A 230,686-nucleotide genomic window follows, 5' to 3' on the forward strand; every position below is an offset into this window, starting at 1 on the left:
GATCCAGTCTGACGCCGCCTCAGCGAGATCGCGAAACCGCGCTTCACTGTTGGCAAGCTCCTGCTGACTGATTGCCAGCATGGCAAAGCGGCGGTCAGAGAGAATCGCATTGGAGAGCGCATGGCGGCTGACGCGATGAGTAATGATGCCGATGATGATCGCCGTCAGCAGCAGCAGTGGCAGCAGCAACCCGATCAGGCCCATGCCCGGCATTTTTGACGTCCAGCGCAGCACAATCGGCTCGCCGCCTGGCAACGGTAGTACCATTCGCGGTTCATGCAGGGCATCCTCTTCACTGGCGGGCAGACGCAGTTCGCGTATATCCAGCGTCGCGCCCAGCGCCTGTAATTTGGCGGGTGTAAACAGATTCACGAACACCATGATTGATGCAGGCCCGGCCATGGGCGGCACGTTCGGCAGTTTACCGCTGCTGATAGGTGCGGCCACCACAATCGCGGGCAGATGGTTGATCAGCGCATTGCGGGTCATCGCTTTATTATTGAGCTGACGCGCTGCCGCAATTAGCGTCCGTGTCTCATGACCCAGCCAGGCTTCCAGTGGCGTATCCGCCATCTGCCCATTAATCACGCTGTAGGTGGTGTGACCTTTGCTGTCGACCACGAACACGCCTTCATAGTGATACTCTTCGTAAAGACCCGGTCCGAAGTTCTCTTCGTCAAACGCCCAGACTTTGTTCACCCTGACATGGAGATTGCGCCAGGCTTCTCCCCAGAAGGCATAATCCCGGATATCGGTGACCATCGCCTCCTGACGATTTTGCCACGTCTGCTGCATCAGCATGCGGTCATGCTCAACCGATGCGCTGTTCTGACGCTGTGCAATCATCAGTACCATCAGCATCGAGAGCACCAGCACACCAGACAGCAGCAGCGAAAGCGTACGCAGGCTGCGCCGCGTAAAGCGGACAGTGCGATCTTCAGCGGCATGTCTGAATGGTGGCGACGGCGGCGCCGGAGGGTTAAAAGTCATTAAGAGTGCTCACTACACAGCCAGGGATTAAGATCACAGGCCTGCAATACAACATGCGTTGCTGGCCAGATTAGTTTCATCAGTTATCGGCCCGGGCGCTCCGGTGTTTAGTCTGCGGCTAACATTTTGCGCTTAAATAATGTGTAACAGGCTCACTCGACAGCGATCGGGTGCATTGCTACTATGCGCTTACCTTCGCTGGCTGAGTCGCCTATGAACACCAATTCCGACAGAGTGACCCTGACGCTGTTCTACGTCGGCAGCTTTGTGGTCTATTACCTGGTTACCATGCTGATCACGCTGTTCCCTAATTACAGCGTGCTGCGTAATGACGGCCTGCTGGTGCCCGTACTCTGCCTGTTTGAATTTGCTGTTATCTACCCGCTTTATCGCTTTTACTGCCAGCGTCGTACTGATTTGCCGCTGGGTGAGCTTTACACGCTGCAAACCCTGCTGTTTACCGGCGCGCTGTTTTTGTTGATGGCAGCACAGATGCAGTTCATGCAGCCGGAAGGCTGGCTGGTGATGCAGGCCCAGCAGGGACGCAATTCGCTGTTGATCCTGCTGCTGACCGCCGTACTGCTGGCGCCGGTGTTTGAAGAGGTGCTGTTCCGCGGTTTCCTGTTACAGGGTTTTCTGCTGTGGGCGCCGCGCAGCCGTTTCGCCTGCATGCTGCTGACCTCACTGCTGTTTGCGGTGATGCATACACAGTATGTGCACTGGCAGACCCTTATCGCTCTGACGCTGTTTTCGCTGCTGCTCTGCTATGCGCGGCTGCGGAGTAACAGTCTGGCGCTGCCCATCTTCCTGCACACCCTGAATAACCTGATTGCGCTGCTGCCCGCCTGGTATTTTGCTGGCTGACTCCCTGCCAGCGTCCTCGTCTTACCCAGCCCTCATCCTGCCGCAGGCCGCTGCCTGGCAGCGTCATAGCTCACACTGACAATGCCGCCCCGTCACGTTTGTCTATACTGGATGTTAAAAAGGGATAAAAAGCACCATAGTCCGGACCACCAGACCGTGTAAAGGAGAGGATCTATGTTGATAGGATTTGTGTTGTTAGTGAGCGCGTGTGGCTACGATGCCTGCGAAGCGCTGCCGGTCTCGGAGCGCATCTATCCGACGAAGGTGGACTGTGAAACGATGGCAAACCGTATTCATAAAGTCAGACCGAATGTGGTACTGCTTTGTGGTGAGGTCCATCGCTGATTCAGGACCAGATTCAATAAAGCAGGGCTGCAACATTGCAAGCTGGCGCTTTAACGTACAAAATATAAGCTGTTGTTAACCTTTACCGTAGTGAATCCCATGAAAACATCACGCCCCCGTCGTCCTGGTGGACGCTGGGTTTACTATCTTTTGTATGATGGCATTCTGTGGCCCTGCCCCGTCCGATGGGAGTGGGAGAGCAGCTATGGCGGCTGGTTGCCATTTTACTACACGCCAACCTTTGAGTTTTTGGTGGGTGATCCGCGTAAGGCTTATCGTATTGCGCGCAGCGATGTGCGGACTAAACGGCGCGAGGATGCTTTTGTCTGAGGGCGATTATCGCCACGGCAGCCATGAGGCTGTGAGCAGAAAATGAACCGCTTCCAGTACGATAATTACCATCACTAAGATGCCCAGCGAGTGGCGACTCATCCACTTCATCGGCTCAGGCCCAGATCATCGCAGCCCAGCGGATCAGCAGCAGCGCGCCGCAAATGCACAGCAGAACCAACACCATCTTCCAGTACTTTTTGGCCGCCCGGTATCTTGTCACCTCGGTTTCCCCTCTGTCAGAAAGCGAAGATGCGCCAGAAGGCGCATCTGTTCCGGTCAGCAACAGGACCGGGAGGCATAGCATAACGTCGGGGCCACCAAAAGGCGACCCGTTGCCGGCATCAATTGTTCAGGGTGTAATCCAGCGTAATTTCCGCGTTCAGTACCTGAGAAACCGGGCAGCCCGCTTTGGCTTTGTTGATGATTTCGTCGAAGGCCGACTCATCAATGCCAGGCAGAGAAATCGTGCTGGTCAGCGCCACTTTAGTGATGGCAAAGCCGTCGCCTTTTTTATCCAGTGACACGTCAGCCGTGGTATCAATGCTTTCCGGCGTATGACCTGCATTGCCCAGCATCAGCGACAGTGCCATAGAGAAACAGGCCGCATGCGCTGCACCAATCAGCTCTTCCGGGTTGGTGCCTTTGCCGCCTTCAAAACGGGTATTAAAGCCATAAGGCTGCTGGCTCAGCACGCCGCTCTCGGTGCTAACGGTGCCTTTGCCTTTGATATTGCCTTCCCAGTGCGCCGAACCTTTCTTATGAATAGTCATGTCATTCCTCCTGTGGGTAAAGAAGCTAAGTATAGACAACACATTCATTTTCGCAGGCTAACTCACGGCGCGAGGACGTGACACGGTGCTTGTTGGTGTCAGCAGCGCCTCCGCCTGCACCAGCGAATCGCGGGTAATTTCACTTATCGATTTTGCGCCGGTCAGCGTCATGGCCACGCGCATCTCTTTCTCAATCAGGTTCAGCAGGTTTTCCACGCCACGCTGTCCGTGAGTCGCCAGCGCATAGATAAACGCCCGTCCCAGCAGCACGCTGTCTGCGCCCAGCGCAATCATCCGTACTACATCCAGTCCGTTACGAATGCCGCTGTCCGCCAGAATAGTGATGTCACCTTTGACCGCATCGGCAATCGCTGGCAGCGCACGGGCTGAGGAGAGTACGCCATCCAGCTGGCGTCCACCGTGATTCGAGACCACGATGCCATCAGCGCCAAAACGCACCGCATCCCGTGCATCTTCCGGATCGAGAATGCCCTTGATCACCATCGGCCCGTCCCAGAACTCGCGGATCCACTCCAGATCTTTCCAACTGATGGAAGGATCAAAGTTGTTCGCCAGCCAGCCAATATAATCTTCCAGCCCGGTCGGCTTGCCGAGATAGGCGGAGATGTTTCCCAGATCGTGCGGACGGCCCTGCAGACCCACATCCAGCGCCCACTGTGGATGGGTGACCGCCTGCCAGTAACGACGCAGCGCCGCGTGATTGCCGCTCATCCCGGAGTGCGCATCGCGATAGCGCGCACCCGGCGTCGGCATATCCACGGTAAACACCAGCGTTGAGCAACCGGCGGCTTTGGCCCGCTCCAGCGCATTGCGCATAAAGCCGCGGTCACGCAGCACATAAAGCTGGAACCACATCGGACGGTTGATCTGCGGAGCTACCTCTTCAATCGGGCAGACCGAAACCGTCGACAGGGTAAACGGAATGCCTTTCAGGGCGGCCGCGCGCGCCGCCTGCACTTCGCCGCGACGGGCATACATGCCACACAGGCCGACCGGTGCCAGCGCAACCGGCATCGACAGGGTTTCATTAAATAATTTCGTTTCGAGGCTCAGTTCCGACATGTTCTTCAGAATGCGCTGGCGCAGCGCCACGTCAGAAAGGTCCTCCACGTTGCGACGCAGGGTGTGCTCGGCGTAAGCACCGCCATCAAGATAGTGAAACAGGAATGGCGGCAGGATACGTTGCGCGGCGGCGCGATAGTCACTGGCAGCTGAGATAATCATCAGTCAGATTCCTTTGGGTTGCGTGTGTCGTTATCCGGTAAGCGGGTGATGCGCGCCTGGCGCGCTTCATCTTCATGGAGGCTTTTCAGGGTGGTGTGGACAAAGCCCAGATGCTGCATCGCCGCCTGACGGGCCGCGTCGGCGTCGCCCGCGAGGATCGCATCCAGCAGCGCCTGATGCTGTTCCGTCAGGCGGGCGAAAATATCTGGCTGGGTATACATGCGCTGACGACTCTGCATCACCGACGACTGCAGCAGCTCGAAAAAGCCGCGCATGGTCTGCAGCAGCACTACATTGTGCGACGCCTCGGCAATCGCCAGATGGAAGCGCACATCTGCCTGGGCAGCGAGGTCGGGATCGTCACTCTCTTTCAGCTTCAGGGTGGCGTCAAAGGCGTACTGCAGCTTCTCTTTGTCGGCGTCAGTAGCCCGCAATGCCGCATGCCAGGCGGTGCTGGCCTCAATGGCATGGCGCGCTTCCAGAATGTCGTAGCGGTAGTCGGGATCGTCGCGCAGCAGCTGCCGAATCGGTTCGACGATGCGCTGTTCCGACCAGGGTGCCAGCTGCTGACGAATCCAGGTGCCGCCGCCGCGCCGGCTAATCAGCATGCCGCTGCTGATTAGCTGCTGTATCGCTTCACGCAGCGAAGATCGCGAGACGCCGAGTTCAGCAGAGAGCTGGCGCTCGGCGGGCAGACGCATGCCCGGCTCAAGCTGATGTTCGGTGATATAGGTCCGCAGGCGTGTCACCAGCGGATCGGCAGTGTTGCTCATGGGATCATCCAGGGGAAGACATAGGCCTGAAGCGTGGTAATCACACCCACCATACAGGTGAAAATCAGGCTGTGTTTAACCGTAAACCGGAACAGGTCGGACTCTTTCCCCACCAGCCCGACCGCTGCACAGGCGATAGCGATCGACTGCGGCGAGATCATCTTACCCGTCACGCCACCGGTGGTGTTGGCCGCCACCAGCAGAATATCGGAAACGCCGATCTGTTGGGCGGTGGTGGCCTGTAACGCGGCGAAAAGCGCATTTGATGAGGTATCTGATCCTGTCAGGAAGACGCCCAGCCAGCCCAGAAACGGCGAGAAGAAGGTAAATGCGTGACCGGTATGCGCCAGCGCCAGGGCAAGCGTGGCAGAGAGGCCGGAGTAGTTGGAGATAAACGCAAAGGCCAGTACCATCCCGATGGAATAGATCGGCAGCGCCAGCTCTTTCAGCGTTTCTCCAAAGGTCTGCAGCGCCGCCTTTGGCTTCATACGCAGGAACAGCATCGCCATAATCGCCGCAATTAAAATCGCGGTGCCGGTCGCAGAGACCAGATCCAGCTTATAGATCGCCGGATAAGGGGTCGCACTGCTGACCACCGGCGGCATCCGCGCCACCAGTTCATGCAGCATCGGCACCGGCATAGCCAGCACCCACTCATAGAGCGCACCGCCTTTGGCGAAAAGCGCTTTAAACGGTGGGATACTCCAGAGCGTGACGGTAGCGGTGAGAAACAGGAATGGCATCCAGGCGCGGATCACCTGCCCCAGCCGATACTTCTGCGGTGGCAGCAACGGAGCACCCTGTTTCGCCTCTGCATCGGCAAAGCGGAAGATGCGCACCGGCTTCCAGACCCTCAGGAAAAGCGTCAGCGAAATCAGCGAGGCGAGCGACGAGATAATATCGGGCAGCTCCGGACCCAGGAAGTTGGAGCTGAGGAACTGGGCAAGGGCAAACGAGCCACCTGCCACGACCACCGCCGGCCAGGTCTCTTTCACGCCGCGCCAGCCATCCATGATCGCCATAATCCAGAACAGCACAATCAGGGTGAGCAGCGGCAGCTGGCGTCCGGCCATCTGGCCGATGGCAAAACTGTCGAGCCCGGTTACCTGCCCCGCCACAATAATCGGGATTCCCATCGCGCCAAAGGCCACCGGCGCGGTATTCACAATCAGGCAGAGCCCGGCGGCGTAGAGCGGATTAAAGCCGAGTCCCACCAGCAGCGCGGCGGTAATCGCCACCGGCGCACCAAAGCCCGCAGCCCCCTCCAGAAACGCCCCGAACGAGAAGCCGACAATCAGCATCTGCAGACGCTGATCGGGCGTAATCGACAGGATAGAGGCACGGATAATGTCGAACTGGCCGGTTTTGACTGAGATCTTGTAGACGAACACCGCGGCGACAATAATCCAGGCAATCGGCCACAAGCCATAGAGAAAGCCATACACCACGGCGGCCAGCGCCTGTGCAACCGGCATCTGATAGAGAAACAGCGCCACCAGCAGCGCCAGCACCACGGTGGTGGTGGCCGCCAGGTAGCCTTTCATCTTCAGCTTAATCAGCGCAAAGAAGAAAAAGAGAATCGGGATCAGTGCGATCAGGCTTGAAAGCCAGATATTACCCAGCGGATCGTAGTTTTGTTGCCAGATCTGCATGCCAGTATCTCCAGAGGAAAAGGTGACGTGGCACGCAGCCGCAGCGCTGGTGCCATCTGCCCCGGATTGGTCAGACCAAACCGCTGTGTCGGGGCTTATGGCAACAGATAGTTAACGCATTGTTAACCTGTGGCAACAAAAGATGCGCGAATTTTCCCGGAGTGTGAACCAGAGAAAAATATTGCCGGGATTGGTCGGACCAAAATCAGGGATTGGTATCCCGAAAGGCGCGCTGATAGCTGTGCGGATGAAAACGCAGATTAAGCGCAATCAGCAGCAGCGTGATCGTCGCCTGCAGAATCCAGACGCTGGTGAAATTTCCGGTGAGCGCATGCAGCTGACCGGCGATAAACGGCATGCTGCCCGCGATAATAAAGCCGACGCCCTGCATAAAAGCCACCAGCCGCGCGCCAGCCTGCGGCTGCTCCAGATGATCCAGCGCCAGCACCAGCGTCAGCGGAAATGCCCCGCCCAGCCCGAAGCCCGCCATCCCTGCCCAAAGCCACGGTGCCAGTTGTGGCGCAAACAGGAAACCGAGCATGCCGCTGAACTGCATCAATAGTGTCAGCAGCAGCAGCGGACGGCGATCGCGGCCCCGCGCCAGCAAGGGCAACAGCAGCGCACCCGTGACCTGACAGCCGATCATCATGCCAAGCAGTGAACCGCCCGCCTGCGCGCTCCAGCCGAGTTGATGATAAAAATCGGGCAGCCAGGCGACACAGATGGCATATCCGCCGTTCACCAGACCGAAGCTCAACGCCAGCGTCCAGGCGCGGGTTTTCCGCCACAGCGAAGGCAGAGCGGCGGACTCCGTCCGGGCTGCACGTGGGGTGGTGATAAACAGCCAGAGCAGGATGGCCAGCACCACCGGCAGCGCCCAGCTGCTCAGTGCGCCCTGCCAGCCAAGCTGCCCATTCAGCCACGGCGAGATCGCCGCGCCAATCCCACCGCCGCCCATCAGCGCCGCTGCCCACAGTCCGGTCACGCCGGCACTGCGGCCGCCAAATCGCTGACGGATCAATCCCGGCATCGCCATCTGCACGATGCCAATGCCCGCTCCTCCCGGCACAGTACTCAGCACCAGCCCGCCTCCGTCAGCCACAAACAGCCGACTCACCAGCGCCAGCAACAGCAGCAACAGGCCACCCAGCAGCAGTTTACGCACCGTAAAGCGCTGCATCAGCGGGGCGCTGACTAACGCAATGGCACCCATCATCATCATCGGCACCGCAGGCAAGAGCGATGCCGCCAGTGGCGACAGACCGATGCTCTGCCGCAGCTCGCCGAGTAACGGACTGACCGAGGTCATCAGCGGTCGCATATTGAGCCCGGCCAGCACCAGCGCCGCCAGCAGCAGGTTGTTCTCTCTCTTCATATAAAATCTACGCTATTAAAAGTTGCCAGCCTGGCAGCAGTCGTTACTATCTGGAAATGAAATATTACTCTGCCAGGTAGTGGAAAAATGAATCGTCAGCCGATGTTTACTCCGCAACAGCTGCTCAGCTTTGTCGCGGTGTGCGAAACCGCCAGCTTTACCCGCGCCGCCGACCGGGTGCACCTGTCGCAGTCCACCGTCAGCCAGCAGGTGCGGCGGCTGGAGGAGATGGTCGGCAAAGAGCTGCTGGTCCGCTCCTCGCATCAGGTGCAGATCACCGAGGAGGGCGAAAAACTTTTAGGCTACGCCCGGCGAATTATTGCCCTGAACGGGGAAGCGCACGATGTGCTGAGTGACCAGTGGCGCGATGGCGTGCTGCGCCTTGGCGTGCCGGAAGATTTCGCCGCGCCCACGGCCGGTCTGCTGGCGCACTTCAGTCGCGACCATCCGCAGCTGCGGCTGGACGTGATGAGCGGCATGCAGGTGGAGCTGCGTCGCGCCTGGCAGCGTGAAGAGCTCGACATCATGCTGATTAAACAGCCGTACGGCGAGAGGCCACTGGCATCGCGTCCTGAACCGCTGTTGTGGCTCGACAGCGCAGAATGGCCCTGCTTTGAGCAGACGCCGGTGCCGCTGGTGCTGTTTCCCCAGTTGGGGCTCTATCGCGATGAGGTCTGTCAGACGCTTGATGCGCTGGGTCGAAGCTGGCGCATAGGTTACAGCAGCGCCAGCCTGGTCGCGCTGGCCGCCGCCAGTGCACAGGGGCTGGGTCTGACGTTACTGCCTGCCAGCTGCCGCCTGCCGGCACATCGGGTATTAGGTCCTGAACAGGGTCTGCCGGTGATTGATACCTTTGAACTGGCGTTGTTCTGCCGTCATCCGCATGATCCGCTGCAACGTGAACTGGCAGCGTCACTGGCGGCGTTTGGCAAGCTGCGCTGGCAGTGAGATAGCGAATAGCCATCAGTGGAAAATAACGCAGCAGAGTGAAGCGTCGTTTGTCAGATTAAAGCCTTGTTCTCTTTGCAGGAGCCTCTGATGCCTATTTCCTCTTCGCCGAGTCGCCGTGATTTCCTGGGGCAAAGCGTTCGCTGGACCGCTGCAGGCGGCTTGCTGGCCGCCGGTCTCGGTCAGGTCAGTGCCGCCATTCCCCCATCGTTGTCCGCCATCAATCCCGACCAGGCCGCCACTCTGCCCCGGCAGGATCACTATCTGCTGCGCAATGTGCGACTGGAAGAGGGCTTTATCCGCGAAGATGACGACGTCGTCGCGACCCGGACCGGTCTTTATGACATCAGCGTGCGCGACGGCAAAATTGACCAGCTGACCTCTGCGGGCCAGGGTAACAGCACGCTGCCGTCGTGGGATGCGCAGGAGGCGCTGCTGCTGCCCGCTACGCAGGACATGCATATCCATCTCGATAAAACCTTCTACGGCGGTCCGTGGCAGGCTCCACGTCCACGTCAGGGCAAAACCATCATGGATATGATTGCGCGCGAGCAGGTACTGATTCCGCAGCTGCTGCCGCACTCGCAGGCCCGCGCCGAAGGATTGATCGCCCTGCTGCATGCCAAAGGCACCACCCGCGCGCGTAGCCATTGCAATATCGACCCGGTCAGTGGCCTGAAAAGTCTGGAACATCTGCAGGCGGCATTAGCCCGTCATCCCGCCTTTGCGTGCGAGATCGTTGCCTTCCCGCAGCACGGTCTGCTGCACTCGCAGGTCGATGGCTTGATGCGTGAGGCGATGCAGCACGGCGTTGAGTATGTCGGCGGACTGGATCCTACTAACGTGGATGGCGCGATGGAGAAGTCGCTGGATGCCATGTTTCAGATTGCGCTCGACTATCAGCGCGGCGTGGATATTCATCTGCATGAAACCTCACCGGCTGGCGTGGCGGCGATTCAGTATATGGTTGACACCGTTGCGAAGACTCCGGCGCTGAAAGGCAAAGTGACGCTGAGCCACGGTTTTGCGCTGGCGACGCTCACCGGCAGTGCGCTGGATAAAATGATTGAAGGGCTGGCGGAGCAGCAGTTCAGCGTCGCTTCCACCTTGCCGATTGGCAAGCTCGCTATGCCAGTTCCACAGTTGCAGGCGGCGGGAATTAAAGTGATGACCGGCACCGACAGCGTGATCGATCACTGGTCTCCGTTTGGCACCGGCAGCATGCTGGAAAAAGCGAATCTCTATGCACAGCTCTATCGCGGTTCAGATGAGTTCTCGCTGTCGCGGGCGCTGGCCATCGCCACAGACGATCGGCTGCCGCTCTCTGCTCAGGGCGAACGTCAGTGGCCTGCGCCGGGCGATGAAGCGAGCATGATGCTGGTAGCAGCGAGCTGTTCTGCCGAAGCCGTGGCACGCATGTCACCGGTAGTCGCGACCTTCTCGCGCGGTAAACCGGTATTTGCGCTGGCATCGACCTGAAACAGCAGGGCTGCGGACAAAAACGCCGGGAGCGTTTTTGAACAACGCAACGCGTTGGCCCGGAAGGGCGCATCTCAGGGATGAGATGCGTACTAAAAACGCCGGGAGCGTTTTTGAACAACGCAACGCGTTGGCCCGGGAGGGCGCATCTCAGGGATGAGATGCGTACTAAAAACGCCGGGAGCGTTTTTGAACAACGCAACGCGTTGGCCCGGCTACGGGCGCACCTCAGGGATGAGGTGCGTAATCGCCCGCGCTGAGCCTTCTCAGCAAATGCGGAGAGATCGAGCCGGCTCCGGCCCGGTTACAGACGATCACCTTACCTAAAGCGCCGGGAGCCAGTACCCGCCCCACAACGCAAACCCACTCCCCCAAAAACAACAGAGCCTCCACAAGGGAGGCTCTGCATTTACCTGAGCGGAGTGCGGGTTACGCGCTTTTGGCCCATTGATTATTCGACATTAGTTCCATTGCCAGCGCGTATAAGCGACGATCTTCCTGATCACAGGGCTCATCTTCCGCATAACAGCCGATCATGGATGCGATTTTATCCGCAGATAAACTCTCTCCATGAACATGCAGTGTCAGTACGGCGCGGCCTACTATTTTAAGCACATTTTCATGTGGTCCCTGGATGCTATTACTCAATGCAAATACCCTCTACCGGTCGTTGTACCAGGAATATGGCGCGATAAATATAAAGCAATTAGATCAGGATTTTTATCGGCACTAGTGGTGATATTTTTTAATGATTAATTCTATTACTGGAGTCATAGTTAAGGATTTGTCTGATTAACAATGAAATATTTTTTTAAAAACGGTCACTTATAAAATAATCATTGGTATTAACCGATCGTCAATCCGGAACACCTTCGTTAAGCCGGCATTAATCTATAAAAATAAACCACCTTTTTTCAGTAAACTTCAGCTTATTCCTAAGCGTACCGGCAGATATAGTTGCATACTGCTAACCATCGAGGTTCCCGTTGCTGTCAGGCGTGCTTTCTGCCAGACTTGCCCCGCAATAATGCCCTACACTTTCAGCCTCAGAGGCCGCGCCCGTGACCGCTTTTTCTACCCTCAATTCGCTTCCCGATAGCCAGCTCGATAACCTGCGCGAGATGGGCTACACCAGCATGACGCCCGTGCAGGCCGCTACGCTGCCCGCCATTCTGCAGGGACGCGACGTGCGCGCGCAGGCGAAAACCGGCAGCGGTAAAACGGCTGCCTTTGGTATTGGTTTACTGCACCATATCGACAGCACCCGCTTTCAGACGCAGGCACTGATCCTCTGTCCGACCCGTGAACTGGCGGATCAGGTAGGCAATGTCCTGCGCCAGCTGGCGCGCTTCACCCGCAACATCAAAGTCCTCACCCTGTGTGGCGGACAGCCGATGAGCGCACAGCGTGATTCACTGGTGCATCCACCGCATATCGTGGTTGGCACGCCGGGTCGTATCCTCGACCACATCAATCGTGAGAACCTCAAGCTCGACCAGCTCAACACGCTGGTACTGGATGAGGCGGATCGGATGCTGGAGATGGGTTTCCTCAATGATATGGAAACCATCATTGAAGCGACGCCTGCCTCGCGCCAGACGCTGCTCTTCTCCGCCACCTGGCCCGACGGCATCACAGCCATCAGCACCCGCTTCCAGCGTGATGCGCTGAGCGTCGTCACTGAAGATGTCAGTGAACTCCCGTCAATCGACCAGCAGTTCTTTGAAGCCAGTCACAATGAAAAACTGGGTCTGCTCATCGCACTGCTCGGCGATCGTCAGCCTTCATCCTGCGTGGTCTTCTGCAACACTAAACGTGAATGTGACGATGTCGCCGCGGCGCTTAACGCGCGTGATATCAGTGCTCTGCCACTGCATGGTGATCTTGAGCAGCGCGATCGCGAACGTGTGCTGATCCGCTTCGCGAACGGCAGCGGTCGCGTGCTGGTCGCTACCGATGTCGCTGCGCGCGGACTCGACATCAAATCGCTGGCGATGGTAGTCAACTATCAGCTCGCATGGGATCCTGAAGTCCATCTCCACCGCATCGGTCGTACGGCGCGGGCAGGCGAACATGGCGTTGCCGTCAGCCTGGTCGCGGCTGATGAAATGGCGCGCGCGCACGCGCTGGAAGATTTTCTGCAGCAGAAGCTGCCGTGGGTCTCGGCCAGCACGCTAAAAAAGGGCAGCAGCAAGCCACTGCCTGCCGCCATGATGACGCTATGCATTGATGGTGGCCGTAAAGCCAAGATACGTCCGGGAGATATTCTGGGTGCACTGACCGGTGAAGCAGGTTATCGCGCTGAGCAGATCGGGAAAATTGTTCTGACCCCGACCCATGCCTACGTAGCGATTGAGGCAAATCAGGCTAAAGCGGCACTGGTGAAACTTAAGCAGGGCAAAATCAAAGGTAAAACCTGTCGGGCGATTCTGCTGAAAGACTAAGAAAAAAGGGCGAGGTTATGACCTCGCCCTTTTTGTTATGGCTCTTCGATGCGGGACACATGCAGCGTGGTTTTATCCCCTTTGCCCTGTACCTTACCACTGACGCGCACTTTGTCTTCAGCGGTGTAGGTTTTACCATCAAAGGTTTTCTTTGGGGCGATAATGGGTAACGTGCCGGTGTTGTCACGGAACTGATACCGCTCGCCCTGCTCTTTCTTCAAAATGTAACCTTCCAGCGTCACATACCCGCCCTGACGGAAATCGCGGATCTGATCGATGTGGGTCTGACCGGTATCTTCCGAACCTTTATAGCCGGCATCCTGCTTGTGTTGCGGCGGCGGCGTATCACCAGCTTTGTATCCGCCCTCTTCAGCTGAAACGCCCGCGCTCATCATCACCAGCAACGACGCTAAAATCACTTTTTTCATTTCACACTCCTTTATTGGAAAGGTGTCCATGTTGAACCTTCAGGGTTAAGCCTGGCACAATAATTGGCATCCGTTTTATTTCACCCTTCTCTTCTCACCTTTTTCCGTTTGCTGCCGATAACCTGTTCACACCCTATTTCACCAGCTGCGTTAATGCAGAGGCAACCATGGATAATTTTCAAAAAGAGATCGATGAAAGAGCGAACCTCGCGTTATCGAACAAGTTTGAGCTGCTGCTGTTTCGCTTAGGTTCCGATCAGCTGAAAGGCAAGTCTGAACTGTTTGGCATTAACGTCTTCAAGCTGCGTGAAATTGTACCGATGCCGACCATCACTAAAGCCGCGGGCATGCGTTCGCCGTTGCTGGGTATGGCGAGTATTCGTGGTCAGTTCATTCCGGTGATCGACCTGCCAGCGGTAGCGGGCTGTGTACCTGAAACCGGTCTTAACCTGCTGCTGGTGACCGAGTATGCCCGTAACACCCAGGCGTTTGCCGTGGAGTCAGTAGAGAACATCGTGCGCCTCGACTGGAGCCAGGTGCATACCGCCGAAGCCGGTATCGGTGGCCGCAATATTACCAGCATCGCCTGCCTGGACAGCGACAAGCAGAGCAACGAGCTGGCGATGGTGCTGGACGTTGAGCAGATTCTGTATGACATCATCCCTTCAGTGCGCGGCGTTGAACCGGAAGCGGCCAGACCGCGTGCCTTCAACTATCGCCCTGGTGCGGTCGCCATTGTGGCAGAAGATTCCAAAGTGGCGCGTCAGCTGCTGGAACAGGGCCTGAAGAGCATGGGCATTCCGGCGCTGATGTTTAACACCGGACTGGAAGCCTGGGAAAAAATTAAGCTGATGAGCCAGGAAGCACAGGCTGCAGGCGAGTCGATTCACGACAAAATTGCGCTGGTCCTGACCGATCTGGAGATGCCAGAGATGGATGGCTTTACGCTGACCCGCAACATCAAGCGGGACCCGATTCTCAAGGTTCTGCCGGTCGTCATTCACTCCTCACTCTCTGGCAGCGCCAACGAAGATCATGTGCGCAAAGTGGGTGCCGACGGTTATGTGGCGAAGTTTGAACTGAATGAGCTGTCAGACGTGATTTTCAACGTTCTCGACACTGCCCGCTAAACAAATCCGGGCCGCAAAGAATGCCCGGTATGTTTTTACTTTTTAGCCAGCAAAATAGCTGGCCTGACCAGGAACCGACTATGCACATTGAAACTTTACCTGTTACACCGGCACCTGCTACCCCTGCTCCTCAGAAAGCGCTGCGTGGCCGTTTACGCCAGCTGGCCTGGATTACCGCCGTCACGTTAAGTGTCGCATTCTGGACAGGCCTCTACTTCTTAGTTTTCTGAATCCGGTCATGCTTGTCTGGATCGGGCCGTCAGCACTCCTGCTGACGGCCCTTTTTTTTGCCTGCGTTTCCCCCCTTTGTTTATTTGTTAACCTTTTCTGAAGCTTTTCAGTGACTATTTATTCACGTACCGTTATTACTTAAAAATTATTAAAGGTACATGTTCGTATTCCGATAACTGTATGCGCGAGATCACCTTTTTGCCTGCGGCTGTGACCACAGACATCAGCAAGGCACTGCGCACAACAGCAGAGAACCTGAGCGTTGCTAACAAATTGATTAATAATAAAACGGGGAAGAGAACATGTTCAGTATCAAGAATATGAAGGTGGGAATGCGGCTCGCAGCAGCCTTCGGTATTATTGTGACCTTACTGATAGTGATTGGCGTAACATCCATTACCAGAATTAACAGTATTAATACCGCGATCTCATCGATCGTTGACGATCGCTATGTAAAAGTACGACTGGCATTTGATGTGCGCGATGGCGTCAACGATCAGATCAAATACCTGCGCGGCATGGTGATCGACACAACACGCCCGGAAATGAATGTGAAGCGTTATGGTCAGCTTGATGAAGCGACGCAACGCACTAACATCGCGATGAAAAAGATTGAGGATATCCAGGTCACACCCGTAGGTAAGAAAAAGATCGCCGGTCTGCTGGCCTCTTCTCAGGCGTTTGAGAAGGTTAAAGCTGAGTTGATCACCCTGATTAAAGCAGGCGATTTTGATGCTGCCAGCACCTATGTCCTGAAATCGATGACCGCTACACAGAATAAGTTTCTTCAGGATGCGGTGAATTTTGCCAACTCACAGGATTCCCAGCTGCGCAGTGAAGGCCAGGGTATTGTGGAAAATGGACAGTCAGCCATCACCATCACCCTGATTTTCTCCGCGCTGGCCATTCTGGCCGCGATTATGCTGGGCTACTTCCTGACCCGCTCTATTGTCCGTCCACTGGTTGCAGCGGTTGACGTTGCTGAACGTGTTGCCGCGGGCGATCTGAGTACCCAGATGCAGGTAACCTCGCGTGATGAAACCGGCGTCCTGATGCAGGCGCTGCAGCGCATGAACGATAACCTGCTGTCGATTGTGACTGAAGTACGCACCGGCTCCGACACTATCGCGGTCGCCTCTAATCAGATCTCCAGCGGTAACCTTGACCTCTCAACCCGCACTGAGCAACAGGCCAGTTCGCTGGAAGAGACCGCCTCTGCCATGGAGCAGATGACGTCGACCGTGAAACACAATGCCGACAATGCGCGTGAAGCTAATCACCTGGTATCGACGACGTCCAGCGTAGCGCGTGAAGGTGGCGTGGTCATGGAGAAAGTGATCGAGAAGATGGAAGCGATCGCGCTCTCCTCACGCAAAATTGTCGATATCATCAGCGTCATCGACTCCATCGCCTTCCAGACCAATATTCTGTCACTGAATGCCGCCGTTGAAGCTGCGCGTGCGGGTGAACAGGGTCGCGGCTTTGCGGTGGTTGCGAGTGAAGTGCGTAATCTGGCACAGCGCTCAGCCTCCGCGGCCAAAGAGATTAAGGTCCTGATTGAAGATTCGGTCGCTAAAGTCGATGAAGGCAGCAAACTGGTAACCCATGCGGGTTCGACCATCGGTGAGGTGGTGAACAGCGTGCAGAGCGTGGCGAATATCATGAGCGAAATCACCATTGCCAGCAGCGAGCAGAGCAGCGGTATCAATGAGATCAATCAGGCGATTACCCAGATGGAAGCGGTAACGCAGCAGAACGCCGCGCTGGTTCAGGAAGCGTCAGCCGCTTCACAGGCACTGCAGGATCAGGCTGAGCGTATGGCACAGGCAATGAGCGTGTTTAATACCGGCAAGCTCGCACTGCAACCCGTGCTTCGCTGATTCCCTTTAATGGCCTGCTCCGGCGGGCCTTTTCAGATCGGTGACAGTAAACGAACAGGTTACAGATGGTTGACCAAAAAGTTGCGCAGGGAAGCTAAGGTATTCCGGGGGTTATAGAAGAAAGGATTAGGGATTGCGGATGGAAACAGCAGAAACAAAAAAGGCTGCCAGAGGCAGCCTTTTATTACTGTAAATGCAACAACGCTATAAAGCTCACTAGCCTTTATCAGAGAGCGCGAAGCTGGCTCTGAATTGCAATCCTCGCCGCGTTCACCTGAACAACGACAGATTTGCAGAAAATGCATTTCGCTCCATGCGGGTTGGCTCTTGTAACATCAAAATGTGATGTACGAAACTGTGAGCCATTACAGTGAGGACATTTAAAAGTAATTTTCAGTCCTTAGAGACCAACAACGTTCGCAGCAGCTGGGCCTTTGGCGCCATTTTCTACTGTGAATTCAACTTGCTGACCTTCGTCTAATGAACGGAAATCGGTGCCCTGGATTGCAGAGAAATGTACGAATACATCTTTGCTGCCGTCTGCAGGAGAGATGAAACCGAAGCCTTTCTCTGCGTTAAACCATTTAACGGTACCGCGAATTTTGTTAGACATGCTTAAATCCTTAATATATCGAGCCTTCCGGCATAATGGCCTGAGAACAGATTTTAATCAGAACGTAAGAGAAGACTCAAAAAGAAGGGATGTCTCGCGACAAACTTAGAGATGAGAACTGCTTTGGTTACTTACTTTGATAGTGTCTGTTAATCAAACCGACAATTCATTAGGCCACACTTCACCAGGCGACGCAAGCCGTAATTAAAATTAAACTCAAATAGCGTTGCCCGAAAGCCGCACAGCGACGTTGCTATGTTACAGCCTGCTCTGCCCCACACTGCGGCCTGAAAGAAAAGATCACTCTGCTACGTCACCCTCCAGCCGCCTGAACAGCACGTTTCGCATCTTTGCCTCATCTGCTGGAGTGAGATTAAGCCAGGTCAGCGTCTGACGATCTCTTTTCTGATCGTAGTCAGAGTAAACACCATGAATCTCCCCTTTCTCCGGAGAGTAAAGGAGAGCAATAGATTGTGCCGGACAGTTGTGCGGCTTACAGCCGGAGAGTAGCTGCCAGGTTTCACCCTGGAGGGTAACTGTACTGGCCGGTGTACGGGTTCCGCCCTGCTTAACCCAGGCAGGGAAATCATGTCCGGCGATAAGCTGGTGATACGCCTGGCTGGTCTTTTTATTCATTATGAAATCAGAAAGATAAGTCTGATTTTCAGCATTTACTAACATTGGCATGCCAGCTAATACTGCTACCAGTAAACCTTTATTCATCGCGCGTCCCTCTTACCCGCTGAGTTTTGCCTGTGTTAAACAGGACATTATCGGCTTTGCCACTGTTTGTCAGGCGGGGAACACTTGTCATTGAAGCTTCAGAGAGGCAAATCAAAAAAAAGGGCGAGGCCGGAGCCTCGCCCAAAACATGCCGAACATCAATCGTAGTAAGGAACCTTGCGGTCAACGCCGTTGATATTGATCAGCACAAAACCGGTTGGCGCGGTTTTATTGGTCGGTGTACCCGCCGCAGTAGCGAGCGTAACGACCCCTTTTTCATTGGCACCGATGCCCGCCAGGCCATTGTGCATGCCGAAGCGTGCAGCGGGTTTCAGAGTGCCAACTTTAGTAATGTCCGTCACCACCGACATATCGGACTGGAACAACGAGCAGGAGCCGGTATCGAAGCGGGTCGGACCGGTGGTCTTCAGGTTGAACATGGTCTCGCCACTGCTGGCTTTCAGCTTGACCCATACCGCTGCATAGGTGGTTCCTACCCGGCTATAACGGATGTCCAGCACGGAAGGCTGCCCCATGTGGTAAGCATCCGCCCAGACCGTTTCCAGCCGCTGCAGGTTGATCAGCGTTTTACCGGTAGCAGGCATATTTACGGGTGAAGCGGCGGTGCCGGACGGCGTAGTGGCATCTGCTTTCCCGATCAACTCCATCACCCATTGCTGGTTAGGCGCCGGGAAAAAGAGCTGCCCCAGCCGATACCAGTTATCGGTATCGGTGTTGTTCACCACTTTATAGCCGCTGTAATAGCCGGCACGCAGCGAACCCGTCATGAACGTGCCGAAGTTCTCATCCCGACGATAGCCATATTCAAAGGTCGATAACCACTTACTTCCGGCCAGATCATTGGTAATTTTCGCCCCCGCCTGCAGGTTAATCTGACGCATCACCACGCGGGCATTGTTAAGATTGAATGGTGCGGCACAATCCTCAATGTTGAGCGTATCAATGGTCCACCCACCATCCGACAGGTCTCCCGGGTTGGTCGTGTGCTCAATCCAGACGTTTCGCATGATACCCTGCGTGACGCGCGGCATGTAGAGTGTGGCGTCGCCATAGCCCGACTGGAAGTTGGCATTACACAGCTCAATGGCGGTTGAGTGGTCCCAGTTCCCCTTCGGTGTGTTTGACCAGCCGATATCAAACACCCTTGAATAGGTCGAGGAGCTGTAAATCTGATCGAACTTACTGTCGAGCGTATCTTGTAGCTTAAAGACGGTTCCACCGGTACTTTGCGCCTTGAAGCAGAAGATATTGACGATCTGGCCGCCGACAATCGTATTTTCGAAGAACGGCTGCACGTTGCTGCACTGTTCAGGCGTAACGGTGACTTTTTGAGTGGTGTCGACAGTCCCGGCATTAGCTTGTCCGTGCCAGCAGATGCCTTTGATGACGATTTTGCGTGCATTAACCTTAAACACCGCACTCGCGCTTTTATCAGAGACAATGGTGGTGCGCGGTGACGATCCGAGTTCGATATCATCACCTGCCAGACCAAAAAACGGCAACTCTGTATCGCTGATATCAATGGGTGAAATCAGGAAGCGGCCCCCCGGAAAACGCACCGGCATCGCTTTCGCATAGGCGTTATAGGACTGCGTCCATGCCAGCATCCGCTTAAAGGCTTCAGTGTCATCGGTCACGCCATCCCCTCTCGCGCCAAAGTGCAGAACATTCACTTCAGTAGGGTCGTTGATGGTGCGCTTCCAGTAGAAACCATTACCCACTGCCACCGTACCGCCATCATCTTTCAGCGTAGTAGTGGAGAGAAAACCGACAAAGTCAGCACCGCCACGGAAGCTGGAGTCTTTGTCGTAATAGCGTTTCAGGCTCGCGACTTCACCTGATTTTGGCGGGACCGTGGTACGCAGTTCAGCAAAAGAGTTAACTTCGATCATAGAATCCTCCTCAGGATCAATGTGATATCGCGCTGATTGTCAGCGCACTACTTAGCCGCAGCCGGATGGCCGCAAAGGGTGTCCCACATATCGTTGTGGGTATTGATGGCGCGCACTGTCCTGACGTCCATTTTTTGCGCGTCATCGCCGTAGGTATAAAGAGGGGAAAAAAGTACGCAGGCAGAGTCGGTGATCGCCACCGGCTCAGGGTTTGTGGTATTTCGACTGCTGCAGCTTGTCGCGAGCAGCAGCGTCATCAAGGCTGTGGTTATCGGTCGCCACACGGTTAGCCTCCTCGCGGTTATGTTGTTGTTGCTGCGCCACCGCGCTGACGCGGGACGCCTCCTGTTGTGCGTTATCGACGTCAGATCGCGCTTTTTGCTGCACTTTGCCGATTTTCCTGCCGCCGAAATAAGTGGCGCCCAGTGCAGCAATAACGCCTGCCAGTGCAGCAAGCCAGTGCCAGCTGCCGCCCAGTAAGGTGGTAATCAGAGTCATGGTTTCGCTCCTTCAGCCTGCTCCTTCGCGTTGAGCAGGTTTTTCTGACGAACAAACTGTGCAATCACCCCCATCGCCACCATGAATGCGCCCACCAGCCCCAGGTAGTCGTGCGGCAGAATCGTTTTCACGTCCTCCGGCAGTACGCTCCAGGCATCAACGGCAGCAGAAGGAAACGACTGCGCCCAGGCGCTGAGCATCGAACCCAGTGACGCGAGCCAGACGGACCAGGTTTTGAAGAGGAGCCGGGCATGAGAGACAAACTGCAGGGTAGTGAAGCGCTGTAAGAGCAGCAGGATGACGATCGCCGCCAGAACGGCAACGAGAAACATAAGCCATCTCATAGCAGCCCCCTGTAAACCGCATAGGTTCCGCTGCGCATCATCTCCGCATGACGTCGGGCGCGGCCCGGTGTCTGGCGGGCCCAGAGGCTGTTCATCATCGCGTCAGCCGCTTCATTGAACTGTTCAGCCGCGATGGCGGTAAGCATGTTTTTAAACTGCATAACGCCTTCGACGCCCAATTGATACGTCATGCTCAGCAACACATCCGTTCGGGCGTCATTACACTTCGCCAGCGCATTACGCAGCAGATCCCTGCCCTGCATCTCCTGAACTTTGTTTTCAAGAATGCACTGCTTCCAGACGTCCCCGACGCGCCGCGGCACGCGGAAAGTGTAATTACTCAGTGATGCCCCCTTAGGTCCGATGCGGATACCGCCTGCCACCGTGGGAAAGCCCAGCGTGTCGAGGTAAGGCGTGTCGACATACCCCTCTTCAAAATTCAGCACTGCAATTATCTGGCTCATAACGACTCCTTAATGACGGGTTAAAGCAATTCACCATTGTGAAAAGAAATACATAACGCCTGCTGATCATTACCCGTTCAGGCGCAGCAAGAGGCCTTACTGACCCTGCAGCAAAACTGAACAGTAATTCAGCACATTGCGTCCAGTGAGAGCTGGAGATAACGAAGAGTTAGCCGGAACGGAAAAGCATGCTGTCTTCGCGCTTCAGCTCACGACGTAGAGATGAACGTGGGGAAGACAGCAATTGTCGAAACTGGGTGTTTCCTGACTAGTGACGCGGGGTGCGGTGATTGCGCGATCAACGCGCGGGGCGACCTGACGCTGGCAGATTTGCTCTGCACGTCTCAGGACAGGGGGTTCAGTTGGAAAGTTAAGGGCCTGGTCGATGCTCTGAGTCAGGCTGCTGAGAGGTTGGCGCCGCCGATGGCGACGAGTACGTGCGTTGCCCACAAAAACGCTTTTGCCATAGTGAATTATCGCCATAACTCCTCCTGTGAATGAGTCTTTGGCGATGGGGTGGCAGGCGCGAGCTTTCGGTGATCCGAACGGGCCCGAATGACGTGTATCGCGCTCGCACGCTCGCCGCCCGGCTGCGTTAGCAGCCAGGTGGAAAGTAAGCGAGGGGGAAATAAACGGCATCTGACGACGCTGCATTTTGCGCATCCACCCCATCCCAAAGTTCACTGACTTTTGGGTGGTATGATTCGCGCTTGTGCAGCGCCTCAATTGTTTAAGAGCGGCTCATCCGTGAAAGAACTGGTTCGTTCATCCATATCCAAATTATTAACAGGTTCTTATGCTTTATCAAACACTGTTGGTTAATTTTTTATTTACCGCTGGTTAAATTTATGAATTTATGTCGATTATTTTTTTGCAGCCCGTCTGAGAAAGGCAGCAAAAGCGGCCTTAGCCGAGGATTTGATAGTGACGCGCCTGACTCATGATCACTTTTGCCAGGACCTTCAGGCTGGTGACGTCATCATGATTGAGATACCAGGTTTCATAGCGTTTATTGTCTGAAATCACAGCAATTTTCTTATGCTGCAGCTGCAGGCGCTTGAGATAGAGTTGCTCATCGAGGGTAAAAATGTAGATGCCATCACCGTCGAACATCCGCACGCTGATATCCACAAACAGCTGATCGCGCGGTGCAAAGGTGTCAGCCATAGAGTCGCTATTGATGGCAATTAACCGGATGTTCTCCGCCGGACGCCCATTGAACAGCACCCGCGCCTCATCCAGACCATATTCGATCGCCTGGATGGTCTCCACAAACTCATCACGCGCGGGCAGTCCCGCAGCACTTCGCTGCCCGATATCGAGGCTATCAACCCGAAACACATTCTTATGGCCGGTGAACGTGCTCAGCGTTACCGGGTCAGCGGGTTGATCCATACCGTATTGCAGCCACTCTACCCTGACTCCCAGCAACTGGCTGAGCGCCAGTAAATTGCCGCCATCAGGCACTGACTGCGCGTTAAACCACTTCCACACTCCCGGCGTTGAAATCTTGCAGCCTTGCTGCTGCAGGGCTCTGGCAACCTGTTTGTTTCGTCCATGTCCGGCAATGCCGGCACTCTCACAGGCCGCTATCAGCCTGGTGGTGAAAGCTTGTCTTGTACTTTCTTTTTTAACCATTAGTTAATAATCAGCCATAGAAGAGATACTGGATGTTATTTTCATTATTGCTACCAGTTCATTTTATATTACCGCTCGTTTACTACCTAACCGCTTTATCAAGCATTTCTAATTATCATTATCCGCTTCGGTCTGCATCTGAACAAAAAATATTGCCTCAGGCCGCATACAGCCCCGGCTTTCAGGAATGTTCCGTAAGAAATTGCGTAAAATTCAGCCAGCTTAACGGGCGACGGTGGCGGGATCGGAATGAAATTTAATCAGACAGGGAGAAAACTCTACCTTTCACTGGATCGAAAAATCGGGCTAAAAAAAACGGGAGTCTCTGAAAGACTCCCGTTTTGTTAAAAATTATCGTCGTTATGACCTGAGTGTGTCGTCGCCCCAGGCAATCCATTTATAGGTGGTCAGCGCCTCTAATCCCATTGGCCCGCGTGCATGCAGTTTCTGGGTACTGACCGCCACTTCCGCACCCAGGCCAAACTGCCCACCATCGGTAAAGCGGGTGCTGGCGTTAACATAGACCGCGGAAGAGTCGACCTGACGGACAAAGCGCGCGGCGTTGCGGGTGTCGCGGGTCAGGATGGCATCCGAGTGCTGCGTGCCGTGCGTGCGGATGTGATCGATCGCCTCATCCATATCCGCCACTAATTTGACGTTAAGATCCAGCGACAGCCACTCATCATTGTACTGCTGTGGATTGACCTGTCTGACAGCCGCCGGACCCTGCTGCAGCTGCGCCAGCACGTTACTGTCCGCATGCAGCGCAATCCCTTCCTGCGCCATACGCGCGCTGAAGGCGGGCAGGAAGCGTTCGGCCATCGCCTGATTCACCAGCAGCGTTTCCAGCGAATTACAGGCGCTGGGACGCTGTTTTTTGGCGTTAACGATCAAATCAAGAGCCGGTTCAATCTCCATCGTCTCATCAATGTAGATGTGACAGACGCCGATGCCGCCGGTAATCACCGGAATAGTGGAGTTTTCCCGGCACAGCTTGTGCAGCCCGGCTCCGCCACGCGGGATGAGCATATCGACGTAGCGATCCAGCTTCAGCAGCTGATTCACCAGCTCGCGATCCGGATTTTCAATCGCCTGTACGATAGCTGCCGGTAAACCGTGCTGCTGCAGCGCGTTCTGAATGACCCGGACGGTGGCCGCATTGGTGCGCCAGGTCTCTTTGCCACCGCGCAGTATGGCGGCGTTACCGGTTTTCAGGCACAGGCTGGCGACGTCCACCGTAACATTGGGACGCGCCTCGTAGATCACGGCCACCACCCCCAGCGGCACGCGACGGCGTTCAATGCGCAGACCGCTGTCGAGCTGACCGCCGTCGATTAACTGTCCCACCGGATCGGCCAACTGACAGACCTGGCGCACATCGCTGGCGATGCTGCTGAGGCGTTGCGGGTTGAGTGTCAGCCGATCTAACAATGCGGCGCTCATGCCGTTCTGACGCGCATCAGCTAAATCCAGCTCATTGGCTGCCAGAATGTCTGCGCTTTCCGCCTCAAGGCGATCGGCAATGGTCATCAGAACCTGATTCTTCTCAGCCGTCGACAAATCGGCCACGGTGTAAGCTGCGGCACGCGCCGCTTTTCCCATCTCTTCTAGCATTGTCCGCTCCTTAACTGACGATCATGTCGTCGCGGTGAACGGCCACCGGGCCATATTCGTATCCCAGAATTTCGCTGATCTGCTGGCTGTGATGACCGGCAATCATGCGCATCGCGTCGCTGTTGTAGCGAGAAACACCGTGAGCAATATCCCGGCCCTGCAGGCTGCGGATGCGGATCACTTCACCGCGCGAGAAATTCCCCTGAATAGCGCGAATGCCCTTGGGCAGCAACGAACTGCCGCGTTCAATGATGGCAGCCAGCGCACCGTCATCGACGGTGAGTTCGCCTGCCGGTGGCGCACCGAAGATCCAGCGTTTACGGTTCTCCAGCGGCGATTGCTGCGCATGAAAGCGCGTTCCAACCGGCTTGCCGTCAATCACATCACTGATCACACCGCTGCGACTGCCCGAGGCGATAATCACGTCTATTCCTGCCCGGCAGGCAACATCCGCCGCCTGAAGCTTGGTCGACATGCCGCCGGTGCCCAGGCCGGACACGCTGTCACCCGCGAGCGCGCGTAACGCATCATCAATCACATGGACATCGCTGATCAGCTCAGCTTCTGGATTGTTACGCGGATCGGCAGTAAACAGTCCCTGCTGATCGGTCAGCAGCAGCAGCTTGTCGGCACCGCCAAGCATCGCTGCCAGCGCCGAAAGATTGTCGTTGTCGCCCACTTTGATTTCGGCAGTCGCAACCGCATCGTTCTCGTTAATCACCGGCACAATGTGGTTATCCAGCAACGCGCGCAGCGTGTCGCGGGCATTAAGGAAACGTTCGCGATCTTCCATGTCAGCACGGGTCAGCAGCATCTGACCAATATGGATGCCGTAGATAGAGAATAACTGTTCCCACAGCTGAATCAGACGGCTCTGCCCCACCGCAGCCAGCAGCTGCTTTGAGGCGATGGTCGGTGGCAGTTCGGGGTAGCCCAGATGTTCGCGTCCTGCGGCCATTGCGCCAGACGTAACAATCACAATGCGGTGGCCGGCTGCGTGCTGCTGCGCGCACTGACGAACCAGTTCCACCATGTGCGCCCGATTTAACCGGCGAGAGCCGCCGGTAAGAACGCTGGTACCCAACTTGACCACTAAGGTCTGACTGCCACTCATATTTCCTGCCGTAGTGAAAAATTTTTACGAAAGGACGTTTTAACAGGAGTCGATACGGAAGCCAACAGCCAGCGGGGGAAAAGCACGAATTTACGCGGACAAGGCAGTAGACCAAAAGTTCAGCATTAACAAGAAATCCGGAAAAGTGTCATAAAAAGTTCATCACGGACGGGTAAAAAGTCGGTGTTTTACAAAAACTTTCATTTTTTTACGGCGTTCACATTGGGATTGATAGCAAATGAAGAAAAGCACACTGGCCATGATCGTCTCCACGCTGACGCTGGCTTCTGCCGCGCACGCTGCCGAAATCTATAACAAAGACGGCAATAAACTGGATTTATATGGCAAAGTTAAAGCTGAGCACTACATCAGCGATAATGCCAGCACAGACGGTGACAAGTCTTATACCCGTATCGGCTTTAAAGGCCAGACGCAGATTAATGACCTGATGACCGGCTACGGTCAGTGGGAATATCAGTACAACGTTAATAACTCTGAAGGCAGCGACGCCAATAACGGCAACAAAACCCGCCTTGGTTTTGCTGGCCTGAAATTCTCGCAGTATGGTTCGGTGGATTATGGCCGTAACTATGGCGTGCTGTATGACGTTGAAGCCTGGACAGACGTGTTCCCGGAATTCGGTGGTGATGGCACGGCACGCTCTGATAACTTTATGACCCAGCGCGCCACCGGCGTCGCGACTTACCGCAATAACAACTTCTTTGGTCTGGTCGATGGCCTGAAATTTGCACTGCAGTATCAGGGCAAGAACGACGCCACCAGCGCCAACAGCCGCACCGATATTAACCGCCAGAACGGCGACGGCTATGGTGCTTCACTGGGCTACGCGCTGGGTGATAGCGGCGTGAGCCTGATGGGTGCCATCACCTCATCTGATCGCACCAACCAGCAGCAGGCGCGCGCCTATGGCGGCGGTGACCGTGCAGATTCCTGGGGCGCAGGCGTGAAGTATGATGCCAACAGCGTTTACCTGGCGGCGATTTACACCGATACCCGCAACATGACGCCCATCAGCGGCACCAACCGTAATACCGGCGCTGCCGTCGCGGGCGCAGCCAACAAAGCGCAGAATATCGAACTGGTGGCGCAGTATCAGTTTGATTTCGGCCTGCGTCCTTCTATTGGTTATGTGCAGACTAAAGGCAAGGATATCGAAAACGGTATCGGCGATGCGGATCTGGTGAAATATATCGATGTGGGTGCAACCTACTACTTCAACAAAAACATGTCCGCCTTCGTGGATTACAAAATCAACCAGCTGGATGATGACAACGCGCTGTCGATCAACAACGACGACATTGTGGCGATGGGTGTGACTTACCAGTTCTGATGTCAGGCTCATGCCGCATAGCATGAGCGACAGAATTTGTGAGCATCGAAAAGGGCGAGTTTTTCAACTCGCCCTTTTGTTATTTCAACCATCTGGCCCGGTTTGCTGTGAGATCGAGCCCGCTCAGGTAATCGGGTCAGAACGGAAAGGCGATTACGCCAATCCATGGCCGCTCGGCCCGCGCGATTACGCACCTCATCCCTGAGGTGCGCCCGTTGCCGGGCCAACGCTCTGCGTTGTTCAAAAACGCTCCCGGCGTTTTTGTCCCTGCCGCGGGACGCTTTCCTTTTCTGACCCGATTACCTGCGCGTTGAGCTTATTCGTTGCTGCCAGATTCACCCTGATTGAGAGTTGTCAGCAGTTTGTGGGCGAGCGTTTTAACTCACCCTTTTATCGCTAAACACCCTATCAGGCGCTCAGCTTCACCGGTTTCTCATCGAAATCACTGGCCGGGATAAGGTCCAGATCTAACTCCTTCAGCATCGCCTTCAGGCGGGTATGGAAATTCCGTAAGGTCTCTTCCACGCGCGCCATGTTCTCTTTGCCCTTGATGGTTGCCACCGACCAGTCACCCTCTTTATCGAACAGACCGATATGGTAGACATAGGTAAAGTGGTCAGCCTGCGCTTCCAGCTCCATCCACCAGCCCCAGAACTCACGAAGTTCCGGTGCCGGTTTCACATTGACGCAGGCAGCCAGACAGTCGAAGAAGAACCGGGTTTCGTCACATTTCCCATCGCGAATATAAGGCCCAAGCTCGGTAAAACGCTTAAGCAGGCGACTGCGGGGATGACCACTTGGTAACGTCATGCTGATTCTCCATAGGTTTTGACCGCTATACAGCCCTGATTTCCGGGCGGCCTGATTACGTCATAAGCCTTTATAGGGCAGCCCGGAAGAATTCCGCTACTAGTTGTAGCAAATACTGTAAATTTTGCCAGTTACCTTTTTAAACGCTTCTCCAGCCAGTCGCAAATCTCATTCAGCGCTTTATCGAAGCTGGCCATCATCGGCTTCACCGGAATCAGCAACGCTTTGCCGTCAGACGACGAGTTAGCGATCAGCTTGCTCTCCTCTTCCGGGCTGAAGAGATCGTTCTGCCAGTAGCCCGACAGCATCGGCGTCGGCGTCCGGCGGCCCAGCAATCCCTGAGTTTTAAGCGAATAGCGATTGAGTTCGGTGCGCAGCGCGCTGTCGGAAGCGGTCGCCATGCCTAACCGGCTGGCCAGCATATCCATGTACATATCCGGGATCTCATCCTGCAACGCCGTCTGCGTCAGCAGCGCATGCACAATCGGGCCAAGACAGGCGACGCCGCGCAGCCGCTGCGATTCCAGATAGGCCAGCCGCACCGCCACGTTCGCGCCAAAGCGATAGCCAAACGCCGCCACGCGGGTGTGGTCAACCCAGGGCACATTTTTCAGATCGCGGAGCACCTGCTGATGCAGAAAACTGGTGTCCTGATTCAGCGTCCATTTCACCGAGTTACCCACCGACGGCACATCAATGGTCAGCATCGCAATGCCGCGCGGGGCGAGATAGTCATGGAACAGACGGTAATGATCGCTCTGTAACGAGTCGAGCGCGCCGCAGAACAGCACGGTGGGATAAGGCGCTTCAACATCCGGCGGTATGTGCAGAAAGCCGCTGACCGGGCTGCCGCCCGTGATGGCAAACGTCAGGGACTTCAGTTCGCCTGGCAACCGCTGAGTGGCCTCTTCATAGGCGCGGTTGGCCAGCGTCTGTGCCTGGTCAGCCAGCTCATCGCCTTTTATATAGGGATAAGCGGCAACGCTATAAAGGTGCGCCGCGTGCAGCCAGTAGTCGCCCGCCTCACTGTCTTCGGTCGCCTCCAGCGCCTTCTGCTGCCAGATGCCTGCCTGTCTGCACCATTCAAAATGCCAGTTGCCGCCGCGGAAACCAATCACCGTGTCGAGCAGCATCTCATCAGTATGTTCAACGTTGCTGATGGCGATACGCGCCAGCACTTCACTGATCTCCTGCGGCGTCAGGCCGCGCCATGTCCACATCAGCTTATTCAGCATGCGATACCAGCCACGCTGGCTATCACCGTCCAGGGCTGAGTGGACATCCGGGGTAGCGTGATGCTGGCGGCGAACCAGGGAAGAGGTTTCAGGATGCTTAAAGCGCGGCTTGAATAGCTCCTCGCTGAGATTTTTGCTCGACATACTCACTTCTCCTGCAACAAAACGGCGATGGCTAAGTGTACTGTACGCCAATTCGGGGTGCGAGGCTCAGAAAGCACAACGCCCGGAAAACCGGGCGTTGTCTGATGTGTATCAATCAGTTTTTTACAATCGGCGGGATGTAGACCACACCCATATCCCACGGCTGCTCAATCCAGGTATCCTGCGGAATATCGACGATATAATCATCAACCAGTGAGCGACCAGCCGGTTTCGCGAAAATGGTGCAGAAACGCGCTTTCGGGTACATCTCGCGGATCGCCTGAGCGGTGCCGCCGGTGTCTACCAGGTCATCGATCACGATAAAGCCTTCACCGTCGCCTTCTGCGCGCTTCAGCACTTTCATTTCGCGCTGATGATCGTGGTCATAGCTGGAGATGCAGACGGTATCAACGTAGCGGATACCCAGTTCACGTGCCAGCAGCGAAGCCGGTACCAGACCGCCGCGGCTCACCGCGATAATGCCTGTCCACTGCTCAACAGGCAGCAGGCGCTGGGCCAGTTTACGGGCATGAATCTGAAGCATGTCCCAGGTAACGACGTATTTTTCGCTCATAGAATAGAAATCCCAGCCAACCGAAGTGGCGTAAAAATGTGCAACGGGGAAAAGGTTGCGCGAGATTATAAGGAGTTGACGCACTAAAAACCAGCATCCGCGCGCTGGTTGCGGCTTTTTAGCGCGTCTGAGAGCGCACCCGGTAAAAAACAGTGATATTCTCAGGCCTGGCTCGTCAGATTCTCTGACGGCGATTTTTCACTGGAAACTCGCGATGTCCGGCCTCGCCGGTACACTGACACAGGAGACCTGTCGTGTCTGAATTGTCTCAACTCTCTCCACAGCCACTGTGGGATATTTTCGCTAAGATCTGCTCGATTCCCCATCCCTCTTTTCACGAAGAAGCGCTGGCGAACTACATCACCGGCTGGGCTAAAGAGCAGGGCTTCTGGTGTGAGCGCGATCAGGTCGGCAACATCCTGATTCGTAAGCCCGCCACCGCAGGTATGGAAAACCGTACTCCGGTTGCGCTGCAGGCGCATCTGGACATGGTGCCGCAGAAAAATAACGACACCGTTCATGACTTCACCAAAGATCCGATTCAGCCCTGGATTGACGGCGAGTGGGTAAAAGCGCGCGGCACCACGCTGGGCGCGGACAACGGCATCGGTATGGCTTCTGCGCTGGCGGTACTGGCTGACAACAGCCTGACGCATGGCCCGCTGGAAGTGCTGCTGACCATGACCGAAGAGACCGGCATGGATGGCGCTTTCGGTCTGCAACCCAACTGGCTGCAGGCTGAAATCCTGATCAACACCGACTCCGAAGAAGAAGGTGAGATCTACATGGGTTGTGCAGGCGGTATCGACTTCGTCTCTACCCTGCCGCTGACCCGTGAAACTGTGCCTGCTGAGTTCCAGACCCTGAAGCTGACGCTGAAAGGACTGCGTGGCGGTCACTCCGGCGCTGATATTCATATGGGCCTCGGCAACGCCAACAAACTGCTGGCGCGCTTCCTGGCGGCACACGCGGCTGATCTGGATCTGCGTCTGCTGGCGTTCAGCGGCGGTACGCTGCGCAACGCAATTCCGCGTGAAGCCTTTGCCACCGTGGCGGTCGAGAGCCACAAAGCGGATGCGCTGAAATCCGCGGCGGCGCACTTCCTGAGCGCCATCAAAAACGAGCACGGCATTAAAGAGCCAAACATCGCTCTGGTCACCGAGCCGCTGGCGCATCAGGGTGATGCCCTGAGCACTGACAGCCGCGATCGCTTCCTGAACCTGCTGAACAGCACGCCAAACGGCGTGATCCGCAATTCAGACGTGGCGAAAGGCGTGGTCGAAACCTCACTGAATATCGGTGTGGTGACGATGGAAAACGATCACGCAGAGATCAACTGCCTGATCCGTTCGCTGATCGATACCGGCCGCGATTATGTGGTGCAGATGCTGACCTCGCTGGGCCAACTGGCTGGCGCGCAGACCAAAGCGAAAGGCGGCTACCCAGGCTGGCAGCCGGATGCGGACTCCGCCATCATGGCGCTGACCCGTCAGACCTATATCGCGCTGTTTGATAAGACCCCGAACATTCAGGTGATTCACGCCGGTCTGGAGTGTGGTCTGTTCAAAAAGCCTTATCCGGATATGGATATGGTCTCGATTGGGCCGACCATCACCGGGCCGCACTCGCCGGATGAGCAGGTTCACATCGAAAGCGTTGGTCTTTACTGGAAACTGCTGACCACCCTGCTGAATGTGGTGCCAGAAAAGTAATTCTGTCACAAAAAAAGTCAACCAGGCTCCGGCCTGGTTTTTTTATGCCTGTCATTCACGCCCAGCATAATCCGCTGCCTTTTCCGCGCTTTACCCCGCAATTCCGCCACGTTCCCGCGGTTCGCTGGTCACAGCCGCCATTATGTCCGGATGTCTGGATGGCTAATAAGATTTCGTGCTAGCTTATGCGCTTTCGGCTGTTGCCGCGCCTGAATGTTCAGGAAAAAATGCGGCCAGTGTTTCTTCAGGAGAGTAATGACATGCCAGGGTTAAACTGCCTTGAGATGCGTAACATCTCCATCGCTTTTGGCGGGTTTGCCGCGCTATCGTCGGTGGATTTCCGCGGTGACGGCCATTCGGTCCATGCGCTGACCGGCGCGAACGGCGCGGGGAAGTCAACGCTGATGGCGATCCTGTCCGGCGCGCACAGCCACTACAGCGGCGAGATCCTGCTGGATGGTGAGCCGGTCTCCATCCGCACGCCGCGTGATGCAAAACAGCTGGGTATCCATCTGGTTCAGCAGGAAGTGGATGTCGCCCTGGTGCCGCAGCTCAGCGTGGCGGAAAACATTCTGCTGGATCGGCTGGCAGAGCCAGGCCACCGCTATCGCTGGGGCGAGATCCGCCGTCAGGCACAGGCCTTGCTGACGCAGCTCGACGTGGTACTGGACGTCAACCGACTGGTGGAGCGCTGCACCCTGGCGGAAAAACAGCAAATTCTGCTGGCGCGGGCGCTGTCGCACCACTGCCGCTTCCTGATTCTGGATGAACCCACCGCCCCGCTGGATCAGCACGAAAGCGAGCGGCTGTTTGCCGTGGTGCGTCGTCTGCAGGCCAGTGGGATCGGCGTAGTGTTTATCTCTCACCGCATCCATGAACTAAAAGCCATCTGCGACCAGCTGACGGTGCTGCGTGATGGCCGCCTGATTGAAACCGGCCCGATGGCGGCGCTGAGCGGCGAACAGATCGTGGAGAAGATGCTGGGCCATCAGCTCACCGATATCTTCCCGGCCCGCCGTGCACAGCAGGCACAACCACTGCTGCTGGCGGTGGAAGGCCTTCACGATGAACAGCTGCTGCAGGATATCTCGCTAAGGCTGCACAAAGGCGAAATTCTGGGCATCGCCGGTCTGGCCGGTGCGGGCAAAACCGAACTCTGCAAAGCCCTGTTTGGTGCCAGCAAAAGCCGCGTCAGTCGCGGGGAACTGCATGGTCAGCCGTGGCAGCCCCGCTCGCCGTACGACTCCGTCAGTCGCCGCATGGCGCTGGTGCCGGAAGAACGGCGCAAAGAGGGGATCTTTATTGATGAGTCGGTCGCGATGAACCTCAGCGTCAGCGCGGACGACAGCTTTTCGCGCTGGAGCCTGTTCGGGCATCGTCAGGCGTGGCGCTGGGCTGAGCAGGTTATCCAGCAGTTGCAGGTACGCACCACTGGCCCGGCACAGACACTGCGGCGTCTCTCCGGCGGCAACCAGCAGAAAGTGGCCATTGGCAAATGGCTGCGCAACAACGCTGATGTGCTGATTTTTGATGAGCCGACCAAAGGCGTGGATATCAAAGCCAAAACCGAGCTGTTCACCCTGATCGATAACCTGGCGCGCGAAGGGAAAGGCATTATCTACGCGTCGGGGGAATTTTCTGAACTGGTCGGCTTATGCGACCGGATTTGCGTGCTCTGGGATGGACGCATTGTGGCCGAGCTGGCTGCACGCGACGTGACCGAAGAGACGCTTTTGCTCTATTCCACCGGAGGAACCCCTGCGTGAGCAGTAAAGAAACCCGCCTGAACCTGACCCCCTCGCCGTGGCGTCACCAGTTGTTCGACTTTCTCTATAAATGGGGCATGTTGCTTACGGTGGTGCTCCTGATCGCTGCCTTTGGCCTGGCCTCCGACAGCTTCCTTGAACCCAACAACATCATCAACATTCTGCGCTCGATTGCGATTGTTACGGTGATTGCGATCGGCGTGTCCATCTCCCTGACGGTTGGCGGCTTTGATCTGTCGGTCGGCTCGACCGCCTCGCTCGCCAATGCCTTAGTGATTTCGCTGTTTGTCTGGTACGGCTTCGGCACGACCACCGCCATCCTGCTCACCCTGGCGCTCTGCACCCTGGTCGGGCTGTTTAACGCCTTCCTGATTGTGATCCTGCGCATTCCCGACATGCTGGCGACGCTGGCAACCCTGTTTGTGATTCAGGGTGTGGCAATGACCTACAGCTTTGGCGGGTCGATCACCGAGAATATGGTGCTGCCGAGCGGTGATATGGCGGAAGGCACCATTCCAGCGACGTTTGGCCTGCTCGGCCAGGTGCCGACCATCGTCATCATTATGCTGGTGGTGACCGTCGCCGCACAGCTGGCGCTGTCGCTGACTAAACATGGTCGCCGGATGTATGCGCTGGGCGGTAATCCGGAAGCGGCGCGCCTCTCCGGCATCCGCACCACCCGCTACCGGGTGCTGGCTTATGTGATTGCCTCTCTGCTGGCCGGTCTGGGCGGCATCCTGCTCGCCTCGCGTATCGGTTCATCGCAGGTCAACGCCGGAAGCGGCTATCTGATGGATGCGGTCGCGGCGGCGTGGATTGGCTTCTCGCTGGCCGGCTCCGGCAAGCCCAACGCGCTGGGCACGCTGGTTGGCGCGGTCATCCTCGGCGTGCTGCAGAACGGCCTGGTCATGCTCTCTGTGCCCTATTACGCCATGGACATTATTAAAGGGCTGGTGCTGGCGTTAGCACTGGCGATCACCTATATCCAGCGCCGCTGAGGCGCGTTTACCGGAGTTGATAACAATGCAAAAAATAACACTCTCGCTGCTGGCCCTGAGCCTGCTGAACGCCAGCGCCGCCTTCGCAGACATCGTCACCCCGGTGCCTGCGGCAATCGCCAGCCATGACGGCCCGATTCGCATTGCGGTGATCCGCAATCTCGGCTCCGATGACAACACCACCCAGTTTGTTGCCGGTGCCATTCAGCAGGGTCGCCAGCTGGGCTTTAAAGTCAGCACCTTTCTCAGCAACGGCGACGATGCGCGCTTCCAGGATTTCGTAAATCAGGCGATCAGCCAGAAATATGACGGCATCGTGCTGTCGCACGGTAAAGCGCCTTACGCCAGCGGACTGGTGAAGCGTATTGCCGATGCCGGTATCAAACTATCCGTGTTTGATACCCCGGTGGATAATCCGATTCCGGGCGTCACCGTCACGGCGCAGGATGATGCTTCACTGGCACAGCTGTCGCTCGGCCAGCTTATTCACGATTTCAACGGCAAGGCGAATATCGTCAAGCTGTGGGTCGCCGGTTTCCCGCCGATGGAGCGCCGTCAGGTGGTGTATGAAAAACTGCTGAAAGAGAATCCGGGCATTCATCAGCTGGAGTCGATTGGCGCAGTGTCGACGGATGTTCAGGGCGATACGGCCAACAAGATTGGTGCGATTCTGGCGAAATACCCGAAAGGCAAAATCGACGCGATCTGGGGTGCGTGGGATGCCTTCAGCCAGGGCGCTTACAAAGCGCTACAGGAGAATGGCCGTACTGAGATCAAGCTCTACAGCATTGATGTCTCGAACCAGGATTTGCAGCTGATGCGCGAGAAAAACAGCCCGTGGGTGCAGACGGTGGCGGTCGATCCTAAAACCATCGGCGCGGTGAATATGCGTCTGGTCGCGAAGAAGATTGCCGGTGAAGAGACACCAGCGACTTACCAGTTTAAAGCCGCGTCAATCTCTCAGCAGCAGCTCAACAGTCAGCCTGGCGCGGTGAACGTTGCATCGCTGAACAGGATTATTCCGGGCTGGGGCAGCAATGAGGATTTCGTTGCCCCGTGGTTTGCGACTCTGGCGGCGAAATATAAGAAGTAATCGGAGGTCAGCCTCATCGGGCGGTGAGGCTGATCGTTACAGACCCAGCAGCAGCTGACGCTCCAGCTGGGGATCCACCATGGTGACATGCAGTCCCACCAGCCGCACGCCACGCCCGGCACGACGCTCATCCCAGGTTTTCCGGGCGATGGCAATCATGTCCTCTTTATTCAGTACCGGCCAGATATGCTCCTGGGTCGTCTGCTGGAAATCGCTGAATTTCAGTTTCACGCCCTGCCGCGCCACCTGTTTGTCAGGTCGTATCTGCGTCAGCCGGCGATCCAGTTCAGCATAGAGAAAGTCGATAATCTCCAGGCAGGCGTCCCAGTCGCTGATATCTTCTGCCAGCGTGCGTTCCACCCCCAGCGATTTACGCTCGCGCTCGACGATAACTTCGCGATCGTCAATGCCGTTACTGCGCTCCCACAGCACCCGGCCAAACTTTCCAAAGCGCTTCAGCAGCAGCGCTAAATCTGCCTTCTGCACGTCGCCACAGGTGACCAGCCCCATCTCCTCCAGCTTTTTGGCCGAGACCTTGCCGACGCCTGGAATTTTCGCCAGCGGCAGGGGCAGCAGAAAACCGGCCATCTCTGGCGGGGTAATCACATACTGTCCGTCCGGCTTATTCAGATCCGAGGCGATCTTTGCCAGAAACTTAATCGGCGCGATACCCGCTGACGCGGTAAGCCCGGTTTCACGGTAGATGGTGGCGCGGATCGCCTGCGCCATTAGCGTGGCGGAGCCGTGACAGTGCGGACTGTCGGTGACATCCAGATAGGCTTCATCGAGGGAGAGCGGTTCGATCAGCGGCGTGTAGCGGGTAAAGATATCGCGAATTTGTGCGGAGGCTTCTTTATAGGCGTCGAAACGGCCTGGCAGCAGACGCAGATGCGGACATAACTTAAGTGCCATGCCGGTTGGCATGGCACTGCGCACGCCAAATTTGCGGGCCGGATAGTTAGCGGTGCTGATCACGCCGCGGCGTTCGCGGCTGCCACCAATAGCGATCGGGATATCGCGCAGCTGGGGATTATCACGCATCTCCACCGCGGCATAGAAGCAGTCCATATCGACATGAATGATTTTACGCATACCCCCTCCGGCACTGGATAAGTATACAGTTGGCAGGGGTAACTGCAATATTTGTCGCGCCCACAATTAAAGTTTACAAATTTGTGGCCGAATATCTTTCAGTAAATCGCGAATCTGGCTGTCGGCGTCTTGCTAAAAAAACAGACAATGTTTAATGTTGCGCTGCGGTAGCGGACAGTTCCGATAATGCAAACAAAGACGCACATTTTGCGTCATGTTCTCTTCACCTCAAGGTATACACAGCATGGGCAAAATCGCACTCCTGTTTGCGATGATTTTACTGCCAGCCCTCAGCATGGCAATGACACCCGAACCCGTCTCAGCGGCACCGGTCAGCAAAGAATTAAAGAAGCAGTTACTCGGTACCCCGGTCTATATCCAGATTTTCAAGGAAGAACGCACGCTCGAACTCTACGGCAAAATCGGTAATGAATTCCGCCTGCTGGATACCTATCGCATCTGTAACTTTTCTGGCGGCCTCGGCCCGAAACGTCGTGAAGGCGATTTCAAAAGCCCGGAAGGTTTTTACAACGTGAAGCTGAATCAGCTGAAGCCGGACAGCCGGTTTTATCGCGCGATTAATATTGGCTTTCCGAATCAGTACGATCGTAATCAGGGCTATAGCGGCAACTACCTGATGATTCATGGCGACTGTAAGTCGATTGGCTGCTATGCCATGACCAACGCCTATATGGATGAGATTTTTACTTATGTGAACGCGGCGCTGCGTAACGGCCAGCAGGATGTCAGCATCAGCATCTATCCGTTCCGCATGACCGACAGCAACATGCAGCGTCACCGCTACTCCAGCGATGCCAGTTTCTGGCAACAGTTGCAGCCGGGCTATGCGTACTTTGCGAAATATCACCAGCCGCCGATGGTCAATGTCGCCAGCGGGAAATATGTGATGAACAGCAGCCCGGCACCGGTGTTAGCCAGTCCCGAAGCCGCTTCACGTTCATTCCTGGCGCTCTCCAAGGCAGAATAACGCCCATTCACCTGGCGCAATCCGTTGCCAGGTTTCATTGGCCGTCAGTGGCTGCGTAGCAATCACCGTCACCACGTCATGCGGCGTGGTGTGCTGCTGAAAATCAACCTCCACATCCTGATCCAGTAACTGCGCCCGGCCAAACGGTGCCCGGCGGGTTATCCAGAACAGGTTGGTGGAGCAGAAGGCCATCAGATAGCGGCCATCTGACAGCAGCATGTTAAACACGCCCTTCTGCCGTAACGAACCGGCCAGCTCTCCGATAAAACGAAACACCGCAGGCCAGTTGCCCGGCGTGCGTGGATAGCGTGTCGCCAGCTGATGCAGGATCCAGCAGAACGCCTTCTCACTGTCCGTTTCGCCCACGGGCCGGAATGTACCGGTCTCCAGTTGACGATAGCCTTTAAGCTGACCGTTGTGCGCGTAGGTCCAGTTTCGGCCCCACAGCTCGCGGGTAAATGGGTGGGTGTTTTCCAGCGACACCTGACCACGATTCGCCTGGCGGATGTGCGCCACCACCGAATGTGATTTGATCGGATACTCCTGCACCAGACGCGCAATCGGCGAGTTAAAGCTCGGCAGCGGATCTTTAAACGTACGACAACCTTTATCTTCGTAAAAGGTAATGCCCCAGCCATCTTTGTGAGGCCCGGTTCCACCGCCCCGCTGAACCAGTCCGGTAAAGCTGAAACAGATATCCGTGGGAACATTGGCGCTCATCCCGAGCAATTCGCACATAGCCACCACCTCTGATTTTGCGGCCTCCCGTCAGGCAGGAGGCCAGCGCAGTTATTTCACCATCTCTTTTTCGATCAGCAGCATCAGGATGTGGATCACTTTAATGTGGATCTCCTGGATGCGATCGGCATAACCAAAGTGCGGCACGCGGATTTCAATATCGGCACTGCCTGCCATCTTACCGCCATCTTTACCGGTCAGGGTGATCACTTTCATCCCCTGCGCACGCGCAGCTTCAATCGCTTTAATAATATTGGCAGAGTTGCCGGAGGTTGAGAGGCCCAGCAACACATCGCCTGGTCGTCCTACCGCTTCCACATAGCGCGAAAAGACATAGTCATAACCAAAGTCATTACTGACGCAGGAGAGATGGCTGACATCAGAGATAGCAATCGCCGGATAGCCAGGACGATTTTCACGGTAGCGACCGGTCAGCTCTTCGGCGAAATGCATCGCATCACAATGTGAACCGCCGTTACCGCAGGAAAGCACCTTGCCGCCCGCCTTGAAACTGTCAGCCAGCAGCACCGCAGCACGTTGAATCGCATGAATATTGGCGTCATCGCTGAGGAATTTAGTCAGCGTATCAGCAGCTTCATTAAGCTCAGAGCGGATGATGTCCTGGTACATAGGGATGTCCTTTTTTAGGAGAGGTTAATCGCAGCAAGTTTAACGGAATGGCCGGTCAGCGCAAAGCGTCATGCCATGTCCGGCCAGATAGTGGCGGCGATGATCATTGCCACAGTTGATGCAAAAATGGGCTAAAAACGGTTTTTGTGAGGCAGGTTGTAATTGCGATGTAAACAAATTGATAAATCCCTTCAACTACTCTAAACCTCTCTACATAACAGGTCAGACCTCTTACTACTTGGAGCGGTTCATTATGATGGTTGTTTCGATACTTGCCACTGTGGCGCTGATTGGCGCCCTGTTCTATCACCGCCTGTCGTTGCGGCTCAGCAGCGCCATCCTGTTGCTGTGGACTGCGGCGATGGCTGTTGCTCATCTCTGGACGCCGTGGCTGCTGTTGCCGCTGGCGATCATCCTGCTGCCATTTAACCTGCCGTCACTGCGCCGCAGCCTGTTTTCAAAGCCGATCTTTCAGCGCTTCCAGAAGGTGATGCCGCCGATGTCACGCACCGAGAAAGAAGCGATTGATGCGGGCACCACCTGGTGGGAAGGCGATCTGTTCCAGGGCAAACCGGACTGGCAGAAGCTGCACAACTATCCACAGCCGCGCCTGACTGCCGAAGAGCAGGCTTTCCTCGATGGCCCGGTTGAAGAAGCGTGCCGCATGGCTAACGATTTCCAGATTACCCATGAGCTGGCCGATATGCCGCCGGAACTCTGGGCTTATCTGAAAGAGCACCGCTTCTTCGCGATGATCATTAAGAAAGAGTATGGCGGACTCGATTTCTCCGCCTATGCACAGGCCTGCGTGTTGCAAAAACTGTCAGGCGTTTCCGGGATTCTGGCGATTACCGTGGGCGTGCCTAACTCACTGGGTCCGGGCGAACTGCTGCAGCACTACGGCACCGAAGATCAGAAAAATCACTATTTACCGCGGCTGGCACGCGGCGATGAGATCCCCTGCTTTGCGCTGACCAGCCCGGAAGCGGGTTCAGATGCCGGTGCGATCCCCGATACCGGCGTCGTCTGCATGGGCGAATGGAAGGGTCAGCAGGTGCTGGGCATGCGCCTGACCTGGAACAAGCGCTACATTACGCTGGCGCCAATCGCCACCGTGCTGGGCCTGGCATTCAAGCTTTCCGACCCGGAGCATCTGCTCAGCGACAATGAGAATCCTGGCATTACCTGTGCGCTGATTCCAACGAATACCCCCGGCGTGGAAATTGGCCATCGCCACTTCCCGCTTAACGTACCGTTCCAGAACGGGCCGACGCGCGGCAACAATATCTTTGTACCGATTGACTATATTATCGGCGGGCCGGAAATGGCCGGCCAGGGCTGGCGGATGCTGGTGGAATGTCTGTCAGTAGGCCGCGGTATTACGCTGCCATCGAACTCAACCGGCAGCCTGAAAAGTGTGGCGCTGGCGACAGGTGCCTATGCCCATATCCGCCGTCAGTTCCGGGTTTCAATCGGTAAGATGGAAGGGATTGAAGAGCCGCTGGCGCGCATCGCCGGTAACGCTTACGTGATGGATGCGGCGGCCACGCTGATTACCGCCGGGATTATGCAGGGTGAAAAACCGGCAGTGCTGTCGGCGATTGTGAAATATCACTGCACCCATCGCGGTCAGCGCGCCATTATCGACGCCATGGATATTGCGGGCGGTAAAGGCATCATGCTCGGCAACAGCAACTTCCTGGCCCGTGCCTATCAGGGCGCACCGATCGCTATCACGGTGGAAGGCGCTAACATTCTGACCCGCAGCATGATTATCTTCGGACAGGGCGCGATTCGCTGCCATCCTTATGTGCTGCAGGAGATGGCGGCCGCAGCCAGCAACGATGTTAATGCGTTTGACGGGGCGCTGTTCAGCCATATCGGGCACGTGGGCAGCAGCACTATGCGCAGCCTGTGGCTGGGCTTAACCGCAGGGCGCACCAGCGCCAGTCCGACCCGGGATGGCACCCGCCGTTATTACCAGCACCTGAACCGCATCAGTGCCAATCTGGCGTTGCTCTCTGATGTGTCGATGGTGGTACTGGGCGGCAGCCTGAAACGCCGCGAGCGTATTTCGGCGCGTCTGGGCGATGTGCTGAGCCAGCTCTATCTTGCCTCTGCGACGCTGAAACGCTATGACGATGAAGGCCGCAACGAAGCCGATCTGCCGCTGGTTCACTGGGGCGTGCAGGATGCGCTGCATCAGGCGGAAGTGGCTATCGACGATTTGCTGCGTAACTTCCCGAACCGTCTGGTGGCGGGTGCATTGCGGATGACCATTTTTGCTGGCGGTCATCACTGCCCTGCGCCATCTGATCGCCTGGATCATCAGCTGGCGAAAATGCTGCAACAGCCGTCGGCTACCCGCAGCCGTCTGGGCCGTGGCATGTATCTGACGCCGAGTGAGCACAACCCTGCCGGTCAGCTGGAACAGGCGCTGCAGGATGTGATGGCGGCAGAAGTGATCCATGACAGGCTGTGTAAACAGACGAAACAGCACCTCTCCTTTACCCGGCTGGACGCGCTGGCGAAGCGTGCGCTGGAGCAGGGCTGGATTGATGCTAAAGAGGCTGACGTGTTGAAGCGTGCTGAAGCCAGTCGTCTGCGTTCGATTAACGTCGATGAGTTTGAGCCGGAGGCACTGGCCGTACCGGTGCCAGAGAAAGCCCCTCAGCCTGCGTCACGGGCAAGTGAGGCGGCATAAGATTCAGGGCCGATGTGATATCAGCATCGGGTACTGAACTTAAAGCGATGGGAGTCAGCACTGTTTTCAGAGGTCGACGCCTCGTCGGCCAAAAAGAGCTGACAATGACAAATCCAGGTGAATCTGACCACAATCGATTAGCTTAAGGCGCAGGGAGCAGGGTCAGAAGAGGAAAGCGTCCCGTGCCACGGACAAAAACGCCGGGAGCGTTTTTGAACAACGCAAAGCGTTGGCCCGTTTACGGGCGCACCTCAGGGATGAGGTGCGTAATTGCGCGGGACGAGCGAGCCAGGGATGGCTTTAGCGACTTTCCGATCTGACCCTGTTACCGGCGCGGTCACACTCTTACAGCCAGCCTTTGATTTACCTGAAAGCCGACATCATGTCGGCTTTTTTTATCCCGCCTGACGGATGCGGGCAATCAGCGCATCCACATCTTCGACGTGATCGGCTGCCAGAATCAGCGTACGTCCCAGGTTAATCGCATTGCGGATGCAGTCGGTACGCATTGCCGGATCGGCAATCAGCTTCATATCCGCCACGTGAGACATCCCCACCGTGCGGCGAATCAGTTCGGTGCCGCAGTAACCGATGGTATCGGCCCACACTTTACGCAGAAATGCTTGCGAATAGCCTGGATAAGCCAGCGCCTCATCGCGGGTCTTCTCTGCCGCCAGCGCCAGGAAGCCTGACGCAAAGGTCGTCCAGAGGGTGTGAACATCGCTGAGACGCTGCTCGCGTGCATCGGCGGCCTCACGCGGAGGCAGCAGACCCGGCAGGCCGCAGTAGTTAATCAGCAGGTTGCCGATGGCGGTGCCGACATCAAAACCGATAGGGCCAAAATAGCCAAATTCTGCATCAATCGCTTTCAGGCTGCCGTCCGCAACGAAAATCGAGCCGCTGTGAATATCGCCATGCAGCAGCGCTTCAGCATGGGCAAAGAAGCGATGTTTAAGGCCGCCCACCGCAATGCGCAACGCATCGTCATCACGCAGGCTGGCGACCAGGGGCTCAAGCGCAGCGGGATAGCTGTTGCGCTCATGGTTGGTGTAAGGATCGTTAAAGAAAAGATCTTCGGTGATTTCACACATTTCCGGATTAATGAAACGCGCCACTTCCGCCTTTTTTTGATGCGGATGCAGGATGAAGTCGGAAGTATGGAACAGGGTCTGCGCCAGATAGTCGCCTAACTGCTGCGCCGCTTGCGGGTAATACGCGCCTTTCACCAGCTCGCCGCGCCAGATGCGATGGCTGGAGAGATCTTCCATCACCATCACTGCCAGCTCCGCATCATAATGGGTGATCTTCACCGTATGCTGCGGACAATATTTGTAGTGTTCGACCAGGGTCTGCGCTTCCAGCCGCGCCCGATCCAGCGTCAGTGGCCAGGACTCCCCTACGCAGCGCACATAGGGCAGCGCCTGCTTGACCACCACCCGACTGTTGCCCTGATCGTCATAAATTTTAAACACCAGGTTAAGGTTGCCATCACCAATCTCTTCTGCGCTGCTCAGCGCGGCAGGATTGTCCACGCCGCCAAATTGTCGGGCATATTCCACAGCATCAGCAGCAGTAAAGGTACGGTATTGCGACATTGCCTGTTCCTTATCATTCGAAGGGGGTCACTCAGGGATAATAAGCCGTTCAGACGTCTATACATCCGTTCAGCATGTTGGCACAATACGCATCATTAACGCAACATGGATTTCACCCACAATGCAGACACTTCAAACCACCAGTTTACAGATTCGTGACAATCAGCTCTGGATTCTGGATCAGCAGGCGCTGCCGCAGCAGAAGAACTGGCTGCCCGCGCACAGCGTGCCTCAGCTGATTGAACATATTCACGCGCTGCGGGTGCGCGGTGCACCGCTGATCGGCCTCTCCGCCTCGCTGCTGCTGGCGCTGCTGGCAGAACAGGGACTGACGCGCGCTGAACTGGCGCAGGCACTGGAGACCCTGCGTGCCGCCCGCCCTACTGCGGTCAATCTGATGAACAACCTGGATCGGATGAAAGTGGCCTTGGCACAGCCAGACTTTACCCCCGCGCTGGCTGAAGAAGCCTGGCGGCTGGTGCAGGAGGATAAGCTGCTGTGTGATGCCATCGCTGACGCGGGCTGCACGCTGGTGAAACCCCATAGCCAGTTGCTGACCCACTGCAATACCGGCGGGCTGGCCACCGCTGGCGTCGGTACGGCGCTGGGCGTGATTGCCCGCGCCCATCAGCAGGGGCTGATTAAGAATGTCTGGGTGGATGAAACCCGCCCGCTGTTACAGGGCGGCCGGTTAACCGCCTGGGAGCTGGGCGAACTGGCGGTTCCTTACACGCTGATCACCGATTCCATGGCCGCCAGCCTGATGGCCCGTGGAGAAGTGGATGCGGTGTGGGTCGGCGCTGACCGCATTGCCGCCAACGGCGATGTGGCGAATAAAATCGGCACCTACAGCCTGGCGGTGCTGGCGCATTATCATCAGATTCCGTTTTACGTAGCGGCCCCACACACTACGCTGGATCGCAGCTGTCCTGATGGCGCAGCGATTCCCATTGAGCAGCGCGCCGCCAGCGAAGTGACGGGCGTAGCCGGCAGTTTTGGCAGCGTGCAGTGGGCACCGGAAGCGGCAAAGGTTTACAATCCGGCGTTTGATGTTACGCCCGCCGCCCTGATCAGCGGCTGGGTGCTGGATACCGGCGTGGTCACGCCTGACCAGGTACAGAACGGCATCTTCCAGCCGCAGTAACGGTCTGCAAGGCGTTTACCGTGAGCGGCAAACGCCTTGCGAAAACGACGGGCTGATTACGCCAGACGCGGATAGGCATCCGCAATCTTATCGCCGGTAAAGTTCGCTACCCAGCCTTCCTGATTATCGAAAATACGGATAGCCGTGAAGTGCGGTGACGATCCCATATCAAACCAGTGCGGCGTGCCCGCGGGCACCGAGATCAGATCATTTTTCTCGCACAGGATCTGCAGGATCTCACCATCCAGATGCAAGCAGAACAGCCCGGCCCCCTCGACAAAGAAACGCACCTCATCTTCACCGTGCGTATGCTCATTGAGAAACTTCTCGCGCAGCACGGTTTTCTGCGGATTGTCGGCACGCATGCTGATCACGTCCCAGCTCTGATAGCCCTTCTCCGCCACCAGCCGATCAATCGCATGCTGATAGGCGTTGATCACCGTTTCGGCATCCGGGTTCTCACCCAAATCGCGATCGGCTTCCCAGCGCTCAAAACGGACACCTTTAGCATTCAGGCGGTCACGAATCGCTTCCGCGTCAGTGCTGTGCCACACCGGCTGGCTGGCTTCGCGGTCGGTAAAAATAGTCAGTGCGCTCATCCTAAATCGACTCCGGGTTAATCTGGGTAAAATCAGTCACCTGACGATGGCGGCTCTCGTCGTCCGCTTCGCCACGCAGTAATTGCATTGTCTGCCAGCCCGCCTCTGCGGCGGCATCCAGCTCCTGATGAATATCGGAGAGAAACAGCAGCTGCGCCGCTGGCCGACCAATTTCAGCGGCGATGGCGCGATAAGCCGCGACTTCGCGTTTGGCACCCACGTGCGTATCAAAATAGCCGCTGAACAGGCCAGTAATATCACCTTCGTCGCTGTAGCCAAATAACAATTTCTGCGCCGCAACCGAGCCGGAGGAATATACATAAAGTTCAATGCGCTGCGCCTTCCAGTGGCGCAGCGCAGGCAGGACGTCGGGATAGAGATGACCGGTAAAACTGCCGTTCACGTAGCCGTCACGCCAGATCATCCCCTGCAGCGCTTTCAGGCCGGTGGATTTGCGATCCTGGTCCATAAAGCTCAGCAGAATGTCCGTCACCCCGTTCAGATCGGCCTGCGGCTGATCGGCCTCTTCACGCACCGACTGCAGCGCCGCTGCCACCTCGGGCTGGTGCGCATTGTTACGCACGAAGTCCGGCAGGTGCTGGCGGGCATAGGGAAACAGGATGTTATGTACAAAGCGGATATCGCTGGTGGTGCCTTCGATATCAGTAACAATGGCGCGAATCATGCTTTCTCCAGCAGGCGACGTTGACGTTCACATTCGAATAAAAATTCCAGACCTTCCAGATGACGGCGGGCTTCGCTGACATCCTGGCCCCAGCAGGTTAAGCCGTGGCCGCGCAGCAGAAAGCCATAACGCAGCGGAAAGCGGGCAGCGTAATCTTCAATTTCTGACGCCAGCGCCGTAATGTCCTGGCTGTTGTCGAAAACGGGAATCGCCAGGGTATCCAGGTGGGTGTGCTGGCCGCTTAACGATTTTTGCATCTCATAGCCATGCAGCAGCAGCGCCGCACCCTGCTCCACCCGCGACAGTACGGTCGAATTGACCGTGTGGGTGTGCAGCACCGCGCCCGCCTCCGGAAAGAGGCGATAGATCATCGTGTGCAGCCCGGTTTCTGCCGACGGCTTACGGCCAGAGAGCGACTGGCTGGTGGCGATATCGACCTCGATAAAGTCATCCCGCGTCAGCGTGCCTTTATCTTTGCCCGATTCACTCAGCAGGCAGACATGTTCATCACGGCGCACGGACATATTCCCGCCGGTGGCCGGTGCCCAGCCTTTCGCCCCAATCCAGTGACAGGCGGCGACCAGTTGATCTAACGGAAGACTCTGCGACATAAAGGTTCCTTGCGGTGAAATATAATTCCGGATAAGTACGGGTAGCCAACGCCGCCGACGCGCAGCTCATGACGCATGTAAATGCTAAATGGACCGTGTGTAACATGGCGCATGTAAATGCGAAATGATCCGCATCTCAGCGAGGCAGCAAGTGCGCGCATCCCCGTGAGCTGACACTTGTCAGTGACCGGGGTAAGCAAACGAAGCTAACGAAGCTGAGGTGTGGAGCATGACGCATTTAGCCGTCTAAGCGTCTTGATTGCCAAATACTACCATCCTGTTTATAGTGGCACAAACACCGGGTGACACCGCATCAATCTTCGCGCTTAAGGCCTGACACCATGACGCAGCACAACCTGATCCCCGAGAGTAAACTCCCTCTGCTCGGCACCACGATTTTCAGCCAGATGAGTGCGCTGGCGCAGCAGCACAACGCCATCAATCTCTCACAGGGCTTTCCCGATTTCAGCGGCCCGGACTATCTGCAGCAGCGACTGGCGTATCACGTCAGCCAGGGCGCGAATCAGTATGCGCCGATGACCGGTGCGCTGCCGTTGCGTGAGGCGATTGCAGAGAAAACCGCGCGACTTTATGACTATCGTCCGGATGTTGAGGCGGAAATCACGGTGACGGCGGGCGCAACAGAAGCGCTTTATGCGACGATTACCGCGCTGGTGCGGCCAGGCGATGAGGTGATCTGCTTTGATCCCAGCTACGACAGCTATGCCCCTGCGGTGGAGCTGTCGGGCGGCGTGATGAAACGCATTACGCTGCAACCGCCCGCTTTTCGGGTGGACTGGCAGGCGTTTGCTGCGCTACTGAGTGACAAAACCCGGCTGGTGATCCTGAATACGCCGCACAATCCTTCGGCCACCGTCTGGCAGCAGCAGGATTTCGCCGCGCTGTGGCAGGCAATTGCTCAGCACCCAATCTATGTGCTGAGCGACGAAGTGTATGAGCACATCTGCTTCGATGAGACGGGCCACGCCAGCGTGCTGGCCCATCCTGAACTGCGGCAGCGCGCCATTGCGGTATCGTCGTTTGGCAAGACGTTCCACATGACCGGCTGGAAAGTGGGTTACTGCATTGCCCCTGCGGCAATCAGCGCCGAACTGCGCAAGGTGCATCAGTACCTGACCTTCTCGGTGAATACCCCGGCGCAGCTGGCGATCGCCGATATGCTGCGTGAGCATCCGGAACACTATCTTGAGCTGCCGGCGTTCTATCGCGATCGCCGCGATCGACTGGCGACGGCACTGAGCAACAGCCGCTTTAAGGTGCTGCCCTGCGAAGGCACCTACTTTTTGCTGGTCGATTACAGCGCCATCTCCGATCTGGATGATGTCAGTTTCTGCCAGTGGCTGACCCGCGAAGTGGGCATCGCCGCGATTCCCCTGTCGGTGTTCTGCGCCGATGCTTTCCCCTATAAACTGATCCGCCTCTGTTTTGCCAAACAGCCGGCGACATTAGATGCCGCCGCGGAGCGCTTATGTCAGCTTTAAAAATTACCGTTTTGCAGGAGACGCTGAGCTGGATGGATGGCGAGGCCAACCTGCGCCATTTTGACGCGCAGCTGGCCGGATTCACCGGACGCGATCTGATTCTGCTGCCAGAGATGTTTACTACCGGCTTCGCGATGGAGGCGGCAAAGAGCTCCCTGCCAGAGGCGCAGGTGGTTGAATGGCTGCATCAGCATGCCCGTCGCACCGATGCGCTGATCGGCGGCAGCGCGGCAATCCAGACCGAAAACGGCGCGGTAAATCGTTTCCTGCTGGTCGAGCCGGACGGCACGCTGCATCAGTATGACAAGCGTCACCTGTTCCGCATGGCGGACGAGCATCATCACTATCTGCCTGGTGAGCAGCGTCAGGTCTTTGAGTGGCGCGGCTGGCGCATCCTGCCGCAAATCTGTTACGACCTGCGCTTCCCGGTCTTCTCGCGCAACCGCAACGATTACGATCTGGCGCTCTATGTCGCCAACTGGCCTGCGCCACGCGCGCTGCACTGGCAGGCGCTGCTGTTAGCGCGGGCGATTGAAAATCAGGCGTATGTGGCAGGCTGTAACCGCGTCGGCAGTGACGGCAATCAGCATCACTATAGTGGCGACAGCCAGATTATTTCGCCGCAGGGCGAGATCCTTAGCGCAGCCGAGCCGCATCAGCGCGCCCGACTGGATGCTGAGCTGTCGCTGGACGCACTTAATGCTTACCGCGAGCGTTTTCCGGCCTGGCAGGATGCGGATCGTTTTTCGCTGTAAATCGCAGGCGCGGCCATCAGCCTTTAACTGCCGCGATAAGTTGACCACGACCAGGGCGAAATCAGAAACGGCAGGTGAAAGTGGCTGCCCGCCTCGGCAATGACAAAATCGATCTGCGCGCTGACGTAGAGCGCATCCCGACCGGCGACGGCAAAATAGTCGCCAATTTCCGCCGTTAAACGGTAATGACCCGGCGTAAGCGGCTCAGGCGTCAGATCTTTCAGACGTCCGTCGCTGTCCGTTTCACCCTGAGAAATCGGAAACCACCCTTCCGGGCTGTTCTGCTCCAGTGAAATCGCCACGCCGCTGGCCGGTTTGCCCAGCGCCGTGTCAAGAATATGGGTCGTCACGGTACTCATTGCATCGTCTCCTTCAGGCGTAACAGAGTAATTTCACGCAGCTGGTCCAGCGCCTCCTGCTGCTCGGTAACCTCACTATTCTGCAACCGGCGCTGCAACTCTGCCAGCATCTGCTCGCCGCTGCGCCCTCTGGCGCGTATCAGGAACACCCGGCCAAAACGCGCTTCATATGCCTGATTGCCCTGCTGCATCGCCTGTTGCAGAGCGTGATCGGCCTGCTGCATTGCAGACTGCTCGCCGCGCGACAACGCGGCTTCTTTATCTGCACCGTTTGCGCGTTCACCGATGCGCGGATGTGCCGACAGTGCGGCCTCCAGTTCAGGCTGCTGCCACTGACGCGCCAGCGCATCGGCAGTTGCCAGTAATGCATCGGTGGTGGCAAAAGGCCGGGCCGCCACCAGCGCCTGTTGCCAGTGCGGGAGCGCCACACAGTGCCGGATGGCCGCCTGCGCTTCGACAGCGGAAAGCTGATTAAATGCGGCTAATTCCATGTTCAGCTCCGTCCGGCAATCAGCGAGACCGCCTGTAAATAAGCCTGCAGCGCAGGTGCCACATCTTCCACCGCCACCGACTCCGCCGGATGATGGCTGATGCCGCGATGGTTACGCACAAATAACATGCCGACCGGCCAGCGTTCAGCGATGGCGATAGCGTCGTGCCCGGCGCCGCTCGGCAGCGACAGGCTGCGACCCTGCACCGTTTCAACCGCATGGCTCAGCGCCTGTTGCAGCGCAGAGTCACAGGCGGTGGCACCGATGCGATAATATTCGTTCGACTCGAAGCGAAGTCCACGGCGAAGCGCAATCGCCTCGGCCTGGGTTAACAGGCTGGAGAGTAGCGTCTCCAGCGGATTATCCAGCGGACCACGCACGTCCAGCGACAGTGATATCTCACCCGGAATGACATTGACCGCCCCCGGCGCGCAGTTAATCGTGCCGACGGTGGCGACCAGCTGCGGGTCCTGCTCACGCGTCGTCTGCTCGATAAACACCATCCACTCGGCAGCGGCGGCCAGCGCATCTTTGCGATGGGTCATCGGCACGGTGCCCGCATGGCCCGCTTCTCCGGTAAAACGGCAGTTGAGCCGGCGCGCACCGTTGATCGCCGTAACCACGCCCAGCGCCAGATCCTCCTGCTCCAGGCAGGGGCCCTGCTCGATGTGCAGCTCAAGATACCCGACGATATCGTCAACCCGCCGTGCCGCAGAGGCGATTCTGTCGCTATCGAGCCCGACATCGGCCATCGCCTGCGCTACGGTGATGCCGTTGCCGTCAGGATGGGTCACCCAGCTTTGCGGCCAGCTGCCAGTAATGCCACGACTGCCGAGCAGCGTAATGCCAAAACGGGTGCCCTCTTCGTCGCCGAAACCAATCACCTCAATCGCCAGCGGCAGGCGGCACTGATGTTCGTTAAGCCACTGCACGGTTTCAATGGCGCTGAGTACGCCCAGCATTCCGTCGTAGCGACCGGCGTTGCGCACCGTGTCGAGATGCGAGCCAAGCAGCAGCGCAGGCGCACCCGCTTCTGCCGCCTCGTAGCGCCCGCAGATATTGCCGACCGCATCCTGCCACACCTGCATTCCCGCCGCCTGCATCCATTCACCGACACAGGCGTTGGCGCGCAGATGTTCTGGCGAGAGGTAGACGCGGGTCAGCCCCTCAGCCGTTTCGCTGATCGCCGCCAGCGCATCGCAGCGCGCCATAACGCGCTGTGCAGCGGCCTGGGCTTCGCTGGCGCTCATCATCATGCGTGGCTCCCGTAGTGATCCCAGGCGGCCTGCGCGGCGGCACCCTGTGGCGTGCGATAGCCGACATAGGTCAGCACCGTTTCCAGCGCGGACAGCGTCTGCATCACGCAGTCTTTGCGCGCGTTGTAGCCCATGGTGCCGATGCGCCACACCTTGCCATGCAGCGGGCCAAACGAGGTGCCAATCTCAATGCCGAAATCTTCCAGCATCAGTTTGCGCACCTGATCGCCATTCACGCCAGACGGGATCATCACGCCCAGCACGTTGTTCATTTTGTTTTTCAGGTCGCCGAAGGTCTTCAGCCCCATCCCCTGAATGCCTTTCAGCATCGCTTCACCGTGCAGTTTGTGACGGGCGATGCCGTTATCCAGCCCCTCCTGCAGGATCAGACGGGCGCACTCGCGCGCGCCAAACAGCGCACTGGTGGCTTCGGTATGATGGTTGAGCCGCTCCGGGCCCCAGTAATCCATGATCATGCCGAGATCAAAATAGTTGGAGTAGATCATCTCCTCTTCGCCATCCTGATGTGCTTCGGTGCGGATCCCCTGCTCTACGCATTTGCGTTTGCGGATCACGGCTTCCATCTCTGCGCTCAGGGTGATCGGCGAGGTACCCGATGGGCCGCCCAGGCATTTCTGCATCCCCGCCGAGACGGCATCCAGTCCCCAGGCGTCCGTTTCCAGCGCGTTACCCGCCAGCGACGCGGTAGCATCGGTGTAGAACAGCACGTCATACTGTTTGCAGATTGCGCCTAACTGCGCCAGCGGCTGCAGCATGGTGGTCGAGGTGTCACCCTGCACGGTCAGCAGCAGGCGCGGTCGCACTTTTTTAATCGCATCTTCGATCTGGTCCGGGGTAAAGACTTCACCCCACGGCACTTCAATGGTGTGGACTTCCGCACGACAGCGGCGGGCAATTTCGCACAGCAGATGACCGAAGCGGCCAAACACCGGCACCAGCACTTTGTCGCCAGGCCGGATCGATGACAGCAGAATGGCTTCGATACCGGCGCGGGAGGTGCCGTCAATCAGCAGCGTCCAGCGGTTCTCTGTGCGAAACACGCCGCGATAGAGCGCCATCACTTCATTCATGTAGTGGGTCATCGCGGGATCGTACTGCCCCAGCAGCTGACTCGACATGGCGCGCAGCACGCGGGGATCCGCGTTGATCGGCCCAGGTCCCATCAGCAGACGCTGTGGCGGATTGAGTTGCGGGTAGTGATTGATATCCATCTTCCTTTCCTTTTTCAGAATCAGAGGCGAACCGAAGAGATAAACTGCTTAAGTTCCGGCGTCTGCGGCTGGGCGAACAGCGTTTTACTGTCGCCCTGCTCCCAGACACGCCCCTGATGCATAAAGACCACACGATCGCCCACGTCGCGGGCGAAGTTCATTTCATGAGTGACGAGGATCAGCGTCATTCCCTCTGCCGCCAGCTGCTCAAGAACTTTGAGCACTTCGCCCACCAGTTCGGGATCGAGCGCGGAGGTGATCTCATCACAGAGTAAAACTTTCGGCGTCATCGCCAGCGCACGGGCAATCGCCACGCGCTGCTGCTGACCGCCGGAGAGGCTGGCAGGATAGTAGTTAAGGCGTTCGCCCAGCCCGACCTTCTCCAGCATCTGCGCAGCCAGCGCCCGGCACTCGGCCTCGCTTTTCTTCAGCACACGGCGTGGCGCCAGCATGACGTTCTCCAGCGCCGTCATGTGCGGGAACAGGTTGAAGCTCTGAAACACCATCCCGACCGAGCGGCTGATTTCACGCGCCTGCGAATCGCGGTCGGTGATCGTCATCCCGCCGAGCTTGATGCTGCCCTCCTGATAGCCTTCCAGACCGTTCATGCAGCGCAGCAGCGTGCTTTTACCCGATCCGCTGCGACCGATGATCGAGATCACTTCGCCCATGTCGATATCCAGATCCACGCCTTTCAACACATGGTTGTCGCCGTAATATTTTTGCACCTGATTAATGGTGATGAGCGGCATTGAATTTTTTCTCCAGATACTGGCTGTAGCGAGACAGCGGATAACACATCAGGAAGTAGCCCAGCGCCACCAGCCCAAAGACTTTAAACGGCTGATAGGTCACGTTGTTCAGAATGGTGCCGGCTTTAGTCAGCTCGATGAAGCCGATAATTGACGCCAGCGCGGTGCCCTTAATCACCTGGACCGCGAATCCTACGGTCGGGGCGATACCGATGCGGATCGCCTGCGGTGCCACTACCCGCCATAGCGTCTGACCGAAGGTCAGGCCGAGGCAGCGCGACGCTTCCCACTGCCCTTTCGGCAGGGCGCGGATGCTGCCGTACCAGATGTCGACCAGAAAGGCGCTGGTGTAAAAGGTCAGCGCCAGCGAGGCGGCGGTCCAGGGCGCGACATCAATACCAAACAGGCCGACGCCAAAAAACGCCAGGAACAGCTGCATCAATAGCGGCGTGCCCTGAAACAGCGCGGTGTAACCGCGTACCGCGCGTGTCAGCCACTTACGCTGCAGCAGTCGCAGAAACAGCAGCGGCAGCGTCACCAGCGTGCCGCCGACAAAGGCCACCAGCGACAGCAACAGAGTCCAGCGCGCCGCCAGCAGCAGATTGCGCAGGATGTCCCAGTCGGTAAAGGTCGTCATCATGATGCCTGCACTCCAAACCATTTACGGCCAATCGCCAGCAGCAGATGGCGCATCGCAATCGACAACGCCAGGTAGATCAGCGTGGTCACCAGATAGACCTCAAAACTTAAGAAGGTGCGCGACTGAATCAGGTTGGCTGCGAAGGTCAGCTCCTCATAGGAGACCTGCGACACCACCGACGAGCCCAGCATGACGATGATGCACTGACTCACCAGCGCCGGATAAATGCGCTGCAGCGCAGGCGGCAGCACGACCCGCAGAAAGGTCTGGCTGCGGGTTAATCCCAGCACCCGTCCCGCTTCCCACTGCCCTTTGGGCGTCACCTGGATCCCGGCGCGGATGATCTCGGTGCTGTAGGCGCCAAGATTGATCAGCATCGCCAGCAGCGCCGCCTCACCCGCAGTGAGTTTCAGCCCCAGCGCAGGCAGACCAAAAACAATAAAGAACAGTTGCACCACAAACGGCGTATTGCGGATCAGCTCGACATAGATGCCCCACAGACGGCTCATCCAGCTCGGTTTGCCGCTGCGCAGCGCGGCGCCCGCAATGCCCAGCGCCACGCCACCGGTGGTCGCCAGCACCGTCAGCTGGATGGTGACCCACAGACCGGAGAGCAGCTCCGGCCAGTAGGGCCACAGGGCGGGAAAGTTAAGTTGCCCGATCATGAATCCGTCCTCAGGCGCCGAGGTTCGCAGGCAGCGGTGCTTTCAGCCACTCTTCAGAGAGTTTATTCAGCGTGCCATCTTTAATGCCCTGCTCAATCAGTTCATTCACTTTCGCTTTCAGCGCAGGCTCATCTTTCTTCAGGCCGATAAAGCAGGGTGAATCTTTCAGCATAAACTGCGCGACGGGCGCTTTGGCCGGATTCTGGCGCGCAATGGCGGCGACGACCAGGTTGCCGGTCGCAACATACTGCACCTGACCGGAGAGATACGCAGACAAGGTGGTGTTGTTGTCTTCATAGCGTTTCACCTGCGCATCTTTCGGGGCCACTTCGCTGAGCACCATGTCCTCTACCGCACCGCGCGTGACGCCAATCGACTTGCCGCTCAGAGCCGACGCCGCTTTAATTTCATCGCCTTTCGGACCGAAGACGCCCAGAAAGAACGGCGCATAGGCGCGGGTAAAGTCGATCACCTTTTCACGCTCGGGGTTTTTACCCATGCTGGAGATAACCAGATCGACCTTGTCGGTTTGCAGATAAGGCACGCGGTTGGCACTGCTGACCGGCACCAGCTGCAACTTAAGTTTCATCTGCTTTGCCAGATATTTCGCCGTGTCGATGTCATATCCCTGCGGCTGCAGGTCAGTGCCGACCGAGCCAAACGGCGGGAAATCCTGCGGCACGGCGACGCGGATGACGCCGCGCTTCTGGATATCCTGCAATTGATCGGCCAGCGCACTGCCCGTTTGTGCCATCAGTAATGCCGCTGTCGCAACCGCCATCAAAACTTTTTTCATTATGCACCCCGGTGAGATTAACGTGAAACAAAAGATTCTTTGACAAGCAATCTGCAACTAATGTGCCAACCCGGGCGGCAACAGAAAAAGGGTTAAGCGACAGAGAGTTCTACGGAAATAGGGCGTAATCGGGGCAATCACGCCGCGGAAGGGGTGTTCTGAAATGGGGCAAAGCACCAAAACGGTGCCTGTTAACGGTGCTCCAGCTCGTCAAACTGCTGGTAAAGGTCGGCGATCTGATGAATCCGCTGGCGTCCCTGTGCCAGCATTTCATGCAGCAGCGCATTGGCGATCAGGTTAACCAGGCTCATGGCGGCACTGTAACTGTCGAAGGCGGAAACGCTGTCGAGCGGCGTACAGAGCTGCCAGCGTGCCAGCGCAATCACCGTCTGCGCCTGTGGCTCACACAGCGCCAGCAGCGGGATGCCAGCCGTCTGCAGCTGCTGCATCAGTGGGCGAATGATGCGCGGACGACGACGAAACGCCATCACAATGACCATATCGTCCGGCGTGATATCCACCAGCTCCTCAGCCAGCGTCTGGCCCGGCTGCGGCAGAATATGCACCTGCGAACGCGCCTGTACCAGCTGCTGTCGCAGATGCAGCGCTACCGGATAGGCGTTGCGCATGCCGATGATAAAGAGACGTTTAGCCTGCGCCAGCTGCTGAATCACCTCGTTAAAGTGCCGGGCATCCAGGCTGTTTACCCACTGCGTCAGATTAGCCATCTCCTGCTTGTAATGACGTGCCAGCAGCGTATTGCCCTGCACCGCATCCCGGTTATCGGTCAGCGGCATGCCGCTCTGGCGCAGGATGCGAAGCTCATCACGCATATCCTTGTACTTCTCATAGCCCAGACGCTTAAACAGTCGACTGACTGTGGCTTTCGACACGCCACTGAGCCGCGCCAGCTCGGCGCTGTTGTAGCTGATCAGATCATCGAAGTGGTCAAACACGAAGTCGGCAATACGCTGCTCCTGCGGAGAGAGCTGGGCATAGTGACTTCTGAGTCGTTCATCAAGCTGTTTCATAAGGCGTCCTGTAACTTTTGTTTCAGCAGAAGCTAGCACAATTTACGCCAGGTTAACCGGTGCATCGTCAGCGGAGCATGAAAACTGGAACAGCTCTTGCTTTGTTATGGGTTCTGTCACCCAAAGAACGAGAAAAAGATGATTCAAAGCAATATGGCCCCGCAGGGGATGGCGGTAACGCCACACCATCTGGCGAGTGAAAGTGCGCTCGCGGTGCTGCGTGATGGCGGTAATGCCATTGAAGCGATGGTAGCCGCTGCCGCGACTATCGCTGTGGTCTATCCGCACATGAACGGACTGGGCGGCGATGGCTTCTGGCTGATTCTGCCGCCCGGCGGCGGCCCTGTCGCTATCGACGCCAGCGGTGCCGCCGGTTCGCTGGCTCACCGCGATTTTTACGCCGATCACCCGAAGATCCCCCATCGTGGGCCGAAAGCGGCGCTGACGGTGGCCGGTACGGTCAGCGGCTGGCAGGAGGCCCTGACGCTCTCTGCGGAGATGGGCACCCCGCCACTGCCGCTGGCCCGTCTGCTGCGGGATGCGATTCGCTACGCCGCCGACGGCATTCCGGTGAGCGCCTCACAGACCGCCGCGACCACGAACTTCCGCAGTGAGTTGCAGCATCAGCCCGGCTTTAGTGCCCATTTTATGCCCGACGGCGATGTGCCGCAGCCGGGCAGCCGTTTTACCCAGCCCGCGCTAGCGAATACCCTGAGCCAGCTCACCGAAGAGGGACTCGACAGCTTTTATCGCGGTCCGCTGGCTCACCATATGGCCGACGAGATGGCGACGCTGGGCATGCCGGTGACGCTGTCCGATCTGCAGCAGCATCGCGCCCGTCGCACGACTCCGCTGCATCTCGCCCACAGCGAAGGCGACATCTGGAATATCGCTCCGCCGACCCAGGGCGTCGTGTCGCTGGCGATCCTCGGCATCACCGATCGCCTGGAGATGGCCGAGGCTGACGACGCACAGACGGTGCACCGCATCGTTGAAGCCACCAAAAAAGCCTTTGCCCTGCGCGACAAACACATCACCGATCCGCGTCACGTCACCGAAGATTTGCAGGCGCTGCTGGAAAGCGATCACCTCGCCACGCTCGCCAGCCAGATCGCCGATGGCGAGGCCGCCGCCTGGGGCAGCGGACGCGGACCGGGCGATACGGTCTGGATGGGCGTAATGGAAAGCAGCGGTCTGGCTGTCTCTTTTATTCAGAGCATCTATCACGAGTTTGGCAGTGGTGTGGTGCTGCCCGGCACGGGCGTTACCTGGCAGAACCGGGGCGCGGCGTTCAGCCTCGACCCTGAGCATCTGCTGGCCCTTGCGCCCGGCAAGCAGCCATTTCATACCCTGAATCCCGCCGCCGCACGGCTGAAAGATGGCCGGACAATGGTGTATGGCGCGATGGGCGGCGATGGACAGCCGCAGACCCAGGCGGCGATTTTCACCCGCCATGTGATTCAGGGCCTGCCGCTGCAACAGGCGGTCAGTGCGCCGCGCTGGCTGCTGGGCCGTACCTGGGGGCAATCGTCAGACTCGCTGAAACTGGAAGGCCGCTTTGACGATGAAACGGTATTGATGCTGCGTCTGTGGGGCCATGAGGTGGAAATGCTGCCGGATTTCAGCGAATCCGTGGGCCATGCGGGCGCGATTGTGCGCCACAGCAACGGCATGTTCGAGGGCGCAAGCGATCCGCGCAGTAACGGCAGCGCCGCCGGTTTTTAACAGGAGCGAATCATGAATCAACACGAGTGGGCCAGCTACATCGGCCATATGGAGCAGATCCTGCAACTGGAACTGGATGACGCCCGCCGCGCTGAACTGCTGATCCAGCTGTCGCGTATCGCGGTGATGGCTGCGCCGCTGATGGCGTTTCCGCTGGATGATCGACTGGAAGTGGCAGGAGTATACCAGGCATGAGATTAGGTGACGTTTCAATTCAGACGCTGCAACAGGCTATCCAGCAGGGTGAGATCAGCGCACTGGAAGTGGCGAAGCGCACGCTGCAGGCAGTTGAGCAGCATAATCCGGCGCTGAATGCCTGGACGGAGGTCACCGGGCCGCGCATGTTAAAAGAGGCCAGCGCCATTGATGCGCAGCGGCAGCGTGGCGAAAAGCTGCCCCCGCTGGCGGGCATCCCGTATGCGGTGAAAAACCTGTTTGATGTGGCGGGTCACAGCACGCTGGCCGGTGCCAGCCTGTTCCGCGATCGCCCTGCGGCACAGGCCGATGCGTTTGCCGTCGGAAAACTGCGGCATGCTGGCGCGCTGCTGTCGGGCATGCTGAACATGGATGCCTACGCGTATGGTTTTACCACCGAAAACAGCCATTATGGTGCGACCCACAATCCGCGCGATCTCAGCCGCGTGGCGGGCGGTTCGTCAGGCGGTTCGGCCGCCGCGGTAGCCGCCGGGCTGGTCCACTTTTCGCTCGGCACCGACACCAACGGTTCGATTCGGGTGCCCGCGTCGCTGTGCGGTATTTTTGGTCTTAAGCCGACCTTTGGCCGGTTATCTCGCAGCGGCAGTCATCCGTTTGTTGCCAGCCTCGATCACATCGGGCCGCTGGCGCGGCGGGTTGAAGACCTGGCGCTGGTATATGATCTGTTACAGGGCGCAGACCACACCGATACGTTTCAGGCCGATCGTCCGGTGGCCGCGACGCTGCCGGGGCTGTCACTGGGCAGCGAAGGATTACGCTGCGGCGTGCTGGGTGGCTTTTTTGCCCGCTGGTGCGATGAGGATGCCCGCGCTGCCGTCGCGGTGGTTGCGGCAGCGCTTGAAGCCCAGGAAGAGGTGCTGATGCCGGACGCAGAGGTGGCCCGCTCGGCGGCGTTTATCATGACCGCCGCAGAAGGTGGCAATCACTATCTCCCTGCCCTGCGTCAGATACCGGAGCAGTTTGAACCAAACTCCCGTGAGCGTCTGCTGGCGGGTGCCATGATGCCAGGTGCCTGGTACGTGCAGGCGCAGCGCTTCCGTCGTCATTTCCAGCAGCAGGTGTTACCGCTGTTTGATCGCTTCGATGTGCTGATCGCGCCGGCGACGCCCTGCAGCGCGATCACTATCGGTCAGCAGACCCTGACGATTCAGGGCGAATCGCTGCCTGCTAAGGCGAGCATGGGGATGCTGACGCAGCCGATCTCCTTCCTGGGATTACCGGTCTGTACCGTGCCGCTGGCGACCCGAAGTGGTCTGCCGATTGGATTACAGCTTATCGCCCGTCCGTTTAACGAAGAGGCGGTGTTACGTGCCGCCTGGACACTGGAACAATGCGGCATCACGATGCCGCAAATCAATATGGCAGGAGCCTGATGAACAGAGAGATTAATTTACCGCAGGTGCTTACCGAGGTGACGGCGCAGTTTTATCGCTACGAGCAGGCGCTGGTCAGCAATGATGTGGCCGAACTGGATGCCCTGTTCTGGCACGACCCGCGAACCGTGCGCCTTGGCGCGGGTGAGAACCTGTATGGCATTGATGAGATTCGGGCCTTCCGTGCCGCGCGTCCGTCAGCCGGGCTGAACCGGACGCTGCGCAACACCGTGATTACCACTTTTGGTGAGAATTATGCGGTCTGCAGCACTGAATTTACCCGCACCGGTAGCGATAAAATTGGCCGTCAGCAGCAGACCTGGGTGCGAATGCCCCACGGCTGGTGCATCGTGGCGGCGCAGGTCAGTCTGATGAGCTGACACTGTCCGGCGCTTCGCCCGCTCAACAGGGGCAAGCGCCGGAACCGGCTTACGGTGCCGGGTGCGTGGTGATCCAGTGGTCGGCGATCTGCTGGCGGGTACAGATCCAGACATCGTCATGCTGCTGGATGTGATCAAGGAAGTTCTGCAGCGCGCGGAATTTGCCAGGACGGCCCAGCAGGCGACAATGCATGCCGATCGACATCATCTTCGGCGCGGTTTCACCCTCTTCATACAGCACATCGAACGTATCACGCAGATAGGTAAAGAACTGTTCGGCGGTGTTAAACCCCTGCGGCGAGGCAAAGCGCATGTCGTTGCACTCCAGGGTATAGGGGATAATCAGGTGCGGTTTCACCGTGCCATCCTGACAGGTGACCTGGGTCCAGAACGGCAGATCGTCGCCGTAGTAGTCGCTGTCGTAGCTGAAACCGCCCTGCTCCACCACCAGCCGACGGGTGTTCGGGCTGTCGCGGCCGGTGTACCAGCCGGTCGGCGCTTTACCAAACAGATCCACCAGCACATCGACCGCCTGCTGCATATGCTGACGTTCAGTTTTTGCATCCATACCCTGATAGTGGATCCAGCGCCAGCCGTGGCTGACCACATCGTAATCCGCCTGTTTAATCGCCTCAACGACTTCCGGATGACGTGCCAGCGCCATCGCCACGCCAAACACGGTTAATGGCAGACCGCGTTTCTGAAATTCATTGTGGATGCGCCAGAATCCGGCGCGGGAGCCGTACTCATACAGCGACTCCATCGACATGTGCCGATCGGTATAGCTCGCTGCACCGATGATATCGGAGAGAAACTGCTCCGAGCCGGCATCGCCATGCAGCACGCTGTTTTCAGCGCCTTCTTCGTAGTTCAGAACAAACTGCACCGCCACACGGCTGTTGTTGGGCCAGGCGGCGTGTGGCGGATTAGCGCCATAACCGATTAAATCGCGCGGATAGTTTTTGTTAAAGCTGTACTCTTTCTTCTCTGCAGCGTCAGTCATCACTGGCTTCCTTTCTGGATTCGGGAAAGTTCCGTTAGTTTAGATGCTGAAACGCACCTGAGAGAGGTTTCTGCAAAGGCCAGGCCAGATCGCCATGTTTGCTGGTGCCAAAGCCAAGCGCCACCAGCGATTCGACCATTTTTACTGCTGCACTGACACCATCGATCACTGGCAGGCCCAGTTCCTGGGTCAGTGAAGCAGCCAGCGTCGCCATTCCGCCACAGCCCAGCACAATCGCCCCGCTGCCATCTTCCCGCTTCGCCTGAATGCAGCGCTGCCGCACTTTTTCCTGCGCCAGGCCGCTGCCATCCTCCAGTGCCAGTACTGGCAGATCGATGGCATGCAGCGCGGCACAGTGATGGGTAAAGCCATACTGCTGCAGCAGATGACGCGCAATCACCAGGGTGCGCGGCAGCGTGGTGACAATAGAGAAACGCGTCGCCAGCAGCGTGGCGGTGTGCATCGCCGCTTCCGCAATGCCAATCACCGGTCCGCTGGCCAGCTCACGTGCTGCCAGTAAACCCGGATCGCCAAAGCAGGCGATGACGTGACCGCTGACGCCCTGTTCCCTGCCGAGCCTGATCTGCTCCAGCACACCGATGGCGGCGATCGCCTCATCGAAGTGGCCTTCAATGGAGGGCACACCCTGCGACGGCGAAACCGCCAGAATTTCGGTACCCGGCGCGGCGACGGCACGGGCGGCCTGGCCGATGGTTTCGGTCATCGCCAGGCTGGTGTTGGGGTTAATCACCTGAATCAGACTCATGAGGCAGCTCCAGAGTTTGCGGCAAACAGTCGGGAGAAATCGGGCAGGGTTTCCCCGCTGCGCTCAAAGTGCAGGCTGGAGACGATATGCTCAAAGTGATGTTGTAGCGCCTGCGTCAGCGGTTCCTGCGCGCGCGCGCGCAGTAACTTCAGCAGATTGTCGTGATCGTCACAGCGGCAGCCGCGCTGCCAGGGCGCGCCATAGGCGGCGATCACCAGCGAGGAGCGCTGCGTCAGGCTGGTCACCATGCCGGTAAGCACCTGATTGCCGGAGATCGCCTGCAGCTGGATATGAAATGCCGCAGAGAGCCGGATCGCTGCCGGACCATCCTGATCGGCAAGCGCCTGGTTCTCCTGCTCGATGAGCTGCTCCAGCGCCACCAGATGGGGAGGCTGCAGATGCGCCAGTACCGCGGGCAGATTAGCGCACTCCATTAAACTGCGGGTTGAGAAGATGTCCCGCGCCTCTTCAACTCCGGGTGTCGCCACCTGCGCACCACGTTTGGGCGTCAGCGTCACCATCTGCACCGCCGCGAGGCGTTGCAGCACTTTACGGATGCCGGTGCGGCTTACACCAAAGACCCCGGAAAGGGCCTCTTCCGGCAATTTGCTGCCCGGCGGTAGCTGATGTTCAACAATGGCGTTCATTAACGCCTGATAGATCCCTTCATCCTTATCCTGCAGCCTGGTGGCGTCTCGCTGGCCTGTTTTACTCGTCATTACCTGCTCCGGTCACTCGCTGTGTGCTACATATCGTATACGTGAAAATTAAATATTGTATACAAGAAAAGAGATCTGGCCTGAATCCTGCAATACCGTCCTACCAGATTATTCATTCCACTTTCAGGTACAGGAGCAGGTTTCATGCCAAATCAATCAACGGTGGCCAGCACGGCCTCTGAAGCCAGTGCCCATTACAGCCCACGGCTCTGTAACGACGACCTGGCACCGACACGCGATCAGAACTGGTCGTGGTACAACATTTTCTCTTTCTGGATGTCCGATGTGCACAGTATGGGCGGCTATGTGGTGGCCGCCAGTTTCTTCACGCTGGGACTAGCCAGCTGGCAGGTGTTGCTTTGCCTGCTCGCCGGGATCTGCATCGTGCAGATCTGTGCGAATCTGGTGGCGAAACCGAGCCAGATGGCGGGCGTGCCTTATGCGGTGATTTGCCGTCAGGCGTTTGGCGTATTTGGTGCCAATATTCCAGCAGTCATTCGCGGGCTAATCGCCTTCGCCTGGTATGGCATCCAGACTTATCTGGCGGCGAACGCCCTGATGCTGGTGCTGCTGAAGTTCGTGCCTTCTCTGACGTCGATGACCGTGCCGCACTGGCTGGGCCTGTCGCTGCTGGGCTGGTGCTGTTTCGGGGTGATGTGGTTACTGCAGGCGATGGTGTTCTGGCACGGCATGAACGCCATTAAACGGTTTATCGATGTCGCTGGACCAGCGGTTTATGTGGTGATGGTCGCGCTGGCGGGCTGGATTGTATACAAGACCGGCTTTGACGGGATCTCCTTTACCCTGGCAAGCAAATCGCTGACCGCGGGCGAGCAAACGTGGCAGATGATTACGGCCACGGCGTTGGTGGTCTCCTACTTCTCCGGGCCGCTGCTGAACTTCGGTGACTTTTCACGCTACGGCAAGAACATGTCAGAGATTCGCCGCGGCAACCGCTGGGGCCTGCCGTTTAACTTCCTGCTGTTCTCTGTGGTGACGGTGGTGATTGTGTCAGGCACGCAGTCGCTGTTTGGCAAAATAATTACCGATCCCATCGAAACCGTGAGCATGGTTGGCAACGATCTGGCCGTTGCGATCGGTCTGCTGACCATGATTACTGCCACTATCGGCATCAATATCGTGGCGAATTTCGTTTCACCCGCTTTTGACTTCTCCAACTGTTCACCGCAGAAAATCAGCTTCCGTACTGGTGGCATGATCGCTGCCGTTGGCTCGGTGCTGTTAACACCATGGAACCTGTTCCAGTCGCCTGAGCTGATTCACTACACGCTGGATGTGCTGGGATCGTTTATCGGGCCGCTGTTCGGGATTCTGCTGACCGATTTCTATCTGATTAAACGTGGACATATTTCGGTCGACGATCTGTTTAACGACACACCTGCAGGCCGTTACTGGTATCGCGGTGGCTTTAACCCTAAAGCGATTGGCGCGCTGCTGCCGTCGGTGGCAATTTGCCTGGTGATTAGCTTTATCCCTTCCCTGCATCAGGTAGCGAACTTCAGCTGGTTTATTGGTGCCGGTCTGGCGGCAGGCTGCTATCGCTTTATCGCCCGTGAAGATCGCGAGGCGGAGGATGTGACCCGCTGGCATAGCGAGGGAATGGCGCAGAAGAAGCAAGCCGCGGCTGAATAGCAGACAGCAAAAAGCCGATTCATTTCTGAATCGGCTTTTTTAAAGAGATTGGCGGAACGGACGGGGCTCGAACCCGCGACCCCCTGCGTGACAGGCAGGTATTCTAACCAACTGAACTACCGCTCCGCGCTTTGTTCCCCGTCGGGAACGAGGCGCATAGTAATGGCAGCCTGTTACGGCGTCAATGCTTTTTCCGACCGAACAGATCGTTTGCTGTTTTTTTCAGCTTGCCGCTGATTTTCTCAACAAAATCACGCAATTCAGCCGCGCCACAGACAGCTGCCGCCTTTTTTCATCACCAGATCCAGACGGGATTCATGAGCAACCACCTCTTCTTCGCTGGCCGTGACCACACGCAGTGCAGAAGCGGGACGCACGATGCGCTGGATGCTCTCTCCCTGAGCCTGTCGGGCGCTTTCACTCTCCGATAAAAAGGAGAGAGAGGTCTGCCCGCCGGTCATGGTCAGGAACACTTCTGCCAGAATCTCGGCATCGAGCAGTGCGCCGTGCAGGGTTCGTTTGGTGTTGTCTATTTCGTAACGTGAGCAGAGCGCATCAAGGCTGTTACGCTTGCCGGGAAACATTCGACGCGCCAGTGCCAGGCTGTCGGTAATTTTGCAGAAGGTTTCGGTTTTCTCAATGCCGCGATTCAGCTTTGAAAATTCGTAATCCATAAAGCCGATATCAAACGGCGCGTTATGGATGACTAATTCGGCACCGCGAATATAGTCGAGAAACTCATCGGCGATTTCGCTGAACGCGGGCTTGTCGGCCAGAAACTCATCCGCAATCCCATGTACACCAAAAGCTTCAGGATCGACCAGCCGATCGGGCTTGAGATACATATGGAAATTGTTGCCGGTCAGGCGACGGTTAATCACCTCTACCGCACCAATCTCAATGATGCGGTGCCCCTCATAATGTACCCCGATCATATTCATGCCGGTGGTTTCAGTATCGAGAACGATCTGGCGGTTATTTGCAGTGCTCATAAGACCCGTTTTATGTCAGACTTGGCGCTTTTGAGAGGAAGTCTACCAGAGATGCGCAAACAGGTAGAAATATTCACCGATGGATCCTGTCTTGGAAATCCCGGTCCCGGCGGTTACGGGGCGATTTTACGCTACGGTCAGCATGAGAAAACCTTTAGCGCGGGCTATTACCTTACCACTAACAACCGGATGGAGCTGATGGCGGCGATTGTCTCGCTTGAAGCGCTGACCCAGCCGTGCGATGTGGTGCTCAGCACCGACAGTCAGTATGTGCGTCAGGGGATCACCAGCTGGATCCATAACTGGAAAAAGCGTGGCTGGAAAACCGCCGATAAAAAGCCGGTGAAGAATGTCGATCTCTGGCAGCGTCTCGACTTAGCCCTCAGTACCCATAAGATTCAGTGGGAGTGGGTTAAAGGCCATGCCGGACACCCGGAAAACGAGCGCTGCGATGTGCTGGCCCGCAGCGCGGCGGAAAATCCTGCTTTTGAGGATATCGGCTATAAAGCCGAGTCCTGATCCTCTGCTTTCCGGAACTGACGTGTGGCATTGACCGTCTGACGAATCTTGCTGGTACTCAGGCTCTTCTTTGCCCGGGTCGGCAGCAGCGGGAAGGTTCGCTTGCGCGCCACCACAATATTCAGACACCCCAGCGCCGGTAAGTGGGCGCTGATCAGTTTCCCGCCCTGCTGATGCCATGGCAGCACCTGAAATCGGGTGCGGTAGACCACCTCATAATTCAATAGTCCCAGCCAGTCGAGCAATCGCATCTGGCTGAACATCCGCCCGCTCCAGGGGGCTTTACGAGTTAATCCCGGTACCATTTTACTGACACCGAGCAGGCTGAAAGGATTGAAGCCGCTGATGATCATCCAGCCATCGTCGATTAATACCCTGTCTACTTCGCGTAACACCCGGTGAGGATCCTGACTCCAGGCAAGCGTATGGGCAAGCAGACAGGCATCAATCGATTTCGACTCAAACGGCAATTGCATCGGGTCAGCCCGCACCTGTAATAGCTCGCCTTCGCTGCCCACATTGACCTGATGTGAAATAGCACAGTTTTCGGTGTTGATTTCTGCGCTGAGGTTGCCAAGCTTAAGCATATGAAAGCCATAAAGCTTTCCGAGATAAGGCTGAAGCTGCTGCGTTAGCGCGTCGCGGAAATAATCTCCCCACGGCATGTTACGCCAGGACAGCGGTGCGTTCAGAACCTGGCGTGATTTAGCGGGCTTCATGCTTTACGCTCTTCCTTTTCCTACGACCTGCGAGAGGTGATGATGAATCTTACCAGTATTCCTGCGTTGCAGGACAACTACATCTGGACGCTGAATGATGATGAGGGTAAATGCCTGATCGTTGATCCCGGCGAAGCTCAGCCAGTGTTAGAAAAAATGGCGTCAAACGGCTGGCAGCCAGTCGCCATTCTGTTGACTCACCACCATAACGACCATACGGGCGGCGTGAAAACATTATGTGAGCACTTCCCTGACCTTGAGGTTTACGGCCCTCGGGAAACCGAAGCGAAAGGGGCCAGGACGATAGTCAGCGAAGGCGATAAAGTCACCGTACTGGGCCTGACCTTCAGAGTGATCCATACTCCTGGTCACACTTTAGGACATATCTCATATTACAGCTCGCCTTATCTTTTCTGTGGCGACACTCTCTTTTCAGGCGGGTGCGGACGCCTTTTTGAAGGCACTCCAGAGCAGATGTATGATTCCTTTCAAAAGCTTAACCAGCTACCAGGTGAGACTTTAGTCTGCTGTGCGCATGAATATACTTTATCCAATCTGAAGTTTGCTGCGGCTATTCTGCCCCATGACCCGCAAATAACGGCCGAATACCAGAAAATTAAGGACTTACGCGCCGAAAATGGCATTACTTTGCCAACAAAACTGGCGCACGAACGGTCAATAAATTTATTTCTTCGTACGCAAGATATTGATTTACAAAGGGCATTAAACGTTAACATTACTGATGAACCAGTATGGCGGACATTTGCCGTTCTACGCGAGAAGAAAGACGCTTTTTGATTTTTCGGGTTGTGTTGTGAAAAGTCGTCACGTATAGTTGCTCGTCTTTTAAGCGAACTATTGACACACACATGAAGGCTAAAGCGATCTTACTCGCCTCAGTCTTGCTGGTAGGATGTCAGGCGTCCAGGAACGATGCCAATATCCCCGAACAGCATGCACAGAGTCTGTCTTCAGCTGGTCAAGGTGAAAATGGAAAGTACGGAGACGAGTTTTTGTCGCCGCGATGGCAGGAAGATGGAACTGGCCTCGCAGCAGACGCAGATCTCTGGAGTTTCATTAGTGACGAGTTGAAGATGGGGATTCCGGAAAACCCGGCAATCCGCGAACAAAAAAGTAAATTTTTAAAAAATAAGAGCTATCTCCACGATGTAACATTACGGGCAGAGCCGTACATGTACTGGATAGTCGAGCAGATACAGAAACGTAAAATGCCGATGGAACTGGTACTGCTACCCATAGTGGAGAGCGCTTTTGACCCTCGCGCAACCTCATCCGCCAATGCCGCTGGTATCTGGCAGATTGTTGCAGCTACGGGTCGAAACTATGGTTTGAAACAAAACCAGTATTACGATGGGCGACGTGATGTAGTCGCATCCACGAAAGTTGCGCTGGATATGATGCAGCGTCTTAATACCATGTTTGACGGTGACTGGTTACTGACCATTGCTGCTTACAACAGTGGTGAAGGACGGGTGCTCAAAGCGATTAAGCAGAATAAGGCGCGCGGTAAGCCGACTGACTTCTGGCATTTATCGCTGCCACGCGAAACCACCGTGTATGTGCCTAAAATGTTAGCCTTGAGTGAACTGCTCAAAAATAACAAGCGTTACGGTATCAAACTGCCGACACCGAATGAAAGTCGTGCTCTGGCACGAGTGGAAGTGGGTCAGCAGATACAGCTGACGCAGGCTGCCGAAATGGCGGGTATGTCGCTCACGAAACTGAAGAGCTTCAATACCGGCTACAAAGGCGGTGCAACAGCGCCAAACGGCCCGCACTACATTATGGTGCCAAAGTCGAACGTCGCGAAATTGCGTAACTCACTGGCCTCCGGTGACATCGCAGCGGTACAGCCTGTGCAGCTTGCGAAAGCCAGCGCGAGTGGCGGGTACAAAGTGCGACGGGGTGATACGCTTTCGGGTATCGCCGCTAAACTTGGCGTTAGCGTCTCGACACTGAAGCAGGAAAACAACCTGCGCGGTGCTGATATCCGACCGGGTCAGACGCTGACCATCGGTTCGAACGGCACCCGACTGGCTGATAACGGCAACAGCATCACCTATCGTGTTCGTAAGGGTGATTCTCTTGACAGTATTGCCCGTCATCACGGCGTCAATATCAAAGACGTGATGCGCTGGAACAGTGTGCTGGACAGTGCGAAAGATATTCAGCCCGGCGATAACTTAACGCTGTTTGTGAATAATAACGCTACACCTGATACCTGATACGTTGAAAAGGCTGACAATTGTCAGCCTTTTTCTTTCATCCATCTGCCACGATTTACTCATTACCCTGCCCGCTTCTTCTTCTGCAGGCACATTCAATGCACCGGATTAGCTTCCTGAGCTAAACTCCACCAGTAACGGGTTATGATCGGAAGCGCGCGTCACCAGTACGGATGCCTCACTCACTCTGAGATCGCGATAGAAGACGAAATCCAGCGGGCGACCAAACGCTTTGCGGCGATGATCGGCCGTAAACATCACCTCTTCCAGCTTCATCCGCTGTGCAAACCGGTAGAGCGCATTGATGCGCTGACGGCTCCAGGCATTGAAATCCCCGGCCATGATGACCGGTCCCTGATGATGCATGATCTGCTCGCCGATAGGCCCCAGCTGTTTACTGTAGACGTCGACACCCAGGCTGAAGTTAACCGCATGGATGTTAACCACCATCAGCATTTCTCCCGCAGGCAGAGGATAAGCCGTAACCAGCGCCGATTTTGACAGCCTCAGCAGAGGCTCACGTTCGCGTAAGGGGCAACAATAGACCGGATGGGCAGAAGCGAGGGTCATTACGCCAGAGGGATGCTGAGGCAGCACAAAGGCAGGCACCTGATCGGCAGCCAGATAATTACTGGTGGCAAACTGCACCAGTTCAGGTGTGGTCTGCGCTTCCTGCAGTAACACCAGATGGGCATCCTTACCAAATCCTTCCAGCACTGACATCCAGTCTGCACGCTGCTGCTTGAAGATATTCCATACCAGAACTTTAAGGTTTGGATGCGCGGGCAACGGTGCGCCGGGTGGCAGTGCCTGGCCGAGATGGAGCATCGCGCCAGGTGGAAAAATCTGCTCCACTGGTTGTCCTGCTACATATCGCATTGCATAAGTTTTTTTACGCACTTTCCCGCCTGGCTGATAATTCAAAAATACAGTTAACACCTGTCTGTTATAGGGATTCTAGACCGATGTTTCAATGGATGCAGGTGAATGTCAGAATTCATCACGCTTTTCCAGAATAAGGCGTTACTTTAAGCTCGCTAAGCTAAACGAGGCAGAACCTGGCCACATCAACGGTGTCATCATTGAGGACGCCTGTACTGGAGTTATGCCAGTATAATCGTCCATAAAATAGCTAAATATCTGCGACATGACAGGGAGGAAGAATGAAGGCATCTTCTGACGAACTCAAAGTGTTTGTCAGTGTAGTAAAGAGTGGAAGTTTCAGCCGCGCTGCTGAGCAGTTGCAGATGGCTAATTCTGCCGTCAGCAGAACCATAAAAAAACTGGAAAACAAGCTGGGCATTGCTCTGCTAACCCGTACCACGCGACAGCTGGCACTTACGCAGGAAGGTGAACGCTATTTCCGCCATGTTCAGCATTTTTTGCAGGAGATGACGACCGCAGAAAGCGATTTGATAGAAAGCTTACAGGAGCCCAAAGGGTTACTGCGCGTTGATGCCGCGACACCGGTTATTCTGCATTTGCTGATGCCGATGGTTAAGCCCTTTCGCCAGCGCTATCCCGGGGTGACGCTTTCGTTAATCTCATCTGAGAGTTTTATCAATCTGATTGAACGGAAAGTGGATATTGCGATTCGTGCTGGCAATCTCACGGACTCAACACTACGCGCCAGATTACTGTTCAATAGTTTTCGCAAAGTTGTCGCCTCCCCTGCCTATCTCCATGAGCACGGTGTCCCACAAAAGGTGACCGATCTGGATAACCATCATTGCCTTGGCTTCGAAGAGTCCCCGAGGCTCAATCGCTGGCCCATTGCACGTGAAAGCGGCGAACTTTATGACATCGACTGGGCTATCTCTTCGAATAGCGGAGAGACAATTAAGCAGCTCTGTCTTACCGGCAATGGGATTGCCTGCCTGTCAGACTATATGATTGATCGTGAGGTCGCGGAGGGATCACTGGTGGAAGTGCTGGCCGATCAGCGTCTGCCGGTCGAGATGCCCTTCAATGCGGTCTACTACAGCGATATCGGAGTAAGCCAGCGTGTGCGGGCTTTTATCGATTTTCTCAGTGAGTGGACAGCTGCGCAGCCGTGGCGCACGTGACATCTATAAGAGCAGGCCTTATCGGGGTCTGTTGCTACAGTATGATCCTGGAGATCGAAGATAATCAGCGCGGATACTTTTTCCGCGATGAATTTGCTGCAATGGAAAAAGCCCTGACCGTTAAGTCAGGGCTTTCCAATTAAGTGGCGGAACGGACGGGGCTCGAACCCGCGACCCCCTGCGTGACAGGCAGGTATTCTAACCAACTGAACTACCGCTCCACCGATTCTTTCACGCTTATCAGCAACCGGCTGATAACCGCCTGTTCCCGTTATTTTCCCTGTCAGAGGAAAAGGAACAAATTTGATGCCTGGCAGTTCCCTACTCTCGCATGGGGAGGCCCCACACTACCATCGGCGCTACGGCGTTTCACTTCTGAGTTCGGCATGGGGTCAGGTGGGACCACCGCGCTAAAGCCGCCAGGCAAATTCTGTCTCCGCGCCGCCCGTAAGGCCGCGCAGAATATCCGGAACAGGGCTGAAAATCGTGTCTCTCAAAAACGCCTCTGGCGTTGTAAGGTTAAGCCTCACGGGTCATTAGTACCGGTTAGCTCAACGCATCGCTGCGCTTACACACCCGGCCTATCAACGTCGTAGTCTTCAACGTCCCTTCAGGACTCTCAAGGAGTCAGGGAGAACTCATCTCGGGGCAAGTTTCGTGCTTAGATGCTTTCAGCACTTATCTTTTCCGCACTTAGCTACCGGGCAGTGCCATTGGCATGACAACCCGAACACCAGTGGTGCGTTCACTCCGGTCCTCTCGTACTAGGAGCAACCCCCCTCAATTCTCCAGCGCCCACGGCAGATAGGGACCGAACTGTCTCACGACGTTCTAAACCCAGCTCGCGTACCACTTTAAACGGCGAACAGCCGTACCCTTGGGACCTACTTCAGCCCCAGGATGTGATGAGCCGACATCGAGGTGCCAAACACCGCCGTCGATATGAACTCTTGGGCGGTATCAGCCTGTTATCCCCGGAGTACCTTTTATCCGTTGAGCGATGGCCCTTCCATTCAGAACCACCGGATCACTATGACCTGCTTTCGCACCTGCTCGAGCCGTCACTCTCGCAGTCAAGCCAGCTTATGCCATTGCACTAACCTCACGATGTCCGACCGTGATTAGCTGACCTTCGTGCTCCTCCGTTACTCTTTAGGAGGAGACCGCCCCAGTCAAACTACCCACCAGACACTGTCCGCAGCCCGGATAACGGGCCTACGTTAGAACATCAAACATTAAAGGGTGGTATTTCAAGGTTGGCTCCACGCAGACTGGCGTCCGCGCTTCAAAGCCTCCCACCTATCCTACACATCAAGGCTCAATGTTCAGTGTCAAGCTGTAGTAAAGGTTCACGGGGTCTTTCCGTCTTGCCGCGGGTACACTGCATCTTCACAGCGAGTTCAATTTCACTGAGTCTCGGGTGGAGACAGCCTGGCCATCATTACGCCATTCGTGCAGGTCGGAACTTACCCGACAAGGAATTTCGCTACCTTAGGACCGTTATAGTTACGGCCGCCGTTTACCGGGGCTTCGATCAAGAGCTTCTCCTTGCGGATAACCCCATCAATTAACCTTCCGGCACCGGGCAGGCGTCACACCGTATACGTCCACTTTCGTGTTTGCACAGTGCTGTGTTTTTAATAAACAGTTGCAGCCAGCTGGTATCTTCGACTGGCTTCGGCTCGGGGAGTAAATCCCTCCACCTACGCGCCAGCGTGCCTTCTCCCGAAGTTACGGCACCATTTTGCCTAGTTCCTTCACCCGAGTTCTCTCAAGCGCCTTGGTATTCTCTACCTGACCACCTGTGTCGGTTTGGGGTACGATTCTGTGTTACCTGATGCTTAGAGGCTTTTCCTGGAAGCTGGGCATTTATCACTTCAGCACCGTAGTGCCTCGTCGTCACGCCTCAGCGTTAATAAGGGACCGGATTTACCTGGACCCTCCGCCTACACGCTTAAACCGGGACAACCGTCGCCCGGCTGATATAGCCTTCTCCGTCCCCCCTTCGCAGTAACACCGAGTACAGGAATATTAACCTGTTTCCCATCGACTACGCCTTTCGGCCTCGCCTTAGGGGTCGACTCACCCTGCTCCGATTAACGTTGAACAGGAACCCTTGGTCTTCCGGCGAGCGGGCTTTTCACCCGCTTTATCGTTACTTATGTCAGCATTCGCACTTCTGATACCTCCAGCATGCCTCACAGCACACCTTCGACGGCTTACAGAACGCTCCCCTACCCAACAACACATAGTGTCGCTGCCGCAGCTTCGGTGCATGGTTTAGCCCCGTTACATCTTCCGCGCAGGCCGACTCGACCAGTGAGCTATTACGCTTTCTTTAAATGATGGCTGCTTCTAAGCCAACATCCTGGCTGTCTGTGCCTTCCCACATCGTTTCCCACTTAACCATGACTTTGGGACCTTAGCTGGCGGTCTGGGTTGTTTCCCTCTTCACGACGGACGTTAGCACCCGCCGTGTGTCTCCCGTGATAACATTCTCCGGTATTCGCAGTTTGCATCGGGTTGGTAAGCCGGGATGGCCCCCTAGCCGAAACAGTGCTCTACCCCCGGAGATGAGTTCACGAGGCGCTACCTAAATAGCTTTCGGGGAGAACCAGCTATCTCCCGGTTTGATTGGCCTTTCACCCCCAGCCACAGGTCATCCGCTAATTTTTCAACATTAGTCGGTTCGGTCCTCCAGTTAGTGTTACCCAACCTTCAACCTGCCCATGGCTAGATCACCGGGTTTCGGGTCTATACCCTGCAACTTAACGCCCAGTTAAGACTCGGTTTCCCTGCGGCTCCCCTATACGGTTAACCTTGCTACAGAATATAAGTCGCTGACCCATTATACAAAAGGTACGCAGTCACCCCCGTAAAGAGGGCTCCCACTGCTTGTACGTACACGGTTTCAGGTTCTGTTTCACTCCCCTCGCCGGGGTTCTTTTCGCCTTTCCCTCACGGTACTGGTTCACTATCGGTCAGTCAGGAGTATTTAGCCTTGGAGGATGGTCCCCCCATATTCAGACAGGATACCACGTGTCCCGCCTTACTCATCGAGCTCACAGCGCGTGTGCTTTTGTGTACGGGAGTATCACCCTGTACCCTGCGACTTTCCAGACGCTTCCACTAACACACATGCTGATTCAGGCTCTGGGCTGCTCCCCGTTCGCTCGCCGCTACTGGGGGAATCTCGGTTGATTTCTTTTCCTCGGGGTACTTAGATGTTTCAGTTCCCCCGGTTCGCCTTGCAGCACTATGTATTCATGCTGCAATGATGCACAGAGTGCACCGGGTTTCCCCATTCGGACATCGACGGCTGTAGCGGTTCATATCACCTTACCGTCGCTTTACGCAGATTAGCACGTCCTTCATCGCCTCTGACTGCCTGGGCATCCACCGTGTACGCTTAGTCGCTTAACCTCACAACCCACAGGCGTTTTGCAACGCTGCAGACTGCAAGCATTTGAGAGACTCGAACGTGCCGCGTTTTTCATTCTTATTACGGAGAATGAAAGCGACACGTCGTTTCAATTTTCAGCTTGTTCCGGATTGTTAAAGAGCATAATACTTCGCAGCACACCGTTGCCGGTACGCTCTGAAGTATTCAGAAAAAACAGATAAACGGTATGGTGGAGCTAAGCGGGATCGAACCGCTGACCTCCTGCGTGCAAGGCAGGCGCTCTCCCAGCTGAGCTATAGCCCCATACAGTTACTGCAGAGACCGCTACTACCACTCAACCGAGTACACTTCGTAAGAAATGCAATTCGTGCTCAGGCAGGGCATGTTTCCGCGCAGCATAGTGAACTATGCGAGCCGGAGACATAACGCAGCGTGAGTGCGAATTTGGTAGGCCTGAGTGGACTTGAACCACCGACCTCACCCTTATCAGGGGTGCGCTCTAACCACCTGAGCTACAAGCCTGTAGAGGTTTTTTCTGCTCGTTACTTTTTATCAGACAATCTGTGTGGACACTGCGCCGGAAGGTATCTTCAGGTAAGGAGGTGATCCAACCGCAGGTTCCCCTACGGTTACCTTGTTACGACTTCACCCCAGTCATGAATCACAAAGTGGTAAGCGCCCTCCCGAAGGTTAAGCTACCTACTTCTTTTGCAACCCACTCCCATGGTGTGACGGGCGGTGTGTACAAGGCCCGGGAACGTATTCACCGTGGCATTCTGATCCACGATTACTAGCGATTCCGACTTCACGGAGTCGAGTTGCAGACTCCGATCCGGACTACGACGCACTTTGTGAGGTCCGCTTGCTCTCGCGAGGTCGCTTCTCTTTGTATGCGCCATTGTAGCACGTGTGTAGCCCTACTCGTAAGGGCCATGATGACTTGACGTCATCCCCACCTTCCTCCGGTTTATCACCGGCAGTCTCCTTTGAGTTCCCGACCGAATCGCTGGCAACAAAGGATAAGGGTTGCGCTCGTTGCGGGACTTAACCCAACATTTCACAACACGAGCTGACGACAGCCATGCAGCACCTGTCTCACGGTTCCCGAAGGCACTGAGGCATCTCTGCCAGATTCCGTGGATGTCAAGAGTAGGTAAGGTTCTTCGCGTTGCATCGAATTAAACCACATGCTCCACCGCTTGTGCGGGCCCCCGTCAATTCATTTGAGTTTTAACCTTGCGGCCGTACTCCCCAGGCGGTCGACTTAACGCGTTAGCTCCGGAAGCCACTCCTCAAGGGAACAACCTCCAAGTCGACATCGTTTACGGCGTGGACTACCAGGGTATCTAATCCTGTTTGCTCCCCACGCTTTCGCACCTGAGCGTCAGTCTTTGTCCAGGGGGCCGCCTTCGCCACCGGTATTCCTCCAGATCTCTACGCATTTCACCGCTACACCTGGAATTCTACCCCCCTCTACAAGACTCAAGCCTGCCAGTTTCAAATGCAGTTCCCAGGTTAAGCCCGGGGATTTCACATCTGACTTAACAGACCGCCTGCGTGCGCTTTACGCCCAGTAATTCCGATTAACGCTTGCACCCTCCGTATTACCGCGGCTGCTGGCACGGAGTTAGCCGGTGCTTCTTCTGCGGGTAACGTCAATCGGCGCGGTTATTAACCGCACCGCCTTCCTCCCCGCTGAAAGTACTTTACAACCCGAAGGCCTTCTTCATACACGCGGCATGGCTGCATCAGGCTTGCGCCCATTGTGCAATATTCCCCACTGCTGCCTCCCGTAGGAGTCTGGACCGTGTCTCAGTTCCAGTGTGGCTGGTCATCCTCTCAGACCAGCTAGGGATCGTCGCCTAGGTGGGCCATTACCCCGCCTACTAGCTAATCCCATCTGGGTTCATCCGATAGTGAGAGGCCCGAAGGTCCCCCTCTTTGGTCTTGCGACGTTATGCGGTATTAGCCACCGTTTCCAGTGGTTATCCCCCTCTATCGGGCAGATCCCCAGACATTACTCACCCGTCCGCCACTCGTCACCCAAGGAGCAAGCTCCTCTGTGCTACCGTCCGACTTGCATGTGTTAGGCCTGCCGCCAGCGTTCAATCTGAGCCATGATCAAACTCTTCAATTTAAGTTTGATTTGCTTAAACAAGTTAAGCGGTGCTCATCTGTAAAACGTCATAATGAATTTCATTATGTGTTCACTCGTGAGGCTTTGATATTTTTGTGCGTCCAAAGACGCTGATATCAATCCTGCGAGTGCCCACACAGATTGTCTGATAAATTGTTAAAGAGCAGTGCGAACAGTGCGTTAGCGTCCTGTCGCGAGGTGGCGTATATTACGCTTTCCTCCTGCAGAGTCAACCTCTATTTCAGAAGTTTTCTCCGGCGGCGCAGTCTCCTGTGCCTCTTAACCCGTCATCCCGTTGCCGGTTTGCCGTGTCAGTGGAGGCGCATTATAGGGAACGGCTCAGATAGCGCAAGTGCAAATTGAGACTTTTTTGCTGTTCGTCTGAAATTTGCACAAAAGCGCCGTTTTAGCCCTGTTTAATGCGTGCTGGCAGCTCTGCCAGGCTATTAATCACCCAGTCTGCTGCAGCTTCGCCTTCGGCCGTGACGGGTTTACCACTACGCACCAGCACTTTGGTGCCAACGCCCGCAGCCTTTCCTGCCAGCATATCTTCCAGCTTGTCACCCACCATATAAGAAGCAGCCATATCAATATGCAGCTCTTCCTGTGCAGTCAGCAGCATGCCTGGCTGTGGCTTACGGCAATCACATTCCTGACGGAATTCTTCTACGTTTGCTTCAGGATGGTGAGGACAGAAATAAATGCCATCAAGATCGACGTCGCGATCGGCCAGCGACCAGTCCATCCACTCTGTCAGACGCATAAAGGTATCTTCGGTAAACATACCGCGCGCTATGCCAGATTGATTGGTCACGACCACCAGTGCATATCCCATTGCCTTCAGTTTTTGCAGCGCTTCAATTGTGCCGTCAATAAACTGGAAGTCATCAATCTCATGGACATAGCCACTATCGACATTAAGGGTGCCATCACGATCAAGAAAAATAGCGGGGACTTTATTCGCCACGTAGAAACTCCTGCTGTAAAAATTGCCGATCAGTATCGCATGATTGCTATAAAAGGGAGAATGTCAGATTGAATCACTTCCATTGATTTAGACGTCTGGATGCCTTAACATCCATCCAGCTTTTATAGCGACTAAAAGTGACGAGGCTTCCCACACCACGGACAACGCAACACGATAATTAATAACATAATGATTAAACTAGAAAATATTACTAAAGTGTTTCAGCAGGGCTCGCGGACTATTCCGGCATTAACGGATGTCAGTCTGCACGTGCCTGCCGGACAGATTTATGGCGTTATCGGCGCTTCCGGTGCCGGTAAAAGTACATTGATTCGTTGCGTGAATCTGCTGGAGCGGCCTACTTCGGGTCGCGTACTGGTTGACGGAGCCGATCTGACTGCACTTAATGAACGTCAGTTAACCCAGGCGCGCCGCCAGATTGGCATGATATTCCAGCACTTTAACCTGATGAACTCACGCACCGTTGCGGGCAACGTTTCTCTGCCACTGGAACTCGGTAATCTCTCCCGCGCCCAGATCAACGCTCGTGTCACTGAGCTGCTGGAACTGGTGGGATTGTCTGATAAGCATGATGCCTGGCCTGCAAATCTCTCAGGCGGTCAGAAGCAGCGTGTCGCGATTGCCCGTGCGCTGGCCAGTAATCCCAAGGTTCTGCTGTGTGATGAAGCCACCAGCGCACTGGATCCCGCTACAACCCGCTCTATTCTGGAGTTGCTGAAAGATATCAACCGCCGCCTTGGGCTGACGATTCTCCTGATCACTCATGAGATGGATGTGGTGAAACGCATCTGCGATCAGGTTGCGGTCATCAGTCACGGTGAGTTAATCGAGAAAGACAGCGTCAGTGAGGTGTTCTCACACCCTAAGACGCCTCTGGCGCAGCAGTTTATTCAGTCTACCCTGCATCTGGATATCCCGGATGATTACCAGCAGCGTCTTTCAGCCACTGCCACTGAAGGCACCGTGCCGCTGCTGCGGCTGGAATTCACCGGTAAATCGGTTGATGCGCCACTGCTTTCCGAAGCGGCCCGCCGTTACAACGTGAATAACAACATTATCAGTGCCCAGATGGATTACGCCGGTGGTGTGAAGTTCGGCATTATGCTGGCCGAAATGCATGGCGCAGAGAGCGATACGCGCGAGGCGATAGCCTGGCTGAAAGAGAATCATGTGAAAGTAGAGGTGTTAGGTTATGTCTGAAGCGATGATGTGGTTGCTGGGACGAGGCGTATGGGAAACGCTGATGATGACCTTCGTCTCTGGCTTTTTCGGTTTTGTACTAGGCCTGCCGGTCGGCGTTTTACTTTATGTCACCCGTCCGGGCCAGATTCTGCAGAATCAGGGGCTGTACCGCGTGCTCTCCGCGCTGGTGAATATCTTCCGCTCCATACCTTTCATTATCTTACTGGTCTGGATGATTCCTTTTACCCGCGTTATCGTCGGCACCTCCATTGGACTGCAGGCAGCTATCGTTCCGCTGACCGTCGGCGCTGCACCGTTTATTGCGCGTATGGTTGAAAACGCCTTGCTGGAACTGCCTACCGGCCTGATCGAAGCCTCGCGTGCCATGGGTGCAACGCCAATGCAGATCATCCGTAAGGTCCTGTTGCCGGAAGCGATGCCAGGCCTGGTGAATGCGGCAACCATTACCCTGATTACGCTGGTCGGTTACTCCGCCATGGGTGGCGCAGTGGGTGCCGGTGGTCTGGGTCAGATCGGTTATCAGTATGGTTATATCGGATACAACGCCACGGTGATGAATACGGTATTGGTGTTGTTAGTGGTTTTGGTGTATCTCATTCAATTCTGTGGCGACCGCATCGTGCGTGCAGTGTCCCATAAGTAAGCCAGCAATCTCACATTATTAAGAAGGAAAGGATATGTCTTTCAGATTCAAAAAAATTGCCGCTGTGGGTGCACTGATTGGCGCGATTGCGCTGGCAGGATGCGATCAAAAAGAGAAAGACGCTAACCACATCAAAGTGGGCGTCATTGTTGGTGCTGAGCAGCAGGTTGCTGAAGCCGCACAGAAAGTGGCTAAAGATAAGTATGGTCTGGATGTTGAGCTGGTCACATTTAACGACTACGTGCTGCCGAATGAAGCGCTGAGCAAAGGCGATATCGACGTCAATGCTTTCCAGCACAAACCGTATCTGGATCAGCAGATCAAAGATCGTGGTTACAAGCTGGTTTCCGTAGGTAACTCCTTCGTCTACCCGATTGCAGGCTATTCGAAGAAGATCAAGTCACTGGATGAGCTGCAGGATGGCGCGCAGGTTGCCATTCCGAATGACCCGACGAACCTGGGCCGTACACTGCTGCTGCTGCAGAAAGTGGGGCTGATTAAACTGAAAGATGGCGTGGGCTTGCTGCCAACCTCGCTGGATATCACTGAGAATCCTAAGCATCTGAAAATTGTTGAGCTGGAAGCGCCGCAGCTGCCACGCTCACTGGACGATCAGCAGATCGCGCTCGCGGTTATCAACACCACTTACGCCAGCCAGATTGGCCTGACACCAGCCAAAGATGGCATTTTCGTCGAAGATAAAGACTCACCTTACGTGAACCTGATTGTCGCGCGCGAAGATAATAAAGATGCGGAAAACGTGAAGAAATTCGTCAAGGCTTACCAGTCTGACGAAGTTTACGCAGAAGCTAACAAAGTCTTTAATGGCGGCGCGGTTAAAGGCTGGTAATTCAGCTGTTCATCTCTTTAAGGGCGGCGCTATGCCGCCCTTTCTGTTATTGGGTGCCCTGCCCGACTTGTTATTTATTCTTGTCCTTGTTTCAATAACGCCACTTTTTGAAACCTGAGGATGTTGCCATGCGTTTTTTACCGCTCTGCTTGTTAGCATTGATGCTGACAGGGTGTGTTCATGAGTATCACCCGATAAGCAGCGCACCGTCCCGGCCGCAGCAATCCAGCCAACCGACCCGCAAACCTGTGGTACGACCGGCGCCGGTTAAGCTCTATACCGATGCCGCCGATCTGGTCAGTAAACCGTTCCGCGATCTGGGTGAAGTCTCCGCTGAAGATTGCCAGATCAGTAATCAGAACTCCCCGGCCAACATCGCCACAGCACGAAAACGTCTGCAGATTAAAGCATCACAGATGAAAGCCAATGCGGTGCTGCTGCATCAGTGTGAAATCGTCACCGGCACGCCGGGCTGCTATCGTCAGGCCGTCTGCCAGGGTTCAGCGCTGAAAGTCAGCAATCAATGAGTGAATTCGCCTTTGCGCAAATTGGGGTAATCCGCTCACCGTGGAAGGAGAAGTTTGCCGTGCCGCGCCAGCCAGGGCTGGTGCAGGATGGCGGCGGCGAACTGCACCTGCAGCCACCTTACAATCAGCCGGAAGCGGTGCGTGGGCTGGAAGCGTTCAGCCATCTCTGGTTGCTGTTTGTCTTCCATCAGACGATGGCCGGCGGCTGGCGTCCTACGGTTCGCCCTCCCCGACTGGGCGGCAATGAGCGCATGGGTGTATTTGCGACACGTTCAACGTTCCGTCCCAATCCCATTGGCATGTCGCTGGTTGAGCTAAAAGGTATCAGGATTGAAAAACAGCAGGTGATCCTGCAGCTTGGCAGTCTGGATCTGGTCGATGGCACGCCGGTGGTCGATATCAAACCTTATCTGCCCTTTGCCGAAGCGCTGCCTCATGCACAGGCAGGTTTTGCTCAGGCGGCACCTGCCGCTGATATGCCGGTTCGCTTCTCCGCTTTGGCCCAGCAGCAGCTTCAGCAGCAGTCGCGCTACCCCAATCTGGCACGTTTTATCAGCGAAGTGCTGGCACAGGATCCTCGTCCCGCTTACCGACAGAGCGAAACGCAGGCGCGGGAATATGCGGCCTGGCTGATGGATTTTAATGTACGCTGGCGCATTGATGATGCCGGTACTGAAGTAATCGCGATCGACCCGCGTTAAAACCCGCTTTTGAGCCGGTGATCTCACTGGTACACTAGCCGCCAGCAAAATTCTGTCTGTGACTTTCCGATCAACTGGAACCGTAATCAATGCGTACTACTCAATATCTGCTCTCTACTCAGAAAGAGACGCCTTCCGACGCTGAAGTGATCAGCCACCAGCTGATGCTGCGCGCCGGTATGATCCGCAAACTGGCTTCTGGCTTGTACACCTGGTTACCGACCGGGGTTCGCGTGCTGAAGAAAGTCGAAAACATCGTGCGTGAAGAGATGAACAACGCGGGCGCGGTTGAGATTTTAATGCCGGTTGTGCAGCCCGCCGACCTGTGGCAGGAGAGCGGTCGCTGGGAGGAGTATGGCCCGGAACTGTTACGTATTGCCGATCGCCACGAACGTCCGTTCGTGCTGGGTCCGACGCATGAAGAGGTGGTCACTGACCTGATCCGCAATGAGCTGAGCTCTTATAAGCAACTGCCACTCAACCTCTATCAGATTCAGACCAAATTCCGTGATGAAGTCCGTCCGCGCTTTGGCGTGATGCGTTCACGCGAGTTCATCATGAAAGATGCTTACTCATTCCATACGTCGCAGGAATCGCTGCAGGAAACCTATGACGCGATGTACCGCGCTTATAGCCAGATTTTCAGCCGTATGGGCCTGGATTTCCGTGCCGTGCAGGCCGACACTGGCTCTATCGGCGGCAGCGCATCACATGAGTTCCAGGTACTGGCGCAGAGCGGTGAAGATGATGTGATCTTCTCTACCGATTCTGATTACGCCGCCAACATTGAGCTGGCCGAAGCCGTTGCCCCCGCGGGTGAACGTGCCGCGCCATCGCAGGAGATGCAGCTGGTTGAGACGCCAGACGCAAAAACCATCGTGGAGCTGGTTGAGCAATTCAGTGTGCCTGTTGAAAAAACAGTGAAAACGCTGATTGTTAAAGGTGCCGAAGAGAGCGGCCACGCGCTGGTTGCCCTGCTGGTACGCGGCGATCATCAGCTTAATGAGATCAAAGCGGAGAAGTCAGAGATCGTTGCGTCACCGCTGGTGTTCGCGACCGAAGAAGAGATTCGCGCCGCAGTGGGTGCCGGACCGGGTTCAATCGGCCCGGTTGGTCTGCAGATGCCGATCATTGCTGACCGTACCGTGGCGAAGATGAGCGACTTCAGCGCCGGTGCCAACGTCGATGGTAAACACTACTTCGGCATTAACTGGGAGCGCGATCTGCCGCTGGCCAGCGTTGCAGATATCCGTAACGTGGTCGAAGGCGATTTAAGCCCGGATGGCAAAGGTACGCTGCAGATCAAACGCGGCATCGAAGTGGGTCACATCTTCCAGCTCGGCACCAAGTATTCTGACGCGCTGAAAGCCTCCGTTCAGGGTGAAGATGGCCGTAATCAGGTGATGAGCATGGGCTGCTATGGCATCGGCATCACTCGCGTGGTTGCCGCAGCCATTGAGCAGAACCATGACGATCGCGGCATCATCTGGCCAGCCGCACTGGCACCGTTCGAAGTGGCAATTCTGCCGATGAATATGCAGAAATCGTTCCGCGTTAAAGAGCTGGCGGAAGAGCTGTATGCCACCCTGCGAGCCAGGGGCGTTGAGGTTATTCTGGATGACCGTAAAGAGCGTCCGGGCGTGATGTTCGCAGATATGGAACTGATCGGTGTGCCGCACACCATCGTCATCGGCGACCGCAATCTCGACAATCAGGAGATTGAATATAAATCACGTCGTGCCGGTGAGAAGCAGATGATTAAGCAGGATGAAATCGTTGATTTCCTGCTGAAGGCTCTGAATAAGTAAGTTCTTAGCGTTAGTCAAAGCGGGCTGAATCTGGCCGCAACTGATGAGTTCAACGTGAAAGGAACCGGGTCAGAAGAGGAAAGCGGCCATGGATGGCTTTAGCGACTTTCCGGTCTGACCCGGTTCCCTGAGAAAGCTCGGAATCTCTTCAAGGCTCGCCCCTGAAGTTATAAGTACTCAAACGCCCCGCCTGCGGGGCGTTTTTTATTGCACCTTGCCGCGCATCGATTTAGTCGAACTGCGTCGCGCTTTTCCTTCCAGACGACGTTCTTTCGAGGCGCGTGTCGGGCGCGTGGCGCGCCGGGCTTTTTCGACGGTGCTCAGCTCCTGGATCAGATTGACCAGACGTTGCAGCGCCGCTTCACGATTCATCTCCTGACTACGATACTCCTGCGCCTTAATCACCACGACGCCATCACCGGTAATCAGATGATGGCTGGCGGTGAGCAGTCGCTCTTTATAAAACGCAGGCAGTGAAGAGGCCGCAATATCGAAACGCAGATGAATGGCGGTGCTGGCTTTGTTGACATGTTGTCCGCCTGCACCCTGGGCACGAATCGCCGTCAGCTCGATCTCACTCTCCGGAATCTCAACCGAACGGGATAGCATAATCATTAGCGCTCTCCCCATACCTTAATCACGTTGACCTCCGATAACCTGTTCATCAATTTAACCTTTTGTGCTCTGATTCAGTCCGCCTGAGACAGCGGAATCTGTCACTTTAGCAGTGATTCGCGCACTGATCCTGCTTTACACAGGCTGATTTCCTCCAAATGGCTATGATATAGTCGCCAGTTAACCAGAGTATTTACGCTCTGCTGAGGAGGGCCACGTGCAAAATTATTGTGAGTTAGTTCGCCGGAAATATGCCGAAATCGGCAGCGGGGATTTAGGTTACATACCGGATGCGATTGGCTGCGCATTAAAGGCACTTAATGATATTGCCGCAAATACTGAGCTAAACTCTTCTGTCAGGGAACAGGCGGCTTACGCCGCTGCTAACTTATTGGTGAGCGACTATGTTGATAAATGAAGCGTACCAACCTATCAATTGCGATGATTACGATAATCTGGAGCTCGCCTGCCAGAACCACTGGATGCTGTCGCTGGAAATGAAAGATGGCGAGCAGCTCAAGGCAAAGGCTAAAGAGATCTTTTCACGCAAGAATGTGGAATATCTGGCTATCGATCTTTCCGGTGAGCATCGCGAATTACGTCTCGATCATATCGCCAGCTTTACCCATCCCGAACTGGGTACGGTCGTGGTCAGCGCAGAGTAATCCACGCATTCCGGGCGGGACCTTCCCGCCCGTTTAAACATCAGGGCTGTAACGAACTGTAGTACGCCGCCAGATCCGCCATATCGCTATCGCTTAATCCCGCCACAAACGCCTTCATGACCTCAGCCTGACCCCCGCTGCGCTCACCCTTTTTGTAGGCCTGCAGCGCATGCTCCAGATAAGGGGCGTGTTGTCCGGCCAGGTTTGGGTAGAGCGGCACCGCCGCTTTGCCCGCTGCGCCATGACACGCCATGCAACTGGCCGCTTTTTCTGCGCCGCGGTGCGCATCACCCGCCGCCCATGCCGGTAACACGGCGGCCACTAAACAGGCGATAAGCCATTGCTTCATTGTTATTGCTCTCCTGCGCAGGTGTCATGTCCCAGACTATCTGCCAGCCCTGCTGATCACTGGCCGCGCCAGCATGGGTGACAAAGAGATTCGGTAGACAGACCAGCGCCTGGTTGTAAAAAATTAACGGCAGCCGTTCTCGCTGCCACGGCGGTATCTGTAACTCCTGCCAAAGCTTTTTCATTTCTCTTCCGCCATTGCGACCCACCACATGAACGTGACCCTGCGCATGGAACCGCACGCTGATCTGCTCATCCGGCTGAGGATAGCGTAACAGGCTTTGTGACTGGCTGGCTCGCAGCGTGCCGAGATTCTGTGGTAAATCCAGCGGCTGGCGAATATCGGGCCATGCCAGCTCAGTGTCTCGCAGTGACGGGAATAACGGCAGCCAGTAGAGTTGCTGACGGTACCGACGCAATTCAGCCTGACCGAAGCGTAGCCGGGGCTGTGCATCTTCCCGGCTTGCCATCACTTCATCGCAAATACGCTTCAGCGCATCACGGGATGGCATCGCCCCACCCTGTCCGGCGATCCAGCGGCGCAATAACGCGTTAGCACGCAGCGCGCTCATGTTCATTAAAGGTGGAAAATAAAGGCTGCCGTCAGGCTGGATCAGCTCGGCCAGTTGCCCGGCGAGCAGTTCATCCAGCAACTGCTCCTGTTCACTGCACAATGCCGCACTTCGGGCCGTTGCCTCGGCAAAATGGGGCCAGCGCTGATAAAGCTCAGGCAGCAGCCGCTGGCGTAAGAAGTTACGATCGTAGCGAAGATCCTGATTGCTTTCATCATCTATCCACACCAGCTGATGTACGTCGGCGTAAGCTTCCAGCGACTTTCGCGACTGATTCAGCAGCGGACGCACCAGCTGATGGGAACCCAGCATGCGCGATGATGGCATCGCAGCCAGCCCGGCAGGACCACTGCCGCGCTTCAGCGCCAGCAGAAAGGTTTCACACTGATCGTCGAGGTGCTGCGCGGTAAGTAATATCTCGCCCGGCTTGAGCGCGGCGCTCAGCGCCTGATAACGGGCGGTGCGGGCGGCTGCTTCAATCCCGGTTTCCCTGTCATCCACCGTCACGCGCAGCACGTCACATGTCAGCTGCAACTGTTCGCATATCGTCTGGCAATGGGCGGCCCATGCATCGGCATTCGGGCTAAGACCGTGATGCACATGCAACGCCCGCAGGCGCGACTGAGGATGCTGCTGCTGCCAGCCGCGAAGCTGATGCAGCAGCACCGTTGAATCGAGTCCGCCGCTGAATGCGACTACCAGCGCGGCATCAGGTTGCAACAGAGCGTCAAAAGCGGGCAAAGACATAGCGGCATCCGAAAAATCGGGCCACTGAATGTCGCCCGCTGAACGCGCTATTTTACGCCTGATAAAGCTCCAGCGGCAAACCATCCGGATCCGTAAAGAACGTACACTGTTTACCGGTCAGTTCATCAATGCGAATCGGCTCGCAGATAACACCTTTATCGGCCAGCGTGGCGACAGCAGCGACCACATCCGGCACGGTAAAGGCCAGGTGGCGCAGGCCACATGCTTCGGGATGACTGACCCGCGCCGGCGGCTCAGGGAAAGAGAACAGCTCAATGGTATAGCGATCCTGTAAGGCCAGGTCGCCTTTCCAGGAGTCGCGCGCCTCGCGGTAAACTTCGCCCATCAGGCGAAAGCCCAGCACGTCACAATAGAACGCTTTGCTGCGCTGATAGTCGGACGCGATGATGGCGATGTGGTGAATAGCGGTTAACTGCAACATAGTGAATGTCCTGATTCAGGCAGGCTGCCCGCAGACCGCCTGCCGCTGTGAGTGGTTTAAGGGTTTACGCGGGATCGTTTTTTAGCACGCGAACGCGGTACTCGCCCTCTTCCGTCAGGCTGGCACCGTGAATATCGGTTTCGAAGCCCGGATAACGCCGGCCAATGCTGCACAGCATTAGCAGGAAGTCGAGCACAGCACGGCTCTTCTCCGTAATCATCTCGCCCGGCATCACCAGTGGAACGCCTGGCGGATAAGGCAGAATCATGTTGGCCGACACCCGCCCGACCAGTTCACTGAGATCCACCGTTTCGATATTGCCCTTCACCTGCTGCTGAAACGCCTGATGCGGCGTCATCTTCATTTCGGGCAGCACATCAAATGCCTGCAGCATCAGACGCGGCAGATCGTGATGGCGGATCAGCTGATGGATCCCCTGCGCCAGCGTCTGGATACGCATATTTCGATAAAAGTCGGGATCTTCAGCGTAGAGATCCGGCAGCATATTTTTCACCCGCAGATTGAGATCGTAGGCGCGTTTAAACTCGGTCAGACCGCGCAGCACGCTCATCGCTTTGGTTTTGTCGATGCCGATACTGAACAGGAACAGCAGGTTATAGGGGCCGGTCTTCTCCACTACAATGCCGCGCTCATCGAGAAACTTCGCTACCAGCGCGGCCGGGATCCCCTCTTCCGCCATCTCACCCAGCTCGCTCATACCTGGCGTCAGAATGGTGACCTTGATCGGATCGAGGTACATGTGGTCACGATCGGCCTGCGTAAATCCGTGCCACTCTTCGTCGCCGGGCTGGATCGCCCAGCATTGCGCTTCATCAATCTGTTCCGGCTGCCAGATATCGAAGAACCAGCTGTCAGACTCTTCGCGCAGGCGCTGGATTTCCCGACGGAAGTGCAGCGCGCGTTCCACCGAGCGATTGATTAACCGCTTACCGGGGTTACCACGCAGCATGGCGGCGGCAGTTTCAATTGAGGAGACAATAGCGTAATTGGGCGAGGTGGTGGTGTGCATCATGTAGGCTTCGTTAAACGTCTGTTCGTCGTAGTCGCCTTTAATGTGAATCATGGAGGCCTGCGAGAACGCCGCCAGCAGTTTGTGGGTCGATTGCGTCTCGTATATCACCTTGCCCGGAATACGATCGCCACTCATGCCGCTTTTACCGGCATAAATCGGATGGAAATTGGTGTAAGGCACCCAGGCTGAATCGAAATGAATTGACGGCACATCCAGCGTCTCTTTAATGAACTGGGTATTGTAGAGCAGCCCATCGTAAGTGGAGTTGGTGATCACCGCATGCACCGGCCAGGTAGCGCGATCGGTGGTCGCGACCTTCTGCGTAATGCTCTCACGGGTGAACTCGTGCTTCGGGATACCGCCGAGAATCCCCAGCGCATTGCGGGTTGGCTTCAGCCAGATCGGGACCAGATCGCTCATCATCAGCAGATGAGTCAGAGACTTGTGGCAGTTGCGATCGATCAATACGGTGCTGCCCGCCGGGGCCGCATACATGCCGACAATTTTGTTCGACGTTGAGGTGCCATTGGTCACCATATAACTCTGCTCGGCGCCAAACGTGCGTGCGATGTACTCTTCCGCTTCAAGGTGCGGGCCGGTGTGATCCAGCAGCGAACCCAGCTCGGTCACTGAAATGGAGATGTCCGACTTCAGCGTATTGGCCCCGAAGAAATCGTAGAACAGGCAGCCTACCGGGCTCTTCTGAAATGCGGTGCCCGCCATATGGCCCGGTGTGCAGAAGGTGTACTTGCCCTCTTTCACATAGGTGAACAATGCTTTGGTCAGCGGCGGCGTAATGTGGTCGAGATAGTCATCGGTATACTGCCGGATATGCAGCGCGATATCGTCGGCGGCATTCAGCGCATATTCAAAAAAGTGCAGCGGCATGCGCATCTCATTGATGCTGATGTCCATCTGTGAGTGGGTATTAATAAAGGCGTACAGCGGCAGGTATTCGTTGAGCTGATTAATCTCACCACACAGTTCAGGACTGTTGTGTGCATCCCAGTCGAAGATGACGCCGCTGATACGCGGATTGTGTTCAATCAGCTTCAGCAGATCATCACTGTTTTTCGGGTAAAGCAGCTGGAAGCCTTGCAGATTTAACGCCGCGTCGAGTTCGCGTAACGGTTCATCTTTATAAAACACGCCGTGCGCGCCCATGATCGCCAGAATATTCAATGCCCCTCTCCCTGATTGTTGTGGAACCGGACAAGCATAACCGCTAACTCAGGGAAGGTGTAGCAAGGGGACGATCAGATGAGGCTGAAAGGCGTCAGACCGCGTGCGGGGGCTGAACTGGCGGCATAAAAAAAGCGGACCGAAGTCCGCTTTTATTGATGGGCTAAAATCAGGCGTAGCCATAGCTCATCAGACGCTGATAACGACGATCCAGCAGCTCCTCGGTGGTTAATCCATCGAGGTCGGCCAGGTCAGCCAGCAGCTGCTGCTTGAGTGACTGCGCCATATCCACCGGACGACGATGCGCGCCACCCAGCGGTTCAGGGATGACGGAGTCAATCAGCTTCAGCTCTTTCAGACGGTGTGCAGTAATGCCCATCGCTTCGGCGGCAAGCGGTGCTTTGTCAGCGCTTTTCCACAGAATGGAAGCACAGCCTTCCGGCGAGATCACTGAATAAGTGCTGTACTGCAGCATATTCACTTTATCGCCCACGCCAATTGCCAGCGCGCCACCTGAACCGCCTTCACCGATGACCGTACAGATCACGGGTACTTTCAGACCAGACATTTCACGCAGGTTGCGGGCAATCGCTTCAGACTGCCCACGCTCTTCCGCGCCCACGCCCGGATAAGCACCCGGTGTGTCGATGAAGGTGATGATTGGCATTTTGAAACGTTCAGCCATCTCCATCAGGCGCAGCGCTTTGCGGTAGCCTTCCGGTGCGGGCATGCCGAAGTTACGGCGAATCTTCTCTTTGGTTTCACGGCCTTTCTGGTGCCCGATGATCATCACCGGACGTCCATCAAGACGCGCAATCCCGCCGACAATCGCTTTGTCGTCCGCATAAGCACGGTCGCCCGCCAGCTCATCGAAATCGTCGAAGGCGTTGCGAACGTAGTCAAAGGTGTAAGGACGTAAAGGATGGCGTGCCAGTTGGGCAATTTGCCATGCGCCCAAATCGGCGAAGATTTTACGGGTCAGCTCAACGCTTTTCTCACGCAGACGCTGAACTTCTTCATCCAGATTAACGTGTTTATCATCCTGACGACCAATCGAGGTCAGCGAATCAATCTTCGCTTCCAGTTCTGCAATTGGCTGTTCAAAATCCAGGTAATTAAGACTCATAATGTTCCTGTTCTAGTCAAACTCCAGTTCCACCTGCTCCGATCCAATCAACGAGCGCAGATCGTTAAGTAAACGATCGCTGGGCGAAATTCGCCACGCTGCACCAAAGCGCAGCTTCGCTCGCGCGTCGGCTCTCTGATAGTAGAGATGCACCGGAATAGTCCCTGATCGATGGGGTTCCAGGGACTGACGGAGTCGGTTTAATAGCTGGTCATCAATTTGCCTGTCCGTCAGCGAGATAGCAAGTCCGCGCGCGTATTTTTCGCGAGCTTCGTCGATGTCCATGACTTCACGCGCGGTCATTTTAAGCCCACCACTGAAGTCATCAAAGCTGACCTGTCCGCTGACGATCAGGATTCGGTCTTTCTCCAGCAACTGCTGGTATTTATCTAACGCATCGGTAAATAACATCACCTCAAGACGACCGGAGCGATCGTCCAGAGTACAGATACCAATTCGGTTGCCGCGTTTGGTCACCATTACCCGCGCGGCGATCACCAGACCGGCCGCCACGGTAATTTTACCCCGATCGGTAGGATGCATATCTTTCAGCCGCACCCCGCCAACGTAACGCTCAATTTCTTTCAGATACTGATTAATCGGGTGGCCGGTCAGGTACAAGCCCAGCGTTTCCCGTTCACCATCCAGCTGCACCTGCTCAGGCCAGGGTGTGACGCTGGCGTACGATTTCTCAACCTGCTCCGGCTCTTCTGCCAGTACGCCAAACATATCTGCCTGACCAATCGCTTCCGCTTTCGCGTGTTGATCGGCCGCTTTCAGCGCGTCGCTGAGTGCACTCATCAGCGCCGCGCGATGCGGTCCGAGGCGATCAAAGGCCCCGGACATAATCAGTTTCTCCATCACCCGACGGTTGATCTTTTTGGTATCGGTACGGGCGCAGAGATCAAACAGCTCGCGGAAATAGCCGCCTTCGTTACGGGCGTCGATGATCGCTTCGATCGGACCTTCGCCCACGCCTTTGATCGCGCCTATGCCGTACACGATCTCGCCCGCTTCGTTAACATGGAACGGATAGAGACCGGAGTTAATATCGGGCGGCAGGACTTTCAACCCCATCCGCCAGCACTCATCGACCAGGCCGACTACTTTCTCGGTGTTATCCATATCGGCGGTCATAACCGCCGCCATAAACTCAGCCGGATAGTGCGCTTTCAGCCACAGCGTCTGATAGGAGACCAGTGCGTAGGCCGCAGAGTGTGACTTGTTAAAGCCATACCCTGCAAATTTTTCCACCAGATCGAAGATCTTCATCGACAGTTCGCCGTCGATGCCCATGCTTTCGGCACCGTCGCGGAAGACTGAACGCTGTTTGGCCATCTCCTCAGGTTTCTTTTTACCCATGGCGCGACGCAGCATATCTGCACCGCCCAGGGTGTAACCGGACAGGACCTGGGCGATCTGCATCACCTGTTCCTGATAGAGGATGATGCCGTACGTTGGCTCCAGTACTGGCTTCAGGCTTTCATGCTGCCACTGGATGTCGGGATAGGAGATCGCTTCCCGGCCATGCTTACGGTCAATGAAGTTGTCTACCATGCCGGACTGCAGAGGACCAGGACGGAACAGCGCCACCAGTGCGATCATATCTTCGAAGCAGTCGGGCTTAAGACGCTTAATCAGATCTTTCATGCCGCGCGATTCAAGCTGGAACACTGCGGTGGTTTCCGAGCGCTGCAGCATATCGAAGCTTTTCTTATCATCCAGTGGGATCGCGGCGATATCGATCGGCTCCAGTCCCTCTTTTTCCCGGCGCGGATTGATCATCTTCAGCGCCCAGTCGATGATGGTCAGCGTACGCAGCCCCAGGAAGTCGAACTTCACCAGTCCGGCATATTCCACATCATTTTTATCGAACTGGGTGACCGGGAACTGGCCGTGCTCATCGCAATAGAGCGGCGCAAAATCGGTGATCTTCGTTGGCGCAATGACCACGCCACCCGCATGCTTACCGGCGTTACGCGTCACCCCTTCCAGCTTGCGCGCCATGTCGATGAGCGCTTTCACCTCTTCATCTGCGTCATACATCGCAGGAAGTTGTGGTTCAGCAATAAACGCTTTTTCCAGCGTCATGCCGGGATCGGGCGGGATCAGTTTTGAAATACGGTCAACGAAGCCGTAAGGATGACCCAGCACGCGGCCCACATCGCGGATAACCGCTTTCGCTGCCATGGTGCCGAAGGTAATGATCTGTGAAACCGCTTCACGTCCGTACATATCGGCGACATGTTCGATCACCTGATCGCGCTTCTCCATGCAGAAGTCGACGTCGAAGTCGGGCATTGAGACACGTTCAGGGTTCAGGAAGCGTTCGAACAGCAGGTCAAATTCCAGCGGATCGATATCGGTGATTTTCAACGCATAGGCCACCAGCGAACCCGCACCCGAACCACGCCCCGGTCCGACCGGCACACCGTTATCCTTGGACCACTGGATGAACTCCATTACGATCAGGAAGTAGCCCGGGAATCCCATCTGGTTGATAACGTTGAGTTCAATTTCCAAACGCTCATCATATTCCGGGCGTTTTTCCGCGCGCTCAGCCTCGTCCGGGAACAGGAACACCAGACGCTCTTCCAGTCCCTCACGGGATTTCACCACCAGATAATCTTCAGTGGTCATGTCGCCGGTCGGGAACTGCGGCAGGAAGTACTCGCCGAGCCGGACCGTGACGTTACAACGCTTAGCAATCTCTACGCTGTTTTCCAGCGCTTCCGGGATGTCCGAGAACAGCTCGCACATCTCTTCTTCGCTGCGCATATATTGCTGAGGACTGTAGTTGCGCGGACGCTTGGGATCATCCAGCGTATAGCCGTCGTGAATCGCAACGCGAATTTCGTGCGCGTCGAAATCTTCTGCGTTGATAAAGCAGACTTCATTGGTGGCGACGACCGGGATGCCCTCGGCAATGGCCAGCTCAACGGCGGCATGCAGATAGCTCTCTTCGTCCTGACGACCGGTGCGGATCAGCTCCAGATAGTAGCGATCAGGGAAATGCTGCTGGTAAAACGACAGACACTGCGACACCAGGGCGTTATTGCCACGCAGCAGGCTGCGGCCCACATCGCCACGCCGTCCGCCCGACAGCAGGATTAACCCTTCCTGCAACTCAATCAGCCAGTCGCGATCGATGATCGGTCCATCCACGCCATAACCACGCTGATAGGCGCGGGAGATCAGCAGCGTCAGATTCTGATAGCCGGTATTACTTGAAGCCAGCACGGTAAGTTGGGTCAGCTCATCCCCCATCAACTCGCTGGCAACGTTGAAATCGGCACCAATGACCGGCTTTATCCCTGCGCTGTGTGCGCCACCGTAAAATTTCACCAGACCACAAAGGTTAGTGAAGTCGGTAATTGCGATAGCAGGCATGCCAAGGGCAGCTGCCTTCTTGATCAATGGCCCGGTTTTCGCCAGGCCATCAACCATCGAATAGTCACTGTGGACACGGAGATGTATAAAACGGGGTTCAGCCATATCAGTTTCCGGTTAAAACAGCGTCAGGCTATTAAAGCGTAAGGGTCTGGCGGGCAGCCAGTACTTCAGCGTCGAGCAGCGCGTTGCGTACAGGCGCAAAACTGCGACGGTGGTGCGGCGTGGCGCCATACTGCGTCAGTTTTTCCATATGCAGCGCCGTCGGATAACCTTTGTGCTGCGCAAAGCCATACTGCGGGAAAAGCAGATCCAGCTCGGCCATCTCGCGATCGCGCGATACTTTGGCGATGATGGAGGCTGCACTGATTTCGGCCACCAGGCTATCCCCTTTGACGACAGCCTGTGAAGGCATGGGCAGCGCCGGGCAACGATTACCATCAATCAGTACATAGTCGGGCTGGATACTCAGGCCAGCGACCGCGCGCTGCATCGCCAGCATGGTGGCATGCAGGATGTTGAGCTGGTCGATCTCTTCAGGTTCTGCACGTCCCAGACTCCATGCCAGCGCCTTCTCTTTGATTTCGTCATACAACGACAGGCGGCGCTTTTCCGACAGCTTTTTGGAATCAGCCAGGCCGGTAATCGGATTAGCCGGGTCGAGGATGACTGCAGCAGTGACGACCGCGCCGACCAGCGGACCGCGCCCCACTTCGTCCACACCGGCAATCAGCCTGGCGACAGGATAGATAAAATCAGGCATTCACCAGCTCCAGTACCGCATCCGCTGCCTGCTCATCGGCGTGCCAGCGGATCTGTTGATGTAATTCATGAAACGTCTGCAGCAGGGTTTCGCGCTCAGGCCCGGCATGCAGCAGCGGATCTAATGCCGCGGCCAGGGCTTCTGGCTGACACTCATCCTGCAGTAACTCTTTGACCAGCTCACGCCCGGCCAGCAGATTTGGCAGCGAGACGTAAGGCGTTTTTACCAGCCGTTTCGCCAGCCAGAACGTGGCCGGCTTCATTCGATAACCGACGACCATAGGGCATTTTGCCAGCATGCACTCCAGTGCGGCAGTACCTGACGCCAGGAGTGCGGCATCACTCGCAATCATCGCTTCACGTCCCTGACCATCCAGCAGATGCATCGGCAGTTCGGGAGCGACGTCGGCTTTGATTTTCTCAAACTGTTCGCGACGACGGGCATTAACCAGCGGCACCACGATTTCCAGCGCCGGATAGTGACGACGCAACAGTTGAGCTGTTTTCAGGAAATCAGCGCTGAGCATTTCCACTTCCGCACCACGGCTGCCGGGCAGCAGGGCCAGACACAGTGCATCATCGGCAATACCGAGATGACGGCGCGCAGCCAGTTTGTCGGGTTGCAGCGGCATGGCATCCGCCATGGTGTGGCCGATAAAGCGACAGGGAACGTTATAGCGATCGTAGAAAGCTTTTTCAAACGGCAGGAAGGCCAGTACCAGATCGGTATTACGGCCAATCTTAAACACGCGCTTTTGCCGCCATGCCCACACCGAAGGGCTGACATAGTGGATCGTGCGAATGCCCGTGCGTTTGAGATTGCCTTCCAGCGTGATATTGAAATCGGGCGCATCAATGCCGACAAAGACATCGGGTCTGAGTCCGGTAAAGCGCCGGGTGAGATCGCGGCGGATTGTCAGCAGACGTCGCAGGCGACCCAGCACCTCGACAATGCCCATCACCGCCAGCTCTTCCATCTCATACCAGGCTTCGCACCCTTCAGCCTGCATCAGTGGGCCCGCCACGCCGACAAAGCGTGCATCAGGATGACGGGCTTTCAGGGCACGAATGAGACCCGCACCAAGAATATCGCCGGAGGTTTCTCCGGCGACCAGGGCAATCGTTAAAGGACGCGCTGACATGGATTAACGAATTAATCCACGGGTTGAACGGGTGAAGAAGTCGTAGAAAGGCTGCACTTCGCTGTGCTGCTGCGCGATGGCTTCAATCTCCGGCTTCACTTCTTCCAGCGTTCTGCCGCTGCGGTAGAGCAGCTTGTAGGCGTTGCGAATGGCGTGCAACGACTCTTTGCTGAAGCCACGGCGCTTAAGACCTTCAATATTGATTCCGAACGGCGTCGCGTGGTTGCCCTGCGCAATAACGTAAGGCGGCACATCCTGCGCCACGCCGGAACAGCCACCTACCATCACGTGAGCACCGATGATGCACCACTGATGTACCGCTGTCATGCCGCCAATAATGGCGAAATCATCGACCGTCACGTGACCACCCAGGGTGGCGTTGTTAGCGAAGATACAGCGGTTGCCAATCACGCAGTCATGCGCAATATGGACATTTACCATCAGCAGATTATCGCTGCCCACGGTGGTGACATGGCCCCCCTGCGTGGTGCCGCGATGAATCGTCACGCTTTCACGAATGCGGTTGCGATCGCCGATCTCAACCCGCGTTGGCTCACCGGCATATTTCAGATCCTGATTCACTTCACCAATCGAGGCGAACTGATAGATCTGATTATCTTTACCGATGCGCGTGTGGCCATTAACCACAACGTGTGACTTCAGTACCGTTCCTTCACCGATCTCCACATTCGCGCCAATAAAGCAAAAAGGGCCAATGTGAACGCGGGCGCCAATAACAGCGCCCTCTTCGATGACTGAACTGGGATGGATAGTGGCGGTTGGATCAATCACGAATTATGCCTCCCGGCTACGGGCACACATCATGGTCGCTTCACAAACGATTTTACCATCGACAGTCGCCACGCCTTTAAAGCGGGTCAGACCACGGCGGGTTTTCTCGAAAGTGACTTCCATGATCATCTGATCGCCTGGTACCACAGGGCGCTTGAAACGGGCACTGTCGATACCGGCAAAGTAATAGAGTTCACCTGGTTCCAGTTTACCTACGCTTTTAAACGCCAGAATACCGGTGGCCTGCGCCATCGCTTCCAGTATCAGAACGCCAGGAAAAATCGGTTTACCAGGGAAGTGCCCCTGGAAAAACGGTTCATTAACAGAAACGTTCTTCACTGCACGCAGGTATTTGTGCTCTTCAAATTCCAGCACGCGGTCTACCAATAGAAACGGATAGCGGTGCGGCAGCAGCTCTAAAATCTCTTCAATTTTCAGAGTATGAGTTTCAGTAGTCAAAATACTCTTCCTGTCCTAAAAATCTGATGACGTCAATAACACGGCCTGCACAGATCAAAATGATCTTCCGCAGGCCGCAAATAGGTTCTGTGGCGCCGGGCTTCCCTGCTTAACATTTTTATTATGAAAGCCGGTCAGTTTTGGGATGGCGGTTAGTCGTCTTTGCCGACCTTGCGCTCGATGGCTTTTAAGCGTTTGCTCATATCATCGATGTTCATCACCAGCGCTGCAGTTTTGCGCCAGGTTTTGTTGGGTTGCAGCGGAATGCCTGACGAATAGACACCAGGCTCTGTGATAGGACGCATGACCATACCCATACCGGTCACCGTTACTTTGTCACAGATTTCCATATGGCCGTTAATGACGCTGGCACCGCCAATCATACAGTAACGTCCAATCTTCAGACTACCCGCCATGATCACACCGCCTGCAACCGCAGTATTGTCGCCAATAACTACGTTGTGAGCGATCTGGCACTGGTTGTCTATGATAACACCATTGCCGATCAGAGTGTTATCAAGCGCACCGCGATCGATGGTAGTGCAGGCACCTATTTCGACGCGATCACCGATAATTACCGCGCCTAACTGCGGGATTTTCACCCAGTTACCGCGATCATTGGCGTAGCCAAAACCATCAGAACCGATGACGGTACCTGACTGAATCAGACAATCCTGGCCGATTTCGATCTCGTGATAAACCGAGACGTTGGCCCAGAGGCGGGTTCCGCTGCCGATACGGGTTTTTTTGCCAACAAAGCATCCCGCACCAATGACCACGTTATCACCCAGCTCAACGTCCGCTTCGATCACCGCATTGGCACCAATGGCAACGTTATTGCCAAGTCGGGCTGAGGGATCGATTACCGCGCTTGGGGCGATATTCTGCGCTGGCTGTGGGGTGGTATCGAGTATCTGTGCCATACGCGCATAGGTCAGGTAGGGGTTTTTGACTACCAGGGCTGCGGTTTTGCACCACTCCAGATCCGCTTCCGTCAGCACCACGGCTGAGGCCTTTATCAGGGCGAGTTGCTCGCGGTAACGGCTGTTTGCAAGAAAAGTGATTTGGCCAGTTGTGGCGGATTGCATAGAAGCAATGCCGGAGATGACGATATCGCCATCTCCGTGCAATTCTGCATCCAACTGCTGGGCTAAATCAGCCAGTCGAATAGATGACATGAATTATTTAACCTGTTTCAGCACGTCAGCAGTGATGTCTTTTGCGTTTGATGCATAAGCCACCGCGTTAGCGTCGATCACGACGTCATAACCATCGCTGTCAGCGACTTTCTTAACGGCATCCTGAATACGGCTCAGCAGCTTGTTACGCTCTTCCATCTGACGACGGCGATTATCCTGCTCAAAAGCCTGCGCTTTTGAAGAGAAGGCTTCACGCTGAGACATGACATCTTTTTCCATACGGCTGCGTTCGCTGGCCTTCATGGTAGAACCGTCACGCTGCAGACGCTGCATTTTGGTCTGCAGATCGCGCTCCTGGCTCTGCAACTCAGTTGCACGGCCTTTGAACTCGTTTTCCAGCTGTTTAGCAACAGTCGCACGTTGCGGTAACTGTTGGAAAATGCTGGACACGTTTACCACTGCAATTTTGTCGGCAGCCTGAACACCAGCGGAGACCGCTAAAGCAAGACCCAGACCTGCGGCACACAACAACTTTTTCACTATAAACTCCTTACCATCAACGTTTGTGTCAGCGACACAGTGTTTGCTCCGGAACAGCAACAGGTGCTGCCCGGCAGCAAGACTTCAGCTATGCATCCATGCTCAGAACATTACCAGGTTTTACCAATGTTAAACTGGAACTGCTCTGACTTGTCTCCATCGACTTTCTTAATCGGCTGGGCGTACGAGAACACCAGCGGACCGAGCGGTGACATCCACTGCAGCGCCACACCGCTTGATACGCGGATATTGTTAGGATCGCTGTAGTCGGGAATGTCCGCTGCGCGCGTTTGATCCGTATTTTCCCAATGGGTATCCCACGCGGTACCGGCATCGACAAACACCGAGGTACGCACCGAGTTAGCATACTTTTCGCTCAGGAACGGCGTTGGCGTAATCAGCTCAAGACTGGCAATCGCCATGGCGTTACCGCCCACCGCATCGTCAGACTTACAGACGCCATTCGGATCGGCAATTCGGCAGTTCGACGAGTTGTTATTGTAGTAAGCCGCTTTCGGTCCAATGGTGTTGGACTGGAAGCCACGCACGGTGCTCGAACCACCGGCGTAGAAGTTCTCATAGAACGGCATCTCTTTGCCGTCGAGTCCATCGCCATAACCGACACGACCACGGCCCAGCAGCACCCAGGTACGATCCTGGTTAATCGGCACATACTGCTGAGTGTCCAGCGTGGCCTTATAGAAGCTGTTATCTGAGCCTGGAATCGTTACCTTACCATTCAGGTTGGTACGGTTACCGGATGTCGGGAAGAAGCCGCGGTCCAGCGTGTTGTAAGTCCAGCCGTAGTTAAAGGTGAAGTCATCGGCTGAGAATTCGCCTTTATCATTAAGCTGTTGCGGCTTGTCGACTGAATCCAGATAACGCCACATCGCAACCTGCGGCTGCATGTTTGACAGGTCGTTGTGGACATAGCCAAGACCGACACGCAAGGTGTTGTTTTCGTTAACCGGGAAGCCAAGCGTGCCATCCAGACCATAACTTTTGTTGGTATAGTCAGAAAGGTCCGCATTGTCCGCTTTGAAGTCGTTGTAGAACAGACGACCACCCAGACTCACACCATCAACGGTGAAGTAAGGGTCAGTAAGCGAGAATTCAGCATAGGTCTGATAATCATTTTTGGTCCCGCTGATGCCCACGGTATTACCGGTGCCCAGCCAGTTATCCTGCGTTACCCCGACCTGGAAGCTCACACCACTTTCAGTGCCATAACCGACGCCGAAGTTGAAGGTGCCGGTGTTGCGCTCTTTAACCTTGTAGACCACATCAACCTGGTCCGGCGCACCTGGTACACGCTGCGTATCCACATCAACGGTTTCAAAGTAACCGGTACGGTTCAGACGCTCTTTACCCTGTTCAACCAGATCGCTGCCCAGCCATGCACCTTCCATCTGACGCATTTCGCGACGTAACACCGAATCTTTTGACGTGTCATTGCCTTCGAAACGGACGTTACGCACGTAGTAACGATTGCCCGCATCCACGTTGATATGCAGTTTGACGGTTTTATCGGTGTCATTGATTTCAGGCTGTGTGGCTACGCGCGGATAGGCATAGCCATAGCGGCCCAGCAGTTTCTTGATGTCATCTTCCATTTTCGTGACTTTGGCACCGTTATAAAGCTCGCCTGCCGGAATTTTGGTCAGATGTTCAATTTCTGCTGAATGGCCCGCCATGCTGCCATTGACGATTACACCAGCGATTTTGTACTGATCGCCCTCGGTGATATTCACCGTGATGTAGATGCCTTTTTTATCTGGCGTCAGGCTGACCTGGGTCGAATCGATGTTGAAACGTGCATAACCGCGATCCAGATAGAAGCTGCGCAGGGTTTCGAGGTCGCCCGCCAGTTTCTGCTTCTGGTATTTACGATCGCCCACCACGTTCCACCATGGCACTTCATCGCGCAGCTGGAAGCGGGAGATCAGTTCATCTGAGCTGAAGGCTTTATTACCGACGATGTTGATCTGCTGAATTTTGGCAGAGACACCTTCCGTAAAGACCAGCTTCAGATCAACGCGGTTACGCGGCAGTGGCGTGACCACGGCTTTCACGTTAGCGGTATATTTACCGACGCTGTAATAGAAGTCTTCAAGTCCCTTCTCGATAGAAGAGATAGTAGTACGGTCCAGCGCTTCGCCGACACGGACGCCTGAAGCTTCCAGATTTTGTTTGAGCTGATCCTCTTTCACCGCTTTGTTACCGGTGAAGGTAATGCTGGCAATGGTAGGACGTTCTTTGACCTGGACAATCAGCGTTGTACCGTCTCGCAGGACCTGAACATCCTCAAAGTTGCCAGTAGCGAACAGCGAGCGAATGGTATTTCTGACATCATCGTCATTCACCGTATCGCCAACCCGTACTGGCATGCTCAGCAGAGCCGCGCCGACGGCGACTCGCTGCAGCCCTTCGAAATGAATATCCTTCACCACGAAATCGTCTGCACCGTAAACGGTGGCGCTGCTAAACAGCAGCGACGCTATGAGCAACTTTTTCATCGCCATCGTTGTTATGCGTTTTCCTAACACATCCCTCGAATGTTCGCGTTCCAGCGGTTACAAACGTGAGAAATCATTGAAAAGTGCAAGCCCCATTAACAGCACCAGCAAAATTGAGCCGATGCGATAACTAAAGTCCTGAACTCGCTCGGACACCGGTCCACCTTTGATCTTTTCGATCGCCAGGAACAGCAGGTGCCCACCATCTAAAACCGGCAAAGGGAACAGGTTGATAATGCCCAGGTTGACGCTAATCAACGCCAGGAACATCAGGTAATAAATCAACCCATATTCTGCTGACAACCCTGCACCCTGCGCAATCGAGATTGGCCCGCTCAGATTGTTCAGCTTCACATCACCGGTTATTAACTTGCCCAGCATGGAAACGGTGAGCTTCATCAGCTGCCAGGTTTTTACACTGGCCTCACCGATAGCCGCAAACGCGCCATACTGCCTTACCGTCTTGTACTCTTCGGGCAGCGGAACAATGCGCGGAATCACACCCGCAAAGCCCGCTGTCGTGCCAGCTTTCGCTTCTGGCGTCATCGTCAGCGCAATTGACTCACCGCCGCGATCCACCTCAAGCGTCATGCTTTTGCCGGGATTGTCCCGGACCTGGGTCACAAATGTCTGCCACTGCGATAATGGCTGACCATCGACTTTAACGATCCTGTCGCCTGCTTGCAAACCGGCTTCACTGGCTGGCGAATTCGCCTGTACTTCTGCCAGTGTGGTCTCAATTTGCGGACCGCGAGGCTGAATGCCTAATGCGACGACCGGATCCTGCTTATCAGGCTCAAACTGCCAGTTACGCAAATCCAGCTGCTTCTGCTGAGTCGCATCCTCGCCAAATCGTGCCACCGTTAACGTGGTGCTGCTGTCGCCGATTTTACCCACCAGCGCCATACGCACAGCATCCCAGTCAGGCGTTTCGATACCGTCAACGGCCTTAAGTTCCATGCCGGGCGCAATTTGCGCTTCCGCAGCCACCGAACCGTTTAAAATTTCACCGATCACCGGGCGCACACCCGGCACGCCGTGAATAAACACAACCCAGTAAGCAAAGATGGCAAAGAGGAAGTTAGCGACAGGACCTGCCGCGATGATGGAGGCGCGTTGCCAGACAGCTTTATTATTAAAAGCCTGATGACGCAGCTCGGCTGGTACGCTTTCGACACGTTCGTCGAGCATTTTAACGTAGCCACCAAGGGGAATCAGCGCGATGACAAATTCCGTGCCGTGGCGGTCACGGCGCTGCCAGAGCGACTTACCAAACCCAATGGAAAAGCGCTCAACTTTGACGCCACAGCGACGAGCGACCCAGAAATGGCCAAACTCATGAACGGTAATCAACACGCCCAGCGCAACGATAAAGGCGAAGAAACTCCAGATTATGCTCAACATCTTTGCCTGTCCTTAAAGGGTGCGGAACACCAGCAGCAATAAACAGGCAAACACCGGCACCGCCGCAGTCAGACTATCAATACGATCAAGAATGCCGCCGTGACCAGGAATCAGATTACCACTGTCTTTGATGCCCGCTTCACGTTTAAACATGCTCTCAGTGAGGTCGCCCAGCACGGAGGCCAGCGTCGCGATAATCGCGCAAATCACCAGCGTACCGGTGGAAACCGTCAGTGGCGCCAGCGTCGCAAACAGCACTGCAATCAGCGCCGAGGTGACCAGACCGCCCAGGAAGCCTTCCCAGGTTTTGCCTGGTGAGACCTTTGGCGCCAGCTTGTGCTTGCCGAACATCTTGCCAAACATATAGGCACCTGAATCCGCTCCCCACACCAGCAGCAACACAAACAGCAGCCACCAGGCACCGGCGAAGTGGTCGGTGTCATAGTGATACTGGCGCAGCGCCACCATGCCCCAGAAAAACGGGACCAGCGTTAATACGCCAAACAGTAAGCGAAGGGGACGCGAATGGCGCCAGAAGGCCGCAGAAGCGGGATAGGAGAGCACCAGCAGCAGTGCAGCGCCCCACCACACCAGCGACGCCCAAAGCGATGTCGCGATCTGTGGCAGATGCACCGTATGTTGATAAGGTGGCAGCGTAAACTGCATCAGCGCCAGCAGCAGACCACAAAGTACAGCCAGCCAGACGCGCTGTTGCCGTGATGCCATGCCTGCAAACTGACCCCATTCCCAGGCGGCCAGCATACAGATAACGATGGTAGTGAGAGCAAAGCCCACAGGTGGTAACCAGAACAGTGCAGCGATTACCAGCGGAATTAATATCAACGCGGTAATCAGACGAGACTTCAGCAAAGGTTACCCCCAGATTGCTCAGGCGCCGCCTGGTGCAGCGCCGCCAAAACGACGCTCCCGCAGAGAGAATGCATTCAGTGCACCTTCAAAAACGTGTTCATCGAAATCCGGCCAGAGCACATCGGTAAAATAGAATTCAGCATAGGCAATTTGCCACAGCAGGAAGTTGCTAATCCGATGCTCTCCCCCGGTCCTTATCACTAAATCCACTGGCGCCAGCTCCTGCATACAGAGCTGCGACGTCAGGCTCTCTTCGGTAATCTGGTCAGGACGCAGTAATCCTTCCTGCACCTGCTCAGCCAGTTTTTTCACGCCTTCGATAATATCCCAACGGCCGCCATAGTTGGCAGCAATGTTGAGCGTCAGGCCACTATTATTTGCGGTCAGCGTCTCAGAACGGCGAATACGTTCCTGAATACGCGGGCTGAAACGGCTGGTATCGCCAATGACGCGTAAGCGAACATTGTGTTTGTGCAGGCTTTTAACTTCGCTGTCGAGCGCCCAGACAAACAGTTCCATTAACGCGGTGACTTCCTGTGCCGGACGGCTCCAGTTTTCACTGCTGAAGGCGTAAAGCGTCAGGGCTTCAAGATTGTTGCTGACCGCAAAGCTGACGGCACGGCGCACCGATTTAACGCCCGCTTTGTGGCCTGAAATGCGCAATTTTCCCTGATTTTTGGCCCAGCGACCATTGCCATCCATGATGATAGCGACATGGCGCGGACCGTTTCCCTGCTGGTCATCAGTGTTGTTGTGATTGTTAGACGACATAACGCTTAACCAATTCCTTTCATCAGAAATGCTGTGGTTTCTGAATACATTGCGCCCGGTTCAAATCCCGACACGCTTTTGGTGCCGGGCCACACCGAATTCGGTGACAGACCGTGAAACGCGAGCCAGCGACTATACCATTTTCACCTGAAGCGAACAAATGGCCTCATAACGATCGGCTTCACGACGTGAAGCGCGGCAACATTTCTGCCGCCAGCGCGCGCGAGGAGCGATCAATTTCAAGGACAGCGTCCACCGAATCCGGCTCCGGACACACTTGTGCCGCCATCACCGCGCTATTAAGCGCCGCGATGTCGGTGAAGCGGATCTGGTGATTCAGGAAAGCCGCGACGGCAACCTCGTTGGCTGCATTCAGCGTGGTGGTCGCCGCCTGCCCTGCCTCACAGGCATCAATGGCCAGCTTCAGGCAGGGATAGCGACTAAAATCAGGTTCTGCAAAGCTCAGCGCCGACATGCGGGTAAAATCCAGCGGCGTCACGCCTGCTTTGATGCGCGAAGGCCACGCCATGCTATGGGCAATGGGCGTACGCATATCGGGAGAACCTAACTGAGCCAGCACGCTGCCATCGCAGTATCGCACCATGGAGTGAATCACCGACTGTGGGTGAAGGATTACTTCCATCTGCGCTGCGCTGGCATTAAACAACCAACGGGCTTCAATGTACTCAAGACCTTTATTCATCATGGTGGCCGAATCGACGGAGATTTTTCTCCCCATCGACCAGTTCGGATGTGCACAGGCCTGATCTGGCGACATGGCGCTGAGATCTGCTAAATCTGTGTCACGAAAAGGACCACCCGATCCCGTAAGGATAATTGACTCAATGCCATTATCCCGCAGGTCAGCGTAACCTAACTGATGCTGGATGGTAGCCGGTAAACTCTGAAAAATGGCGTTATGCTCGCTGTCGACCGGTAGTAACTGCGCGTTATGATGACGCACCGCCTCCATAAACAAACGGCCGCAGGTGACAAGCGATTCTTTGTTGGCCAGCAGCACCGTTTTACCGGCGCGAATGGCGGCCAGCGTTGGCAGTAAACCTGATGCACCGACAATGGCCGCCATCACCTGATCCACCTCATCCAGCGCAGCCAGCTCACAGGCTGCCTGAACGCCGGAGAGCACTTCAGTATTGACCCTGATTGCTCTCAGTCGCTCACGTAGCGCAGCGGCAGAAGCCTCGTCTGCCATGCAGGCGTAGCGTGGCGTAAAGGCCGCACACTGTTCGGCCATCAGCGCCACGTTATGGCCGGCAACCAGCGCCGTAATCTGATAAAGCTCTGGGTTGGCGCGAACCACCGCCAGCGTACTGGTGCCGATCGAGCCGGTGGATCCCAGCAGAGTTAATCGCTTCATGAGGCTATCCGTGTGAAGTCAGCGTGCCCGCAGGCACAATGTAAAACGCCGCCAGATGTCGCATTCATATGAATACCTCTCTGTACGGCGTTTTGTCCGGCAGTGATGGAATCAGAAATCCATCAACTCCGTCTCTTTTTCTGACAGTGCAGCATCAACTTTCTTGATGTACGCATCGGTCATTTTTTGCACTTCGTCCTGCGCACGACGTTCGTCGTCTTCACTGATTTCTTTATCTTTCAGCAGCGCTTTGATTTTATCGTTGGCATCGCGACGGACGTTACGTACCGACACACGGCCCTGCTCGGCTTCGCCGCGCACGATTTTAATCAGATCTTTACGACGCTCTTCTGTCAGCGCTGGCAGCGGAACACGGATGTCAGTACCGGCTGAACTTGGGTTCAGACCGAGATCAGACTTCATGATCGCTTTTTCGACTGCCGGACTCAGTGAACGATCAAACACGTTGATTTTCAGCGTGCGTGAATCTTCCACAGTGACAGAAGCCAGCTGACGCAGTGGCGTCGGCGTGCCGTAATATTCGACGACGATGCCGTCGAGCAGCGTAGGTGACGCACGACCGGTGCGCACTTTGCTGATGGTCGTTTTGAATGCTTCAACGCATTTTTCCATGCGCGTGTCAGCATCTTTTTTGATGTCGTTAATCACGTTGAAACCCTTGGATTCGGTTTGACCTGGCCAGTTCCGGCATAACCGGAAGCGGGATCGATAATCATCGATAATCCTGACTGGTGCGCGATGCATTCTCATCGCGCTGACAGAATATACCTTATTTTATCTCGCCTCGGGTATTAATGCGTAATCAGGGTACCTTCTTTTTCACCCATCACTACGCGACGCAGTGCGCCAGGTTTATTCATGTTGAAAACACGGATAGGTAATTTGTGGTCACGCGCCAGGGTAAAGGCCGCCAGATCCATCACTTTCAGCTCTTTATCCAGGACTTCGGCATAGGTCAGTTGATCATACAGTGTCGCATCCGGGCTTTTCACCGGATCGGCAGAGTAGACGCCGTCAACTTTGGTCGCCTTCAGTACCACGTCCGCTTCAATCTCAATGCCGCGCAGACACGCCGCAGAGTCGGTGGTAAAGAATGGGTTGCCGGTACCGGCGGAGAAGATGACTACGCGGTTGTTACGCAGCAGGCTGATCGCTTCTGCCCAGCTGTAGTTGTCACAGACGCCATTCAGTGGAATCGCTGACATCAGGCGTGCATTCACATAGGCGCGGTGCAGTGCATCACGCATCGCCAGGCCGTTCATCACGGTCGCCAGCATACCCATGTGGTCACCTACGACACGGTTCATCCCTGCCTGCTGCAGGCTCGCGCCGCGGAACAGGTTCCCTCCGCCAATTACCACGCCAACCTGGATGCCCAGCTCAACCAGCTCTTTTACCTCTTGTGCCATGCGGTCAAGCACACTCGCGTCGATACCAAAACCTTCAGCGCCTTGCAGAGCTTCGCCGCTGAGTTTAAGCAGGATACGTTGATAAACAGGTTTTGCGTTGGTCGCCATGGTCAGTTCTTCCTGGAAGATTGGGTGTAAAGGAGAAGTAAATTCTGATCGATCATCCGCTTACCGCAAAGAAAATGCTATTGGGATGAAACTGAAAACGTGTCTGTTGCGATTCACAGACAAAAAAGAACCGCCATCTGGCGGTTCTTTCAGAGCATTAAGACTGTTTGGACATTGCTGCAACTTCTGCAGCGAAGTCAGACTCAACTTTCTCGATGCCTTCGCCCACTTCGAAGCGGATGAAGTTGATGACGTCAGCGCCCTGCTCTTTCAGAGCCTGGCCAACGGTTTTGCTTGGGTCGATAACGAAAGCCTGCCCCGTCAGAGAGACTTCACCGGTGAATTTCTTCATACGGCCTTCAACCATCTTCTCTGCGATCTCTTTTGGCTTGCCAGACTGCATCGCGATGTCCAGCTGAACCTGGTACTCTTTATCAACCACGTCAGCAGAAACGTCTTCTGGCTTAACGAATTCAGGCTTGCTCGCTGCAACGTGCATCGCGATCTGTTTGATCAGATCTTCGTTAGCGCCTTTCGCTGAAACCAGAACGCCGATACGCGCGCCGTGCAGGTAGCTGCCCAGCTCTGCGCCTTCCAGGATTGCAACGCGACGGATGTTGATGTTCTCACCGATTTTCGCAACCAGTGCAACGCGCTCTTCTTCGAACTGCGCTTTCAGGACTTCAACGTCAGTGACGCGATCAGCGGCAGCCGCATCCAGAACTTTGTCTGCGAACGCCTGGAAACCGCCATCTTTTGCTACGAAGTCAGTCTGGCAGTTCACTTCCAGAATCACGCCATAGTCGCCAACGATTTTGGTTTTGATTACGCCATCAGCAGCAACGTTGCCTGCTTTTTTCGCTGCTTTGATTGCGCCAGACTTACGCATGTTCTCAATCGCCAGCTCAATGTCGCCGTTCGCTTCAGTCAGCGCTTTTTTGCAATCCATCATGCCAGCGCCAGTACGCTCGCGCAGTTCTTTTACCAATGCAGCGGTAATGTCAGCCATTCCAGAATCCTCGGTTCGTGCCTGTGTACATAGGTACCTGCAGACACTTATTTGCGGAAAATTTACTCTGTCCCGCCGTCCGGTTGGGGGCGTAACAGACTGAGATAAATAAAGGGGCCACTATAGGCCCCTTACAGATCACATCTGAATGCTAAGGGCTCTTATGCAGAGCAAACCTTAATTAAGCGTTTTCTAAAGACGCTTCTTCAGCTTGCTCAGCCAGGTCCTGAGAGCGGCCTTCGCGAACGGTGGTCGCAACGGCAGTCAGGTACAGGTTTACAGCACGGATCGCATCGTCGTTACCTGGGATAACGAAATCAACGCCATCTGGATCTGAGTTGGTATCAACGATAGCAAATACCGGGATACCCAGGTTGTTTGCTTCTTTGATTGCGATATGTTCGTGGTCAGCATCAACAACAAACAGCGCGTCTGGCAGACCGCCCATGTCTTTGATACCGCCCAGGCTGTTTTCCAGCTTGGCCAGCTCACGCGCACGCATCAGCGCTTCTTTTTTGGTCAGTTTGTCGAAAGTACCATCCTGAGACTGAGTCTCCAGATCTTTCAGACGTTTGATTGACTGACGCACGGTTTTCCAGTTAGTCAGCATGCCACCTAACCAGCGGTGGTTTACGAAGAACTGGTCGCAGCTCAGTGCAGACTCTTTTACCGCTTCAGCAGCAGCGCGCTTAGTACCTACGATCAGGATCTTACCTTTACGGGAAGCGATCTTGTTCAGTTCAGCCAGAGCTTCGTTGAACATAGGAACCGTTTTTTCCAGGTTGATGATGTGAACCTTGTTACGAGCACCAAAGATGAATGGCTTCATTTTTGGGTTCCAGTAACGGGTCTGGTGACCGAAGTGAACACCAGCCTGGAGCATGTCGCGCATGGAAACAGTTGCCATGATAAAACCTCTAAAGTTTGATTGGGGTTGGGCCTCCATGTATCCCATACGACCGACCTCTTTCAAGGCACCCCGGCGTATGTGTCGATACATGTGTGTTTTAGTACACATAATGAGAGTTATGCGTTTCCTGCTGACCGAAACGGCCATACAGAGAATCGTCGGCGCGCTTTATACCACAACCAGCCCAGTGACGCCAATAAATGATCGCTGACAGAGGCCAGCGCGTTCTCTATTTGGCAGCCCATTTGCTGGCTGCTAACATGGCAGCACAGAACTTATTATTGTCGAAAACTTCGACAACTGCGGATTAATTTAATGGCAATTTCAATTAAAACCCCTGAAGAAATCGAAAAAATGCGCGTCGCGGGCCGAATGGCCGCTGAAGTGCTGGAGATGATCGAACCTTACGTGAAACCGGGTGTGACCACCGGTGAGCTGGACCGCATCTGCCACGAGCATATTACCCAAAAGCAACAGGCAATCTCTGCCTGCCTCGGCTATCACGGCTTTCCAAAGTCGGTCTGCATCTCCGTTAACGAAGTGGTGTGCCACGGCATTCCCAGCGATGATCGCCCGTTAAAAGATGGCGATATCGTCAATATTGATGTCACCGTGATTAAAGATGAGTACCACGGCGACACCTCAAAGATGTTTATCGTCGGCAAGCCGACCATTCAGGGTGAACGCCTGTGCCGCGTCACGCAGGAGAGCCTCTATCTTTCCCTGCGTCTGATTAAGCCTGGCATTCGTCTGCGCGAGCTGGGCCGGGCTATCCAGAAGTATGTGGAAGCGAACGACTTCTCTGTCGTGCGTGAATATTGCGGTCATGGCATCGGCAAAGGCTTCCACGAAGAGCCGCAGGTGCTGCATTACGATGCCGATGATAGCGGCGTGGTACTGCAGGCGGGCATGACCTTTACGGTAGAACCGATGGTCAATGCCGGTGATTACCGCATCCGCACAATGAAAGATGGCTGGACGGTAAAAACCAAAGATCGCAGCTTGTCCGCACAGTATGAGCATACTATTGTGGTGACGGAAAACGGCTGTGAGATTTTAACCCTGCGTAAAGATGACACGATCCCTGCCGTGCTCGTTGCTGAAGGGTAATTTTCCTCACACAGATCAAGCCGGCGATGAGCCGGCTTTTTTTTGGCTAAAAAAGAGAAGAGCTGCATGAGTGTGAGTCTGTCAGAAGAGGTAAAAAACGGTCTGGTCGATTCGCCGGCCGAATGGGGTGACGACCAGCTGACCCGCGACATTCTGAAGCCGCGGCTGGAGCAGTTTCAGCAGCATCTGGCTGCCGCATTTGATACCGGTGAAGCCGTTGAGCCGCTGATTGATGCGCGTACCCTGTTTATTGACCGGCTACTACGTCGCCTGTGGCGCTTCTTTGGCTTTGATGCGATGCCCTCTATCGCGCTGGTCGCCGTGGGCGGCTATGGCCGTGCCGAACTGCATCCGCTCTCTGATATTGATGTGCTAATCCTTAGTCGACAGCCGCTGGACGAACAGGCCGCACAGCGCACCAGCGATCTGCTGACGCTGATGTGGGACCTCAAGCTGGAAGTAGGCCATAGCGTCCGCACGCTGGAAGAGTGTCTGCTGGAAGGACTGTCAGACCTTACCGTTGCCACTAACCTGATTGAGTCGCGGATGCTGACCGGAGACGTGGCGCTGTTTCTGGAGCTGCAGAAAAACATCTTCAGTGACGGCTTCTGGCCCTCATCCACCTTCTTTGCCGCCAAAATTGAAGAACAGCAGGAACGCCACACGCGTTACCACGGTACCAGCTATAACCTAGAGCCGGACATCAAGAGTAGTCCGGGTGGTCTGCGCGATATCCATACGCTGCAGTGGGTCGCCCGACGCCATTTTGGTGCCACAACGCTGGATGAGATGGTTGGCTTTGGTTTCCTCACCGACGCGGAGCGCAGCGAACTCAACGAATGCCAGGAATTTCTCTGGCGCATCCGCTTTGCCCTGCACCTCTCCCTGCCACGCTATGATAACCGCCTGCTGTTTGATCGCCAGCTCAGCGTGGCGCAGCGCCTGAATTACCAGGGTGAAGGCAATGAGCCGGTCGAGCGGATGATGAAAGATTTCTATCGCGTCACGCGGCGCATCGGCGAACTGAATCAGATGCTGCTGCAGCTGTTTGATGAGGCGATTCTGGCGCTCTCTACCAGCGAAAAACCGAGGCCTGTCGATGACGATTTCCAGCTGCGTGGCGATTTGATCGACCTGCGTGACGAAACGCTGTTCACCCGCGAACCGCAGGCAATTCTGCGCATGTTCTATGTCATGGTGCGTAACGACAGCATCAAAGGGATCTACTCCACTACCCTGCGTCATCTGCGCCATGCGCGTCGTCATCTTAAACAACCGCTGTGTCAGATTCCGGAAGCGCGACGCACCTTTATGTCGATTCTGCGCCATCCCGGCGCGGTCAGCCGGGCGCTGGTGCCGATGCACCGTCACAGTGTGTTATGGGCTTACACGCCGCTGTGGGGCCATATCGTCGGGCAGATGCAGTTCGATCTGTTCCACGCCTACACCGTGGATGAGCACACTATCCGCGTGCTGCAGAAGCTGGAAAGCTTTGCCAATGAAACCACGCGTCCGCAGCATCCGCTGTGCGTAGAGTTATGGCCGCGTCTGCCGCAGCAGGAGCTGTTGCTGATGGCAGCACTGCTGCACGACATTGCCAAAGGGCGCGGCGGCGATCACTCTATTCTCGGCGCACAGGATGCGCTCGATTTCGCTGAAATGCATGGCCTGAACTCGCGTGAAACACAGCTGGTGGCCTGGCTGGTTCGCCATCATCTGCTGATGTCGGTGACGGCGCAACGGCGCGATATTCAGGACCCGACGGTGATCCAGCAGTTCGCTGAGGTGATGCAGAATGAGAACCGGCTGCGCTATCTGGTTTGCCTGACCGTCGCCGATATCTGCGCCACCAACGAAAGCCTGTGGAACAGCTGGAAGCAGAGCCTGCTGCGCGAGCTGTTTTTCGCCACCGAGAAGCAGTTGCGACGCGGCATGGAAAACAGTCCGGACCTGCGTGAGCGGGTGCGTCACCATCGTCTGCAGGCACTGGCGCTGCTACGGATGGACAATATCGATGAAGAGCGCCTGCACCAGATCTGGAATCGCTGCCGCGCAGATTATTTCCTGCGCCACACGCCTAATCAGATTGCATGGCATGCCCGCCACTTACTGGTTCACGATCTGAAGAAACCGATGGTGCTGGTCAGCCCGCAGGCCACGCGCGGCGGAACCGAAATTTTCATCTGGAGCCCCGATCGTCCGCACCTGTTTGCCGCCGTAGCTGGAGAACTCGACCGCCGCAACCTCAGCGTCCACGACGCGCAGATCTTTACCAGCCGCGACGGCATGGCCATGGACACCTTTATTGTGCTGGAACCGGATGGCAGCCCACTGTCGCCGGATCGCCATCCGATGATCATTCAGGCGCTGGAGCAGGCGATCACCCAGTCTGACTGGGTGCCGCCGCGTACCCGCCGTCCATCAGCCAAACTCCGGCATTTCAGCGTGGATACAGAGGTCAATTTCCTGCCGACGCATACCGATCGTCGCAGCTACCTGGAGCTGGTGGCGCTGGATCAGCCTGGTCTGCTGGCGCGAGTCGGTGAAGTCTTTGCCGATCTCGGTGTGTCGCTGCACGGCGCACGCATCAGCACCATCGGCGAGCGGGTCGAAGATTTGTTTATTCTGGCCAACAGTGAACGTCAGGCGCTGGATGAAGAAATGCGTAAAGCGTTGCAACAACGGTTGACAGAGGCCCTTAATCCAAACGATAAAGTGTGACCAGACTCGATTTGTAAACATTAATCTCTTTACTTGTGTCGGGTTATTGCCCGGCATCGCACATGACAGATCAGGAAAAAAATATGCAACAGTTACAGAGCGTTATTGAATCCGCCTTCGAACGTCGCGCTGACATCACACCTGCCAGCGTTGACAGCGAAACCCGTGATGCCATCAACCAGGTGATCTCTCTGCTGGACAGCGGTGAGCTGCGCGTTGCTGAGAAGATCGACGGCGAGTGGGTAACGCATCAGTGGCTGAAGAAAGCAGTGCTGCTCTCTTTCCGCATCAATGACAATCAGGTAATGGAAGGTGCAGAAACCCGCTTTTACGACAAAGTGCCGATGAAGTTTGCCGGCTGGGATGAAACGCGTTTCAAAGCCGCAGGCTTCCGCGTCGTGCCGCCTGCGGCAGTGCGTCAGGGTGCCTATATCGCCCGCAACACGGTGCTGATGCCTTCTTACGTCAACATTGGCGCCTTCGTGGATGAAGGCACCATGGTAGACACCTGGGCGACTGTTGGCTCCTGTGCACAAATTGGTAAAAACGTTCACCTTTCTGGCGGCGTGGGTATCGGTGGCGTGCTGGAACCGCTGCAGGCCAACCCGACCATTATCGAAGACAACTGCTTCATTGGCGCACGCTCTGAAATCGTTGAAGGCGTGATTGTTGAAGAAGGCTCAGTGATCTCAATGGGCGTTTACATCGGTCAGAGTACTAAAATTTATGACCGCGAAACAGGCAAAGTACATTATGGTCGTGTGCCTGCTGGTTCCGTCGTAGTTTCAGGTAACCTGCCGTCCAAAGATGGCAGCTACAGCCTCTACTGTGCTGTGATCGTGAAGAAAGTGGATGCGAAAACGCTGGGAAAAACCGGTATCAACGAACTGCTGCGCACCATCGACTGATTGAACTGACGGGCTGGAAACCAGCCCGTCATCTTTTCTTTACACTCATTACCCAATAACATGCTTCGCGCCGCGAATTAACTGGTGCGTTTAGTTTTTATCCAGGTCATAATCCGCGCCAGTTAAATCCTGTCGCGCAATGTTCATCCCGCTTATTTATGTCTACAGTTGACGGACGTCATGAACAAGTCTGCGCGCTTCTCACTTTTGATGGAAACAACGCTATGTATGACAATCTGAAAAGCTTAGGTATCAGTAACCCGGACGACATTGACCGCTACAGCCTGCGTCAGGAAGCCAATAACGACATTCTGAAGATCTACTTCCGTAAAGATAAAGGCGAGTTTTTCGCGAAGAGCGTTAAATTCAAATATCCGCGCCAGCGCAAAACTGTCGTTGCCGATCACGCGACTCAGGGCTACAAAGAAGTTCAGGAAATCAGCCCGAATCTGCGTTATGTCATCGATGAACTGGACCAGATTTGCCAGCGCGATCAGGTTGAAGTGGATCTGAAACGCAAAATTCTGGATGACCTGCGTCATCTGGAAAGCGTGGTCGCCCACAAGATCTCAGAAATTGAATCGGACCTCGAAAAATTAACCCGTAACAGCCGTTAATGTCCTGTCTGACAAGAGAGGCCAGCTTTGCTGGCCTTTTTTATGCCGCAAATCTTCTCCCTACCCCTGCTCATCCAGTTGCAAAGCCACATAGAGCAGTAGCCTGTCGTCAAAATGACCCAGATTCAGTCCGGTCAGCTCAGAAATCCGGTTCAGGCGGTACTCCAGCGTATTACGATGAATGAACAGCGCACGTGCGGTAGCGCTCGGCTGGACGTTATGGGTGAACCAGGCGATTAACGTGCGGCGCAGCAAACCGTTGTTATCCATGCTCTTGAGCTTCGCCAGCGGCCGGGCCAGTTCATTGGCCTGCCAGCCGCCGCGCAGGCTGTCGAGCAGCACCGGCAGCACCAGATCCTGATAAAAATAGCTGCGTACTTCAGGCATACGCTGCTTGCCCACCATCATGGTGGTGCGCGCCGTCCGATAAGAACGTGCAATGCTGCCCGGCCCGGTAAAGAAGTTACCCAGCGCGATACGCATCCGAAGATGACCACTCTCTTTCATCCGCTGCAGCAGCTGCTCGACGCGGCGGCGATGATCATCCTGATCGTAACGTCCATGCCCATTCAGGGCCGGTTTCAGCACCACCATTTCGGTCAGTGACACAATAGCGATCAGATTATCGCGCTCCGGTGTGGTCAGCAGCGTTTGCAACTGCTGTAGCTCTGACATCGCGCTGTCGACGCCAAGCTGACCGCTATCCACCTCCAGAACGGCCACCACACGCGGTTGATTGAGATCGATGCCAAGCCGCTGAGCCCATTCGGTCAGCTGTGGCGACAGGGTATCGCTGCGGATGAGATTCAGCACCAGCTCTTCACGCAGACGGCTGTCCTGTGCCAGCATATGCAGAAGCCGTGCCTGCTCCAGCATCATCTCTGCGGTCATGCAGACCAGCTCGCCATAATGCCGCAATGCCAGCGGCTCGCCGGTCAGGCCAATCACCCCGACGATGTCACCATCAATGCGCAGCGGCAGGTTAATGCCGGGCCGTACGCCATGAAGGTGTTTAGCCACGGCTTCATCGATGTCGACTACGCGGCCCTGCGAAAGCACCAGTAGCGCACCTTCGTGCAACTCCCCAATGCGTTCCCGGTCACCGCTGCCGATAATGCGGCCCCGCGCATCCATCACATTGACATTGCTGTCAATAATTTTCATGGTGCGCGCCACGATATCCTGTGCCAGCCGGGCATCAAGGTGATAGGTAGCCATCCATTACTCCTGAAAAAGAGGGGGAGAAACAGAATACGCATGGAAAGCAGGCAGAACATTGTGCATTTGCACAGAGCCAGGCGGTCATTTGCCGAATTTGCGGTGAGCATCACACTCTGCCAGGGCAAATGCCGGGCATAAAAAAGGCGGACCCTGGTCCGCCTCTTCATCAGTGGTCGTTCCGTTACTGCATCAGCAGGTAGATACTGCTGTCGCCGCGCTTCACATTCAGTGCCAGAACAGCTGGTTTGGTATCGAGAACTTTGCGCAGCTCGCCGAGGTTGGTTACCGGCTGCTGGTTAACGCCCTGAATCACATCACCCTTCTTCAGGCCGATACGCGCTGCGGCACTGCCGGCTTTCACATTATCAACGCGAACGCCTTTATCGCCGGTTTCAACATTGCTGAGGTCAGCCCCTTCAATGCCGTTGTAGATGGTGGCGGACTGCACTTTCGCCTGGCTGCTCTGCTGCAACTGAACAGAAACATCGACCGGTTTGCCGTCACGCAGCAGGCCCAGTTTCAGGGTGGTGCCAACCGGCAGTGAACCGACTTCTGCACGCAGTGAAGCAAAGCTGCTCAGCGGTTTGCCATTCATGGAGACAATCACGTCACCCGCTTTGATGCCCGCTTTCGCAGCTGCAGAGTCTGGCAGTACCTGGCTGACAAACGCACCACGCTGTGCGTCGACTTTCATCGCTTTTGCCAGTTCGGAGTTCAGTTCCGTGCCCTGCACACCCAGCTCGCCGCGTTTCACCTGTCCAAACTCAACCATCTGCGCCGTCAGGTTTTTCACCATGTTGCTCGGAATTGCAAAGCCGATACCGATATTGCCGCCATCCGGTGCCAGAATAGCGGTGTTAATCCCAATCAGTTCACCGTTGAGGTTAACCAGCGCACCACCGGAGTTGCCCCGGTTAATCGCCGCATCCGTCTGGATAAAGTTTTCGTAATTTTCTACATTCAGGCCGCTGCGTCCCAGTGCCGAAACGATACCGGAGGTCACGGTTTCACCCAGTCCATACGGGTTACCGATTGCCACGGTGTAGTCACCGACGCGCAGATTGTCGGAGTCAGCAATTTTCACGGCGGTCAGATTTTTGGCTTCCTGTAGCTGAACCAGTGCAATGTCAGAGCTGGGATCTTTACCGATGACTTTTGCATCATAGCGACGGCCGTCGCTGAGCTGCACCTGAATTTTGGTGGCATTATTTACGACGTGGTTATTGGTCACCACATAGCCTTTTTCGGCATTGATGATCACGCCCGATCCCAGCGCACGGAATTTTTCCTGCTGGGTATCAGGGGCAAGTCCGCTACCGTTACCGCCTGCACCGTCACCGTTCTGGCACAGGGGTGAACCCTGGAACGGTGAACCGTCCTGACAGAACGGCGAATTGTCGCCAAAAAATTGCTGAAACTGCTGTGGCATGCGTGGCGTTTTTACTGTGGTAGTGCCCTCAACGCTGATACTGACCACAGACGGCATCACTTTTTCCAGCATGGGAGCCAGGCTTGGCAGTTGCTGGCTTTCGGAAGAGGCCGTTTGCGCAGCAGAAACAGTAACAGGGGCGAGCGCCATGCTCAGGCTCAATGCCAGCGCACTTAACACTAAAGTCTTTTTTTTCATTTTTCGTTTCTCAATAAGATTACTGTTCAGACCATTGCTGTGGTCGAAAGGTGAGATAAATGTTTTAGCGCGAAGTTCCTTTAAAAGTTTAAGCCAAAGGTAAAAATTTATTCGCGCTCTTTACAATCGGCGGCTTATTCTACTGCCATCAGCCGCCGGTACTCATCCCAGGCATAGAGATCGGTCATACCGCTAATATAATCCTGAATAAGCCGGAAGCGATAATAACGCTCCCACAACAGCCGCTGATATTTATGCTCCACAACCAGATTACGCATCTTGTGCAAATAGGCTTTACGGTGTTTCCCGGAGAGCTTATGGAAAAGCCGCGTTTCAATCGGGTGCTGGCGCAGGAAGTCTTCATTCATCAGCGTGGTAAAGGCTTCATAATTAAGGCGCATCAGCGGCTGATAGATCTCCAGCAGCCCTTTAATCACGCGGTAACCCTGCAGTTCCAGCTGCTCAACTTCGGAGTGATTAAACACCTGCTGGCGCGCAACGGTCTTAAACAGTTGCAGTAAACGCCCTTCTTCACCCTCATCTTCCAGCAGTGCATGGTTAAAACTTCCCTCGAATATTGCAGGCAGATTATCAACAAAACGTTTCACCGCGTAACTGACCAGCACGCTCTGAACATTTACGCGTAATGACATAAAAAATTGATCGCTGCGGCTGCGGCGTTTTTTACTGCAGGCTTCCCGCCAGGCTTCGCCAATAGTCCGGCTAAAGGCGTCATTATTTTTCACCGGCCCCCAGGCTTTACTGAGAAATTCAAACAAACTCTCAACATTAAAAATATCTTTTTCTACAGCGTCGTCCAAATCGGCAATACAATAGGAGATATCATCTGCGGCTTCCATTATATAGGTGAGCGGAAATCGGTGGTGTTCTTCCATATTGGTGGCAGCACGCAGGTCGGCAATATAATCCTGCTCAGAGAGATAAAAACCGGGTTTCTTCATTAACACGCTAAATTCGGCGGGCTTTTCACCCTGCCACCAGGCAGGAGCAGTATATTTGAGGATACAGGCGACCTGAGAATAACTGAGATTGAGTTGCAGCAGCGTATGCACCATACGGATAGCCTGCGCGTTGCCCTCAAAATGGCAGAGATCCTGGCGTATCATGGCGTTCAGCTCATCAAAGGCTTTGCGCTGCGCATCCCCTTCAACGCCCGCCACCAGCGGATCGACCAGCTCGGCAGCGAGGTTCTCTTCAAACCAGTCGTTAATAGCTGCCTCGCCAAAATGACCAAACGGCGGATTGCCCACGTCATGCAGCAGACACGCCATTTCGATCAGGCTTTCAAATGCGCCTTCAAGCTCATCCAGACCATACTGCGCCAGCCCGCCCTGCATCTTCAGGGTTTGCAGGATCTCTTTGGTGATGTAGCGTCCGGTCTGCTGCACCTCCAGCGAGTGTGTCAGTCGGGAACGGACAGCGGCATTGCGCTCCAGCGGAAAAACCTGCGTTTTCTGTTGCAGTCGCCGGATGGCGGCGGAGTTGATAATCCGTCCACGGTCGCTCTCAAAATGGCGGGTAATATAATATTCGCCTTCCGGATCTTTTCGACTGGTATAAGGGCGCGAGAAGCTGATCTTCTTCCTGAAATTGATCGCCGACATGAATTACCCCTGACTTTTTCGTGAATTAATCCCCTGAATGCCATGGTAGACTATGCCCTAAATTTTGATTCTTTACATTAGCGGAACTCACTATGAAAGCAGGCATTATTGGCGCGATGGAGCAGGAAGTCACACTGCTGCGCGACAAAATTGAAAACCGTCAAACGCTGTCGCTGGCGGGTTGTGAAATCTATACCGGCACCCTGCAGGGCGTTGAGGTGGCACTGCTGAAATCGGGCATTGGTAAAACCTCTGCGGCGCTGGGCACCACGCTGCTGCTGCAGCTCTGCAAACCCGATGTGGTGATCAACACCGGTTCGGCGGGCGGTTTATCGCCGTCGCTCAGCGTCGGCGATATCGTGGTGTCAGACGAAGTGCGTTATCACGATGCGGATGTCACCGCATTTGGTTACGAGCCGGGTCAGATGGCGGGTTGTCCGGCCGCATTTGTGGCAGACAGCAAGCTGATTGCTGCGGCGGAAGCCTGCATTAAGCAACTGGACCTGAATGCCGTACGCGGTCTGGTGGTGAGCGGTGATGCCTTTATCAATGGTGCCGAACCGCTGGCACGCATTCGCAACCTGTTCCCGCAGGCGATTGCCGTTGAGATGGAAGCAACCGCTATCGGTCACGTCTGTCATCAGTTCCAGGTACCGTTTGTGGTGGTCCGTGCGATTTCCGACGTGGCCGATAAGGAATCTCACCTCAGCTTTGATGAGTTCTTAAGCGTAGCGGCAAAGCAATCTTCGCTGTTGGTGGAGAACCTGCTGGCGCATCTGGCGCATGGCTAAAACGCTGCTTTTCTGCTGGCTGCTGCTGTTGAGCGGCAGCCTGCTTGCCTCCCCGCCCCGTGTTATCACCCTCGCTCCCCACCTTACCGAACTCGCCTTTGCTGCCGGGATTACGCCGATTGCGGTCAGTGCATGGTCTGACTATCCGCCACAGGCGAAAGAGATTGAACAGGTTGCCAACTGGCAGGGCATCAAGGCCGAACGCATTCTGCAGCTCAAACCGGATCTGGTCTTAGCCTGGCGAGGCGGTAATCCGCAGCGACAGATTGACCAGTTGCAGCAGCTCGGCGTACCGGTTAAATGGATTGATCCGCAGACGCTGGATGACATGTTCACAGCGCTGGCCGATCTGGGCCGCTGGAGCCTCAGCCCGGAACAGGCAAGCAGAGCTGTCCAGGCGTTACGGCAGCAGGAAGCCGCATTGCGTCAGCGCTATACTCACCTGACTGCGGTTCCGCTCTTTTTGCAGTTTGGACAGCAGCCACTCTTTACCGCCGCCAGAGCCACGCTGCAGAATGAGATAATTACATTATGTGGTGGCAGGAATATTTTTGCCGACAGTCGTGTCAGCTGGCCACAGGTCAGCCGTGAGCAGGTACTGATGCGCCATCCTCAGGCCGTTGTGACGGGTGGCAGTGCGCAGCAGGCGGAAAACATCCGTGTGTTCTGGCGACCGCAGCTGGATGTACCGGTGATTGCCATCAACGAGGACTGGCTTAGCCGGCCAGGCCCGCGACTGCTGCTGGCCGCGCAGCAACTCTGTGCGGCTCTGCATCCCGATGAATAAATCGGCGAATTAATTAAAGTCACTGCGATTTTTGCCGTTGATCAATACCAGAGACGAACGCGCCACGTATGCTCGCCGTCCTTTTAGCGCCCCGGCGCTTTTTTAAAACACCAGGAACCTTATATGACCAGAGCACTGCTGCTGGCCATAGGGCTGTCGATCGCCGGTTCTGCCTTTGCAGGATCGATAAATGGCTCTATTGGCGCCAGACTTGTCATCTATTCACGCTGTGAAATCAACACGGCTAACGGTCAGCCCGCGCCACAGATCAACTGCGGCAGACAGGCAAGCGCGCAGCCACGCGTAACCCATAGTCAGATTCAGTCGCAGGGAAGTGTGAAACAGAGTAACCGGCTGGTCACAATCGAGTGGTAAACGAGGCCGTCGCGATGACGGCCTTCATCATCAGATACTAAAGGAAGAGCCACAGCCACAGGTGGTTTTGGCATTTGGATTGGTCACGATAAAGCGTGAGCCTTCCAGACCTTCGGTGTAATCCACCGAACCGCCCACCAGATATTGCAGGCTCATCGGGTCAACCACCAGCGAGACGCCCTGCTTTTCGATCGTCATGTCGCCATCATTCAGTTGATCATCAAAGGTGAAGCCGTACTGGAAACCACTGCAACCGCCACCGGTGATATAGACGCGAAGTTTCAGCGCCGGGTTCTCTTCGTCGGCAATCAGGTTCTTCACCTTGGTGGCTGCGGCGTCGGTAAACTGCAACGGCAGTGCTACTACTTCATCACTCATGTTTTACTCCGGTAAACGCCCAGGTCAGAAAACGACCTTAATAACGCTATTATCAGCCAGCACCTCAGCGCAATCAAGCTCTGCCCTTCGCACTCTGTGCCGCTTTCACCTCTGTTAAGGGCGCCGCGGGTGAATCCGCCTTTCGTCTGCTGCCCCTCTTCCGTAGAATGGTGCAATATTTTTATGAACCGCTGGAGCCGAAAATGAGTAAGTCCGAACAACTGTTTGCCGAGGCACAACGCCTGATCCCGGGCGGGGTAAACTCGCCAGTACGCGCATTTACCGGCGTGGGCGGCGTTCCGCTGTTTATTGAACATGCTGATGGCGCGTATCTCTATGACGCCGATGGAAAAGTCTATATCGACTATGTTGGCTCATGGGGTCCGATGGTGCTGGGTCATAACAACGCGGCGATCCGTAATGCCGTGATCGAAGCGGCCCAGCGCGGCCTGAGCTTTGGCGCACCGACCGAAATGGAAGTGACCATGGCGCAACTGGTGTGTGAGCTGGTGACGTCTATGGAGATGGTGCGGATGGTCAACTCCGGCACCGAAGCAACCATGAGCGCGATTCGTCTGGCGCGTGGCTTTACGGGCCGCGATAAAATTATCAAGTTTGAAGGCTGCTATCACGGTCACGCCGATCATCTGCTGGTGAAAGCGGGTTCCGGTGCCTTAACGCTGGGTCAGCCAAACTCTCCGGGCGTACCGGCTGATTTCGCTAAACACACCCTGACCTGCACCTTTAACGACCTCGACTCGGTGCGCAGCGCCTTTGAGCAATATCCTGACGCCATCGCGGCCATCATCGTTGAGCCGGTCGCCGGCAACATGAACTGCATTCCGCCGCAGCCGGCGTTCCTGCCAGGCCTGCGTGCGCTCTGCGATGAGTTCGGCGCACTGCTGATTATTGATGAAGTGATGACCGGTTTCCGCGTGGCGCTGGGCGGCGCGCAGGCTCACTACAATGTGCGTCCTGACCTGACCTGTCTCGGAAAGATTATCGGTGGCGGGATGCCGGTTGGCGCATTTGGTGGCCGTCGCGACGTGATGGCTGCGCTGGCCCCGACCGGTCCGGTTTATCAGGCGGGTACGCTTTCCGGTAACCCCATTGCCATGGCCGCCGGTTTTGCCTGCCTGACACAGATCGCGCAGCCTGGCACGCACGACAAACTGGATGCCCTGACCCGCCAGCTGGCTGAGGGTCTGCGCGAAGCAGCCCAACAGCAAAATATCCCGCTGGTGATTAATCATGTGGGCGGGATGTTCGGCCTGTTCTTCACCGAGGCTGATAGCGTGACCTGTTATGCCGATGTGACCCGCTGCGATGTAGAGCGCTTTAAAACCTTCTTCCATCTGATGCTGGAGGAAGGTGTTTACTTTGCGCCATCAGCTTATGAGGCAGGCTTTATGTCGCTGGCGCACAGCGAAGAGGATATTCAGCGCACTGTCGACGCCGCGCGTCGTTGTTTCGCGAAGCTGTAATTGCGGCAGCGTTAGAGGCAAAGACCGGCAGCAGCACCCGGTCCAGGATCTCACAGCAACATAAAACTCAACGCGCAGGGAACACGGGCAGAGGAGGAAAGCGTCCCGCGCCTGGGACAAAAACGCCAGGCGTTTTTGAACAACGCAACGCGTTGGCCGGTTTACGGGCGCACCTCAGGGATGAGGTGCGTAATCGCGCGGGCCGAGCGTGTCAGGGATGACGGCTTTTGCGTCTTTACGATCTGACCGTGTTCCCTTCGCAGGCTCAGTCTCACAGCCAATCGGGCCAGACTTTGTTAGTAATCTCAGACCGGTTTGCGCTGGTCTTTTTTTAACCTGAACGCCGCAGCAGCCAGATAAAGTAAGGCGCACCTAAAAAGGTCGCCATCAGCCCGGCTGGGATTTGATCCGGGAATGCCAGCATTCGCCCGCACCAGTCAGCCAGTATCATCAATCCCCCGCCCAGCAATCCCGACAGCAGCAGTTGCGGCAAGGCCCGCCGGAACCCCAGCATCCGCGCCATATGCGGTGCCATCAGTCCGACAAAACTCAGCGGACCGATAGTCAGCGTCGCGCTGGCGGTCAGCGCGGCGGCCAGCAGCAGCAGACTCAGCCGCGCGGGCGTCAACGCCATGCCCGCCGAGCGTGCAGTCGCACTTCCCAGCGGCAGCAGCGTCAGCCAGCGACTGGCCAGCGGGGCCAGTGAGACCAGCACCAGCGCACAGAGGGCACTCAGAATCGCCTGACTGCCGCTGATGTTATAGGTCGAGCCGGAGATCCAGCTCAGCAGCCCGCCCATACGCGGATCGCCGCTGGCCAGCAGCAGCATCAGCAGGGTGACAAAGGCGCTGTTAAGCGCCATACCCGCCAGCAGCATCCGCTCCGGCGAGAAGCCGCCATGGCTGGCTACCGTTATAATCACCAGCAGCGTCAGTGCGGCACCCACAGCACCGGCGGGCAGCAGCCAGGCCATCGCATCGCCTGGCACAAAGAACATCATGACCACTATGCCGCAGGCAGCTCCGGAACTGATGCCCAGCACTTCCGGGCTGGCCATGGGATTGCCGGTCAGCCGCTGAATCAGACTCCCCGCCACGCCCAGCATCAGACCGGTTACCAGCGCCGCCAGCACGCGCGGCGCGCGCCACGGCAGCAGTGATTGCAGCATCTCGCCCGCTGACCAGATCCAACCCTGCGCATCACGTCCAAACGCGAGAGCTCCCCACCCCAGCAGCGCCAGAACAGCGAGACCGATCAGCGCCCAGCGCAGCAGGTTCTGTCGCTCGGCGGGCACATTGTCACCCTGATTCAGCGCGGGCGGCACTGAACCGGTGCGCAGTCGCGGCAGCAGCCACAGCAGAATCGGTACGCCAAGCAGGGCCGTGGCCGTGCCGGTCGGGATATCGCGCCAGTGCGTGCTGAGCCATAACACGCAACTGTCGGCCAGCCACAGCAGCAGCGCGCCAGTCAGCGGTGCCAGCAACATCCGGGTGAGGAGCCGTCGTCCACCCAGCAGCTTCGCCAGCAGCGGTGCAAACAGCCCGATAAAGCCGATGATACCGGCGACATTGACCAGCTGCGCGCTGAGCAGAATCGCCAGTCCAAGGCCGCCAATCCGCGCCACAGAGAGCGCCAGACCCAGGTTTTTCGCGACACCATCATCCAGCCCCATCAGCGTCAGCGGACGCAGCAGCGCCAGCGCCAGCAAAAACCCCAGCAGCAGGCGCGGCCAGAGCTGCTGCACGTTTTCCCAGCTCATCTGATTCAGCGCGCCGGTGCTCCACAGAAACATGTTCTGCAGCTGATCGTGATTGAAGATAGCGAAGATTTGATTGACCGCGCCGCTGTACAGGCTCAGTACCAGCCCGGCCAGAATCAGCGTCACCGGCGACAGACGTTTGCCCCAGGCCACACCGAACACCAGCGCGCCCACCAGCAGCGCCCCGCTAAGCGCAGCAAACTGCTGTGTCAGTGCCCCGCCCGGCAGATGCCACAGCGTCGCGACGGTAATGCCCAGCTGCGCGCCGGAAGAGACACCCAGCGTGGTCGGCTCCGCCAGCGGGTTGCGCAGGATCTGCTGAAACAGCAGACCGGCTAACCCCAGTCCGGCCCCCACCAGCAGCGCCAGCGCCGTGCGCGGCAGCAGGCTGTAGTGAAACACCATCTGCGGCAGGTTATTGACGGCCGGTGACCAGAATGCCTGCCACCATTCAGCCTGAGGCAAGGCGTGGTGCAGATTAACCAGCGTCAGGCTGAGTGAGAGCAGAAAAAGCAGGCTGAGAAGGCCTGCGGGAAACAGAGCATGGCGCATCAGTGCGTCTCCAGCGCGCGTTCCAGCACGCGAACAAAGTGCAGCGCCGAGAGCGTTGCACCGTAATACCAGACCGCCGGGACGCGCTGAAAGCGTCCGGTGCGGACAAACGGCATAGCCTGCCACAACGGACTGCGCATCAGCTGCTGCATCTCCACGTCATTGTCATGATCGAAACAGATAACATCTACCTCCCCGGCCTGCGCCAGCTGTTCGATGCCGATCACTGCGCTGCCCCAGAAGTTGGTTTCGCCCTGCCAGCCATTTTTCAGGCCCAGCAGCGTCATCACTTCCAGGAACAGGCTGTTTTTACCGAAGGTAATGGCGTGACGACTGTCGAGCAGCGACATCAGCAGAAGCGTGCGTCCGGCATAGGGTGCCAGCCGCTCACGCGCCGCCGCCAGCTGATCATCGACCTCGCGCAGATGCTGCTCCGCCCGCTCGCTTAATCCCAGGCGCGCTGCCAGCTGACGCAACGATGCGCGCGCGGCGGTGAAGGGTTTTCCGTCGCCGCTGTGAAGATCAAAGCCCATGATGGGTGCGATGCGCGTCAGTTTCTCTTTGGGCGGGCCGTAGCCATTAGAGCAGAGGATCAGCGACGGCTGCATTTGCGCCATCAGCTCAAGATTGGGTTCGGTGCGCAGGCCGACGTCGATCACGTCCGCAGACAGCTTCGGCTCACCTACCCAGATGTTGTAGTTGTGCAGATCGGCCACGCCCCAGGGCGTAACGCCCAACGCAATCAGCAGTTCGGTGGGTAACCACTCCAGTGCAATAATCCGACCCGGATCCGGCGTGGCAGCACGCAGAGGAAGCGCACAGAACAGTGGCGAGGCCGCCAGCGCCAGCAACAGTCGGCGGCGATAAAGATCGGGCATCATCCTTTCCTTAACAGACAAAACTGACCGGCGCGCCGCCCTGCGGGTGCGGTAAAATGCCCATTGGAATGCCATAAATTGCACCCAGTACCTCAGGCTGCATAATTGCTCCGGCGTCACCTCCGGCAATCATCGCACCCTGACGCAGCGCCACCAGATGATCGCAGTAGCGTGCCGCCATGTTGATATCGTGCAGCACCGCAATCACGGTCAGGCCGCGCTGCTGGCTCAGGTCTTTTATCAGCGCCAGCACCTCCACCTGATGGGCAATATCCAGCGCCGAGGTCGGTTCATCCAGCAGCAGACAGCGGCTGTTCTGCGCCACCATCATCGCCAGCCAGGCGCGCTGACGCTCACCGCCTGACAGACTGTCCACCAGCCGACCGGCAAAGGGCTTTAGCCCGACCTGCGCAATCGCATCCTCTACCCTATCGCGATCCTCCTGAACAAAGCGCCCCAGCGCCCCGTGCCAGGGATAGCGGCCAATCGCTACCAGCTCACGCACCGTCATCCCTTCGGCGGCCGGTAACTGCTGCGGCAGATAGGCCACCTCGCGGGCAAAGGCTTTACTGTTCCAGCGCCCGACGGGCTGCTGATTCAGCAAAACCTCTCCACTGCTGGCCGCATGATGGCGACCCAGCATTTTCAACAGCGTCGATTTGCCCGAGCCATTGTGGCCAATCAGCGCGGTCATTTTACCCGGTGGAAAAGTCAGCGACAGGGGCTGGAGGAGAGTGCGGCCGGGCACTTCGAAACTGGCATTCTCCAGCCTGAAGGTTGCCTCTTCTGCGTGCGGATGCGGCATGGTTATCCCTGTGAACGGGCGCCTAAGCGCCCGGTTAAATCAGAATCTGAAGGTCGCGGTGCCGACAATCTGGCGTTCCGCACCCCAGTAGCAGGCGTATTCACGGTAGCAGCTGGCGACATACTCGCGGTTGAACAGATTGTTAACGTTAACACCCACTGTCGAGCCTGGCAGACCGAAACGACCCAGATCATACTTCAGCGCCGCATCCACCGTGGTGTAACCGGCTACCTTAAAGTTCTGGTTCGAGAGTCCAGCAGAGGTATTAGTTGGGGTTTCAGCATACAGCCCCTGGCTTTCACCCACGTAACGGACCCCAGCGCCGATCGTCACCCCTGACAAAGCTGTCTCGTGGAAGGTGTAGTCGCTCCACAGTGAGGCCATATGTTTCGGCACCTGCACCGGCGTTTTGCCTTTAAGCGACGTGTCTTCAGTATATTCCGCATCGGTGTAGGTGTAGGAGGCCGTCAGGTTAACGTTGGCATTGAGCGCCGCTTTAGCTTCCAGCTCTACGCCCCGTGACCGGATTTCACCGCTCTGAACGCTGAAAAAAGCTCTGTCTGGATCGGGATCGGCAGTCAGATTTTTGGTTTTGGTCAGCTGGTAAAGCGCTGCGGTGAGCACCACCGGACGATCTTTCGGTACATATTTCACGCCCGCTTCATACTGCTTAGCGCGTGACGGATCAAATGCCTGACCCTCATAGGTTGAACCCGCATTCGGAATAAAGGCTTCACTGTAGCTGAAGTAAGGCGCGATTCCGTTATCAAACACATAGTTCAGACCCCCACGCCAGGTAAAGGCCTGATCGTTCTGGCGATCAACGCTATTCGCCACCCGATCGTAAACCGAGGTCATGGCGTAGTCGTAGCGGCCACCCAGTGTCAGCACCCAGCGGTTCCATTCCATCTGATCCTGTGCATAGAGGCCGGTCTGACGCTGCTTATTCAGATGCTGATAAGGATCGGCAAATGGCGTTACGCCGTTATCGCCATATTGCGGATTAACTGCATTCAGGCTGGAAGCAGTGCCAAACTGTGCGTCGATATCATTGCGGGTACGCTGGAAGTCCACGCCCAACAGCAGCGTATGATCAACCTGGCCGGTGGCGAATTTCGCCTGCGCCTGGGTATCGACCGCCAACTGGTTGAGCGTCTCTTCTGAAACTGCCGAACCGCGCGTGATTTGCTGAGTCTCCGGCAGGAAACCATTGCCATAGATACTGCGGTAATCGGTGCGCAGGTCGGCGTAACGCAGGTTCTGGCGCAGCGTCCAGGTGTCGTTAAGGCTGTGCTCGGCGTTATAGCCCACCATTTTGGTAGTGCGTGAAATCTTATTGCTCTGCTCGCCTTCGTCGAAGTCGGTCGGCAGTTTGTACTGGCTGCCATCGGCACGGGTGATCGGCACCACAGTGCCCTGACGCGGCAGCCAGCCGTAATAACCAGTTTCTGGCTCGTTCTGGAAATAGGTCAGCAGATCAATGCGGGTGCGATCGTCGGGACGCCAGCTGAATGACGGAGCGATAGTGTAGCGCTTCTCTTTGTTCATCGACTGCTGCGCATCCTGACTGCGCGCCTGACCGGTCAGGCGATAGCTGTAGACGCCGTTATCATCCAGCGCGCCGCCAAAATCAAAGCCGGTCGAAAAAAGGTTGTCGTTGCCCATCTGGAACTGTACTTCGCGCAGCGTTTCCTGGGTTGGACGCTTGCTCACCAGCGAGACCACACCGCCCGGATTGCTTTTGCCATAGAGCACCGACACCGGACCGCGCAGCAGTTCGGCGCGCTCCAGGAAATAGGGGTCGATGGCAAACTCAGAGTAATTATCTCCCTGCAGCTTCAGGCCATCCAGATACTGATTGGTATTGGTTTCGCTGAAGGCGCGAATGGATAACGCATCAATCACATCTGAGCTGCCACGGTTACCGGTCAGCACGCCAGGCGTATAGTTAAACGCCCCTTTCACGCTGGTCACGTTGCGCATCTCCATCTCTTCGCGGGTAACCACGGAAACAGACTGCGGATTTTTTTCAATCGGTGTGTCAGTTTTGGTGCCCGTGGCGCTGCGTTTCGCCGCCACGGTCGGTGCCGGCCCCCAGGCGCTTTCCGCCTCGACGCCGCTGCCGCCATCCGCCGAGACCACCATAGTCTCCGTCTGCGCAGCATAAAGCGAGGAGCTCAGGCTCAGTGAAATCATGACGCCCAGAAGCGGCCGGGAAAATGTTTTTTTGGTGTTGTCTGCAAAAGTCGTTCGCGCATTCATAAAAAGGTGTCTCTTAAAATAGGCTCAGGCGAGCGAATCGAAACGATAATGATTATTATAACGGATTAGATAATATGCGAACTTCAGCGACGACTGCAAGCAGAAATCCCAGCAGTGACGCCGTTTGCAGAGCCGTTTACCCGTATTGATCAAAAACAAAAAAAGGGCGCCGAAGCGCCCTTTTTAACCTGTCTGACTGATTTATTTGCCAAACATATCTTTTATCCAACCTGCTACGCCGTCGCTGTCTTTCTGCTCCTGCTCCTGCGTTTGCTGGGCCGGTTGCTGTTGCGGCTGTTGCTGCTGTTGCTGGTCAAACAGCTGTTGCTGCTGCTGAACCTGCTGCTGCTGTTGCTGACACAGCGCATTCGGATCCAGCGCCCACACCGGCAGAGAACGCCAGGTGCTGCTGCCCGTGCCACAGACGAAGTTACCGGCCGAATCCACATTCATCAGTGATACATCTTCCGGCGGCGTCAGCTGCAGCGGCATGGGTGCCTGATTGTCGAGGTAGCGACGATAGAGCTGCATCGCACCGCTGGCACCGTAGAGTTTGGTCGGCTGGTTGTTATCACGTCCTACCCAGGTGATCGCCACTTCTTTGCCATCAATACCGGCAAACCAGCTGTCCACCAGATCGTTGGTAGTACCGGTTTTGCCCGCCAGATGCGCATTCGGGAAACGCGCGCCCAGCGCACGGGCGGTACCGTGGTCAGCGACCTGTTGCATGGTGTAGAGCGTCAGATAAGCGGCCTGCGCCGGTTCCACACGCTGCGCCTGCGGATAGCTCTGATAGAGCACGCTGCCATCTTCTGCAATCACCGAACGCACCGCTGACAGCGACGCGCGATTGCCGCCGCTGGCGATCGACTGGAACGCCTGTGCCACTTCAACCGGCGTCAGGTTTAAAGCACCCAGCAGCATCGCCGGAACCGGATGCAGCTGCTCTTTCGGCACGCCCAGCTTGTTCCAGGTATCGACTACCGCATCCAGCCCCAGCGTCATACCGAGGTTAACCGTCGGCACGTTCATGGAGTTGGTCAGCGCGTCCACCAGCATCACTTTGCCGCTGAAGCGACGGTCGTCGTTCATCGGTTTCCAGATGGTGCCATTTGGCTGCTTCAGCGCAATCGGCTCATCGGCGATCCAGCTGTTCAGGCGATAGCTGTTTGGCTGGCTCAGCGCGGTGAGGTAGGTCGCCGGTTTCGCCAGGGAACCAATAGAGCGACGCGCCTGCAACGCACGGTTATAACCGGCATACTGCGGATCGGCACCGCCGACCATAGCACGGACTTCGCCGCTGAAGCGGTCAACCACCACCATTGCGGTTTCCAGATCCTTCAGACCACGCTGTTTTTTCAGCGTCGGAATGCCGTCAACCACCGCTTTTTCGGCCGCATCCTGCGAGACCGGATCCAGCGTGGTAAAGATCTTCACGCCGGAGAGATCTTTAATCTTGTCGCCCAGTTTCGCCTGAAGCTCGTTACGCACCATCTGCATAAAGGCAGGCTGTGGCGTGATCACACCGCCCTTTGGCTGCACGCCCAATGGACGCGCCGACAGCATGTCGTACAGCTCCTGGTCGATCACTTTCTGCTGCTGCAACAGGCGCAGCACCAGGTTGCGGCGTTCCAGCGCCAGTTTCGGGTTACGCCACGGGTTATAGAGCGACGCCCCTTTCACCATGCCAACCAGCATCGCCTGCTGATCCAGACTCAGCTCATCAACCGGACGGCCAAAGTAGTAGAGGCTCGCCAGCGGGAAGCCGCGAATCTGATCGCTGCCCGCCTGACCGAGATAGACCTCATTCAGGTAGAGCTCCAGGATGCGATCTTTGCTGTAGCGCGCATCCATGATCACCGCCATATAGGCTTCACGCGCTTTACGCCACAGCGAACGCTCATTGGTCAGGAACAGGTTCTTAACCAGCTGCTGCGTCAGCGTACTGCCACCCTGCACCGCTTTCCCGGCCGTGATGTTCGCCAGGAAGGCGCGACCAATGGAGTACGGACTGATGCCATCATGCTCATAGAAATGGCGATCTTCAGTGGCGATCAGCGTATCGACCAGCAAATCAGGGAAACCGGTGCGCGGCACGAAGAGTCGCTGTTCACCATTGGGTGACTGCAGCATGGTGATCAGACGCGGATCGAGGCGGAAAAAGCCAAAATCACGGCCGGTTTCGAGGTTTTTAATCTCGCTCAGCTCATCTTTGGTAAAGCTCATGCGCGCGTGGATTTGCCCCTCTTTACTGTCGGGGAAATCAAACGGGCGACGCAGCAGATCAATGGTGTTGCCCTTCACCGAAAACTCGCCAGGGCGGGTGATACGGGAGACTTCGCGATACTGAGTCCCTTCCAGCAGCGCCACCATTTCACTTTTGTTGTAGGCCATGCCCGGTTCCAGGCTGACCATGCGGCCATAGACGGTGGCAGGCAGTTGCCACACCTTACCGTCAATCCGGCTGCGAATTTCCGAGTCGAGGTAGATGCCCCATGCGACCATTACCACCACAAACACCAGGAACAGTTTAATTAACCATCCCAGCCAACGGCGTTTGCCGCGCGGCGGTTTTCCACCTTTACCTTTACGTGGCACCGGCGCTTCCTCCTCGTCATCATTAAAATCGTCCTGATCGATATCCTGTTCGATATCCCTGCGTCGTCCCCGGCCCGCACTGCTGCGCGGCGGCAACGGTTTACCTTTGCGCCCTATTGGTTCGCGATCGTTCCCAGACATTACTTTTCTTCTCCAGGCAGTGCTTACGGCAGCGCCGCTACTCTAACTGCTTTCTCGCGTGCCGCATGGCAGAACCCTCTGAATTCGATCCAGCGGACTCAACCCTGCGGGGACATTTTTTTGGTTCGCCTTGTTGGCAAGGCGGTGGCCGGATCCTCTGGCCAGAGGTGTTTCGGATAGCGTCCCTTCATCTCTTTCCTGACCTCCGGCCAGGCACCGCGCCAGAACGCCGCCAGATCGCGGGTGATCTGCAACGGACGCTGGGCGGGCGATAACAGCTCGAGCACCAGCGGGATGCGTCCTTCCGCCACGGTGGGATTCTGCGCTTCGCCAAACATCTCCTGAATCCTGACTGCCAGCGCGGGCGGCTTATCCGCATCGTAGCGGATTGGCAGCCGGCTTCCGGTCGGCACAGTGTAATGAGTTGGCAGCACAGTATCCAGCCGCTGACGTTGTGACCATGTGAGTAAATGTAAGAGCGCCGTGGTCAGGTTCACCGCCTGCAGGCTGCGCAGATCGCGCACTGCTGACATCTGCGGCAACAGCCACTGCGGCAGGCTCTCAAGCAGGCTTTCGTCATCCATGGCGGGCCAGCTCTCTTCCGGCAGCCACTGCGCCGCACACTGAATGCGCAGGCGCAACTGCCCGGCATCCGGCGTCCAGCCCAATACCGACAGACCTTTTTCGGCGATCCAGCGCAGCATAGCCGCGTGAAGCACGTCCGGCTCCGGGCGCGCCATCGGCTGGGTCTTCAGGATCAGGGCGCCAATCTGCTCACGTCTGAACGCACGCAGCGTGCCCTTCTCTTCATCCCACTCCACTTCGGTCCGACGCTCAATCAGCGCTGGCTGATGCTGGCATAGCGTTTCAATATCGACCGGCAGTGCCAGCAACATCCGGGCATCCGGCGTCGCACTGCCCTGCAACAGGGCGGGTGTAATCAGCCATTCGTTGCGCGTCAGGCCATCCTGCTCATCGAGTCTGGCCCCCAGCCCGTTAGCCAGCTGATAGCGACCGCTCTGGTCGCGACGCCGCGCCAGCCGATCGCCAAACCCTACCGCCAGCAGGCCAGCGAAGCGATCTTCATCGCCCCGTCCGCCCCGAATTTTAAGCCGCTGCTGCCACTGCTGCGCCCGCCGCTGCCATTGGGCCTGTGGCCGATGCAGCGCATCACGCAGATCGGCACTGCCGCTGCGCGGAGGATCTTCCAGAATCGCCACCAGCAGTGCGGCGCTGGCGACCGCATCCGGCTCATCGCCTGCGGCACAGAGCATAGCAGCAAGCCGCGGATCGCAACCCAGCTTTGCCATACGCCGTCCCAGCGTGTTAAGCAGGCCGTTGCTGTCCAGTGCACCCAGACGGGTCAGCTGTTGTTGCGCTGCCATCAGATTTCTGGCGGGCGGCTGATCCAGCCACTGCAGCTGTTGCGGCCCGGTACAGCCCCACTGCAACAGGTCCAGCCACAGCGACGAAAGGTCACTGTTAACCATTTCCGGTTCGCTCTGCGCCGCCGCACGAGACGCCTGCTCCTGCGGCAGAAGATGCAGACAGATCCCCGGCATCAGTCGCCCGGCGCGACCTGCGCGCTGGATCATTGATGCCTGGCTGATGCGCTGCGTCTGCAGACGCGTTACGCCGCTGCGGGCGTCAAACAGGGCGCTGCGTTCCAGCGCACTGTCGACTACCAGACGAATCCCTTCAATGGTCAGGCTGGTCTCGGCGATATTGGTGGCGAGCACCACTTTGCGACGTCCGGCGGCGGCGGGCAGGATCGCCCGTCGCTGCGCCGCCAGCGGCAGTGCGCCATAGAGCGGTGTCAGATCCACATCGTCACTAATGCGTGATTCCAGCTCGCGTTTCACGCGTTCAATTTCCGCCACGCCCGGCAGAAACAGCAGCAGGGAGCCGTCTTCGTCGCGCAGCAGCTGGGCGACTTCACGCGCGACCGCCTCTTCAAAGCGTACGTTCTGATTCAGCGACGCGTAACGCCGTTCAACCGGATAGCTGCGCCCTTCTGAAATAATCAGTGGCGCATCCGGCAGCAGCGCCGCCAGCCGGGCATTATCCAGCGTGGCCGACATCAGCATGATTTTAAGATCGTCGCGCAGCCCCTGCTGCACATCGAGCAGCAGCGCCAGCGCCAGGTCGGCCTGCAGGCTGCGCTCGTGAAATTCATCGAGGATCACCAGCGATACGCCCTCCAGCATCGGATCGTGCTGAAGCATGCGCGTGAGCATCCCTTCGGTGACCACTTCCAGCCGGGTTTCTGGCCCGACGCAGCTTTCGCCACGCATCCGGAATCCCACTGTGGCTCCCGGCTGTTCGCCGAGCTGTTCTGCCAGCCGCTGCGCCACATTACGTGCCGCCAGCCGGCGTGGCTCCAGCATAATGATGCGTCCCGGCAACGCCGCCTGCTGCAACAACTGCAGCGGCAGCCAGGTCGATTTGCCCGCGCCGGTAGGGGCGGCCAGCAGGATTTGAGAGGCGTCACGCAGCGCCGCCAGGATGTCAGGCAGCACCGCGCTGACCGGTAAATCGCTCACAGCAAACTCCGCTTCTGCCTGTGCTAAGATGGCGCGCATTGTAGCACGTGATATTTGCCGGAGAGCGCCATGGCGACACAACGCTTATTTTTTGCCATCAGCCTGCCTGACGAAATGCAGCAACAGCTGGTGCGCTGGCGGGCGGACACCTTTCCTGCAGAGGTCGGCCAGCCAGTGGTCGCAGCAAACCTGCACCTGACGCTGGCGTTTCTGGGTGAGGTCGCACCGGAAACCTCACAACGCCTGCAGACGCTGGCCTCCCGTATCGTCCAGCCCGGTTTCGATCTCGACCTGGATGATGCCGGGCACTGGCCGCGCCCCGGCGTGGTCTGGCTCGGCTGCCAGCGCGCGCCACGCGATCTGTTACAGCTCGCCAGCCTGCTGCGGGCCCAGGCCGCCCGGCATGGCTGTTATCAAAGCCCACAGCCGTTTCATCCGCACATCACGCTGTTACGCCAGGCCACCCAGCCGGTTGCATTACCGCCACGCGGTTTTCACTGGCGTTTTCGCGTCTCCACCTTTTCACTGTTCGCCTCTGACTATGCCAGAGGTCGTACCCGCTATCGCGCTCTGGCCAGCTGGCCGTTAACGTCTCAGGATCCGCATGCACTTCTCTCCGCCCCTTAAATCCGCCCGCCTGATCGCCCGTTACAAACGTTTCCTGGCCGATGTCGAGACGCCTGAGGGCGAGGTGCTGACGATTCATTGCGCCAACACCGGTGCCATGACCGGCTGCGCCACGCCGGGCGATCGGGTCTGGTATTCCACGTCCGACAGCCTGACGCGCAAATATCCCCACAGCTGGGAGCTGACCGAAACGCAACAGGGCCACTGGATCTGCGTGAATACCCTGCGCGCGAATCAGCTGGTGGCTGAAGCGCTGGACCAGGATCGGTTGCCATTGCTGGCTGGTTATTCGCATCGACAGGCGGAAGTAAAATATGGCAGTGAAAAAAGCAGAATTGATTTCCTGCTCAAAGCAGAGGCACGGCGCAACTGCTATATTGAGGTGAAATCCGTAACCCTTTTACATGAAGGTAAAGGCTATTTTCCGGATGCGGTGACGATTCGAGGACAGAAACACCTGCGCGAGCTGGCGACAGTGGCGGCAGAGGGTCATCGGGCCGTTTTGTTGTTTGCCGTTTTGCACTCGGGGATTGAGGACGTTTCCCCGGCACGCCACATTGATGCGGCGTATGCAGAACAACTGGCTCAGGCGCAACGGGAAGGTGTAGAGGTTTTAGCGTATCAGGCAGACTTATCGGCGGAGGGAATGTTTCTTAAATCGCCGATCAACGTAACCTTGTAATATCTTTTGCAATTTTATGTGGTAAGAATGTTCTGAGCTAAGGGCTGATTACGCTGTTCCTCACAGGCTTGTCAAGGTGTGTTCATGAAGAATTGCCAACCCTGACTGCTTCTGTTATTTATAGCGGCCTGTTTTTTTCCCCAATGGGGGATCGATGTACCCCGCAGACGTCAGATGCAGGCCGGCAGCAACGCCCCTGCGGGACGTCAGTCAGAGGGTATAGTGCGTGTTATCCAGGAGAAGCAACATGCAAGAAGGTCAAAACCGTAAAACATCGTCCCTGAGTATTCTCGCTATCGCTGGCGTTGAGCCTTATCAGGTTAAGCCTGGCGAAGAGTATATGAACGACGCGCAGCTGACCCATTTTCGCAAGATTCTGGAAGCCTGGCGTAATCAATTGCGGGACGAAGTCGATCGTACCGTATCGCATATGCAGGATGAAGCTGCTAACTTCCCGGACCCGGTTGACCGTGCCGCGCAGGAAGAGGAGTTCAGCCTGGAGCTGCGTAACCGCGATCGCGAACGTAAACTGATTAAAAAGATCGAGAAGACGCTGAAGAAAGTTGAAGATGACGACTTCGGCTATTGCGATTCCTGTGGCGTTGAGATTGGTATCCGCCGTCTCGAAGCACGTCCTACTGCCGATCTCTGCATCGACTGTAAGACGTTAGCAGAAATTCGTGAGAAACAAATGGCCGGCTGATGCCGCGTCCATCCTGTTACCGCGCAGTGGAACAATGACTTTTTTGTCCACTGCGTGGTCACTTCTGAATCCTATGTCATCCTCCTGCATTGGTCGCTTCGCCCCTTCTCCCTCTGGTGAACTTCATTTTGGCTCGCTGATTGCTGCCCTGGGCAGTTACCTGAGCGCGCGCGCGCAAAACGGCATCTGGCGGGTGAGAATTGAAGATATCGATCCGCCGCGGGAAGTGCCGGGTGCCGCCAGCCGCATCCTGCATCAGCTGGAACACTATGGTTTGACGTGGGATGGCGAAGTGCTGTGGCAGTCGCAACGTCATGAGGCCTACCGTGACGCGCTCGCCTGGCTGCAGCAGCATCGTCAGAGCTATTTCTGCACCTGTCCCCGACGTCGCATTCAGGAGATTGGCGGTTTCTATGATGGTTACTGCCGTGAACGGCAACGCGGACCAGAGAATGCCGCGCTGCGTTTACGCCAGCATGCGCCGGTCTTTGCGTTTGAAGACCGATTACGCGGGTGCGTAGAAGCGGACAGACGTCTGGCACAGGAAGACTTTATTATTCACCGTCGCGATGGTTTGTTTGCCTACAACCTGGCGGTGGTCGTCGACGATCATTTTCAGGGCATTACCGAAGTGGTGCGCGGCGCAGATTTAATTGAGCCGACGGTACGGCAGATTGCACTTTATCAGCAGTTTGGCTGGCCGGTGCCGGCCTGGCTGCACCTGCCGCTGGCGCTTAATCACGATGGCAATAAGTTATCGAAGCAGAATCATGCTCCTTCCCTGCCCGATGGCGATGCCAGACCCCTGCTGGTAGCGGCATTACGCTTCCTCGGGCAGCCTGTTTCAGGTGGCTGGCAGGACTTAACGCAGGACAAACTGCTGTCTGATGCGGTAGCACAGTGGAATATCGCTTTGATGCCGCAACAGAACGCCCTGAAACCGGATGCATAGACAACAGCATTCTCAAACGGTTCTCAACAGGCTATGATTAGCCGCTGATTTTACCTACACCCTAATTGCCACTGTCGAGGTGTCCCATTTTTACCCGAGTAGCTAATTTTTGCCGAAAAGTCCTGAAGCGTGATGAAGAGGAAGCCCCTGCAGAGGTTGAACCAGAACGTCTGATGGCCATTATCCCTCGTGAAAGCCACAACATCTCACGTAAAGACATCAGCGAAAATGCCCTCAAAGTGCTCTATCGCCTGAATAAAGCCGGTTATGAAGCCTATCTGGTAGGCGGTGGCGTGCGCGATTTGCTACTGGGGCAAAAACCTAAAGATTTCGATGTGACCACCAACGCCACGCCTGAGCAGATGCGTAAGCTGTTCCGCAACTGTCGCCTGGTGGGTCGGCGTTTCCGTCTGGCTCACGTGATGTTTGGCCCGGAAGTGATCGAAGTCGCTACCTTCCGTGGCCATCATCAGGTTGAAGAGATCGCAGAAGATCGTAACAGTTCGCAGCGCGCCCAGAGCGGTATGCTGCTGCGCGATAATATCTTCGGCTCCATTGAAGATGATGCCCAGCGCCGCGATCTCACCATCAACAGCCTCTACTACAGCGTGGCTGATTTCAGCGTACGTGACTACGTTGGCGGCATCAGCGATCTCGAACAGGGCATCATTCGCCTGATTGGCGATCCGGAAACCCGCTACCGCGAAGATCCGGTTCGCATGCTGCGCGTCGCACGCTTTGCCGCCAAGCTCAATATGAGCATTGCGCCGGAAACCGCCGAGCCGATTCCACGTCTGGCCTCGCTGCTGCGCGATATTCCGCCCGCGCGTCTGTTTGAAGAGTCGCTGAAGCTATTGCAGGCAGGTTATGGCTACAGTACTTATCTCAAGCTGTGTGAATATCAGCTGTTCCAGCCGCTCTTCCCGACGCTGGCGCGCAACTTCACGGAAAACAGTGACAGCCACATGGAGCGGATGCTGGCACAGGTGCTGAAAAACACCGACAACCGCATTCATAACGATATGCGCGTGAATCCGGCGTTCCTGTTTGCTGCGATGTTCTGGTATCCGCAGCTTGAAGCGGCCGAACGCATTGCGCAGGAGAGTGGCCTGACCTACTTCGAAGCCTTTGCGATGGCGATGAACGATACGCTGGACGAAGCCTGCCGTGCGCTGGCAATTCCAAAACGTATTACCTCGCTGATCCGCGATATCTGGCTGCTGCAGTTGCGCATGTCACGCCGTCACGGTAAACGCGCCTGGAAGCTGATGGAGCATCCGAAATTCCGCGCTGCTTACGATCTGCTGGCGTTGCGTGCAGAAGTGGAAAATAACCCGGAACTGCTGCGTCTGAGCCAGTGGTGGGGGGAATTCCAGGTGGCTGCACCGCCGCATCAGAAAAACATGCTGAATAATCTGGGTGACGATCCGGTGCCGCGCAATAAATCACGCCGTCCGCGCCGCCGCTCTTCCGCACCACGTCGTGACAATCAAAACGTGTCATGACACGAGTTTACCTCGCATTAGGCAGTAATCTGGCCAACCCGCTGCATCAGGTTGATGCAGCGTTGACGGCACTGGATGCATTGCCGCAGACGCAACGCATCGCGACCTCGCCGTTCTACCGTACACCGCCTTATGGCCCGCCCGATCAGCCCGATTTTCTCAATGCCGCCGTGGCGCTGGAGACCCATCTCAGCGCAGAAACCCTGCTTGACCATACCCAGCAGATTGAGCGGGATCATGGGCGGGTGCGTAAGGCGGAACGCTGGGGGCCGCGCACGCTGGATATCGATCTGATGCTGTTTGGCGACGCAGCAATCAACACTGAGCGGCTGATTGTGCCGCACTACGACCTGCTGAATCGCGCCTTTATGCTGGTACCACTGCTGGCGATTGCGCCCGATGCCCGCCTGCCCGATGGCCGCGCACTCAGCTCCGTTCTGGCCACCCTGGACAGTCGCAGCATCACGCTGTGGCATGGCTGATCAGACAAACGTACATCTCTGATTCCGCTCTTTCACGCTATCCAGTAAACTGCGCCCATCAGAATTCCTGAGTTGAGAGCGCCATGAAACCCACCACGATTTCACATCTGCGTCAGGCGAAAGCCAGCGGTAAAAAATTCGCGACGCTGACCGCCTACGATTTCAGTTTTGCCCGCCTGTTCGCCGATGAAGGCATTCAGGTGCTGCTGGTTGGTGATTCCTTAGGGATGACGGTACAGGGGCACGACTCCACCCTGCCGGTCACGGTCAGCGATATCGCCTATCATACCGCTGCCGTGCGCCGTGGTGCGCCACAGGCCCTGCTGCTCGCCGATCTGCCCTTTATGAGTTATGCCACGCCACAGCAGACCTTTGAGAGTGCCGCACAGCTGATGCGTGCCGGTGCCAATATGGTGAAACTGGAAGGCGGCAGCTGGCTGGCTGAGACCGTACAGATGCTGACCGAACGCGCCGTGCCGGTGTGCGGTCATCTTGGCCTGACCCCGCAATCGGTCAATATCTTTGGCGGCTATAAAGTGCAGGGCCGTGATGAAGCCGGTGCCGATCAGCTGCTGGCCGATGCGCTGGCGCTGGAAGCGGCAGGCGCACAGCTGATGGTGCTGGAGTGCGTCCCGGTGTCGCTGGCCCAGCGGATCACCGAGGCGCTCACTATCCCGGTGATCGGCATCGGTGCCGGTAACGTCACCGATGGTCAGATTCTGGTGATGCATGACGCGCTGGGCGTGACCGGCGGGCACATTCCCAAATTTGCCAAAAATTTCCTGGCGGAGACCGGCGATGTTCGCGCGGCGATTCGCCACTATATCGCCGAAGTCGAGGCCGGAACCTATCCGGCGGCAGAGCACAGTTTCCAGTAATTCAGGAGAGTCACCGTGTTGATTATTGAAACGCTGCTGATGCTGCGCAAGGAAGTCCGTCGCTGGCGTCAGCAGGGTAAACGCATTGCGCTGGTGCCGACCATGGGCAACCTGCATGAAGGCCATCTGACGCTGGTGGATGAAGCCCGGTCGCGCGGGGACATCGTCATTGTCTCGATATTCGTCAATCCGATGCAGTTCGATCGCGCCGATGATTTAGCCCGCTACCCGCGCACCCTGCAGGAAGATTGTGAAAAGCTGAACCGTCACCAGGTTGACGTGGTTTTTGCCCCGTCACCGGCTGAAGTCTATCCGCAGGGCGCGCAGAATCAGACCTTTGTTGAGGTGCCGGTGCTCTCTTCCCTGCTGGAAGGCGCGACGCGTCCAGGCCATTTTCGCGGCGTGGCGACCATCGTCAGCAAACTGTTTAATCTGGTGCAGCCCGATATTGCCTGTTTCGGTGAAAAGGATTTTCAGCAGCTGGCTATCATTCGTAAGATGGTAGCTGATATGGGCTTCGACATTGAGATTGTTGGCGTGCCAACAGTGCGGGCCAAAGATGGTCTGGCGCTGAGTTCGCGCAACGGCTACCTGACAGACGATGAGCGTAAGCTGGCACCGGTGCTGAGCCAGGTGATGCATCAGATGGCTCAGCAACTTGAGAACGGCGAGCGTCACATTGAAGAGATTATTGAGGCAGCCCGCGAGACACTGCTGGCACAGGGATTGCGTCCTGATGGCCTGGCAATCTGTGATGCGGACACGTTGCAGCCGCTGACGGTGGACAGCCAGCGTGCGGTGGTGCTGATGGCCGCCTGGCTGGGTAAAGCCCGACTGATTGATAATCAAACTGTTGACCTGACGCTGTAAGTACGCCCGCTGCAGGTTATTTTATTTCTCTGATAAGGTTTCTGGCTATGATTCGCACAGTTCTGCAAGGCAAATTGCACCGCGTAAAAGTGACGCAGGCGGACCTCAATTACGAAGGCTCCTGCGCTATCGATCAGGATTTCCTGGATGCTTCCGGCATTCTGCAATATGAAGCGATCGATATTTATAACGTCACTAACGGTCAGCGCTTCTCTACCTACGCTATCGCGGCTGAGCGTGGCTCGAAAATTATTTCGGTCAACGGTGCTGCTGCCCGCTGCGCCTGCGAAGGCGATATTTTAATTATCTGCTCGTATGTGCAGGTTGAGGATGCCGTCGCGCGTCAATGGCAGCCTAAGGTCGCCTATTTTGAAGGTGACAACCAGATGAAGCGTCTGGCGAAAGCATTGCCGGTACAAATCGCCTGAGTAATCGATCAGCTGACAAAAAAGGGCCGCCATTAAAATGGGCGGCCCTTTTTATTTCTGCTTCTGCAATTAAACCGCTTTGGTTGTCATCGGCTTCGATGACTTTTTCATCGCAGGCAGGTTTCAGGATGATTTCGAGGCCAGGGAGAACCGTCGTTCGGGTTGTTTTTCACTCACCAAAAAAAAGCCACGCCCTTATCGCAGCGTGGCCCGTACTATTCAACGTATTGTCAGGTGCGCAGTCCGCGTCCGCGCTGAATCAGCGCATAGACCAGCCAGTAGAATACCAGAATAAAGGCCACCAGTACCGAGAGCGTAAACACCAGTGGCACATCATTAATGCCCAGGAAGCCATAACGGAATCCGCTAATCATATAAACGATTGGATTCAGTTTAGAGATAGCCTGCCAGATTGGCGGCAGCAGACTCAGCGAATAGAATACGCCGCCCAGATAGGTCAGTGGCGTCAGCACAAAGGTCGGGATCAGGCTGATGTCGTCAAAGGTGCGCGCAAAGACGGCATTGAGCAAACCGGCCAGTGAAAACAGAATCGCGGTCAGCAGCAGCGTAATCGCCACCATCGACCAGGAGTGCACGTGGAACGGCACAAAGAACAGCGAAATAGCCGTCACCAGAATGCCGACGCAGACGCCACGCGCCACACCGCCGCCCACATAGCCGGCAATGATAATGTGGGTCGGCACGGGTGCAACGAGCAGTTCTTCAATGTTGCGCTGGAACTTGGCACTGAAGAAGGACGATGCCACATTGGCGTAGGCATTGGTGATCACCGCCATCATGATCAATCCCGGCACAATAAACTGCATATAGCTGAAGCCGTGCATCTCACCAATGCGCGACCCGATCAGGTTGCCAAAGATGATGAAATAGAGCGTCATGGTGATGACCGGCGGCACCAGCGTCTGGATCCAGATACGGGCGAAACGGTTAACTTCTTTGGCCCAGATGCTTTTCAGCGCCACCCAGTACAAATGTGTCATGCTTTTGCTCCTGTTTTTCCCTGCGTCGTCAGGCCAACGAACAGCTCTTCAAGACGGTTGGCTTTATTGCGCATACTCAGCACCTGCACACCCTGCGCACTTAACTGACTGAACACGCTGTTAAGGCCCTGCTCACGCAGCACTTCCACTTCCAGCGTTGAAGTATCGGTCAGCCGGTACTGGAACCCCTCCAGCCTGGGCAGCGGACTGCGCGGCGCCAGATCCAGGATAAAGGTTTCTGATTTGAGCTTGGACAGCAGTTCTTTCATCGAGGTGTTTTCCACCAGCTCACCGCTCTGGATGATGCCGATGTTGCGGCACAGCATCTCGGCTTCTTCCAGATAGTGGGTAGTGAGAATGATGGTAGTGCCTTTGGCATTGAGATCTTTCAGGAACACCCACATTGAGCGACGCAGTTCGATATCCACGCCAGCCGTTGGCTCATCCAGAATCAACAGTTTTGGCTCGTGCATCAGTGCACGGGCGATCATCAGGCGGCGCTTCATCCCGCCGGAGAGCATGCGCGCACGCTCAGTGCGTTTGCTCCACAGGTCGAGCTGCTTCAGATACTTTTCCGCACGCTCATTGGCTTCACGACGCTCAACGCCGTAGTAACCCGCCTGATTCACGACGATCTGCATCACCGTCTCAAACGGGTTGAAGTTAAACTCCTGCGGCACCAGCCCGAGCTGGCGCTTGGCATTCACCACATCTTTTTCCAGATCGTAGCCAAACACCCGCACGCTGCCTTCGGATTTGTTTACCAGCGAACTGATAATCCCGATGGTGGTCGATTTACCGGCACCGTTTGGCCCCAGCAACGCATAAAAGTCACCCGCTTCAACGTTAAGATCAATGCCCTTCAGCGCCTGCACGCCGCCGGGATAGGTCTTAGTCAGCCGGGAAAGTTCCAGTGCATAAGTCATTCTGCATCCATACCCTGTTTTGATGGCATTGCAATGCCGTTTAAATTTATCAGGCCCTGGCATATAGTACGCGCGCGCACTTTGCGCAGTAACCGGTCGCTCAACGCCATGACAGACATCAATACCCTGATCAGAAACAACCGCGAATGGTCAAAACTGCTGGTTGAAGAAGATCCCAGTTTTTTTGAGCGGCTCGCCCAGGCACAAAAACCGCGCTTCCTGTGGATTGGCTGTTCTGACAGCCGTGTCCCTGCCGAACGTCTGACCGGACTGGAGCCAGGCGAACTCTTTGTTCACCGCAACGTCGCCAATCTGGTAATCCACACCGATCTGAACTGTCTGTCCGTGGTGCAGTACGCTATCGAAGTGCTGGAAGTGGAACACGTTATCGTATGCGGCCACTACGGCTGCGGCGGCGTGCAGGCGGCGATGGATAACCCGGAGCTGGGATTAATCGACAACTGGCTGCTGCACATCCGCGACCTCTGGTACAAGCATAGCGTGTTGCTGGGGGAACTCCCGCCGGATAAGCGCCTGGACAAACTGTGCGAAATCAACGTTATTGAACAGGTCTATAACCTGGGGCACTCGACCGTTCTGCAATCTGCCTGGAAACGTGGCAAGGATGTCTCCCTGCACGGCTGGGTTTACGGCATTCAGGATGGCTGCCTGCGTAACCTGGATGTCACGGCAAACAGCCGGGAGATCCTTGAACAGCGCTATCGTCACGGCATTGCTAATCTGCAGATGAACGGCGAGGCCTGAGCCGATCGCGGCGTAAAGCGCGACATAGCCTACACCAGGCAACCGGTGCAGGCCTTGGAAGAATGTGCGGTCAGAGCAGTATCAGGATTCCAGCGGCACCACTTTGCCGATGTAAGGCAGATGGCGATAGTGCTGAGCGTAGTCGATACCAAAGCCCACCACAAACTCATCCGGAATCGCAAAGCCGACATACTCGACATTGACTTCAACTTCACGGCGCTCAGGCTTATCCAGCAGGGTACAGATCGCCAGTGATTTTGGCTGACGCAGCTGCAGAATCTCACGCACTTTGCTCAGGGTGTTACCGGAGTCGATGATATCTTCGACGATCAGCACATCTTTGCCACGAATGTCTTCATCCAGATCTTTCAGGATTTTCACATCACGCGTGCTGGACATGCCGCTGCCGTAACTGGACGCCGTCATAAAGTCGACTTCATGCGGCACATCAATGGCGCGACAGAGATCAGCCATGAACATGAATGAGCCGCGCAGCAGCCCCACCAGCACCATATCGCTGCCGCTGTCGCGGTAGTGCTCGTTAATCTCTTTCCCCAGTTCAGCGATGCGCGTGGCGATTGCCTGTTCAGGGATCATCACTTCAACAGTGTGTTTCATTGCGTTCAGCCCGGTTACGTCAGAAAAGCCCCGAAGTCTATCACAGACGCCGCAGCGACGACTGTGCGACCCTGCATGCAAACGATTACGTCGCGAAAATTATTACCTGTGGCCTTTAAGTCACTGAAATGCGCATTACCTTAGAACATTCTGGCATTTACCAGCATGATTCGCTGCGTGGTAGCCTTTATCCAACAGATCGTTACCCTACTCGCGCCGCTGGCCGGAGATCACAATGACTTCATCATCAAGCAAAAAGACGCATATCGGCGACAGGCCGTTGCACCCCGAAACCCAGATGCTGAACTATGGCTATGATCCCCGCCTCTCTGAAGGTGCGGTAAAGCCGCCGGTGTTTCTGACATCGACCTTTGTCTTTGACAGCGCCGAAGAGGGACGGGATTTCTTTGATTACGTCTCTGGTCGTCGTGAGCCGCCGGAAGGCAAATCGGGCGGGCTGGTCTATTCGCGCTTTAACCATCCGAACAGCGAAATTGTTGAAGACCGGCTGGCGGTCTATGAGCAGGCAGAGAGCTGTTCACTCTTCTCTTCCGGGATGGCCGCTATCTCCACGGCCCTGCTGACATTTGCCCGCCCGGGCGAGGTGATCCTGCACTCCCAGCCCCTGTATGGCGGCACCGAAACGCTGCTCAGCAAAACACTGCACAATCTGGATATTAAAGCAGTTGGTTTCAGCGACGGGAATGATGAAGTCAGGGTGCGCGAAGCCGCTCAGCAGGCGATGGCCCAGGGCCGGGTCGCGGTCATCCTGATTGAAACACCCGCAAATCCGACTAACAGCCTGGTCAATATCCGCCTGATGGCGCGCATTGCCGATGAAATTGACCAGCAACAGGGTTCACGACCGATTATCGCCTGTGATAACACCCTGCTCGGCCCGCTGTTCCAGCAGCCGCTGACGCTGGGCGCGGATGTGTCACTCTACTCACTGACCAAATATGTTGGCGGTCACTCTGACCTGATTGCGGGTGCCGCGATGGGCAGTAAAGCGCTGATGGCGAAAGTGCGCGCCCTGCGCAGCGCCATTGGTACGCAGCTGGACCCGCACTCAAGCTGGATGCTCAGCCGCTCGCTGGAAACGCTGTCGCTGCGGATGGAGAAAGCCTTTCACAATGCAGAAGCGGTCGCGGCCTTTCTGCGCGATCACCCGAAAGTGGCGAAGCTGCACTGGCTGCCCTATCTGGATGCGGAGAGCGCCGAAGGGAAAACCTATCGCGAGCAGTGCAGCGGCGCGGGTTCGACCTTCTCGTTTGATATCGTCGGCGATCAGCCCGCTGCGTTCCGTTTTCTCAATGCGCTGTCGCTGTTCAAACAGGCGGTGAGCCTGGGCGGAACCGAGTCGCTGGCCAGCCATCCTGGCAGCACCACCCACTCCGGCGTGCCGCAGGCGGTGCGTCAGCGTATTGGTATCACTGACGCCACGGTGCGGCTGTCGATTGGCATCGAGAACGCCGGTGACCTGATTGAAGACATCAGACTGGCGCTGGATCAGGCGTAATCAGCTCACGGTAAAGCCCAGCATCATGCCAGTATCTTCATGCTCCAGCAGATGACAGTGGGCCATGTAAGCGTGTTCGGCGGCAGCGACATAGTTGAAGCGCACCAGCACTTCACTGCGCCAGCCGTCGACATTCACCATATCTTTCCAGCCCTGCCGATGCGGGGCGGGCGGTTTGCCGTTCTCGGAGAGAATGCGGAACTGGGTGCCGTGAATATGGAAGGGATGCAGCATGGCGTCGCCTTCTCCTGAAATCGTCCACTTCTCATAATCACCCAGCTTCACCGCAAATGACGGCTTTGTCATATCAAAAGCCTGGCCGTTGATCTTATTGCCATTGCGGAAATCGTAACTGGCGGGCTTCGCCATGCCGTGCATGCTGTGATCCATCCCTTCCATGTTTTCCATCGGCGGCATCGGCCCGGCAGCCGTTTTCTCCGGCATCGAATGATGACCGCCCTTGCCCATCGCTTTCTCGCCGTAGCGCTGCATCAGCGCCTGCATCCCCTGCTGGTCCAGCTGCGGGTCCATCATCAGCTGCAGCCAGCGTGTCGTCAGTCCGTCGGTGGCGGGAAGCGCAGGCAGCGTCGCCAGCTTATCCGGCAGCGTGGCGCTGGCCATCACCCGCAGCGGCAGGATCTGTACCAGCGGCAGCGGCTGGTCAAACGGCGGCAGCGTCATGCCCATCTGTTCGGTCGGCAGCGTCACCAGATCAAACGCTTTACCGTCAGAAGTATCGATCATCACCTCAAAACGCTCGCCCGGCAGCATCGGCAGTGCGCCGAGCTTCACCGGTTCAGCCAGCAGGCCACCGTCGCTGGCGATCACATAAAGAGGACGTTTATCACTGGCGGCAACGTGCAGCGAACGGGCATTACAGCCGTTCAGCACACGCAGACGCAGCCAGCCGCGCGGCACCGCATGCTGCGGATACTGCACGCCGTTGGTCAGCATCATGTCGCCAAACCAGCCCACGGCTGCGCGCATTACGTCGAGCTGATAATCGATCCGGCCGCCATCTTTACTCAGCTGCTTATCCTGGAAAATCAGTGGCACATCATCCACGCCCCACTGCACAGGCAGGCGCAGTGTGCCGCTCTCCTTATCTTCCAGCAAAATCAGTCCCGCGAGTCCGTGTGCGACCTGATGCCCGGTTTTGCCATGCAGATGCGGATGATACCAGCAGGTTGCGGCGGGCTGGTCAGGGGTAAAAGAGACCTGACGCGAAGCACCAGGCGCAATCACGGCCTGCGGACCGCCATCTACCGCGCCGGGGATTTCCAGCCCGTGCCAGTGCAGGGTAGTCGCTTCGCTGAGTCGATTATGGATGTTCACCGTCACCGGTTTGCCACTCTGCAACTTCAGCACCGGTCCCAGCAGGCTGCCGTTATAGCCCCAGGTCGGCACGGCTTTGCCATTCCACTGCGAGGTGCCCTGCATCGCGGTAAGGCTGTAGCTGCCCCTGGCATCCGCTTCCAGCAGTGATGGAATCGGCAGCAGCGGACGGGTGGCTGCCATCAGTGAACGGCTCCAGAGCGGCAAGGCTCCGGCTGCACTCAGTGCGGCGGTAAGTTTCAGGAAGCGGCGACGTTGCATGGTGATCATCCTTGTGACATCAGAGCGCACAGCCTAAACCCTGACCTTATGGGAAGGTCAAGTGTTAGCCGTGAGAATCTGATGAAAAAAGGCGGTGCAGCGGCTCACAGCGCCAAATTAATCGAAAACCTGAGAATAACTGTGCTAACGTCATGAGCAATATCCATTGAAGAGAACGACTATGAAGCAAAGCATCAAGATCCTGCTGCTGACGGGACTCCTTGGCTTCTCCTCCACCAGTTTTGCCCTGAGCGAATCCGAAGCGGAAGATCTGGCCGATCTCACGGCGGTTTTCGTCTATCTGAAAAATGATTGTGGCTATCAGGATTTACCGGACGCACAGATTCGCAAAGCGCTGGTCTTTTTTGCTCAGCAGAACCGCTGGGATTTAAGCAACTACAGCAACTACAACATGAAAGCCCTGGGTGAAGACAGCTATCGCGATCTCAGCGGCATCGCCATCACCAATGACAAAAAGTGCAAGTCACTGGCCCGTGATTCACTGAGCCTGCTGGCCTACGTCAGGTAATTACTCTGCCCTCTGCTGCCGGACATTGACCGTGCAACCACGGTCAGTGTTAGCTATCATGTGCCGCCCATCTTCATGGCGATGTCATCAGAGGAGAGCACCATGGCCCACAATGAAACGTGGTATGAAACCCTTCATGCCGGTTTTGGCCAGTATTTCACGGTAGATAAAGAGCTGTACCGTGAAAAAACTGCGCATCAGGATTTAATCATTTTCGAAAATGCCGCGATGGGCCGCGTAATGGCGCTGGACGGCGTGGTGCAGACCACCGAACGCGACGAATTTATCTACCATGAAATGATGACCCACGTTCCGCTGCTGGCGCACGGCGCGGCGAAGAGCGTCCTGATCATCGGCGGCGGTGACGGCGCAATGCTGCGCGAAGTGTCACGTCATCCGGAAATCGAAAAGATTACCATGGTGGAAATCGATGCAGGCGTGGTGACCTTTTGTCGCCAGTATCTGCCGAACCACAGCGCAGGTGCCTATGACGATCCGCGCTTTACGCTGGTGATCGATGACGGGGTTAACTTCGTTAATCAGACGCAGGAAAAGTTCGATGTCATCATCTCCGACTGCACCGATCCGATTGGTCCGGGCGAGAGCCTGTTTACCTCCGAATTTTATGCCGGCTGTAAAGCGGCCCTTAATGAAAATGGCATCTTCGTGGCGCAGAATGGCGTCTGCTTCCTGCAGCAGGATGAGGCCGTAAACAGCCATCGCAAGCTGGGCCATTACTTTTCGGATGTCAGTTTCTATCAGGCGGCGATTCCGACCTATTACGGCGGCATCATGACCTTTGCCTGGGCGAGCGATAATCCGGCGCTGCGCCAGCTCGATACCGCCACCCTGCAGGTGCGTTTCGAGGCCGCTGGCCTGGCGTGTCGTTACTACACACCAGCGATCCATACCGGCAGCTTTGCCCTGCCGCAATATCTGTTAAATGCGCTATCGGCCGCGTGCTGACAGTGCATTTTTAAGGGGGTGAACAAAATTGCAAAAGCTAAAACTACATGGCTTCAACAACCTGACGAAAAGCCTGAGTTTTTGTATTTACGATATCTGCTATGCGAATACTGAAGCTGAACGCGATGGTTATATCGCCTACATTGATGAACAATATAACGCCAACCGTCTGACGGAAATCCTGACCGAAACCTGCTCCATTATCGGGGCTAACGTGCTTAATATTGCACGCCAGGATTATGAACCGCAGGGAGCCAGCGTCACGATTCTGGTCAGCGAAGAGCCGATCGATCCCAAAGATATCGATAACTCCGAGCATCCTGGCCCGCTGCCCAATTCGGTGGTGGCGCATCTGGATAAAAGCCATATCTGCGTGCACACCTATCCGGAAAGCCATCCTGAAGGCGGGCTCTGCACCTTCCGCGCGGACATTGAAGTCTCAACCTGCGGCGTGATCTCACCGCTCAAGGCGCTGAACTACCTGATCCACCAGCTGGAGTCAGACATTGTTACCGTCGATTACCGGGTGCGCGGTTTTACCCGTGACGTGAAAGGGATGAAGCACTTTATCGATCACGAGATCAATTCGATTCAGAACTTCATGTCCGACGATATGAAAGCGATGTATGACATGGTGGATGTGAATGTCTATCAGGAGAACATCTTCCACACCAAGATGTTGCTGAAAGAGTTTGACCTGAAACACTATCTGTTTAACACCCGCCCGGAAGATCTCAGCCCGCAGGAGCATAAGCGTATTACTGACCTGCTGTGGAAAGAGATGCGTGAGATCTACTACGGCAGAAATATCCCCTCAGTGGGCCTGAAGACCCTCTGATTATCAGACGCGCAGCGTGACACCCCATAACCTGCGCGTCTCTTCCCGCTTATCCCTCCGACTTCTCATCACGGTAACCGCCGGCATTCCCTGATCGTCAGCAATAATTTGCCGGTCAGAGCGTGCTACTTTCAGCGCTGAACGCTTATTTCTTCATCGACTACAGGCAAAAAAATGGCAAGAATTAACATTATTGATTTCGCTGCCGTCCCGGACGCCACCTCACTTTCCACTCAGGCGATACAGCGCGCGATTGATAGCGCATCAGCAGGCGACACGGTGCTGATCCCGGCAGGCCGCTTTCTGACGGGCGCGCTGTTTCTGAAAAGTGAGATGACGCTGGAGCTGGCGAAAGATGCCGTGCTGCTCGGCAGCGAGCGGCTGGAGGATTACCCAGATATCGCTACGCGCGTGGCGGGGATTGATATGGTCTGGCCCGCGGCAATGCTTAACATCAATCATTGCCGCGACGTCACTGTCTGCGGCAATGGCACGCTCGACGGACACGGTGCCGTCTGGTGGCATAAATTCTGGGGCGAAGACGAAAACAGCGGGATGCTGGCAGACTATACCCGTCGCGGCCTGCGCTGGGTGGTGGATTACGACTGCAAACGTCCACGTAACGTGGTGGTTTATCAGAGTGAATACGTGACGCTGGAGGACTTTACCTCACAGGATTCCGGCTTCTGGAACCTGCACGTCTGTTATTCGAAACAGGTTAATTTGCAGCGGCTACGTGTGATGAACGCTACCGGACCCAGCACCGACGGCATTGATATTGATTCCAGCCAGTTGGTTCGCGTTGAAGGCTGTACGGTCTCCTGCAATGACGACAATATCTGCGTGAAATCGGGTCGCGGCGCGGAAGCACAGCAGCTCGGCAGAACCGCACGCGATATCATTATTCGCGACTGCACTCTGCTGAAAGGCTCGGGCATTACCCTGGGCAGCGAAACCTCTGGCGGTATCGAAAATGTCATCATCGAACACAACCGTTTCTCCGGCACGGGTGTCGGCTTTCGCATCAAGTCAGCCCGTAATCGCGGCGGCTGGATCAAAAACATCGTGGTTCGCCATCTGAAGATGGAGGATGTCTGTTATCCGTTTATGCTGCAGCTGAACTGGTTCCCGCAGTATAGCTACAGTGAGCAGCCCGCCGACACCGAACAGCCGCCACACTGGCGTAAGCTGGCATCGGGCGTCACAGGTGATGCTGGCCTGACGCGGGTTGAGAATATCAGTATCAGTCATATCAGCAGCAGCCTGACTGAGCCTGCGGCGTTTTCCCGCGCCTTTTTTATTGAAGGCACGCCGGAAAATCCGATTGAACGGCTGAGTTTCATCGACATCACACTGCAGGCGCAGGAGTTTGGCAAAATAGCGGGCGTAAGGAATCTGAGTTTTGAACGGGTTACGGTAGACGCGCCGGCAATGACGCGCGAAGAGCATGACGCCTACGCGCGTTAGCGGCAATTGCAGAAGATAAACGCGCGGTGCTGCTCGCGCCCTGCTTCAGGATAAGGTCAGAGAAGCACGGCGCGTTCAGTTCAGGTGGAAGTCAGCGCCAGCGTAATGCCACGCTCGCGCAGCGTGCGGCACACCTCCTGATCTAACCGGCTGTCGGTCACCACATCGGTCAGGTCATCAACCGGTGAGGCGCAGAACAGCGACCAGGAGCCATATTTACTGCTGTCCGCCAGCAGGACCCGGCGCGCCGCATTGGCCAGCAGATCGTGTTTCAGCCCCGCTTTCTCTTCAGTCGGCGTGGTAATGCCGCGCTCAAGGCTCCATGAGTTACAGCTGACAAAGGCGATATCCGGATTGATGCTGCGCAGCAACCGCCGTCCATGTTCGCCCACGCAGGACTGACTGGAGTCATCAATCCGCCCGCCAATAATCGTTACTTCGATCTGCTTAAACTCAGACAGAAACAGCGCAATGTGCAGGTCGGCGGTAATCACCCGCAGCGGCAGATGCGTGAGCTGTCGCGCCAGCTCCAGCATAGTCGTACCGGCATCCAGTACCACCGCATCCCCCGCCCGGACAAAGCTGGCGGCGCACTCCGCGATCGCCTGCTTCTCGGCCAGGTTCCGCTGCATTTTCTCCAGCGTGGTCGGCTGGGCAGGAATAAAACGATTCAGGGTGACGCCGCCATGACTGCGGCTGATCACGCCCTCTTTATCCAGCTTAATTAAATCACGTCGAATCGTGGCGGGTGAGGCGGAAATCGCACTGACCAGTTGCTCAACAGTCACCAGATTATGGCTTTTCAGGTAATCCATAATCTGGTCAAGACGGCTCTGTCCCTTCATATTTCCCTATGCGAGCTGCATCGCGAGTTTAATCGAGATCGCCATGCTGTCAGACTTCGCTTTACCTGTCCAGGCGATATCAAATGCCGTGCCGTGGTCAGCAGAGGTGCGGATAAACGGCAGGCCTGCGGTAATGTTCACGCCATCATAGAAGCCCAGCAGTTTAAGCGGGATGTGTCCCTGATCGTGGTACATCGCCACCACCATGTCATAGCGTCCATCCTGGCACTGCAGGAATACCGTGTCCGGCGGGCAAGGCCCGGAGACATCAATCCCCTCCGCTTTCATCGCTTCAATCGCGGGAGCAACGGTGGTGATCTCCTCATCGCCAAACAGCCCGTTCTCACCGGCGTGCGGATTGACACCCGCGACGGCGATGCGTGGTGCGCTGTAACCGACACGACGCAGGAAGGTGTCCGCCATACCAATCACCGTTTTGATGCGTGTCTGGTTGAGCGTATCGAGGAACTTACGCAGCGCAATATGGGTCGTGACATGAATCACCTTGAGCTTATCGGTATAGAGCACCATAGCGTAATCTTTGGTGTCGGTAAGATGCGCCAGCAGTTCGGTGTGACCCGGGTAGAGGTGGCCCGCCGCGTGCATCGCCTCTTTATTCAGCGGCGCGGTAGCAATCGCATGCACGTCACCGGCCAGTGCCAGTTCGGTGGCACGCTTCACGCCGCGCCACGCCAGATCCCCCGCCTCTTTCTGTACCACGCCAGGTTTCAGCGCGTCGGGATCGGCCAGCGGCTCATCGATCACATTGATAATGCCGGGCGCAAAGCGCGCATCGGCTACCCGATCCAGCACCCGCAGCTCGGCCTGTGGGGTGATGTTCATCGCCATAATGCGGCGCAGCGTACTGGCACAGCCAATCACCACGGCAGGGATGCCATTCAGCTCACCTTCAGAGAGCGCTTTGATGATGATTTCCGGGCTGATGCCCGCCGGATCGCCCATGGTGATCGCAATAATTTTACTCACTCGACTTCTCCTCAATAAAACTAATGGCTGCTACCAGGGTATTTTCATCACCAAAGCCACCCGCTTTGGTCATCACCGGCAGAGTAAATTCACTGTTAAGCAGGACCCCGTGCGGCACACAGCCCGCCACCAGACCCTGAATTTTAAAGCCGCTGGCCCCCAGCGCCTGCGCGACGGCAATCGCCACGTCGCCGCCTGACAGATAGAGCGCATGCGGCAGCCGTGCCCGACACAGACTCAGGGTGATTTCGCCTAGCAGCTGACAGATCGCCTCACCCAGCTGCTGGCGCGTCACGCGGTGCTGCTGGCAAAGATCCTCGATCTCGTGCCGCTGGGATGCATGCTGGCAGGTGCGGATCACCGTATGGCGACCGGCACGCAGTGCGGTGGCCGCCTGTTCGATCCAGCGATCCCGCTCAGGCCAGGCGGACTGCTGAAACAGCTGACGGATATCGACATCGACGACCTCAACGGCGCGCTGAGTACGCAGCGCGGCGATCTGCTGCTCTGCCTGACGACTCATCGATCCCACCATCGCCAGCACAGGTTGCGACGGGCGAACGGAGAGCGCAGCGCCCAGCGCATCGCTTAATCCGGCGGCCCCGACCAGCAGGGGCGTCTCACTCAGCCGCGACGCAGCGGTTATCAGTCGCGCCAGGTCGGCCTCCGTTTCGGCATCCACTACCACGACGCCATCTGCTTCGGCTAACACAGCATCAAGCCGATCGCTATGCAGCGTCGCGAGATCGATCTCCATGCCGTCGATCTGCATCTGATGAATGACGCGGGCGCTGCGGATCGGGGTTTTAGGATCGCTGGCAAATTCGGTGTCTGTCAGTAACCGCTGATTGACCCACACGCTGCCCTCACGTGTGGTGCGGCCCAGACGCGGTACGGCCGGTGCCACCAGCGCCAGCCTTTTGCCGCTGGCGCGCAGTGCCGCCACCGTTTCAGCCCCGATATTGCCGCGCAGCGTGGAGTCTATCTTTTTAAACAGCCAGCCCTGCTGAAGCTGTGCCGCGTAATGCTGCACCACCTGCGTAACGCGCTCTGCAGCCTGAGTGGCACTGACAGCCCGGCTGTCGGTGCTGATTACCAGTACATCCGCCGCCTCGTCGGGTAACGTTGCTGCGGAGCCGAACAGCACATGTACACTGGCACCGGCCTGTGCCAGTCCACTACCTGCATCGTTGGCACCGGTAAAGTCATCGGCGATAACCAGCACCGGGGTTTTCCATACTGATGAGCCCATCCTCACTCCTGTCAGGCTATTGCCGCTGCATTTGATTATATTCAATCATGATTGATTATATGTGAGCAAGTTCAAATTAATCGAAATCGATATGCCTTATAAAATTAGCCACAGAGAGTGACTGACATCGCATTGCGCTGAGCAAAATTAATCATCTGCTCAGACATGACAGAAATAAGGGTATGAAATGAACATTAACAGCACGGTGATCAGCGGTTATCAGGCGTTAAACGACATGCGCTATCTGCTGGATGGGATAGCGACGGCAGTCGTGGTCACTGACCGGAACATTGAGGCGATTCCGGCGGTACAGGCGCTGATGGGGCAACTCCGGGATCAGATCCCGCGTATCAGCGTGGTCAACAGCGTTCCACCTGAACCGAGCCAGCATGATGTGGCCGCGATTATAGAAACGCTCTCGCAGCGCCAGGCCGACATGGTGATTGGCATCGGCGGTGGCAGCGTACTGGATGTGGCGAAGCTGCTCTCGGTGCTGTGCATCAACGGCGCACCGTCGCTGGACGCCCTGCTGGCAGGCGAAAAACCGCAGCGTCGCACCCGTTCAATGCTCATCCCGACCACTGCTGGCACCGGCTCTGAAGCGACCCCGAATGCGATTCTGGCGATCCCGGAGAAAGAGACCAAAGTCGGCATTATTTCACCGGTGATGCTGCCCGATGTGGTGGCGCTGGTGCCGGAACTCACCACCAGCATGCCGCCGCACATCGCCTCGTCTACCGGCATTGATGCCCTGTGTCACCTGATTGAGTGCTTCACCGCCAACGTTGCCAATCCGGTCAGCGACAACTATGCGCTGATTGGGATGAAGAAGCTGTTCGCGAATCTCGAAACCACGCTGCGCGAGCCGGAGAATCTGCAGGCACGGCTGGAGATGCTCTGGGCCTCTTATTATGGCGGCGCATCGATTGCCCATGCCGGGACGCATCTGGTGCATGCGATGTCCTATCCGCTTGGCGGCAAATATCACCTGCCACACGGCGTTGCCAACGCCATTCTGCTGGCCCCCTGCATGCGCTTTGTCCGTCCGGCCGCAGTGAGCAAATTCGCTCAGGCCTATGACCTGCTGCCCGACGCTGACGTCCGTTTAAGCGATAAAGAGAAATCACACGCGCTGGTCGACTACTTCACCGCGCTGGTTGCGCGGCTGCAGTTGCCTGCCAGCCTGGAAGCGCTGGGCATCGGCCCGGATCACCTGCCTTATTTAGTGGAAGCGGCACTCGACGTGCAGCGCCTCATGAAAAACGTGCCGATGGCGGTCACCGCCGATGATGTGCGCGCCGTCTACCTGACGCTGTTCCCTTCCTGCCAGGCGTAATGAGGATTGTCATGAATAAGAAAATCAACGGCGTACTGACCGCCATCGTCACCACCTTTGACCGTGAAGGTGCCTTTGACCCGGTAAGGCAGCGTGAGCAGGTCAGACGCCAGATCAACGCCGGAAACGGCATCTTCTGTGGCGGCACCAACGGCGAGTTCTTTGTGCTGAACGAGCAGGAGAAGATTGCCGTTACCACCACCTGCGTCGATGAAGTCAATGGCCGTGCGGCCATCGTGGCGCATATCGGCGAGATTTCGACCCGTGAAACGATCCGGCTCGGCAAACAGATCGCCCGCCTTGGCGTGGATGCCGTCTCGGCGATCACGCCATGGTTTGTGCCGCTGAAGCAGCAGGAGCTGATCGACCACTATCAGCGCGTGGCTGACGCGCTGACGGTGCCGCTGTTCCTCTACAACATTCCGGCGCGAACCGGCAATACCCTGCAGCCAGAGACCGTTCGTACGCTGGCCGCGCACCCGAACATCATCGGCATTAAAGACTCCGCAGGCAGCTATGAAAGTCTGAGCGGCTTTCTGCAGGCTACCGCCGACTGTGAGGGCTTTGATGTGCTAAACGGCCCTGACTCACTGATTCATCAGGGATTCGTTGATGGCTGCTCCGCCTCCATTTCCGGGCTGGCAAACGTGGCACCGGAAGCAATTAACGCCATCTGGGCGCGCTTCAGTGCCGGTGACATTGCCGGTTCGCATCAGGCACAGGAGAACGTTACCGGCCTGCGCACCGCGCTGTACAGCATCGGTTTCTCACCGGCCGCCGTGAAAAAAGCGGTCAGCCTGCAGGGCTTTGAAGTGGGTGAAAGCCGCTATGCGGTGCAGTTCAGCGCCGACGAACAGCAGCAGATCCGTCAAATTGTGAACCACTACCTGCAATAACGTCCATCGCCTTTGCACCCTATCGGTCAGATGAGAACGAACCTGATGGTCGCCATCTGCCAGAACAATCGAGGTTACGATGAAAGCATTCTCAACTGAGAGCACCTTACTGATCGTCGGCATGGTGGTCGCCTATATCCTGTTCACCACCTGGCTGACATGGCGCTTACGCAGTAAAACCAGCGGCGACTTTATGGAAGGCTCCCGCGCCATGCCGGCCTTTATCGTCGGCATCATGCTGATGTCAGAGTATATCGGGGCAAAATCGACCATCGGCACGGCGCAGGCAGCCTTTGAGGATGGCTTCGCCGCTTCCTGGTCGGTCATCGGTGCCGCGATAGGTTTTCCGCTGTTTGGCCTGATTCTGGTCAAACGCATTTATAACACCGGGAAGATCACGATCTCTGGTGCTATCGCCGAGAAATATGGCCGTTCGACCAGGAACATTATCTCGCTGATCATGATCTATGCGCTGCTGCTGGTGAACGTCGGGAACTACATCAGCGGTGCGGCGGCGATCTCAACCGTGCTGAAGATCGACCTGACGCAGGCGGCCTTTATTACCGCAGTGGTAAGTACCTTCTACTTTGCATTTGGCGGCATGAAAGGCGTTGCGTGGGTTACGCTGCTGCACAGCGCCATCAAGTATATGGGGATTCTGATCATCCTCTATGTGGCACTGAAGATGACCGGCGGCGTCGCTCCGATGATCGAGAAAATGCCAGCGTTCTACTGGACGTGGGATGGCCACGTCGGGGCCAGCACCATTGTGGCCTGGCTGATCGGGACCGTGGGTTCGATCTTCTGTACGCAGTTTGTGATCCAGGCGATCTCATCCACCAAAGATGTGAAGTCAGCGAAACGCGCTACCTGGGTTGCCTTCATTTTCTGCCTGCCGATCGGTCTGGCGATGGCGCTGATTGGTGTGGCGGCGAAGTTTGCGCACCCCGATATCAAGAGCCTCTATGCGCTGCCCGTGTTTCTGCAGGATATGTCACCGTGGCTGGCAGGCATTGTCACCACCTCGCTGGTGGCCTCGATTTTCGTCAGCGTCGGCACCGTTGCGCTGGCCATCGCCTCGCTGGTCGTAAAAGACTTTTACGTGCCCTGGCGTAACCCGACGCCAGAGCGCGAATTCAAAATGACGCGCTGGATTTCGATTGGCATCGGCTTCTTCCCGCTGCTGTTTGTCCTGTTCTTCCCTGAAGTGCTGAAGCTCTCCTTCTTTACCCGCGCAATTCGCCTGTCGATCACCGTGGTAGCGATTATGGCGTTCTATCTGCCATGGTTTAAGAGCACGCGCGGTGCCAACGCCGGTCTGATTGGTGCCTGCGTGGTCACATCCGTCTGGTTCCTGATGGGTAACCCCTTCGGTATCGACAATATGTATGTGGCGCTGATTACACCGGCCATCATTATGGTAATTGACCGCTGTATCCCGTCACGCCAGTCTCAGCCTCAACCGCAACACAATGCACAAAATAGTGGAGCCTAATATGACTCAGGAAACCGTCACCGCAGAACGCACCGGCCTGGTTGCGCCGCACCCGCAGGATAGCGCCCAGCAGATTGCGATGCTGCCCTCCTCCTGCCCGCAAAACCACGCGGCTAACCTGCTGCCGCTGCCCGATGGCGATCTGCTTTGCGTCTGGTTTGGTGGCACGCAGGAAGGGATTGCCGATATCTCGGTCTGGTGTTCCCGGCTGACAAAAGGCAGCGATCGCTGGAGTGACGCGCAGAAGCTGTCTGACGATCCGGGTCGTTCAGAACAGAACCCGGTGCTGTTTCTCGATCCGGACCAGATACTGTGGCTGCTGTGGACGGCACAGAAATCGGGCAATCAGGACACCGCGATTGTGCGCTATCGCCAGTCTCACGATTTCGGCAAGCACTGGGGCGAGATCAAAACGCTGCTGGATAAGCCCGGCACCTTTATCCGCCAGCCGATTGTGGTGTTGCCCAACGGCAACTGGTTGCTGCCGGTGTTCTACTGCCTGACGCAGCCCGGCGAAAAGTGGGTCGGCAGTTATGACGTCAGCGCGGTAAAAATCTCGGAAGATAAAGGCCAGAGCTGGCGCGACGTCAGCGTGCCTGACAGCACCGGCTGCGTTCATATGAACGTCACCCTGCTGGATGATGGTTCGCTGCTGGCTCTCTACCGCAGTCGCTGGGCCGACCATATCTACCAGAGCCGCTCGTTTGATCAGGGTGAAAGCTGGAGTGCGCCTGAGCCGCTGTCGCTGCCCAACAATAACTCGTCCATTCAGGTCACAACGCTGCGCAACGGTCATCTGGCGCTGGTGTTCAATGCCATGAGCGCCGAAGGTGCCAGCGAGCGCCGGTTGTCGCTGTATGACGAAATTGAAGATGATGAAGAGGACAGTGACGTTGCGGTTGCCGCCGAGCCGGTGGTGCACAGCGGGCGGACCGCCTTCTGGGGCGCGCCACGTGCGCCCATGACGCTGGCTATCTCAACGGATGGCGGCAAAAGCTGGCCGCTACAGCGCAATCTGGACGAAGGCGATGGCTACTGCATGACCAATAACTCTCAGCAAAAGTTAAACCGTGAGTTCTCTTACCCCAGCATCAAACAGGGCGTAAACGGCGAACTGCATATCGCCTACACCTGGTATCGCCAGGCGATCAAGTATGTGAGGGTCGACGAGTCCTGGGTGCGGGGGGGTGATGCGTGATTGAAAAGATGGCGCTGGTGACCGGAGCCAGCTCCGGCATCGGTCAGGCGATTGTGGACTGCCTGCTTGATGAGGGCTGGCAGGTTACCGGCCTGAGCCGCTCGGCGATAAATCGGGCAGACGCGGGCTGGCAGAGCCATCAGGTCGACATCAGCGACAGCGCAGCATTGCAGGCTTTACTGGACAAACTGCCGGTGCCGCAGGCGGTGATCCATGCAGCGGGAATGATGCAGGCCGCGCCGCTCGGGGAGCTGGATCTGAACGCCAGCACACGCCTGTGGCAACTGCATGTTGCCGCTGCAGAACAGCTGGCCAATCATTTTGCGCCCCGGATGAGCGCGGGTGGCAGAATCGTGCTGCTGGGCAGCCGCACGTCAGGCGGTGCGTCGGGCCGCAGTCAGTATGTGGCCACCAAATCGGCGATGATCGGCATGGTGCGCAGCTGGGCGGCAGAGCTGGCACCGCTCGGCATTACGGCAAATATTGTAGCGCCAGGCGCCACCGAAACGCCGATGCTGCAACAGCCGGGCCGGGCCAGTTCACCACCGCGCTTGCCGCCAATCGGGCGTTATATTCAGCCGCAGGAAGTGGCCGGGCTGGTCGGCTTCCTGCTTTCGCCGGCGGCAGCGGCGATCACCGGTCAGCAGCTGGTGATGTGCGGTGGTGCGTCGCTGAATTAATTAGCAGGCCGGGCAGCTCAGGTGGCCCGGCCTGTATTAGCGTAAAAATTACCGTACGGGTTTACCATACTGGTTCACAAACTGGCGATAAGCGGCAATCACCAGCTGAAAATCTTCAATACCGCAGAAGGAGAGGCTCTCTTCGTCGTAGTAATTCATCCCCTCTTCCATGCCGTCATCTTCCAGTGCCAGCAGATTAGCGCGAATCATCACCTCTTCCTCATCCAGCAGGATGGTGTACTCGCTGCCGATGCGCTGCCACTGACGCACGCTGCCTTTGACGTCTTCGATTGCGGCTTCCACTTCATCCAGCAATCCTGGATCGTTTTTCACCTCTTCGTTGAACCAGTGGCCGACCGCTTCATGATCCATCGACATACGAACCTTAATCTGTCCGGTCACATCGCGTAAAAATTCATATTCCATCGCCCGTTCCTCTTAACGTCATCGCGTCACCTGATAAGTGTTCGTGCTGCTCTCGCGGCACAGTGTGACACGTCGCGCATTATTACAGGCTGCCTGCCGAAAGCCAGCTTTTGATCGTCTCTCTACCCCATGTACAGACGTAAAAAAGGGGCGAATCATCGCCCCTTAGTCATAACTGACAGGTGAAGAATCAGACCGCGGTCTGGAAAATCACGCCATCAGCTTTGTCGGTGTACTGCGTCAGCTGGTCGAAGTTGAGATAGCGATACGTGTCGCTGGCCGTTTTATCGACCTGCGCCATAAATTGCTGATACTCATCCGGCGTTGGCAGTTTACCAAGCAGAGACGCGACCGCAGCCAGCTCCGCTGACGCCAGGTAGACATTAGCACCGGTACCCAGACGGTTCGGGAAGTTACGGGTCGAAGTGGACACCACCGTCGAACCATCAGCCACACGTGCCTGGTTACCCATGCAGAGTGAACAGCCCGGGATCTCGATACGCGCACCGCTTTTGCCGAATACGCTGTAGTAGCCCTCTTCGGTCAGCTGTGCCGCATCCATCTTGGTTGGCGGAGCCACCCACAGACGGGTTGGCAGCTGGCCTTTGTGGCTATCCAACAGTTTACCGGCAGCACGGAAGTGACCAATGTTGGTCATGCACGAACCGATGAACACTTCGTCGATCTTCTCGCCCTGAACGTCAGAGAGCAGACGGGCATCGTCCGGATCGTTTGGCGCACAGAGGATCGGCTCTTTGATTTCAGCCAGATCGATTTCGATCACGGCAGCATATTCAGCATCCGCGTCCGGCTCCAGCAACTGAGGATCGGCCAGCCATTTCTCCATGCTTTCAACGCGACGCTCAAGCGTACGACGATCGCCGTAGCCTTCTGCGATCATCCACTTCAGCAGCACGATGTTGGAGTTCAGGTATTCGATAATCGGCGCTTTATCCAGCTTGATAGTACAGCCCGCAGCGGAACGCTCGGCTGACGCATCGGACAGCTCAAACGCCTGCTCGACTTTCAGATCCGGCAGACCTTCAATCTCAAGGATGCGGCCAGAGAAGATGTTTTTCTTACCTTTCTTCTCAACGGTCAGCAGACCCTGTTTGATGGCATACAGCGGAATGGCGTGAACCAGATCGCGCAGGGTAATGCCTGGCTCCATCTTACCTTTGAAGCGCACCAGCACTGATTCCGGCATATCGAGCGGCATAACGCCCGTCGCTGCCGCAAACGCCACCAGGCCTGAACCCGCCGGGAAAGAGATGCCGATAGGGAAACGGGTATGGGAATCACCACCGGTACCCACGGTATCCGGCAGCAGCATACGGTTCAGCCAGCTGTGGATAATGCCGTCACCCGGACGCAGTGACACACCGCCACGGTTCATGATGAAGTCTGGCAGTGTATGGTGCGTGCTCACATCCACAGGCTTAGGATAGGCGGCGGTGTGACAGAAGGACTGCATCACCAGATCGGTCGAGAAGCCCAGGCAAGCCAGATCTTTCAGCTCGTCACGGGTCATCGGGCCGGTGGTATCCTGCGAGCCAACCGAGGTCATTTTAGGTTCGCAATAGGCACCCGGACGAACGCCGGTTACGCCACAGGCGCGGCCAACCATTTTCTGCGCCAGCGAGAACCCACGGGTACTCTCCGCAACATCTTTCGCCTGACGGAATACGGTGCTGTGCGGCAGACCCAGCGACTCGCGCGCTTTGGTGGTCAGACCGCGACCGATGATCAGCGGAATACGGCCACCGGCGCGCACTTCGTCAATCACTACTTCGGTTTTGAGCTCGAAGCTGGCCAGCAGCTCATTGGTTTCGTGGTTGCGGACTTCGCCTTTGAATGGATAGATGTCGATCACATCGCCCATGTTCAGGTTGTTTACGTCCACTTCAATGGGCAGTGCGCCCGCATCTTCCATGGTGTTGAAGAAGATGGGTGCAATTTTGCTGCCCAGCACCACGCCGCCGCCTTTTTTATTTGGCACGTTCGGGATGTCGTCGCCCATAAACCACAGCACCGAGTTGGTGGCGGATTTACGTGAAGAACCGGTTCCGACAACATCACCGACATAGGCCAGCGGGAAGCCTTTGGTCTTCAGAGCTTCGAGCTGTTTGATCGGGCCGATATTGCCCGCTTCATCAGGCTCAATGCCTTCACGGGCATTTTTCAGCATCGCCAGGGCGTGCAGAGGAATATCTGGACGTGACCAGGCATCCTGGGCCGGAGAGAGATCGTCGGTGTTGGTTTCGCCAGTGACCTTAAACACTGTAACCGTGATCTTCTCTGCCAGTTCAGGCCGTGACAGATACCATTCCGCATCTGCCCAGGATTGCATCACCTGCTTCGCGTATTCATTACCCGCTTTCGCTTTCTCTTCGACATCATAGAAGTTGTCGAACATCAGCAGCGTGTGTGAAAGGGCTTTCGCGGCAATCGGAGCCAGTTTGCTATCGTCCAGCGCCTCAATCAGCGGATGAATATTGTAACCGCCCTGCATGGTGCCAAGCAGTTCAACCGCTTTTTCAGGAGATATCAGAGGAGAGGTTGCTTCGCCTTTGGCGACAGCCGCCAGGAAACCGGCTTTGACATACGCCGCTTCATCGACGCCAGGTGGGACGCGGTTGACCAATAAATCGGTCAGAAATTCTTCTTCACCCGCAGGTGGATTTTTCAGCAGTTCAACCAGCGCGGCCATCTGGGAAGCCTCTAAAGGCTTAGGTACAATTCCCTGGGCAGCACGCTCGGCAACGTGCTTACGGTATTCTTCTAGCACGACGTTATCCTCGCTCTCATTATGTAGGGCTTTCCGACCACCTTGCTCACTTATGGAGAACACACTTCCCTTTCTCGTCCAGGTTGAGGTGCCCGGTTTCGCGGAGGGCAGAATAGCAGGATTTCGTCTGTTTGTTAATCTGTTTACAAAAATACAACATAATCCACTGCGCCCATTTTACCCGCTTATTATCCCGCATCAGCCAGCTAAGTCAGCTGATTGGCTCTCTCAGCAGCGTACCGCATTCCGCTCAAATGACAGCGCGAGGACGTCAGCTTTGCCGCGGTTTTAACGAAATGATTCAGTGAAATAGATAACTGGCAGGAATAGAAACAGCAGGCGTCTGGTGTACAGTAGAGGAGGGTTCGGGAGCAGATCAACACCAGGCTGCAAATCAGCCTGGTGCTCTTCTCGCGTCAGAGGATTACAACGTGGTTTTCATTTCCCGCAGTGATACCGGCCAGTCACCCGGCCAGACGTAGTGATCTTTCAGAATCCGCGCACTGTAGTCGAGACAGATTTTCACCGGCAGGTTGGGATAGATTCACTCCATCTCCTGCACCAGCTCTTCGCTGTTTTTGACCTTGTGCAGCGTCTTAATGAAATCGTTGATATAGGTGCGGGTAAAGCCTATTGCTGAGGGGCTAAGCGATGGCGTCGTTCGCGAATGGCCAGGGATCAGGACTTTCGGCGCCAGCGCTTCGAGTTTATCCAGACTGCCCATCCATTTCGCCATGCGCTCCGGCGTGCGCATATCGGCAATCCAGACATGTGCATCCGCGAAGACCACATCGGAGGCGATCAATGTTTTCGTCGAGGGGATCCAGAGCGGTGTCACCCGGATGCAATCGCCACTGAGATCGCTCAGGATTTTAATCTCCTGCCCTTCCAGCCAGATCGTATCCTCTTCCAGTTCGGTGATCGCAAACTTAGTGCGGGCACCGTTCTCTTTTAAAACCTGCTTACCCCAGTAATCAATTTTGAAATCAAAGGCGTCATTAACGTCTTCGGCGACCTGCCTGTAAGAGAGAATTTCAGCAGCCGGAAAAACCGACTTAATCACTTCAAGACCCAGAAAATGATCGGGATGCAGATGGGTAATAAAGATGCGTTTCAGGTCGAGACCGGTTTCGATAATCTCAGCGACTAAACGATGCGCATTCGCCAGCGTGAACTGGGCGTCGACTAACATCGCCTCTTTCTCACCCATAATGGTGGAACTGACACCGAAGCCGTCGTGCTGATCGCTGCTGATAAAAACCTTCGTCGATAAATCCATTTTTCGTCCTCATACGTTACACATCAGAAGCTGCACGTCAGAAACAACTAAGCAGAAGAGGTCATGATGACCTCTTCTGTTCACTCTTAATTTTTCAGGTTTTCCGGAAAATTGGCGGGCAGCTGATCAGGCGGACAGTCAATGACGCTTTCGTTGTTTTCACCGACATCGCGGATTACGGTCAGCGTCGCGAACTCATCAATCACTTCGGTTGGATAAGCCGGGCCCGCTTCGCGGAATTTCGCCATCTCTTCCAGATGATCATTCTGGAAGCAGACGGTTTTTTCCGGATTGTTCATGACCCAGCGTGGGAAAAAGATGGTGCCGTGGAAAATTTTATCCGCCAGATTGACGGCCAGGCTGACATCAGTGCCGGTGGGTTCAGTCCAGGAAACTTTATAGACATCCTGTGCCAGGCGAACCACATAAACATGCTGGTTTTTAACCCAGCGATTGCCGACCATGCCACTGTGAATGCGATAGTCGATGGTGCTGGCATTTTTAATGTAGAGCTCGTAGTTCCAGCCGTTGTCATAGGTGTAAACCAGATGTTTGCCAACGATGCCAGACAGGTCATGTTTATCAAAAGTGCTCATAATGAATTCCTCATTTGTTTTCCTTGTGGTGATTATTGCGCGTTACAAAAGCGATGAATAACGCTATTTTTAGCATTAAATAATTCAATTTTTAGATGGATTAACATGTACAAAACAACGCTGGAACAGTGGTATCTGCTCGACGCCGTCGTAAAGGAAGGGAGTTTTGCGCTGGCAGCGGAGAAAAATAATCGTAGCCAGTCCTCATTAAGCTATCAGCTGGGTCTGCTTCAACAACGGCTGGACATGGAACTGCTGGAGCAGGTGGGACGCCGTGCCGTTCTGAGTGCTGAAGGACATCAGTTACTTGCGCAGGTACGTCCACTGCTGGAAGGATTTAGCGCGCTCGAAGCTAAGGCCAGTGCCCTGCGACGGGGTGAGCGTTCGCGCATTGATTTAATGGTAGATGCTACTTTTCCTAAACCTCTGCTGTTTGACGTGCTCAATATATTTCAGCAACGCTATCCACATGTGCGCATCTGGTTCAGCGAAATTGTCCGCAGCGAAACGCCAGACAGGCTGGCGGAACAACAGGCCGATCTCTGGCTGGTGGCGCAATATGGCGCTGAACCATTGGCTGGCGAAAGCCTGATGAGCGTCGATTTCGTTGCCGTGGCGCATCGCCATCACCCGCTGCACAGTGAACCTGCCCCGCTTAATGCTGCCACACTGGCGCGCTGGCCCTGTATTACCATTCTGGATCGCCAGCAACAGCAGCAGTCAGAGGTGAGTGGCGATCAGGCAGAAAACTGGTCATTCACTACCCTGTCGGCAGCAATTGAAGCGGTCCAGCACCAGCTAGGCTATGGCTGGCTGCCGGAACAGAATATCGCGGGGCTCTTAGAGAGCGGTGAACTCCGTCCCCTGCCGCTGCTCCAGGGTCGCCGGCGCAGTAGTACGCTGGTGATGTACATCAATGAAGAGAGGCTGCCCGGCAACAGCGCTATTGCTGAACTGGCGCAGATGTTTGTTGAACGGGTGGCGGCGTGGGAAGTGCGTCGCTGAACGTAAATCGAAGGGCACGCGTACAGCAGCTCTTTCTGGCCGCTCGCTCCTTATAACCCCGCTATTTCGCTAGCTCTCATCATTTCCTTTCGCTAAACTGCGGGGCTGGATTCCTCCCAGCATAAATTGCGCAGAGTAATCCATGACCCGCAAATTCAAGCCTTTCACCTCACTTTCCCGCCGCCACCGTCGCACGCGTGTTCAGCACATCAAAAATCTTATCCATCGCGAGCGTGAGCGCTGCGGTGGGCTACATTACGATGATTGTGATTCTGAAAACGCAGAGGCTATTGCGGCGGGCTGGGTCTGGACCTGGAGTGATGTACTTTTCCTGGATGATCAAGATCCCACCATCTATTGGAACGCTGAGATCGTTACTGCTGATGTCGCTCGCATGGATATCATCGAAAACCGGGTACTCAATGAGGCCACTGCAATGCTTGACCAGACCCAACTGGAGGATGAATTCCGTTTAGAGACAGTGTCCAGCTATGACGCGAAAGGAAAGATTGTCAGCTATAAGCAGGTCAAACGCACCCGCGTTGCTTATCCCCAGTTCGGCGGGATGACATATCATGATTACATTAACAAGCGCGTGGCAGATATTCTCCGCGACACCCCACCCGTAATCACCCCTGGTTATCGCATCCAGCACGGCTATCGTAGTGGTATTGGTCTGCAAATTATCGTCGCAGAGTCAGAGCTGACGCGTGAAGTCATCGATAATGCCATCCGCACATTTCTGGCAGGTAACATGCCTTCTCTTAAATCTATATAGCCGTTCTGATGCCCCACATCCCCTGCCGGGCTTTTTGACACACCGCCTCGCACGTCAGGGGTTAACGGCTTACTGTCATTGCTAGTCCGGCAGCACAAAGGCTGAATATCAGTAATATTGAAGTGCGATTCCGGGCGATTTTCCCTCGGCCTAACGTGTCTGTCAGAGGAATGAATGGCAGAATCTACTGACACTTATGATCAAAATGACAGCGAAAAAAAAGCCCCCATAACGGGAGCTTTCTCTTTGCAGCAGCAGAAACTTACTTCTTCTTCGCTTTCGCGTTAGGCAGATCGGTGATGCTACCTTCGAAGATTTCTGCAGCCAGACCGACTGACTCATGCAGGGTCGGGTGAGCATGGATGGTCAGCGCAATATCTTCCGCATCACAACCCATCTCAATCGCCAGACCGATTTCGCCTAACAGCTCGCCGCCGTTAGTACCGACAATCGCGCCACCGATAATACGGTGCGTCTCTTTGTCGAAAATCAGCTTGGTCATGCCGTCTGCACAATCAGAAGCGATAGCACGGCCTGAGGCAGCCCACGGGAAGGTGGAGGTCTCGTAGCTGATGCCCTTCTCTTTCGCTTCTTTCTCGGTCAGACCGACCCAGGCAACTTCTGGCTCAGTATAGGCAATTGAAGGGATCACTTTCGGATCGAAGTAGTGCTTCAGACCAGAGATCACTTCAGCCGCTACGTGGCCTTCATGCACGCCTTTGTGCGCCAGCATTGGCTGACCGACGATGTCGCCGATAGCATAGATGTGTGGCACGTTGGTGCGCATCTGTTTATCGACGCGGATGAAGCCGCGATCGTCCACTTCCACGCCCGCTTTACCGGCATCCAGACCTTTACCGTTCGGCACACGACCGATAGCAACCAGCACCGCGTCATAACGCTGCGCTTCGCCTGGTGCTTTTTTGCCTTCCATTGAAACGTAAATGCCATCGTCTTTTGCTTCAACGGCGGTCACTTTAGTTTCCAGCATCAGGTTAAATTTCTTGCTGATTTTCTTGGTAAAGACTTTCACCACGTCTTTATCCGCAGCCGGGATAACCTGGTCGAACATCTCAACCACATCGATCTCTGAACCCAGCGCGTGATAGACCGTCGCCATTTCCAGACCGATGATACCGCCGCCCATGACCAGCAGACGCTTCGGCACTTCTTTCAGTTCCAGCGCATCGGTAGAGTCCCAGACGCGTGGATCTTCATGTGGAATGAATGGCAGTTCGATTGGGCGTGAACCCGCAGCGATGATAGCATTATCGAAGTTGATGGTGGTCGCGCCGCCTTCTCCTTCAACCACCAGGGTGTTAGCACCGGTGAATTTGCCCAGGCCATTCACCACGGTGACTTTACGACCTTTTGCCATACCTGACAGGCCGCCAGTCAACTGGTTGATAACCTTCTCTTTCCAGCTGCGAATCTTGTTGATATCAGTAGATGGCTGGCCAAACACAATGCCGTGCTCTTCAAGGGCTTTTGCCTCTTCAATCACTTTAGCAACGTGCAGCAGCGCTTTAGATGGGATACAACCGACGTTCAGACAAACACCACCGAGGGTGCTGTAACGCTCTACCAGTACGGTTTCCAGACCTAAATCCGCACAACGGAAGGCTGCAGAGTAACCTGCAGGACCTGCCCCAAGTACCACGACCTGGGTTTTAATCTCTGTACTCATCATGACCTCTTAATTGATATCCGGCGGGTCAGACGTTCTTATAATGCCCTTGTTCCACCGGGACTTTCACCGCAAGAGTTTACAGAATTGTTAACAAACTGCCAACAGCGGCGCGACGAATCGTTAAAGGAAGGCCGGCATCCGCCGGCCTTCTTCACATTTACATAACTAAACGACGAATGTCAGACAACATATTGCCGATAATGGTGATGAATCGCGCACCATCAGCACCGTCGATCACGCGGTGGTCGAAGGAGAGAGAAATCGGCATCATCAGACGCGGCGTAAACTCTTTACCATTCCACACCGGCTCCATCGCCGATTTAGAGACACCCAGGATAGCCACTTCCGGCGCGTTAACGATCGGCGCGAAGTGTGTGGTACCCAGGCCGCCCAGGCTGGAGATGGTGAAACATCCGCCCTGCATGTCGCCCGCTGTCAGCTTACCGTCACGCGCTTTCTTCGAAATTGCCATCAGTTCACGCGACAGCTCGGTGATGCCTTTCTTGTTCACGTCTTTGAAGACCGGAACAACCAGGCCGTTTGGCGTATCAACCGCCACACCGATGTTGATATATTTCTTCAGCGTCAGTTTCTGCGCATCTTCAGACAGCGAGCTGTTGAAGCGTGGCATCTGCTCAAGCGCCGCCGCGACCGCTTTCATGATGAACACGACAGGCGTGTATTTCACATCCAGCTTACGCTTCTCTGCTTCAGCATTCTGCTGCTTACGGAACGCTTCCAGATCGGTGATATCGGTTTTGTCGAAATGCGTAACGTGCGGGATCATCACCCAGTTACGGCTCAGGTTCGCGCCAGAAATTTTCTGGATACGACCCAGTTCGACTTCTTCGATTTCGCCAAACTTACTGAAATCAACTTTCGGCCATGGCAGCATGCCCGGCAGACCACCGCCGCTTGCCGCAGCAGGCGCTGCTTCAGCGCGTTTCACGGCCTCTTTCACGTAAGTCTGCACGTCTTCTTTCAGAATGCGACCTTTACGGCCGGTGCCTTTGACTTTCGCCAGGTTAACACCGAACTCGCGCGCCAGGCGACGGATCACCGGGGTCGCGTGAACGTAAGCGTCGTTCTCTGCGAACTCACCTTTGCTGTTGGCTTTGGCTGCTGGCGCCGCGGCGGCTGGCTTAGCCTCAGATTTCGCAGCAGGCGCCGGAGCGGCGTCCTGTTTCGCGGCCGCAGGGGCGGCCGGAGCAGCACCTTCGACTTCGAACACCATGATCAGTGAGCCGGTGCTGACTTTATCGCCCGTGGCGACTTTCAGCTCTTTGACAGTACCTGCAAACGGCGCAGGGACTTCCATTGAGGCTTTGTCGCCTTCAACCACGATCAGTGACTGCTCAGCCTCAACTTTGTCGCCAACTTTGACCAGGATCTCGGTAACTTCGACTTCATCACCGCCGATATCCGGAACGTTGACCTCTTTTGCGCCTGCAGCAGCAGCGGGTGCCGATGCTGCTTCTTCTTTCACTTCTGGCTTCGCATCAGAGGCCGGTGCTGCGCCTTCTGCTTCAAAGACCATGATGGCTGAACCGGTGCTGACTTTGTCGCCGGTCGCAATGGTGATCTCTTTGACCACACCCGCGAACGGAGCCGGAACTTCCATTGAGGCTTTATCACCTTCCACCACAATCAGTGACTGCTCGGCTTCAACTTTGTCGCCAACCTTCACCAGAATCTCAGTGACTTCGACTTCATCACCGCCGATATCCGGCACAGCCACTTCTTTGCTGGCCGTCGCCGCAGCAGCGGCTGGCGCAGGCGCCGCGTCCGCTTTTTTCTCTGCGGCCGGTGCTGGTGCTGCTTCCGCAGCGCCTTCAGCATCAAACACCATGATCAGTGAGCCGGTCTCAACTTTGTCACCGGTAGAGATCTTAATCTCTTTCACTACGCCAGCCTGTGGCGACGGCACTTCCATTGAGGCTTTGTCGCCTTCCACGGTGATCAGCGACTGCTCGGCTTCCACCTTGTCGCCAACTTTCACCAGAATCTCGGTGACTTCAACTTCGTCAGACCCGATATCCGGTACCTTAATTTCGATAGCCATTACTCTATTACCTCTTAAGCCAGACGCGGGTTAACTTTATCGGCATCGATATTGAATTTGGTGATCGCATCGGCCACCACTTTCTTCTCGATCTCGCCGCGTTTAGCCAGCTCACCCAGCGCGGCAACCACCACATAAGATGCATCCACTTCGAAGTGATGACGCAGATTCTCACGGCTGTCAGAGCGACCAAAGCCATCGGTACCCAGTACGCGATAATCGCTGGCCGGGACATAGCTACGAACCTGCTCAGCGAACAGTTTCATGTAGTCGGTTGAAGCAACAGCGGGTGCGTCGTTCATCACCTGAGCGATGTAAGGTACGCGCGCTTCTTCAGTCGGATGCAGCATGTTCCAGCGCTCACAATCCTGGCCATCACGCGCCAGCTCGGTGAACGAGGTCACGCTGTAGACATCAGAGCCGATACCGTAATCTTTCGCCAGGATCTGCGCAGCTTCACGCACGTGACGCAGGATAGAACCTGAGCCCAGCAGCTGCACTTTACCTTTGCTGCCTTCTACCGTTTCCAGCTTATAGATACCCTTACGGATACCTTCTTCAACGCCCTGCGGCATTGCTGGCATATGGTAGTTTTCATTCAGCGTGGTGATGTAGTAGTAAACGTTCTCCTGCGCTTCGCCATACATACGCACCAGACCGTCATGCATGATGACTGCGACTTCATAAGCGTAAGATGGATCGTAAGAGATACAGTTCGGGATAGTCAGAGACTGAATATGGCTGTGACCATCTTCATGCTGCAGACCTTCGCCGTTCAGCGTCGTACGGCCTGAGGTACCGCCGACCAGGAAGCCGCGCGCCTGCTGGTCGCCCGCCAGCCACATCAGATCGCCAATACGCTGGAAGCCGAACATCGAGTAATAGATGTAGAACGGGATCATCGGCAGGTTGTTGGTGCTGTATGAGGTCGCCGCAGCCAGCCAGGATGAACCTGCGCCCAGCTCGTTGATCCCTTCCTGCAAAATCTGGCCTTTCTCGTCTTCTTTGTAGTAGGCAACCTGCTCGCGGTCCTGCGGGGTATACTGCTGACCGTTCGGGCTGTAGATACCGATCTGACGGAACAGACCTTCCATACCAAAGGTACGCGCTTCATCGGCGAGGATCGGAACCAGACGATCTTTGATCGACTTGTTCTTCAGCATCACGTTCAGGGCACGCACAAAGGCGATAGTGGTCGAGATCTCTTTGTTCTGCTCATCCAGCAGCGCACTGAACTCTTCGAGTGCTGGCATTTCCAGCTTTTCAGTGAACTTCGGCTGACGCGTTGGCAGGTAACCGCCTAACTTCTCACGCTGACCGTGCAGATAAGTATGCTCTTCTGAGCCTTTCTCAAAGGTGACGTACGGCAGTTCTTCGATTTTATCGTCAGCAACCGGCACGTTAAAGCGATCACGGATATAGCGTACGCCATCCATGTTCATCTTCTTCACCTGGTGGGCAATGTTTTTGCCTTCCGCGGTGTCGCCCATACCATAACCTTTGATGGTATGCGCCAGGATCAGTACTGGCTTGCCTTTGGTATCCTGCGCTTTTTTCAGTGCCGCATAGATTTTCTTCGGATCGTGGCCGCCACGGTTCAATGCCCAGATTTCATCATCGGACATATCTTTAACCAGCGCCGCGGTTTCCGGATACTTGCCAAAGAAGTGCTCACGCACGTAGGCACCATCACGGGATTTGAAGGTCTGGTAGTCACCGTCAACGGTTTCGTTCATCAGCTGAATCAGCTTACCGCTGGTATCTTTGCGCAGCAGCTCGTCCCAGCGACCGCCCCAGATGACCTTGATCACTTCCCAGCCAGCACCGGCAAAGATGCCTTCCAGCTCGTTGATGATCTTGCCATTACCGGTTACCGGGCCATCCAGACGCTGCAGGTTGCAGTTGATAATGAAGACCAGGTTATCCAGTTTTTCACGGGTGGCGATGGTGATCGCACCTTTTGATTCCGGCTCATCCATCTCACCGTCACCCAGGAAGGCGTAAACGGTCTGGGCAGAGGTGTCTTTCAGGCCACGGTGTTCCAGATACTTCAGGAACTTCGCCTGATAGATCGCTGACAATGGACCCAGACCCATTGATACGGTCGGGAACTGCCAGAACTCCGGCATTAATTTCGGGTGCGGATAAGAAGAGAGGCCTTTGCCATCAACTTCCTGACGGAAGTTGTTCATCTGATCTTCGGTCAGGCGACCTTCAAGGAACGCACGGGCATAGATACCCGGAGAGATGTGGCCCTGGAAATAGACCAGATCGCCGCCATCCTTCTCACTGCGCGCGCGGAAGAAGTGGTTGAAGCACACTTCATAAATCGTCGCAGAAGACTGGAAGGAGGACATGTGGCCACCGAGTTCCAGATCTTTCTTCGACGCGCGCAGCACCGACATGATGGCGTTCCAGCGGATTGCGGAACGGATACGACGTTCAAGAGAGGTGTTGCCCGGATAATCGGGTTCATCTTCAACGGCAATAGAGTTGATATAGTTGCTGATTGCAGACGAACCTGCAGCCACTTTTACGCCGCCTTTGCGGGCTGCACCCAGTACCTGATCAATCAGATACTGTGCACGTTCAACACCTTCTTCACGGATGACCGATTCGATCGCCTGTAGCCAGTCACGAGTTTCAATCGGATCCACGTCATTGTGTAAACGTTCTGACATGGGTGTGTTCCTTATCTGTGTCTAATACGTTGAATAATCGGGAGCCTGTTAAAGCAGATGCCGGCAGGCTCGTCTGATGTCAGTACGATCTTTGTCGCACGTTATTCCTTACGTTGCTGTAAACGACGCAGGGAGCGTTCCCGACGGCTCTGCTCCCGACTTCTGTCCAGCAAGATTTCCTCTATGAACGCCAGGTGACGGTGTGAAGCCTCGCGCGCTTTTTCTGGCTCACGGGCCACAATCGCCTCAAAGATTCTGGCGCGGTGACCGCTCACTTTTGCCAGCATTTCCCGGCGCGAGTAGAGCAATTCGAAATTCTGACGGACGTTTTGTTCCAGCATAGGGCCCATTGAGCGTAGCAAATGTAAAAGCACAACATTATGGGCCGCTTCTGTGACAGCGATCTGATACTGCATCACTGCGTCCGCTTCGGCGTCTAAGTCGCCGCTGTCCTGCGCCTGCTGGATATTCACATGGCAGTCGCGAATGCGCAGCAGGTCTTCCTCTGTGCCGCGCAGTGCCGCGTAATAAGCCGCGATGCCCTCTAAGGCATGGCGCGTTTCCAGCAGATCAAACTGTGATTCCGGATGGTCGGCGAGAAGCTCAACGAGGGGATCGCTCATGCTTTGCCAGAGATGCTCCTGTACAAATGTTCCGCCACCCTGTCGGCGCAGCAATAATCCTTTGGCTTCTAAGCGCTGGATCGCTTCGCGGAGGGACGGACGTGAGACATCGAATTGTTTAGCGAGTTCGCGCTCAGGCAGCAGCTTCTCTCCCGGACGCAGGGTCCCTTCCATAATCAGCGATTCGAGCTGTTGCTCGATAGCGTCGGAGAGCTTAGGTTGGCGAATCTTACTGTAAGCCATCGTCCCTTCTTATTAAGCCAATCGTCCGGAGTAAATTGGTAATACCAATTGCAAAGAGGTGCCGGTAAAGTAACAAAGTATTCACCTTGTGTCTATATGGTGTCTGCGACATTAACCTGCCCCCAAAGCCTGTGCTGGCGCTAACTTGCGGTTAAAAAAATGAAAAATTCGCGTTGCCACAAATGTTAAATAATTTCACTTTTACCAAACCTTACACCCGCTTAGCGCGTTAGCGCAGCGGCAGGCATAAGTGAAACCTATTCGTCATTAACGGCATTTCATGGCAGAAGTTGCTGTGGGCAGACGTGACCAGGACGGCGTTTTTTCAGTCAACTCTCAGCACGAAAGGCGAAAGCAGGTGCAAAGCGATTCGCTTATCACTATTCTTGTCGCCAGGGTAGCAGATGGCAGCATTCAGCACGCCGGATACCGTAAAATAATCAATACGTTATTGTAACTACTTCATTACAGCGGACTGCGCTGCGAACGAAGAATAAAAACATCACGAGGTTTGTATGGAACAACAGCAAGGCGAAGCGCTGAAACGTGGTCTTAAGAACCGCCATATTCAGCTCATCGCGCTGGGTGGTGCAGTGGGAACCGGGCTGTTTCTGGGCAGCGCATCGGTCATTGAATCCGCCGGACCGGCCGTTATTCTGGGCTATGCGATTGCCGGTTTTATTGCCTTTTTAATCATGCGTCAGCTGGGTGAAATGGTGGTGGAAGAGCCGGTCGCCGGCAGCTTCAGCCACTTCGCGTATAAATACTGGGGCAACTTTGCCGGGTTCGCCTCAGGCTGGAACTACTGGGTCCTTTACGTACTGGTTGCCATGGCAGAACTTACTGCCGTTGGTAAATATATCCAGTTCTGGTGGCCAGACTTTCCTACCTGGGCCTCAGCCGCCATCTTCTTCGTGATGATCAACGCCATCAACCTGACCAACGTGAAAGTGTTCGGTGAGATGGAGTTCTGGTTCGCCATTATTAAAGTGGTCGCGGTCATCGGCATGATCCTGTTTGGTGGCTGGCTGCTGTTCAGCGGTCACGCGGGTCCGCAGGCGACCGTGCGCAACCTGTGGGAACAGGGCGGCTTTTTCCCGCATGGCATCGGCGGTCTCGTCGCGGTCATGGCAATTATCATGTTCTCGTTCGGCGGACTGGAGCTGGTAGGTATCACCGCAGCAGAGGCTGATAACCCGGAAGTGAGCATTCCAAAAGCAACTAACCAGGTGCTGTGGCGTATCCTGATTTTCTACATTGGTTCGTTGGCAGTGCTGCTGTCTCTGATGCCGTGGAGTCGTGTCACGTCAGAAGTCAGCCCGTTTGTCTTTATCTTCCACGAGCTGGGCGATGCCATGGTGGCGAATGCGCTGAACGTGGTGATCCTGACGGCGGCCCTGTCGGTCTATAACAGCTGCGTTTACTGCAACAGCCGTATGCTGTTTGGTCTGGCACAGCAGGGCAATGCGCCGAAAGCGCTGCTGAAAGTCGATCGTCGCGGTGTGCCGGTGTTAACGATTCTGGTCTCGGCTGTTGCCACTGCACTGTGCGTGCTGATCAACTACCTGATGCCGGGCGAAGCGTTTGGCCTGCTGATGTCGCTGGTCGTCTCCGCGCTGGTGATCAACTGGGCAATGATCAGCCTGGCGCACCTCAAGTTCCGTCGTAAGAAAGATCAGCAGGGCGTCACCACCCGCTTCAAAGCGCTGCTCTATCCGGCGGGTAACTGGATTTGCCTGGTCTTCCTGGCGGCGATTCTGGTGCTGATGGTGACCACGCCGGGCATGGCGATCTCTGTCTGGCTTATCCCGGTCTGGCTGGTCATTCTGGGTATTGGTTACTTTATTAAGAACCAGACGCAGAAAGCCTGATCTTTTTGCTCATCCGGTGCGCGCTGTCAGGCGCACCGGCCACTTTAGCTCTATTACTATTTTTATTACTGGCTTGAGATGGTAATTTTTTCCTGCTTCTAACCTGATTAAGGAAAAAATTATTATGCGGGAACTCGCACCATCAGAAATTTTGGCCGTAAGTGGCTGTGGCATGATTCAGGATATTACTACCACCGTGGGTAAGCAGGCCGGTTCATTAATCGGTAACATACTCGGCTCCCTGATCCCGGTGCCATTTATTTCCGGTTTAGTAGGTTCTGTTGCCAGCACTCTCTTTGGCAATATTGGTGGCTGGCTCGGCAGCTTCGTTGGCGGACTGGTTGAAGGCCAGAACAAAAGCGCTGCGTAAACACCCTTTCGTTAAAAATACCCTCTATAAACTAATGTGAACTGGCTCGCTGGTGCGTACCAGTTCACATTTTTTTGCGCCCGCCTGTTTTGTCCATCTTTGTAACCAATTGCTGCTGCGTCACAGACGGCTTCGACCCTAATAATCACTGGCTTCACGGTTTGCAGGAGAAGCAAAATGAAGCCCGCAGCACTCTCATTTAAAGAAAAGCTGGGTTATGGCATGGGCGATGCCGGATGCAACATGATTGGCGGTGCCATCATGTTGTTCCTGAACTACTTCTATACCGATGTTTTCGGGCTGGCTCCGGCGCTGGTGGGGACCCTGTTGCTCTCGGTCAGGGTGCTCGATGCAGTCACCGATCCGATTATGGGTGCCATCGCCGATCGCACCCAGAGTCGCTGGGGCCGTTTTCGTCCCTGGCTGCTGTGGGTTTCCGTGCCCTATGTGGTCTTCAGCGTACTGATGTTCACCACGCCCGACTGGACTTACCACAACAAGGTGATCTGGGCCTTCGTCACCTATTTCCTGATGTCGCTAACTTACACAGCGATTAACATTCCTTACTGTTCTCTGGGCGGCGTGATTACCAACGACCCCGGTGAGCGTGTCTCCTGTCAGTCTTATCGCTTTGTCATGGTCGGCATCGCCACGCTGATACTCTCTCTGTCCCTGCTGCCGATGGCAGAGTGGTTCGGTGGCGAAGACAAAGCGCGCGGCTACCAGATGGCGATGGCGGTACTGGCAACCATTGGCCTGGCAATGTTTCTGTTCTGCTTTGCCACGGTACGTGAACGTATCCGCCCGGCCGTGCCGAGTAATGATGATCTGAAGAAAGACCTGCGTGATGTCTGGAAAAATGACCAGTGGGTGCGCATTCTGCTGCTCACCTTCTGTAACGTCTGCCCTGGCTTCATCCGCATGGCGGCCACCATGTATTACGTGACCTGGGTCATGGGCCAGTCAACGCACTTTGCCACGCTGTTTATCAGCCTGGGAGTCATTGGCATGATGGTCGGCAGCACGCTGGCAAAACTGCTCACCGATCGCTGGTGCAAACTCAAAGTCTTCTTCTGGACCAATATCGCACTGGCCCTTTTTTCCAGCGCCTTCTACTGGATCGATCCCCACGCTACCGTGATGGTGGTGGTCGCCTATTTTGTGCTGAACATTCTGCATCAAATCCCCTCTCCGCTGCACTGGTCACTGATGGCCGATGTGGATGACTACGGCGAATGGAAAACCGGCAAACGCATTACCGGTATCAGCTTTTCCGGCAACCTCTTTTTCCTTAAGGTAGGGCTGGCAGTGGCCGGTGCGATGGTCGGCTTTCTGCTGTCGATCTATGGCTACAATGCGGGCGCTAAGCAGCAGTCACCTGAGGCGATTAACGGCATCATGCTGCTCTTCACCATTATTCCTGGCGTCGGCTATCTGATTACCGCAGGTGTGGTACGACTGATGAAGGTCGACCGCAAAATGATGATTACCATCCAGCAGGATCTCGCGCTGCGCCGCGAAAACTTCCATGAGTTACACACTGTTCGCCTGCGCGACGGTGTTGTCACGCCAACCGGAGATGTTAAATGACCGCAATCTTGCCGAATCCTTTTATCGAGCAGCGTGCCGACCCCTTTATTTTGCGTCATGAACAGTACTATTACTTTGTGGCATCGGTGCCTGAGTATGACCGGCTGGAGATCCGTCGCGCCACGACGCTGGCCGGCCTGCGCAGCGCCGAGCCGGTGGTCGTCTGGCGCAAGCCCGAGAGCGGCCCCTTTAGCGAGTTAATCTGGGCACCTGAGCTGCACTACATTAACGGACAGTGGGTCATCTATTTCGCAGCAGCACCCACACGCGAAATCAAAGAGGGACTGTTTCAGCACCGGATGTATGCGCTGGTGTGTGAGGCGGCAGATCCGTTGCAGGGCGAATGGCAGCCCTGCCGCAGGGTCTTCACCCACCTGGACAGCTTCTCACTGGATGCAACCCACTTCGTGCATCAGGGCAAAAACTGGTATCTCTGGGCGCAGAAAGATCCCCTGATTCCCGGCAACTCTAACCTCTACCTGGATGAGCTGCTGAATCCCTGGACGCTAAAAGGTACGCCCGTAATGCTGAGCCGGCCGGAATATGAGTGGGAGTGTGCAGGGTTCAGCGTTAATGAAGGACCGGCGGTTATCCGTCACGGCGATCGGCTGTTTGTGACCTATTCCGCCAGCGCCACCGATGAAAATTACTGTCTGGGGATACTGTCGATTGCCGCGAATGCCAACCCGCTTGATGTCGCAGCCTGGCAGAAATCAGCGCGTCCGGTATTTGTGACCAGCTGGGACAACCACCAGTACGGGCCGGGCCACAACAGTTTTACCCAGGATGAGGCAGGACGCGACGTACTGGTGTACCACGCGCGTAACTACACTGAAATTGAAGGCGATCCGTTATGGGATCCGAACCGCCATACCCGACTGAAATATTTCAGCTGGCGGGAAGATGGCACGCCTGATTTCGGCGTGCCACCTGCTGATTACACCAGCGTGCCGTAAATCGTCAGCAACGCGACGGCAACAACCAGCACCAGCGAAGTCCGTTTCGCTAACGCCACGGCCACCCGTGGCGTTTCAACTTTATCGGTGTGCGGATCGCGCGACAGTGAGAACTGCGCCAGCGTCGTCAGCACGTGATACTGAGAACGGTGACGATCGGTCAGCGAGGCAAACCAGGCGGGCAGCGCTTTTTCGCCATGGCCCAGCAGCGCGTAAGCGACACCCGCCAGCCGCACCGGGATCCAGTCGAGCAAATGCAGAATCGCATCCACGCCTGATTGCGCTCGCGCCATTGGTGTGCCGAATTTTGCCAGCCAGCCTTGCCAGGCGCGCAGAAACGCGTAACCCACCAGCAGCACCGGCCCCCACGGGCCACCCACCACCAGCCAGAACATCGGGGCGAGATAGAAACGGAAGTTTATCCAGATCAGCGCATTTTGCAGCTCGCGCAGAAACTCACGTTCGCTGCACTCCACCGGCACACCATGGATCAGCGTCAGCTCAGCCGCCATCGCTTGATGTGCCGCGTCGTCGTCATGGCTGGCCGCCTTCAGATAGTTATGGTAGTGCTGACGCACTGAGCCGGCACCGATACAGAGCAGTCCGGCAACAATCCAGAACAGCAACTGCAGCACGCCAAACAGCAATCCTTTCAGACTCCAGACCACCAGTGCGGTCAGCGCCATTGCCAGTAGGGTCATCAGCAAAGTACGCATCATGGAGTAATGGCGACGATGGCGAAAAATCGGCTCCAGCCGGTGTTCGAGCTGCCAGTGCTCGCCCAGTTTAAACAGGCGCTCCCAGCCTAAAACCAACAACAAGGTAAACAACGTCATACTGACTCCGCAAAAATCAGGATTTTTGCTGCGTTAACAGCTGTTTGTAGTAGTCCCAGTCAAAAGCAGGCCCGGGATCGGTTTTGCGTACCGGCGCGATATCGCTGTGCCCCGTGATACGTGCAGGCGTTACCGGATAGTGTTGCAGCAGTAACTGCGTGACCTGCTGCAAGGCCCGATATTGCGCCTCGCTATACGGCTCGCTGTCAGTTCCTTCCAGCTCAATACCGATGGAGAAGTCGTTGCAGTTCTCACGTCCTTCGAACTGCGAAATGCCTGCATGCCAGGCGCGTTTGTCAAAAGGGACATACTGCACGATCTCCCCGTCACGACGAATCAGGCAGTGTGCTGCCACTTTCAGCGCGGCGATATCCGCAAAATAGGGATGGGCATCAGGCGGTAATGTGCCGGTAAACAGTCTGTCGATCCAGGGTCCGCCAAATTCACCGGGTGGCAGGCTGATATTGTGGATCACCAGCAGTGAAGGCACCTCATTGTCAGGGCGTTCATTGCAGTGTGTTGACGGCACGTGACGCACACCGGTCAGCCAGCCCTGTTTGATTTTCATACCGCTTTTCCTTATATCACAAGGCTGAGAATAGCATGAATAATAAAGGATTCTTGCCTCTTAGTGTGTCGGTCCGGTGACATTAAATAGCCCATTGTTAAGGATACTAAACAAAATAGCATCCGTTGCTGGAACCTGATGCCGGTTCAGGCTATTGTGACCGCCTCTGTCCTTTCTGTTTCTGGAGTAAAATGCCTATGTCATCCCGTGGTTATGATCCCGACAATCGCCGTCACGCACTGATTAAACGTAGTGAAAGTGACATTCCGGATGCGGTTGCGCTGGCGTTAAAAGAGGATCTCGGTGGTGAAATCGACGCTGAACGCGACATTACTGCGCAGCTGTTACCTGCTGAAACCCAGGCCCATGCGCAGGTCATCACCCGTGAAGCCGGTGTTTTCTGTGGTAAACGCTGGGTTGAAGAGGTCTTCATTCAGCTCGGCTCGCACGCGACCCTGATCTGGCATGTTGAAGATGGTGATCAGATCGAGGCTGACCAGTTGCTGTTTGAAATCGAGGGGCCTGCCCGGCTGCTGCTGACCGCCGAGCGAACGGCGCTTAATTTTGTGCAGACGCTCTCAGGCGTTGCCACCGAAGTCAGCCGCTATGTCGCGCTGCTGGCGGGAAGCCAGACGCAACTGCTGGACACGCGTAAAACCCTGCCCGGACTGCGGACTGCGCTGAAATATGCGGTACTGTGCGGCGGAGGCAGCAATCATCGCCTGGGTCTCTCTGACGCTTATCTCATCAAAGAGAACCATATTATTGCCAGCGGCTCGATTCAGCAGGCAGTGGAAAGAGCGCAATGGCTGCAGCCCGATGTGCCGGTTGAAGTTGAGGTGGAATCGCTGGAGGAATTATGTCAGGCGCTGGAAGCGGAAGCCGATATCGTGATGCTGGATAACTTCAGCCTGGAAGCGATGCGTGAAGCCGTCGAACTCAACCAGGGGCGGACGCTGCTGGAGGTCTCCGGCAACGTCACCGAAACCACCCTGCCACAGATCGCCCTGACCGGCGTGGACTACGTCTCGGTCGGTGCGCTGACCAAGCATGTGCGGGCGCTGGATCTCTCGATGCGCTTTAAACAAAAATAGCCTGCCTCGCCGTCACTCAATACAGCGATTTTGCGATCCCGCTTCCGGCGCAGTTTCGACTGCGCTGTAAGTCTGAAATCTCTTCACATCATGCTTTCCAGTTCGCCGATCTCTGACTGTCTTTCACCGTCCCCGATTTTTACCCTGTCGCCTTCTTAATACGGAGACGATGTGATGAATTATCAACGTGGATTTACGCTGGTTGAACTGATGATTGTGGTGGGTATTGTGGCAATCTTAAGTGCCATCGGCCTGCCCGCTTATCAAAATTATCTGCAGCGTGCTGCCCTTACCGACATGCTGCAAACCATGGTGCCCTTTAAGACCGCCGTAGAGCTTTGCGCCATGGAGCGCGGCGGCCCGACGCAGTGCCAGGCCGGAGAAGCGGGTATTCCTGCCGCCAGAGGATCGCGCTATGTCTCGGCACTGAGCGTAACCAACGGGGTGATTACGCTGACTGGCCAGGAGAGTCTGAATGGCCTGAGTGTTGAAATGTTGCCAATCTGGGACAGCATAGAGGGCGGCATCAGCTGGCAACGCAGCTGCACCAGCAATAACACCAGCCTGCGGGACAATTGCCGGGAACAATTCCGCTTTGCGGATAAAGGAGCCAGCGATGAGCAATCCTGATGAGACGATTATGGCATTATGCCAGCGCTATCGCGCTCTGGTTCTGCACCATGATGCCAGTCTGCTGCGCGTTGCCGTTGCGGAGAGCGTGCCGCCCGGACTGGCTGAAGCGCTCAATTTTGCCAGCCAGTGTCAGATTGAGATCGAATGCTGGCCGCAGGCCCGGCTTGACCAGCTCCAGCACGCTGATAAAGGGCTGGTGGCGCGCGAAGAGACACCCACCGAGTCAGCAATAGAAGCGACACAGCTCATCCTGCGTCAGGCACTGGAGCGACGGGCCTCCGATGTGCATATCGAACCCTGCCGCGAGGGTCTGCGTGTGCGACTGCGTATTGATGGCGTACTGCATCCGCTCTCTTCACTGCCTTTCACTCAGCCTGCGGCGTTGCTGGCACGACTGAAGATCCTTGGCGGGCTGGATATCGCCGAACGCCGGTTACCGCAGGATGGTCAGTTCAGCATGGAGATTGCCGGTAAACCCGCCTCTTTTCGCCTGGCGACCTTACCCATCTATGGTGGCGAGAAAGCGGTGGTCCGGCTGCTGCAGAGTGAAAGCGCGGCGCTGTCTCTGGATAAGCTCGGCTTACCGGCTGCCCAGTTGCGTCGGTTCTGTGCCGCACTGGCCCAGCCGCAGGGACTGATCCTGGTCACCGGCCCCACCGGCAGCGGCAAGACGTTTACGCTTTATAGCGGACTCAGTGCCCTGAATAAACCAGAAAAAAATCTGTGCAGCGTTGAAGATCCGATTGAGATTCCGCTGCCCGGCATTAACCAGACACAGATCCACACTAAAAACGGTCTTGATTTTAACCGTGTGCTGCGGGCGCTGCTGAGACAGGATCCGGATGTGATCATGGTGGGCGAGATCCGCGATGCCGAAACAGCGGAGATTGCGGTGAAAGCGGCGCAGACCGGGCATCTGGTACTGTCAACGCTGCACACCAACTCCACCGCCGAGACGCTGACCCGGCTGCGACAGATGGGGATTCCCGGTTATCTGCTGGGGTCGGCGCTGAAACTGATTGTTGCGCAGCGTCTGGTGCGGCGCCTCTGCCCCCATTGCCGTCAACCCGCTGAGGCGGTGGCGCACTATCCTGCGGAACTCTGGCCCGGCACCCTGCAAACCTGGCGGGCGTCCGGGTGCGACCACTGCTTTTCCGGTTATTTTGGCCGGCTGGCGCTGTTTGAACTTCTGCCGATCAATGCCAGACTGCAGAATGCGATTGCAGCCGAGATGCCGCTGGAGAATCTCCTCAATCTGGCGAAACAGCAAGGATTGCGCACTTTACTGGTTTCCGGCCTGGAAGCGGTAAGCCGGGGCGATACCTCGCTGGAAGAGATGCAACGGGTGATTGGGCTGGACGATGGCTAACGCAGCTTTATTCAGCTGGCAGGCGGTCGACAGCCAGGGCCAGTTACTCAGTGGTCAGCTACTGGCTGTCGACACTGACAACCTGCTACTCATCCTGGAGCAGCGCGATCTTCTGCCGGTGAGCTGGAAGCGGGAAAAAATCTGGCGTCAGAGGGACTGGACGTGGCAGCACAAAACCGATCTGATTCGTCAGCTGGCTACCCTGCTCAAAGCGGGCCTGCCACTGGCAGAAAGTCTGGCTTTACTGGCTGAGGGGCATCCTCATGCAGGCTGGCGGGCTCTGATGCTCGCCCTTCATCATCGGGTACTCAGCGGTGCCCCTTTTTCACAGGCTTTGCGTGAATGGCCGCAGATTTTTCCGCCGCTCTACCCGGCGCTGATGGAAGTGGGCGAACTGACGGGGCAGCTGGATGTTTGCTGCAGTGAGTTGGCTCAGCAGCAGATCCGCCAGCAGCAGTTATGGCATCAGGTGGCAAAGGCGTTACGCTATCCGCTCTTCATTCTGCTGGTGGCAATCGCTGTCACCTGCGGCATGTTGCTGTTCGTGCTGCCAGAGTTCGTTGCGGTGTATGACTCTTTTGACGCGCCTCTGCCCGCTTTTACAGCCACGGTCATGCAGTTATCTGCCGCACTTCAGGAGTGGGGAGCGGTGTTAGCCATCGGCGTATCGCTGATGCTGGTGGCCTGGCATCAGTTACGACGACGCTCTGTGGGCTGGCAACGCCGTGAGCAGGCGATTTTCCTGCGCATCCCGCTGCTTTCCGGGTTATGGCGTGGCACGCAGCTGACGCAGATCTACACCATTCTGAATCTGACACAGCGTGCCGGGTTAACGCTGTTACAGGGACTGGCTGCTGTTGAAGTCACGCTCTCCTTATTACTCTGGCGGGAAGCGATGGCCGGACTGCAGCAGCATATTGCCCAGGGGAGCCCTCTGCATCAGGCGCTGATGCAGCATCCGCTGTTCACGCCCTTATGTGCTCAGCTGGTTCGGGTTGGGGAAGAGGCGGGCGCACTGGATTTGATGCTGGCCCGGCTGGCGGAATGGCATGAGGCAGAAACACGAGAGCGCGCTGACACACTGGCGGCGTCGCTGGAACCGATAATGATGGTGGTGATTGGCGGCATTGTCGGCACGCTGGTGATTGCAATGTATCTGCCGGTGTTTGGGCTGGGGGATGTAATGCATTAAGGGGCGCGGGCTGCGCCCCGGATGCCTATCGGTTGAAGACCCGGTTCTCCTGCTCGTTAACGCGGATAAAGGTCGTGCGCTTGGTCAGCTCTTTCAGGCGCTCCGCTCCGACGTAAGTACAGGCAGAACGCAGTCCACCCAGAATATCGCGCGCGGTGTCAGCGACCGGCCCCCGCAATGGCAGTTTCACCGTTTTACCTTCGGCGGCACGGTACTGGGCGACACCACCAACGTGACGCTTCATCGCTGATTCGGAACTCATGCCGTAAAAGAGCATAAAGCTTTCGCCATTCTCTTCGACGACCTGCCCTTCACACTCATCATGTGCTGCCAGCATGCCACCCAGCATCACAAAGTCAGCGCCGCCGCCAAAGGCTTTGGCAATATCACCCGGCACGGAACAACCGCCATCACTGACAATCTGTCCGCTTAAGCCATGCGCCGCATCGGCACACTCAATGACTGCAGAAAGCTGCGGATAGCCCACGCCGGTTTTCACCCGGGTTGTACAGACCGAACCCGGGCCAATACCGACTTTGACGATATCCGCGCCGGAGAGGATGAGCTCCTCTACCATTTCGCCTGTGACCACGTTTCCGGCACAGATAGTTTTAGTCGGGAAGGTTTCACGTGCACGCTGCAGGAAATCGACAAAATGCTGTGAGTAGCCGTTGGCCACGTCAATGCAGATAAACTGCAGATCGTCAGACAGCGCCATAATCGCGACCAGTTTAGTGAGGTCGGCTTCTGACGTGCCGGTTGAAACCATCACATGTTTCAATACCGTCGCGGGGACGCGCTGAATAAACGCCCGCCAGTCGTCTGCGCTGTAATGCTTATGGACGGCAGTGAGGATATTGAAGCTGGCCAGCGCCTCAGCCATTGAAAATGTGCCGACGGTATCCATGTTGGCGGCGATGATCGGTACGCCGCTCCAGCTGAGACCTGAATGTCTGAAGGTAAAGCTGCGCTCAAGCTCAACCTGTGAGCGACTTTGCAGCGTTGAACGTTTGGGGCGGATCAAGACATCTTTAAAGCCCAGTTTCAAATCTTCTTCAATACGCATAAACAGTGTCCTGGTAAGTGGCAATGAATCGTCGTTCACGAAGTAAGCACAGCTCCAGTGACGTTATGATACGCGCCTCTCGCTGCGCGACAAGACTGCGAATTACACTTTATTTACGCTACAATCCGTTAAATTTAGTTGTGCTTTATCGGTGTGATCTGCCGCGCATTTTTGCCTTTTTTAGCCAGATCATTACCCTGAACCTATGTCGGAATATGAAGTCAGGTGAGAAACATGCCCTATATCGTCGCGCTTACAGGGGGAATCGGCAGTGGAAAGAGTACGATTGCCCAGGCATTCGCCGCGTCTGGTGTGGAAATTATTGACGCTGACCTGATCGCCCGAGAAGTTGTTGAGCCTGGCACGCCCGCTTTGCAGGCTCTTCAGGCACGCTATGGCGCGTCAATCGTGACGGATCAGGGAATGCTTGATCGTAAACAGCTTCGCGACATTATTTTTCAGCAGCCGGAAGAGAAAAGCTGGTTAAACGCGCTGCTCCATCCGCTGATTAACGCCCGGACACGAGAACTGATCGCCCAGGCCACCTCACCTTATGTGCTCTGGGTGGTGCCATTACTGGTGGAAAATCAGTTACAGCACCAGGCTGATCGGGTGCTGGTAGTCGATGTTGATGAGGCAACGCAGTTAGCGCGCACCCAGCAACGTGACCACCTTTCCGTCGAACAGGCGAAACGTATTCTTGCCGCACAGGCCACGCGCCAGCAGCGCCTCGCCTGTGCCGACGACATTATTGATAACAGTGGTGAGCCCGACGACGCCTTGCCACAGGTTGCCGAACTCCATCAGCGCTATCTCAGGCTGGCGGCAACGAAACAGGATTAATACCATGAGCACACCCGTTCTGTTTGAACACCCACTGAATGAAAAAATGCGAACCTGGTTACGGGTTGAGTTTTTGATTAATCAGTTAGATGAAACGACACCACTGGATAAAACCGTTAATGCGCTGACCTTTTTTCGCCTGATTAGCGAGCTGCTCGATATTTTTGAGCGCGGCGATATGCGGACAGAACTGTTGAAAGAGCTTGAGCGCCAGCAGCAAAAATTACGGGCGTGGGCTGACGTGCCCGGCGTCGATATGACGCTGGTGGATGCCCTGCGCGATAAGATCAAAATTCAGTCAACGCAGTTGATGAATGCCCCACGTATGGGCCAGCAACTCCGCGAGGATCGTCTGATTGCCCTGGTGCGGCAGCGTCTGAGCATCCCCGGTGGATGCTGCAGCTTTGATTTGCCGGGCCTGCACATCTGGCTCCATCTGCCGCAGGAAGCACGCGATGCGCAGGTCGAAGCCTGGATGTTGACGCTGGAGCCACTGCATCATGCGCTGGCGATGATACTGGATCTGATCCGCCAGTCTGGCGCGTTTCATGTGCAGACCAGCCTTAATGGTTTTTATCAGGATAATGCCGAAGGCGCCGATCTGCTGCGACTGCAGTTGTCGCTGGAGGATGCGCTCTATCCACAGGTGTCCGGACATAAAAGCCGCTACGCCATTCGTTTTATGCCGCTTGATAGTGAGCGTGGTGAAGTTCCGGCCCGCCTTAATTTTCAACTGGCCTGTTGTTAGAGGTAAAAATGCAGCAAGAAGTGATGACCGTTTCCTGTCCGCAGTGCGGCAAAGATGTGATCTGGGATGAGCTCAGCCCGTGGCGCCCTTTTTGCAGTAAGCGCTGCCAGCTCATCGATTTAGGGGAATGGGCCGCAGAAGAAAAACGCATTCCCAGCAGCAACGACATGAACGACAGTGACAACTGGAGTGAAGAAGATCGTTGATAAGATGGGGCGCACTGCCCCATTCAGTCAGAGTTCGCTCGCGACCAGTCGCGCAATCAGCTGGTGATTCGCGGGTGGAAACTCCTCCGCCACCAGCGCATGCTGATCAACCCAACGCTGTGGCTGACCCTCTTTGCCCCACGGCTCGCCGTTCCACCCTTCAACCAGAAAGAAATGCAGCGTTACGCGCAGATCGTCATAGCTGTGGTCTGCATGACCAATCGGGCGCGCCTCAGTGACGTCAATCCCGGTCTCTTCGTGTAGCTCCCTGATCAGTCCCTGTTCGGCGCTTTCGCCCGCTTCAATCTTACCGCCAGGAAACTCCCACTTGTTCGCCATGTAAGAGCTTGCCGCGCGCTGGGCAAGGAAAATCTGTTTATTGGCATTGCGAATGATGCCAACTGCAACCTGCAGGTGCTTCATGGAAACTATCCGGTCGTCATAGGTGAATGAAGGCTGATTCTAGAGCATGCCGGAGCGGAAGTTAACCGCTTTAGCTCAGCGCTGGCGCAGAGATTACGTTAGCAGAGCGCATAAAAAAAGGAGCCATTGGCTCCTTTTTCATCAGCATTCAGTCTCAGGCAATACGGCCATGGCACTGTTTGTACTTTTTGCCGGAACCACATGGGCAGGGGTCGTTGCGGCCGACTTTGCGTTCGCCACTCTGCTCCGCCACAGGCTCGGCTGCCAGCAGATCTTCTTCTACATGGCTTAGCTGCTGTTGCTGCGCCAGACGTTCAGCTTCCTCACGACGCTGTTGCTCCATCGCTTCAACTTCTTCTGGCATACGCACCTGCACTTTGCTCAGCGTACTGATCACTTCATATTTCAGTGATTCAAGCATCGCAGCAAACATGGCGAAGGATTCACGCTTGTACTCCTGCTTAGGATCTTTCTGCGCATAGCCGCGCAGATGAATACCCTGACGCAGGTAGTCCATCGCAGCCAGATGCTCTTTCCACAATGAATCCAGCGTCTGCAGCATCACGCCTTTTTCGAAGTTGCGCATCATCTCTGCGCCAACGATCTGCTCTTTCTCAGCGTAGCTTTCCGTGGCGTGGGTCATGATGCGCTCACGCAGCACTTCTTCGTGCAGGTCAGGCTCTTTATCCAGCCACTCTGCAATCGGCAGGTTCAGATCGAAGTCAGCACGCAGACGCTCTTCCAGGCCTGGCACGTCCCACATTTCTTCCAGCGACTGTGGCGGAATGTAGGTATCAATCGTCACTTTGTAAACATCGTGACGAATGCTGTTAATGGTTTCGCTAACATCAGACACATCCAGCAGCTCATTACGCTGACTGTAGATTGCGCGACGCTGGTCATTCGCCACATCATCATATTCCAGCAGTTGCTTACGAATATCGAAGTTACGGCTTTCAACTTTGCGCTGTGCATTGGCAATCGCTTTGGTGACCCATGGATGCTCAATCGCTTCGCCTGGCTTCATGCCCAGTTTACGCATCATGTTGGAGACGCGGTCTGAGGCGAAAATACGCATCAGCGCATCTTCCATCGACAGGTAGAAACGTGAAGAACCAGCATCACCCTGACGGCCGGCACGACCGCGCAGCTGGTTATCGATACGACGTGATTCGTGACGCTCAGTACCGACGATGTGCAAACCACCTGACGCCAGCACCGCATCATGACGAATCTGCCATGCCGCTTTGATCTCTTCGATTTGCGCTTCAGTTGGCTCTTCCAGTTCAGCCACCTCGGCATGCCAGCTACCGCCCAGCATAATATCCGTACCACGTCCGGCCATGTTGGTAGCAATAGTGACCGCACCCGGCTGACCGGCCTGCGCCACGATATCCGCTTCGCGGGCGTGGAATTTGGCGTTCAGGACGTTATGTTTGATACCGGCACGGGTCAGTTCGTTAGAAACCACTTCTGATTTTTCAATCGAGATGGTTCCCACCAGCACTGGCTGACCGTTGGCAGTACGCTCACGGATATCTTCGATAATGGCATCGATCTTCTCTTTCTCGGTCATGTAGACCAGGTCGGCCAGATCTTTACGCACCATCGGACGGTTAGTCGGCACCACAATGGTGTCGAGCTTGTAAATAGAGCTGAATTCGAACGCTTCGGTATCGGCAGTACCGGTCATACCGGCCAGCTTCTCGTAAATACGGAAGTAGTTCTGGAAGGTGATAGAGGCCAGCGTCTGGTTCTCGTTCTGAATCTCAACGCCTTCTTTCGCTTCAATCGCCTGATGCAGACCATCGGACCAGCGACGGCCCTGCATGGTACGGCCGGTGTGCTCATCAACAATCACTACTTCGCCATCTTTCACGATGTAATCAACATCGCGGGTAAAGAGTGCGTGCGCACGCAGCGCCGCAGTGACGTGGTGCATCAGCATGATGTTGGTCGGTGAGTAGAGAGACTCGCCTGCTTCCATGATGCCCTGGCTGACCAGCAGCTCCTCCACTTTCACCAGACCACGCTCAGACATATGAGCCTGACGCGCTTTCTCATCAACCCAGAAGTCGCCTTCACCCTGATGGGTTTCGGTATCTTCTTTATCCTGGCGTACCAGATGAGGGATGATTTTGTTCACTTTGGTATAAAGCTCAGAACTGTCTTCTGCCGGACCGGAGATAATCAGCGGCGTACGCGCTTCATCGATCAGGATGGAGTCGACCTCATCCACCAGCGCATAGTGCAGTTTACGCTGCACGCGCTCTTCCGGGCTGAAAGCCATGTTGTCGCGCAGGTAATCAAAGCCATATTCGTTGTTGGTGCCGTAGGTAATATCAGCAGCGTAAGCTTCACGCTTCGCCACCGCTGGCAGACCCGACATGTTGATACCGATGCTTAACCCCAGGAACTCAAACAGTGGACGGTTGTTTTCCGCATCACGCTGTGCCAGATAGTCGTTGACGGTCACGACGTGAACGCCTTTGCCAGAGAGTGCATTCAGATAGGCTGGCAGCGTTGCGGTCAGGGTTTTACCTTCACCGGTACGCATCTCAGCGATGCAGCGATCGTTCAGCACCATGCCGCCGATCAGCTGCACGTCGAAGTGACGCATACCGAACACACGTTTACTCGCTTCACGCACGGTCGCGAACGCTTCAGGGATCAGGCTTTCCAGCGATTCACCTTTTTTCAGGCGCTCGCGGAACTCGTCGGTTTTCGCTTTCAGTTCATCGTCAGTGAGCTTCTCAAAATCGGGCTCCATCTTATTGATGACGTCCACCACTTTGCGCATACGGCGCAGCGTACGATCGTTACTGCTACCAAAAACCTTGGTCAATATTTTGCTTAACATAGTAAATATATTCTCAATTCAGCCGGCGCATTCCGGACTGCGAAATCTAAACAGAGTGAATAAAACCAAAAATATTAGCAGAACAATCGGGCGGGTCCGGCGCGAATGCCATGCACACTGGCATGCCATTCTACCCATGAGCGGGTAGCGGCCATGAAAAGAGGGGGGGCAGATATCTGCTGCGGTGCAGTGTGCAGCGCAGAATGTGATGTCAGTAAATTATGCAGTGAGTCGATCAGCGCCAGCTTTTGTGCCGCCAGCGGTAATTGCTGTTGCTCCGCCTGCACCTGAGGTGCCAGCGTGAAAGAGAGGTGACGGATAACGGTGCGGATGGCGTGCTGATGCCAGTAATCCACGCTGAAGCTCGGTCGCCGGGATACTTCCTGAAGCCGGATTAAATGATCAAAGCGGGTAGCATTGCCCAGAAAGAGACTGCTGGCCGGCGATTCAGACGAGGCGTTGAGTTCGGAGCTTTGCGCACAGGCTGGCAGGCCAAAGCTGGCCGCTACCATCCCTAACAGGAGATGGGGCCAGAAGTAGCGTCTACCTAATTGTCGCCAGCGCAGAAGAATCCCGATCACAACCTTTCCATCGCGCATGCTCTGTTGCGCTCTTGTTTTCTGGTATCCGCCGCGAGCCGCAACGGATTTCGGCCTGTAAAAGCGCCACAGATAGTAACATTAATGTGGGGCATCCACACCTGGGATTAAAGAGGCGGCGAGAGAAAACGCGTGTGATTGTTCAGCAATTCAGCAGAACAGACAACGCTTTGCGGGCGAGGTCGCCGTTATCAGGTGTGTTATGGAAGGCAATAAAAAAACGGCTGGTGCCGCTGACCGGAGAGGGTGTCAGCATAACCAGCCGTTTCACGTTCTGGGGTAGTTAAGCCAGAACCAGATTCGGTGCTTTGAATGCCAGCGGCAGTTCGGCTTCGTCTTCGAAGGTTGCCCATTCCCAGGCTTCCTGCTTAGCCAGAACTGCTTGCAGCAGCTTGTTGTTCAGCGCGTGGCCCGATTTGAACGCAGTGAATGCGCCAATGATGTTGTGACCACACATAAACAAGTCGCCAATCGCGTCCAGCATTTTGTGACGGACAAACTCGTCTTCAAAACGCAGACCTTCTTCATTCAGTACGCGGAAATCATCCAGACCTATCGCACAATCTAAGCTACCGCCCAGGCACAGGCCTTTAGACTGCAGATATTCGATTTCACGCATAAAGCCAAATGTACGCGCCCGGCTGATTTGACGAACAAAGGCGTCAGCAGAGAAGTTCATCGCATAGCGCTGTGAGCTGGAATCGATAGCCGGGTGCTTGAAGTCGATGGTGAAATCGAGTGAGAAACCGTTGTACGGTTTGATCTCAGCCCATTTGTCACCCTCTTCCACACGCACGGTCTGCTTAACACGCACAAATTTCTTCGCGCTGTTGAGCTGCTCGATGCCCGCATCCATCAGCAGATAGATAAACGGTGCTGCGCTGCCATCCATGATCGGGATTTCTGGCGCATCGACTTCAACAATAATGTTGTCAATACCGAGACCCGCCAGGGCGGCATTAAGGTGTTCAACCGTTGAAATACGCACGCCTTCATCGTTCACCAGGCAGGTACTCAGCATGGTGTCGCGCACGTATTTTGCATCAGCCGGAAAATCTACCGGTGGATTCAAGTCGGTGCGACGATAGATGACCCCGGTATTAGCCGACGCAGGGCGTAATGTCAGTGTGACTTTTTTGCCGGTATGTAAACCGACACCAGTCGCCTGAACAATACGTTTTAATGTCCTTTGTTTGATCATCGCATTATCTCGCAGTATCACCTTTCCGACCGCCAGTATACTTTACCAGCGGACAGACACTTTAGCACAAAGAGCGGAGAATCCCAATTATAGGGTTAATCCTAGTCGGCCTGCTTACGTAAAAAGGCCGGAATATCAAGATAGTCTGGCTCTTTATTCGACTGCGCAGCCTGGTCGTTAACGACTTTGGCAGCAGGCTTCTGCTCCTGCGGCAGCGGTGACATACCGTGCTGCTGATAGCGATGATCCATCACAGGCTGACTGGCTGGCTTGTTCGTCACCAGGGTGATTTCCGGACGCTTGTCCATACCGATACCGGTTGCCACCACGGTAACGCGCAGTTCATCGTTCATTTCCGGATCCAGCGACGTACCGATTACCACGGTCGCGTTGTCAGAAGCGAAGGCGCGGATAGTGTTACCCACGGTTTCGAACTCATCCAGACGCAGGTCGAAGCCCGCAGTAATGTTGACCAGCACGCCACGGGCACCTGACAGGTCGATATCTTCCAGCAGCGGGCTGGAGATCGCCATTTCAGCCGCTTCTTCCGCACGATCTTCACCGCACGCCACGCCTGAACCCATCATTGCATAGCCCATTTCGGACATCACTGTACGCACGTCAGCAAAGTCGACGTTCATCAGGCCCGGACGGGTGATCAGTTCGGCGATACCCTGTACTGCGCCTTTCAGCACGTCATTGGCCGCGCCAAACGCATCCAGCAGGGAAATGCCACGACCCAGCACTTTCAGCAGCTTGTCGTTTGGAATGGTGATCAGTGAATCGACATGCTTGGAGAGTTCAGCGATCCCCTGCTCGGCAAACGCCATGCGTTTCTTGCCTTCGAAGTTGAATGGCTTGGTGACAACCGCCACCGTCAGGATACCGAGATCCTTGGCCACTTCAGCGACCACAGGCGCTGCACCGGTACCGGTACCGCCGCCCATGCCTGCTGCGATGAAGACCATGTCTGCCCCTTCCAGCGCAGCCCGCAGTGCTTCGCGATCTTCTTCTGCAGAGTTACGGCCCACTTCCGGGTTCGCACCCGCACCCAGACCTTTGGTAATGTTATTACCGATCTGGATGGTCTGGCCGACAGCTGTTTTACGCAGCGCTTGCGCGTCGGTATTCACAGCAAAGAATTCCACACCTTCGATACGTTCGCGTACCATGTGCTCTACGGCGTTACCGCCGCCGCCACCGACGCCGATGACTTTAATCACCGCGTCGTTGGTTAATTCCATAGGTTCAAACATGATTTCTCTCCGTTATGTGCCTGTCGCCTGGAGATCACTAAAGAAAACAGCATGATCCCCTTTCACAAAAATTAAAACTCTTTTTTTAACCAACTGTTAATACGCTTGAACCAGTTACCTACTGAAACCCGTTTTTCGGTCTCTGCATCACCGTTCATGTGCGACTCTTTGCCGTAATGCAACAGTCCCACGGCGGTGGAGTAGTACGATTCCTGCGCATAGTCAGTCAGGCCGGTAATATTCAGCGGCTGTCCGATACGCACCTGCGTATGGAATACGCGTTGCGCACAGGCCGCCAGTCCTTCGATTTGCGCTGCACCACCGGTCAGGACAATGCCTGCGGCCAGATGATGTTTCACGCCCTGCTGACGCAGTTGTTCCTGTAACTGCAGAATCTCGTCATTGACCAGATTCAAAAGTTCGGTATAACGCGGCTCAATCACTTCCGCCAGCGTCTGACGTTGCAGGCTGCGCGGTGGACGTCCGCCTACGCTCGGCACTTCAACGTTCTCATCTTTGCCGACAATCGAGCCCAGCGCGCAACCATGGCGCACTTTAATCGCCTCAGCATCCGTTGGTGGTGTACCAAACGCATACGCGATATCGCTGGTGACAACGTTGCCTGCATACGGAATCACCTTAGTGTGCCGTAAAGCGCCGCCGGTATATACGGCTATGTCCATTGTACCGCCACCAATATCGACAACACAGACGCCCAGCTCACGTTCGTCTTCAGTCAGAACCGCAAAACTGGAGGCGAGGCCGGCAAAAATCAGCTGATCCACTTTCAGTCCGCAACGCTCAACGGCTTTAACGATGTTCTTCGCCATATCGTTGTGGCAGGTGATCAGGTGCACTTTTGCCTGCATGCGCACGCCGGACAGTCCGACCGGATTCTTAATCCCTTCCTGATAATCAATTGCGTATTCCTGAGGAATCACGTGCAGGATGCGGTGCTCGTCACGTACTCTTACCGATTTGGCGGTATGTACAACGTTCTCTACATCATCCTGAGTCACTTCCTCTTCCGAAATCGGAACCATCCCGATTTCGTTCTGACAACTGATATGTTTGCCCGATAAAGCAAGGTAGACGGAGGAGATCTGGCAATCTGCCATCAGCTCAGCCTGATCGATGGCGCGCTGAACGCATTTCACCACCGACTCAAGGTCGTTTACGCCACCTTTATCCATACCGCGGGAAGGGCAACTGCCCACCCCAATAATGTTGACCATACCATCGGGCAGAACTTCCCCAACCAGGGCGGCAACCTTTGCAGTGCCGATTTCGAGTCCAACTACCAGTTTTCTGTCCGTTGCCTTGATCATTGTTGTTTAGCCTGTGCCTGGTTCTGTTGCTGATTACTGTCCTGTGGCTCCATCACGACCGGTGTCCAGCCAACAGAAGCGCCAGAGTCGTATCGCAAATCCACGTAGCTGATACGTTTGCTCTCGTTCTGACCTTGCTGTTGCAGCACCGGGTAGAGCTCAATAAAGCGATTCAGTCGTTTCATAGTGTCGCTGCGCCCCAGTTCGATGCGTACATCATCACTGGTAACCAGCTGCCATGAACGACGGGCCGTCATCGACGCCACCTTCAGAGTAAACTTCCGGGCTTTCAGCACATCATCCATGCTGTGATAGCCCGCCAGGACCTCTTTCTCACTCCCTTCAGGCCCATACAACATCGGCATTGTCTCTTTGCCGGCATGACTGGCGGGTACGCTGAAGGAGACACCTTCAGCATCCACCATATGCAAATCGTTCCAGCGCGCCACTGGCGTATACTCCACCAGATGGATTTTCAGTTCGTCTGGCCACTGCTTACGTACGCTGACCTGCTTAATCCACGGCAGTCGCTCAATCTGCTGCTGCAGGATATCCACATCCTGAGACATAAACGTGCCAGGCGGACCCAGCGATAGAATCGCCTGACGGATATCGTCGTGAGTCGTGTAGTGCGTCTGTCCTGTTACCACCAGCTTTGAAAGCGGCAGCCGGGACGCATCGTTCATCCACTTCAACACTACCAGCCCGCCAGCAACCATAATCCCGATAACGATCAGCAGAAAAACAATGCCGAACAGTCGGGCTCCGTTACTGCGCCCGGTGCGAATACGCTCCTGCGGTTCACGGTTTCGAACTCTCATCGCCGCCTGTGACATATCAGTCGGCCAGCTCCAGAATATGGGCAACCAGCTGCGGGAAACTCATGCCCGCCTGTTTCGCTGCCATAGGAACCAGACTGTGACTGGTCATGCCCGGCGAGGTATTGGCTTCCAGTAGCTGGAAATTCCCTGCCCCATCCGTCATCACATCAACCCGTCCCCAGCCACGACAGCCCAGTGCACGCCAGGCCGCCAGCACCAGCTGCTGTAATTCAGCTTCACGTTCAGCGCTTAACCCGGCCGGACAGACGTACTGAGTATCGTCAGAAATGTATTTAGCTTCATAGTCATAGAACTCACTGGCGCTCTTTATTTCAATTGAGGGCAGAATATGATCGCCCACAATCGCGACGGTATACTCCGCGCCGCTGAGAAACGCCTCGACCAGTACGTCATTGTCGTACTTAAACGCCATTTCCAGTGCGGCAGACAGCGCGCTCAGCTCGTTAACCCGGCTGATACCCACGCTGGAGCCTTCACAGGCTGGCTTAACAAACAGTGGCAGACCCAGCGCTGTAATCGCCGCGTTGCTCTCGGCATCCAGCCCGGCATCGAACTGCTGCCGCGTCAGCCAGACAAATTTTCCTGACGGTAATCCGCGACCCTGCCACAGCAGTTTGGTGCGCAGCTTATCCATGGTCACAGCCGATGCCATTACGCCGCTGCCGGTGTAAGGCAGTTGCAGAAACTCCAGTACGGCCTGCATTGTGCCATCTTCTCCGCCCCGGCCATGCAGCGCGATAAAGGCTTTGGTAAAGCCCTGCTCTTTCAGCGTCAGCACCGACACATCGCGGGTATCAATGCCATGCGCATCGATGCCCATTTCACGCAGTCCGGCGACGACGGCCTGACCCGAGTTCAGCGAAACCTCACGCTCTGCTGAGGTGCCGCCCATTAATACGGCAACTTTATCCGCCATGACGATCCTCCGCTTTGCGTTCCGGCTGAAGCTTAGTCTCCGCCAGCTTGCGGGCAACCTTGCCGACGTTACCGGCGCCCTGTACCAGAATCAGGTCATTGCCTGACAGCAGCGGTGCCAGCATCTCCGGCAGCGCGTCATGTTCCGGCACCAGAATCGGATCAACCTTGCCCCGGTTACGAATGGCACGGCACAGCGAACGGCTGTCGGCACCCGGAATCGCGGTTTCACCGGCGGAGTACACATCCAGCATCAGCAACACATCGACATGCGACAGCACGTTGGCGAAATCATCAAACAGATCGCGGGTGCGGCTGTAACGGTGCGGCTGAAACACCATCACCAGTTTTTTATCCGGCCAGCCTGCGCGCGCGGCTTTAATCGTCGCGTCCACTTCGGTGGGATGATGACCGTAATCATCTACCAGCATCGCGCTGCCCGGCTGTCCATTGACCGGCTCTGTCGGGAATTCACCCAGCAGATCAAAGCGACGCCCCGTACCCTGGAAACTCTCCAGCGCAGCCAGTATGGCAGTGTCTTCAATGCCCTCTTCAGTGGCGACGGCGACCGCTGCCGCCGCGTTCAGGGCGTTATGGCGACCCGGCGCGTTCAGCGTAATCTGCAGTGGCGCCTTGTCCTGACGGATCAGGGTGAAATGCCCCTGCGCGCCACTCTGCTCATAATTTTCAATGCGCAGATCAGCATCGTCACTGAAACCGTACGTGGTGATATGACGTCCCACACGCGGTATCAGATCACGGATGACCGCATCGTCCACACACATCACCGCACGACCGTAAAACGGCAGGTTATGCAGGAAGTTAATAAACGTCTGCTTCAGGTTCTCAAAATCGCCCTGATAGGTGTCCATATGGTCAGCTTCGATGTTGGTCACAATCGCCACCATCGGCTGCAGATGGAGGAACGACGCATCGCTCTCATCTGCTTCGGCAATCAGATAGCGGCTGTGACCCAGACGCGCATGAGTACCCGCTGCTTTAACCAGACCGCCGTTAACGAAGGTTGGATCAAGACCCGCTTCCGCATAAATACTCGACACCATCGCCGTGGTGGTCGTTTTGCCATGCGTACCCGCAACGGCGATGCCGTGACGGAAACGCATCAGTTCAGCCAGCATCTCCGCGCGACGGATCACCGGGATACGCTGCTCACGTGCTGCCACCAGTTCCGGGTTATCCTGCGATACGGCGCTGGAGACGACTACGACGCTGGCATCGGTCACATTTTCGGGGCGATGGTTAAAATAAATGGTGGCCCCCAGCGCAATCAGGTTCTGTGTCACCGGGTTAGGGGCCAGATCTGAACCGCTGATATGGTAGCCTTCATTTGCTAACACTTCGGCAATACCGCCCATGCCAGCACCACCGATGCCGACAAAGTGGATGTGCCGGACGCGACGCATCTCAGGCACGATAGAACGCAGTTTTGCCAATTGTTGTGTATTCATCGCTCTCAGTTACCTGCTATTTCAGTTTGTACCCACTCGGGGTACAGGTCAGACACGCTGACCGGAATGATTACTTTGCGGCGCGAGCCACTTCCTGAGCGACTCGTTCAGTCGCATCGGGAATCGCCACCTGACGGGCCTGCTCAGCCATCGTCAGCAGTGTTACGCGATCCCAGTGGCGTAGCAGATCCGCTACAGCCTCCGCAGTAAACTGCGGCTGCTCAAAAATTCTGGCGGCGCCCGCTTTCTCCAGCGGCAGCGCGTTCCAGTACTGCTGGCGATCTTTGTGCTGAAACGGCACGAAAATCGCCGGTAATCCGGCGGCAGCGACTTCGCTCACGGTTAATGCGCCGGAGCGACATACCACCACATCAGCCCAGGCGTAGGCGGCAGCCATGTCATCTATAAACTCAGTGACCTTATGCTGCGTCTGTCCGACCTGCTGATACGCTTTCTCTGTTTCGGGCTGTGCCCCTTTACCCGTCTGATGCCACAGGGTGATCTCATCACCCACCAGCGCCGCAACCTGCGGTAGCGTCTGGTTCAGAATCCGCGCACCCTGACTGCCGCCAATCACCAGTACCCGAATCGGGCCATGACGATCCGCCAGACGTTGCGCGGGCAAAGGCAGAGCCAGAACATCAGTACGAACCGGATTTCCCACCACATCGGCGGCGGGAAACGCGCCCGGAAACGCCTGCAAAACTTTGGTGGCGATTTTCGCCAGCCATTTGTTGGTCAGCCCGGCGATCCCATTCTGCTCATGCAGCACCACAGGAATACCACAGCTCCACGCCGCTAAGCCGCCAGGACCAGAAACGTAGCCGCCCATGCCCAGCACCACATCCGGCTGCCAGGCTTTCATGATGCGACGCGCCTGACGCCATGCATTGAAGATGCGCAGCGGTGCCAGCAGCAGCGCTTTCATGCCTTTCCCGCGTAACCCGCTGATGCGGATGAAGTCGATGTCAATGCCATGTTTTGGCACCAGATCGGCTTCCATACGGTCGGCGGTGCCTAACCAGCGAACCTGCCAGCCCTGTTCCATCAGATGATGGGCGACAGCCAGACCGGGAAAGACATGTCCACCGGTTCCGCCTGCCATCACCATCAATCGCTTACCGCTCATCGACCACCTCGGGTAAACGCCTGCGCTTTCGCCAGGCGCGTTTCATAATCTATGCGTAATAAAAAGACGATGGCGGTCGACATAATGATCAGACTCGAACCACCGTAACTGATCAGCGGTAAGGTCAGGCCTTTGGTCGGTAACATACCGGCTGCAGCCCCGACGTTAACCAGCGCCTGGAAGCTGAACCAGACACCGATTGAACAGGCTAAAAACCCGGAAAAACGCTGATCCAGTTCCAGAGCACGACGGCCAATCGACATCGCACGAAAAGCGACGAAGAATACCATTAAAAGTGCCATTACCACACCGACATAGCCGAGTTCTTCCCCGATGATGGCGAAAATAAAGTCGGTATGCGCTTCCGGCAGATATTCCAGCTTTTGCACCGAGTTACCGAGCCCCTGCCCCCAGAATTCCCCGCGACCAAATGCCATCAGAGACTGCGTCAGCTGGTAGCCGCTACCAAACGGATCTTCCCACGGGTTCCAGAACGAGGTCACACGACGCATACGATAAGGTTCGGCAATAATCAGCAGAATTACCGCAAAAATACCGGAGCCGATAATCGCCATGAACTGCCACAGTTTGGCACCGGCCAGGAACAGCATCGCCAGCGTAGTGACAAACAGCACCACCACCGTACCCAGGTCCGGCTGCGCCAGCAGTAACACAGCCAGCACGACCATCACGCCCATCGGCTTACAGAAGCCCCAGAAGTTGTTTCGCACCTCTTCCACTTTGCGCACCAGGTAGCTGGCGAGATAGCAGAACAGGGAGAGCTTCGACAGCTCCGCAGGCTGGATACGCAGCGGCCCGAGCGCGATCCAGCGCGAGGCACCGTTAACCGAGCTGCCGACGACCAGAACAATCAGCAGCATCGCCACCGTGACCATTAGCATCACGTTGCTGTAGCGCTGCCAGAAATCCATCGGCACCCGCAGCGTGACCAGCGCCATACCTAAAGCCAGCACGATGTAAAACGCATCACGTTTGGCGAAGTAGAAAAGATCGTCATTCAGACGCTGACCTACCGGCATTGACGCCGACGTCACCATCACAAAACCAATTACCGCCAGGCCCAGCGTCAGCCATAACAGTGTGCGGTCATAAAGCACCAGCGATGAGTCATCACTTTCGCGAGCGCCCATCACCCAGTCTTTCAGGCGTCCTGAGAAGTAACCCGCCAGTCCGGCGCCAGGAATACGCATCAGCTCAGCTCCTTCGCCAGTTGCGCGAACTGCTCACCGCGCTGCTCAAAGTTACGGAACTGGTCAAGGCTGGCGCAGGCCGGCGACAGCAGAACCATATCGCCTGCTTTGACCTGCGGCGCGATCTGCTCCATCGCCTGACGCATCGTCTCCGTGCGTACGGCGATCTCAGGACGCAGCGCTGCCAGCGCATCGCCGTCGCGGCCAAAACAGTAGATACGCACATTGTCGCCCTGCAGCCAGGGGATCAGCGGCGTAAAGTCGGCTGACTTACCATCACCGCCCATCAGCAGCCATAGCGTTCCCTCTACCTGCAGACCATTCAGCGCCGCTTCGGTGCTGCCGACGTTGGTCGCTTTGGAGTCATTAATCCAGCGCACACCCTGGTGTTCATGGACCAGCTGGAAGCGATGCGCCAGACCGTTAAAGTGCGTTAAAGCCGCGAGGCTGGAGGCGCGTGGCAGACCCACCGCATCAGCCAGCGCCAGCGCCGCCAGCGCGTTGGTGTAGTTGTGCTGTCCCACCATCTTCATTTCAGCGGTGTTCAGGACTTTCTCGCCTTTTACCCGCAGCCAGATACTGCCCTGCTGCTTATTGAGGTGGTAGTCGCCGAAATCGACACCAAAACTGACGCAGCGCTTATCCGCACCACGTACTGGCATCGTCAGCGCATCATCGGCGTTAACGATGCAGATCTGCGCATTCTCATAGACCCGCAGCTTGGCAGCACGATACTGCTGCATACCCAGCGGATAGCGATCCATATGATCTTCGGTAACGTTAAGCACGGTTGCCGCAGCCGCTTTCAGGCTATGCGTAGTCTCAAGCTGGAAGCTGGAAAGTTCCAGTACATAGAGTTGGGCCGGTGATTGCAGCAGACTCAGCGCGGGCAGACCAATATTGCCGCCGACGCCGGCCTGCCAGCCTGCGGCTTTCGCCATCTCACCCACCAGCGTGGTCACGGTGCTTTTGCCGTTGGAACCGGTAATTGCCACGATGGGTGCCTGCGCCTCGCGGCAGAACAGCTCAATGTCACCGACGATTTCAATTCCGGCTTCAACCGCTTCGCTGAGAATCGGATGCGCCAGCGCGACGCCTGGGCTGGCAACAATCAGATCGGCCGCCAGTAACCAGTCACCATTAATGCCGCCCAGATGGCGTTCAACCTGCCCGGGTAATTTATCCAGTCCCGGCGGCGAGACACGGGTATCCATCACGCGAGGCGTGACGCCCTGCGCTAAAAAGAAATCAACACAGGAGAGCCCGGTAAGGCCCAGTCCGATGATGACGACTTTTCTACCCCGATAGTCAGCCATGATTAACGCACCTTCAGCGTGGCCAGGCCAATCAGCACCAGCATTAGCGAAATAATCCAGAAGCGCACGATAACGCGCGGTTCCGGCCAGCCCTTAAGTTCATAGTGGTGATGGATCGGCGCCATGCGGAAAATACGCTGGCCGCGCAACTTGAACGATCCCACCTGCAGGATCACCGACAGCGTTTCAACCACAAATACGCCGCCCATGATCACCAGTAAAAATTCCTGACGCAGTAACACCGCGATAGTGCCCAGCGCGCCGCCTAAAGCCAGCGAGCCGACGTCGCCCATAAAGACCTGAGCCGGATAGGTGTTGAACCACAGGAAGCCCAGCCCTGCCCCGACGATAGCGGTACAGACAATCACCAGCTCACCGGCGTGACGCAGATAGGGAATATGAAGGTATTCAGCAAACTTCACATTACCGGTTGCCCAGGCAACCAGCGCGAAGCCCGCAGCGACAAAGACGGTTGGCATAATCGCCAGCCCATCCAGGCCATCGGTCAGATTGACCGCGTTACCCGTTCCGACGATCACAAAGTAGGCAAGCAGCACATAAAAAAGGCCAAGCTGCGGCATGATGTCTTTGAAAAACGGCACGACCAGTTGAGTCGCGGGGGTATCTTTGCCCGCCGCATAGAGTCCGAACGCCACACCCAGCGAAATCACCGACATCCAGAAATATTTCCAGCGGGCGATCAGGCCTTTGGTGTCTTTGCGCACCACTTTACGGTAGTCATCGACAAAGCCGATGATGCCAAAGCCGACCAGCACGAACAGCACGCACCAGACATAGGGGTTCGACGGATAGGCCCACATCAGCACCGAAATGGTGATGGAGGTCAGAATCATGATGCCGCCCATGGTAGGCGTCCCGCGCTTACTGAAGTGCGATTCCGGGCCATCGTTACGGACGACCTGGCCAATCTGTAATTTCTGCAGCCAGGCGATCAGGCGCGGCCCCATCCAGAGTGAGATAAATAGTGCGGTCAGCAGGCTGACAATGGCGCGAAACGTCAGATAGGAAAAGACGTTAAAGCCCGAATAAAAAGCGACCAGATGCTCGGCCAGCCAAACTAACATGTTCCTTTCTCCTTTAAGCTCTGTACTACCTGCTCCATGGCGGCACTACGTGAACCTTTTATCAGGACGGTAATTTCTGAGTGTTGGGACAACAATTCTCGTAAACGTTCAGTCAGCGCCGTCTTATCGCTGAAATGTTCACCAACGCCACTGCTTTCACTGATGAAGTGGCTGAATTTTCCACAGGTCAGTACGCGGTCAAGGCCTGCTTCGCGTGCCGCTTCGCCAATTTCGCGGTGGCATTTTTCAGTCTCTTCACCCAGTTCCGCCATATCACCCGCGACCAGCACCTGGTAACCAGGCATCTCTGACAGGACCTGGACGGCGGCGGTCATCGATCCGACGTTAGCGTTGTAGCTGTCATCCAGCAGCAGTTGATGCGCAGAGAGACGTACCGGGAACAGGCGACCTGGCACCGACTGCAGGTTTTTCAGTCCCTGCTGAACGGCGCTAAGCGGCGCATCTACCGACAGAGCCAGTGCCGCCGCCGCCAGAGCGTTAGCGATGTTATGACGACCCGGCAACGGTAATACGATCTCAGCTGTGCCACGCGGTGTGTTCATCACAAAATGGGTGCCATCCTGCGCAATGCGGATATCCCGGGCGGAGAAATCACACTCAGCCGCCTGCGGCGAGAAGCGCCACACGGTTTTGTCCTGCAGCGTGGTCTGCCAGTTTGGCCAGTCGTTGCTCTCCTCGTTGAGAATTGCAATGCCGTGAGCCGGCAGACCCTGAAAGATCTCACCTTTCGCTTTAGCGACACCGGCCAGTGAGCCAAAGCCCTCCAGGTGTGCCGCGGCCAGATTATTCACCAGTGCACTTTCCGGTTTAACCAGGTCAGTGGTGTAGGCGATTTCGCCCTGATGATTAGCACCCAGCTCGATAACCGCGTACTGATGTTCTGCGGTCAGGCGGAGCAGCGTCATCGGTACGCCATAATCGTTGTTGAGATTGCCCGAGGTGTAGAGCGTCTCGCCACACTGACGCAGAATCGCTGCGGTCATCTCTTTAACCGAGGTTTTGCCGGAAGAGCCGGTCAGCGCGACTACGCGGGCGGTCGACTGCTGACGAACCCAGGCACCCAGTCGGCCAAAGGCAACCCGGGTATCCTCAACCACCACCTGAGGCACGGCGACAGGTAAATGCTTACTGACCAGCAGCGCCTGTGCGCCACTAGCAATGGCATCTACGGCGAAGTCATGGGCATCAAAGCGTTCGCCCACCAGCGCGACAAACAGGCTGCCCGCCGTCACTTTGCGGGTATCGGTGGTCACATCATTCAGGGTTAAATCGCTGCCGTGCAGCGTGCCGCCGGTAATTTCCGCCAGGGTCTTTAATGAAACCGGAATCATGCTGCGCCTCCAAGCAGTGCCGCTACTGTGGCACGATCGGAGTAGTCGAGACGACGGTTGCCGATGATCTGATAATCTTCATGGCCTTTACCCGCCACCAGCACGATATCGTCAGGCTGTGCCTGCATAATGGCGTTAGTGACCGCTTGCGCACGACCCGATACCACGCGGGCGCGGCCCGGTTCGAGCAAACCAGTCAGAATGTCTTTTACTATCGCCTGCGGATCTTCGCTACGCGGATTGTCGTCGGTGATCACCACCACATCCGCATATTGCTCAGCAATCGCACCCATTAACGGGCGTTTGCCTTTGTCACGGTCCCCGCCGCAGCCAAACAGGCACCAGAGTTTTCCTTTGCAGTGCAGACGTGCCGCTTCCAGCGCTTTTTCCAGCGCATCCGGCGTGTGGGCATAATCCACTACGACCGTCGGTTTTCCTGCAGCGCTGAAGACTTCCATACGCCCGTTAACCGGCTGTAACCGTGGTGCAACACTGACCAGCGTCGCCAGTGGATAATCCAGTGACAGCAGGGTCGCCAGTGCCAGCAGCAGATTACTGACGTTGAACGCGCCCATCAGCGGGCTGTCGATTTCACCGTTGCCCCAGCTTGAGCTGAAACGGATATGCGCACCGTTGTCGTGATACTCCACCGCATCGGCTTTCAGCCAGCGGCCATGGCAGCCCGGCTGAAGGTTATCCTCCATGGTGACGGCAACCGCATCAGGTAAGCGCGCCAGCCAGCGACGACCAACTTCATCATCAGCGTTAAGAATCGCCTGTCCAACCTGATGCTCAGAAAACAGCAGCCATTTGGCCGACTCATAGCCCGGCATGTCACCGTGGTAATCGAGGTGATCGCGACTGAGGTTGGTGAAGACCGCAGCGGCAAACGGCAGTGCTGCAACGCGATGCTGCACCAGACCGTGTGACGAGACTTCCATCGCGGTCAGGGTCGCTCCTTTTTCAGCGAGTTCGTGCAGCGTATGCTGAACGTCCACTGCTGAACCGGTCGTATTTTCTGCGGCGACTAAGTGCCCCACCAGCCCGTTGCCGACGGTGCCCATCACCGCACTGGTCTCACCCAGCAGCGTCGCCCACTGCGCCAGCAGTTGGGTAGTCGTGGTTTTACCGTTGGTGCCGGTGACGCCAATCAGCGTCTGCTTCTCGCCCGGCTGCTGGTAAAAGCGGCCTGCTAAGGCTGAAAGGCGCTGATTCAACTGCGCCAGATAGATAACCGGTACGCCGTGCATCTCACGGATTTCGCCGTCGGTCGCTTCATCCTCAGCTTCAGCCACTACGGCGGCGACGCCCTGCGCAATCGCCTGCGGAATGAAACGGCGTCCATCGACCTGATGGCCTGCAACCGCGACAAACAGATCGCCAGACGCCGCCATGCGGCTATCCAGGGTCATGTCGCGCAGTGGGCGCGCCGGCGCACCTGGCACCCAGGGGCCGAGTAAGTCGCGCAGGTTACGATCTGTCACTTGATTCCTCACTTCTGTTAGTCACCAACTCATTCCTGTCATTGGTCGTCGGTAATGCGTCCGGCTCGATGTTCATGGTGCGCAGTACGCCGCCCATGATGGCACCAAACACCGGTGCAGAAACCGCACCGCCGTAATACTTGCCGGCCTGGGGATCGTTGATCACCACCACCAGCGCGAATCGGGGATGACTGGCAGGCGCCACGCCTGCGGTATAAGCAATATATTTATTGACGTAGCGTCCATCCGGCCCGACTTTTTTCGCCGTACCGGTTTTTATCGCAATGCGATAACCCTTGATTGCCGCTTTAACGCCACCGCCACCGGGCAGCGCCACGCTTTCCATCATGTGCATCACGGTTTTCACCAGTGACTCATCGAAAACGCGTTGTCCCGCGACGGGCGGATCCACTTTGGTAATCGACAGCGGGCGATTAATGCCATAGCTGCCAATCGTTGCGTAGACTCGCGCTAACTGTAACGGCGTTACCATTAGCCCGTAGCCGAAAGAGAAGGTGGCCCTCTCTATGTCAGACCACCGTTGTTTTTTAGGGTATAAGCCACTGCTTTCCCCGACCAGCCCCAAATTGGTCGGTTTGCCCAGTCCAAAGCGCGCGTAAGTTTCTACCAGCGCTGAGGAAGGCATCGCTAACGCCAGACGTGAAACACCGACGTTACTCGACTTCTGTAAAACCCCTGTCAGGGTCAATTCGTTGTAGCGCGCCACATCTTTGATCTCATGACCATTGACCCGGTACGGCACGGTATTCAGGACGCTATTCTCTCTGACCACGCCGCGCTGCAGCGCGGTCATCACCACCATCGGCTTCACGGTAGAACCCGGCTCGAAGATGTCGGTAATTGCGCGGTTACGCATCAGATCTTTAGGCGTGTTGGTGAGATTATTTGGGTTGTAAGCCGGACTGTTGGCCATCGCCAGCACTTCACCGGTATTCACATCCACCAGCACCGCGGTGCCCGATTCCGCTTTGTTAAAGGCCACCGCATTATTCAGTTCCCGGTAGACCAGCGCCTGTAAGCGCTCATCAATACTCAGAGTCAGGTTATGGGCGGCGCGGCTGTCCACTGACGAGATATCTTCAATAACGCGACCATAACGGTCTTTGCGTACCGTCCGCTCGCCCGGCGCACCGGTCAGCCATTTATCAAAGCTCTTTTCAATGCCTTCAATGCCCTGGCCGTCGATATTGGTAAAGCCAATCAGATGGGAGGTCACCTGCCCGGCAGGGTAGTAACGACGCGACTCTTCGCGCAGATGAATACCGGGAAGTTTGAGTTTTTTGACGTATTCACCGATGGCCGGATTGACCTGGCGCGCCAGATAGACAAAGCGGCCTTTAGGATTGGCATTGACGCGGGCCGCCAGTTGATCAAGCGGAATAGAGAGCGCATCAGACAGCGCTTTCCAGCGGCTGTCCAGCGTTACGCCACCACCGGCATGCAGCTCTTTTGGATCAGCCCAGATGGCATTAACCGGTACACTGACTGCCAATGGGCGGCCAGCGCGATCGCTGATCATCCCGCGTGAAGTCGGCACAGCCTGAACACGCAGCGAGCGCAGATCGCCCTCTTTCACCAGCTTGCCCGGATTGATCACCTGCAGCCAGGCCACACGCGACAGCAAACCGCCCAGCGCCAGTAAAATACAGCCGCACAGCAACGCAAAACGCCAGCTTACAAAGCTGGCTTTATCTTCCGGTTTCTTTAACTTCAGCGTTCTGCCTGTGCCGCTCATTCGCTATCTGAAATCCTTATTTCTGCACCACGATATTTTCTTGTGAAGGATCAACGTGCTGCAGCTGCAGCTTCTCGGTGGCGATGCGTTCAACCCGGCTATGGTCGCCCAGCGCATTCTCTTCCAGAATCAGGTTGCGCCACTCAATATCCAGCGCATCACGCTCCAGCACCAGCTGTTCGCGCTGCGCGGTAAGCAGGCGTGTTTTATGGGTGGTGGTGACCACCAGCACGGCAGACACCACCACAGCGATCAGCAACAGCACCGGAATCTTGCCTTTTCGCAGCAAATCCCCGCCGATGACGGCGGGCAGACTGTGGCGCTCATTGCCGATCATGCGTCGGTTTTCTCCGCGATACGTAATACCGAACTGCGCGCACGTGGATTCTCAGAGACTTCAGCGTCACCTGGCGACATCTTGCCAAGCAGCTTCAGTTCACGCCCGCCCAGGGCTCGCAGCTGCTGTTCAGTCATCGGTATCCCGGCAGGCACCTGTGGCCCGCGACTCTGATCGCGCATGAAGCGCTTCACCAGCCGATCTTCCAGTGAATGGAAGCTGATGACAGAGAGGCGACCTTGTGGTGCCAGCACCTCAACCGCCCCTTTCAGCGCAATATCGATCTCTTCCAGTTCGCTGTTAATCCAGATACGAATTGCCTGGAAGCTGCGTGTAGCCGGATGCTTAAACTTATCTTTCACGGGCATGGCGACAGAGATGACTTCAGCCAGCTCACGGGTGCGAGTCATCGGCTGTTCACGATTGCGCTCGACAATGGCCCGGGCAATACGTTTAGAGAATCGTTCTTCACCGTAGGTCTTCAGGACGAAAGCGATATCCGCTTCTTCCGCGTGCAGCAACCATTCTGCGGCGGAGTGACCGCGCGAAGGATCCATGCGCATATCCAGCGGTCCGTCACGCATAAAGGAGAAGCCGCGTTCGGCATCATCCAGCTGCGGTGATGAAACCCCCAGATCGAGTAAAATGCCGTCAATTTTTCCGACTAAATCCCGTTCAGCGGCATACTCTGCCAGTGCGGAAAAAGGGCCATGAATAATTGAAAAACGCGGGTCGGTGATCTCCGCAGCAGCGGCGATAGCTTGCGGATCGCGATCGATAGCGATCAGCCTTCCCTTCTCTCCCAGTTGCGAAAGAATCAGGCGTGAGTGACCACCACGGCCAAAAGTACCGTCGATGTAAATACCGTCTTCCCTGATATTGAGGCCGTTAACCGCCTCATCCAACAGTACGGTGGTATGTTTAAAATTTTCCTGCATAGCTATAGCGACAAGTCCTGCAACCGCTCAGATAAAGGCTCCTGAGCCGACTGTTCTGCGTCAATATCGTCCCTGACTTGTTGATACCAGGTCTGTTCATCCCACAGCTCAAACTTGTTGAACTGTCCAACCAGCATCACTTCTTTGGTTAATTTTGCATGCTGCCGAAGCGTATTTGCCAGCAGCAGGCGGCCTGCATTGTCCATCTGACATTCACTGGCATGTCCCAGCAGCAAACGCTGCACGCGACGCTCAAGTGGATTCATACTGGAAAGGCGTGCCAGCTTTTTTTCAATGATTTCCCATTCGGGCAGGGTATAAAGCAACAGGCATGGCTGGTGGAGGTCGATGGTACAGACCATCTGCCCCTGAGACTCCCCAATCAGCAAATCGCGATATCGCGTGGGTACGGCGAGCCGCCCTTTGCTGTCGAGATTGACTAACGTTGCTCCGCGGAACATGCCAGTCTCTCCTCCTGGTCACCCATTTACGCCACTTTATCCCACTTTTTACCACGAAACGAGTTTAAGGATCCCATGAAATCCTTGTCAAGCCGGAGCGGTAGTTGAATATCACTCTTTACAGAGCGCAAAATTAATTTCTGGCGACGATATAAACGAATAAAAAAGGAATATAAAAATTAAGCCAATGAATACCTGAATAAAAATAAGGATCCGGGTAAAAATGACTAAAAATGAAACAATGTGAAGCGCTGAATATTTATCGTAGTTTCTGAGACAGCGGCGGCATTTTAGGGGATTTCCGAAAGGAAGCACAGCAGCTTCAGGCCAGACGGGGCAGGAAGTTTGTTGAAGTTGTAAGCAGATAATAAAAATAAGCCTTTCGACTTTGTTAGATTTGATGAGCAGAATTTACGCTTTTTTACGTCGACCTGTTTATTTAATCAGTACATTACGGAAATAAAATGGGCGGGCAGCGTAATACTGCCCGTTACTCATTTAACTTTTCTGCTTAATTGTCCGCGACGGTATAAATTACGACGAATGCGGGTTAAACCCGGTTTCGGTTTTCTGGGTTCATCTAAAGAGGCTAAAACTAATTCCAGTACGCGCTCTGCTACGTCACGATGACGCTGCCCTACCGCCAGGACCGGACACTCAAGAAAGTCCAGTAATTCGTGGTCGCCAAACGTGGCAATGGCCAGCTCGGTCGGCAGTCTTCCGTCACGTTTCAGCGTCACATCCATGACACCCTGCAGCAGACCAAATGAGGTGGTAAACAGCGCCTCCGGCATCGGGTGATCTTCCAGGTATTTTTCAAACAGCGCCGCAGCGGCTGTACGTTCGAAGCTGTTGCAGTAGATATAGTCAATCGGGCGGGGATCGTCTTTCCAGGCATCGCGGAACCCCATCTCCCGCAGAAAACTCACTGAGAGCTCAGGTAACGCGCCAAGGAACAGCACATTTTTAACCTCAAGCTGACGCAATTCAGCGGCCAGCGTCTGTGCATCATCCTGATCGGCACCCACTACGCTGGTGAAATGTTCACGATCCAGCGCGCGGTCTAACGCGATAATCGGCAGGGGATCGTTGATCCACCGCTGATAAAAGGGATGCTCTGGCGGTAACGAGGTAGAGACGATTATCGCATCGACCTGCCGCTGTAACAGATGTTCAATGCAGCGCATTTCGTTATCAGGCTGATCTTCAGAACAGGCAATCAGCAGCTGATAGCCGCGCTGACGCGCCTGTCGCTCCAGATAGTTCGCAATACGGGTATAGCTGGTATTTTCCAGATCGGGAATGACTAACCCAATAGAGCGCGTTCGCCCGGCGCGCAGCCCGGCAGCCACCGCATTAGGGTGATAATTATGCTCACGTACCACCGCCATGACTTTCTCAACGGTTTTGTCGCTGACACGATACTGCCGCGCTTTGCCATTGATCACATAACTGGCCGTGGTGCGCGATACGCCTGCCAGACGCGCAATTTCATCCAGTTTCACGATAACCCCACCATCAAATCCGCTTTAACGGCAAAAATAGCCGCAGTTAAGCTATGGATAACTTATGACTATCATCTAACAGCAGAAAAGTGCGCGGAGCAACCGCTTTTCTGAATGTAACCCGCCTGGCGCATAAAAAATAAAAAAACCCGGCATTTCGCCGGGTTAGGTGAGGATCGATGGTGACGCAGCGTGATTAACGCATGATGCGATCGCCACGTGAAACGCCCACGATACCGGAGCGTGCCACTTCAACAATTTCGGCAACCTCGCGAACGCTATTCAGGAAGGCGTCCAGTTTGTCACTGGTGCCTGCCAGCTGAACCGTGTACAGCGTCGGCGTCACGTCGATAATCTGACCGCGGAAGATCTCGGCGTTACGCTTCACCTCTTCACGGCCATAACCGCTGGCCTGAATCTTCACCAGCATGATTTCGCGCTCAACATAGGCGCCCTGCCCCAGTTCGGTGACACGCAACACATCCACCAGCTTGTGCAGCTGCTTTTCAATCTGCTCCAGCACCTTCTGATCGCCCACTGTCTGAATGGTCATCCGCGACAGTGTCGGATCGTCGGTCGGTGCCACGGTCAGGCTTTCAATGTTATAGCCGCGCTGCGAAAACAGACCGACGACACGGGATAATGCGCCGGATTCGTTCTCCAGCAGAACTGATAAAATGCGACGCATAATTATGTCCTCTCCGTTTTGCTTAACCACATCTCATCCATGCTGCCACCGCGAATCTGCATCGGGTAAACGTGCTCGCTACCGTCAACGGTGACATCCACAAACACCAGACGTCCTTTCGCCAGCGTTTCCAGCGCCAGCGTCAGCTTCTCTTCCAGCTCAGCCGGGTGCTCAATCGCGATGCCGACATGTCCATAAGCTTCCGCCAGACGCACGAAGTCAGGCAGCGATTCCATATAAGACTGGGAGTGACGACCGGAATAGATCATATCCTGCCACTGCTTCACCATGCCCAGCACCCGGTTATTCAGGTTCAGCACCAGCACCGGCAGATCGTACTGCAGCGCGGTAGAGAGCTCCTGAATGTTCATCTGGATACTGCCATCGCCCGTTACACAGATGACGGTCTCTTCTGGCAGCGCCATCTTCACGCCAAGTGCTGCGGGCAGACCGAAGCCCATGGTGCCGAGACCGCCAGAGTTGATCCAGCGGCGCGGTTTGTCGAAAGGATAATAGAGCGCCGCAAACATCTGATGCTGTCCCACATCCGACGTGACGTACGCATCGCCTTTGGTCAGACGGCTGATAGTTTCAATCACGGCCTGCGGCTTGATTTTGTCGCTGGTGCGATCAAACGCCAGACAGTGACGACTGCGCCAGCCCTCAATTGCCTGCCACCACTCGTGCAGGCTCTCAGCGCGCGATGGAGTGTCGCTTTGCGCCAGCAACTCCAGCATCTGCTGCAGCACCTGTTTTGCATCACCCACAATCGGGACATCCGCCGATACCGTCTTGGAGATAGAGGTCGGGTCGATATCGATATGCATCACCGTGGCGTTGGGACAATATTTCGCCAGATTGTTGGTGGTGCGGTCATCGAAGCGAACACCAATACCAAAAATCAGGTCGGTATTGTGCATCGTCATGTTGGCTTCATAGGTACCGTGCATACCCAGCATACCAACGCACTGACGATGGGTACCCGGAAACGCGCCCAGGCCCATCAGCGAGGTCGTTACCGGAATATTCAGGCTCTCAGCCAGCTGTAACAGTTCCGCTTCGCAGCCTGCGGTAATGGCACCGCCACCCGCGTAGATCACCGGCTTTTTCGCAGCCAGCAGCGTCGTCAGCGCACGCTTAATCTGCCCTTTGTGACCCTGAATAGTCGGGTTATAAGAGCGCATGCTCACTGACTCTGGCCAGTGATAAGGCAGTTTATTGGCCGGGTTCAGAATATCTTTTGGCAGGTCGATCACCACCGGTCCCGGACGTCCGCTGGAGGCCAGCCAGAACGCCTTTTTCAGCACGGTTGGGATCTCTTCGGTGCTTTTCACCAGGAAGCTGTGCTTCACCACCGGACGAGAGATGCCGACCATGTCGCACTCCTGAAAGGCGTCATAGCCAATCAGCGACGAAGGAACCTGACCCGACAGAATCACCAGCGGAATCGAGTCCATATAGGCGGTAGCGATACCGGTAATCGCATTGGTTGCACCCGGTCCTGAGGTGACCAGCACCACGCCGACTTCGCCAGTGGCGCGTGCCAGGCCGTCAGCCATATGCACTGCGCCCTGCTCATGGCGCACCAGAATATGATCGATACCCCCGACGGTTTGCAGCGCATCATAGATATCCAGGACTGCGCCACCCGGATAACCGAATACCTGCTTAACGCCCTGATCGATTAACGAACGGACGACCATTTCGGCTCCTGACAACATCTCCATCTTCTGCCTCCAGGCTTGAGGACCCGGCCCGGTTACTACGCCCGTTGGTGCGTAACACGTTGCCCTGGTGCCTGCTTTGCCAATCAAAATCTTATGTTTATGCACGACAGCGAAAACATGTGCCGCTGTCCTGTTACAGAGAAATCTGTTGAGTTCATTGTTATGAGAGTAGGTCAATTACCATAACCGCAGTTAACCGGGCAGGCAAACCACAAACCCGCGTAAATTAAAAGGCCGGGACGTAAAGGCTCTGCCTGATAAGAATTGGCTGCGCGGATTAAACTAATTACGTCGCAGAACCGCAGACGAAAATGCTAAGTAAGAAATTATTTTCAGCGTGATATAAGAAATAACGAAAACTTATTACCGCCTGCAATAGCCCACAATCGCCTGACACTTTTCTTTTCTGGCGTAATTAACCAGTAAATCACGCAAGCGCATTCGATTATGCTAACCGGCAGGTGATAAATCCTGTGACGGCGCTGGACAAAAGACCAATAAAACCTTTTACTTTCAATTAAATAAATCATCAACCAGCCCGTAAAAGAGTGCATTCTGACAATGTTCGCTTCCGCCGCAACTGATGCGCTGTTCATTACGCTGCCGGACCGTTAAATAACAGAATATCTTTCTTCATCGTCCCGGATAATACCCCTGCATTGAAGGTTGACATCCCTGAGCGATTCCAGTACCAATATGTACAGCACAACATTTTATAAGGTTTGAATCCATGTTTCGTTCTGTTCGCCTTCTCGGTCTACTACTAAACGCACTCAGCTTGCGCGGTAGACTTGTGGGCGGAATCAAACACTGATTCAAACCTGCTGAAAGTTAAAAACCCGCGCCTGTCGCGGGTTTTTTTATGCTCGTTGCCAGGCCCGAAAAAGCAAAAGGATGAATACGATGAGCCAGCAAGTCATTATTTTCGATACCACTCTGCGCGATGGTGAGCAGGCATTACAGGCCAGCCTGAGTGTGAAAGAAAAATTGCAGATTGCCTTAGCGCTGGAGCGTATGGGCGTGGATGTGATGGAAGTGGGTTTCCCGGTCTCTTCACCAGGCGACTTTGAATCAGTACAGACCATTGCCCGCACCATCAAAAATAGCCGGGTCTGCGGGCTGGCGCGTTGTGTGGAGAAAGACATCGACGCGGCGTACGAATCACTGCGCGTTGCCGAAGCCTTCCGTATCCATACCTTTATCGCGACGTCACCCATGCACATCGCTACAAAACTGCGCAGTACGCTGCCGGAAGTGATTGAGCGTGCGGTGCATATGGTGAAGCGTGCACGTAACTACACCAGTGACGTTGAGTTCTCCTGTGAAGATGGCGGCCGTACGCCAATTGATGACCTGTGCCGGATGGTTGAAGCGACGATTAACGCCGGTGCGACCACCATCAACATCCCGGATACCGTTGGCTACACCCTGCCAGGCGAGTACGCACATATCATCAGTGAGCTGATGAATCGCGTTCCCAATATCGACAAAGCGATTATCTCTGTCCACACCCACGACGACCTGGGGATGGCCACCGGTAACGCACTGGCTGCCGTTCAGGCAGGCGCGCGTCAGGTTGAAGGCACGATGAATGGCCTGGGTGAACGTGCCGGTAACTGTGCGCTGGAAGAGGTGATCATGGCGATTAAAACCCGTCAGCAGATCATGAATGTTCACACCACTATCAATCATCAGGAAATCTATCGCACCAGCCAGATGGTCAGCCAGATCTGCAACATGCCGATTCCGGCTAACAAAGCGGTGGTCGGCTCCAACGCCTTCGCCCACTCCTCCGGTATTCATCAGGATGGCGTACTGAAGAATCGCGAGAACTATGAAATCCTGACGCCAGAGTCAATTGGCTTACACAAAATCCAGCTGAACCTGACCTCACGTTCAGGCCGTGCGGCGGTTAAACATCGTATGGAAGAGATGGGCTATGCCGAGCAGGATTACAATCTGGATACGCTGTATGACGCCTTCCTGAAGCTGGCCGACAAAAAAGGTCAGGTCTTTGATTACGACCTGGAAGCGCTGGCCTTCATCAATAAACAGAATGAAGAGCCGGAGCATTTCCAGCTGCACGAATTTAACGTCCAGACCGGTTCCAGCATGACTGCTACCGCCTCTGTAAATCTGGGCTGCGGTGATGTCGCTAAATCGGATGCCGCTACCGGTAACGGTCCGGTTGACGCGGTCTATCAGGCGATTAACCGCATCACGCAGTTTGACGCTGAGCTGGTTAACTACAAGCTGACCGCGAAAGGCCACGGCGAAAACGCGCTGGGACAGGTGGATATCGTTGTGAGCTACAACGGCCGTAAATTCCACGGTATTGGTCTGGCGACCGATATCGTCGAGTCCTCTGCGAAAGCGATGGTCAACGCTCTGAACAATATCTGGCGTGCCCGTCAGGTTGAACAAGAATTGCAGCGCAAATTTAAAGATCAGAAGGAAACCGTATAACCATGTCCACCTCTTCTCATATCGCAGTTTTACCCGGCGACGGTATCGGCCCGGAAGTGATGGCCCAGGCAATGAAAGTGCTGGATGCCATTCGTCAGCGCTTTGATATGCAGATTACCACCCAGGAATATGCGGTCGGCGGCATTGCTATCGATCAGCACGGCGAACCCCTGCCGCCCGCAACTGTTGCAGGCTGCGAGCAGGCCGACGCGATCCTGTTTGGCTCCGTTGGCGGTCCGAAGTGGGAGCATTTACCCCCGGCATCACAGCCGGAACGCGGTGCGCTGCTGCCGCTGCGCAAGCATTTTAAGCTGTTCAGTAACCTGCGTCCGGCAGCGCTCTACAGCGGACTGGAAGCCTTCTGCCCACTGCGCGCCGACATTGCCGCCAAAGGCTTTGACATTCTGTGCGTGCGTGAACTGACCGGCGGTATCTATTTTGGTCAGCCTAAAGGACGCGAAGGCAGCGGCCCGGAAGAGCGTGCTTTTGATACCGAGGTCTACCACCGTTTCGAAATTGAACGCATCGCCCGTATCGCGTTTGAATCGGCGCGCAAACGTCGTAACAAAGTCACCTCGGTTGACAAAGCTAACGTGCTGCAGACCTCAGTCATGTGGCGTGAAATCGTCAACGAAGTAGCAAAAGAGTACCCGGACGTGCAGCTGAGCCACATCTATATCGACAACGCGACTATGCAGCTGATCAAAGACCCGTCGCAGTTTGACGTGCTGCTCTGCTCTAACCTGTTCGGTGACATTCTGTCTGATGAGTGCGCCATGATCACCGGCTCAATGGGTATGCTGCCGTCCGCCAGCCTGAATGAAGCGGGCTTTGGCCTGTTTGAACCCGCGGGTGGTTCAGCCCCGGACATCGCCGGTCAGAATATTGCCAACCCGGTCGCTCAGATCCTGTCGCTGTCGCTGCTGCTGCGTTACAGCCTGAATGCCGATGCCGCTGCCGACAGCATCGAACGCGCCATCAGCCGTGCGCTGGAACAGGGTTACCGCACCAAAGATTTAGCCGGTGATGGCCCTGCAGTCAGCACAGATGAGATGGGCAGCATCATTGCCCGCTTTATCGCCGAGGAAAAATAAAAAAATGAAAACCTTATACCAGAAGTTATTTGATGCACATGTCGTCCACGAAGCGCCGAACGAAACGCCGTTACTCTACATCGATCGTCACCTGATTCATGAAGTGACCTCGCCACAGGCCTTTGATGGTCTGCGTGCGCACGGACGCAAAGTCCGTCAGCCAGGTAAAACCTTCGCCACCATGGATCACAACGTTTCGACGCAGACCAAAGATATCAATGCGTCGGGCGAGATGGCGCGTATTCAGATGCAGGAGCTGATGAAGAACTGCGAAGAATTTGGCGTACAGCTGTATGACCTGAATCACCCATTCCAGGGCATCGTCCACGTTATCGGCCCTGAGCAGGGCATGACGCTGCCGGGCATGACGATTGTCTGCGGCGACTCGCACACCGCGACGCACGGCGCGTTCGGCTCGCTGGCCTTTGGTATCGGCACCTCTGAAGTGGAGCATGTGTTTGCCACTCAGACCCTGAAACAGGGTCGCGCGAAAACCATGAAGATTGAAGTGCTGGGCCAGGCGTCAACCGGCATTACAGCAAAAGATATCGTGTTGGCGATCATCGGCAAAACCGGCAGCGCAGGCGGCACCGGCTATGTGGTTGAATTCTGCGGCCCGGCTATTCAGGCGCTGAGCATGGAAGGTCGTATGACCCTGTGCAATATGGCGATTGAGATGGGCGCGAAAGCGGGCCTGGTGGCACCGGATGACACTACCTTCAACTACCTGAAAGGTCGTCAGTTCTCACCCCAGGGTGAGAAATGGGAGCAGGCCGTTGAATACTGGCGCACCCTGAAATCTGATGAAGGCGCGAAGTATGATGCGGTAGTGACGCTGCATGCTGAAGAGATCGCACCGCAGGTCACCTGGGGCACCAACCCGGGTCAGGTGATTGCCGTTGATCAGCTGATCCCGAACCCGGCCTCATTCGCCGATCCGGTTGAGCGTGCCTCCGCGGAAAAAGCGCTGGCCTACATGAACCTGCAGCCGGGCATCAGACTGACCGATGTCGCGATTGATAAAGTCTTTATCGGCTCCTGCACCAACTCGCGTATTGAAGATCTGCGTGCCGCCGCCGCCATCGCTAAAGGCCGCAAAGTCGCGCCTGGCGTGGTCGCCATGGTGGTGCCAGGTTCCGGCCCGGTAAAAGCGCAGGCTGAAGCGGAAGGTCTGGATAAAATCTTCCTGGAAGCGGGCTTTGAATGGCGTCTGCCTGGCTGCTCAATGTGCCTGGCGATGAACAATGACCGTTTGAATCCGGGCGAGCGTTGCGCATCTACCAGCAACCGTAACTTTGAAGGTCGCCAGGGCCGTGGTGGACGTACCCATCTGGTCAGCCCGGCGATGGCCGCGGCGGCTGCCGTGACTGGCCACTTTGCCGACATCCGTGAACTGACGACAGGAGCTTAAGTCATGGCGAATAAATTTACTCAGCACACCGGCATTGTTGCGCCGCTGGACGCCGCGAACGTCGATACGGATGCCATCATTCCCAAGCAGTTTTTACAGAAGGTGACCCGTACCGGTTTCGGTCAGCACCTGTTCCACGACTGGCGCTTTGAAGATGACGCGGGCACCGTGCCAACGCCCGGCTTTGTGCTGAACAAGCCGGCGTTCAAAGGCACCAGCATCCTGCTGGCACGCGAGAACTTTGGCTGCGGCTCATCACGTGAGCATGCCCCCTGGGCGCTGACCGATTTCGGTTTTCACGTGGTGATTGCGCCGAGCTTCGCCGATATCTTTTACGGCAACAGCTTTAACAACCAGCTGCTGCCAGTGAAATTAAGCGAAGAGGAAGTGGATAAGCTGTTCAGACTGGTTGCGGCCCAGCCGGGCATCAGCTTCACGGTTGATCTGGAAGCGCAGACGGTCACCGCAGGTGATAAAGTCTATCCGTTTGAGCTCGACAGCTTCCGCCGCCACTGCATGATTAACGGCCTCGACAGTATCGGCCTGACGCTGCAGCACGAAGCCTCGATTTCTCAGTACGAGCAGAATCAGCCCGCTTTCCTGCGCTGATTGAGTTAAAACAGGGCGACATCCCGTCGCCTGAGGTTGCAGGCAATCTCGGTTCTGGCCCGCTATGAGATCGAGCCTGCGAAGGCAACACGGTCAGATCGGAAAGTCGCTTAAACCTTCCCTGGCCGCTCGTCCCGCGCCGTCCATGGCGCGGGACGCTTTCCTCCTCTGCCCGTGTTGCCTTCGTGTAAAGCGTGTTGTTGCGGTCAGACTCCCTCGAATCGGAGTTTGTCAGAAATCCAGGAGTGACATCCTGTCGCCTTTCTCTTTTATACGTCGCGCACCCGCGCCGACATCACCAGCGCCACAATCGCCAGCCCGAATGCCAGCCAGTAAACCGCCTCATGCCCCAGCCGCTCACTCAGCGTTCCCTGAATCACCCCTGCCAGAATCATGCCGGTCGAGATCGAGTTAGTAAACATTGTTGTCGCCGCACCGGGCCGCCCGGGCATCAGATCCTGGAACCACAGCATCCCGATACCCGCAATAATTCCGACAAACACCGCGTTGAACAGCTGCAACACCATCAGCGAGGTGCGGGAGTTGAACAGCACCAGCCCCAGATAAAACAGGACGCCAGCCGCCACCGCAATCAGCATTAACCTGCGCTTACCGATGCGACGCGCGTAATGTCCCGCCAGCAGCATCACCGGAATCTCCAGCCCGGCCGCCGTCCCCATCAGCAGACCGGCCAGCTTCTCCGGCAGTCCCAGCGTTGTACTGATATAGAGCGGCATATCGATGATATACATCGTGTTGCAGGTCCACATCACGACGGAAGCGATGAACAGCAACCGCACATCCCGATCGCGCCAGCCGCTTATCGGCAGCCCGCCGCTTTGCATCAGCGGCTGCGTGCGTGGCACAGACGGCAGCGTAAACCAGACCAGCAGGATACAGATCAGAAACAGCGCGGCAGCCACCATAAACAGCGTCACAAAACCGTAGTTCAGCGCCAGCGCGAACGACAACGGTGGCCCGATTACCCATGCCAGCGACAGCTGGGCACGCATCACCGAACTGAACATCACCGCTTCACGCGCCGACTGATCGGCATACTCCCGCGCCAGCGCAAACAGCTGAGGCATAGAGACGCTGGCCAGCGCCGACAGCAGCACACCCAGCGTCAGCAGGGTCAGATAATGGCGGGTAAAGGCAAACAGCAGCGCATTCACCAGCGCCATCAGGCAACAAAAAAGAATAATATGCCGACGATCGCCAACACTGTCTGAGCGCTTAGCCACCAGCATACTCACCACGATACCGGCCACCGCATTGATGGTGAAAAACAGCCCGACCCAGAAGGGCCGCGCCTGTACCTCGCGCGTCAGAAACAGGCTAAGTGTTGGTGCCTGTAGTGCGCCTGCGATGCCCAGCATGAACGAGGCGACCATAAAAGCGAGGTAAACCGGATTGATGCGGCGCTGCCGCGTTAACAGCGATTTCATAGCGAAATCCCTTTCAGAACAAACAGAGGGGAAAAAGAAGGGTAGACGATACCGCGCAACATGAAAAAAGCCAGCAGAGATCATCTGCTGGCGGTGTAAATGCACCCTACTCAGAAAAGCACTCCACTGAACAGCGAAGTGAGGGTCGAACGCCATTCAGTGCTGAATGCCTCCCGCTCTTCCCATAGCGCAAAGTTTGCTCTTAAAATGGGGCAGAAAAAACAGAGCGCTTTTCACCGGGAGTTCCCCTTTTATGTCCTCATCACGTCTGAAGCAGCAGTTCATTCGCCTGTGGCAGAGCTGCCAGGGGCAAACGCAGGAGATTACCCTCAGCGAACTGGCTGACCTGCTGCACTGCTCGCGCCGCCATATGCGCAATCTGCTCAACCGGATGCAGGCCGCGGGCTGGCTGATCTGGCAGGCGGAAGCCGGACGCGGCAAGCGTTCACAGCTCTCCTTCTGCTATACCGGACTGGCTTTACAACAGCAGCGTGCCGAGGATTTGCTGGAACAGGATCGCATCGATCAACTGGTCCAGTTAGTGGGCGATAAGAATCAGGTGCGGCAGATGATTGGGGTACACCTGGGGCGCAGTTTCCGGCAGGGCAAGCATATCCTGCGGGTGCTCTACTATCGTCCGCTGCTTAACCTGCTGCCCGGTTCGGCGCTGCGGCGCTCGGAAACGCATATTGCCCGACAGATTTTCAACGGCCTGACGCGCATAAATGAGGAAAACGGGGAAATTGAACCTGATATTGCACACCACTGGCAGCAGACCTCTCCGCTTCACTGGCGCTTCTTTGTGCGTCCGGCGATTCGCTTCCATCACGGCAGAGAACTGGAGATGGAGGATGTGCTCGCCACGCTGGAGCGTCAGCGCACCCATCCCCTCTTTTCCCATATAGAGCAGATTGACTTACCTGCCCCCTGGACGCTGGACATTCGTTTAAGCCAGCCCGACGAGGGTTTGCCCTGGCTGCTGGGCAGCGTCAGTGCGATGATCCTGCCGCGCGAATGGCCGACGCTGCGTGATTTTGCCCGCCAGCCGGTTGGCACAGGTCCTTACCGGGTGATACGCAATCAGGAGAGCCAGCTGAAAATCGAAGCGTTTGATGACTACTTCGGTTTTCGCGCCCTGATTGATGATGTCTCTATCTGGGTACTGCCCGACATCAGCGATGAACTGGTCTATGCCGGTGTCCGTCTGCAGGGTGACAGCATTGATGAGATTCAGGAGGAGAGCCGCCTTGAAGAGGGCTGCTACTATCTGCTGTTCGATCAGCGTTCAGAGCAGGGTCGCAACGAGGCGGTCCGCCGCTGGGTCAGTTACCTCTTTAACCCCATCGCCCTGCTCAATCATGCCGGTGTCGGTTATCAGCGTTACTGGTTTCCGGCGTATGGCCTGCTGCCGCGCTGGCATCACCGGCGTGACCTGATGCCAGTGGAAAAACCGCCTGGCTTAACGCACCTGACGCTGACCTGGTACAGCCAGCACGTGGAGCATGAAGGCATCGCTAATGCGCTGCGTCCGCTGCTGGCAGCGCATGGCGTCACGCTGGAGACCCGTGAGATTAGCTACGAAAGCTGGTATCAGGGCGACGCGGAAAGTGATATCTGGCTGGGCAGCGTGAACTTCACCCTGCCGCTGAATTATTCGCTGTTCGCGCAGCTTTATGAGATTCCGCTACTGCATCACTGTCTGCCGATCGACTGGCACGGCGATGCGGCCCGCTGGCGCGAAAAAACACTGCCGCTGGCCGAATGGAGCAAACAGCTGGTCGAAGAAGCCGGTCTGCATCCGCTGTTTCACCACTGGCTGCTGCTGGAAGGCCAGCGCAGCATGCGCGGTGTGCGGATGAATACCCTGGGCTGGTTTGATTTTAAATCGGCCTGGTTCGCGCCACCGGCGCTGTGACGCTTTCGCCCTGGCGCTGAAATGACTAGAATGTGACGTTCTCAACGGGGTGCGGCCTGCCACAAGCAAGCAGCTGAGAGAGACCCGTCGAACCTGATTCGGTTAATACCGACGTAGGGATTTGAGAGGCCTCTGTGCTCAGATCCTTTGCGACTCATCCCCTATTCTCCTGAAGGAGCGCAAAGTGTTAAACAAAGTTCTGCCGGTGCTGCTGTTACTCTCCGCCCCCGTTCTGGCGGCCAAGCCGGTTCTCACGGTCTACACCTACGACGCCTTCTCCGCCGACTGGGGCCCTGGCCCGGCGGTTAAAAAAGCCTTTGAAGCCCAGTGCAATTGCGAGCTGAAATTCGTCACGCTGGAAGATGGCGTCTCGCTGCTGAACCGCGTGCGCATGGAAGGCAAAAACAGTAAAGCGGATGTGGTGCTGGGGCTGGATAACAATCTGGTGCAGTCGGCGCAGAAAACCGGCCTGTTTGCCGAAAGTCAGGTCGACACCTCGACATTGAAACTGCCCGATGGCTGGCACAACACCACCTTCGTGCCGTTTGATTATGGCTACTTCGCGTTTGTCTATGACAAAACCCGGCTGAAGAATCCGCCAAAAAGCCTGAAAGAGCTGGTCGACAGCCCGGAGAAGTGGCGCGTGATCTACGAAGATCCCCGCACCAGCACGCCCGGATTAGGTCTATTGCTGTGGATGCAGAAAGTCTATGGCGATCAGGCACCGCAGGCATGGCAAAAGCTGGCACAGAAGACAGTGACGGTCACCAAAGGCTGGAGTGAAGCCTATGGCCTGTTCCTCAAGGGCGAAGGTGATCTGGTGCTGAGCTACACCACCTCTCCGGCTTACCACATCATCGAAGAGAAGAAAGAGAACTATGCCGCCGCGCCGTTTGCAGAGGGCCACTATCTGCAGGTTGAAGTTGCCGCGCAGTTAGCCAGCAGCAAACAGCCAGCGCTGGCGCAGCAGTTCATGAAGTTTATGGTCTCGCCTGACTTCCAGCGCACCATACCCACCGGCAACTGGATGTACCCGGTGATCGACACGCCGCTGCCTGCCGGTTTCGCGGCGCTCGACGTGCCTTCCACCGCCCTGCAGTTCTCGCCGGAAGAGGTTGCCAGCCAGCGCTCGGGCTGGATTAGCCAGTGGCAACGCGCCGTCAGCCGCTGATGCCGCGCTGGCTGATTCCCGGTTCCCTCGCCACAGCATTACTGACACTTGTGGCGTTTCTGGCCTTCGGTGCACTCTGGCGCGCCGCGCCGGACACGGACTTACGCGGCGTGCTGCAGGATGACTATCTGCATCACGTTATCGCATTCTCGTTTGCTCAGGCGCTGCTCTCCGCCCTGCTGTCGCTGCTGCCTGCGGTGCCGCTGGCGCGGGCGCTCTATCGACGTCGTTTCCCAGGCCGCCAGCTGCTGCTGCGCTTGTGCGCCATGACGCTGGTGCTGCCAGTACTGGTGGCGGTATTTGGGCTGCTAACCGTCTACGGTAGCAATGGCTGGCTGGCGCAGCTGTGCCAGCTGGCAGGGATCGATTACCACTTCTCTCCCTACGGTTTATCGGGCATTTTGCTGGCGCACGTCTTCTTTAACCTGCCGCTGGCGACCCGCCTGATGCTGCAGGCGCTCGAGAGCATTCCGGCGGAACAGCGTCAGCTGGCGGCACAGCTCGACCTGCGCGGCTGGCACCATTTTCGTCTGCTGGAGTGGCCATGGCTGCGGCGTCAGCTGCTGCCGACCGGCGCGCTGATCTTCATGCTCTGTTTCGCCAGCTTTGCTACCGTGCTCTCGCTGGGCGGCGGCCCGCAGGCGACGACCATTGAGCTGGCGATATTCCAGGCGCTGAGTTATGACTACGATCCCGGACGCGCTGCACTGCTGGCGCTGATCCAGCTTGGCTGCTGCGTAACGCTGGTGCTGCTCAGCCAGCGCTTCAGCAAGGCGATTCCCGCCGGAACCAGTCAGTTGAACGGCTGGCGCGATCCGCAGGATTCGCGCTGGGCGCAGCTGGTTGATGCGCTGCTGATCCTGCTGGCGCTGATCCTGCTGCTGCCTCCACTGGCGGCGGTCATCGTCGATGGTCTGCACGGCGGAGTGCGAGGCGCGCTGGCACAGCCTGCACTGTGGCAGGCCACGTTGACTTCATTGCGCATCGCCACCGGCGCCGGTCTGCTCTGTGTGGTGCTGACCATGATGCTGCTGTGGAGCAGCCGCGAGCTGCGCCTGCGTCAGCGCCCGGCGGCGGCAACCCTTATCGACACCAGCGGCATGCTGATTCTGGCGATGCCAGGCATCGTGCTCGCCACCGGCTTTTTCCTGTTGTTCAACGCCACCATCGGCCTGCCCGAGTCGGCCGACGGGCTGGTGATCTTTACCAATGCGCTGATCGCCATTCCCTATGCGCTGAAAGTGCTGGAAAACCCGATGCGGGATGTCGCAGAGCGCTATGGCAGACTCTGCGATTCTCTGGATATCCACGGCTGGAACCGGCTGCGGCTGATTGAGCTGCGGGCGCTGAAGCGTCCGCTGGCTCAGGCACTGGCCTTTGCCTGCGTGCTGTCGATTGGTGATTTTGGCGTGGTGGCGCTGTTTGGCAGCGCCGACTTCCGCACGCTGCCGTTCTACCTTTATCAGCAGATCGGCGCCTATCGCGGCGCAGATGGCGCGGTCACTGCCCTGCTGCTGCTGCTGCTCTGTTTGTTGCTGTTCACCCTGATGGAAAAATTACCAGACCGCCATGCTGACACTGAATAACCTCACGTACCTTTATCAGCATCTGCCGATGCGCTTTAGTCTCAACGCCACTCGCGGCGAGCGCATCGCGATCCTCGGCCCCAGCGGGGCCGGTAAAAGCACGCTGCTGAGCCTGATTGCCGGTTTCCTGCCGGTGAAACAGGGCACCCTGATGATTGACGGCCAGGAGCACACCCACAGCGTGCCGGCCAGACGGCCCGTGTCGATGCTGTTTCAGGAGAACAACCTGTTTCCGCACCTCAGCGTGCAGCAGAATATGGCGCTGGGGCTGCATCCGGGATTAAAACTCAGCACTGAGCAGCGTCAGCAATTGGCTGCGCTGGCCGATCAGGTGGGATTAGGCGATCTGCTTACCCGTCTGCCGGGCGAACTGTCGGGCGGACAGCGACAGCGCGTGGCGCTGGCACGCTGCCTGTTGCGTGATCGTCCGGTATTACTGCTGGATGAGCCTTTTTCTGCGCTGGACCCGGCGCTGCGCGGAGAGATGCTGCAACTGGTACGTTCGGTGTGTGAAGCGCGCAGCATCACGCTGCTGATGGTGTCGCACAGTCTGGAAGATGCCCAGCAGATTGCGCCGCGCAGCGTGGTGATTGTGGATGGACGGGTGTACTGGGATGGCGAAACCCGACAGCTGCTGTCGGGCGAGACGCGGGAGGCCGAGGTACTCGGTATCCCGCATCGTTAAGCATCAGGCGAAGAAAACCTGCCACAGCAGATGCCGGAAAACCGGCATCATCGGATGGAACTGAATGCCGACGAACGCCGAGACGGCGACCACCAGACCCAGCGGTCCTGCCCAGCGCAAACGCTCAGGCGGCAGCCAGGCCGTGGCCCAGTCGCGGCTCTTGCCGCTGCGCCACCAGCGCCAGCATAACCAGCCACCCAGCCAGATCAGCAGTGCTGCGCCGAGTAACAGCCATTTAAAGCTGCTCCCCTGCGCGGCTTTGGGCACATCGATCGCTACCCCCGCCAGAATACCGGGCAGCAGATAGAGCGGCGGCCAGAGAATGCAGCCAATAATGTTTGGCGGCAGAAATTTACGCACCGGCAGCTCCAGCATACCGGCCGCCAGTGGGATCAGCGGACGCGTAGGGCCTACAAATCGACCGACCAGAATCGTAAACATGCTGTGCTGATGCAGGGCGTGCTCGGTTTTATCCAGCAGGCCTTTATATTTTTGCAGATACTTCCAGCGATGCAGCGGCCCCTGGAATTTCCAGCCGATGCCGTAAGAGACCCAATCACCAATCAGACAGCCGGCAAAGCCCGCAGCCCAGGCAGGGTAAAGGCCAAGTTCGCCACTGCCGACCAGCGCGCCCAGACTGGCCATCATTACCGTACCTGGCAGCAACAGCCCGACCAGCGCCAGCGACTCCAGAAATGTCACCAGCGCAACGGCAAACAGCGCCCACTCCAGAGACTGCGTAATCAGTTGTTGAATCCAGGCTTCCATAATCATCCTTAGTAAAAGCAGAAGGCTGGATTGTCCAGAGCCAGCCACACAGCGTCAAGGCAAGAATTGTAGGACAATGTTGACAAAACTCAGTAACGGGAACTGTATAAATATCCATGGTATACTTAAGCGGTTTTCTCACCCCTGAATTGCTGAGTCCGGAGACCATCTGAATATGCCCCGCGCAGGTTTTCTGCTCACCCGCCACTGGCGCGACAGCCCGCATGGCAGCGAAATTATCCTCTGGCTTGCCACCGATGCCGGCGCGCAGCGCGTGGTGCTGCCGGTGCAGGAGTCTGTCGCGTTTATTCCTGAAGAATTTCAGGCGCAGGTCAGCGAATTACTTAAAGATGAACGTCAGTTTCGGATTCAGTCGCTAGCGCTGAAAGATTTCCGCCGCCGTCCGGTTTTTGGTCTCTATTGCCCGCAGAATCGTCAGCTACAGCGCATCGAAAAACGGCTGCGTGAACAGGGCATTCCGGTCTATGAGGCGGATATCCGTCCGCCGGAGCGCTACCTGATGGAGCGTTTTATTACCGCCCCGGTCTGGTTTGACGGCGAGCAGCACGGCGACAGCATGATTAATGCGCGGCTCAAACCTCATCCCGACTATCGCCCGCCGCTGAAATGGGTCTCGCTGGACATTGAAACCACGCAGCACGGCGAGCTTTACTGCATCGGGCTGGAGGGGTGCGGTCAGCGCCAGGTCTTTATGCTCGGCCCGCCAAACGGTGATGCCAGCATGCTGGATTTTGAGCTGATCTATCTCGACAGCCGCCCGCAACTGCTTGAAGCACTGAACCAGTGGTTTGCAGAGCATGACCCGGACGTGTTGATTGGCTGGAACGTGGTGCAGTTTGACCTGCGGGTGCTGCAAAAGCATGCCGATCGCTATGGTATTCCGTTGCGTCTTGGCCGCCAGCAGGCCGCGCTGGAGTGGCGTGAACATGGCTTCAAGCCCGGCGTTTTTTTCGCTCAGGCCAGCGGTCGGTTAATTATCGATGGCATCGACGCACTGAAATCGGCGTTCTGGGATTTCCCGTCGTTCAGCCTGGAGTCGGTGTCGCAACAGCTGCTGGGTGAAGGGAAAGCGATTGATAATCCCTGGCAGCGAATGGAGGAGATCAACTGGCGCTTTGCCAACGATAAACCGGCGCTGGCACGCTATAACCTGAAAGACTGCGAGCTGGTGACGCGCATTTTTCACAAAACCGCGATTATGCCGTTTCTGCTGGAACGCGCGGCGGTGAATGGCCTTGCGGTCGATCGCCACGGCGGTTCGGTGGCGGCCTTTGGTCATCTTTATATTCCGCGGATGCATCGCGCCGGATTTGTCGCCCCGAACATGGGTGATGTCGCCCCGGAAGCGAGTCCGGGCGGCTATGTGATGGATTCGCGCCCCGGCCTGTATGACTCGGTGCTGGTGCTGGATTACAAAAGCCTCTATCCGTCGATTATCCGCACCTTCCTGATCGACCCGGTGGGTCTGGTAGAGGGACTGGCCCATCCTGATGATGCCGATTCAGTCGAAGGTTTCCGCGAAGCGCGTTTTTCACGGCATACCCACTGTCTGCCCGCGATTGTTGAGCAGATCTGGCTGGGTCGTGAAGCGGCGAAAAAGCAGAACAACCAGCCGCTGTCTCAGGCACTGAAGATCATCATGAATGCCTTTTACGGCGTGCTGGGCACCAGCGCCTGCCGCTTCTTTGATCCGCGTCTCGCCTCCTCAATTACCCTGCGCGGTCACGCCATCATGCAGCAGACCCGCGCACTGATTGAGGCGGAAGGCTACGACGTTATCTATGGCGACACCGACTCCACGTTTGTCTGGCTGAAGTCCGCCCACAGCGAAGAGCAGGCCGCCGCGATTGGTCAGCAGCTGGTGCAGAAAGTGAATGCCTGGTGGCGAGCCCACCTGCAGCAAACCCAGGGGCTGACCAGCGCACTGGAACTGGAGTATGAAAGCCACTTCTGCCGCTTCCTGATGCCAACCATTCGCGGCGCGGAACAGGGCAGCAAGAAACGCTACGCCGGACTGATTCGTGACGCTGCCGGTGAGCGCATGGTCTTCAAGGGGCTGGAATCGGTACGAACCGACTGGACGCCGCTGGCCAAACAGTTTCAGCAGCAGCTCTACCATCGCATTTTTCACCGTGAGCCGTGGCAGGACTACATCCGCACGACCGTAGCGCAGTTGCTGGCCGGTGAACTCGACGATCAGCTGATCTACAAAAAGCGTCTGCGGCGGCCGCTGAATGAATATGAACGAAACGTGCCCCCGCATGTGCGTGCCGCCCGGCTGGCCGATGAGCAGAATCGTAAATTAAACCGGCCATTGCAGTACCAGAAGGGAGGCCGTATTCGTTACGTTATGGCGACGGCAGGTCCGGAACCACTGGAAGCGCGCCGCACGCCACTGGACTATGACCACTACGTGACGAAGCAACTTCAGCCGATCGCAGAGGGGATTCTGCCCTTTGTTGAAGGGGATTTTGCTACACTGATTACAGGGCAACTGGGGCTTTTTTGACAGGTGACGAACGCCCTGCCATCCAGTACCATAGCGCCCTTCCTGAAACTCACCGCTCTTACTCCCGCTCCAGATCTCGTTTGTCTGGCGGTAGCGCTATTGCCTGAGCTTTGGGAACACCTCTAAAAACGTTAAAATTTGAGCAAAAAAATATGGTTTTTACATTAGGTCAGCGCTGGATTAGTGATACGGAAAGTGAGCTGGGACTGGGCACCGTGGTGGCGATCGATACCCGCATGATTACCCTGCTGTTTCCGGCCACGGGGGAAAACCGCCTCTACGCCCGCAACGATTCGCCGGTTACCCGCGTCATCTTTAATCCGGGTGATACCATCACCAGTCACGAAGGCTGGCAGATGCGCGTCGATGAAGTACGCAACGAAAATGACCTGATGACCTATATCGGTACCCGGCTGGACACCGAAGAAAGCGACGTGATGCTGCGCGAAGTCATGCTCGACAGCAAGCTGGTGTTCAGTAAGCCGCAGGATCGCCTGTTTGCCGGCCAGCTTGACCGGATGGATCGTTTCGCCCTCCGCTTCCGCGCCCGTAAATACCAGAGCGAGCAATATCGTCTGCCTATCAGCGGCTTACGCGGTATGCGCACCAACCTGATCCCTCACCAGTTGCATATCGCCCATGATGTGGGTCGCCGCCATGCGCCGCGCGTGCTGCTGGCCGATGAAGTTGGCCTGGGTAAAACCATTGAAGCCGGGATGATCATCCAGCAGCAGCTGCTGGCGGGTCGTGCTGAGCGTGTCCTGATCGTGGTGCCTGAAACCTTACAGCACCAGTGGCTGGTCGAAATGCTGCGCCGCTTCAACCTGCGCTTTGCGCTGTTTGATGACGATCGCTATACCGAAGCGCAGCACGACAGTGACAACCCGTTTGAAACGGAGCAGCTGATTATCTGCTCGCTGGACTTTGTGCGCCGTAACAAACAGCGCCTTGAGATGCTGGCCGATGCCGAATGGGATCTGCTGGTGGTGGATGAAGCGCACCATCTGGCCTGGTCAGAAGGCGAGCCAAGCCGCGAATATCAGGTTATCGAAAAGCTGGCGGAGAAAACTGCTGGCGTTCTGCTGCTGACTGCAACACCAGAACAGCTGGGTATGGAGAGCCACTTCGCCCGTCTGCGCCTGCTCGACCCGGACCGTTTCCATGACTTTGCCGCCTTTGTTGAAGAGCAGCAGCATTTCCGCCCGATTGCCGATGCTGTCACAGCACTGCTGGCAGACAAGGCAATCTCCCAGGAGGAGATGAACCGAATCAACGATCTGGTCGGCGAGCAGGACATTGAGCCGCTGCTACAGGTCGCCAACAGCGATCGTGACGGCAAGCTGGAAGCGCGTCAGGAGCTGATATCCATGCTGATGGACCGCCACGGCACCAGTCGCGTACTGTTCCGAAACACCCGTAATGGAGTTAAAGGCTTCCCGAAACGCGAACTGCATCAGATCCGCCTGCCGCTGCCAGCGCAGTATCAGACGGCGATTAAAGTTTCCGGCATCATGGGCGCGCGCAAAAGCGCAGAAGAGCGGGCGCGTGACCTGCTCTACCCGGAACAGATTTATCAGGAATTTGAAGGTGACAGCGGCACCTGGTGGAACTTCGATCCGCGCGTGGAATGGCTGATGGGCTATCTCACCACTAACCGTAAAGAGAAGGTGCTGGTGATCTGTGCCAAAGCGGCCACCGCGCTGCAGCTGGAGCAGGTACTGCGCGAGCGCGAAGGTATCCGCGCCGCGGTGTTCCACGAGGGGCTGTCGATCATTGAGCGCGACCGCGCCGCGGCCTGGTTTGCCTCAGAAGAGAACGGCGCTCAGGTGCTGCTTTGCTCTGAGATCGGTTCAGAGGGCCGCAACTTCCAGTTTGCCAGCCGTCTGGTGATGTTCGACCTGCCGTTTAACCCGGACCTGCTGGAACAGCGTATCGGTCGTCTGGATCGTATCGGTCAGGCGCACGACATTCAGGTTCTGGTACCGTGGCTGGAGCAGACCGCACAGGCGGTGCTGCTGCGCTGGTATCACGAAGGGCTGGACGCGTTTGAACACACCTGCCCGACCGGCCGCACCATCTATGACAGCGTTCATTCACAGCTGATCGGCTATCTGGCCGCGCCGGAAAACAATGAAGGCTTCGATGCGTTTATCACTGACTGCCGTAAACAGCACGACGCGCTGAAATCGCAGCTGGAACAGGGTCGTGATCGCCTGCTGGAGCTGAACTCTAACGGGGGTGAATCGGCGCAGTTGCTGGCCAATGCCATCAGCGAGCAGGATAACGACACCGGCCTGGTGAACTTCGCGCTCAACCTCTTTGATATCGTCGGCATCAATCAGGAAGATCGCAGCGATAATCTGATTGTGCTGACCCCTTCCGACCACATGCTGGTGCCTGATTTCCCTGGTTTGCCGGAAGATGGCTGCACCATCACCTTTAACCGCGATCAGGCGCTGTCGCGCGAGGATACCCAGTTTATTACCTGGGAACACCCGCTGATTCGTAACGGACTGGATCTGATCCTGTCAGGCGATACCGGCAGCAGCGCACTGTCACTACTTAAGAACAAGGCGCTGCCGGTGGGGACCCTGCTGGTTGAGCTGATCTATGTCGTTGAAGCGCAGGCACCGAAGCATCTG

The 230,686-nt window shown here is 56.1% G+C and carries 207 protein-coding genes, 4 tRNA genes, 3 rRNA genes and 1 riboswitch (2 of these 215 only partly in view); of the genes, 88 read left to right on the plus strand and 126 right to left on the minus strand.

Annotated elements, in window-relative coordinates:
- Positions 1 to 990, minus strand: the start of a protein-coding gene (locus tag K6R05_RS14645) for a bifunctional diguanylate cyclase/phosphodiesterase (RefSeq protein WP_222924459.1). The gene continues 1,614 nt to the left of window position 1, outside the view; 990 of the gene's 2,604 nt are visible here — the first part of the coding sequence; it begins with the start codon at positions 988 to 990; its stop codon lies beyond the left edge, outside the window.
- 213 nt (positions 991 to 1,203) lie between these two features.
- On the opposite strand from K6R05_RS14645, the gene K6R05_RS14650 reads away from it, so the two are divergent.
- The 3 genes from K6R05_RS14650 (at position 1,204) to K6R05_RS14660 (ending at position 2,529) form a co-directional block, all read left to right on the plus strand.
- The gene (locus K6R05_RS14650) at positions 1,204 to 1,854 is read left to right on the plus strand and encodes a CPBP family intramembrane glutamic endopeptidase (protein ID WP_161736666.1); all 651 of its coding nucleotides are present in this window, start codon (positions 1,204 to 1,206) and stop codon (positions 1,852 to 1,854) included.
- A gap of 174 nt (positions 1,855 to 2,028) precedes the next feature.
- Complete coding sequence (locus K6R05_RS14655; RefSeq protein ID WP_003850083.1) at positions 2,029 to 2,199, plus strand: hypothetical protein; 171 nt, start codon at positions 2,029 to 2,031, stop codon at positions 2,197 to 2,199.
- A gap of 99 nt (positions 2,200 to 2,298) precedes the next feature.
- Entirely contained in the window at positions 2,299 to 2,529 is a 231-nt protein-coding gene (locus tag K6R05_RS14660) for a hypothetical protein (protein ID WP_161736667.1), read from the plus strand.
- Positions 2,530 to 2,644: 115 nt separating this feature from the next.
- On the opposite strand, the gene yniD is transcribed toward K6R05_RS14660, so the two are convergent.
- The 6 genes from yniD to K6R05_RS14685 form a co-directional block, all read right to left on the minus strand.
- Positions 2,645 to 2,752 (minus strand): small membrane protein YniD, encoded by a 108-nt coding sequence (gene yniD / locus K6R05_RS22400; protein WP_022625163.1) that lies wholly within the window; start codon positions 2,750 to 2,752, stop codon positions 2,645 to 2,647.
- A gap of 121 nt (positions 2,753 to 2,873) precedes the next feature.
- Positions 2,874 to 3,302, minus strand: a complete 429-nt coding sequence (locus K6R05_RS14665; protein WP_161736668.1) for an OsmC family protein — start codon at positions 3,300 to 3,302, stop codon at positions 2,874 to 2,876.
- 57 nt (positions 3,303 to 3,359) lie between these two features.
- Positions 3,360 to 4,547, minus strand: coding sequence for an FMN-dependent L-lactate dehydrogenase LldD (gene lldD / locus K6R05_RS14670; RefSeq protein WP_150037845.1), 1,188 nt, complete (start codon positions 4,545 to 4,547; stop codon positions 3,360 to 3,362).
- Positions 4,547 to 5,320: a transcriptional regulator LldR gene (lldR, locus tag K6R05_RS14675; protein ID WP_161736669.1), complete on the minus strand. Its 774-nt coding sequence runs from the start codon at positions 5,318 to 5,320 to the stop codon at positions 4,547 to 4,549. Before lldR ends, lldD begins: the two co-directional genes overlap by 1 nt.
- Positions 5,317 to 6,972 (minus strand): L-lactate permease, encoded by a 1,656-nt coding sequence (gene lldP / locus K6R05_RS14680; RefSeq protein ID WP_161736670.1) that lies wholly within the window; start codon positions 6,970 to 6,972, stop codon positions 5,317 to 5,319. Before lldP ends, lldR begins: the two co-directional genes overlap by 4 nt.
- A gap of 205 nt (positions 6,973 to 7,177) precedes the next feature.
- A complete protein-coding gene (locus K6R05_RS14685) occupies positions 7,178 to 8,347 on the minus strand; it encodes a cyanate transporter (RefSeq protein ID WP_222924460.1) in 1,170 nt (389 codons plus the stop codon).
- 87 nt (positions 8,348 to 8,434) lie between these two features.
- Here K6R05_RS14685 and K6R05_RS14690 point away from each other — a divergent pair, with 87 nt between their 5' ends.
- From K6R05_RS14690 to dbpA, 3 genes are all read left to right on the plus strand, one after another.
- Positions 8,435 to 9,295, plus strand: a complete 861-nt coding sequence (locus K6R05_RS14690) for a LysR family transcriptional regulator (RefSeq protein WP_222924461.1) — start codon at positions 8,435 to 8,437, stop codon at positions 9,293 to 9,295.
- 90 nt (positions 9,296 to 9,385) lie between these two features.
- Positions 9,386 to 10,774 (plus strand): amidohydrolase, encoded by a 1,389-nt coding sequence (locus K6R05_RS14695; RefSeq protein ID WP_222924463.1) that lies wholly within the window; start codon positions 9,386 to 9,388, stop codon positions 10,772 to 10,774.
- Between the two features lie 1,061 nt (positions 10,775 to 11,835).
- Positions 11,836 to 13,218 (plus strand): ATP-dependent RNA helicase DbpA, encoded by a 1,383-nt coding sequence (gene dbpA, locus K6R05_RS14700; protein ID WP_161734465.1) that lies wholly within the window; start codon positions 11,836 to 11,838, stop codon positions 13,216 to 13,218.
- Positions 13,219 to 13,253: 35 nt separating this feature from the next.
- Here dbpA and K6R05_RS14705 read toward each other — a convergent pair whose 3' ends face one another.
- Positions 13,254 to 13,646 (minus strand): YgiW/YdeI family stress tolerance OB fold protein, encoded by a 393-nt coding sequence (locus K6R05_RS14705; RefSeq protein ID WP_161734468.1) that lies wholly within the window; start codon positions 13,644 to 13,646, stop codon positions 13,254 to 13,256.
- Between the two features lie 167 nt (positions 13,647 to 13,813).
- On the opposite strand from K6R05_RS14705, the gene K6R05_RS14710 reads away from it, so the two are divergent.
- From K6R05_RS14710 to K6R05_RS14720, 3 genes are all read left to right on the plus strand, one after another.
- Complete coding sequence (locus K6R05_RS14710; RefSeq protein WP_013356916.1) at positions 13,814 to 14,776, plus strand: chemotaxis protein; 963 nt, start codon at positions 13,814 to 13,816, stop codon at positions 14,774 to 14,776.
- Between the two features lie 80 nt (positions 14,777 to 14,856).
- The gene (locus tag K6R05_RS14715) at positions 14,857 to 15,006 is read left to right on the plus strand and encodes a hypothetical protein (protein WP_202604978.1); all 150 of its coding nucleotides are present in this window, start codon (positions 14,857 to 14,859) and stop codon (positions 15,004 to 15,006) included.
- 303 nt (positions 15,007 to 15,309) lie between these two features.
- Positions 15,310 to 16,887 (plus strand): methyl-accepting chemotaxis protein, encoded by a 1,578-nt coding sequence (locus K6R05_RS14720; protein ID WP_161734470.1) that lies wholly within the window; start codon positions 15,310 to 15,312, stop codon positions 16,885 to 16,887.
- A gap of 226 nt (positions 16,888 to 17,113) precedes the next feature.
- Here K6R05_RS14720 and ymcF read toward each other — a convergent pair whose 3' ends face one another.
- The 11 genes from ymcF to proB all read right to left on the minus strand — a co-directional run bounded on the left by ymcF (position 17,114) and on the right by proB (position 25,808).
- Positions 17,114 to 17,284 carry a cold shock small protein YmcF gene (gene ymcF, locus K6R05_RS22165; protein ID WP_098053076.1) on the minus strand — a complete coding sequence of 57 codons (171 nt, stop codon included), beginning with the start codon at positions 17,282 to 17,284 and terminating at the stop codon, positions 17,114 to 17,116.
- Positions 17,285 to 17,287: 3 nt separating this feature from the next.
- The gene (cspE, locus tag K6R05_RS14725; protein WP_003854408.1) at positions 17,288 to 17,500 is read right to left on the minus strand and encodes a transcription antiterminator/RNA stability regulator CspE; all 213 of its coding nucleotides are present in this window, start codon (positions 17,498 to 17,500) and stop codon (positions 17,288 to 17,290) included.
- A 300-nt stretch (positions 17,501 to 17,800) separates the two neighbouring features.
- A complete protein-coding gene (locus K6R05_RS14730) occupies positions 17,801 to 18,136 on the minus strand; it encodes an Ivy family c-type lysozyme inhibitor (RefSeq protein WP_262390873.1) in 336 nt (111 codons plus the stop codon).
- 245 nt (positions 18,137 to 18,381) lie between these two features.
- On the minus strand, positions 18,382 to 20,136 hold the full coding sequence (locus tag K6R05_RS14735) for a putative phage tail protein (protein WP_161734474.1): 1,755 nt from the start codon (positions 20,134 to 20,136) through the stop codon (positions 18,382 to 18,384).
- Positions 20,137 to 20,340: 204 nt separating this feature from the next.
- Positions 20,341 to 20,634, minus strand: a complete 294-nt coding sequence (locus K6R05_RS14740; protein ID WP_161734475.1) for a hypothetical protein — start codon at positions 20,632 to 20,634, stop codon at positions 20,341 to 20,343.
- Positions 20,631 to 20,978 carry a DUF7940 domain-containing protein gene (locus K6R05_RS14745; protein WP_161734477.1) on the minus strand — a complete coding sequence of 116 codons (348 nt, stop codon included), beginning with the start codon at positions 20,976 to 20,978 and terminating at the stop codon, positions 20,631 to 20,633. Before K6R05_RS14745 ends, K6R05_RS14740 begins: the two co-directional genes overlap by 4 nt.
- On the minus strand, positions 20,975 to 21,442 hold the full coding sequence (locus tag K6R05_RS14750; RefSeq protein WP_013356911.1) for a glycoside hydrolase family protein: 468 nt from the start codon (positions 21,440 to 21,442) through the stop codon (positions 20,975 to 20,977). Before K6R05_RS14750 ends, K6R05_RS14745 begins: the two co-directional genes overlap by 4 nt.
- A gap of 204 nt (positions 21,443 to 21,646) precedes the next feature.
- A complete protein-coding gene (locus K6R05_RS22325; protein ID WP_161734479.1) occupies positions 21,647 to 21,925 on the minus strand; it encodes a transcriptional antitermination N peptide in 279 nt (92 codons plus the stop codon).
- A gap of 423 nt (positions 21,926 to 22,348) precedes the next feature.
- A complete protein-coding gene (locus K6R05_RS14755) occupies positions 22,349 to 23,080 on the minus strand; it encodes a S24 family peptidase (protein ID WP_161734481.1) in 732 nt (243 codons plus the stop codon).
- A gap of 360 nt (positions 23,081 to 23,440) precedes the next feature.
- Complete coding sequence (proA, locus tag K6R05_RS14760; protein WP_222924467.1) at positions 23,441 to 24,694, minus strand: glutamate-5-semialdehyde dehydrogenase; 1,254 nt, start codon at positions 24,692 to 24,694, stop codon at positions 23,441 to 23,443.
- Positions 24,695 to 24,704: 10 nt separating this feature from the next.
- A complete protein-coding gene (gene proB, locus K6R05_RS14765) occupies positions 24,705 to 25,808 on the minus strand; it encodes a glutamate 5-kinase (protein WP_010255198.1) in 1,104 nt (367 codons plus the stop codon).
- 238 nt (positions 25,809 to 26,046) lie between these two features.
- Between proB and ompC the strand changes: the two genes are divergently transcribed.
- A complete protein-coding gene (ompC, locus tag K6R05_RS14770) occupies positions 26,047 to 27,159 on the plus strand; it encodes a porin OmpC (RefSeq protein WP_161734485.1) in 1,113 nt (370 codons plus the stop codon).
- Between the two features lie 408 nt (positions 27,160 to 27,567).
- Here the strand turns inward: ompC and crl are convergent, their stop codons facing one another.
- The 3 genes from crl to gpt all read right to left on the minus strand — a co-directional run bounded on the left by crl (position 27,568) and on the right by gpt (position 29,922).
- On the minus strand, positions 27,568 to 27,969 hold the full coding sequence (gene crl / locus K6R05_RS14775; RefSeq protein ID WP_222924469.1) for a sigma factor-binding protein Crl: 402 nt from the start codon (positions 27,967 to 27,969) through the stop codon (positions 27,568 to 27,570).
- A gap of 131 nt (positions 27,970 to 28,100) precedes the next feature.
- Positions 28,101 to 29,348, minus strand: coding sequence for an esterase FrsA (frsA, locus tag K6R05_RS14780; protein WP_222924471.1), 1,248 nt, complete (start codon positions 29,346 to 29,348; stop codon positions 28,101 to 28,103).
- 115 nt (positions 29,349 to 29,463) lie between these two features.
- Positions 29,464 to 29,922 (minus strand): xanthine phosphoribosyltransferase, encoded by a 459-nt coding sequence (gene gpt / locus K6R05_RS14785; protein ID WP_003851171.1) that lies wholly within the window; start codon positions 29,920 to 29,922, stop codon positions 29,464 to 29,466.
- Between the two features lie 254 nt (positions 29,923 to 30,176).
- Here gpt and pepD point away from each other — a divergent pair, with 254 nt between their 5' ends.
- From pepD to K6R05_RS14805, 4 genes are all read left to right on the plus strand, one after another.
- Entirely contained in the window at positions 30,177 to 31,634 is a 1,458-nt protein-coding gene (pepD, locus tag K6R05_RS14790; protein WP_161734491.1) for a beta-Ala-His dipeptidase, read from the plus strand.
- Positions 31,635 to 31,894: 260 nt separating this feature from the next.
- Positions 31,895 to 33,400: a sugar ABC transporter ATP-binding protein gene (locus tag K6R05_RS14795; protein ID WP_222924473.1), complete on the plus strand. Its 1,506-nt coding sequence runs from the start codon at positions 31,895 to 31,897 to the stop codon at positions 33,398 to 33,400.
- Entirely contained in the window at positions 33,397 to 34,398 is a 1,002-nt protein-coding gene (locus K6R05_RS14800; protein ID WP_161734495.1) for an ABC transporter permease, read from the plus strand. Before K6R05_RS14795 ends, K6R05_RS14800 begins: the two co-directional genes overlap by 4 nt.
- Before the next feature lie 25 nt (positions 34,399 to 34,423).
- Positions 34,424 to 35,491: a sugar ABC transporter substrate-binding protein gene (locus K6R05_RS14805; protein WP_222924475.1), complete on the plus strand. Its 1,068-nt coding sequence runs from the start codon at positions 34,424 to 34,426 to the stop codon at positions 35,489 to 35,491.
- Between the two features lie 36 nt (positions 35,492 to 35,527).
- Here K6R05_RS14805 and dinB read toward each other — a convergent pair whose 3' ends face one another.
- Positions 35,528 to 36,583, minus strand: a complete 1,056-nt coding sequence (gene dinB, locus K6R05_RS14810; protein ID WP_222924477.1) for a DNA polymerase IV — start codon at positions 36,581 to 36,583, stop codon at positions 35,528 to 35,530.
- 244 nt (positions 36,584 to 36,827) lie between these two features.
- Between dinB and dpaA the strand changes: the two genes are divergently transcribed.
- On the plus strand, positions 36,828 to 37,571 hold the full coding sequence (gene dpaA, locus K6R05_RS14815; protein ID WP_161734503.1) for a peptidoglycan meso-diaminopimelic acid protein amidase: 744 nt from the start codon (positions 36,828 to 36,830) through the stop codon (positions 37,569 to 37,571).
- Here the strand turns inward: dpaA and K6R05_RS14820 are convergent.
- Both K6R05_RS14820 and lpcA read right to left on the minus strand, forming a co-directional pair.
- The gene (locus K6R05_RS14820) at positions 37,542 to 38,309 is read right to left on the minus strand and encodes a class II glutamine amidotransferase (protein WP_013356897.1); all 768 of its coding nucleotides are present in this window, start codon (positions 38,307 to 38,309) and stop codon (positions 37,542 to 37,544) included. The genes dpaA and K6R05_RS14820 overlap by 30 nt on opposite strands.
- Before the next feature lie 51 nt (positions 38,310 to 38,360).
- Entirely contained in the window at positions 38,361 to 38,939 is a 579-nt protein-coding gene (lpcA, locus tag K6R05_RS14825; RefSeq protein ID WP_013356896.1) for a D-sedoheptulose 7-phosphate isomerase, read from the minus strand.
- A 253-nt stretch (positions 38,940 to 39,192) separates the two neighbouring features.
- Between lpcA and fadE the strand changes: the two genes are divergently transcribed.
- A complete protein-coding gene (gene fadE / locus K6R05_RS14830) occupies positions 39,193 to 41,643 on the plus strand; it encodes an acyl-CoA dehydrogenase FadE (protein WP_222924479.1) in 2,451 nt (816 codons plus the stop codon).
- Between the two features lie 395 nt (positions 41,644 to 42,038).
- On the opposite strand, the gene mtnK is transcribed toward fadE, so the two are convergent.
- The gene (gene mtnK / locus K6R05_RS14835; protein ID WP_161734507.1) at positions 42,039 to 43,238 is read right to left on the minus strand and encodes an S-methyl-5-thioribose kinase; all 1,200 of its coding nucleotides are present in this window, start codon (positions 43,236 to 43,238) and stop codon (positions 42,039 to 42,041) included.
- A 121-nt stretch (positions 43,239 to 43,359) separates the two neighbouring features.
- Between mtnK and mtnA the strand changes: the two genes are divergently transcribed.
- Entirely contained in the window at positions 43,360 to 44,382 is a 1,023-nt protein-coding gene (mtnA, locus tag K6R05_RS14840; RefSeq protein ID WP_222924480.1) for an S-methyl-5-thioribose-1-phosphate isomerase, read from the plus strand.
- A gap of 56 nt (positions 44,383 to 44,438) precedes the next feature.
- On the opposite strand, the gene K6R05_RS14845 is transcribed toward mtnA, so the two are convergent.
- From K6R05_RS14845 to K6R05_RS14855, 3 genes are read right to left on the minus strand one after another with little or no spacing between them, the layout of a single operon-like run.
- Entirely contained in the window at positions 44,439 to 44,981 is a 543-nt protein-coding gene (locus tag K6R05_RS14845) for a 1,2-dihydroxy-3-keto-5-methylthiopentene dioxygenase (protein WP_061061694.1), read from the minus strand.
- Position 44,982: 1 nt separating this feature from the next.
- Positions 44,983 to 45,666: an acireductone synthase gene (gene mtnC, locus K6R05_RS14850; protein WP_222924481.1), complete on the minus strand. Its 684-nt coding sequence runs from the start codon at positions 45,664 to 45,666 to the stop codon at positions 44,983 to 44,985.
- Complete coding sequence (locus tag K6R05_RS14855) at positions 45,663 to 46,277, minus strand: methylthioribulose 1-phosphate dehydratase (RefSeq protein WP_161734515.1); 615 nt, start codon at positions 46,275 to 46,277, stop codon at positions 45,663 to 45,665. Before K6R05_RS14855 ends, mtnC begins: the two co-directional genes overlap by 4 nt.
- Positions 46,278 to 46,618: 341 nt before the next feature.
- Here K6R05_RS14855 and K6R05_RS14860 point away from each other — a divergent pair, with 341 nt between their 5' ends.
- Positions 46,619 to 47,779: a pyridoxal phosphate-dependent aminotransferase gene (locus K6R05_RS14860; protein WP_222924483.1), complete on the plus strand. Its 1,161-nt coding sequence runs from the start codon at positions 46,619 to 46,621 to the stop codon at positions 47,777 to 47,779.
- Positions 47,767 to 48,534 (plus strand): amidohydrolase, encoded by a 768-nt coding sequence (locus K6R05_RS14865; protein ID WP_161734519.1) that lies wholly within the window; start codon positions 47,767 to 47,769, stop codon positions 48,532 to 48,534. The genes K6R05_RS14860 and K6R05_RS14865 overlap by 13 nt, the downstream gene beginning before the upstream one ends.
- A gap of 23 nt (positions 48,535 to 48,557) precedes the next feature.
- Here K6R05_RS14865 and uraH read toward each other — a convergent pair whose 3' ends face one another.
- The 9 genes from uraH to hpxU all read right to left on the minus strand — a co-directional run bounded on the left by uraH (position 48,558) and on the right by hpxU (position 55,756).
- Positions 48,558 to 48,893 carry a hydroxyisourate hydrolase gene (gene uraH / locus K6R05_RS14870; protein ID WP_161734521.1) on the minus strand — a complete coding sequence of 112 codons (336 nt, stop codon included), beginning with the start codon at positions 48,891 to 48,893 and terminating at the stop codon, positions 48,558 to 48,560.
- Positions 48,890 to 49,384, minus strand: coding sequence for a 2-oxo-4-hydroxy-4-carboxy-5-ureidoimidazoline decarboxylase (uraD, locus tag K6R05_RS14875; RefSeq protein WP_222924485.1), 495 nt, complete (start codon positions 49,382 to 49,384; stop codon positions 48,890 to 48,892). The genes uraH and uraD overlap by 4 nt, the downstream gene beginning before the upstream one ends.
- Positions 49,385 to 49,386: 2 nt before the next feature.
- Positions 49,387 to 50,640 (minus strand): allantoate amidohydrolase, encoded by a 1,254-nt coding sequence (gene hpxK, locus K6R05_RS14880; protein WP_222924487.1) that lies wholly within the window; start codon positions 50,638 to 50,640, stop codon positions 49,387 to 49,389.
- Positions 50,637 to 51,872, minus strand: a complete 1,236-nt coding sequence (gene pucG, locus K6R05_RS14885) for a pyridoxal-phosphate-dependent aminotransferase family protein (RefSeq protein ID WP_222924489.1) — start codon at positions 51,870 to 51,872, stop codon at positions 50,637 to 50,639. Before pucG ends, hpxK begins: the two co-directional genes overlap by 4 nt.
- A gap of 20 nt (positions 51,873 to 51,892) precedes the next feature.
- Positions 51,893 to 52,624 (minus strand): amino acid ABC transporter ATP-binding protein, encoded by a 732-nt coding sequence (locus K6R05_RS14890; RefSeq protein WP_061061686.1) that lies wholly within the window; start codon positions 52,622 to 52,624, stop codon positions 51,893 to 51,895.
- Positions 52,605 to 53,261, minus strand: a complete 657-nt coding sequence (locus K6R05_RS14895; RefSeq protein WP_161734556.1) for an amino acid ABC transporter permease — start codon at positions 53,259 to 53,261, stop codon at positions 52,605 to 52,607. The genes K6R05_RS14890 and K6R05_RS14895 overlap by 20 nt, the downstream gene beginning before the upstream one ends.
- On the minus strand, positions 53,261 to 53,929 hold the full coding sequence (locus K6R05_RS14900) for an amino acid ABC transporter permease (protein WP_161734529.1): 669 nt from the start codon (positions 53,927 to 53,929) through the stop codon (positions 53,261 to 53,263). Before K6R05_RS14900 ends, K6R05_RS14895 begins: the two co-directional genes overlap by 1 nt.
- Positions 53,930 to 53,939: 10 nt before the next feature.
- Positions 53,940 to 54,725: a transporter substrate-binding domain-containing protein gene (locus tag K6R05_RS14905; protein WP_161734531.1), complete on the minus strand. Its 786-nt coding sequence runs from the start codon at positions 54,723 to 54,725 to the stop codon at positions 53,940 to 53,942.
- A gap of 191 nt (positions 54,726 to 54,916) precedes the next feature.
- Entirely contained in the window at positions 54,917 to 55,756 is an 840-nt protein-coding gene (hpxU, locus tag K6R05_RS14910) for a MurR/RpiR family transcriptional regulator HpxU (protein WP_222924491.1), read from the minus strand.
- 138 nt (positions 55,757 to 55,894) lie between these two features.
- Between hpxU and K6R05_RS14915 the strand changes: the two genes are divergently transcribed.
- The 4 genes from K6R05_RS14915 to hpxZ are packed head-to-tail and all read left to right on the plus strand — an operon-like array spanning position 55,895 to position 59,450.
- Complete coding sequence (locus K6R05_RS14915) at positions 55,895 to 57,481, plus strand: gamma-glutamyltransferase family protein (protein ID WP_222924493.1); 1,587 nt, start codon at positions 55,895 to 55,897, stop codon at positions 57,479 to 57,481.
- Positions 57,482 to 57,493: 12 nt separating this feature from the next.
- The gene (gene hpxX / locus K6R05_RS14920; protein ID WP_222924495.1) at positions 57,494 to 57,676 is read left to right on the plus strand and encodes an oxalurate catabolism protein HpxX; all 183 of its coding nucleotides are present in this window, start codon (positions 57,494 to 57,496) and stop codon (positions 57,674 to 57,676) included.
- Positions 57,673 to 59,070 (plus strand): AtzE family amidohydrolase, encoded by a 1,398-nt coding sequence (locus tag K6R05_RS14925; protein WP_222924497.1) that lies wholly within the window; start codon positions 57,673 to 57,675, stop codon positions 59,068 to 59,070. Before hpxX ends, K6R05_RS14925 begins: the two co-directional genes overlap by 4 nt.
- Positions 59,070 to 59,450 (plus strand): oxalurate catabolism protein HpxZ, encoded by a 381-nt coding sequence (gene hpxZ / locus K6R05_RS14930; protein WP_161734541.1) that lies wholly within the window; start codon positions 59,070 to 59,072, stop codon positions 59,448 to 59,450. The genes K6R05_RS14925 and hpxZ overlap by 1 nt, the downstream gene beginning before the upstream one ends.
- A gap of 49 nt (positions 59,451 to 59,499) precedes the next feature.
- Here the strand turns inward: hpxZ and puuE are convergent, their stop codons facing one another.
- From puuE to K6R05_RS14945, 3 genes are read right to left on the minus strand one after another with little or no spacing between them, the layout of a single operon-like run.
- Complete coding sequence (puuE, locus tag K6R05_RS14935; RefSeq protein WP_161734544.1) at positions 59,500 to 60,453, minus strand: allantoinase PuuE; 954 nt, start codon at positions 60,451 to 60,453, stop codon at positions 59,500 to 59,502.
- Positions 60,454 to 60,487: 34 nt separating this feature from the next.
- Positions 60,488 to 61,219, minus strand: a complete 732-nt coding sequence (hpxA, locus tag K6R05_RS14940) for an allantoin racemase (protein ID WP_161734546.1) — start codon at positions 61,217 to 61,219, stop codon at positions 60,488 to 60,490.
- Positions 61,216 to 61,938, minus strand: a complete 723-nt coding sequence (locus K6R05_RS14945) for a GntR family transcriptional regulator (RefSeq protein ID WP_222924499.1) — start codon at positions 61,936 to 61,938, stop codon at positions 61,216 to 61,218. Before K6R05_RS14945 ends, hpxA begins: the two co-directional genes overlap by 4 nt.
- Positions 61,939 to 62,082: 144 nt before the next feature.
- Here K6R05_RS14945 and K6R05_RS14950 point away from each other — a divergent pair, with 144 nt between their 5' ends.
- Entirely contained in the window at positions 62,083 to 63,591 is a 1,509-nt protein-coding gene (locus K6R05_RS14950) for an NCS1 family nucleobase:cation symporter-1 (RefSeq protein WP_222924501.1), read from the plus strand.
- Between the two features lie 49 nt (positions 63,592 to 63,640).
- On the opposite strand, the gene K6R05_RS14955 is transcribed toward K6R05_RS14950, so the two are convergent.
- Positions 63,641 to 63,717 (minus strand) — tRNA-Asp (locus tag K6R05_RS14955).
- Positions 63,718 to 63,851: 134 nt separating this feature from the next.
- Complete coding sequence (dnaQ, locus tag K6R05_RS14960; RefSeq protein WP_013356870.1) at positions 63,852 to 64,583, minus strand: DNA polymerase III subunit epsilon; 732 nt, start codon at positions 64,581 to 64,583, stop codon at positions 63,852 to 63,854.
- A gap of 51 nt (positions 64,584 to 64,634) precedes the next feature.
- Here dnaQ and rnhA point away from each other — a divergent pair, with 51 nt between their 5' ends.
- On the plus strand, positions 64,635 to 65,102 hold the full coding sequence (gene rnhA, locus K6R05_RS14965) for a ribonuclease HI (protein ID WP_013356869.1): 468 nt from the start codon (positions 64,635 to 64,637) through the stop codon (positions 65,100 to 65,102).
- Here the strand turns inward: rnhA and K6R05_RS14970 are convergent.
- Positions 65,084 to 65,821 carry a class I SAM-dependent methyltransferase gene (locus K6R05_RS14970; RefSeq protein ID WP_150012952.1) on the minus strand — a complete coding sequence of 246 codons (738 nt, stop codon included), beginning with the start codon at positions 65,819 to 65,821 and terminating at the stop codon, positions 65,084 to 65,086. The genes rnhA and K6R05_RS14970 overlap by 19 nt on opposite strands.
- Positions 65,822 to 65,863: 42 nt before the next feature.
- Between K6R05_RS14970 and gloB the strand changes: the two genes are divergently transcribed.
- Together gloB and mltD are read left to right on the plus strand one after the other, a co-directional pair.
- Complete coding sequence (gene gloB, locus K6R05_RS14975; protein WP_161734558.1) at positions 65,864 to 66,619, plus strand: hydroxyacylglutathione hydrolase; 756 nt, start codon at positions 65,864 to 65,866, stop codon at positions 66,617 to 66,619.
- A gap of 71 nt (positions 66,620 to 66,690) precedes the next feature.
- On the plus strand, positions 66,691 to 68,067 hold the full coding sequence (mltD, locus tag K6R05_RS14980) for a murein transglycosylase D (protein ID WP_013356866.1): 1,377 nt from the start codon (positions 66,691 to 66,693) through the stop codon (positions 68,065 to 68,067).
- Between the two features lie 108 nt (positions 68,068 to 68,175).
- Here the strand turns inward: mltD and K6R05_RS14985 are convergent, their stop codons facing one another.
- A complete protein-coding gene (locus K6R05_RS14985) occupies positions 68,176 to 68,967 on the minus strand; it encodes an endonuclease/exonuclease/phosphatase family protein (protein ID WP_161734552.1) in 792 nt (263 codons plus the stop codon).
- A 263-nt stretch (positions 68,968 to 69,230) separates the two neighbouring features.
- Here K6R05_RS14985 and yafC point away from each other — a divergent pair, with 263 nt between their 5' ends.
- A complete protein-coding gene (gene yafC / locus K6R05_RS14990) occupies positions 69,231 to 70,133 on the plus strand; it encodes a DNA-binding transcriptional regulator YafC (RefSeq protein WP_222924502.1) in 903 nt (300 codons plus the stop codon).
- A 144-nt stretch (positions 70,134 to 70,277) separates the two neighbouring features.
- Here yafC and K6R05_RS14995 read toward each other — a convergent pair.
- From K6R05_RS14995 to gmhB, 7 genes are all read right to left on the minus strand, one after another.
- A tRNA-Asp gene (locus K6R05_RS14995) sits at positions 70,278 to 70,354 on the minus strand.
- Between the two features lie 87 nt (positions 70,355 to 70,441).
- Positions 70,442 to 70,557 (minus strand): 5S ribosomal RNA (rrf, locus tag K6R05_RS15000).
- A gap of 91 nt (positions 70,558 to 70,648) precedes the next feature.
- Positions 70,649 to 73,556: ribosomal RNA gene (locus K6R05_RS15005) — 23S ribosomal RNA — on the minus strand.
- A gap of 207 nt (positions 73,557 to 73,763) precedes the next feature.
- Positions 73,764 to 73,839, minus strand: a tRNA-Ala gene (locus tag K6R05_RS15010).
- Positions 73,840 to 73,981: 142 nt separating this feature from the next.
- Positions 73,982 to 74,058, minus strand: a tRNA-Ile gene (locus K6R05_RS15015).
- 73 nt (positions 74,059 to 74,131) lie between these two features.
- Positions 74,132 to 75,673 (minus strand): 16S ribosomal RNA (locus K6R05_RS15020).
- Together the 16S, 23S and 5S rRNA genes with 3 tRNA genes alongside form the textbook arrangement of a ribosomal RNA operon.
- A gap of 406 nt (positions 75,674 to 76,079) precedes the next feature.
- The gene (gene gmhB / locus K6R05_RS15025) at positions 76,080 to 76,640 is read right to left on the minus strand and encodes a D-glycero-beta-D-manno-heptose 1,7-bisphosphate 7-phosphatase (protein ID WP_222924503.1); all 561 of its coding nucleotides are present in this window, start codon (positions 76,638 to 76,640) and stop codon (positions 76,080 to 76,082) included.
- Between the two features lie 189 nt (positions 76,641 to 76,829).
- On the opposite strand from gmhB, the gene metN reads away from it, so the two are divergent.
- The 6 genes from metN to proS all read left to right on the plus strand — a co-directional run bounded on the left by metN (position 76,830) and on the right by proS (position 82,393).
- Entirely contained in the window at positions 76,830 to 77,861 is a 1,032-nt protein-coding gene (gene metN / locus K6R05_RS15030; RefSeq protein ID WP_150010669.1) for a methionine ABC transporter ATP-binding protein MetN, read from the plus strand.
- Positions 77,854 to 78,507 carry a methionine ABC transporter permease MetI gene (locus tag K6R05_RS15035; RefSeq protein ID WP_031375299.1) on the plus strand — a complete coding sequence of 218 codons (654 nt, stop codon included), beginning with the start codon at positions 77,854 to 77,856 and terminating at the stop codon, positions 78,505 to 78,507. Before metN ends, K6R05_RS15035 begins: the two co-directional genes overlap by 8 nt.
- A gap of 34 nt (positions 78,508 to 78,541) precedes the next feature.
- Positions 78,542 to 79,357, plus strand: a complete 816-nt coding sequence (locus tag K6R05_RS15040; protein WP_161735512.1) for a MetQ/NlpA family lipoprotein — start codon at positions 78,542 to 78,544, stop codon at positions 79,355 to 79,357.
- A gap of 128 nt (positions 79,358 to 79,485) precedes the next feature.
- Positions 79,486 to 79,884: an envelope stress sensor lipoprotein RcsF gene (gene rcsF / locus K6R05_RS15045; protein ID WP_013356860.1), complete on the plus strand. Its 399-nt coding sequence runs from the start codon at positions 79,486 to 79,488 to the stop codon at positions 79,882 to 79,884.
- The gene (gene tsaA / locus K6R05_RS15050) at positions 79,881 to 80,585 is read left to right on the plus strand and encodes a tRNA (N6-threonylcarbamoyladenosine(37)-N6)-methyltransferase TrmO (RefSeq protein WP_222924505.1); all 705 of its coding nucleotides are present in this window, start codon (positions 79,881 to 79,883) and stop codon (positions 80,583 to 80,585) included. The genes rcsF and tsaA overlap by 4 nt, the downstream gene beginning before the upstream one ends.
- An 89-nt stretch (positions 80,586 to 80,674) precedes the next feature.
- On the plus strand, positions 80,675 to 82,393 hold the full coding sequence (proS, locus tag K6R05_RS15055) for a proline--tRNA ligase (RefSeq protein WP_161735508.1): 1,719 nt from the start codon (positions 80,675 to 80,677) through the stop codon (positions 82,391 to 82,393).
- Positions 82,394 to 82,597: 204 nt separating this feature from the next.
- Here the strand turns inward: proS and arfB are convergent, their stop codons facing one another.
- Entirely contained in the window at positions 82,598 to 83,008 is a 411-nt protein-coding gene (arfB, locus tag K6R05_RS15060) for an alternative ribosome rescue aminoacyl-tRNA hydrolase ArfB (protein ID WP_003852622.1), read from the minus strand.
- Between the two features lie 217 nt (positions 83,009 to 83,225).
- On the opposite strand from arfB, the gene K6R05_RS15065 reads away from it, so the two are divergent.
- Both K6R05_RS15065 and rof read left to right on the plus strand, forming a co-directional pair.
- Complete coding sequence (locus tag K6R05_RS15065) at positions 83,226 to 83,426, plus strand: YaeP family protein (protein WP_003852623.1); 201 nt, start codon at positions 83,226 to 83,228, stop codon at positions 83,424 to 83,426.
- Positions 83,413 to 83,673, plus strand: a complete 261-nt coding sequence (gene rof, locus K6R05_RS15070) for a Rho-binding antiterminator (protein ID WP_150010675.1) — start codon at positions 83,413 to 83,415, stop codon at positions 83,671 to 83,673. The genes K6R05_RS15065 and rof overlap by 14 nt, the downstream gene beginning before the upstream one ends.
- A 40-nt stretch (positions 83,674 to 83,713) precedes the next feature.
- Here the strand turns inward: rof and K6R05_RS15075 are convergent, their stop codons facing one another.
- The 21 genes from K6R05_RS15075 to rpsB all read right to left on the minus strand — a co-directional run bounded on the left by K6R05_RS15075 (position 83,714) and on the right by rpsB (position 107,740).
- Positions 83,714 to 84,022 carry a c-type cytochrome gene (locus K6R05_RS15075; protein WP_161735506.1) on the minus strand — a complete coding sequence of 103 codons (309 nt, stop codon included), beginning with the start codon at positions 84,020 to 84,022 and terminating at the stop codon, positions 83,714 to 83,716.
- Positions 83,961 to 85,340: a tRNA lysidine(34) synthetase TilS gene (gene tilS, locus K6R05_RS15080; RefSeq protein ID WP_260059232.1), complete on the minus strand. Its 1,380-nt coding sequence runs from the start codon at positions 85,338 to 85,340 to the stop codon at positions 83,961 to 83,963. Before tilS ends, K6R05_RS15075 begins: the two co-directional genes overlap by 62 nt.
- Before the next feature lie 52 nt (positions 85,341 to 85,392).
- Positions 85,393 to 85,782: a VOC family protein gene (locus tag K6R05_RS15085; RefSeq protein WP_161735504.1), complete on the minus strand. Its 390-nt coding sequence runs from the start codon at positions 85,780 to 85,782 to the stop codon at positions 85,393 to 85,395.
- A gap of 64 nt (positions 85,783 to 85,846) precedes the next feature.
- On the minus strand, positions 85,847 to 87,997 hold the full coding sequence (locus K6R05_RS15090; protein WP_222924507.1) for a lysine decarboxylase LdcC: 2,151 nt from the start codon (positions 87,995 to 87,997) through the stop codon (positions 85,847 to 85,849).
- A 169-nt stretch (positions 87,998 to 88,166) separates the two neighbouring features.
- Positions 88,167 to 89,123, minus strand: coding sequence for an acetyl-CoA carboxylase carboxyl transferase subunit alpha (accA, locus tag K6R05_RS15095; protein ID WP_013356851.1), 957 nt, complete (start codon positions 89,121 to 89,123; stop codon positions 88,167 to 88,169).
- 12 nt (positions 89,124 to 89,135) lie between these two features.
- Positions 89,136 to 92,618, minus strand: coding sequence for a DNA polymerase III subunit alpha (gene dnaE / locus K6R05_RS15100; RefSeq protein ID WP_161735500.1), 3,483 nt, complete (start codon positions 92,616 to 92,618; stop codon positions 89,136 to 89,138).
- Positions 92,619 to 92,649: 31 nt separating this feature from the next.
- On the minus strand, positions 92,650 to 93,276 hold the full coding sequence (gene rnhB, locus K6R05_RS15105) for a ribonuclease HII (RefSeq protein WP_161735498.1): 627 nt from the start codon (positions 93,274 to 93,276) through the stop codon (positions 92,650 to 92,652).
- Complete coding sequence (gene lpxB / locus K6R05_RS15110; protein WP_161735496.1) at positions 93,269 to 94,417, minus strand: lipid-A-disaccharide synthase; 1,149 nt, start codon at positions 94,415 to 94,417, stop codon at positions 93,269 to 93,271. Before lpxB ends, rnhB begins: the two co-directional genes overlap by 8 nt.
- 3 nt (positions 94,418 to 94,420) lie before the next feature.
- Positions 94,421 to 95,209, minus strand: a complete 789-nt coding sequence (gene lpxA, locus K6R05_RS15115; RefSeq protein WP_013356847.1) for an acyl-ACP--UDP-N-acetylglucosamine O-acyltransferase — start codon at positions 95,207 to 95,209, stop codon at positions 94,421 to 94,423.
- 3 nt (positions 95,210 to 95,212) lie between these two features.
- The gene (gene fabZ / locus K6R05_RS15120) at positions 95,213 to 95,668 is read right to left on the minus strand and encodes a 3-hydroxyacyl-ACP dehydratase FabZ (RefSeq protein ID WP_003852639.1); all 456 of its coding nucleotides are present in this window, start codon (positions 95,666 to 95,668) and stop codon (positions 95,213 to 95,215) included.
- A 152-nt stretch (positions 95,669 to 95,820) separates the two neighbouring features.
- Positions 95,821 to 96,846 (minus strand): UDP-3-O-(3-hydroxymyristoyl)glucosamine N-acyltransferase, encoded by a 1,026-nt coding sequence (gene lpxD / locus K6R05_RS15125; RefSeq protein WP_013356846.1) that lies wholly within the window; start codon positions 96,844 to 96,846, stop codon positions 95,821 to 95,823.
- A gap of 3 nt (positions 96,847 to 96,849) precedes the next feature.
- On the minus strand, positions 96,850 to 97,347 hold the full coding sequence (gene skp / locus K6R05_RS15130; protein ID WP_003852644.1) for a molecular chaperone Skp: 498 nt from the start codon (positions 97,345 to 97,347) through the stop codon (positions 96,850 to 96,852).
- 110 nt (positions 97,348 to 97,457) lie between these two features.
- Complete coding sequence (gene bamA / locus K6R05_RS15135; RefSeq protein WP_222924509.1) at positions 97,458 to 99,869, minus strand: outer membrane protein assembly factor BamA; 2,412 nt, start codon at positions 99,867 to 99,869, stop codon at positions 97,458 to 97,460.
- 51 nt (positions 99,870 to 99,920) lie between these two features.
- Positions 99,921 to 101,267, minus strand: coding sequence for a sigma E protease regulator RseP (gene rseP, locus K6R05_RS15140; protein ID WP_161735492.1), 1,347 nt, complete (start codon positions 101,265 to 101,267; stop codon positions 99,921 to 99,923).
- A 12-nt stretch (positions 101,268 to 101,279) separates the two neighbouring features.
- Positions 101,280 to 102,137, minus strand: coding sequence for a phosphatidate cytidylyltransferase (cdsA, locus tag K6R05_RS15145; protein ID WP_161735491.1), 858 nt, complete (start codon positions 102,135 to 102,137; stop codon positions 101,280 to 101,282).
- 18 nt (positions 102,138 to 102,155) lie between these two features.
- On the minus strand, positions 102,156 to 102,908 hold the full coding sequence (gene ispU, locus K6R05_RS15150; RefSeq protein ID WP_009091989.1) for a (2E,6E)-farnesyl-diphosphate-specific ditrans,polycis-undecaprenyl-diphosphate synthase: 753 nt from the start codon (positions 102,906 to 102,908) through the stop codon (positions 102,156 to 102,158).
- A gap of 181 nt (positions 102,909 to 103,089) precedes the next feature.
- Positions 103,090 to 104,286: a 1-deoxy-D-xylulose-5-phosphate reductoisomerase gene (gene ispC, locus K6R05_RS15155; protein ID WP_161735489.1), complete on the minus strand. Its 1,197-nt coding sequence runs from the start codon at positions 104,284 to 104,286 to the stop codon at positions 103,090 to 103,092.
- A gap of 111 nt (positions 104,287 to 104,397) precedes the next feature.
- Positions 104,398 to 104,955 (minus strand): ribosome recycling factor, encoded by a 558-nt coding sequence (frr, locus tag K6R05_RS15160; RefSeq protein ID WP_161735487.1) that lies wholly within the window; start codon positions 104,953 to 104,955, stop codon positions 104,398 to 104,400.
- Positions 104,956 to 105,098: 143 nt separating this feature from the next.
- Positions 105,099 to 105,824: a UMP kinase gene (gene pyrH, locus K6R05_RS15165; RefSeq protein WP_013356840.1), complete on the minus strand. Its 726-nt coding sequence runs from the start codon at positions 105,822 to 105,824 to the stop codon at positions 105,099 to 105,101.
- 157 nt (positions 105,825 to 105,981) lie between these two features.
- A complete protein-coding gene (gene tsf / locus K6R05_RS15170; RefSeq protein WP_013356839.1) occupies positions 105,982 to 106,833 on the minus strand; it encodes a translation elongation factor Ts in 852 nt (283 codons plus the stop codon).
- Between the two features lie 181 nt (positions 106,834 to 107,014).
- Entirely contained in the window at positions 107,015 to 107,740 is a 726-nt protein-coding gene (gene rpsB, locus K6R05_RS15175) for a 30S ribosomal protein S2 (RefSeq protein ID WP_031375276.1), read from the minus strand.
- Between the two features lie 318 nt (positions 107,741 to 108,058).
- On the opposite strand from rpsB, the gene map reads away from it, so the two are divergent.
- The 4 genes from map to K6R05_RS15195 all read left to right on the plus strand — a co-directional run bounded on the left by map (position 108,059) and on the right by K6R05_RS15195 (position 113,099).
- Positions 108,059 to 108,853 carry a type I methionyl aminopeptidase gene (gene map / locus K6R05_RS15180; protein WP_161735485.1) on the plus strand — a complete coding sequence of 265 codons (795 nt, stop codon included), beginning with the start codon at positions 108,059 to 108,061 and terminating at the stop codon, positions 108,851 to 108,853.
- A 66-nt stretch (positions 108,854 to 108,919) separates the two neighbouring features.
- Positions 108,920 to 111,574 (plus strand): bifunctional uridylyltransferase/uridylyl-removing protein GlnD, encoded by a 2,655-nt coding sequence (gene glnD, locus K6R05_RS15185; RefSeq protein ID WP_222924511.1) that lies wholly within the window; start codon positions 108,920 to 108,922, stop codon positions 111,572 to 111,574.
- Positions 111,575 to 111,657: 83 nt separating this feature from the next.
- Positions 111,658 to 112,482: a 2,3,4,5-tetrahydropyridine-2,6-dicarboxylate N-succinyltransferase gene (dapD, locus tag K6R05_RS15190; RefSeq protein ID WP_161735481.1), complete on the plus strand. Its 825-nt coding sequence runs from the start codon at positions 111,658 to 111,660 to the stop codon at positions 112,480 to 112,482.
- Positions 112,483 to 112,706: 224 nt separating this feature from the next.
- A complete protein-coding gene (locus K6R05_RS15195; RefSeq protein WP_033731626.1) occupies positions 112,707 to 113,099 on the plus strand; it encodes a DUF3461 family protein in 393 nt (130 codons plus the stop codon).
- 60 nt (positions 113,100 to 113,159) lie between these two features.
- Here the strand turns inward: K6R05_RS15195 and K6R05_RS15200 are convergent, their stop codons facing one another.
- From K6R05_RS15200 to dgt, 3 genes are all read right to left on the minus strand, one after another.
- Entirely contained in the window at positions 113,160 to 114,317 is a 1,158-nt protein-coding gene (locus tag K6R05_RS15200; protein WP_013356833.1) for a CdaR family transcriptional regulator, read from the minus strand.
- A gap of 184 nt (positions 114,318 to 114,501) precedes the next feature.
- Entirely contained in the window at positions 114,502 to 115,947 is a 1,446-nt protein-coding gene (gene degP, locus K6R05_RS15205) for a serine endoprotease DegP (protein WP_161735480.1), read from the minus strand.
- Positions 115,948 to 116,081: 134 nt separating this feature from the next.
- Positions 116,082 to 117,572, minus strand: coding sequence for a dGTPase (dgt, locus tag K6R05_RS15210; RefSeq protein WP_161735478.1), 1,491 nt, complete (start codon positions 117,570 to 117,572; stop codon positions 116,082 to 116,084).
- A 92-nt stretch (positions 117,573 to 117,664) separates the two neighbouring features.
- On the opposite strand from dgt, the gene mtnN reads away from it, so the two are divergent.
- The 3 genes from mtnN (at position 117,665) to K6R05_RS15225 (ending at position 119,525) form a co-directional block, all read left to right on the plus strand.
- Positions 117,665 to 118,363, plus strand: a complete 699-nt coding sequence (mtnN, locus tag K6R05_RS15215; protein WP_222924516.1) for a 5'-methylthioadenosine/S-adenosylhomocysteine nucleosidase — start codon at positions 117,665 to 117,667, stop codon at positions 118,361 to 118,363.
- The gene (gene btuF, locus K6R05_RS15220) at positions 118,356 to 119,150 is read left to right on the plus strand and encodes a vitamin B12 ABC transporter substrate-binding protein BtuF (protein ID WP_222924518.1); all 795 of its coding nucleotides are present in this window, start codon (positions 118,356 to 118,358) and stop codon (positions 119,148 to 119,150) included. The genes mtnN and btuF overlap by 8 nt, the downstream gene beginning before the upstream one ends.
- A 123-nt stretch (positions 119,151 to 119,273) precedes the next feature.
- A complete protein-coding gene (locus K6R05_RS15225; RefSeq protein WP_161735472.1) occupies positions 119,274 to 119,525 on the plus strand; it encodes a hypothetical protein in 252 nt (83 codons plus the stop codon).
- 30 nt (positions 119,526 to 119,555) lie between these two features.
- On the opposite strand, the gene erpA is transcribed toward K6R05_RS15225, so the two are convergent.
- Positions 119,556 to 119,903: an iron-sulfur cluster insertion protein ErpA gene (gene erpA / locus K6R05_RS15230; RefSeq protein ID WP_008925625.1), complete on the minus strand. Its 348-nt coding sequence runs from the start codon at positions 119,901 to 119,903 to the stop codon at positions 119,556 to 119,558.
- 203 nt (positions 119,904 to 120,106) lie between these two features.
- On the opposite strand from erpA, the gene hemL reads away from it, so the two are divergent.
- On the plus strand, positions 120,107 to 121,387 hold the full coding sequence (gene hemL, locus K6R05_RS15235; protein ID WP_161735470.1) for a glutamate-1-semialdehyde 2,1-aminomutase: 1,281 nt from the start codon (positions 120,107 to 120,109) through the stop codon (positions 121,385 to 121,387).
- A 331-nt stretch (positions 121,388 to 121,718) separates the two neighbouring features.
- Here hemL and fhuB read toward each other — a convergent pair whose 3' ends face one another.
- From fhuB to hrpB, 6 genes are all read right to left on the minus strand, one after another.
- Positions 121,719 to 123,698: a Fe(3+)-hydroxamate ABC transporter permease FhuB gene (fhuB, locus tag K6R05_RS15240; protein WP_222924521.1), complete on the minus strand. Its 1,980-nt coding sequence runs from the start codon at positions 123,696 to 123,698 to the stop codon at positions 121,719 to 121,721.
- Positions 123,698 to 124,576 (minus strand): Fe(3+)-hydroxamate ABC transporter substrate-binding protein FhuD, encoded by an 879-nt coding sequence (fhuD, locus tag K6R05_RS15245; RefSeq protein ID WP_222925498.1) that lies wholly within the window; start codon positions 124,574 to 124,576, stop codon positions 123,698 to 123,700. The genes fhuB and fhuD overlap by 1 nt, the downstream gene beginning before the upstream one ends.
- 10 nt (positions 124,577 to 124,586) lie before the next feature.
- Positions 124,587 to 125,381: a Fe3+-hydroxamate ABC transporter ATP-binding protein FhuC gene (gene fhuC / locus K6R05_RS15250; protein WP_161731523.1), complete on the minus strand. Its 795-nt coding sequence runs from the start codon at positions 125,379 to 125,381 to the stop codon at positions 124,587 to 124,589.
- Positions 125,382 to 125,420: 39 nt separating this feature from the next.
- On the minus strand, positions 125,421 to 127,643 hold the full coding sequence (fhuA, locus tag K6R05_RS15255) for a ferrichrome porin FhuA (protein ID WP_222924522.1): 2,223 nt from the start codon (positions 127,641 to 127,643) through the stop codon (positions 125,421 to 125,423).
- A 201-nt stretch (positions 127,644 to 127,844) separates the two neighbouring features.
- Positions 127,845 to 130,382 carry a bifunctional glycosyl transferase/transpeptidase gene (mrcB, locus tag K6R05_RS15260; protein WP_222924523.1) on the minus strand — a complete coding sequence of 846 codons (2,538 nt, stop codon included), beginning with the start codon at positions 130,380 to 130,382 and terminating at the stop codon, positions 127,845 to 127,847.
- 98 nt (positions 130,383 to 130,480) lie between these two features.
- Positions 130,481 to 132,964 (minus strand): ATP-dependent helicase HrpB, encoded by a 2,484-nt coding sequence (gene hrpB, locus K6R05_RS15265; RefSeq protein WP_222924526.1) that lies wholly within the window; start codon positions 132,962 to 132,964, stop codon positions 130,481 to 130,483.
- 30 nt (positions 132,965 to 132,994) lie between these two features.
- Between hrpB and thpR the strand changes: the two genes are divergently transcribed.
- The 9 genes from thpR to panD all read left to right on the plus strand — a co-directional run bounded on the left by thpR (position 132,995) and on the right by panD (position 140,052).
- Complete coding sequence (thpR, locus tag K6R05_RS15270) at positions 132,995 to 133,552, plus strand: RNA 2',3'-cyclic phosphodiesterase (RefSeq protein ID WP_161731531.1); 558 nt, start codon at positions 132,995 to 132,997, stop codon at positions 133,550 to 133,552.
- A complete protein-coding gene (gene sfsA / locus K6R05_RS15275) occupies positions 133,530 to 134,234 on the plus strand; it encodes a DNA/RNA nuclease SfsA (protein WP_222924527.1) in 705 nt (234 codons plus the stop codon). The genes thpR and sfsA overlap by 23 nt, the downstream gene beginning before the upstream one ends.
- Positions 134,235 to 134,481: 247 nt before the next feature.
- Positions 134,482 to 134,937 carry an RNA polymerase-binding protein DksA gene (gene dksA / locus K6R05_RS15280; protein ID WP_008925615.1) on the plus strand — a complete coding sequence of 152 codons (456 nt, stop codon included), beginning with the start codon at positions 134,482 to 134,484 and terminating at the stop codon, positions 134,935 to 134,937.
- 73 nt (positions 134,938 to 135,010) lie between these two features.
- Positions 135,011 to 135,889 (plus strand): tRNA glutamyl-Q(34) synthetase GluQRS, encoded by an 879-nt coding sequence (gene gluQRS, locus K6R05_RS15285; protein WP_161731535.1) that lies wholly within the window; start codon positions 135,011 to 135,013, stop codon positions 135,887 to 135,889.
- An 86-nt stretch (positions 135,890 to 135,975) separates the two neighbouring features.
- Positions 135,976 to 137,394 carry a polynucleotide adenylyltransferase PcnB gene (gene pcnB / locus K6R05_RS15290; protein ID WP_222925499.1) on the plus strand — a complete coding sequence of 473 codons (1,419 nt, stop codon included), beginning with the start codon at positions 135,976 to 135,978 and terminating at the stop codon, positions 137,392 to 137,394.
- A complete protein-coding gene (gene folK / locus K6R05_RS15295; protein WP_222924529.1) occupies positions 137,391 to 137,876 on the plus strand; it encodes a 2-amino-4-hydroxy-6-hydroxymethyldihydropteridine diphosphokinase in 486 nt (161 codons plus the stop codon). Before pcnB ends, folK begins: the two co-directional genes overlap by 4 nt.
- Positions 137,877 to 137,959: 83 nt before the next feature.
- Entirely contained in the window at positions 137,960 to 138,754 is a 795-nt protein-coding gene (gene panB, locus K6R05_RS15300) for a 3-methyl-2-oxobutanoate hydroxymethyltransferase (RefSeq protein WP_161731541.1), read from the plus strand.
- Between the two features lie 15 nt (positions 138,755 to 138,769).
- The gene (panC, locus tag K6R05_RS15305; protein WP_222924531.1) at positions 138,770 to 139,624 is read left to right on the plus strand and encodes a pantoate--beta-alanine ligase; all 855 of its coding nucleotides are present in this window, start codon (positions 138,770 to 138,772) and stop codon (positions 139,622 to 139,624) included.
- Between the two features lie 47 nt (positions 139,625 to 139,671).
- Complete coding sequence (panD, locus tag K6R05_RS15310) at positions 139,672 to 140,052, plus strand: aspartate 1-decarboxylase (RefSeq protein WP_013356815.1); 381 nt, start codon at positions 139,672 to 139,674, stop codon at positions 140,050 to 140,052.
- Positions 140,053 to 140,282: 230 nt separating this feature from the next.
- On the opposite strand, the gene K6R05_RS15315 is transcribed toward panD, so the two are convergent.
- Complete coding sequence (locus K6R05_RS15315) at positions 140,283 to 141,053, minus strand: ABC transporter permease (RefSeq protein ID WP_161731545.1); 771 nt, start codon at positions 141,051 to 141,053, stop codon at positions 140,283 to 140,285.
- Complete coding sequence (locus K6R05_RS15320; protein WP_161731547.1) at positions 141,050 to 141,979, minus strand: ABC transporter ATP-binding protein; 930 nt, start codon at positions 141,977 to 141,979, stop codon at positions 141,050 to 141,052. Before K6R05_RS15320 ends, K6R05_RS15315 begins: the two co-directional genes overlap by 4 nt.
- A 108-nt stretch (positions 141,980 to 142,087) precedes the next feature.
- On the opposite strand from K6R05_RS15320, the gene can reads away from it, so the two are divergent.
- Positions 142,088 to 142,744, plus strand: a complete 657-nt coding sequence (gene can / locus K6R05_RS15325) for a carbonate dehydratase (RefSeq protein WP_033784496.1) — start codon at positions 142,088 to 142,090, stop codon at positions 142,742 to 142,744.
- 81 nt (positions 142,745 to 142,825) lie between these two features.
- Here can and hpt read toward each other — a convergent pair whose 3' ends face one another.
- The gene (gene hpt, locus K6R05_RS15330) at positions 142,826 to 143,362 is read right to left on the minus strand and encodes a hypoxanthine phosphoribosyltransferase (RefSeq protein WP_105099563.1); all 537 of its coding nucleotides are present in this window, start codon (positions 143,360 to 143,362) and stop codon (positions 142,826 to 142,828) included.
- Between the two features lie 235 nt (positions 143,363 to 143,597).
- Between hpt and K6R05_RS15335 the strand changes: the two genes are divergently transcribed.
- A complete protein-coding gene (locus K6R05_RS15335; protein ID WP_222924533.1) occupies positions 143,598 to 144,881 on the plus strand; it encodes a cystathionine gamma-synthase family protein in 1,284 nt (427 codons plus the stop codon).
- Here the strand turns inward: K6R05_RS15335 and cueO are convergent, their stop codons facing one another.
- A complete protein-coding gene (cueO, locus tag K6R05_RS15340; protein ID WP_222924534.1) occupies positions 144,882 to 146,477 on the minus strand; it encodes a multicopper oxidase CueO in 1,596 nt (531 codons plus the stop codon).
- 181 nt (positions 146,478 to 146,658) lie between these two features.
- On the opposite strand from cueO, the gene K6R05_RS15345 reads away from it, so the two are divergent.
- The 4 genes from K6R05_RS15345 (at position 146,659) to K6R05_RS15360 (ending at position 150,277) form a co-directional block, all read left to right on the plus strand.
- Positions 146,659 to 147,006 carry a YacC family pilotin-like protein gene (locus K6R05_RS15345; RefSeq protein WP_150010759.1) on the plus strand — a complete coding sequence of 116 codons (348 nt, stop codon included), beginning with the start codon at positions 146,659 to 146,661 and terminating at the stop codon, positions 147,004 to 147,006.
- Positions 147,007 to 147,108: 102 nt separating this feature from the next.
- Positions 147,109 to 147,972, plus strand: coding sequence for a polyamine aminopropyltransferase (gene speE / locus K6R05_RS15350; RefSeq protein WP_161731553.1), 864 nt, complete (start codon positions 147,109 to 147,111; stop codon positions 147,970 to 147,972).
- A gap of 28 nt (positions 147,973 to 148,000) precedes the next feature.
- Positions 148,001 to 148,810, plus strand: coding sequence for an adenosylmethionine decarboxylase (gene speD / locus K6R05_RS15355; protein ID WP_003854677.1), 810 nt, complete (start codon positions 148,001 to 148,003; stop codon positions 148,808 to 148,810).
- 174 nt (positions 148,811 to 148,984) lie between these two features.
- Positions 148,985 to 150,277, plus strand: a complete 1,293-nt coding sequence (locus K6R05_RS15360) for a glycoside hydrolase family 28 protein (protein WP_222924535.1) — start codon at positions 148,985 to 148,987, stop codon at positions 150,275 to 150,277.
- An 80-nt stretch (positions 150,278 to 150,357) separates the two neighbouring features.
- On the opposite strand, the gene K6R05_RS15365 is transcribed toward K6R05_RS15360, so the two are convergent.
- From K6R05_RS15365 to dtnK, 3 genes are read right to left on the minus strand one after another with little or no spacing between them, the layout of a single operon-like run.
- Positions 150,358 to 151,122, minus strand: a complete 765-nt coding sequence (locus tag K6R05_RS15365) for a DeoR/GlpR family DNA-binding transcription regulator (RefSeq protein WP_222924537.1) — start codon at positions 151,120 to 151,122, stop codon at positions 150,358 to 150,360.
- Positions 151,123 to 151,128: 6 nt separating this feature from the next.
- Positions 151,129 to 152,109, minus strand: a complete 981-nt coding sequence (locus tag K6R05_RS15370; RefSeq protein WP_222924539.1) for a D-threonate 4-phosphate dehydrogenase — start codon at positions 152,107 to 152,109, stop codon at positions 151,129 to 151,131.
- Complete coding sequence (gene dtnK / locus K6R05_RS15375; RefSeq protein WP_222924540.1) at positions 152,102 to 153,361, minus strand: D-threonate kinase; 1,260 nt, start codon at positions 153,359 to 153,361, stop codon at positions 152,102 to 152,104. The genes K6R05_RS15370 and dtnK overlap by 8 nt, the downstream gene beginning before the upstream one ends.
- Before the next feature lie 187 nt (positions 153,362 to 153,548).
- On the opposite strand from dtnK, the gene K6R05_RS15380 reads away from it, so the two are divergent.
- From K6R05_RS15380 to K6R05_RS15400, 5 genes are all read left to right on the plus strand, one after another.
- Entirely contained in the window at positions 153,549 to 154,697 is a 1,149-nt protein-coding gene (locus K6R05_RS15380; RefSeq protein ID WP_222924541.1) for an iron-containing alcohol dehydrogenase, read from the plus strand.
- 11 nt (positions 154,698 to 154,708) lie between these two features.
- Positions 154,709 to 155,593 (plus strand): dihydrodipicolinate synthase family protein, encoded by an 885-nt coding sequence (locus K6R05_RS15385; RefSeq protein ID WP_222924543.1) that lies wholly within the window; start codon positions 154,709 to 154,711, stop codon positions 155,591 to 155,593.
- Positions 155,594 to 155,672: 79 nt separating this feature from the next.
- Positions 155,673 to 157,088: a sodium:solute symporter family protein gene (locus K6R05_RS15390; protein ID WP_161731567.1), complete on the plus strand. Its 1,416-nt coding sequence runs from the start codon at positions 155,673 to 155,675 to the stop codon at positions 157,086 to 157,088.
- Between the two features lies 1 nt (position 157,089).
- A complete protein-coding gene (locus K6R05_RS15395) occupies positions 157,090 to 158,286 on the plus strand; it encodes a sialidase family protein (protein WP_222924544.1) in 1,197 nt (398 codons plus the stop codon).
- An 8-nt stretch (positions 158,287 to 158,294) separates the two neighbouring features.
- On the plus strand, positions 158,295 to 158,966 hold the full coding sequence (locus K6R05_RS15400; RefSeq protein ID WP_222925500.1) for an SDR family NAD(P)-dependent oxidoreductase: 672 nt from the start codon (positions 158,295 to 158,297) through the stop codon (positions 158,964 to 158,966).
- Positions 158,967 to 159,014: 48 nt separating this feature from the next.
- Here K6R05_RS15400 and yacL read toward each other — a convergent pair whose 3' ends face one another.
- From yacL to K6R05_RS15420, 4 genes are all read right to left on the minus strand, one after another.
- On the minus strand, positions 159,015 to 159,392 hold the full coding sequence (gene yacL / locus K6R05_RS15405; RefSeq protein ID WP_013356797.1) for a protein YacL: 378 nt from the start codon (positions 159,390 to 159,392) through the stop codon (positions 159,015 to 159,017).
- Between the two features lie 190 nt (positions 159,393 to 159,582).
- Positions 159,583 to 162,180 (minus strand): bifunctional aconitate hydratase 2/2-methylisocitrate dehydratase, encoded by a 2,598-nt coding sequence (gene acnB / locus K6R05_RS15410; RefSeq protein WP_161731573.1) that lies wholly within the window; start codon positions 162,178 to 162,180, stop codon positions 159,583 to 159,585.
- A 544-nt stretch (positions 162,181 to 162,724) separates the two neighbouring features.
- A complete protein-coding gene (locus K6R05_RS15415; RefSeq protein WP_253421095.1) occupies positions 162,725 to 163,459 on the minus strand; it encodes an MBL fold metallo-hydrolase in 735 nt (244 codons plus the stop codon).
- Between the two features lie 86 nt (positions 163,460 to 163,545).
- Positions 163,546 to 164,055, minus strand: a complete 510-nt coding sequence (locus tag K6R05_RS15420; protein WP_010253965.1) for a phenolic acid decarboxylase — start codon at positions 164,053 to 164,055, stop codon at positions 163,546 to 163,548.
- A 105-nt stretch (positions 164,056 to 164,160) separates the two neighbouring features.
- Here K6R05_RS15420 and K6R05_RS15425 point away from each other — a divergent pair, with 105 nt between their 5' ends.
- Both K6R05_RS15425 and K6R05_RS15430 read left to right on the plus strand, forming a co-directional pair.
- Complete coding sequence (locus K6R05_RS15425; RefSeq protein WP_161731577.1) at positions 164,161 to 165,060, plus strand: LysR family transcriptional regulator; 900 nt, start codon at positions 164,161 to 164,163, stop codon at positions 165,058 to 165,060.
- Positions 165,061 to 165,202: 142 nt separating this feature from the next.
- Positions 165,203 to 165,838 (plus strand): hypothetical protein, encoded by a 636-nt coding sequence (locus K6R05_RS15430; protein ID WP_222924545.1) that lies wholly within the window; start codon positions 165,203 to 165,205, stop codon positions 165,836 to 165,838.
- 262 nt (positions 165,839 to 166,100) lie between these two features.
- On the opposite strand, the gene lpdA is transcribed toward K6R05_RS15430, so the two are convergent.
- The 4 genes from lpdA to pdhR form a co-directional block, all read right to left on the minus strand.
- Complete coding sequence (gene lpdA, locus K6R05_RS15435) at positions 166,101 to 167,525, minus strand: dihydrolipoyl dehydrogenase (protein WP_010253950.1); 1,425 nt, start codon at positions 167,523 to 167,525, stop codon at positions 166,101 to 166,103.
- Between the two features lie 160 nt (positions 167,526 to 167,685).
- Positions 167,686 to 169,590: a pyruvate dehydrogenase complex dihydrolipoyllysine-residue acetyltransferase gene (aceF, locus tag K6R05_RS15440; protein WP_161731581.1), complete on the minus strand. Its 1,905-nt coding sequence runs from the start codon at positions 169,588 to 169,590 to the stop codon at positions 167,686 to 167,688.
- Between the two features lie 14 nt (positions 169,591 to 169,604).
- Entirely contained in the window at positions 169,605 to 172,271 is a 2,667-nt protein-coding gene (gene aceE / locus K6R05_RS15445; RefSeq protein ID WP_161731583.1) for a pyruvate dehydrogenase (acetyl-transferring), homodimeric type, read from the minus strand.
- 101 nt (positions 172,272 to 172,372) lie between these two features.
- A complete protein-coding gene (pdhR, locus tag K6R05_RS15450) occupies positions 172,373 to 173,137 on the minus strand; it encodes a pyruvate dehydrogenase complex transcriptional repressor PdhR (RefSeq protein ID WP_033731582.1) in 765 nt (254 codons plus the stop codon).
- Between the two features lie 515 nt (positions 173,138 to 173,652).
- On the opposite strand from pdhR, the gene aroP reads away from it, so the two are divergent.
- The 4 genes from aroP to K6R05_RS15470 all read left to right on the plus strand — a co-directional run bounded on the left by aroP (position 173,653) and on the right by K6R05_RS15470 (position 177,924).
- The gene (gene aroP, locus K6R05_RS15455) at positions 173,653 to 175,008 is read left to right on the plus strand and encodes an aromatic amino acid transporter AroP (RefSeq protein ID WP_222924546.1); all 1,356 of its coding nucleotides are present in this window, start codon (positions 173,653 to 173,655) and stop codon (positions 175,006 to 175,008) included.
- A 124-nt stretch (positions 175,009 to 175,132) separates the two neighbouring features.
- On the plus strand, positions 175,133 to 175,378 hold the full coding sequence (locus K6R05_RS15460; protein WP_222924547.1) for a hypothetical protein: 246 nt from the start codon (positions 175,133 to 175,135) through the stop codon (positions 175,376 to 175,378).
- A 177-nt stretch (positions 175,379 to 175,555) separates the two neighbouring features.
- Positions 175,556 to 176,968, plus strand: coding sequence for a glycoside-pentoside-hexuronide (GPH):cation symporter (locus K6R05_RS15465; RefSeq protein ID WP_161731589.1), 1,413 nt, complete (start codon positions 175,556 to 175,558; stop codon positions 176,966 to 176,968).
- Entirely contained in the window at positions 176,965 to 177,924 is a 960-nt protein-coding gene (locus K6R05_RS15470) for a glycoside hydrolase family 43 protein (protein WP_161731591.1), read from the plus strand. The genes K6R05_RS15465 and K6R05_RS15470 overlap by 4 nt, the downstream gene beginning before the upstream one ends.
- Here K6R05_RS15470 and ampE read toward each other — a convergent pair.
- Positions 177,906 to 178,760, minus strand: coding sequence for a beta-lactamase regulator AmpE (gene ampE, locus K6R05_RS15475; RefSeq protein ID WP_161731593.1), 855 nt, complete (start codon positions 178,758 to 178,760; stop codon positions 177,906 to 177,908). The two genes, K6R05_RS15470 and ampE, sit on opposite strands and share 19 nt — an antisense overlap.
- 16 nt (positions 178,761 to 178,776) lie before the next feature.
- Complete coding sequence (gene ampD / locus K6R05_RS15480) at positions 178,777 to 179,328, minus strand: 1,6-anhydro-N-acetylmuramyl-L-alanine amidase AmpD (RefSeq protein WP_161731595.1); 552 nt, start codon at positions 179,326 to 179,328, stop codon at positions 178,777 to 178,779.
- Positions 179,329 to 179,525: 197 nt separating this feature from the next.
- On the opposite strand from ampD, the gene nadC reads away from it, so the two are divergent.
- From nadC to hofC, 4 genes are all read left to right on the plus strand, one after another.
- Positions 179,526 to 180,422, plus strand: a complete 897-nt coding sequence (nadC, locus tag K6R05_RS15485; protein WP_222925501.1) for a carboxylating nicotinate-nucleotide diphosphorylase — start codon at positions 179,526 to 179,528, stop codon at positions 180,420 to 180,422.
- A gap of 174 nt (positions 180,423 to 180,596) precedes the next feature.
- Positions 180,597 to 181,052, plus strand: a complete 456-nt coding sequence (gene ppdD / locus K6R05_RS15490; RefSeq protein ID WP_222924549.1) for a prepilin peptidase-dependent pilin — start codon at positions 180,597 to 180,599, stop codon at positions 181,050 to 181,052.
- Positions 181,039 to 182,424 carry a type II secretion system protein GspE gene (gspE, locus tag K6R05_RS15495; RefSeq protein ID WP_222924551.1) on the plus strand — a complete coding sequence of 462 codons (1,386 nt, stop codon included), beginning with the start codon at positions 181,039 to 181,041 and terminating at the stop codon, positions 182,422 to 182,424. The genes ppdD and gspE overlap by 14 nt, the downstream gene beginning before the upstream one ends.
- Positions 182,417 to 183,616, plus strand: a complete 1,200-nt coding sequence (gene hofC, locus K6R05_RS15500; RefSeq protein ID WP_222924553.1) for a protein transport protein HofC — start codon at positions 182,417 to 182,419, stop codon at positions 183,614 to 183,616. The genes gspE and hofC overlap by 8 nt, the downstream gene beginning before the upstream one ends.
- 25 nt (positions 183,617 to 183,641) lie before the next feature.
- Here the strand turns inward: hofC and K6R05_RS15505 are convergent, their stop codons facing one another.
- Positions 183,642 to 184,682: a GMP reductase gene (locus K6R05_RS15505; protein ID WP_161731603.1), complete on the minus strand. Its 1,041-nt coding sequence runs from the start codon at positions 184,680 to 184,682 to the stop codon at positions 183,642 to 183,644.
- Between the two features lie 234 nt (positions 184,683 to 184,916).
- Between K6R05_RS15505 and coaE the strand changes: the two genes are divergently transcribed.
- The 3 genes from coaE to yacG are packed head-to-tail and all read left to right on the plus strand — an operon-like array spanning position 184,917 to position 186,479.
- Complete coding sequence (coaE, locus tag K6R05_RS15510) at positions 184,917 to 185,525, plus strand: dephospho-CoA kinase (protein WP_161731605.1); 609 nt, start codon at positions 184,917 to 184,919, stop codon at positions 185,523 to 185,525.
- A 4-nt stretch (positions 185,526 to 185,529) separates the two neighbouring features.
- Complete coding sequence (gene zapD, locus K6R05_RS15515) at positions 185,530 to 186,273, plus strand: cell division protein ZapD (protein ID WP_161731607.1); 744 nt, start codon at positions 185,530 to 185,532, stop codon at positions 186,271 to 186,273.
- An 8-nt stretch (positions 186,274 to 186,281) separates the two neighbouring features.
- Positions 186,282 to 186,479: a DNA gyrase inhibitor YacG gene (gene yacG / locus K6R05_RS15520; protein WP_161731609.1), complete on the plus strand. Its 198-nt coding sequence runs from the start codon at positions 186,282 to 186,284 to the stop codon at positions 186,477 to 186,479.
- Positions 186,480 to 186,506: 27 nt separating this feature from the next.
- Here yacG and mutT read toward each other — a convergent pair whose 3' ends face one another.
- The 22 genes from mutT to ilvI form a co-directional block, all read right to left on the minus strand.
- On the minus strand, positions 186,507 to 186,902 hold the full coding sequence (gene mutT, locus K6R05_RS15525; RefSeq protein WP_222924556.1) for an 8-oxo-dGTP diphosphatase MutT: 396 nt from the start codon (positions 186,900 to 186,902) through the stop codon (positions 186,507 to 186,509).
- Between the two features lie 154 nt (positions 186,903 to 187,056).
- Positions 187,057 to 189,762, minus strand: coding sequence for a preprotein translocase subunit SecA (secA, locus tag K6R05_RS15530; RefSeq protein ID WP_222924558.1), 2,706 nt, complete (start codon positions 189,760 to 189,762; stop codon positions 187,057 to 187,059).
- Positions 189,763 to 189,836: 74 nt separating this feature from the next.
- Positions 189,837 to 190,343, minus strand: a complete 507-nt coding sequence (secM, locus tag K6R05_RS15535) for a secA translation cis-regulator SecM (protein ID WP_374206929.1) — start codon at positions 190,341 to 190,343, stop codon at positions 189,837 to 189,839.
- A 301-nt stretch (positions 190,344 to 190,644) separates the two neighbouring features.
- Positions 190,645 to 191,562 (minus strand): UDP-3-O-acyl-N-acetylglucosamine deacetylase, encoded by a 918-nt coding sequence (gene lpxC, locus K6R05_RS15540; RefSeq protein ID WP_031376704.1) that lies wholly within the window; start codon positions 191,560 to 191,562, stop codon positions 190,645 to 190,647.
- 101 nt (positions 191,563 to 191,663) lie between these two features.
- Positions 191,664 to 192,818, minus strand: coding sequence for a cell division protein FtsZ (ftsZ, locus tag K6R05_RS15545; RefSeq protein ID WP_003854738.1), 1,155 nt, complete (start codon positions 192,816 to 192,818; stop codon positions 191,664 to 191,666).
- 71 nt (positions 192,819 to 192,889) lie between these two features.
- Positions 192,890 to 194,146: a cell division protein FtsA gene (gene ftsA / locus K6R05_RS15550; RefSeq protein WP_010253890.1), complete on the minus strand. Its 1,257-nt coding sequence runs from the start codon at positions 194,144 to 194,146 to the stop codon at positions 192,890 to 192,892.
- Positions 194,143 to 194,982: a cell division protein FtsQ gene (gene ftsQ, locus K6R05_RS15555; protein WP_161731618.1), complete on the minus strand. Its 840-nt coding sequence runs from the start codon at positions 194,980 to 194,982 to the stop codon at positions 194,143 to 194,145. Before ftsQ ends, ftsA begins: the two co-directional genes overlap by 4 nt.
- A 1-nt stretch (position 194,983) precedes the next feature.
- Complete coding sequence (locus K6R05_RS15560; protein ID WP_161731620.1) at positions 194,984 to 195,904, minus strand: D-alanine--D-alanine ligase; 921 nt, start codon at positions 195,902 to 195,904, stop codon at positions 194,984 to 194,986.
- On the minus strand, positions 195,894 to 197,372 hold the full coding sequence (gene murC / locus K6R05_RS15565; RefSeq protein WP_222924562.1) for a UDP-N-acetylmuramate--L-alanine ligase: 1,479 nt from the start codon (positions 197,370 to 197,372) through the stop codon (positions 195,894 to 195,896). Before murC ends, K6R05_RS15560 begins: the two co-directional genes overlap by 11 nt.
- Positions 197,373 to 197,442: 70 nt before the next feature.
- A complete protein-coding gene (gene murG / locus K6R05_RS15570) occupies positions 197,443 to 198,501 on the minus strand; it encodes an undecaprenyldiphospho-muramoylpentapeptide beta-N-acetylglucosaminyltransferase (protein WP_161731624.1) in 1,059 nt (352 codons plus the stop codon).
- On the minus strand, positions 198,498 to 199,712 hold the full coding sequence (gene ftsW / locus K6R05_RS15575) for a cell division protein FtsW (protein WP_222924564.1): 1,215 nt from the start codon (positions 199,710 to 199,712) through the stop codon (positions 198,498 to 198,500). Before ftsW ends, murG begins: the two co-directional genes overlap by 4 nt.
- The gene (gene murD, locus K6R05_RS15580; RefSeq protein ID WP_161731628.1) at positions 199,712 to 201,028 is read right to left on the minus strand and encodes a UDP-N-acetylmuramoyl-L-alanine--D-glutamate ligase; all 1,317 of its coding nucleotides are present in this window, start codon (positions 201,026 to 201,028) and stop codon (positions 199,712 to 199,714) included. Before murD ends, ftsW begins: the two co-directional genes overlap by 1 nt.
- A gap of 2 nt (positions 201,029 to 201,030) precedes the next feature.
- Complete coding sequence (gene mraY / locus K6R05_RS15585; RefSeq protein WP_013356763.1) at positions 201,031 to 202,113, minus strand: phospho-N-acetylmuramoyl-pentapeptide-transferase; 1,083 nt, start codon at positions 202,111 to 202,113, stop codon at positions 201,031 to 201,033.
- Entirely contained in the window at positions 202,107 to 203,465 is a 1,359-nt protein-coding gene (gene murF / locus K6R05_RS15590; protein WP_222924566.1) for a UDP-N-acetylmuramoyl-tripeptide--D-alanyl-D-alanine ligase, read from the minus strand. Before murF ends, mraY begins: the two co-directional genes overlap by 7 nt.
- Positions 203,462 to 204,949, minus strand: coding sequence for a UDP-N-acetylmuramoyl-L-alanyl-D-glutamate--2,6-diaminopimelate ligase (gene murE / locus K6R05_RS15595; protein WP_161731632.1), 1,488 nt, complete (start codon positions 204,947 to 204,949; stop codon positions 203,462 to 203,464). The genes murF and murE overlap by 4 nt, the downstream gene beginning before the upstream one ends.
- Entirely contained in the window at positions 204,936 to 206,705 is a 1,770-nt protein-coding gene (gene ftsI, locus K6R05_RS15600; protein WP_013356760.1) for a peptidoglycan DD-transpeptidase PBP3, read from the minus strand. Before ftsI ends, murE begins: the two co-directional genes overlap by 14 nt.
- Before the next feature lie 16 nt (positions 206,706 to 206,721).
- Positions 206,722 to 207,042 carry a cell division protein FtsL gene (ftsL, locus tag K6R05_RS15605; protein ID WP_003854764.1) on the minus strand — a complete coding sequence of 107 codons (321 nt, stop codon included), beginning with the start codon at positions 207,040 to 207,042 and terminating at the stop codon, positions 206,722 to 206,724.
- Complete coding sequence (gene rsmH, locus K6R05_RS15610; RefSeq protein WP_222924567.1) at positions 207,039 to 207,980, minus strand: 16S rRNA (cytosine(1402)-N(4))-methyltransferase RsmH; 942 nt, start codon at positions 207,978 to 207,980, stop codon at positions 207,039 to 207,041. Before rsmH ends, ftsL begins: the two co-directional genes overlap by 4 nt.
- 2 nt (positions 207,981 to 207,982) lie before the next feature.
- The gene (mraZ, locus tag K6R05_RS15615) at positions 207,983 to 208,441 is read right to left on the minus strand and encodes a division/cell wall cluster transcriptional repressor MraZ (RefSeq protein WP_009092149.1); all 459 of its coding nucleotides are present in this window, start codon (positions 208,439 to 208,441) and stop codon (positions 207,983 to 207,985) included.
- Positions 208,442 to 208,935: 494 nt separating this feature from the next.
- Positions 208,936 to 209,946: a catabolite repressor/activator gene (gene cra, locus K6R05_RS15620; RefSeq protein ID WP_013356758.1), complete on the minus strand. Its 1,011-nt coding sequence runs from the start codon at positions 209,944 to 209,946 to the stop codon at positions 208,936 to 208,938.
- A 196-nt stretch (positions 209,947 to 210,142) separates the two neighbouring features.
- Positions 210,143 to 210,634: an acetolactate synthase small subunit gene (gene ilvN / locus K6R05_RS15625; protein WP_009092152.1), complete on the minus strand. Its 492-nt coding sequence runs from the start codon at positions 210,632 to 210,634 to the stop codon at positions 210,143 to 210,145.
- A gap of 2 nt (positions 210,635 to 210,636) precedes the next feature.
- Positions 210,637 to 212,361 (minus strand): acetolactate synthase 3 large subunit, encoded by a 1,725-nt coding sequence (ilvI, locus tag K6R05_RS15630; RefSeq protein WP_222924569.1) that lies wholly within the window; start codon positions 212,359 to 212,361, stop codon positions 210,637 to 210,639.
- A gap of 730 nt (positions 212,362 to 213,091) precedes the next feature.
- On the opposite strand from ilvI, the gene leuL reads away from it, so the two are divergent.
- From leuL to leuD, 5 genes are all read left to right on the plus strand, one after another.
- The gene (gene leuL, locus K6R05_RS22405) at positions 213,092 to 213,175 is read left to right on the plus strand and encodes a leu operon leader peptide (RefSeq protein ID WP_099257765.1); all 84 of its coding nucleotides are present in this window, start codon (positions 213,092 to 213,094) and stop codon (positions 213,173 to 213,175) included.
- Positions 213,176 to 213,264: 89 nt separating this feature from the next.
- The gene (gene leuA, locus K6R05_RS15640; protein WP_161731638.1) at positions 213,265 to 214,827 is read left to right on the plus strand and encodes a 2-isopropylmalate synthase; all 1,563 of its coding nucleotides are present in this window, start codon (positions 213,265 to 213,267) and stop codon (positions 214,825 to 214,827) included.
- 2 nt (positions 214,828 to 214,829) lie between these two features.
- On the plus strand, positions 214,830 to 215,921 hold the full coding sequence (gene leuB / locus K6R05_RS15645) for a 3-isopropylmalate dehydrogenase (protein ID WP_098051507.1): 1,092 nt from the start codon (positions 214,830 to 214,832) through the stop codon (positions 215,919 to 215,921).
- 4 nt (positions 215,922 to 215,925) lie between these two features.
- Complete coding sequence (leuC, locus tag K6R05_RS15650) at positions 215,926 to 217,332, plus strand: 3-isopropylmalate dehydratase large subunit (protein ID WP_161731640.1); 1,407 nt, start codon at positions 215,926 to 215,928, stop codon at positions 217,330 to 217,332.
- A gap of 3 nt (positions 217,333 to 217,335) precedes the next feature.
- On the plus strand, positions 217,336 to 217,941 hold the full coding sequence (leuD, locus tag K6R05_RS15655) for a 3-isopropylmalate dehydratase small subunit (protein WP_222924571.1): 606 nt from the start codon (positions 217,336 to 217,338) through the stop codon (positions 217,939 to 217,941).
- Positions 217,942 to 218,210: 269 nt separating this feature from the next.
- Here leuD and K6R05_RS15660 read toward each other — a convergent pair whose 3' ends face one another.
- Positions 218,211 to 219,389, minus strand: coding sequence for an MFS transporter (locus tag K6R05_RS15660; protein WP_150010845.1), 1,179 nt, complete (start codon positions 219,387 to 219,389; stop codon positions 218,211 to 218,213).
- Between the two features lie 253 nt (positions 219,390 to 219,642).
- Here K6R05_RS15660 and sgrR point away from each other — a divergent pair, with 253 nt between their 5' ends.
- The 4 genes from sgrR (at position 219,643) to thiQ (ending at position 224,746) form a co-directional block, all read left to right on the plus strand.
- The gene (gene sgrR / locus K6R05_RS15665) at positions 219,643 to 221,304 is read left to right on the plus strand and encodes an HTH-type transcriptional regulator SgrR (RefSeq protein ID WP_222924572.1); all 1,662 of its coding nucleotides are present in this window, start codon (positions 219,643 to 219,645) and stop codon (positions 221,302 to 221,304) included.
- Positions 221,305 to 221,339: 35 nt separating this feature from the next.
- A riboswitch (TPP riboswitch) is annotated at positions 221,340 to 221,442 on the plus strand.
- Positions 221,443 to 221,488: 46 nt separating this feature from the next.
- A complete protein-coding gene (thiB, locus tag K6R05_RS15670) occupies positions 221,489 to 222,475 on the plus strand; it encodes a thiamine ABC transporter substrate binding subunit (RefSeq protein WP_161731648.1) in 987 nt (328 codons plus the stop codon).
- Positions 222,451 to 224,061: a thiamine/thiamine pyrophosphate ABC transporter permease ThiP gene (gene thiP, locus K6R05_RS15675; protein ID WP_161731650.1), complete on the plus strand. Its 1,611-nt coding sequence runs from the start codon at positions 222,451 to 222,453 to the stop codon at positions 224,059 to 224,061. Before thiB ends, thiP begins: the two co-directional genes overlap by 25 nt.
- On the plus strand, positions 224,045 to 224,746 hold the full coding sequence (gene thiQ / locus K6R05_RS15680; protein WP_161731652.1) for a thiamine ABC transporter ATP-binding protein ThiQ: 702 nt from the start codon (positions 224,045 to 224,047) through the stop codon (positions 224,744 to 224,746). Before thiP ends, thiQ begins: the two co-directional genes overlap by 17 nt.
- Before the next feature lie 3 nt (positions 224,747 to 224,749).
- On the opposite strand, the gene K6R05_RS15685 is transcribed toward thiQ, so the two are convergent.
- On the minus strand, positions 224,750 to 225,514 hold the full coding sequence (locus K6R05_RS15685; RefSeq protein ID WP_161731654.1) for a DedA family protein: 765 nt from the start codon (positions 225,512 to 225,514) through the stop codon (positions 224,750 to 224,752).
- A 169-nt stretch (positions 225,515 to 225,683) separates the two neighbouring features.
- Between K6R05_RS15685 and polB the strand changes: the two genes are divergently transcribed.
- On the plus strand, positions 225,684 to 228,044 hold the full coding sequence (gene polB, locus K6R05_RS15690; RefSeq protein WP_161731741.1) for a DNA polymerase II: 2,361 nt from the start codon (positions 225,684 to 225,686) through the stop codon (positions 228,042 to 228,044).
- Positions 228,045 to 228,196: 152 nt separating this feature from the next.
- Positions 228,197 to 230,686: the 5' portion of an RNA polymerase-associated protein RapA gene (gene rapA, locus K6R05_RS15695; protein WP_222924574.1), read on the plus strand. Its footprint extends 417 nt past the window's final position; only the first 2,490 of its 2,907 coding nucleotides appear in the window; it begins with the start codon at positions 228,197 to 228,199; the stop codon falls past the right edge of the window.

Source organism: Pantoea alfalfae (genome assembly GCF_019880205.1).
GTDB lineage: Bacteria > Pseudomonadota > Gammaproteobacteria > Enterobacterales > Enterobacteriaceae > Pantoea > Pantoea alfalfae.

Excerpts from the sequence above, each read along its gene's own strand:
- mraY (WP_013356763.1), bottom strand. The coding sequence starts at position 202,113 with ATGTTAGTTTGGCTGGCCGAGCATCTGGTCGCTTTTTATTCGGGCTTT.
- K6R05_RS15425 (WP_161731577.1), top strand. The coding sequence starts at position 164,161 with ATGTACAAAACAACGCTGGAACAGTGGTATCTGCTCGACGCCGTCGTA.
- hpxU (WP_222924491.1), bottom strand. The coding sequence starts at position 55,756 with ATGAAACAGCTTGATGAACGACTCAGAAGTCACTATGCCCAGCTCTCT.
- lpxD (WP_013356846.1), bottom strand. The coding sequence starts at position 96,846 with ATGTCATCTATTCGACTGGCTGATTTAGCCCAGCAGTTGGATGCAGAA.
- ftsW (WP_222924564.1), bottom strand. The coding sequence starts at position 199,712 with ATGCGTATTCCTGGCGCCGGACTGGCGGGTTACTTCTCAGGACGCCTG.
- mutT (WP_222924556.1), bottom strand. The coding sequence starts at position 186,902 with ATGAAGCACCTGCAGGTTGCAGTTGGCATCATTCGCAATGCCAATAAA.
- K6R05_RS14950 (WP_222924501.1), top strand. The coding sequence starts at position 62,083 with ATGCCAAATCAATCAACGGTGGCCAGCACGGCCTCTGAAGCCAGTGCC.
- erpA (WP_008925625.1), bottom strand. The coding sequence starts at position 119,903 with ATGAGTGATGAAGTAGTAGCACTGCCGTTGCAGTTTACCGACGCCGCA.
- puuE (WP_161734544.1), bottom strand. The coding sequence starts at position 60,453 with ATGACTGACGCTGCAGAGAAGAAAGAGTACAGCTTTAACAAAAACTAT.
- aceE (WP_161731583.1), bottom strand. The coding sequence starts at position 172,271 with ATGTCAGAACGTTTACACAATGACGTGGATCCGATTGAAACTCGTGAC.
- K6R05_RS14690 (WP_222924461.1), top strand. The coding sequence starts at position 8,435 with ATGAATCGTCAGCCGATGTTTACTCCGCAACAGCTGCTCAGCTTTGTC.
- cueO (WP_222924534.1), bottom strand. The coding sequence starts at position 146,477 with ATGCAACGTCGCCGCTTCCTGAAACTTACCGCCGCACTGAGTGCAGCC.
- K6R05_RS14695 (WP_222924463.1), top strand. The coding sequence starts at position 9,386 with ATGCCTATTTCCTCTTCGCCGAGTCGCCGTGATTTCCTGGGGCAAAGC.
- dtnK (WP_222924540.1), bottom strand. The coding sequence starts at position 153,361 with ATGGGCTCATCAGTATGGAAAACCCCGGTGCTGGTTATCGCCGATGAC.
- lldP (WP_161736670.1), bottom strand. The coding sequence starts at position 6,972 with ATGCAGATCTGGCAACAAAACTACGATCCGCTGGGTAATATCTGGCTT.
- tilS (WP_260059232.1), bottom strand. The coding sequence starts at position 85,340 with ATGTCTTTGCCCGCTTTTGACGCTCTGTTGCAACCTGATGCCGCGCTG.
- K6R05_RS15365 (WP_222924537.1), bottom strand. The coding sequence starts at position 151,122 with ATGAAGGGACAGAGCCGTCTTGACCAGATTATGGATTACCTGAAAAGC.
- yacG (WP_161731609.1), top strand. The coding sequence starts at position 186,282 with ATGCAGCAAGAAGTGATGACCGTTTCCTGTCCGCAGTGCGGCAAAGAT.
- ompC (WP_161734485.1), top strand. The coding sequence starts at position 26,047 with ATGAAGAAAAGCACACTGGCCATGATCGTCTCCACGCTGACGCTGGCT.
- ftsL (WP_003854764.1), bottom strand. The coding sequence starts at position 207,042 with ATGATCGGCAATGAGCGCCACAGTCTGCCCGCCGTCATCGGCGGGGAT.
- dgt (WP_161735478.1), bottom strand. The coding sequence starts at position 117,572 with ATGTCGGCGATCAATTTCAGGAAGAAGATCAGCTTCTCGCGCCCTTAT.
- proS (WP_161735508.1), top strand. The coding sequence starts at position 80,675 with ATGCGTACTACTCAATATCTGCTCTCTACTCAGAAAGAGACGCCTTCC.
- aceF (WP_161731581.1), bottom strand. The coding sequence starts at position 169,590 with ATGGCTATCGAAATTAAGGTACCGGATATCGGGTCTGACGAAGTTGAA.
- bamA (WP_222924509.1), bottom strand. The coding sequence starts at position 99,869 with ATGGCGATGAAAAAGTTGCTCATAGCGTCGCTGCTGTTTAGCAGCGCC.
- K6R05_RS15395 (WP_222924544.1), top strand. The coding sequence starts at position 157,090 with ATGACTCAGGAAACCGTCACCGCAGAACGCACCGGCCTGGTTGCGCCG.
- K6R05_RS15075 (WP_161735506.1), bottom strand. The coding sequence starts at position 84,022 with ATGAAGCAATGGCTTATCGCCTGTTTAGTGGCCGCCGTGTTACCGGCA.
- rof (WP_150010675.1), top strand. The coding sequence starts at position 83,413 with ATGTTGATAAATGAAGCGTACCAACCTATCAATTGCGATGATTACGAT.
- K6R05_RS15560 (WP_161731620.1), bottom strand. The coding sequence starts at position 195,904 with ATGGCGGATAAAGTTGCCGTATTAATGGGCGGCACCTCAGCAGAGCGT.
- mtnC (WP_222924481.1), bottom strand. The coding sequence starts at position 45,666 with ATGATTCGCGCCATTGTTACTGATATCGAAGGCACCACCAGCGATATC.
- frsA (WP_222924471.1), bottom strand. The coding sequence starts at position 29,348 with ATGTCGAGCAAAAATCTCAGCGAGGAGCTATTCAAGCCGCGCTTTAAG.
- K6R05_RS14890 (WP_061061686.1), bottom strand. The coding sequence starts at position 52,624 with ATGCCGCTCATCACCATTAATCAGGTGCAAAAATATTACGGCGACAAC.
- cspE (WP_003854408.1), bottom strand. The coding sequence starts at position 17,500 with ATGTCTAACAAAATTCGCGGTACCGTTAAATGGTTTAACGCAGAGAAA.
- glnD (WP_222924511.1), top strand. The coding sequence starts at position 108,920 with ATGAGTGTGAGTCTGTCAGAAGAGGTAAAAAACGGTCTGGTCGATTCG.
- mraZ (WP_009092149.1), bottom strand. The coding sequence starts at position 208,441 with ATGTTCCGCGGAGCAACGTTAGTCAATCTCGACAGCAAAGGGCGGCTC.
- leuB (WP_098051507.1), top strand. The coding sequence starts at position 214,830 with ATGTCCACCTCTTCTCATATCGCAGTTTTACCCGGCGACGGTATCGGC.
- map (WP_161735485.1), top strand. The coding sequence starts at position 108,059 with ATGGCAATTTCAATTAAAACCCCTGAAGAAATCGAAAAAATGCGCGTC.
- K6R05_RS14925 (WP_222924497.1), top strand. The coding sequence starts at position 57,673 with ATGAGATTAGGTGACGTTTCAATTCAGACGCTGCAACAGGCTATCCAG.
- murF (WP_222924566.1), bottom strand. The coding sequence starts at position 203,465 with ATGATTCCGGTTTCATTAAAGACCCTGGCGGAAATTACCGGCGGCACG.
- K6R05_RS15385 (WP_222924543.1), top strand. The coding sequence starts at position 154,709 with ATGAATAAGAAAATCAACGGCGTACTGACCGCCATCGTCACCACCTTT.
- thiQ (WP_161731652.1), top strand. The coding sequence starts at position 224,045 with ATGCTGACACTGAATAACCTCACGTACCTTTATCAGCATCTGCCGATG.
- K6R05_RS14755 (WP_161734481.1), bottom strand. The coding sequence starts at position 23,080 with ATGGTTAAAAAAGAAAGTACAAGACAAGCTTTCACCACCAGGCTGATA.
- proB (WP_010255198.1), bottom strand. The coding sequence starts at position 25,808 with ATGAGTGGCAGTCAGACCTTAGTGGTCAAGTTGGGTACCAGCGTTCTT.
- K6R05_RS14665 (WP_161736668.1), bottom strand. The coding sequence starts at position 3,302 with ATGACTATTCATAAGAAAGGTTCGGCGCACTGGGAAGGCAATATCAAA.
- K6R05_RS14905 (WP_161734531.1), bottom strand. The coding sequence starts at position 54,725 with ATGAAAAAAGTTTTGATGGCGGTTGCGACAGCGGCATTACTGATGGCA.
- gspE (WP_222924551.1), top strand. The coding sequence starts at position 181,039 with ATGAGCAATCCTGATGAGACGATTATGGCATTATGCCAGCGCTATCGC.
- K6R05_RS14715 (WP_202604978.1), top strand. The coding sequence starts at position 14,857 with ATGCACATTGAAACTTTACCTGTTACACCGGCACCTGCTACCCCTGCT.
- K6R05_RS15200 (WP_013356833.1), bottom strand. The coding sequence starts at position 114,317 with ATGGCTACCTATCACCTTGATGCCCGGCTGGCACAGGATATCGTGGCG.
- K6R05_RS14685 (WP_222924460.1), bottom strand. The coding sequence starts at position 8,347 with ATGAAGAGAGAGAACAACCTGCTGCTGGCGGCGCTGGTGCTGGCCGGG.
- K6R05_RS14970 (WP_150012952.1), bottom strand. The coding sequence starts at position 65,821 with ATGAAGCCCGCTAAATCACGCCAGGTTCTGAACGCACCGCTGTCCTGG.
- ftsZ (WP_003854738.1), bottom strand. The coding sequence starts at position 192,818 with ATGTTTGAACCTATGGAATTAACCAACGACGCGGTGATTAAAGTCATC.
- K6R05_RS14735 (WP_161734474.1), bottom strand. The coding sequence starts at position 20,136 with ATGATCGAAGTTAACTCTTTTGCTGAACTGCGTACCACGGTCCCGCCA.
- K6R05_RS15420 (WP_010253965.1), bottom strand. The coding sequence starts at position 164,055 with ATGAGCACTTTTGATAAACATGACCTGTCTGGCATCGTTGGCAAACAT.
- K6R05_RS15465 (WP_161731589.1), top strand. The coding sequence starts at position 175,556 with ATGAAGCCCGCAGCACTCTCATTTAAAGAAAAGCTGGGTTATGGCATG.
- fhuA (WP_222924522.1), bottom strand. The coding sequence starts at position 127,643 with ATGAATGCGCGAACGACTTTTGCAGACAACACCAAAAAAACATTTTCC.
- hpxZ (WP_161734541.1), top strand. The coding sequence starts at position 59,070 with ATGAACAGAGAGATTAATTTACCGCAGGTGCTTACCGAGGTGACGGCG.
- proA (WP_222924467.1), bottom strand. The coding sequence starts at position 24,694 with ATGCTAGAAGAGATGGGAAAAGCGGCGCGTGCCGCAGCTTACACCGTG.
- fhuD (WP_222925498.1), bottom strand. The coding sequence starts at position 124,576 with ATGCCCGATCTTTATCGCCGCCGACTGTTGCTGGCGCTGGCGGCCTCG.
- pyrH (WP_013356840.1), bottom strand. The coding sequence starts at position 105,824 with ATGGCGACCAACGCAAAACCTGTTTATCAACGTATCCTGCTTAAACTC.
- mrcB (WP_222924523.1), bottom strand. The coding sequence starts at position 130,382 with ATGTCTGGGAACGATCGCGAACCAATAGGGCGCAAAGGTAAACCGTTG.
- K6R05_RS14900 (WP_161734529.1), bottom strand. The coding sequence starts at position 53,929 with ATGATCGGGCAACTTAACTTTCCCGCCCTGTGGCCCTACTGGCCGGAG.
- K6R05_RS14705 (WP_161734468.1), bottom strand. The coding sequence starts at position 13,646 with ATGAAAAAAGTGATTTTAGCGTCGTTGCTGGTGATGATGAGCGCGGGC.
- panB (WP_161731541.1), top strand. The coding sequence starts at position 137,960 with ATGAAACCCACCACGATTTCACATCTGCGTCAGGCGAAAGCCAGCGGT.
- sfsA (WP_222924527.1), top strand. The coding sequence starts at position 133,530 with ATGCACTTCTCTCCGCCCCTTAAATCCGCCCGCCTGATCGCCCGTTAC.
- dnaQ (WP_013356870.1), bottom strand. The coding sequence starts at position 64,583 with ATGAGCACTGCAAATAACCGCCAGATCGTTCTCGATACTGAAACCACC.
- ampE (WP_161731593.1), bottom strand. The coding sequence starts at position 178,760 with ATGACGTTGTTTACCTTGTTGTTGGTTTTAGGCTGGGAGCGCCTGTTT.
- K6R05_RS14845 (WP_061061694.1), bottom strand. The coding sequence starts at position 44,981 with ATGAGCGCACTGACTATTTTTACCGACCGCGAAGCCAGCCAGCCGGTG.
- K6R05_RS14865 (WP_161734519.1), top strand. The coding sequence starts at position 47,767 with ATGTCAGCTTTAAAAATTACCGTTTTGCAGGAGACGCTGAGCTGGATG.
- ftsI (WP_013356760.1), bottom strand. The coding sequence starts at position 206,705 with ATGAGCGGCACAGGCAGAACGCTGAAGTTAAAGAAACCGGAAGATAAA.
- gloB (WP_161734558.1), top strand. The coding sequence starts at position 65,864 with ATGAATCTTACCAGTATTCCTGCGTTGCAGGACAACTACATCTGGACG.
- K6R05_RS15345 (WP_150010759.1), top strand. The coding sequence starts at position 146,659 with ATGAAGCAAAGCATCAAGATCCTGCTGCTGACGGGACTCCTTGGCTTC.
- hpxA (WP_161734546.1), bottom strand. The coding sequence starts at position 61,219 with ATGAGTCTGATTCAGGTGATTAACCCCAACACCAGCCTGGCGATGACC.
- K6R05_RS15040 (WP_161735512.1), top strand. The coding sequence starts at position 78,542 with ATGTCTTTCAGATTCAAAAAAATTGCCGCTGTGGGTGCACTGATTGGC.
- dapD (WP_161735481.1), top strand. The coding sequence starts at position 111,658 with ATGCAACAGTTACAGAGCGTTATTGAATCCGCCTTCGAACGTCGCGCT.
- K6R05_RS14720 (WP_161734470.1), top strand. The coding sequence starts at position 15,310 with ATGTTCAGTATCAAGAATATGAAGGTGGGAATGCGGCTCGCAGCAGCC.
- K6R05_RS14795 (WP_222924473.1), top strand. The coding sequence starts at position 31,895 with ATGCCAGGGTTAAACTGCCTTGAGATGCGTAACATCTCCATCGCTTTT.
- ispC (WP_161735489.1), bottom strand. The coding sequence starts at position 104,286 with ATGAAGCGATTAACTCTGCTGGGATCCACCGGCTCGATCGGCACCAGT.
- lldR (WP_161736669.1), bottom strand. The coding sequence starts at position 5,320 with ATGAGCAACACTGCCGATCCGCTGGTGACACGCCTGCGGACCTATATC.
- K6R05_RS14915 (WP_222924493.1), top strand. The coding sequence starts at position 55,895 with ATGATTCAAAGCAATATGGCCCCGCAGGGGATGGCGGTAACGCCACAC.
- lldD (WP_150037845.1), bottom strand. The coding sequence starts at position 4,547 with ATGATTATCTCAGCTGCCAGTGACTATCGCGCCGCCGCGCAACGTATC.
- K6R05_RS14655 (WP_003850083.1), top strand. The coding sequence starts at position 2,029 with ATGTTGATAGGATTTGTGTTGTTAGTGAGCGCGTGTGGCTACGATGCC.
- mtnK (WP_161734507.1), bottom strand. The coding sequence starts at position 43,238 with ATGTCGCAATACCGTACCTTTACTGCTGCTGATGCTGTGGAATATGCC.
- K6R05_RS14895 (WP_161734556.1), bottom strand. The coding sequence starts at position 53,261 with ATGACGACCTTTACCGACTGGGACATCCTGCGCAATCTGCTGCTGGCG.
- murG (WP_161731624.1), bottom strand. The coding sequence starts at position 198,501 with ATGAGCGGTAAGCGATTGATGGTGATGGCAGGCGGAACCGGTGGACAT.
- hpxK (WP_222924487.1), bottom strand. The coding sequence starts at position 50,640 with ATGATGATGAGCGCCAGCGAAGCCCAGGCCGCTGCACAGCGCGTTATG.
- lpxC (WP_031376704.1), bottom strand. The coding sequence starts at position 191,562 with ATGATCAAACAAAGGACATTAAAACGTATTGTTCAGGCGACTGGTGTC.
- tsaA (WP_222924505.1), top strand. The coding sequence starts at position 79,881 with ATGAGTGAATTCGCCTTTGCGCAAATTGGGGTAATCCGCTCACCGTGG.
- K6R05_RS15315 (WP_161731545.1), bottom strand. The coding sequence starts at position 141,053 with ATGACACATTTGTACTGGGTGGCGCTGAAAAGCATCTGGGCCAAAGAA.
- metN (WP_150010669.1), top strand. The coding sequence starts at position 76,830 with ATGATTAAACTAGAAAATATTACTAAAGTGTTTCAGCAGGGCTCGCGG.
- K6R05_RS15195 (WP_033731626.1), top strand. The coding sequence starts at position 112,707 with ATGTATGACAATCTGAAAAGCTTAGGTATCAGTAACCCGGACGACATT.
- leuL (WP_099257765.1), top strand. The coding sequence starts at position 213,092 with ATGTTTCGTTCTGTTCGCCTTCTCGGTCTACTACTAAACGCACTCAGC.
- K6R05_RS14820 (WP_013356897.1), bottom strand. The coding sequence starts at position 38,309 with ATGTGCGAATTGCTCGGGATGAGCGCCAATGTTCCCACGGATATCTGT.
- K6R05_RS14710 (WP_013356916.1), top strand. The coding sequence starts at position 13,814 with ATGGATAATTTTCAAAAAGAGATCGATGAAAGAGCGAACCTCGCGTTA.
- secA (WP_222924558.1), bottom strand. The coding sequence starts at position 189,762 with ATGTTAAGCAAAATATTGACCAAGGTTTTTGGTAGCAGTAACGATCGT.
- rnhB (WP_161735498.1), bottom strand. The coding sequence starts at position 93,276 with ATGCCTGATTTTATCTATCCTGTCGCCAGGCTGATTGCCGGTGTGGAC.
- K6R05_RS15360 (WP_222924535.1), top strand. The coding sequence starts at position 148,985 with ATGGCAAGAATTAACATTATTGATTTCGCTGCCGTCCCGGACGCCACC.
- leuA (WP_161731638.1), top strand. The coding sequence starts at position 213,265 with ATGAGCCAGCAAGTCATTATTTTCGATACCACTCTGCGCGATGGTGAG.
- K6R05_RS15390 (WP_161731567.1), top strand. The coding sequence starts at position 155,673 with ATGAAAGCATTCTCAACTGAGAGCACCTTACTGATCGTCGGCATGGTG.
- K6R05_RS15505 (WP_161731603.1), bottom strand. The coding sequence starts at position 184,682 with ATGCGTATTGAAGAAGATTTGAAACTGGGCTTTAAAGATGTCTTGATC.
- ftsA (WP_010253890.1), bottom strand. The coding sequence starts at position 194,146 with ATGATCAAGGCAACGGACAGAAAACTGGTAGTTGGACTCGAAATCGGC.
- ppdD (WP_222924549.1), top strand. The coding sequence starts at position 180,597 with ATGAATTATCAACGTGGATTTACGCTGGTTGAACTGATGATTGTGGTG.
- K6R05_RS15685 (WP_161731654.1), bottom strand. The coding sequence starts at position 225,514 with ATGGAAGCCTGGATTCAACAACTGATTACGCAGTCTCTGGAGTGGGCG.
- sgrR (WP_222924572.1), top strand. The coding sequence starts at position 219,643 with ATGTCCTCATCACGTCTGAAGCAGCAGTTCATTCGCCTGTGGCAGAGC.
- yafC (WP_222924502.1), top strand. The coding sequence starts at position 69,231 with ATGAAGGCATCTTCTGACGAACTCAAAGTGTTTGTCAGTGTAGTAAAG.
- K6R05_RS14855 (WP_161734515.1), bottom strand. The coding sequence starts at position 46,277 with ATGTCGCAGAGTCTTCCGTTAGATCAACTGGTCGCCGCCTGTCACTGG.
- K6R05_RS14945 (WP_222924499.1), bottom strand. The coding sequence starts at position 61,938 with ATGACGAGTAAAACAGGCCAGCGAGACGCCACCAGGCTGCAGGATAAG.
- uraD (WP_222924485.1), bottom strand. The coding sequence starts at position 49,384 with ATGGAATTAGCCGCATTTAATCAGCTTTCCGCTGTCGAAGCGCAGGCG.
- pucG (WP_222924489.1), bottom strand. The coding sequence starts at position 51,872 with ATGGATATCAATCACTACCCGCAACTCAATCCGCCACAGCGTCTGCTG.
- K6R05_RS22325 (WP_161734479.1), bottom strand. The coding sequence starts at position 21,925 with ATGGCGATAATTCACTATGGCAAAAGCGTTTTTGTGGGCAACGCACGT.
- hpt (WP_105099563.1), bottom strand. The coding sequence starts at position 143,362 with ATGAAACACACTGTTGAAGTGATGATCCCTGAACAGGCAATCGCCACG.
- gluQRS (WP_161731535.1), top strand. The coding sequence starts at position 135,011 with ATGTCATCCTCCTGCATTGGTCGCTTCGCCCCTTCTCCCTCTGGTGAA.
- K6R05_RS15400 (WP_222925500.1), top strand. The coding sequence starts at position 158,295 with ATGGCGCTGGTGACCGGAGCCAGCTCCGGCATCGGTCAGGCGATTGTG.
- murD (WP_161731628.1), bottom strand. The coding sequence starts at position 201,028 with ATGGCTGACTATCGGGGTAGAAAAGTCGTCATCATCGGACTGGGCCTT.
- hemL (WP_161735470.1), top strand. The coding sequence starts at position 120,107 with ATGAGTAAGTCCGAACAACTGTTTGCCGAGGCACAACGCCTGATCCCG.
- fadE (WP_222924479.1), top strand. The coding sequence starts at position 39,193 with ATGATGGTTGTTTCGATACTTGCCACTGTGGCGCTGATTGGCGCCCTG.
- nadC (WP_222925501.1), top strand. The coding sequence starts at position 179,526 with ATGTCATCCCGTGGTTATGATCCCGACAATCGCCGTCACGCACTGATT.
- leuD (WP_222924571.1), top strand. The coding sequence starts at position 217,336 with ATGGCGAATAAATTTACTCAGCACACCGGCATTGTTGCGCCGCTGGAC.
- hrpB (WP_222924526.1), bottom strand. The coding sequence starts at position 132,964 with ATGCGCGCCATCTTAGCACAGGCAGAAGCGGAGTTTGCTGTGAGCGAT.
- rpsB (WP_031375276.1), bottom strand. The coding sequence starts at position 107,740 with ATGGCAACTGTTTCCATGCGCGACATGCTCCAGGCTGGTGTTCACTTC.
- coaE (WP_161731605.1), top strand. The coding sequence starts at position 184,917 with ATGCCCTATATCGTCGCGCTTACAGGGGGAATCGGCAGTGGAAAGAGT.
- yacL (WP_013356797.1), bottom strand. The coding sequence starts at position 159,392 with ATGGAATATGAATTTTTACGCGATGTGACCGGACAGATTAAGGTTCGT.
- can (WP_033784496.1), top strand. The coding sequence starts at position 142,088 with ATGACAGACATCAATACCCTGATCAGAAACAACCGCGAATGGTCAAAA.
- dinB (WP_222924477.1), bottom strand. The coding sequence starts at position 36,583 with ATGCGTAAAATCATTCATGTCGATATGGACTGCTTCTATGCCGCGGTG.
- lpdA (WP_010253950.1), bottom strand. The coding sequence starts at position 167,525 with ATGAGTACAGAGATTAAAACCCAGGTCGTGGTACTTGGGGCAGGTCCT.
- hpxX (WP_222924495.1), top strand. The coding sequence starts at position 57,494 with ATGAATCAACACGAGTGGGCCAGCTACATCGGCCATATGGAGCAGATC.
- ftsQ (WP_161731618.1), bottom strand. The coding sequence starts at position 194,982 with ATGTCACAGGCGGCGATGAGAGTTCGAAACCGTGAACCGCAGGAGCGT.
- K6R05_RS15085 (WP_161735504.1), bottom strand. The coding sequence starts at position 85,782 with ATGTTGCAGTTAACCGCTATTCACCACATCGCCATCATCGCGTCCGAC.
- lpcA (WP_013356896.1), bottom strand. The coding sequence starts at position 38,939 with ATGTACCAGGACATCATCCGCTCTGAGCTTAATGAAGCTGCTGATACG.
- K6R05_RS15430 (WP_222924545.1), top strand. The coding sequence starts at position 165,203 with ATGACCCGCAAATTCAAGCCTTTCACCTCACTTTCCCGCCGCCACCGT.
- aroP (WP_222924546.1), top strand. The coding sequence starts at position 173,653 with ATGGAACAACAGCAAGGCGAAGCGCTGAAACGTGGTCTTAAGAACCGC.
- zapD (WP_161731607.1), top strand. The coding sequence starts at position 185,530 with ATGAGCACACCCGTTCTGTTTGAACACCCACTGAATGAAAAAATGCGA.
- mtnA (WP_222924480.1), top strand. The coding sequence starts at position 43,360 with ATGCAGACACTTCAAACCACCAGTTTACAGATTCGTGACAATCAGCTC.
- ilvI (WP_222924569.1), bottom strand. The coding sequence starts at position 212,361 with ATGGAGATGTTGTCAGGAGCCGAAATGGTCGTCCGTTCGTTAATCGAT.
- uraH (WP_161734521.1), bottom strand. The coding sequence starts at position 48,893 with ATGAGTACCGTGACGACCCATATTCTTGACACGGCGCTGGGCAAACCG.
- K6R05_RS14730 (WP_262390873.1), bottom strand. The coding sequence starts at position 18,136 with ATGAATAAAAAGACCAGCCAGGCGTATCACCAGCTTATCGCCGGACAT.
- ampD (WP_161731595.1), bottom strand. The coding sequence starts at position 179,328 with ATGAAAATCAAACAGGGCTGGCTGACCGGTGTGCGTCACGTGCCGTCA.
- ilvN (WP_009092152.1), bottom strand. The coding sequence starts at position 210,634 with ATGCGTCGCATTTTATCAGTTCTGCTGGAGAACGAATCCGGCGCATTA.
- btuF (WP_222924518.1), top strand. The coding sequence starts at position 118,356 with ATGGCTAAAACGCTGCTTTTCTGCTGGCTGCTGCTGTTGAGCGGCAGC.
- degP (WP_161735480.1), bottom strand. The coding sequence starts at position 115,947 with ATGAAAAAAAAGACTTTAGTGTTAAGTGCGCTGGCATTGAGCCTGAGC.
- mltD (WP_013356866.1), top strand. The coding sequence starts at position 66,691 with ATGAAGGCTAAAGCGATCTTACTCGCCTCAGTCTTGCTGGTAGGATGT.
- K6R05_RS14740 (WP_161734475.1), bottom strand. The coding sequence starts at position 20,634 with ATGACTCTGATTACCACCTTACTGGGCGGCAGCTGGCACTGGCTTGCT.
- K6R05_RS14745 (WP_161734477.1), bottom strand. The coding sequence starts at position 20,978 with ATGAGATGGCTTATGTTTCTCGTTGCCGTTCTGGCGGCGATCGTCATC.
- tsf (WP_013356839.1), bottom strand. The coding sequence starts at position 106,833 with ATGGCTGACATTACCGCTGCATTGGTAAAAGAACTGCGCGAGCGTACT.
- dnaE (WP_161735500.1), bottom strand. The coding sequence starts at position 92,618 with ATGGCTGAACCCCGTTTTATACATCTCCGTGTCCACAGTGACTATTCG.
- panD (WP_013356815.1), top strand. The coding sequence starts at position 139,672 with ATGATTCGCACAGTTCTGCAAGGCAAATTGCACCGCGTAAAAGTGACG.
- mtnN (WP_222924516.1), top strand. The coding sequence starts at position 117,665 with ATGAAAGCAGGCATTATTGGCGCGATGGAGCAGGAAGTCACACTGCTG.
- fhuC (WP_161731523.1), bottom strand. The coding sequence starts at position 125,381 with ATGCCGCATCCGCACGCAGAAGAGGCAACCTTCAGGCTGGAGAATGCC.
- K6R05_RS14650 (WP_161736666.1), top strand. The coding sequence starts at position 1,204 with ATGAACACCAATTCCGACAGAGTGACCCTGACGCTGTTCTACGTCGGC.
- K6R05_RS14660 (WP_161736667.1), top strand. The coding sequence starts at position 2,299 with ATGAAAACATCACGCCCCCGTCGTCCTGGTGGACGCTGGGTTTACTAT.
- K6R05_RS15660 (WP_150010845.1), bottom strand. The coding sequence starts at position 219,389 with ATGAAATCGCTGTTAACGCGGCAGCGCCGCATCAATCCGGTTTACCTC.
- K6R05_RS15415 (WP_253421095.1), bottom strand. The coding sequence starts at position 163,459 with ATGGATTTATCGACGAAGGTTTTTATCAGCAGCGATCAGCACGACGGC.
- speE (WP_161731553.1), top strand. The coding sequence starts at position 147,109 with ATGGCCCACAATGAAACGTGGTATGAAACCCTTCATGCCGGTTTTGGC.
- K6R05_RS14805 (WP_222924475.1), top strand. The coding sequence starts at position 34,424 with ATGCAAAAAATAACACTCTCGCTGCTGGCCCTGAGCCTGCTGAACGCC.
- K6R05_RS15320 (WP_161731547.1), bottom strand. The coding sequence starts at position 141,979 with ATGACTTATGCACTGGAACTTTCCCGGCTGACTAAGACCTATCCCGGC.
- rseP (WP_161735492.1), bottom strand. The coding sequence starts at position 101,267 with ATGTTGAGCATAATCTGGAGTTTCTTCGCCTTTATCGTTGCGCTGGGC.
- dksA (WP_008925615.1), top strand. The coding sequence starts at position 134,482 with ATGCAAGAAGGTCAAAACCGTAAAACATCGTCCCTGAGTATTCTCGCT.
- folK (WP_222924529.1), top strand. The coding sequence starts at position 137,391 with ATGACACGAGTTTACCTCGCATTAGGCAGTAATCTGGCCAACCCGCTG.
- leuC (WP_161731640.1), top strand. The coding sequence starts at position 215,926 with ATGAAAACCTTATACCAGAAGTTATTTGATGCACATGTCGTCCACGAA.
- ispU (WP_009091989.1), bottom strand. The coding sequence starts at position 102,908 with ATGTCGTCTAACAATCACAACAACACTGATGACCAGCAGGGAAACGGT.
- K6R05_RS14750 (WP_013356911.1), bottom strand. The coding sequence starts at position 21,442 with ATGAGCCAGATAATTGCAGTGCTGAATTTTGAAGAGGGGTATGTCGAC.
- K6R05_RS15335 (WP_222924533.1), top strand. The coding sequence starts at position 143,598 with ATGACTTCATCATCAAGCAAAAAGACGCATATCGGCGACAGGCCGTTG.
- K6R05_RS15035 (WP_031375299.1), top strand. The coding sequence starts at position 77,854 with ATGTCTGAAGCGATGATGTGGTTGCTGGGACGAGGCGTATGGGAAACG.
- gpt (WP_003851171.1), bottom strand. The coding sequence starts at position 29,922 with ATGAGCGAAAAATACGTCGTTACCTGGGACATGCTTCAGATTCATGCC.
- K6R05_RS14860 (WP_222924483.1), top strand. The coding sequence starts at position 46,619 with ATGACGCAGCACAACCTGATCCCCGAGAGTAAACTCCCTCTGCTCGGC.
- murC (WP_222924562.1), bottom strand. The coding sequence starts at position 197,372 with ATGAATACACAACAATTGGCAAAACTGCGTTCTATCGTGCCTGAGATG.
- rsmH (WP_222924567.1), bottom strand. The coding sequence starts at position 207,980 with ATGCAGGAAAATTTTAAACATACCACCGTACTGTTGGATGAGGCGGTT.
- rcsF (WP_013356860.1), top strand. The coding sequence starts at position 79,486 with ATGCGTTTTTTACCGCTCTGCTTGTTAGCATTGATGCTGACAGGGTGT.
- K6R05_RS15380 (WP_222924541.1), top strand. The coding sequence starts at position 153,549 with ATGAACATTAACAGCACGGTGATCAGCGGTTATCAGGCGTTAAACGAC.
- hofC (WP_222924553.1), top strand. The coding sequence starts at position 182,417 with ATGGCTAACGCAGCTTTATTCAGCTGGCAGGCGGTCGACAGCCAGGGC.
- lpxB (WP_161735496.1), bottom strand. The coding sequence starts at position 94,417 with ATGTCAGCGCGTCCTTTAACGATTGCCCTGGTCGCCGGAGAAACCTCC.
- arfB (WP_003852622.1), bottom strand. The coding sequence starts at position 83,008 with ATGATTATGCTATCCCGTTCGGTTGAGATTCCGGAGAGTGAGATCGAG.
- dpaA (WP_161734503.1), top strand. The coding sequence starts at position 36,828 with ATGGGCAAAATCGCACTCCTGTTTGCGATGATTTTACTGCCAGCCCTC.
- K6R05_RS15225 (WP_161735472.1), top strand. The coding sequence starts at position 119,274 with ATGACCAGAGCACTGCTGCTGGCCATAGGGCTGTCGATCGCCGGTTCT.
- accA (WP_013356851.1), bottom strand. The coding sequence starts at position 89,123 with ATGAGTCTTAATTACCTGGATTTTGAACAGCCAATTGCAGAACTGGAA.
- K6R05_RS15460 (WP_222924547.1), top strand. The coding sequence starts at position 175,133 with ATGCGGGAACTCGCACCATCAGAAATTTTGGCCGTAAGTGGCTGTGGC.
- thpR (WP_161731531.1), top strand. The coding sequence starts at position 132,995 with ATGGCGACACAACGCTTATTTTTTGCCATCAGCCTGCCTGACGAAATG.
- K6R05_RS15470 (WP_161731591.1), top strand. The coding sequence starts at position 176,965 with ATGACCGCAATCTTGCCGAATCCTTTTATCGAGCAGCGTGCCGACCCC.
- pdhR (WP_033731582.1), bottom strand. The coding sequence starts at position 173,137 with ATGGCTTACAGTAAGATTCGCCAACCTAAGCTCTCCGACGCTATCGAG.
- crl (WP_222924469.1), bottom strand. The coding sequence starts at position 27,969 with ATGACGTTACCAAGTGGTCATCCCCGCAGTCGCCTGCTTAAGCGTTTT.
- fhuB (WP_222924521.1), bottom strand. The coding sequence starts at position 123,698 with ATGCGCCATGCTCTGTTTCCCGCAGGCCTTCTCAGCCTGCTTTTTCTG.
- rnhA (WP_013356869.1), top strand. The coding sequence starts at position 64,635 with ATGCGCAAACAGGTAGAAATATTCACCGATGGATCCTGTCTTGGAAAT.